The organism is Nostoc sp. DedQUE09 (genome assembly GCF_034530915.1).
GTDB lineage: Bacteria > Cyanobacteriota > Cyanobacteriia > Cyanobacteriales > Nostocaceae > Nostoc.
In genome coordinates this window covers 1-191,826 of sequence record NZ_JAVRCE010000005.1, presented here as the reverse complement: position 1 = coordinate 191,826, position 191,826 = coordinate 1, and the positions used below count along the sequence as shown (strand labels likewise).

General features: G+C 40.8%; 170 protein-coding genes and 5 pseudogenes. 83 read left to right on the top strand and 92 right to left on the bottom strand.

The window, feature by feature from the left end:
• Positions 1–508 precede the first annotated feature (508 nt).
• From RMY27_RS05390 to RMY27_RS05380, 3 genes are all read left to right on the top strand, one after another.
• A complete protein-coding gene (locus RMY27_RS05390) occupies positions 509–1,225 on the top strand; it encodes a pirin family protein (protein WP_322661111.1) in 717 nt (238 codons plus the stop codon).
• Positions 1,226–1,485: 260 nt separating this feature from the next.
• A complete protein-coding gene (locus RMY27_RS05385; protein WP_322661109.1) occupies positions 1,486–2,190 on the top strand; it encodes a mobilization protein in 705 nt (234 codons plus the stop codon).
• 154 nt (positions 2,191–2,344) lie between these two features.
• Complete coding sequence (locus RMY27_RS05380; RefSeq protein WP_322661107.1) at positions 2,345–3,067, top strand: class I SAM-dependent methyltransferase; 723 nt, start codon at positions 2,345–2,347, stop codon at positions 3,065–3,067.
• Positions 3,068–3,075: 8 nt separating this feature from the next.
• Here RMY27_RS05380 and RMY27_RS05375 read toward each other — a convergent pair whose 3' ends face one another.
• The 4 genes from RMY27_RS05375 to RMY27_RS05360 form a co-directional block, all read right to left on the bottom strand.
• Positions 3,076–3,504, bottom strand: a complete 429-nt coding sequence (locus RMY27_RS05375) for a DUF202 domain-containing protein (RefSeq protein WP_322661105.1) — start codon at positions 3,502–3,504, stop codon at positions 3,076–3,078.
• Positions 3,464–3,640: a hypothetical protein gene (locus RMY27_RS05370; protein WP_322661120.1), complete on the bottom strand. Its 177-nt coding sequence runs from the start codon at positions 3,638–3,640 to the stop codon at positions 3,464–3,466. The genes RMY27_RS05375 and RMY27_RS05370 overlap by 41 nt, the downstream gene beginning before the upstream one ends.
• 183 nt (positions 3,641–3,823) lie before the next feature.
• Positions 3,824–4,486 carry a hypothetical protein gene (locus tag RMY27_RS05365; protein ID WP_322661103.1) on the bottom strand — a complete coding sequence of 221 codons (663 nt, stop codon included), beginning with the start codon at positions 4,484–4,486 and terminating at the stop codon, positions 3,824–3,826.
• Positions 4,487–4,566: 80 nt separating this feature from the next.
• Positions 4,567–5,277 (bottom strand): cadmium resistance transporter, encoded by a 711-nt coding sequence (locus RMY27_RS05360; RefSeq protein ID WP_322661101.1) that lies wholly within the window; start codon positions 5,275–5,277, stop codon positions 4,567–4,569.
• Positions 5,278–5,591: 314 nt separating this feature from the next.
• Here RMY27_RS05360 and RMY27_RS05355 point away from each other — a divergent pair, with 314 nt between their 5' ends.
• Positions 5,592–6,575 carry a LysR substrate-binding domain-containing protein gene (locus tag RMY27_RS05355; RefSeq protein WP_322661099.1) on the top strand — a complete coding sequence of 328 codons (984 nt, stop codon included), beginning with the start codon at positions 5,592–5,594 and terminating at the stop codon, positions 6,573–6,575.
• A gap of 186 nt (positions 6,576–6,761) precedes the next feature.
• Here the strand turns inward: RMY27_RS05355 and RMY27_RS05350 are convergent, their stop codons facing one another.
• From RMY27_RS05350 to RMY27_RS05335, 4 genes and pseudogenes are all read right to left on the bottom strand, one after another.
• Positions 6,762–7,130 (bottom strand): pentapeptide repeat-containing protein, encoded by a 369-nt coding sequence (locus RMY27_RS05350; protein WP_322661096.1) that lies wholly within the window; start codon positions 7,128–7,130, stop codon positions 6,762–6,764.
• Positions 7,120–7,434, bottom strand: coding sequence for a hypothetical protein (locus RMY27_RS05345; RefSeq protein ID WP_322661094.1), 315 nt, complete (start codon positions 7,432–7,434; stop codon positions 7,120–7,122). Before RMY27_RS05345 ends, RMY27_RS05350 begins: the two co-directional genes overlap by 11 nt.
• 281 nt (positions 7,435–7,715) lie before the next feature.
• Positions 7,716–8,246: a hypothetical protein gene (locus RMY27_RS05340; protein ID WP_322661092.1), complete on the bottom strand. Its 531-nt coding sequence runs from the start codon at positions 8,244–8,246 to the stop codon at positions 7,716–7,718.
• A 121-nt stretch (positions 8,247–8,367) separates the two neighbouring features.
• Positions 8,368–8,577 (bottom strand): annotated as a pseudogene (locus RMY27_RS05335) (hypothetical protein); the annotation flags it as partial.
• A 162-nt stretch (positions 8,578–8,739) separates the two neighbouring features.
• On the opposite strand from RMY27_RS05335, the pseudogene RMY27_RS05330 reads away from it, so the two are divergent.
• From RMY27_RS05330 to RMY27_RS05315, 5 genes and pseudogenes are all read left to right on the top strand, one after another.
• A pseudogene (locus RMY27_RS05330) lies at positions 8,740–10,011 on the top strand (AAA-like domain-containing protein); the annotation flags it as partial.
• Positions 10,012–10,270: 259 nt separating this feature from the next.
• Positions 10,271–10,354, top strand: a complete 84-nt coding sequence (locus RMY27_RS35440) for a hypothetical protein (protein ID WP_416212309.1) — start codon at positions 10,271–10,273, stop codon at positions 10,352–10,354.
• A 338-nt stretch (positions 10,355–10,692) separates the two neighbouring features.
• A complete protein-coding gene (locus tag RMY27_RS05325; RefSeq protein WP_322661088.1) occupies positions 10,693–11,670 on the top strand; it encodes an ABC transporter substrate-binding protein in 978 nt (325 codons plus the stop codon).
• A 9-nt stretch (positions 11,671–11,679) separates the two neighbouring features.
• Positions 11,680–14,343, top strand: a complete 2,664-nt coding sequence (locus RMY27_RS05320) for a hybrid sensor histidine kinase/response regulator (protein WP_322661086.1) — start codon at positions 11,680–11,682, stop codon at positions 14,341–14,343.
• The gene (locus RMY27_RS05315; RefSeq protein ID WP_322661083.1) at positions 14,333–15,700 is read left to right on the top strand and encodes a diguanylate cyclase domain-containing protein; all 1,368 of its coding nucleotides are present in this window, start codon (positions 14,333–14,335) and stop codon (positions 15,698–15,700) included. The genes RMY27_RS05320 and RMY27_RS05315 overlap by 11 nt, the downstream gene beginning before the upstream one ends.
• 75 nt (positions 15,701–15,775) lie before the next feature.
• Here RMY27_RS05315 and aat read toward each other — a convergent pair whose 3' ends face one another.
• A complete protein-coding gene (aat, locus tag RMY27_RS05310; RefSeq protein ID WP_322661081.1) occupies positions 15,776–16,351 on the bottom strand; it encodes a leucyl/phenylalanyl-tRNA--protein transferase in 576 nt (191 codons plus the stop codon).
• A gap of 102 nt (positions 16,352–16,453) precedes the next feature.
• On the opposite strand from aat, the gene RMY27_RS05305 reads away from it, so the two are divergent.
• Entirely contained in the window at positions 16,454–16,783 is a 330-nt protein-coding gene (locus RMY27_RS05305) for a hypothetical protein (RefSeq protein WP_012410384.1), read from the top strand.
• Positions 16,784–16,861: 78 nt separating this feature from the next.
• Here RMY27_RS05305 and rpsN read toward each other — a convergent pair whose 3' ends face one another.
• The 6 genes from rpsN to RMY27_RS05275 all read right to left on the bottom strand — a co-directional run bounded on the left by rpsN (position 16,862) and on the right by RMY27_RS05275 (position 21,655).
• Complete coding sequence (gene rpsN, locus RMY27_RS05300; RefSeq protein WP_190939279.1) at positions 16,862–17,164, bottom strand: 30S ribosomal protein S14; 303 nt, start codon at positions 17,162–17,164, stop codon at positions 16,862–16,864.
• A gap of 76 nt (positions 17,165–17,240) precedes the next feature.
• A complete protein-coding gene (gene nth / locus RMY27_RS05295) occupies positions 17,241–17,930 on the bottom strand; it encodes an endonuclease III (protein ID WP_322661079.1) in 690 nt (229 codons plus the stop codon).
• On the bottom strand, positions 17,906–19,006 hold the full coding sequence (gene rseP, locus RMY27_RS05290) for an RIP metalloprotease RseP (protein ID WP_322661077.1): 1,101 nt from the start codon (positions 19,004–19,006) through the stop codon (positions 17,906–17,908). Before rseP ends, nth begins: the two co-directional genes overlap by 25 nt.
• A gap of 199 nt (positions 19,007–19,205) precedes the next feature.
• Positions 19,206–20,486 (bottom strand): serine--tRNA ligase, encoded by a 1,281-nt coding sequence (gene serS, locus RMY27_RS05285; protein WP_322661075.1) that lies wholly within the window; start codon positions 20,484–20,486, stop codon positions 19,206–19,208.
• Between the two features lie 157 nt (positions 20,487–20,643).
• On the bottom strand, positions 20,644–20,844 hold the full coding sequence (locus RMY27_RS05280) for a hypothetical protein (protein WP_194044275.1): 201 nt from the start codon (positions 20,842–20,844) through the stop codon (positions 20,644–20,646).
• A 232-nt stretch (positions 20,845–21,076) separates the two neighbouring features.
• A complete protein-coding gene (locus RMY27_RS05275; protein ID WP_322661073.1) occupies positions 21,077–21,655 on the bottom strand; it encodes a DUF3611 family protein in 579 nt (192 codons plus the stop codon).
• Positions 21,656–22,320: 665 nt separating this feature from the next.
• On the opposite strand from RMY27_RS05275, the gene RMY27_RS05270 reads away from it, so the two are divergent.
• Both RMY27_RS05270 and RMY27_RS05265 read left to right on the top strand, forming a co-directional pair.
• The gene (locus tag RMY27_RS05270; protein ID WP_322661071.1) at positions 22,321–22,668 is read left to right on the top strand and encodes a PadR family transcriptional regulator; all 348 of its coding nucleotides are present in this window, start codon (positions 22,321–22,323) and stop codon (positions 22,666–22,668) included.
• 53 nt (positions 22,669–22,721) lie between these two features.
• Positions 22,722–23,252: a cofactor assembly of complex C subunit B gene (locus RMY27_RS05265; protein ID WP_322661069.1), complete on the top strand. Its 531-nt coding sequence runs from the start codon at positions 22,722–22,724 to the stop codon at positions 23,250–23,252.
• A 451-nt stretch (positions 23,253–23,703) separates the two neighbouring features.
• Here the strand turns inward: RMY27_RS05265 and RMY27_RS05260 are convergent, their stop codons facing one another.
• Positions 23,704–24,021, bottom strand: coding sequence for a DUF3155 domain-containing protein (locus RMY27_RS05260; RefSeq protein WP_041566316.1), 318 nt, complete (start codon positions 24,019–24,021; stop codon positions 23,704–23,706).
• Positions 24,022–24,307: 286 nt separating this feature from the next.
• Here RMY27_RS05260 and RMY27_RS05255 point away from each other — a divergent pair, with 286 nt between their 5' ends.
• Positions 24,308–25,663, top strand: a complete 1,356-nt coding sequence (locus RMY27_RS05255) for an ATP-binding protein (protein ID WP_322661067.1) — start codon at positions 24,308–24,310, stop codon at positions 25,661–25,663.
• Positions 25,664–25,784: 121 nt separating this feature from the next.
• Here the strand turns inward: RMY27_RS05255 and RMY27_RS05250 are convergent, their stop codons facing one another.
• The 9 genes and pseudogenes from RMY27_RS05250 to RMY27_RS05215 form a co-directional block, all read right to left on the bottom strand.
• Complete coding sequence (locus RMY27_RS05250) at positions 25,785–28,511, bottom strand: protein kinase domain-containing protein (RefSeq protein ID WP_322661065.1); 2,727 nt, start codon at positions 28,509–28,511, stop codon at positions 25,785–25,787.
• 6 nt (positions 28,512–28,517) lie between these two features.
• The gene (locus RMY27_RS05245; RefSeq protein WP_322661063.1) at positions 28,518–29,258 is read right to left on the bottom strand and encodes a hypothetical protein; all 741 of its coding nucleotides are present in this window, start codon (positions 29,256–29,258) and stop codon (positions 28,518–28,520) included.
• Between the two features lie 881 nt (positions 29,259–30,139).
• Positions 30,140–31,381, bottom strand: coding sequence for an S-layer homology domain-containing protein (locus tag RMY27_RS05240; protein ID WP_322661061.1), 1,242 nt, complete (start codon positions 31,379–31,381; stop codon positions 30,140–30,142).
• 416 nt (positions 31,382–31,797) lie between these two features.
• Positions 31,798–32,439: pseudogene (locus RMY27_RS05235) on the bottom strand (S-layer homology domain-containing protein); the annotation flags it as partial.
• 273 nt (positions 32,440–32,712) lie between these two features.
• Positions 32,713–33,282 (bottom strand): annotated as a pseudogene (locus RMY27_RS35435) (right-handed parallel beta-helix repeat-containing protein); the annotation flags it as partial.
• 788 nt (positions 33,283–34,070) lie between these two features.
• A complete protein-coding gene (locus tag RMY27_RS05230) occupies positions 34,071–34,790 on the bottom strand; it encodes a conjugal transfer protein TrbI (protein WP_322661058.1) in 720 nt (239 codons plus the stop codon).
• 109 nt (positions 34,791–34,899) lie between these two features.
• Positions 34,900–35,043, bottom strand: a complete 144-nt coding sequence (locus RMY27_RS05225) for a hypothetical protein (protein WP_322661056.1) — start codon at positions 35,041–35,043, stop codon at positions 34,900–34,902.
• A 157-nt stretch (positions 35,044–35,200) separates the two neighbouring features.
• Positions 35,201–35,344, bottom strand: a complete 144-nt coding sequence (locus RMY27_RS05220) for an NACHT C-terminal helical domain 2-containing protein (protein WP_322661054.1) — start codon at positions 35,342–35,344, stop codon at positions 35,201–35,203.
• 75 nt (positions 35,345–35,419) lie between these two features.
• Positions 35,420–36,994, bottom strand: coding sequence for a hypothetical protein (locus tag RMY27_RS05215; protein ID WP_322661053.1), 1,575 nt, complete (start codon positions 36,992–36,994; stop codon positions 35,420–35,422).
• Positions 36,995–37,156: 162 nt separating this feature from the next.
• On the opposite strand from RMY27_RS05215, the gene RMY27_RS05210 reads away from it, so the two are divergent.
• Positions 37,157–37,351 carry a hypothetical protein gene (locus tag RMY27_RS05210; RefSeq protein WP_094350888.1) on the top strand — a complete coding sequence of 65 codons (195 nt, stop codon included), beginning with the start codon at positions 37,157–37,159 and terminating at the stop codon, positions 37,349–37,351.
• A gap of 354 nt (positions 37,352–37,705) precedes the next feature.
• Positions 37,706–40,732, top strand: coding sequence for an SMC family ATPase (locus tag RMY27_RS05205; protein ID WP_322661049.1), 3,027 nt, complete (start codon positions 37,706–37,708; stop codon positions 40,730–40,732).
• On the opposite strand, the gene RMY27_RS05200 is transcribed toward RMY27_RS05205, so the two are convergent.
• From RMY27_RS05200 to RMY27_RS05155, 10 genes are all read right to left on the bottom strand, one after another.
• Positions 40,729–42,150 (bottom strand): peptidoglycan-binding protein, encoded by a 1,422-nt coding sequence (locus tag RMY27_RS05200; RefSeq protein ID WP_322661047.1) that lies wholly within the window; start codon positions 42,148–42,150, stop codon positions 40,729–40,731. The genes RMY27_RS05205 and RMY27_RS05200 overlap by 4 nt on opposite strands.
• Positions 42,151–42,395: 245 nt before the next feature.
• Positions 42,396–42,905, bottom strand: a complete 510-nt coding sequence (locus tag RMY27_RS05195; RefSeq protein ID WP_322661119.1) for an SH3 domain-containing protein — start codon at positions 42,903–42,905, stop codon at positions 42,396–42,398.
• A 290-nt stretch (positions 42,906–43,195) separates the two neighbouring features.
• A complete protein-coding gene (locus RMY27_RS05190) occupies positions 43,196–44,707 on the bottom strand; it encodes an AAA family ATPase (protein WP_322661045.1) in 1,512 nt (503 codons plus the stop codon).
• A gap of 317 nt (positions 44,708–45,024) precedes the next feature.
• Positions 45,025–45,546: a DUF177 domain-containing protein gene (locus RMY27_RS05185; RefSeq protein ID WP_322661043.1), complete on the bottom strand. Its 522-nt coding sequence runs from the start codon at positions 45,544–45,546 to the stop codon at positions 45,025–45,027.
• Positions 45,547–45,705: 159 nt separating this feature from the next.
• A complete protein-coding gene (locus RMY27_RS05180; protein ID WP_322661041.1) occupies positions 45,706–46,233 on the bottom strand; it encodes a protein jag in 528 nt (175 codons plus the stop codon).
• Complete coding sequence (gene yidC, locus RMY27_RS05175; RefSeq protein WP_322661039.1) at positions 46,230–47,381, bottom strand: membrane protein insertase YidC; 1,152 nt, start codon at positions 47,379–47,381, stop codon at positions 46,230–46,232. The genes RMY27_RS05180 and yidC overlap by 4 nt, the downstream gene beginning before the upstream one ends.
• A gap of 154 nt (positions 47,382–47,535) precedes the next feature.
• On the bottom strand, positions 47,536–47,928 hold the full coding sequence (locus RMY27_RS05170; RefSeq protein WP_289798076.1) for a PH domain-containing protein: 393 nt from the start codon (positions 47,926–47,928) through the stop codon (positions 47,536–47,538).
• Complete coding sequence (gene rnpA / locus RMY27_RS05165) at positions 47,915–48,337, bottom strand: ribonuclease P protein component (RefSeq protein ID WP_322661037.1); 423 nt, start codon at positions 48,335–48,337, stop codon at positions 47,915–47,917. Before rnpA ends, RMY27_RS05170 begins: the two co-directional genes overlap by 14 nt.
• Positions 48,338–48,362: 25 nt before the next feature.
• The gene (gene rpmH / locus RMY27_RS05160) at positions 48,363–48,497 is read right to left on the bottom strand and encodes a 50S ribosomal protein L34 (protein ID WP_084227158.1); all 135 of its coding nucleotides are present in this window, start codon (positions 48,495–48,497) and stop codon (positions 48,363–48,365) included.
• A gap of 113 nt (positions 48,498–48,610) precedes the next feature.
• Complete coding sequence (locus RMY27_RS05155; RefSeq protein WP_322661036.1) at positions 48,611–49,123, bottom strand: DUF2808 domain-containing protein; 513 nt, start codon at positions 49,121–49,123, stop codon at positions 48,611–48,613.
• 766 nt (positions 49,124–49,889) lie between these two features.
• Between RMY27_RS05155 and RMY27_RS05150 the strand changes: the two genes are divergently transcribed.
• The 7 genes from RMY27_RS05150 to RMY27_RS05120 all read left to right on the top strand — a co-directional run bounded on the left by RMY27_RS05150 (position 49,890) and on the right by RMY27_RS05120 (position 56,670).
• Positions 49,890–51,062: a Re/Si-specific NAD(P)(+) transhydrogenase subunit alpha gene (locus RMY27_RS05150; protein ID WP_322661034.1), complete on the top strand. Its 1,173-nt coding sequence runs from the start codon at positions 49,890–49,892 to the stop codon at positions 51,060–51,062.
• Between the two features lie 126 nt (positions 51,063–51,188).
• A complete protein-coding gene (locus RMY27_RS05145) occupies positions 51,189–51,482 on the top strand; it encodes an NAD(P) transhydrogenase subunit alpha (RefSeq protein WP_109009004.1) in 294 nt (97 codons plus the stop codon).
• Entirely contained in the window at positions 51,479–52,885 is a 1,407-nt protein-coding gene (locus RMY27_RS05140) for an NAD(P)(+) transhydrogenase (Re/Si-specific) subunit beta (RefSeq protein WP_322661032.1), read from the top strand. The genes RMY27_RS05145 and RMY27_RS05140 overlap by 4 nt, the downstream gene beginning before the upstream one ends.
• Before the next feature lie 212 nt (positions 52,886–53,097).
• Positions 53,098–53,952: a hypothetical protein gene (locus tag RMY27_RS05135; RefSeq protein ID WP_322661031.1), complete on the top strand. Its 855-nt coding sequence runs from the start codon at positions 53,098–53,100 to the stop codon at positions 53,950–53,952.
• Positions 53,942–55,099 carry an ankyrin repeat domain-containing protein gene (locus RMY27_RS05130; RefSeq protein ID WP_322661030.1) on the top strand — a complete coding sequence of 386 codons (1,158 nt, stop codon included), beginning with the start codon at positions 53,942–53,944 and terminating at the stop codon, positions 55,097–55,099. Before RMY27_RS05135 ends, RMY27_RS05130 begins: the two co-directional genes overlap by 11 nt.
• 233 nt (positions 55,100–55,332) lie before the next feature.
• Entirely contained in the window at positions 55,333–55,551 is a 219-nt protein-coding gene (locus RMY27_RS05125; RefSeq protein ID WP_322661028.1) for a type II toxin-antitoxin system HicB family antitoxin, read from the top strand.
• Between the two features lie 222 nt (positions 55,552–55,773).
• Positions 55,774–56,670 carry a DUF4351 domain-containing protein gene (locus RMY27_RS05120; protein WP_322661027.1) on the top strand — a complete coding sequence of 299 codons (897 nt, stop codon included), beginning with the start codon at positions 55,774–55,776 and terminating at the stop codon, positions 56,668–56,670.
• On the opposite strand, the gene RMY27_RS05115 is transcribed toward RMY27_RS05120, so the two are convergent.
• Entirely contained in the window at positions 56,592–56,996 is a 405-nt protein-coding gene (locus RMY27_RS05115; protein WP_416212307.1) for a hypothetical protein, read from the bottom strand. The two genes, RMY27_RS05120 and RMY27_RS05115, sit on opposite strands and share 79 nt — an antisense overlap.
• Before the next feature lie 373 nt (positions 56,997–57,369).
• On the opposite strand from RMY27_RS05115, the gene RMY27_RS05110 reads away from it, so the two are divergent.
• The 3 genes from RMY27_RS05110 to RMY27_RS05100 all read left to right on the top strand — a co-directional run bounded on the left by RMY27_RS05110 (position 57,370) and on the right by RMY27_RS05100 (position 59,815).
• Positions 57,370–57,597 carry a hypothetical protein gene (locus RMY27_RS05110; RefSeq protein ID WP_322661024.1) on the top strand — a complete coding sequence of 76 codons (228 nt, stop codon included), beginning with the start codon at positions 57,370–57,372 and terminating at the stop codon, positions 57,595–57,597.
• A 188-nt stretch (positions 57,598–57,785) separates the two neighbouring features.
• Positions 57,786–59,066 (top strand): acetyltransferase, encoded by a 1,281-nt coding sequence (locus RMY27_RS05105; RefSeq protein WP_322661022.1) that lies wholly within the window; start codon positions 57,786–57,788, stop codon positions 59,064–59,066.
• A 122-nt stretch (positions 59,067–59,188) separates the two neighbouring features.
• Complete coding sequence (locus RMY27_RS05100; protein WP_322661020.1) at positions 59,189–59,815, top strand: hypothetical protein; 627 nt, start codon at positions 59,189–59,191, stop codon at positions 59,813–59,815.
• Between the two features lie 681 nt (positions 59,816–60,496).
• On the opposite strand, the gene RMY27_RS05095 is transcribed toward RMY27_RS05100, so the two are convergent.
• The 4 genes from RMY27_RS05095 to petN all read right to left on the bottom strand — a co-directional run bounded on the left by RMY27_RS05095 (position 60,497) and on the right by petN (position 64,469).
• Complete coding sequence (locus RMY27_RS05095) at positions 60,497–60,619, bottom strand: hypothetical protein (RefSeq protein ID WP_322661018.1); 123 nt, start codon at positions 60,617–60,619, stop codon at positions 60,497–60,499.
• 215 nt (positions 60,620–60,834) lie between these two features.
• Complete coding sequence (locus tag RMY27_RS05090) at positions 60,835–64,056, bottom strand: GAF domain-containing protein (protein WP_322661016.1); 3,222 nt, start codon at positions 64,054–64,056, stop codon at positions 60,835–60,837.
• A gap of 154 nt (positions 64,057–64,210) precedes the next feature.
• Positions 64,211–64,372, bottom strand: coding sequence for a hypothetical protein (locus tag RMY27_RS05085; RefSeq protein ID WP_094350864.1), 162 nt, complete (start codon positions 64,370–64,372; stop codon positions 64,211–64,213).
• A gap of 7 nt (positions 64,373–64,379) precedes the next feature.
• Positions 64,380–64,469 (bottom strand): cytochrome b6-f complex subunit PetN, encoded by a 90-nt coding sequence (petN, locus tag RMY27_RS05080; protein ID WP_012408302.1) that lies wholly within the window; start codon positions 64,467–64,469, stop codon positions 64,380–64,382.
• A gap of 257 nt (positions 64,470–64,726) precedes the next feature.
• On the opposite strand from petN, the gene RMY27_RS05075 reads away from it, so the two are divergent.
• The 5 genes from RMY27_RS05075 to RMY27_RS05055 all read left to right on the top strand — a co-directional run bounded on the left by RMY27_RS05075 (position 64,727) and on the right by RMY27_RS05055 (position 70,480).
• Positions 64,727–66,610 (top strand): ATP-binding protein, encoded by a 1,884-nt coding sequence (locus RMY27_RS05075; RefSeq protein ID WP_322661117.1) that lies wholly within the window; start codon positions 64,727–64,729, stop codon positions 66,608–66,610.
• Positions 66,611–66,787: 177 nt separating this feature from the next.
• The gene (locus RMY27_RS05070; protein ID WP_322661014.1) at positions 66,788–68,050 is read left to right on the top strand and encodes a sensor histidine kinase; all 1,263 of its coding nucleotides are present in this window, start codon (positions 66,788–66,790) and stop codon (positions 68,048–68,050) included.
• A 125-nt stretch (positions 68,051–68,175) separates the two neighbouring features.
• Positions 68,176–68,610, top strand: coding sequence for a hypothetical protein (locus tag RMY27_RS05065; RefSeq protein ID WP_322661115.1), 435 nt, complete (start codon positions 68,176–68,178; stop codon positions 68,608–68,610).
• 175 nt (positions 68,611–68,785) lie between these two features.
• Positions 68,786–69,349, top strand: a complete 564-nt coding sequence (locus RMY27_RS05060; RefSeq protein WP_322661012.1) for a 3'-5' exonuclease — start codon at positions 68,786–68,788, stop codon at positions 69,347–69,349.
• Between the two features lie 333 nt (positions 69,350–69,682).
• The gene (locus RMY27_RS05055; RefSeq protein ID WP_322661010.1) at positions 69,683–70,480 is read left to right on the top strand and encodes a superoxide dismutase; all 798 of its coding nucleotides are present in this window, start codon (positions 69,683–69,685) and stop codon (positions 70,478–70,480) included.
• Here RMY27_RS05055 and RMY27_RS35430 read toward each other — a convergent pair.
• The 5 genes and pseudogenes from RMY27_RS35430 to RMY27_RS05030 form a co-directional block, all read right to left on the bottom strand.
• Positions 70,471–70,599 (bottom strand): annotated as a pseudogene (locus RMY27_RS35430) (ATP-binding cassette domain-containing protein); the annotation flags it as partial. The gene RMY27_RS05055 and the pseudogene RMY27_RS35430 overlap by 10 nt on opposite strands.
• Positions 70,600–70,759: 160 nt before the next feature.
• Positions 70,760–72,085 (bottom strand): hypothetical protein, encoded by a 1,326-nt coding sequence (locus tag RMY27_RS05045; RefSeq protein ID WP_322661008.1) that lies wholly within the window; start codon positions 72,083–72,085, stop codon positions 70,760–70,762.
• A 345-nt stretch (positions 72,086–72,430) separates the two neighbouring features.
• Entirely contained in the window at positions 72,431–73,129 is a 699-nt protein-coding gene (locus RMY27_RS05040; protein ID WP_322661006.1) for a hypothetical protein, read from the bottom strand.
• 1,162 nt (positions 73,130–74,291) lie between these two features.
• Positions 74,292–74,564, bottom strand: a complete 273-nt coding sequence (locus RMY27_RS05035; protein WP_099101964.1) for a GlsB/YeaQ/YmgE family stress response membrane protein — start codon at positions 74,562–74,564, stop codon at positions 74,292–74,294.
• A gap of 426 nt (positions 74,565–74,990) precedes the next feature.
• Positions 74,991–75,470 (bottom strand): DUF4174 domain-containing protein, encoded by a 480-nt coding sequence (locus tag RMY27_RS05030; RefSeq protein ID WP_322661004.1) that lies wholly within the window; start codon positions 75,468–75,470, stop codon positions 74,991–74,993.
• A 55-nt stretch (positions 75,471–75,525) separates the two neighbouring features.
• On the opposite strand from RMY27_RS05030, the gene RMY27_RS05025 reads away from it, so the two are divergent.
• On the top strand, positions 75,526–75,723 hold the full coding sequence (locus RMY27_RS05025) for a hypothetical protein (RefSeq protein ID WP_322661003.1): 198 nt from the start codon (positions 75,526–75,528) through the stop codon (positions 75,721–75,723).
• Positions 75,724–75,894: 171 nt separating this feature from the next.
• On the opposite strand, the gene RMY27_RS05020 is transcribed toward RMY27_RS05025, so the two are convergent.
• Positions 75,895–76,875, bottom strand: coding sequence for an aldo/keto reductase (locus tag RMY27_RS05020; protein ID WP_322661002.1), 981 nt, complete (start codon positions 76,873–76,875; stop codon positions 75,895–75,897).
• Between the two features lie 426 nt (positions 76,876–77,301).
• Between RMY27_RS05020 and RMY27_RS05015 the strand changes: the two genes are divergently transcribed.
• The 3 genes from RMY27_RS05015 (at position 77,302) to galT (ending at position 81,554) form a co-directional block, all read left to right on the top strand.
• The gene (locus RMY27_RS05015; protein WP_322660999.1) at positions 77,302–77,484 is read left to right on the top strand and encodes a hypothetical protein; all 183 of its coding nucleotides are present in this window, start codon (positions 77,302–77,304) and stop codon (positions 77,482–77,484) included.
• A gap of 1,134 nt (positions 77,485–78,618) precedes the next feature.
• Positions 78,619–80,475: a glycoside hydrolase family 2 protein gene (locus tag RMY27_RS05010; RefSeq protein WP_322660997.1), complete on the top strand. Its 1,857-nt coding sequence runs from the start codon at positions 78,619–78,621 to the stop codon at positions 80,473–80,475.
• Positions 80,454–81,554 (top strand): galactose-1-phosphate uridylyltransferase, encoded by a 1,101-nt coding sequence (gene galT, locus RMY27_RS05005; RefSeq protein ID WP_322660995.1) that lies wholly within the window; start codon positions 80,454–80,456, stop codon positions 81,552–81,554. The genes RMY27_RS05010 and galT overlap by 22 nt, the downstream gene beginning before the upstream one ends.
• A gap of 284 nt (positions 81,555–81,838) precedes the next feature.
• Here the strand turns inward: galT and RMY27_RS05000 are convergent, their stop codons facing one another.
• On the bottom strand, positions 81,839–82,300 hold the full coding sequence (locus tag RMY27_RS05000) for a hypothetical protein (RefSeq protein ID WP_322660993.1): 462 nt from the start codon (positions 82,298–82,300) through the stop codon (positions 81,839–81,841).
• A gap of 620 nt (positions 82,301–82,920) precedes the next feature.
• On the opposite strand from RMY27_RS05000, the gene RMY27_RS04995 reads away from it, so the two are divergent.
• Together RMY27_RS04995 and RMY27_RS04990 are read left to right on the top strand one after the other, a co-directional pair.
• Positions 82,921–83,319 carry a hypothetical protein gene (locus tag RMY27_RS04995; protein ID WP_322660991.1) on the top strand — a complete coding sequence of 133 codons (399 nt, stop codon included), beginning with the start codon at positions 82,921–82,923 and terminating at the stop codon, positions 83,317–83,319.
• 362 nt (positions 83,320–83,681) lie between these two features.
• The gene (locus tag RMY27_RS04990) at positions 83,682–83,894 is read left to right on the top strand and encodes a hypothetical protein (protein ID WP_322660989.1); all 213 of its coding nucleotides are present in this window, start codon (positions 83,682–83,684) and stop codon (positions 83,892–83,894) included.
• Between the two features lie 210 nt (positions 83,895–84,104).
• Here RMY27_RS04990 and psaB read toward each other — a convergent pair whose 3' ends face one another.
• Positions 84,105–86,333, bottom strand: coding sequence for a photosystem I core protein PsaB (psaB, locus tag RMY27_RS04985; protein WP_322660987.1), 2,229 nt, complete (start codon positions 86,331–86,333; stop codon positions 84,105–84,107).
• Between the two features lie 465 nt (positions 86,334–86,798).
• Positions 86,799–87,041 (bottom strand): hypothetical protein, encoded by a 243-nt coding sequence (locus tag RMY27_RS04980; RefSeq protein ID WP_322660985.1) that lies wholly within the window; start codon positions 87,039–87,041, stop codon positions 86,799–86,801.
• Between the two features lie 885 nt (positions 87,042–87,926).
• On the opposite strand from RMY27_RS04980, the gene RMY27_RS04975 reads away from it, so the two are divergent.
• The 6 genes from RMY27_RS04975 to RMY27_RS04950 all read left to right on the top strand — a co-directional run bounded on the left by RMY27_RS04975 (position 87,927) and on the right by RMY27_RS04950 (position 93,409).
• Positions 87,927–89,015 (top strand): M24 family metallopeptidase, encoded by a 1,089-nt coding sequence (locus tag RMY27_RS04975; protein ID WP_322660983.1) that lies wholly within the window; start codon positions 87,927–87,929, stop codon positions 89,013–89,015.
• Between the two features lie 5 nt (positions 89,016–89,020).
• Positions 89,021–90,103, top strand: a complete 1,083-nt coding sequence (gene galK, locus RMY27_RS04970) for a galactokinase (protein WP_322660980.1) — start codon at positions 89,021–89,023, stop codon at positions 90,101–90,103.
• A complete protein-coding gene (locus RMY27_RS04965; protein ID WP_322660978.1) occupies positions 90,093–90,479 on the top strand; it encodes a signal peptidase I in 387 nt (128 codons plus the stop codon). The genes galK and RMY27_RS04965 overlap by 11 nt, the downstream gene beginning before the upstream one ends.
• Positions 90,480–90,911: 432 nt before the next feature.
• Complete coding sequence (locus RMY27_RS04960; RefSeq protein ID WP_416212308.1) at positions 90,912–91,133, top strand: biotin/lipoyl-binding protein; 222 nt, start codon at positions 90,912–90,914, stop codon at positions 91,131–91,133.
• A gap of 295 nt (positions 91,134–91,428) precedes the next feature.
• The gene (locus RMY27_RS04955; RefSeq protein ID WP_322660974.1) at positions 91,429–92,238 is read left to right on the top strand and encodes a phytanoyl-CoA dioxygenase family protein; all 810 of its coding nucleotides are present in this window, start codon (positions 91,429–91,431) and stop codon (positions 92,236–92,238) included.
• A 154-nt stretch (positions 92,239–92,392) separates the two neighbouring features.
• Positions 92,393–93,409: a glycoside hydrolase family 43 protein gene (locus RMY27_RS04950; RefSeq protein ID WP_322660972.1), complete on the top strand. Its 1,017-nt coding sequence runs from the start codon at positions 92,393–92,395 to the stop codon at positions 93,407–93,409.
• On the opposite strand, the gene RMY27_RS04945 is transcribed toward RMY27_RS04950, so the two are convergent.
• Both RMY27_RS04945 and RMY27_RS04940 read right to left on the bottom strand, forming a co-directional pair.
• The gene (locus tag RMY27_RS04945) at positions 93,406–93,885 is read right to left on the bottom strand and encodes a DUF4383 domain-containing protein (protein WP_322660970.1); all 480 of its coding nucleotides are present in this window, start codon (positions 93,883–93,885) and stop codon (positions 93,406–93,408) included. The two genes, RMY27_RS04950 and RMY27_RS04945, sit on opposite strands and share 4 nt — an antisense overlap.
• Before the next feature lie 253 nt (positions 93,886–94,138).
• Positions 94,139–94,318 (bottom strand): hypothetical protein, encoded by a 180-nt coding sequence (locus RMY27_RS04940; RefSeq protein ID WP_322660968.1) that lies wholly within the window; start codon positions 94,316–94,318, stop codon positions 94,139–94,141.
• Positions 94,319–94,808: 490 nt separating this feature from the next.
• On the opposite strand from RMY27_RS04940, the gene RMY27_RS04935 reads away from it, so the two are divergent.
• The 10 genes from RMY27_RS04935 (at position 94,809) to RMY27_RS04890 (ending at position 108,689) form a co-directional block, all read left to right on the top strand.
• Positions 94,809–94,934 carry a hypothetical protein gene (locus RMY27_RS04935; RefSeq protein WP_322660966.1) on the top strand — a complete coding sequence of 42 codons (126 nt, stop codon included), beginning with the start codon at positions 94,809–94,811 and terminating at the stop codon, positions 94,932–94,934.
• Between the two features lie 685 nt (positions 94,935–95,619).
• Positions 95,620–98,058, top strand: coding sequence for a UDP-galactopyranose mutase (gene glf, locus RMY27_RS04930; RefSeq protein ID WP_322660963.1), 2,439 nt, complete (start codon positions 95,620–95,622; stop codon positions 98,056–98,058).
• Between the two features lie 446 nt (positions 98,059–98,504).
• Positions 98,505–100,712 (top strand): family 1 glycosylhydrolase, encoded by a 2,208-nt coding sequence (locus tag RMY27_RS04925; protein WP_322660961.1) that lies wholly within the window; start codon positions 98,505–98,507, stop codon positions 100,710–100,712.
• 201 nt (positions 100,713–100,913) lie between these two features.
• The gene (gene galE, locus RMY27_RS04920; protein WP_322660959.1) at positions 100,914–101,900 is read left to right on the top strand and encodes a UDP-glucose 4-epimerase GalE; all 987 of its coding nucleotides are present in this window, start codon (positions 100,914–100,916) and stop codon (positions 101,898–101,900) included.
• 119 nt (positions 101,901–102,019) lie between these two features.
• The gene (gene uvsE / locus RMY27_RS04915) at positions 102,020–102,976 is read left to right on the top strand and encodes a UV DNA damage repair endonuclease UvsE (protein WP_322660957.1); all 957 of its coding nucleotides are present in this window, start codon (positions 102,020–102,022) and stop codon (positions 102,974–102,976) included.
• Between the two features lie 372 nt (positions 102,977–103,348).
• Positions 103,349–105,037, top strand: coding sequence for a GTPase HflX (gene hflX, locus RMY27_RS04910; protein WP_322660955.1), 1,689 nt, complete (start codon positions 103,349–103,351; stop codon positions 105,035–105,037).
• 14 nt (positions 105,038–105,051) lie between these two features.
• Positions 105,052–105,924: an isoaspartyl peptidase/L-asparaginase family protein gene (locus tag RMY27_RS04905; protein ID WP_322660953.1), complete on the top strand. Its 873-nt coding sequence runs from the start codon at positions 105,052–105,054 to the stop codon at positions 105,922–105,924.
• Between the two features lie 192 nt (positions 105,925–106,116).
• Entirely contained in the window at positions 106,117–107,385 is a 1,269-nt protein-coding gene (locus RMY27_RS04900) for an ATP-grasp domain-containing protein (RefSeq protein WP_322660951.1), read from the top strand.
• A gap of 108 nt (positions 107,386–107,493) precedes the next feature.
• Entirely contained in the window at positions 107,494–108,255 is a 762-nt protein-coding gene (ubiG, locus tag RMY27_RS04895) for a bifunctional 2-polyprenyl-6-hydroxyphenol methylase/3-demethylubiquinol 3-O-methyltransferase UbiG (RefSeq protein WP_322660949.1), read from the top strand.
• A 221-nt stretch (positions 108,256–108,476) separates the two neighbouring features.
• The gene (locus tag RMY27_RS04890) at positions 108,477–108,689 is read left to right on the top strand and encodes a hypothetical protein (RefSeq protein ID WP_322660947.1); all 213 of its coding nucleotides are present in this window, start codon (positions 108,477–108,479) and stop codon (positions 108,687–108,689) included.
• 122 nt (positions 108,690–108,811) lie between these two features.
• On the opposite strand, the gene RMY27_RS04885 is transcribed toward RMY27_RS04890, so the two are convergent.
• From RMY27_RS04885 to RMY27_RS04780, 22 genes are all read right to left on the bottom strand, one after another.
• Complete coding sequence (locus tag RMY27_RS04885) at positions 108,812–109,945, bottom strand: glycosyltransferase family 4 protein (protein ID WP_322660945.1); 1,134 nt, start codon at positions 109,943–109,945, stop codon at positions 108,812–108,814.
• A gap of 74 nt (positions 109,946–110,019) precedes the next feature.
• Positions 110,020–111,489 (bottom strand): O-antigen ligase domain-containing protein, encoded by a 1,470-nt coding sequence (locus RMY27_RS04880; RefSeq protein WP_322660943.1) that lies wholly within the window; start codon positions 111,487–111,489, stop codon positions 110,020–110,022.
• A 47-nt stretch (positions 111,490–111,536) separates the two neighbouring features.
• Complete coding sequence (locus tag RMY27_RS04875; RefSeq protein ID WP_322660941.1) at positions 111,537–112,487, bottom strand: glycosyltransferase family 2 protein; 951 nt, start codon at positions 112,485–112,487, stop codon at positions 111,537–111,539.
• A complete protein-coding gene (locus tag RMY27_RS04870; protein ID WP_322660939.1) occupies positions 112,405–113,607 on the bottom strand; it encodes a glycosyltransferase family 4 protein in 1,203 nt (400 codons plus the stop codon). The genes RMY27_RS04875 and RMY27_RS04870 overlap by 83 nt, the downstream gene beginning before the upstream one ends.
• Before the next feature lie 334 nt (positions 113,608–113,941).
• The gene (locus RMY27_RS04865) at positions 113,942–114,934 is read right to left on the bottom strand and encodes a glycosyltransferase family 2 protein (protein ID WP_322660937.1); all 993 of its coding nucleotides are present in this window, start codon (positions 114,932–114,934) and stop codon (positions 113,942–113,944) included.
• A 64-nt stretch (positions 114,935–114,998) separates the two neighbouring features.
• Positions 114,999–116,159 carry a glycosyltransferase family 4 protein gene (locus RMY27_RS04860; protein ID WP_322660934.1) on the bottom strand — a complete coding sequence of 387 codons (1,161 nt, stop codon included), beginning with the start codon at positions 116,157–116,159 and terminating at the stop codon, positions 114,999–115,001.
• Between the two features lie 183 nt (positions 116,160–116,342).
• On the bottom strand, positions 116,343–118,193 hold the full coding sequence (hepA, locus tag RMY27_RS04855) for a heterocyst formation ABC transporter subunit HepA (RefSeq protein WP_322660933.1): 1,851 nt from the start codon (positions 118,191–118,193) through the stop codon (positions 116,343–116,345).
• 337 nt (positions 118,194–118,530) lie between these two features.
• Positions 118,531–119,238 (bottom strand): heterocyst development glycosyltransferase HepC, encoded by a 708-nt coding sequence (gene hepC, locus RMY27_RS04850; protein ID WP_322660932.1) that lies wholly within the window; start codon positions 119,236–119,238, stop codon positions 118,531–118,533.
• 801 nt (positions 119,239–120,039) lie between these two features.
• Positions 120,040–122,268 (bottom strand): polysaccharide biosynthesis tyrosine autokinase, encoded by a 2,229-nt coding sequence (locus RMY27_RS04845; RefSeq protein ID WP_322660930.1) that lies wholly within the window; start codon positions 122,266–122,268, stop codon positions 120,040–120,042.
• A 122-nt stretch (positions 122,269–122,390) separates the two neighbouring features.
• Positions 122,391–123,491, bottom strand: a complete 1,101-nt coding sequence (locus RMY27_RS04840; RefSeq protein WP_292813754.1) for a glycosyltransferase — start codon at positions 123,489–123,491, stop codon at positions 122,391–122,393.
• Positions 123,492–124,011: 520 nt separating this feature from the next.
• Entirely contained in the window at positions 124,012–125,325 is a 1,314-nt protein-coding gene (locus tag RMY27_RS04835) for an NAD(P)H-dependent oxidoreductase (protein WP_322660928.1), read from the bottom strand.
• 360 nt (positions 125,326–125,685) lie between these two features.
• A complete protein-coding gene (gene rfbC, locus RMY27_RS04830; protein WP_322660926.1) occupies positions 125,686–126,231 on the bottom strand; it encodes a dTDP-4-dehydrorhamnose 3,5-epimerase in 546 nt (181 codons plus the stop codon).
• Between the two features lie 132 nt (positions 126,232–126,363).
• Complete coding sequence (locus RMY27_RS04825; RefSeq protein ID WP_322660924.1) at positions 126,364–127,209, bottom strand: phytanoyl-CoA dioxygenase family protein; 846 nt, start codon at positions 127,207–127,209, stop codon at positions 126,364–126,366.
• A 21-nt stretch (positions 127,210–127,230) separates the two neighbouring features.
• A complete protein-coding gene (locus RMY27_RS04820) occupies positions 127,231–128,094 on the bottom strand; it encodes a phytanoyl-CoA dioxygenase (protein ID WP_322660922.1) in 864 nt (287 codons plus the stop codon).
• Between the two features lie 50 nt (positions 128,095–128,144).
• A complete protein-coding gene (locus tag RMY27_RS04815) occupies positions 128,145–129,152 on the bottom strand; it encodes a glycosyltransferase (RefSeq protein ID WP_322660920.1) in 1,008 nt (335 codons plus the stop codon).
• Positions 129,153–129,189: 37 nt separating this feature from the next.
• Entirely contained in the window at positions 129,190–130,143 is a 954-nt protein-coding gene (locus tag RMY27_RS04810) for a glycosyltransferase family 2 protein (RefSeq protein WP_322660918.1), read from the bottom strand.
• Between the two features lie 221 nt (positions 130,144–130,364).
• Positions 130,365–131,393 carry an SDR family oxidoreductase gene (locus RMY27_RS04805; protein WP_322660916.1) on the bottom strand — a complete coding sequence of 343 codons (1,029 nt, stop codon included), beginning with the start codon at positions 131,391–131,393 and terminating at the stop codon, positions 130,365–130,367.
• Between the two features lie 572 nt (positions 131,394–131,965).
• Positions 131,966–133,180, bottom strand: coding sequence for an L-2-hydroxyglutarate oxidase (lhgO, locus tag RMY27_RS04800; RefSeq protein ID WP_322660915.1), 1,215 nt, complete (start codon positions 133,178–133,180; stop codon positions 131,966–131,968).
• A 109-nt stretch (positions 133,181–133,289) separates the two neighbouring features.
• A complete protein-coding gene (gene rfbF / locus RMY27_RS04795) occupies positions 133,290–134,063 on the bottom strand; it encodes a glucose-1-phosphate cytidylyltransferase (protein ID WP_181932741.1) in 774 nt (257 codons plus the stop codon).
• A 327-nt stretch (positions 134,064–134,390) separates the two neighbouring features.
• On the bottom strand, positions 134,391–136,553 hold the full coding sequence (locus RMY27_RS04790; RefSeq protein WP_322660914.1) for a tetratricopeptide repeat protein: 2,163 nt from the start codon (positions 136,551–136,553) through the stop codon (positions 134,391–134,393).
• Positions 136,554–136,610: 57 nt separating this feature from the next.
• Positions 136,611–137,393, bottom strand: coding sequence for a PP2C family serine/threonine-protein phosphatase (locus RMY27_RS04785; RefSeq protein WP_322660912.1), 783 nt, complete (start codon positions 137,391–137,393; stop codon positions 136,611–136,613).
• Between the two features lie 51 nt (positions 137,394–137,444).
• Positions 137,445–138,119: a vWA domain-containing protein gene (locus RMY27_RS04780; protein ID WP_322660910.1), complete on the bottom strand. Its 675-nt coding sequence runs from the start codon at positions 138,117–138,119 to the stop codon at positions 137,445–137,447.
• A 747-nt stretch (positions 138,120–138,866) separates the two neighbouring features.
• Between RMY27_RS04780 and RMY27_RS04775 the strand changes: the two genes are divergently transcribed.
• Positions 138,867–140,252, top strand: a complete 1,386-nt coding sequence (locus RMY27_RS04775) for a response regulator (RefSeq protein ID WP_322660908.1) — start codon at positions 138,867–138,869, stop codon at positions 140,250–140,252.
• Between the two features lie 252 nt (positions 140,253–140,504).
• Here RMY27_RS04775 and RMY27_RS04770 read toward each other — a convergent pair whose 3' ends face one another.
• On the bottom strand, positions 140,505–141,656 hold the full coding sequence (locus RMY27_RS04770) for a hypothetical protein (protein WP_322660906.1): 1,152 nt from the start codon (positions 141,654–141,656) through the stop codon (positions 140,505–140,507).
• A 373-nt stretch (positions 141,657–142,029) separates the two neighbouring features.
• A complete protein-coding gene (locus RMY27_RS04765) occupies positions 142,030–142,263 on the bottom strand; it encodes a hypothetical protein (protein ID WP_322660904.1) in 234 nt (77 codons plus the stop codon).
• A 239-nt stretch (positions 142,264–142,502) separates the two neighbouring features.
• On the opposite strand from RMY27_RS04765, the gene RMY27_RS04760 reads away from it, so the two are divergent.
• The 8 genes from RMY27_RS04760 to RMY27_RS04725 all read left to right on the top strand — a co-directional run bounded on the left by RMY27_RS04760 (position 142,503) and on the right by RMY27_RS04725 (position 148,503).
• Positions 142,503–142,646 (top strand): hypothetical protein, encoded by a 144-nt coding sequence (locus RMY27_RS04760; protein ID WP_322660902.1) that lies wholly within the window; start codon positions 142,503–142,505, stop codon positions 142,644–142,646.
• Between the two features lie 106 nt (positions 142,647–142,752).
• Positions 142,753–143,250: a hypothetical protein gene (locus RMY27_RS04755; RefSeq protein ID WP_322660900.1), complete on the top strand. Its 498-nt coding sequence runs from the start codon at positions 142,753–142,755 to the stop codon at positions 143,248–143,250.
• A 284-nt stretch (positions 143,251–143,534) separates the two neighbouring features.
• Positions 143,535–145,985 (top strand): phenylalanine--tRNA ligase subunit beta, encoded by a 2,451-nt coding sequence (pheT, locus tag RMY27_RS04750; protein WP_322660898.1) that lies wholly within the window; start codon positions 143,535–143,537, stop codon positions 145,983–145,985.
• Between the two features lie 304 nt (positions 145,986–146,289).
• Positions 146,290–146,559, top strand: a complete 270-nt coding sequence (locus RMY27_RS04745) for a YciI family protein (RefSeq protein ID WP_114082327.1) — start codon at positions 146,290–146,292, stop codon at positions 146,557–146,559.
• A 42-nt stretch (positions 146,560–146,601) separates the two neighbouring features.
• A complete protein-coding gene (locus RMY27_RS04740) occupies positions 146,602–146,937 on the top strand; it encodes a hypothetical protein (RefSeq protein WP_322660896.1) in 336 nt (111 codons plus the stop codon).
• 1 nt (position 146,938) lies between these two features.
• Positions 146,939–147,733 carry a Tab2/Atab2 family RNA-binding protein gene (locus RMY27_RS04735; protein ID WP_322660895.1) on the top strand — a complete coding sequence of 265 codons (795 nt, stop codon included), beginning with the start codon at positions 146,939–146,941 and terminating at the stop codon, positions 147,731–147,733.
• A 193-nt stretch (positions 147,734–147,926) separates the two neighbouring features.
• Complete coding sequence (locus tag RMY27_RS04730; RefSeq protein WP_322660893.1) at positions 147,927–148,157, top strand: CopG family transcriptional regulator; 231 nt, start codon at positions 147,927–147,929, stop codon at positions 148,155–148,157.
• Positions 148,144–148,503: a type II toxin-antitoxin system PemK/MazF family toxin gene (locus tag RMY27_RS04725; protein WP_322660891.1), complete on the top strand. Its 360-nt coding sequence runs from the start codon at positions 148,144–148,146 to the stop codon at positions 148,501–148,503. Before RMY27_RS04730 ends, RMY27_RS04725 begins: the two co-directional genes overlap by 14 nt.
• Before the next feature lie 53 nt (positions 148,504–148,556).
• On the opposite strand, the gene RMY27_RS04720 is transcribed toward RMY27_RS04725, so the two are convergent.
• Positions 148,557–149,489: an aspartoacylase gene (locus RMY27_RS04720; protein ID WP_322660890.1), complete on the bottom strand. Its 933-nt coding sequence runs from the start codon at positions 149,487–149,489 to the stop codon at positions 148,557–148,559.
• A gap of 222 nt (positions 149,490–149,711) precedes the next feature.
• Here RMY27_RS04720 and RMY27_RS04715 point away from each other — a divergent pair, with 222 nt between their 5' ends.
• From RMY27_RS04715 to RMY27_RS04705, 3 genes are all read left to right on the top strand, one after another.
• Positions 149,712–150,878: an AGE family epimerase/isomerase gene (locus tag RMY27_RS04715; protein WP_322660889.1), complete on the top strand. Its 1,167-nt coding sequence runs from the start codon at positions 149,712–149,714 to the stop codon at positions 150,876–150,878.
• 71 nt (positions 150,879–150,949) lie between these two features.
• Positions 150,950–151,537, top strand: coding sequence for a Uma2 family endonuclease (locus RMY27_RS04710; RefSeq protein WP_322660888.1), 588 nt, complete (start codon positions 150,950–150,952; stop codon positions 151,535–151,537).
• 138 nt (positions 151,538–151,675) lie between these two features.
• Positions 151,676–152,158 (top strand): cupin domain-containing protein, encoded by a 483-nt coding sequence (locus tag RMY27_RS04705; protein ID WP_322660886.1) that lies wholly within the window; start codon positions 151,676–151,678, stop codon positions 152,156–152,158.
• Positions 152,159–152,204: 46 nt separating this feature from the next.
• On the opposite strand, the gene RMY27_RS04700 is transcribed toward RMY27_RS04705, so the two are convergent.
• The 3 genes from RMY27_RS04700 to RMY27_RS04690 form a co-directional block, all read right to left on the bottom strand.
• A complete protein-coding gene (locus RMY27_RS04700) occupies positions 152,205–153,533 on the bottom strand; it encodes an ATP-binding protein (protein ID WP_322660884.1) in 1,329 nt (442 codons plus the stop codon).
• Positions 153,534–153,627: 94 nt separating this feature from the next.
• Complete coding sequence (locus RMY27_RS04695) at positions 153,628–154,965, bottom strand: tellurite resistance TerB C-terminal domain-containing protein (RefSeq protein WP_322660882.1); 1,338 nt, start codon at positions 154,963–154,965, stop codon at positions 153,628–153,630.
• A 198-nt stretch (positions 154,966–155,163) separates the two neighbouring features.
• Positions 155,164–156,513, bottom strand: coding sequence for an ATP-binding protein (locus RMY27_RS04690; protein WP_322660880.1), 1,350 nt, complete (start codon positions 156,511–156,513; stop codon positions 155,164–155,166).
• Between the two features lie 87 nt (positions 156,514–156,600).
• Here RMY27_RS04690 and RMY27_RS04685 point away from each other — a divergent pair, with 87 nt between their 5' ends.
• The 4 genes from RMY27_RS04685 to RMY27_RS04670 all read left to right on the top strand — a co-directional run bounded on the left by RMY27_RS04685 (position 156,601) and on the right by RMY27_RS04670 (position 161,277).
• Complete coding sequence (locus RMY27_RS04685) at positions 156,601–156,921, top strand: TMEM14 family protein (RefSeq protein WP_322660878.1); 321 nt, start codon at positions 156,601–156,603, stop codon at positions 156,919–156,921.
• Between the two features lie 1,184 nt (positions 156,922–158,105).
• Positions 158,106–159,347, top strand: a complete 1,242-nt coding sequence (locus tag RMY27_RS04680; RefSeq protein ID WP_322660876.1) for an aminoglycoside phosphotransferase family protein — start codon at positions 158,106–158,108, stop codon at positions 159,345–159,347.
• A gap of 97 nt (positions 159,348–159,444) precedes the next feature.
• Positions 159,445–160,533, top strand: a complete 1,089-nt coding sequence (locus tag RMY27_RS04675) for a T3SS effector HopA1 family protein (protein WP_322660874.1) — start codon at positions 159,445–159,447, stop codon at positions 160,531–160,533.
• A 162-nt stretch (positions 160,534–160,695) separates the two neighbouring features.
• The gene (locus tag RMY27_RS04670; RefSeq protein WP_322660872.1) at positions 160,696–161,277 is read left to right on the top strand and encodes a hypothetical protein; all 582 of its coding nucleotides are present in this window, start codon (positions 160,696–160,698) and stop codon (positions 161,275–161,277) included.
• A 292-nt stretch (positions 161,278–161,569) separates the two neighbouring features.
• On the opposite strand, the gene xth is transcribed toward RMY27_RS04670, so the two are convergent.
• Positions 161,570–162,352 (bottom strand): exodeoxyribonuclease III, encoded by a 783-nt coding sequence (gene xth, locus RMY27_RS04665; RefSeq protein ID WP_322660870.1) that lies wholly within the window; start codon positions 162,350–162,352, stop codon positions 161,570–161,572.
• A gap of 456 nt (positions 162,353–162,808) precedes the next feature.
• On the opposite strand from xth, the gene RMY27_RS04660 reads away from it, so the two are divergent.
• The 5 genes from RMY27_RS04660 (at position 162,809) to RMY27_RS04640 (ending at position 166,518) form a co-directional block, all read left to right on the top strand.
• Positions 162,809–163,879 carry a glycosyltransferase family 4 protein gene (locus tag RMY27_RS04660; RefSeq protein ID WP_322660869.1) on the top strand — a complete coding sequence of 357 codons (1,071 nt, stop codon included), beginning with the start codon at positions 162,809–162,811 and terminating at the stop codon, positions 163,877–163,879.
• Between the two features lie 56 nt (positions 163,880–163,935).
• A complete protein-coding gene (locus RMY27_RS04655) occupies positions 163,936–164,121 on the top strand; it encodes a hypothetical protein (RefSeq protein WP_322660868.1) in 186 nt (61 codons plus the stop codon).
• Positions 164,122–164,232: 111 nt separating this feature from the next.
• Entirely contained in the window at positions 164,233–165,255 is a 1,023-nt protein-coding gene (locus tag RMY27_RS04650; protein ID WP_322661113.1) for a zinc-dependent alcohol dehydrogenase, read from the top strand.
• A gap of 34 nt (positions 165,256–165,289) precedes the next feature.
• A complete protein-coding gene (locus RMY27_RS04645; protein ID WP_322660866.1) occupies positions 165,290–165,562 on the top strand; it encodes a DUF3303 domain-containing protein in 273 nt (90 codons plus the stop codon).
• 191 nt (positions 165,563–165,753) lie between these two features.
• On the top strand, positions 165,754–166,518 hold the full coding sequence (locus tag RMY27_RS04640; RefSeq protein WP_322660864.1) for an ABC transporter ATP-binding protein: 765 nt from the start codon (positions 165,754–165,756) through the stop codon (positions 166,516–166,518).
• Between the two features lie 65 nt (positions 166,519–166,583).
• Here the strand turns inward: RMY27_RS04640 and RMY27_RS04635 are convergent, their stop codons facing one another.
• Positions 166,584–167,114, bottom strand: coding sequence for an orange carotenoid protein N-terminal domain-containing protein (locus RMY27_RS04635; protein ID WP_322660862.1), 531 nt, complete (start codon positions 167,112–167,114; stop codon positions 166,584–166,586).
• Positions 167,115–167,330: 216 nt separating this feature from the next.
• On the opposite strand from RMY27_RS04635, the gene RMY27_RS04630 reads away from it, so the two are divergent.
• Positions 167,331–167,708, top strand: coding sequence for a hypothetical protein (locus tag RMY27_RS04630; protein ID WP_322660860.1), 378 nt, complete (start codon positions 167,331–167,333; stop codon positions 167,706–167,708).
• A gap of 422 nt (positions 167,709–168,130) precedes the next feature.
• On the opposite strand, the gene RMY27_RS04625 is transcribed toward RMY27_RS04630, so the two are convergent.
• Together RMY27_RS04625 and queG are read right to left on the bottom strand one after the other, a co-directional pair.
• On the bottom strand, positions 168,131–168,766 hold the full coding sequence (locus tag RMY27_RS04625) for an HAD-IA family hydrolase (protein WP_322660858.1): 636 nt from the start codon (positions 168,764–168,766) through the stop codon (positions 168,131–168,133).
• On the bottom strand, positions 168,741–169,715 hold the full coding sequence (queG, locus tag RMY27_RS04620) for a tRNA epoxyqueuosine(34) reductase QueG (protein WP_322660856.1): 975 nt from the start codon (positions 169,713–169,715) through the stop codon (positions 168,741–168,743). Before queG ends, RMY27_RS04625 begins: the two co-directional genes overlap by 26 nt.
• A 238-nt stretch (positions 169,716–169,953) precedes the next feature.
• On the opposite strand from queG, the gene RMY27_RS04615 reads away from it, so the two are divergent.
• Positions 169,954–170,385 (top strand): ketosteroid isomerase family protein, encoded by a 432-nt coding sequence (locus tag RMY27_RS04615; protein WP_322660854.1) that lies wholly within the window; start codon positions 169,954–169,956, stop codon positions 170,383–170,385.
• Between the two features lie 142 nt (positions 170,386–170,527).
• Here RMY27_RS04615 and RMY27_RS04610 read toward each other — a convergent pair whose 3' ends face one another.
• From RMY27_RS04610 to RMY27_RS04600, 3 genes are all read right to left on the bottom strand, one after another.
• On the bottom strand, positions 170,528–170,953 hold the full coding sequence (locus RMY27_RS04610; RefSeq protein WP_322660852.1) for an anti-sigma regulatory factor: 426 nt from the start codon (positions 170,951–170,953) through the stop codon (positions 170,528–170,530).
• Between the two features lie 3 nt (positions 170,954–170,956).
• Positions 170,957–172,630: a SpoIIE family protein phosphatase gene (locus RMY27_RS04605; RefSeq protein ID WP_322660850.1), complete on the bottom strand. Its 1,674-nt coding sequence runs from the start codon at positions 172,628–172,630 to the stop codon at positions 170,957–170,959.
• A gap of 162 nt (positions 172,631–172,792) precedes the next feature.
• Positions 172,793–173,512 carry a response regulator transcription factor gene (locus RMY27_RS04600; RefSeq protein WP_322660848.1) on the bottom strand — a complete coding sequence of 240 codons (720 nt, stop codon included), beginning with the start codon at positions 173,510–173,512 and terminating at the stop codon, positions 172,793–172,795.
• A 424-nt stretch (positions 173,513–173,936) separates the two neighbouring features.
• Between RMY27_RS04600 and RMY27_RS04595 the strand changes: the two genes are divergently transcribed.
• The gene (locus RMY27_RS04595) at positions 173,937–174,692 is read left to right on the top strand and encodes a WecB/TagA/CpsF family glycosyltransferase (protein ID WP_322660846.1); all 756 of its coding nucleotides are present in this window, start codon (positions 173,937–173,939) and stop codon (positions 174,690–174,692) included.
• 240 nt (positions 174,693–174,932) lie between these two features.
• Positions 174,933–175,679, top strand: a complete 747-nt coding sequence (ftsE, locus tag RMY27_RS04590; protein WP_322660844.1) for a cell division ATP-binding protein FtsE — start codon at positions 174,933–174,935, stop codon at positions 175,677–175,679.
• 56 nt (positions 175,680–175,735) lie between these two features.
• On the opposite strand, the gene RMY27_RS04585 is transcribed toward ftsE, so the two are convergent.
• Together RMY27_RS04585 and RMY27_RS04580 are read right to left on the bottom strand one after the other, a co-directional pair.
• Positions 175,736–176,509: an armadillo-type fold-containing protein gene (locus RMY27_RS04585; RefSeq protein WP_322660843.1), complete on the bottom strand. Its 774-nt coding sequence runs from the start codon at positions 176,507–176,509 to the stop codon at positions 175,736–175,738.
• Between the two features lie 186 nt (positions 176,510–176,695).
• Positions 176,696–177,280 (bottom strand): hypothetical protein, encoded by a 585-nt coding sequence (locus RMY27_RS04580; RefSeq protein WP_322660842.1) that lies wholly within the window; start codon positions 177,278–177,280, stop codon positions 176,696–176,698.
• A gap of 614 nt (positions 177,281–177,894) precedes the next feature.
• Between RMY27_RS04580 and RMY27_RS04575 the strand changes: the two genes are divergently transcribed.
• On the top strand, positions 177,895–178,791 hold the full coding sequence (locus RMY27_RS04575; protein WP_322660840.1) for an alpha/beta hydrolase: 897 nt from the start codon (positions 177,895–177,897) through the stop codon (positions 178,789–178,791).
• A 122-nt stretch (positions 178,792–178,913) separates the two neighbouring features.
• On the opposite strand, the gene RMY27_RS04570 is transcribed toward RMY27_RS04575, so the two are convergent.
• Positions 178,914–179,447: a DUF4330 domain-containing protein gene (locus tag RMY27_RS04570; protein ID WP_322660839.1), complete on the bottom strand. Its 534-nt coding sequence runs from the start codon at positions 179,445–179,447 to the stop codon at positions 178,914–178,916.
• A 393-nt stretch (positions 179,448–179,840) separates the two neighbouring features.
• Between RMY27_RS04570 and RMY27_RS04565 the strand changes: the two genes are divergently transcribed.
• Positions 179,841–180,704, top strand: coding sequence for a M48 family metallopeptidase (locus RMY27_RS04565; protein ID WP_322660837.1), 864 nt, complete (start codon positions 179,841–179,843; stop codon positions 180,702–180,704).
• A gap of 138 nt (positions 180,705–180,842) precedes the next feature.
• Here the strand turns inward: RMY27_RS04565 and RMY27_RS04560 are convergent, their stop codons facing one another.
• Positions 180,843–181,598 (bottom strand): metallophosphoesterase family protein, encoded by a 756-nt coding sequence (locus tag RMY27_RS04560; RefSeq protein ID WP_322660836.1) that lies wholly within the window; start codon positions 181,596–181,598, stop codon positions 180,843–180,845.
• 273 nt (positions 181,599–181,871) lie between these two features.
• On the opposite strand from RMY27_RS04560, the gene RMY27_RS04555 reads away from it, so the two are divergent.
• Positions 181,872–182,156 carry a DUF2470 domain-containing protein gene (locus tag RMY27_RS04555; RefSeq protein WP_322660834.1) on the top strand — a complete coding sequence of 95 codons (285 nt, stop codon included), beginning with the start codon at positions 181,872–181,874 and terminating at the stop codon, positions 182,154–182,156.
• A gap of 643 nt (positions 182,157–182,799) precedes the next feature.
• Here the strand turns inward: RMY27_RS04555 and RMY27_RS04550 are convergent.
• Positions 182,800–185,097 carry a hypothetical protein gene (locus tag RMY27_RS04550; protein ID WP_322660832.1) on the bottom strand — a complete coding sequence of 766 codons (2,298 nt, stop codon included), beginning with the start codon at positions 185,095–185,097 and terminating at the stop codon, positions 182,800–182,802.
• A gap of 537 nt (positions 185,098–185,634) precedes the next feature.
• On the opposite strand from RMY27_RS04550, the gene RMY27_RS04545 reads away from it, so the two are divergent.
• The 3 genes from RMY27_RS04545 to RMY27_RS04535 all read left to right on the top strand — a co-directional run bounded on the left by RMY27_RS04545 (position 185,635) and on the right by RMY27_RS04535 (position 190,792).
• Complete coding sequence (locus RMY27_RS04545) at positions 185,635–186,807, top strand: glycosyltransferase family 4 protein (protein WP_322660830.1); 1,173 nt, start codon at positions 185,635–185,637, stop codon at positions 186,805–186,807.
• A gap of 63 nt (positions 186,808–186,870) precedes the next feature.
• Positions 186,871–188,016: a glycosyltransferase family 4 protein gene (locus RMY27_RS04540; RefSeq protein ID WP_322660828.1), complete on the top strand. Its 1,146-nt coding sequence runs from the start codon at positions 186,871–186,873 to the stop codon at positions 188,014–188,016.
• 562 nt (positions 188,017–188,578) lie between these two features.
• The gene (locus RMY27_RS04535; RefSeq protein ID WP_322660826.1) at positions 188,579–190,792 is read left to right on the top strand and encodes a bluetail domain-containing putative surface protein; all 2,214 of its coding nucleotides are present in this window, start codon (positions 188,579–188,581) and stop codon (positions 190,790–190,792) included.
• A 22-nt stretch (positions 190,793–190,814) separates the two neighbouring features.
• Here RMY27_RS04535 and RMY27_RS04530 read toward each other — a convergent pair whose 3' ends face one another.
• Positions 190,815–191,186: a hypothetical protein gene (locus RMY27_RS04530; RefSeq protein WP_104909380.1), complete on the bottom strand. Its 372-nt coding sequence runs from the start codon at positions 191,184–191,186 to the stop codon at positions 190,815–190,817.
• Between the last annotated feature and the right edge of the window lie 640 nt (positions 191,187–191,826).

The window sequence follows — 191,826 nt, the reverse complement described above, 5'->3', positions numbered from 1 at the left end:
TTTATCCCCTCAACCCTTGCAATTTTACCTGTTTTAGGGAATGAAACAGCCCTGCTTTGCAAGGGGGAGTTAGAGGGGGTCAGAACGACTTGTGTGTACACCGTAGCCTTTACAAGGGGGGACTAAGGGGGGTAACAACGCAATTAAAATCACAGTCAAACACTTTTCAAACAACCTCTTAGGGCGAGGGCATTATATGAGCCGTCGAATTCACGTTACCTCATCAGATTTTTAATATGTGTCTAAACACGGTCTAGCAGCTAATATTGTTGTGTAAAAATTTAAATTGCAGTCATTTAGTTTTCCAAGACTTTATTTTATTCAATTAAAAATATTTATCAAATCTTACAGTATCTTTTTGGTAAGTACGCCACTTTTAAGTGCGTACTTTTCATTTTATATGTATATACTTTACTATTTAAATAGTTACAAATTAGGTCTAATCAATCAGAATTCTAAACTTTGAATTCTAAATTCTTCTAAAAACAATTAACAACGAGGTAAATTTATGTCTCAAAATACAATTACCCACTTAATTCACGATCGCAATGCCCGTGGTCATGCGAAAATGGGCTGGCTCGATAGTTATCACACATTTTCCTTCGGTAGTTTTTACGATCCTAACCGGATGGGATTTCGCTCTCTGCGGGTAATTAACGATGATCGCATCGCCCCTGGCGCTGGATTCCCTACCCATAGCCATCGTGACATGGAAATCCTCACCTATGTCTTAGAAGGTGCTGTAGAGCATAAAGACAGCTTGGGTACTGGCTCGGTGATTCGCCCTGGTGATGCCCAAATTATGAGTGCTGGAACTGGAATCAGCCACAGTGAATTTAATCCCTCACCAACTGAACCACTACACTTACTACAAATCTGGATTCTTCCCGATCGACAAGGAATAACGCCAAGATATGAACAAAAAGCTTTTCCTCTCGAAGAAAAGCGCGGTAAACTCCGCTTAATTGCCTCTAAAGATGGGCGCGATGGTGCTGTGACAATTCACCAAGATGTTGAGTTATATACATCTGTTTTAGAAGCAGGCGATGTTGTTAATTATCAAGTCAAAAGCGATCGCTATGCCTGGTTACAAGTAGCACGAGGCATAGTCAACTTAAATGGTGAAGAACTCAGAGCCGGTGATGGTGTACAAATCAACGGCGAAGAACAGCTAGAAATTAGCACCAACATCGGCGGTGAAATCTTGCTTTTCGATTTAGGCTAATATTGCAGCTAAAAGGGCGCTTAGAAACCGCGTCGTAAACAAAACCTGCGGGAGCAGGTTATAACAAGGGGCTTAAGCCCCTTGTTTTGTTTTAGTCTGCGCAGACGGACTTCGCCTGTGTAAAATGAGACTGTTGGAATATATCCAAATCACGATTATACTTTCTCATAAAACCATCAAAATACTTGGGGGCAATAGCCAAAAAGTTCTTAGTTTGGGAAAGATATATCAGACTTTAATAAATATTAGAGGTGGCTGTAATGCCGACGATTCATTTTGTGGATGGTGAAAAAGGCGGGGTAGGAAAATCTCTCTTTGCCAGGACAATGATTCAGTATTGTCTGGATAAGAGAATCCCATTTGTGCCAGTGGAGACAGATAGATCGAATCCAGATGTCGCAGGGGTATATAAGGAGATATGTAAATATGCTGTGTTTAGCGAGAATGAACGACAGGCAAATAAGGCAGATAGAATATTTGAGTGGGCGATAGAGAAGCCAGTAATTGTGAATTTATCTGCACAATCGCATAGAGCAGTACAAGGGTGGATTGAATCTAATCAATTACTTGAACTAGGAAGTTCGCAGGGAGTTCTGTTTTGCAAATGGTTTGTATCGACAGGAGGATACGACAGCATCAACCTGTTTGCTCAGTCAGTGAATACTTACGGTGAGAAAATCCCTCATATTTTGGTGAGGAATTTAGGGCTGTGTGATGATTGGGAGCATCTAGAGTCAGACTCTAACTATCAGAACATAGTAAATAAATATCAGATAAAAGTTATAGATTTTCCGAAGTTAGCATACAGAGAAAGAAACATAATTGACCAAAATCGCCTGACTTTTGCAGAGGCTAGAGAATATAAAGAATTTGGGATAATTGGAAAACAGAGAATAGTGAATTTTCTGAAACTTGCTTATGGTGCTTTTGAGAAAGTAGGTATCTGGTATGAAAAAGTTGAGTAACAGTCATTAGTCATTAGTCATTGGTCATTAGTACCTATGACTTAGGACAAACTTTAGCCGGAGATTGGATGGAGGTGCGATGGCGTAACCGCTCACGTTGGCGATCGCTTTGCGAATTTGACTACAATTCTTAAAAAGAGTAGCAAAAACCTAAATGTCTAAAAAGTCCGATTCGCAGTTCCAAAATCTCTTTAGTTCACCCAAATCAACCAACTGGGACGAAAGATTAGCCCAAATAGCCTATCGCTTTAACCGAGAATATCAACGTGAAACCTTTGAACTCCCAGCAGAAGTACAGGCAATGCCGATATTCCGGGAGTGGATTGGAGGTAGTTTCTCAGGTAGAATTGCTTCCCCTTTCTGGGAAATTGCTAAACCTCAAAAAAACCAACACTGTATAGATATTGGCTGTGGGATCAGCTTTTTAATCTATCCTTGGCGGGATTGGCAAGCGTTGTTTTATGGGCAAGAAATCAGTAATGTGGCGCGCGATACCCTGAATTCTCGTGGGCCACAGTTGAATTCTAAGCTGTTCAAAGGTGTTGAGTTGGGAGCAGCTCATCAGTTAAACTACCCATCAGAGCAATTTGATTTAGCGATCGCCACCGGATTTAGCTGCTATTTTCCCCTCGAATATTGGGATGCTGTACTAGCAGAAGTCAAGCGGGTGTTAAAACCAGGTGGACATTTTGTGTTTGACGTTCTCAATCCAGAACAGCCTTTAGCAGAAGATTGGGCAGTTCTAGAAACCTATTTGGGTGCTGAGGTGTTTTTAGAGCCTTTGACTAAGTGGGAAAAAACAATTAAGACCGCTGGTGCTAAAGTCGTAACGCACAAATCGGGGGAATTATTCGAGTTATACAAAGTACGGTTTTAAAAATACTATTACTCAGGGATAACTGGACTCATTGGATCTAAAGAAGTTGTAAAAACAAAATAGATTACCCCAGTTCCGAGAATCATCACAGCTAGACTGAACAGCAACACCCAACGGTCTGTTGGTTCGTAAGTATCTTCTTCGATATCACGACGGACAGCAAAATAGTGTACTGTTGAGAGCCACACCGTGATTAAACCCACCAGCGAAAAGACTAAACCTAACTTCCAGCCGTTGCCAGGACGGGGTACTAAAGGTACATGGAAGGCACGCAGACGCACAATGACGACACCAAAACCTAAAAGAGCGATTCCTGTCCGCATCCAAGCGAGATAGGTACGCTCATTTGCCAAGTGATCTCGGATTCTGGACGGATTCAGTCGTCCTGGCTTTTTTTTATCTTTTTCTTCTTCTGTAGGTTTCAATTTTAACTGCATCAATAACACCCTTATCCCCAAAGCGGCTCTTATCAAAAAAATGCGAAGGTAGTAGAAAATCTCTTTCCAGATGACTTGCAACCAGCACAATAGTTGCGCTACTGAAATATGCTTGTTGTGATTGTACATTTTTCACAAAATTTATTTTAATGCAGATATAGAAATAAAACAAGCCTAAAATTGAGGATAGATAAATTCAAAAAAATAGCCAAGATCAGAGAGATGTTTTACCAGTGTTTGTCCTGTTTTTCTCTGATTTTGGCTGTTACCCTATTTAAATTCAGAACAATCATTCAAAAATAGACTATGCAGTTCTATTTCAAGACTGATTGCTAGGCGCATTAGGAACTCGTGTATTTATTAGATCCTGCGATATATCTGGGATAAACCAGTTAGCCTCTTTGCTGTTAACAACTTTTACAGTCGGGACATTTAATTCAATCGCAGCAGTATCTGGATTCCTCTTAATTACCAACTGAGTTCCATCAAGGATCTTCAAAGCAGCGGCTCCTGTCAATTCTTCACCTTGTCCATTAGGACTAGAAGTGAAATTTGCTACTTGGATATCATTCGGTAGATAGATGCCATCACAATCCCAGTTATTTTTAGTGGATTGACCATCAGCTAGAAAATATAGACCATTTTCGTATACGGCATCTTCATCTTCTTCATCATTTGGTCTTTTACCGTATACCGCTATGGTATTACCTGTTTGGTTGTTGCACTGACCCCAATTGATTCCCGTCTCTAAAGCATATTTTTGCAGTGTTAATTCCTCGGTTCTTTTTTTAATTTCTTCTGGTGTCAGACCTTCAACTTGAGTTTGAGTATCTTTTGTCTGCGAGAGTTGCTGAAGTGCTTTAGTGACTTCGACGTAATCAGGGTTTTTGCTAAATTTTGGTCTATCAGCAAAAGAAGGTTGAGCAAAGGCTAGATTAGCGACAATCATTAAGACAATTAGCAGAGATTTCCAGATTTTCATGTTTTGATTCCTGTTGATGGGTAAGATATTTTCCAGTTTAGAATTCATTTGGCTCAAAAAATTGATGATGCATCTCTTTATTAGACACTTAATTTTTCTTGTTCTTCACTCGACGGCTGAGTATTAAAACCTAAAATCAATGAGAATATATAACTAGAAACTACAGATAAAAGAGTCCAAGTAACATTTTCTGTGACAATAAACACGCCCAAACCAATTAAGATACAAGGGACAAAAGTATTGCCATTTTCAGTTAAAAAGTTGGCGATCGCAGGCAAGTAGGTTAGCTTGTAAGCCGTATAACACCATACACCCACTAGCGTGAAGAATACACCTATAATCACCAGCAGACTATCTAATTCTGAGTTGGCAAACAGGGGCACGTAGACGCTGATATTATCACTGCCATTAGCAAAGGCGATCGCAGCGACATTGCAAGTTTGTGGAGAAACAAAACTCCTAACTATAGAGGGACAAGACTGCTCGGTTTCTTCTTCGGCTTCCTCAGATGAATCCTCTTCGCGTTTTAGTAAACTGCTCACACCAATGATTATTGGCATAAAACCAAGTAGTCTAATCCAGTCCTGCGGTATGATTAGTCCACCGAAGAAACCGGGAAGGCTAGCAATGATCAATGCTGCAAAACCGAGATACTGACCAGCAAGGATGTGACGACTGCGAAAGGTTTTACTTATTTGTGAAAAAAACAACGTCAGAATGACAATATCATCGATGTTGGTGGCAGTGAATGCGGTAATCCCTGTGGTAATTGCAGTTACTAAATCGTTCATTTGTGAATGTCCTTATGTTCATGCTTGGGCATTAGGCGTTAGAGTGCTGAGGGCTGAGTGCTGAGTGCTGAGTTAGGAGTTAAGAGTTAAGAGTTAGGAGTTAAGAGTTAGGAGTTTTATTTATCTCCTTGTCTCCTCATCTCCCCGCTCCTCTGCTCCCCTGCTCCCCTGCTTTTTACTTGCCGTTTGATTCCGTGCCGAAGCTTTGATTTATACTTTAGTCAAACTAACCGATAGAATCAAATGCTTTTATTTGTCAAAATGATAAATGAAAGTGATTAAAATTTTGACACTAAGTCTTAGGGATAAGATAAATGGCAGGAATGACGCTTGAGCAGCTAAAAATATTTCTGGCTGTGGCGCAGAACTTACACTTTACTCGCGCAGCAGAGGAGCTTTATATTACACAACCTGCTGTCAGTGCAGCGATCCACAACCTAGAGCAAGAATACGGAGTGAAACTATTTCATCGGATTGGTCGCCATATCGAGATTGCTGAAGCGGGTAAATTACTACAAGTGGAAGCGCAGAAAATTCTCGATCAAGTTTCCTTGACTGAAAGGGGATTGCGAGAATTGAACAATCTGCAACGGGGTGAATTGAAATTAGGGTCGAGTCTGACAATTGGCAACTACTGGCTACCAAGTAAGATTAGTGAGTTTAAGAGCCAATATCCTGGTATCCAGATTGACTGTACCCTTGCCAATGCAGAAACGATTTGTGTCGGTACAGCGATGGGACAGTTTGATTTAGGTTTGGTGGAAGGTGATGTGAAGCCAGCGCTTCAGAGTACTCTGGAGTACGAAATAGTGGGAAGCGATCGCTTGCAAATTGTGGTTGGTCAAAAACACCCTTGGTTTGAGTGGGGAGAAGTTGATTTAAGTCAACTAACCCAAACTCCTTGGGTGATGCGGGTGCGCGAATCTGGAACTCAGCAAAGGTTTGAGGAAGCGTTGCAAAATTGGGACATTAACCTCAGCGAACTGAATGTAATTTTAGTGTTCACCAGTGGTGAGATGGCAAAAGCCGCGATTGAAAACGGCGTAGGTGCAACTGGAATTTCTGAGTTGATGGTAAAAAAAGAAATCCAGTTGGGGACTCTGCGGGCAATTCGAGTTATTGATAACAGAGAAAGCAACGGTGCGATGCCTGCGGCGGGCTACGCCTACGCAGAAATAGTTCGACCTTTTTTCAAAATCAAACACCGTCAGCGTTTTCAAACTGCTCTTTCCAAAGTCTTTGAACAAATGTTGATATCGTCTATGTTGGATAGTTCACATCAACTATCAGTTATTTAAAGGAGATTGGGCGTTAGGAGTGCTGAGTGCTGAGTGCTGAGTTAGGAGTTAAGAGTTAAGAGTTAAGAGTTAGGAGTTAAGAGTTTTATTTATCTCTTTGTCCCCTCCTCTCTCTCATCTCCCCGCTCCCCTGCTCCCCTACTCCCCTGAATCCTTACGTGCCGTCGAAGTATGCTCCCCTGCTCCCTACACCTTCCGCATATTTCTACCGATCGGGTCAAAACCTCTAGAAAATCGCGTACTTTCATCGTAGTAAGCGCCAGTCAGATTAGCTCCATACAACTTGGCATAGTTGAGTTTTGCTCCTCGGAGATTTGCTTCATTCAGATTGGCACCGCTCAAATTAGCTCTGGTCAAATTCGCTTTGGCTAAATTAGTTCTACTCAAATCTGCTCCCCAGAGTTTAGCTTTAGCTAGGTTAGCTCCACTCAAGTCAGATCCCCATAAATTAATTCCCGGCAAATCGGCTCCAATCAGCTTGTCCCTACTCAAGTTGACGGCTGGAAAATATCTTTCTCCTGCGGCAAAACGCCTTTTTAATTCTTCAGCATTCATGCGTCACGTTGACCTTCTTTAGCAATACAGAAGTTATTTGTTCCCATTCTTGGCTTAGTTCTCCTGAAAATTCTGGCTGACCACTGCGTTGATACCAGAAATGGGCATTATTTAAATCGCCTTCTTTACGGTGCAAATAAGCATGAACCCAGGCACTGTCGGCATTGCTGGCATTTGCAACTATTTGATGAGCTTTGTTCCAATCACCTTTATTGTCATACCACATTGTTTGCAGCCCTTTTGGTAGTGTCTGAAGACATGACCGCTGCTTTTCGATCAATCGCAGGAATTCCTCTGTATTCATGATCGCCACCTAACAAGAATCAAACTTCTATCTCTAAGATACTCCTCAGCTTAAGGCTAAGGGGAAAAGAAGAAGCAGGGGAGCGAGGGGCAGGGGAGCAGGGGAGCGGGGAGATGAGACAGATGAGGGAGATGAGGGGACAAGGAGATAAATAAAACTCTTAACTCCTAACTCTTAACTCTTAACTCTTAACTCTTAACTCCTAACTCTTAACTCTTAACTCAGCACTCAGCACTCAGCACTCAGCACTCAGCACTCCTAACGCCTAATGCCCTTCATCTCTACTTAACTGGAATAACTTCAAACTGGAAAGTACCGATCAAACGGTTATCAATATAGATTTCTATTCTATGCTTACCAACTGGATCGCCAGCAGCGATTGTCCAAAAATTTTCAATTACACCTTCTGGAGCCGACTGTGTGCGCCGTGTTACAGATGTCTTGCCGTCTGCTGATATTGAGAAATCTTCACCATTATCTGTACCCCAAGTTTCTGGAGGTTTTGGTAAATACAAGACTTCACGCCATTTCACTTCACCTTGGTAGTTTTTGAGTTTAATCCGCCACCCGTAGGTGTTTCCTTCCTGAAGTGGCACTCTTGTTGTCTGAAAAATGGTAACGTTTCCTTTGGAGTCAACTCTCTTCAGACCAAACTCGGTGTTACTGACAGTAATCTGTTTTGCATTCGTTGGCGCCGGAGATGATATGGCATTTTCTACCAAAACAGAAGTAGCGTTGATTGGCTCAGAACCTACGATCCCAGATATTAGCCAAAAAGCAGCTAGCACAGTAGTAGTAGTCCAAATTCTCATTAGTATGGTTTTCCTGTCAGACTTTTGGTACTTATTCAAGTAATCTGCCATGTTTTCCGGGTCAAGGTTAGCGATGGTTAGACAAAGACGAAATTGCTTGCAGAAATTTGGCGGATTTAATCAACCCACTGACTTTGGTCAACATCCAATCTAAAATCAGTAAATCATAGTCTTTGCGAAAGGCAAACCATTGCGCCGTTGTTCCTCCATCTGCGTAGGCGTAGCCCGCACTTCGGCTGCGCCCTTCTCTACGAGAGGCTGCACTTCGACTACGCTCAGTGACCACGCCAACGGCTACGCTCAGGACAGGCTCAGTGACCACCGTAGGCATCGCATTTACTGCATACTCATTCCTCACCGTCTTACTCTACGAGACACTTCACGAATGCGATAGTGTGGCATGGATATAGTATCCTGAATTCTAAATTCGGACTCCTGAATTCTGAATTCTGACTCCTTCTTTATCTCCTCCTTTTCTAATCACACTTTGCACATGAGATACCAAGTTGGCGGTAGCCTCCACAGTGACGATCCCACTTATGTTGTGCGTCAAGCAGATGAAAAACTTTATAACAGTCTGAAAGGTGGCGATTTTTGCTACGTCTTCAACTCTCGCCAAATGGGTAAATCATCCCTACTACAGCGAATAAGTCGTCGTCTCAAGTCAGAAGGCTATAAATGTGTTTACTTAGACGTGACGCAATTGGGTAGCGAGGATACTACATCAGCACAATGGTATAAAGGAATCATTGTCAGCATATTCTACGGGTTAAATCTGGCGGAACAGGTCAATTTTAAGCAATGGTGGAATATGCAAACAGGTCTTTCTCCTGTACAAAAACTACACCAGTTTGTTGAAGAAGTATTGCTGCCAAATGTCAAGAGTGATTCTGAAGGAAGCGGCGAAGCTAAAGGCATTTTCATTTTAATTGATGAAATTGATAGTTTGCTGAGTTTGAATTTTCCGGTCAATGACTTTTTTGCCTGGATTCGTCATTGCTACAATCAACAGGCACACGATCCGAATTTTAAACGCCTGGGATTTGCATTGTTTGGAGTCGCCAGTCCATCTGACTTAATTGCTGACAAACGCCGAACACCTTTTAACATTGGGACAGCTATAGAGTTATACGGCTTTCAATTGCATGAAACTAGCCCATTGCTAAATGGGTTACAGGGAGCAATCAGCCAACCAGAAGTGGTGCTACAAGAGGTGATCTATTGGACAGGAGGACAACCGTTTCTAACTCAAAAACTCTGTCAGTTAGTTCTCCAAACTGCCTTAAAGACATCAAAACGAAAAATTGTCCTATCCCCAAACACTGAGGCATATTGGGTAGAAAAATTGGTGCGATCGCAGATTATCCAACACTGGGAATCACAAGATGAACCCGAACACCTCCGCACGATTCGCGATCGCCTACTTTTCAACCAACAACAAGCCGGACGGTTATTGAGTCTTTATCAGCAGGTATTGCAAGCACAGGAAATAGAAGATGAAGGGATGGGGGGACGGGGAGACGCAAAAAGGAAAGACACTAGTGATTTTTTGCATCTTCTACCTGCAATATCTCCCGTGCCTACCGATGATAGTCGAGAACAGACGCAGCTTTTACTATCGGGATTGGTCGAGAAACGCAACGGCTATCTTAGAATTAAAAATCCCATCTACCGCAGTATTTTTAATGCTGAATGGGTGTTAAAGCAGTTAGAGAATCTGCGCCCTTATTCACAGTCATTCAATGCTTGGGTAGCATCGGACTTTTTAAAATGATTGCATTGGTCTGGGTTTCAGAGCTACGATCAATGCTGTCTTCCCAAGCCTGGAACCCCATACCTCACACCCTTCTTCATGACCATCTTCAAAGGGCACAAATCTGCGGTGTGGCGAGTTGCCTGTAGCCCAAATGGAAAACGATCGCTTCTGCCAGTAGCGATTTTAGCGTTAAGCTTTGGCAACTAAATGGCACTTTAATCAGAACTCTTAAACATCAGCAATCAGAACTCTTAAACATCAGCGTGGTGTGTGGGGAATTGCCTTCAGCCCCGATGGCAAAACCCTCGCCTCTGATGGAGATAACCAACTACTTGTGTTATGTGGGATTTAGAACAAGTTCTCCATTTCAACCTACTGAAATACAGTTGTGATTGGGTGGGGGATTATTTAAAGACTGATATAACAGTGGAAAAGAGCGATCGCTCTCTTTGCAATTACAGCCTATTTCATTGATTTGAACCATAATACCTTGTTGGGGCGGCTCAATACCTGTGATGAAATTATCAAACCGCCCTTGCGGTCAGAATTTATAAATATTGAAGCAATTTCAACAGCCAAAACTCATTGAATACAATTACTGACAAAATTTACACGTCAATTTCAATTTGAACAACTAGTTTATTTAGCTGAATATTTGATTAATAATATTTAAAAAATATCAAAAATTCTATGCTTAAACTACTCAGATACATTAGTATTTTTATCATTACCGCCTGTTTACTACTTGCTTGTAATACTTCAGTACCAATTGAAGTAAAACGCCCTCCATTGAAAGTGATATTTGGATCTTTTGTTGGAGAGCTTCCAGGCCTCATTGCTCAAAAAAAAGGATTCTTCAAAGCCCAAGGGGTAGATGTGGAACTAATTCATACACAATACGCCCAATTGGAACAAGCAAACTTCAATGCGGGTAAGTATGATGGGATTACATCGTCTTTAGGGAATTTTATAATCTTGAGTGCCACAAATCCAGATATACAAGGTGTGATCGTTATAGATGAATCAATAGGAGCAGATGTGGTAGTCGCCCAATCAAAAATTAAAACCGTAGCTGACTTGAAAGGGAAAAAGCTAGGTGCAAATCTAGGTGGTTTTAGCGAAGTTTTCGTGACTGAAATGTTGAAAGCTGCAAACTTAACCAGTGATGATGTGAGCTTGGTTCAATTAGAGGCTTTAGAAATTCCTAAACGCCTGAAAAATAATACGATTCAAGCCGGACACACTTGGGAACCCTATCTCTCTGAAGTGATGAAATTAGGGGGAAATATTCTATTTACGAGCAAACAAACCCCTGGCTTGATTTTAGATTTAATTATCTTTCGCGGTGAGACAATCCGCGATCGCCCCGAAGACATTCGTGCATTTGTGCGAGGATGGCTGCAAGCCTCGACCTACTGGAAAGGAAATGTTGAGGAAGGAAACGCTATCATCAGCAAAGCATTAAAAATTCCGATCAATACTCTCTCTCTAGAGGGAATAAACCTACCTGATTTAGGTGAAAATCAAAAATATTTTCAATCTAGCAATCCTAACTCCATTTACAAAACTGCCAAGATATATGCAAACTTTTTTATTCGCTCTGGAAACATTACGCGTATTCCTGAGCTAAAAAGTTTGTTCAATTCTTCCTTCTTGAATCCTTCCTAGCTTGAAGCTATGCAGCACTCCTTTTTAGGCGGCATCCGTACAAAGTTGATCGCCTCATTTCTCATTGTTGCTTTGATTCCGTTGCTGTTATTGGCATTTGTCAACAAACAGACAACCGAAAAAGCACTAACTGACAACGCCCGACAAGCCTTATCTGCGGCAGCTAACGAAACTGCTAACAGAATAGATGCCTTTATTGATGGAAATCTCAATGCCGTGCGCGTAGAGGCAATTTTACCAGGTTTGGCACGCTACCTCAGCCTAATTCCAAAACAGCGAGATGGCAGCCCCGAAATGCAATTGGCGACAGAAACATTAATCCGTCTCAGTCGCAAAGATATGCTCAATATTCTCTCCTATGCTTTGCTCGACTTAAACGGGAAAAATGTATTGGATACACATACACTGAATATTGGCAAAGATGAATCAGTTCAAGATTATTTTAAAAAACCCCTGCAAACTGGTTTATCCTTTGTTTCTAGCATGAAGCGATCGCCGACAATTCCCGATCTTATTACCCTCTTTTTTAGCAGTCCGGTTCGCAATGCCAAGGGAGATATATTGGGTGTATTGCGTGTTTCATATAATGCCACTGTTGTTCAGCAGTTAGTAACTCGGCAAACCGAACGGGCTGGGGAAAAATCTTTTGCGATTCTTTTAGATGACAATAATATTTATCTGGCACATAGTACTGCACCAGAATTGCTTTTTAAATCAATTATGCCTCTGCCTGACGATGTTGTAACTCAACTGCAATCGGAAGGTCGTTTGCCTAATTCTTCTTTCAAAGAATTGGCAACTAACGAGTCAAAACTTAAACAAGCATTGGATAATAAACAGTCATATTTAATTGCATCTTTGTCAGCAACAGGTAATCAGGTTAATCTGATTGCGATCGCTCGTTTGCAATATAAACCTTGGTCTGTGTTGTTTGCACGACCCCTTGCCGTTGCCCTAGCACCTGTAGAAAAGCAAATTCGCGACACAATTTTGCTATTTGCATTTATCGCTGGAATAGTGGCAATCATCGCTTTTATTATTGGACAACTGCTTACAAAGCCAATAATTAACCTTACCAAGATAGTTTTTCAGTTTACCGCAGGTAACTTAGATATCCGTGCCAAAAATAAATCAAAAGACGAAATAGGTCAACTGGCAAAATCGTTTAATAACATGGCACTTCAGTTACAAACATCTTTGGAAACTTTGGAACAACGGGTACAGGAGAGAACAGCAGAGTTAGCCATTGCTAAAGACAAAGCCGAAGTAGCAAATCAAGCTAAAAGTTTATTTATTGCGAATATGAGCCATGAATTGCGATCGCCCCTCAATGCTGTTCTAGGTTTTTCTCAATTAATGTTACGTGCTAAAAACTTACCTGCCGAGCATTACGAAAATGCCGGGATCATTTATCATAGTGGTGATTATTTACTTACACTTATTAATAATATTCTCGATTTATCAAAAATAGAAGCGGGTCAAACTACTCTTAACCCTAGAGACTTTGACCTGTATCGCTTGCTGGATGACTTAGAAGATATGCTACATTTACAGGCAAGTAATCAAGGCTTAAATTTAATATTTCAACGTAGTGAAAATGTTCCATGTTATATTTGCACAGATGAGTTAAAACTCCGGCAAGTATTAATTAATTTGATTACTAATGCAATTAAGTTTACTAAAAAAGGAACAATTAGTTTAACAGTAAATAATACTAGTGAAGAAATCACAGATATTTTAACTCTTGATTTTCAACTCTGTGATACAGGAGTGGGGATTGCAGCCGCAGAATTACCTAAACTATTTAATGTTTTTTCTCAAGCACAAGCTGGAAAAGAATCTCAAGAAGGAACGGGTTTAGGTTTAGCAATCAGTCACAAGTTTATTCAGTTAATGGGAGGAGATATTTCTGTTGAAAGTAAATTAGGAATCGGGACAAATTTTAAATTTTATATTCAAGCAAAATTAGGTCAGCCAATAAATAGCAATATTTTAGAAGTACATCCAAAAGTATTAGAACTTGCACCAGGACAACCTATATATAAACTATTAATAGTAGATGATAAACCTATTAATCGCCAATTATTAATTAAACTTTTACAACCATTAGGGTTTGAGATGAAAGAAGCTAGTAATGGCAAAGAAGCGATCGCTATTTGGAATGAATGGGAACCCCACCTGATTTGGATGGATATGCGAATGCCTGTCATGGACGGTTACGAAGCTACAAAATATATCAAGTCCACTACCAAGGGGAACGCTACAGCTATAATTGCTCTGACGGCGAGTGTTTTAGAAGAAGAGAAAGCGATCGTCCTTTCAGCCGGGTGTGATGACTTTCTCCGTAAACCTTTTGCAGAACATACAATTTTTGATACACTCGCCAAACATCTTGGTGTCAAATACATATTTACTGAAAATAATTATTCAAATTTAGAATATATAGAAAAAAAATATTTAACATCTAACAATCTAATTTGTATGTCTCAGGAATGGATTAATCAATTCTATGAAGCTGCTTTAGAAGCAAATACTAATCGGGTCATAGAATTAATTAGAGATGTTCCCAAAACAGAAACTTTTTTAATTCAATCTTTAACAAAACTTGCGCGTCAATTTGAATTTGAGGAATTGATTGATTTAGCCGAACCCCTGAGAAGCAATGACTCTTGATTCTGATAAAGAAAATAAAGGTAATATTCTCTTAGTAGACGACAGTCCTAAAAATTTACATTTATTAAGTGATTGTCTAGTCAAACTTGGCTACACTGTTCGCAGCGTCACAAGTGGGCGGATGGCACTAAAAACAGTAAAGGCGAAGCAACCAGATATTATTCTTTTAGATATCAAGATGCCAGAAATGGATGGCTATCAAGTTTGTAGAATTCTGAAAGCGGATGAAGTTCTACGCACCATTCCTGTTATTTTTATTAGTGCTTTAGATGATGTTTTCGATAAAGTAACGGCCTTTAAATCAGGGGGCATAGACTACATTACCAAACCCTTTCAAATGGAAGAAGTTGTAGCGCGTCTAGAAAATCAGTTAACCATTCAACGCCAACAACGGCTTCTAGAACAAGAAAATATTAAGCGTAGGGAAACAGAAGAGATACTGTATCAGTCTAGGGCAATGCTAGCTAGTATTTTGAATAGTTCACTAGATGGTATTGCCGCTATGCAAGCTGTTCGCAACCCCGCAACCGGAGACATCGAGGATTTCCGTTGCTTAGTTATCAATCCTGTTATTGCTAGAGCCTTCGGAAGCAAATGTGAAGAGATAATCGGCGAATTAGTACTCAAAAAATTCTTAGCCCGTCTAGAGCCAGAACTCTTTAATCACTTCGTTAATCTCGTCGAGACAGGAGAACCTTTAAAACGAGACCTTTATCATCCGTTAGACAATTCTTGCTGGTATCACTTTGTCGCAGTCAAACTAGGTGATGGTTTTGCTATTACTATACGCGACATTACTGGACGTAAACAAATTGAATTGGCTCTCCAAGATGCAAATCAGAAACTAGAACAACTGGCAAATTTAGATGGCTTGACTCAGGTGGCTAACCGCCGCTGCTTTGATGCACGACTGAAAGCAGAATGGAAACGCCTTGCACGAGAACAACAACCCCTGTCACTGATTATATTTGACGTTGATAAATTCAAACTTTACAACGATTACTATGGTCATCTTGCAGGCGATGATTGTCTAATGAGCATAGCACAAACAGTACAACAGACAATTCATCGTCCTGCCGATTTAGTGGCGCGTTACGGTGGAGAAGAATTTTTGGTACTCTTGCCTAATACTGATTTAGCGGGAGCGATTAAAGTTGCGCAAAGTATTCAGCAAGCAATTCATGCTCTGGCTATTCCCCATGTACAGTCTGATGTCAAGAATATCATCACCGTTAGTTTAGGAATTAGCTCTTGCATACCCATTTGGAACATCAAGCCAGATACACTTATTGCCTCAGCAGATAAAGCACTGTACCATGCCAAACAAAATGGGCGCGATCGCTATTGTAATGATTAAAACATTTTTTATGGCAATACCTTCATTCCCGCCATTAATACATCAGTAACAATTACATCCGGTTTTTCTCTCAAATTAGACTAACTTACAAGCACGTTGCAACGCTTGCTGAAGTAAAGATTGATATTCTTTATCCCCAACCCGATAAGCACCAAATCGTTCCAAATGGGGATTCATCATTTGGGCATCAAAAAATACAAATTCCCTCTGACGCAATCTTTCCACCAACTTAACCATCGCTACTTTTGAGCCTTCGGGAATGCGGTAAAACATCGACTCACCAATAAAAGCCCCACCAATCACAATCCCTAAAATTCCCCCGGCTAATTCGTTACCTTGCCAAGTTTCAAAACTATAAGCATAACCATTCTGGTAAAGTAGCCAGTAAATCTTTTCCAATTCCGGTGAAATCCAAGTTGTCTCTCTATCAGCACAGCCAGCAACTACAGCCTGAAAGTCCTGATTAATCGCTACAGTAAACCGCTGTTGATTCAAAACGCGCTGCAAAGACTTCGGGTAGCGAAACCTCTCATCTAAAGGAATCAAAGTCCGATCGCGACTTCCGTACCAACTCAGGCGATCGCGTTCATCAGCCATGAGAAAATAGCCTTGTGCATAGCCCTCAACAATAGCGGCGATATCATATTGCATAAATAAATATAAAAAAACACTAGAGAAACGCAATTTGATGCTAAAAAATCAACCTCAGCGTTCCTCTGCGTTTCCCTCCGCGTCCCTCTGCGTTTAAAAAAGATGACTCAACCAATTCCACCCATCACCCTACCACCGCCCGAAAACCCCCTACTCGAAGGTGAATGGTTACGAGAACGCTTACAACGGTGGCTAGATACAGAATTTATCCCCGAAGCAGTCAACCAAAATATTGCCCAACGAGCCGCACAGATTTTTGTGCGTCAACGGATGGAAGGAGAAAACGACCTTGGTTCTCTGGTAATTGCCATTGTCACAGAGATGCAGTCCTATGATTTTTCCAATAGCTTCTACGGAGAGTTTGCGATCGCCAACGCCGTCAGCGATCTACTCTTAGAAAGTCTGGGAATTGATAAGTGTTGTGGTCAATAACAGTTAGGAGTTAGGAGTTAGGAGTTAGGTTTGTCTCAATTAATAACTCATCACTCATAACTCATCACTCATAACTTTTTACCAGCTAGACTTAACAACTCCAGGTAAAAGACCTTCATGCGCCCATTCTCGTAGTACGTTCCGAGACAACCCAAAATCGCGGTAAACACCTCTAGAACGACCAGTTAACCAGCAACGGTTGCGGTGGCGGGTGGGCGCACTATTCCGGGGTAGCTGTTGAATCTTCCGGTGGATTTCTAGCTTATCCAAAGGAGATGCTGCACTTCTGAACTCTTCTAAGAGAGCTTCCCGCTTGTCAGCATACTTTTCTATCAACTTGGTGCGCTTTTTCTCGCGCTCAATCATGCTCTTTTTTGCCATATATTCTCTAACTTATTTAAAGACACCGTTTTCCATTCTACAGTCTCTCCATCAATTCTGGGGTTACTTGTGTCGCTTACCCTACAACCACTGGCTTATTTGCAGCAGGACATAAATCAGCAAGCTCACAAGCAACGCAGACGGGAGAACGTGCTTTACAAATAGCACGACCGTGATAAATCAGCCGAATTGACCAATTTTCCCAATCAGACTGAGGTAATAAACCTATTAAATCTTGCTCGATCCGAACGGGGTCTTTTGCTTCAGTTAAACCCAAACGTTCGCTTAGGCGCTTGACGTGAGTATCTACCGTCACGCCAGCATTAATGCCATAGGCATGAGCTAGGACTACATTCGCTGTTTTGCGCGCCACACCTGGAAGCTTTAATAATTGCTCCATTTGGTTGGGGACAACAGAGTTAAACTCAGTGACAATCATCCGACAGGCGGCTTGAATGTTCTTGGCTTTATTGCGATAAAACCCTGTTGAACGCACCAAACTTTCTAATTCTACCAAGTCAGCGATCGCTAAACTCTCAGCATCTGGAAACCGAGCAAATAAAGCTGGTGTTACCTTATTTACTCGCTCATCAGTACACTGAGCCGAGAGAATCGTTGCCACCAACAATTGTACTGGTGTTGAGTAGTTTAAAGAGCAAGTAGCATCTGGATAAAGACGCTTCAGACGAGCTAAAACTTCTATCGCCCGTTGCTTTTTAGATAACGATGTGCGGGTAATGCTCACTGGAATAATTTTTGTACCCACTCCAATTGGCTAGTTAATTGAGTAGTTTCTTTGACTATCAGAAAAATTCCTAAGCCTAAGAGTAACACCAAACCAGTTTGCATTACACCTTCTTGAATACGGGAGGGTACAGGCTTACCACGTAAACCTTCAATTAGCAGAAAAGCTAGTTGTCCGCCATCCAAGGCTGGTAAAGGCAAAATATTGATAATAGCTAAGTTAATACTGATAATTGCCGCAAAAGACAACAAGTTTACGCTATTATCATCAGCTAATTTTGCACCGATTTTGACAATATTAACTGGGCCAGAAACTTGTCCAGCAGTTTGTTGAAAATTGGTAATCAACTGCCCAAAACCGCTGAGTGTCCCAACAAATAATTGTTGAAACCTGTTAGCAGCAAGACCAAAAATTTCAAAAGGACTATTAGGACGGCGATAAATTGCTGTAGCATTTGGACTAAGTGCCACACCAACTACACCTTTGCCATCGGCTCCCAATTTTGGTGTTAATTTTAGGGTTTGTTGTTGGTTTTCACGCAGAATTTTCAGTTCGATTTGCTGATTAGGATGAGTTTGAATTTCTTTTGTCAGCAAAGGAGTTGATTTATCAGAAGCCGGGAGTTCTTGACCGTTAACAGCCAGAATAATATCTCCTTCCCGAATTCCTGCTTGATAGGCAACAGATTCTTGATTAACAGGCTGTACAACGACACCAGCTTGATAGTTTAATTCCTTGGGAATGCCGACAATACCCAATTGCAGAACCAACACCAAGTAGGCAAATATTAAATTTGCGATTACTCCGGCACTGATAACTATCGCCCTGTCTAAAACTGGACGGTTACGCAGCAGATTTGGGTCATTGGGTGGAACATCGCTATCGGGGTCATCATCGGGAAAGCCCACAAAGCCGCCCAAGGGAAAGGCGCGGACAGCATATTCGGTTTGTGACCCTTGGTACTTTAAAAGAACTGGGCCAAAACCCAAAGAAAAACGGTTAACGAGAATGCCTTGAGAACGTGCTGCAACAAAATGCCCCAACTCGTGTACCAAGATCAAAACAGCCAAGACTGCGATCGCTGCTAAAACTGACATAGAGTAAATTGTGAAGATATTAAGCTATAGTTATCTCCATTCTAATTGGGCATTGGGTATTGGGTATTAGTCATTGGTCATTGGTCATTTGTACTGAGCGTAGTCGTTGGCGTGGTCACTGAGCCTAGTCGAAGTGCAGCCTCTCGTAGAGAAGTATTGGTCATTGGTAAATAACAAAGGACAAAGGACAAAGGACAAATTATAAAACTTCACGTCCCAAGTAAGGTTGAAGCGCTTCTGGTATCCTTACTGTCCCATCAGGCTGTTGATAATTCTCTAAAATTGCTGCCATAGTCCGTCCTACCGCCAAACCCGAACCATTCAGAGTATGTACGAACTGGGTACCTTTTTTCCCCGCCTCTTTGAAACGAATATCAGCCCGTCGCGCTTGGAAATCTATAGTATTGGAACAGCTAGAAATTTCGCGGTATTTACCAGAAGAGGGCAACCAAACCTCTAAATCATAAGTTTTGGTAGAGGCAAATCCCAAATCTCCAGTACTTAAATTTACTACTCGGTAAGGCAACCGCAACGCCTGTAAAATTGCTTCTGCATTCCCTACTAATTTCTCCAGTTCATCAAAAGACGTACTGGGTTCGACAAACTTCACCATTTCCACCTTGTTAAATTGATGCAGGCGAATTAATCCCCGCATATCGCGCCCATAGCTACCAGCCTCGCGGCGAAAACAGGGAGTAAAGGCACAGTGGTAAATAGGTAAATCTTCAGCAGCGAGAATTTCACCTCGATAGAGATTTGTAACTGGAACTTCCGCTGTCGGAATCAGCCATAAATCATCATCAGCGCATTTAAAGCTTTCTTCCGCAAACTTGGGTAACTGACCGGTCGCCGTCAAAGACTCAGTATTCACTAACAGCGGCGGACTGACTTCTACATACCCAGCTTGAGTATGAAGAGTCAGCATAAATTGAATTAATGCCCTCTCTAATGCCGCACCAGCGCCTATCAATGTCACAAAGCGACTTTGGGCAACTTTCACAGCTCGTTCAACATTGAGAATACCTAGCTTTTCGCCAATTTCCCAGTGAGGGAGAATATTCGGATTTTGGGGAATGTACTCATCACCCCAACGTCGCACTTCTACGTTATCTTCCTCGTTCTTTCCAAGGGGTGTAGAGTCGCTTGGTAAGTTGGGAAGCGCCAACACAAGTTGAGCAATTTCAGCTTTGAGGTTTTTTTCCTGGGGTTCTAGTTCGCTCAATGTAGCTTTGACAGAGTTACCTTCATCCCGCAAAGCTTGAATTTCTGGGTCTTGAGGATTGATTCCAGATTTAATCTTCTGACCGACAATTTTACCAATTTCGTTGCTACGGGCTTGGAGTTGACTGCGTGTCCCCTCTAGTTCCCGTTGTTGCCGATCTAACAGTAATATCGGTTCGATGTCGTATTTACCACTACGACTATTCAATAGTTGTTGAACTAATTGCGGATTTTCCCGTATTTGCTTGATATCCAGCACAGATTTTTCTCAGTTTTTAGCCTATTATCTACCTGCCAACACATCAGCATATACTGATTTTGGCTTCGTATGAGCAGAAAAGCAACCATTTATATTTTTCTAGCCCGCCCTGCCAATCTTGCCAGGGCTAGAAAAATTTAAAATCCAAAATTTGGGATTAATCTTCCGATTTTCTCGATTCTTGAGTGTTTGCAGGTGAGGGTAGCCAGTAGGCAAGTACGCCTGATAAACCACTCCAGTAGACTGCCTGGTTTTGGCTATTATCGCGTTCCATAAAGATTAGGGAACTACATAATCCAATCATCAATGTGCTAAAAAGTACTTGTATACCAAACTTCCAGATTTCTAGTTTTTTCATAGTGTAAGACCTCCAATACAAATTAATTCACCCTAATAACGGTTCTAATATCACTCTTTAGATGGGTGCTAATATTAAGTAACTGGTATTAGTCTTCACACTCTACTTTAATAATTTCGGAAAAGTACAATTAACATATTTGAATTATTGCCATACAACCTCTGAAAAGAGGAGAAAAGAAGTCAAAAGAATTGCTGATTTTTGACTATTACCTTTTCTTGCGACTCCTTTTCTAAGGTCGGTTAATGCGATTGAGTAACCAAAGTGACGCCACCAGCCCTGCAAAGTGGGCTGAGACGGTGTTAGTGTTTGCCTGTACTACAAGCATATCTAGACCGCTAATAATCCGGGTAGGGTCAAAAAATTGGGTAGTTATCGCTTGTGGAGATATGGATCGTGCTACCAATGTTCCAACGATCGCCTGCGCCCCCAAAAGAGTTACTAGCGTTCCTCCTAAATTTACCCATACCCCTAAGCGTAATACCTGCACAGTCTCGCTTTTCCGAGGGCGGTTGCTGGGATTGGAGGATTCCAATTGCTTGCCTATTCTCGTGTAACGGTAAGCTAAATAAATCCCCCCACCTAAAATAACAAGTCCACAAATTGCTAAAAATACGCCAAAGCCAGTCCCAGGATTATTACTAGGACTGCCAGTTCTTTGATTAAAGATGGCAAACAGTAGCACAATTATGCTAGAAACAACGCCTAGTACTAGCTGAATCCAGAAGCTAATCCAACCTGTAAGGCGAAAAGTTTGGGCAATTGCCCTGAGAGTTGAGGAAGATGATGGGGCATCAGGAGTTTGTGACATAGCGATCGCCAATATGCTGGGTGCTTGATAAAGGAAGACGAGGACGAGAGGACGAAGGGAAGCGAGGACACGGAGAGGTCTTTCCCTACGTCTCCCCTCTCCTGTCTTCTGTACCCTAGTCTTTAGCGCCTTCTTTGATAAATTTACTATCACACTTGCCAAATAAGACAAGAAATTCTGCGATCGAGGAAATCAGAAATGGTTACTGCTTAAGTATGTCTACCGACGTAGCAGCTCGATCCCAGATATATCCTTTAGCTTAAGATTTTAGAATTTGCATTGGGAAAATCACTGTAAAACAAAGTGTTTATTAAGTTTTACAGACAAAAAAGCATTTTACCTGTAAAATTTCTTCGATGGCATTTTATTGCTTAAGCAGTTCTAACCAGCTCGGCATCAATTAACACCAAGATAGTGACTTACTCACTGTCTGTTCGCTCCTCACCACACCGTATAGAGCTTGAGTAAGGGTACATTATTTTGTGCTCCTAAAACTCGCAAACTCGCCCCACAACTTCACAGGCGTGGGTAATTGTTTGATGTTTACGCAATGAATATCTAGTCTAAGTAGCTTTATATGTATTACTCACGTAGTAGTAGCACTGTATACTGGCTACAAGGATTGTAGACTTTACCCTAAGGCATTTTTTAGCCATTCACTAACCATGAAACTTGAGGATATATATCAATTTTTTGAGAATCCTCCGCCAACTTACCTTTGTCAAGAACTAGCAGTTTGTTACATACTGTCTGTTTTATTACAAGGTGAATCCTACGGAACCGAGTTGATCGAGCAATTAGAAACTGAGTATCCCGTCTATCGGCTTTCAGATACCGTACTTTACAGTGCAATTAAATTTCTGGAAGACCAAAATGCAATCACTGGATATTGGAAGAAACTCGAAGGACGGGGACGCCCCAGGCGGATGTACCAAGTTTCTCCCGAATGGCAAGTTCAAGCTCAGGATTTAGCTTTTCTTTGGCAAGACTACATCAACGGGAGGAAAAAGTAACGAATCATTGATAATGAATAAGTCTCCTCCAGTCAAACACTAACAATTAAGTTATGGATACTGCTATTTTGCCTTCTACGTTCCTGCTAACCTTGTTGTTATCGGTTGGGCTGTTTTTCTTTATTCGTGCCTCGACTAAAGACCGCACAGAAATAGCCCAACTAGTATCTGAGCAAGATGAAGCTGTTTTAATGTCTCAATTAAAAGAGTATTTTCGATCGCGGTCTTACCAAGTGGCAGCAGTAGATCGAGAACAAAATCAGGTAACTTTTGAAGGTAATGTTCGCCCCAGCTGGTTCTTAGCTATATTTCTAACTTTACTGGCAGCGACTGGGATTGTTTGTCTATCTCTGGTTACATACCTGCTTTTTCCTAGCCTCAGTACCCTTGTTCTGGGGATGGTACTGCTGTCGCCTTTAAGTGGTCTATTTTATTGGAAAAAATCTGGAAGACTTGAGAAGGTATCGCTCAAAGTAGAAACAACTCAGAGCGAACAAACCTCCTCAAGTAAGATCACTGTAGTTGCCCATCGAGATGAACTCAGCGAGTTGCAGAGGACTCTACAGCTCAAGCCTGGGAAATAATTGTTGATTTTTGCGACCATCTCTTAACTATGATATGCAGACTTCTGACTTGACCTACTCTTTAGGCAATGGAAAGTAGCAAGGAGAAAATCAAGACTGCTGCTTTGTCAGTTTTCCCCACGACCAAAATCGTGGGGAAAAAATTTAAATTCATTAACTTAAATTTATTGACAGAGCAAACTTTAACCATCTACGGCATAAGAGCGCAACTTCACTAGCACTTTTAGACACGCTTGGCTCTATACCCACTCCCTTCTGCATCATCAAATTAGTATCAACCCATGCAATCTAGCGTGGTTTGAAACAGGTTCACTTTCCAACTACCTGGACTAGATTTACTGGCAAATCAGCTACAAACTAAAAAAAAATTAAATTTTGCATAAACTTAGCAATTTTGCCAGTTAATAATAGTCAGGAGCCACATTCAATGCCCAAGATGACCATCTATGGTTCACCGACTAGCTAAAGCAAGAGGTTCTTGACCTGGCGAAGGTTCTAACACCCTCAAACTAGGAAACAAGAAATGGTTTTCCTCTACGTATTGAGCACCAAACAGTCCCTTTTCTGCCCAGAAATAACGATCTGTAGTGTGTTCATTTCGCTTTACAAGTAGCAACGCAGGTGGCAAAATCCCTTCAGCTTGAATAAATCTTCTAGCTGCTGTTACAGGCTTTTCTTCGCCACTTTCGATGCTATATTGAGGCACGTGCTCCAAAATGCGCCGTCCTTCCTGACGACGACGACTCTTCCTTTTGCGTCTCCTTGCCAATCTATTGTCCTCCTCTTTCAAGCTATAGATTGTAGTGATAGCTACAAAATCCGTCGTCATTATATAGGTTCTAGTTCAGAATATCAATACTTTTTAACCTTTTAATATAAGAAAGTTAATATCTTTGAAACATCGAGAAAATAAAATCACCTAAGAATATAATCCCCTAGTAGAAACCATCTCTAAGAAAATTTTAGTTAAGCTTTATTAAATAAGTGAGGTAAAAATTAAGTATCCTCTCTTACATCATGCCTCAAAATCTATAATCTTGAGCAAGAGCTAAAAAATGTTAATGTCTGCCAGTTCCGATTTTCTTGCTCTGTGTCGAGAGCAAATAGCGCTACTAACCCAAGGGCTGGGAGCAACTTTAAGTATTGTGTACCTAACACAAGAATTGGTAGATACTCCTTCTGGCGATGCCAAACTGATTCCTGTGGTGATTTACCCGGAAACAGCATTATTACCGCCAGGAGAGGAAACTATTGAAGCGACGGCATACAAGCAACTTCATGTTGGAAATGCGTTTATATTACCCAATCATCAGGGAAGGTTATTGACAGCAGGTTCAGAATCTCCAACTTCGTCACGGGAGTCTGAAATCCCAGATGCGTCTCAACCCGATCTCAAAGAGGACTACTTACTTAGTGGCAACCAAATTGTTTTACCTCTGATTTATGAGGGTGTGATGATGGGGTTACTGGTGACACGCAGGAAAGATCGGGCATGGAATGAACACGAGAAAAGTCAGATTCAACGGATAGCGCAAACATTAGCGATCGCTTGTATTTTAGATCAGCGGCGAGCATGGTTTGAGCAGCAGTTGCGCGAACAACAAATTCTCCAAGAGAAACAGGGGGATTTGCTAGATAATCTGTTGCATCAGTTTCGTAACCCATTAACGGCGTTACGGACTTTTGGCAAACTGCTATTAAAACGACTACGACCAGCAGACGCTAACCGGGATGTGGCAAATAGTATTGTCAGAGAAAGCGATCGCCTTAAAGAATTACTGCAACAATTTGAACAAGTAATTGACTTGACACAGGCAGATTTAGCACCACTACATCTACCAGAAGATGAAGTATTTGTAGAAGCAACTATCCAAAAAGATGCTAAACCGCCGCTATTATTGCCGGGAACGGGAGATAAAGCAGTTGACTGCTCGTTAGCAGATATATTAGAACCATTATTAATATCAGCCAAAGCGATCGCCCAAGAGCGAAAGCTAAAACTAATAACTGAAATTCAACAGAATTCATCCCTAGTACGTGCCAATGTTAAAGCATTACGAGAGGTGTTAACTAACATTATTGATAATGCTTTAAAATACACTCCTAATGGTGGCAAAATTTTGATTCAGGCGGGGCAAGAAAAAGCTAATTTTCAGGGAATAGTTATTAGTGATAATGGCCCTGGCATTCCACCCCAGGATTTAGAACATCTTGGAGAACGGCATTATCGGGGTGTACAAGCGCAAACAGAAATCCCCGGCACAGGTTTGGGGTTAGCGATCGCTAAACAATTAATAGAGCAAATGCAGGGCGAAATTGAGGTTTTCAGCCCTGCAATCAACTCTAAATTAACTTCACCCAATGCGCCGGGAACTACGTTTATTATTTGGTTGCCTGAAACTAAAAGTTAGTCTATTCAGAATGGGTTATCCCGTTTTTTTCTAACTTTTAACCCTGATCAAAATCATCACCTAAAGTTTATTATTTTTAATAATCAAAATGCTAACTATTTATTTACATAATAGTTAGCATTTAAAGAGTTAGCATATCATCTAAGCGTATTGTCATATTACCTGACTGTACTTCAATCAGCGAAGAAGTTAGCTTATCAAACTCTAGAGGTACACCTATCTCGCCATTATTTATTAATTTAGACAGTGTTGGTATTTTTTCAAGAGACTCATCACTAAGATACGATCTAAGAAGGACAGTTTGCATGTCATTGCTATTGATAAAATCAGTAATATTACGCTTGAGTTTCTCCAGATCCTGAAGAAGTAAAGTAATTCTTTCCTTGTCTTCTTTACGACTATTATAATAGGAATTCTCGCTTTCAGGAATAGTCAGTTTTAGATAGATAGAAGCAACTCTTTCAAGAATTTCTTTAATTTTAGACGTTTTTACATTTTTTGACTGCTTGCTCAAACCAATGTTGTCAAAAAAATTCTTTTTTTGTTCGTTATACGGTTCTCTTATGTTTATCTTCTTATTCTTAAGAGAATTATTCATAGTCAAAATACTATTAATTATATCATTTATTCCTGGTTTACTATAGGTATTGTTTTCAATGCCTACAAAAAATATATTATATATATAAATTCCTATCATGTTTAAATAATAAACACAAGGTTCGATATTTTGGTAGTAAACAACTTCCCTTACTATCTCAGCATTAGTAATATTATTTATAATTTTCGATACTTCATCTTTATTTTCTTCCTGAAATGAGACGTGTTTATAAGTTAAATTAGAGCCTTCACAAAAATCAACTTGTAACAATACATTTGTAGTATTATCTTGAGGCTTTATTATAATCCAATCTCCCTTTTCAATATTCTTTCTATAAGAAGACGAATCTAAAAATTGATATTCGTGTTTTTGATTCTCTAGTTCTTTAGTTTTAATTTTAATTTTCCGACGCAGAAACGCTAAATAATTTGGGACAAAAGGATTTCCCATATCACGAGTAATTTTTGTATATACAGAGTCACTTTTTAAATCTTTCTTATAATACTCTTCTGTCTTGTATGCCTGAAACCTGATAGTTAGATTTTCTGGTTCACCATTTGTCTCTCTGATAACTAAGTTTGTCGGATGTAACTCACTAAATGAGAATGAATTCTGCGAGGCGGAAGATTGCACAGAGCGATTAACTAATTCAGATATTTTATCCAAATACCAAAATCCTCTTACAAAACGAGCAGGTAATTTATCCTTATCCAAGTTCTGTAGTTCTTTGAGTGTTTCTAAAAAACTTGGAGTAGGTGAATTATTTTCCTTTTCCCAATTGCGGCGATAAAGACTATTATTTGTTCTTCTAAATTCGAAATTTTTGCTCTGCTCCAATTCCAGTATTTTATCAAGCACAAGCTGTACAGCTATTTTCTCAGAATTGTCATCACTAAGGGTATAAAAAGTATTTCCTGCTTTGTAAAGTATGCACTTTAAAATAATTTCAACAATTTCGCGAGGGGCATATGTTGTTGAATTTTTATGAAGCTTAAAAGGCTCAAATACTTGAACTAAACTTGGTTCACTAGATTGAAGACTAAAAACCTTCTCATAGTCTTCCATTATTTCATCAACTTTCTTCTCGCTTTTATCATAAATTACTCGAATATTATCATAAAAACGCTCTGGCGATTCTCCACAAGTAAGTAGGTCAAAGAAAATAGCTCCCAAACCAAATAAATCCGTTTGTATGCCTTGTCGTTTATACAATACAATTTGTGTTTTACGGTCGTTATTAATATTTTTAATAACCTCATTATTTACATTAAGAAAAATATGTATCGAAGAGTTCTCATCAAGATAAATTGACTCAATTTCATACTGTTCTTTATTCTTACTAAAAACTACAAAATCATTATTTCCAATAATTGAATCACGAAGTTTAGGATCGGTACTAATAAGCTCAACTTTATGGTTTTCGCTGTCTACTTGAATATCTGCATCACAAATATCAAAATAGTCTTTTTGTTCTGGTGAACGGTAGTGACGTGTTCCAAGAGGTAGCTCGGCATTAGCTATTGGCAAAGATGCAGTTATTGGATCTCTTTTTGGTAAGAGAAACCCAAGATCGCCAATCACAGCCTTAACTTCAGAACCCTCTTCGTTTACGAAAATATTTGCAGGTTTCATATCGAGGTGTAACAAACCAGCTTTATGAAGAGTTACAAGGCCTTGAGCAATATCTTTTAAATATGGAAGTATATTAGCTATACGATCTTCAAAGGTCATCTGTCTAAGAATCTCATATCCTGTAAGGTTCCCAGCAGTAGTATGTTGAGATTTTTCCTCTTCTGTATTTTCTTTACCGTCTCTTTCCAAAATGTCTTTCAGTGTTGCATCATACTTCTCAGTTACTAAAGCATAGTTTGAGATTCTTAATGGCTCAAAAAATACCTTTAGTGTCTTATATACATTTGATTCTTGAAATGAATCAGTCCAACCGACTGTCCTGATAACACCAAAAATCTTTCTCTCTCCCTTGGCTCGTGTAATTTCTTGTGTTGACTTAATTTCATTGTCAAAACGTGACTGATCGATCTTATGAGCATAAAGAAGTTTAACAGCAAATCTGTCTTCTTGATTACTATCATGGGCTGCAAATACGATACCAAAAGTGCCGTCACCAAGTTTAATAGGCTGCCCTTTTTCATCTAGCGTCAAATAAAAATTTTGGCTGTTACCCCCTAAAGTTTTAAACGAATACTTTTCATCTTCTTGTTTAAGGTTATCTTCTTTATCTAAGAACATAGTGATTTACTCCTGAGCTAAAATAAAGAGAAAATATTCTTTACGGGAGGTTTTAGGTTTATATTCAATTAAAATTGTTCTTTTAACTATGTTTTTCTCTACTGAGAATACTAAGTCAGGAATTGCTTCCAGCTTTATAATTTCACTAGCTTTATACTCTGTAAATTGGAAGGTTTCCGAGAATTCTAATGATAAATTATTTATATCTATAACTCGTTTGGAGCTATTTCTTGGAAATTCTAACTCTAGAATCCCGTTTTTGTTAAAACATAACCCAAATTGTTCTGCATTTTCAATTGTTTTAATCAATGCCCACTCATTTTCTTGTATAGGAATTAATTTAACATTGTCAATTAACACTGATTTATCTTCTGGGTTTCCTTTTTTCTCCCACCAATTTCTTTGATTAATGATTAAGTGTAATCCACTGCTGAAAGGAACATTCTGAATATTGAGTTTGATGTTACTTCCTGGTTCTATTTTCCGTTTTTCTGGCGTATTACTTGGAAGAAAAGCAATAGATTCATTTACATTTTCTAACGAATTTTCTAAACTTTTATTTGTCGAATTTTTGGGACTAATTATAGCTAAAGGCTTATTTTGATTACCTATTATAACAAAATTAAAATTCAGAGACGTATTGATATTTTCTGCAAGTTTTAGATTCAGATTCTCGACACCTGTAAGTTTAAGTTGAGGGATAAATCCTTGAAATAATTTAATAATATCTAATAACTCTTGATTCATAAGCATTATCTCCTTTCTCTACACCTAATTAATTTGAGAGCTTGAGCAAAAGTACCAATATTAATAAAATTATTTTTAATAAATCCTAGAAGAATTAGTCTTGTCTTACCTCTAAAGCGCTATTATCACTCTCATTAATAAAAATATCGCAAAATAATTGCTGAAATTTAGTTTCAGCAATTTTATTTTATAAAAATGGTAAGTTAAGTCAAAAAATAGCGTGAGTACTACATACTTACAATATACAGCACTTACACTAATCTTACAATTCAACTTTAGATGGACGCTTTTTTATTACTCTCATTAGAGAATATTTAAAACCTTGTTTTTCCGTGCTGGCTTCCAAATAAAGATTTTTTGGCTTTACCGATCAAGGCTTTTAAAAAGATTCAAGGTCAGCATCTTATTATTCTCTCATCAGATATATAAAAGAGGGCTAAAGTCGAGTTACAAGTTATGATGTGTTTACGCTGAAGAGCAAAAAATTTTAAGAGTATCCCAAATTTACAAAATATATTGAGGTAAGATACTCGTAACCAATCTCTGCATATTATCAGGACTTAGGCAGTGAAAAGTTGAAACCCCATCCTCCAAGCAAGCTTAAAAAAGTGGAGAATCTTAAAAGCCCCGAATTGCGGGGATTAGGAGATATTTTGTGTGTAAATATTAAATGATTTTCTTCCATAAGTTATGTTACTCTTGTTCAAATTGAAAATTAAGCTTCAGTAAACTGTTAGCCCAAGAAGAATAGATATCTCCAGAAATTATTATTCGTTGGCTAAAACCCTTGTAGAGCCGTAGCAGTGCTACGGCTCTACATTCATTTTCGGAGAAGTCTAATTTATGCAAACAGATTGTGGGTTATAACTTTGGACTGATAACTATCTTAGTGAAACCAACAAGTTTTGATTAATGGTCATTTGTAAATCGGTATTTGGGTCAATGGCGATTAAGTCAACACTATTCTTCCCGAAGAACAAACCAACCAACGCACCGATACCAGCACCACCCAAGACTTCTTCTGTGGCGATCGCGCGATCGCCAGTGACAGCAGATACCGCAGTTGCCGCACCTGCGCCCAATACAGTATTCTTGATAATTGAGCTAACACTAGTACCCTTCTTGACGGTTTCAGTTTTGGTAATAACGTCAGAAGTAGCGTTCAGCTGATACTCTTGACCACTGGTCAAAACCAGTTTTTCAGCAACGAATTGAGAACCACCCGTAGCAGGTTTGAGTTGACCAACAACTTGACTACCAGCAGGAATCACTACAGCTCCGTCTTGCGTAACCACGTTTTGGGATACTGTCAATGTCAAGGGCGAGGTTTCATCCTTTGTAACGAGAATTTTTTCTGCCTTGTCATACTTCACAGGAATAGCAGTCCCTTGAGCAATTGTCACTGAGGTAGGTGTTGGGGTAGTAGATCCGACAGCCACAACATAAGGTGAGTTAATTGCTGAGGCTTGATTAGAACTAACCAATGCTTGGTAGATAAAAGCTGCTACCTGAGCGCGAGTGGCGGTTGCAGTTGGATTCAGGAAGTTCACATTCGGATAGTTGACCACAATTTGTTTTTCAGTTGCTGCTGCGATCGGGCTACGGGCATAGCTAGCGATATTAGAGGCATCGTTGAAGTATTGCAGAGTGCTTTCGGTATTACCACTGGGGCTATATTCCAGACCGTTAGCAAGGGAAACTAAAACTTGTTGGCGGGGGATAGCTTGATTAGGCTCAAAGCGATTTCCAGGATATCCAGATAAGAAACCAATGGTATAAGCTTGCTGAATTGCGCTGGATGCCCAATAGTTGCTAGGTACATCAGCAAAACTGATTGGCTGGCGTTGCTGTGCTTTTTGGAAAGCTTTGTTGACCATCGCGGCAAATTGAGCGCGTGTCACCGGTTCTTCGGGACGGAAACTACCATCAGGAAATCCGGCAATTACACCTCGTTGAGATAATTGTTGAATAAATTGTGCCGCCCAATAGTTAGATGAAACATCAGAAAAAGTCGTTTGAGCTAAAGATGGTGAAGCTGTAATGAAAGGCGCTACAGTACCGACTGTGACGCTAAAAGCCATGAGTGCAGCTGTTCTAGATTGCCAACGATTTAAGTTAAACATTATTTTTTTGCTCCAGTTATATTATTTTTTTACTGTTAATTACTTAGACATTTACTAAAGTACAAGGTTCCTAATTTTTCTGCTTTTTGTCAAAACCATGACTTTAGTCATACAGCCATAATTAAAAAAATCTATGCCAAACGAACTAGCTAATAAAAGCAATGTCATCACACAATTATCTATTAGTAAAGTTCCTCAAATATAGATCCTGAGTGAGACGATGTAGAGCCAGAATAGTTGCTATTAAATAGAAAATTTTATGGCTAAAAGTAAAGGCGATCGCACACTCTATTTAAAGTAGCGATCGCCTCTTGAATAACTATTTAAGTCAACAGATTCTAATTGTGACTGATAGAGGTGTTGAAGTAGTAGACTCAACAACCATTGTATAGGGCGAGTTAATTGCTAAGTTTTAACACAACATAAGGCGAGTTAATTGCTGAGGCTTGATTAGAACTAACCAATGCTTGGTAGATAAAAGCTGCTACCTGGGCGCGAGTAGCAGTTGCGGTTGGATTCAGTAACTTGACGTTCGGATAATTCACCACAATTTGCTTTTGGGTTGCTGCGGCGATTGGGCTACGGGCATAGCTAGCGATATTAGAGGCATCGTTGAAGTATTTTAAAGTGCTTTCGGTATTACCACTAGGACTATATTCCAAACCGTTAGCGAGGGAAACTAAAACCTGTTCGCGGGGAATAGCTTGATTAGGCTCAAAGCGATTTCCAGGATAACCAGATAAGAAACCAATGGTATAAGCTTGCCTAATCGCGCTGGATGCCCAATAGTTACTGGGTACATCAGCAAAACTGATTGCTGGCCGTTGTTGGGCTTTTTGGAAAGCTTTGTCAACCATTGCGGCAAATTGAGCGCGTGTCACCGGTTCTTCTGGGCGAAAGCTACCATCGGGAAATCCGGCAATTACACCTTGCTGAGACAATTGTTGAATAAATTGTGCCGCCCAATAGTTAGGTGAAACATCAGAAAAAGCAGTTTGAGCTAAAGATAGCGGGGAGCATCCCACTTTGATGAGTTTGTCTTGCAAAGGATAATTCACTGGAACGCAAACAAAATCTGCTGACTTAGCCTCTATAGATGTCCGCGTTGGTGGATTTTGTTTATCTAACTGTGATTTCAAATCGTCAGATATTTTTTCGAGAGTGGGATGCTTACTTAAAAACTCTGAGTCTGCAACAATATCGTGAGGCCCCTTAGCAGTTATTTTAGAGCTATTGAGATAGATATTATAATCATAAACAACGTTTTTGTTTTTAGTGTTGTTATTAATATTTTTCCCAGGAAAAGCATAGAGAATGTTCCTGAGAATTCTGACATCAGATGAGGTATGAGCAAATATTTGTCCACCATTAAGTTCTGGACTCTGATTATTTAAAAAAGCTGTGTTATTGACAATATCAACATGGTCGCTAAAAAATGCATGAATACCCGATCCACCATTATTAAATGCAAGATTGTTTTTAACTAAAGTACGTCCTTTATATGGGGCTAGCTTTGAGTTGTCTTGATTTCTTGTACTATCGATAATAATGCCATTACCGTCTGTGATCTTTCCGACTGCAATCCAAGGGATGTACATACGATTGTTGTAGGTCTTGTTGTTGGTAACAAACATCTTGTATCCCTTGTTGTTGTCAGAATTCCAATTATTCAACATTGAAATCCCACTAGAACCATAAACACCATACCAGGCATTATTAAAGACCACATTATTATCTATTGTCACATAGTCTGCTTGAATCGCTGAAATACCTGCTCCTCCACAGTCATGCACTTTGTTGTTCAGAATACGAATGTGATGAACATGACCATTCGTTCGTCCGTCAATGTTGATACAGTTTCCATTCGTCAGTGGGTTTTGTTTGTTAGTCTTCTCACTCATCGCATAATCAAGGGTGATATTGGCATTGTTTCCTATAACCTCCAGCCCGTTGATCTCGATATATGAAGCTTTATTTGAAATCGTGATACCATTCCATGTATTGTGCTGAATTTTTGGAAAATGCCCAGGATATGCTTTATACCTAATCCATGCATTTGCAGTTCCAGAACGTTTAATACTTACTACACTCCCAGCTTTGCCTGTATTTCTGTATACTCCGTTCATAATCAATACTGTATCGCCAGGGTTCGTAAGGTCTGCTGCTTTTTGAATTGTTTTAAAGGCAGATGAAGTAGAAAGTCCGCTATTCTTGTCGTTTCCAGTACCACTAACATAGTATGTTTTCGGTGTTGAATTCGCGCTTATTAGCTCACGGCTAGATAGGCTCACTTCGTTGTTAGTGGATACCTGGCGGACGTTTTCTACTAAAGATACTTTTATATTGTCTCCCGGAACCAAAAGACTTAATACTACGGGAATTGCAAGATATGTGCTTAAACCGAAACCTTGAATTACCACAAGAAAAAGCTCCTTGATCGCTACTACTTAACAAAAGTATCAGGATATTCCATAATTTTGAATACTCTTTTGGATACAGAATACAATAGAGTCAATTTTGAAATAAGTATTACAACAAATATCGATATTGATTAAGACGATATAGAGGTTTAATAGTTGCTGTTAAATAGAAGTTTTTAAGGTTAAAAATAAAGGCGATCGCACACTCTAGTTAAAGTGGCGATCGCATATCAGGGATAATTAAATTCACAACTTGAATCAAGTTAAATTTAGTAGCGGGATCGTGGTACTAAATTCAAGTTAGAATTCAGTGTGAGTCTCAAATCTTGTGCAGGTCTGAGGACAAATGCATTTCCTTCTTTTTTCCGCAACAGCACGCTAGCACCCGCACCCGCAGCCGCACCGATAACAGGTTTTAAATCGTCAATTTTGCGATTACCAGTAATTAGTGAACCTAAAAGACCAGCACCTCCACCAATAGCTGCGTCAGTTAAAACCTGACTTGTGTTAGCCCCTTGTCTAACTTTTTGAGTTGTGGTGTATGTCCGAGAAGTTGCATTAATCGACTGACGCTGACCATTAGAAAATTCTAATTCTTGAGCGACAAACCGTACACCTTTTCCTTGGTTATCATCATCTCTTGTATCTCTGGAATAACTATCTAAGTCAACAGATTCTAGCCGTCCATTTACTTTCGTACCAGCAGGAATCAAGACGTTTCTATTTCTGTCGATAATGTCGTTCGCTATTCTCAAGGTTAGAGATTTACTTTCTCCAGGAGCAATAGTAATTGTCTCTTTCTCGTAGGTGACAGGAAGAGCAACTCCAGAAGGAATGGTAACGTTTCCGTATTGCCCAGTTCTGTTTTGATCAATTCTGTATTGAGCATTAGCAGGAGCCAAGCTGAATAGGGGGCTAATGACGGTTGTAGTAACTGCTATTGCCATAAGTGCAGCAGTTCCAGATTTCCATTGATGTAAGCGTGTCATAAGATGGTTATCCTTTGTATATGTGATGTATTTAATGACGAGGATTCACTGAGTTTGTTTCTGACTGTTTTGGAACCGGTCTATAGGCGTATTCCGAAGATAAAAGTACTTATAATGATGGGAAGTCTTTGCGATCGCGCAGACGTAAACCGTCATAAACATCGCTTGTCAGAATTTGTATTTTGCTAATGTGCGTTACTAAAATTAAAGATGAAAGGTTTACACGACGTAAATGAGTATCATTTTGTTCCAAAATGCTGTTTTATTACTCATGCCCACATATATAAGCCATTGAATAGAGGCGAATGGGTTGACTATGAACTCTTACTTCCATTCTAGATTTATTTGCGAATATTTGTGAAATATTTTCGGTTTTTTAACGAATAATTCACTATCTATTATATGGGTATTTATGATTGCTGCTGACGCTGTTTAATCTCTGCGATCGTTAATAACAAAGTATCTTCTATTTGCTGTCGAATTTCATGGTTGACATAACAATCGCTATTTAAACAAGATATAGCAGTTTCCGGACTGGTGAGGTACTTTTTCAAAGCTACTAACCTCGATAACAAAGATTTGGGTGTACCTCAGTTGCTTAGAAAACGCTATATAGGCACTTCAGATTATCAAACTTTTGCCAAAGCCTTCTTGTTTCTCATAGCATACTTATTTTTCAGCACTGGTAGAGCTGCAAGGATTATACCTATACCAAGAATAGTAGACGGTTCAGGAATGGAGGAAGAAGATGTATTAATACGTTGAGCGAAGATACCTGCTTGACCTTTTTGGCTACCTTGTGTCTGCCAAGCTATTACAAATTCTGCTGAATCATTATTAGGAACAATTGAAAAATCGTAGATTTGATTTCCTTCTGAAGCAATGGTGAAGGGATCACTGATTAGATTGCCTGATGTACCAATAAACTGCCCAACTAAGCCAGATTCGTTTATCCATGCAAGTAGATAAGTTTGTAATGTTTCGTTAAAAGCAACAGACAAAAACTCATAAGATACATTGCTACTGACAATAATCTCACTGCCTATTATTGTCCCACTCTTATCAAGAAACCGACCACGGATTTGTGGATATTCAAAATTCCTATAAATAATGAGAAATTGTTTACTAATAGGGTTAAAAATTGTTCTGATAGGACTTAGAGGCGTTGCCCCAGATTTAAAATCTGGTGGCGGTACAATTTCAAGTTGTTCGCTTATTAGTCTACCGTCTGCATTAATAAAACGACCTTGTACCGTAAATTTGGGAGAACTTCCTTGCTCACGCCAGGTTGCTAAGTATTGGTTATTAACACTGTCTAATGCAACCTGTCCATTGGGAGCGCTGTCACCAGAAGCATCAAGACGAATATTAGAATTAATTAAGGTTCCATCCGATTTAATTCGCTGCCCCAAGATTCTGTTAGCTGGCTCGAAGGCTCTAGCTGTCTGGAAGTATTGGTTAACTTCAGGATTATAAAGTAGACTAATTTCTTGCCCTGCACTACTGATTAAAAAATTGTCTCCAATGAACTTGCTGTCTGCTGTTAGTAGTTGACCTACAGAGTTGTTATAAGGGAAAATTGGGTCTCCTTGAACTTGAAAACTCACTAAGTATTGATTATCAGTACTGTTATAAGCAATAACTGGCTGAAATTGACTACCTAAATATCGACGAGATAAGTTGATGTTTCCCTCAATTAAAGAACCTGTAGTGGAGAACCTCTGTGATACCAAAACTTGTTGGGAAGACTCTATATAAGCCCATACAGCTATATACTCTTGCTCAATACTGTTGTAAGCTAAGGATGGATCGGATGCATATCCTGTTCCTTCTGATAGTTTAATAGGATTGCCTATTAGCGCTGCATGTGCAGAGTTAATTCCTATCGTTGTTAAAGTCAATACGGTGGTAGAAATAAAAAATTTAATTGGTTTGCAAAATTTTTTATTCATGTCACTTTTGAATAAAATTTTTGAAAAGTTAAGAGATAGTAAAAATTCTTGCAGTTCTAACATCTTCAAAAAGTCCATTATCGGTTCGGTATAGAGTGTAGCAAAAACATATGGATTTGAGGAAAGATAGAAATCATTAAGCCATGTATCAATAGCTTTTTGCCTACCAGCAGCAGCTTTGATTTGAGTACCAACTTGGAAAGCAGTGGCTAATCCACTAGCTCGTAGCGAACTTAGCGATCGCCCGGACATAAGCTAACCATTACACTTTTGCTGATTCTAACTGCCAATTTGGCTATTCATGCTCACCGCATACACAACTCACTCATATCACAAACTTGTATTTAAGCCTACAACAAACACTCACCTGTCAAAGTATGGATGTAGTGATTCAAACGATTTGGGAGTGAGTCGATGTTATCTAAGAAATTTCCTTCAAGAGATGAAGTGCTGGCTGTTGTAACGCTGATTATGGTAATTGGTTCTCTCACTCTTGCAGTTATCGATGAGAAGAGCCGCCCTCCATTTCTCGATTTAACCAAATTTGCTGTCGGTACATACATTGGATTGTTGATACCTCGGTCAAGGTCAAGCGATCGCGATGTCTAAGACGAGCTACGCCTACGCAACTAGCCAATAACAATCCTAAATAATTCCCAAGAAACAAGCTCCCCGACTTCTTTGCAAAGTCAGGGATCTGTAACTTTCAATTCTCACAAATCAAAAAATAATGTTTTCTTCTCAGACAACAGAAAGAAATAACAAAAGTCTCCTGGAAAGTTTCATTTTTCTCCGAAGACAGTAAAAGTTTTTCATGCAATAAGAAAAATTGACTGATAGTATTGTAAATTTTTGTAAAATTGATGTCTTCAAGACTAGAAACCTGATATCTAGATAGCTAAACTAACAAACAGTGCATCTGTACTGTTATTTATTAAAAATAGATGTGGCGCTATAGCGTGAATGATCCCAGTACAACTTATCCTCAAAAACTTCCTTAGTTACCGTGATGCAACTTTAGATTTTGGCGGTTTGCATACGGCTTGTATTTGTGGTTCCAATGGTGCGGGTAAATCCTCCCTTTTAGAAGCAATCACTTGGGCAATTTGGGGTGAAAGCCGCGCCACTGCTGAAGATGATGTCATCTATTCTGGTGCAAAAGAAGTTCGGGTTGATTTTACTTTCCAAAGTAACCAGCAAAAATATCGGGTAATTCGTACTCGAATTCGGGGAGGTACTAGCGTTCTTGAATTTCAAATAGAAATACCATCTGGGTTTCGCTCACTCACTTGCAAAGGGGTAAGAGCAACACAGGATTTGATTTTAGAACACATCAAGCTTGATTACGATACATTTATTAATTCTGCCTATTTACGTCAAGGTCGTGCAGATGAGTTCATGCTCAAGCGTCCCACAGAACGCAAAGAAATTTTAGCGGAGTTGTTGAAACTCAATCAGTATGATGATTTAGAAGAACGGGCAAAGGAATCTTCTCGTCAGTTCAAAGCGCGGGCAGTGGAGTTAGAGCGTTCTTTGGAGTCGATAAAAATTCAGCTGCAACAACGCGAAATCACCCAAGCGCAAAGAGTAGAGTTAGAAGCCGAACTCAACCAACTGCAACAGGTGCAAGCTTTTGATAATATTCAATTACAAAGTTTGCAAGTTGTCCAGCACCAGCGCCAAAATTGGGAACAACAACTTAATTTTATAAAGCAGCAATACCAAAATCTTACCCAAGACTGCGATCGCCTCCAACAAGAACAATCAGCTATTGGCTCTCAGCTATCAGATTTAGAAAAAATATTACACCAAGAAGCTGAAATTAAAGCTGGATACGCCCAATATCAAAGTCTTCAATCTCAAGAAGAAGCTTTTGCTGTCAAATTTGAAGAATACACCCGCGCTGGGCAGAATCGCCAACAAAAGCAACAACAGCTTACCAAACAAATTCACGAAATCGAACGGCAACTGCAACAAGCCCAAGCGCAGCTAGAAGCTTTGCAGCAACAAGAGCGAGACATTCAGCAAACTCTGACTAAATCAGGTGAAGTAGAAGCTGCTTTGTCACAGCTAACCGCAGCCCGTCACCATGTTGCTCGTTTAGATCAACTGCAAATGCAAGTGACTCCCTTGTTGCAACAACGATCAACTTTACAAAGTCAACTTGATCGCACTCATGCTGGTTTGGTAGCGCGACTCGAACAACTCCAAAATACTGAAAACCAATTGCAACGCCAGCACCGCCGCCAACCGCAACTGCAACAAGCAGTGATGGATGTAGCAATCCAGATTGAGGAACTGGAGAAAAAGCGGGTTTATCTACAACGAGTTCAAGAAAAAGGGCAAGAAAGGCGGCACTTTATCGAACGTCTGCAAGCTCATCAACGGGATTATGAAAAACTGCTGGGAGAATTAGAGCAGAAATTACAAATGCTCCAAAATCCTGAAGCACTTTGTCCATTATGTGAGCGTCCTTTAGACGAACATCACTGGAGTCGGGTAGTGGAAAAAACCCAAAGTGAGTTAGAGGATACTCAAGGGCAGTTTTGGGTAGTGCGAGAACAAATGGCTGTATCTGACCGAGAAATTCAGGTACTTAGGCAGGAATATCGCGATATATCCCAACAATTGGCGGGCTATGATGGTTTACGCGAACAGCGGGGACAGTTAGCAGCCCAGTTAGAAGCGACAACTGATGTTCAACAACAGTTACAACAAATTGCTGCTGAAAAACAGCATTTAGAGCGATCGCTCCAAGCTGGTGACTACGCTCCCGATAAACAAGCCGAACTCCGGCAGTTAGACCAATATCTGCAACAAGTTAATTATAATGAACAAGACCACGCCCTCGCCCGGAGTGAAGTTGAACGGTGGCGATGGGCAGAAATTAAACAAGGGCAAATTAAAGATGCGACTAAGCGACAAGCGCAACTATTAGCCCGAAAACCAGAATTACAATCCCAAATTGCCCAATTACAAGCCAGAATCCAACAAGATCAGATTGATTCTGAATGTGCTAAACAAATCGCGGCTCTTGAGCGTCACATTACTGAAATTGGCTACAGTTCTGAGCAGCACAACAATTTGCGTATAGCTGCAAAGAAAGCTCAATCTTGGCATTTGCGGTATCAACAACTGTTATCAGCCCAGCAGCAGTATCCCCAACTCCAGACGAGATTGCAAGAGTTAGAGGAATCCAGAAGCGCCAGATTAACCGAGCGGCAAAAACTCGGCGGACAAATCGAAAGCATTATTCAGCAACTACAAGCAACAGCTAACCCCTCTGCCCAAATTCAAGCTCTAGAGCAGCAGTTAGCAATCCGCAGACGGCAACTTGATGAGCAAATTACAAAGTTAGGGCGTTTAGAACAGCTGGCGCATCAACTCGAAACGCTGCAAATTCAGTACGAACAACAGCAGCAGCAACTACAAGCTTGCAAGCAAGAATATCGAGTTTATCAGGAATTAGCGCAAGCATTTGGTAAAAATGGTATCCAAGCATTGATGATTGAAAATGTCTTACCGCAACTTGAAGCTGAGACAAATCAACTACTTTCGCGGTTGAGTGGAAATCAATTTCATGTACAATTTATTACTCAAAAAGCTGGACGCAGTGCTAAATCAACTAAGAAAAATGCCAAACTGATAGACACTCTAGATATTTTAATTGCCGATTCTAGAGGAACACGAGCTTATGAAACTTACTCTGGTGGTGAAGCATTTAGAATTAACTTTGCCATCCGTTTAGCTTTGGCGAAATTATTAGCGCAACGGGCGGGAGCGGCGTTGCAATTGTTGATTGTGGATGAAGGTTTTGGTACACAGGATGCTGAAGGATGCGATCGCTTGATTGCTGCGATTAATGCGATCGCTTCCGATTTTGCTTGCATTCTCACCGTTACCCACATGCCCCACCTCAAAGAAGCCTTCCAAGCCAGGATTGAAGTGAATAAAACTCAACAAGGTTCGCAGTTGAGTTTGTCAATTTAATTGTATTTTACCCGTGCATCCAGACCTAATGAGCGAAGCTTTTTGGTTAGTGTTTCTGCTTGGGCGCGATCGCTAAATGCTCCAGCATTCACATAATCCCCTAGATTGGATTGCTCCGCGACAGCGCTGGGTATATATTGTTGCACTTTACTCAGAGTATCATTACTGGAAATTGGAATTATTACTCTGTAAGGATTATTGGCAACTAATGTATTGCCATTGGTAACAGGTACTACATAATCATTTGCAGGAGGTAATGCATAGCGGTTAGTGTCAGCTAATACATAATCATTATTTTGAGTATAATTACCCCCAGTTGAACCATTTAACCCCAATGCTTCCCAAGTTTGCCAATCTACATTTCCAGTAGAATTAATTCGAGAATATTGCTGGAATGCAACCACAGATTGTCTGGTGTAATCGTTGAAAAGTCCATCAGGATTAGCATTAGAGAAACCCAACTGCACCAAACGCTCTTGAACTACTCTGACATTTTCTCCGCGATCGCCTACAGTTAGATAATTTCTGCCTGGTTGTTGAATACCACCTGTAGAGACTCTACGCACTGAGTCCAAAACTAGGGCATTAGCAATGCCATCAACAGGTAATCCATTATTTCGCTGGAATGCAATTACAGCTTCTCTAGTCATTGGGCCAACATTCCCAGTGGCATCAGCATTTAAATAACCTAGCTGCCGCAAACGCACTTGCAGTTCTCTGACTTGTTGAGTGGAAAGACTCGATCTTCCTGGAGTCGGAGAGGAACCCATTAGTGCGTTCCAAGTTTGTCGATTCACAATCCCGTTAGCAGTTATGCGATAACTTCGCTGGAATGCAATTACAGCATCTTTAGTAATTCGTCCAAAATTCCCAGTGGGATTAGTATTAAAGTAGCCTAATTGCCGTAGACGCTGTTGTAATCTTGTGACGGCTGCACCAGTTTTGCCTTGAGAAAGAGTAGGATATTGACCAACTGGCGCTCGCGATGCGCCACCGATACTTCTATTAGAACTTCTACTTTGACACGCTCGTTGCAAGGCTCGTTGAGTACTAGCACCCACAACTCCATCAGCCGATATTCTATTGGCTTGCTGGAATTTAATCACAGCATTTTGAGTCAAGCTAGCAAACTTACCTGTCACTGGGCCGTTAAAATAGCCTAACTTTTTTAAACATCTCTGGCTACTGCTAACTTCAGGCCCATTACTTCCTATTTTCTGAAGTGCTAAAGCTTCTCCAGCAATACTCAGAAGCCCTGTAATTAGAGCCACAGACAAAAGACGCATTGCAGCACTAGTCGATAACTTTTTCCAATTTAAAAATTTAAAATTAACTACGATAGGAACAACCTTGATGTTTTCGGATGCCTCGTAGACTGAGGCAAGCTTGATTAAATGGCTAGCTACCCCTGTTTTCACTTGCTTTTTTCAAGTTAATGAATATAAAAAAGTATACCACTTACTATGTGTAATAATTACTTTTCGTATGATTCTTTACAAGTAAGTGTCCTGGGAAGCAGAGAGTGGGGAGATGAGGGAGATAGGGGGACAAGAGGACAAGGGGGTAAACAAAACTCCTAACTCTTAACTCCTAACTCAGCACGGGCTAAACGCCCCGCTTCCGCTAACAGCACTCAGCACTCCTAATGCCCCATGCCCCATGCCTATTGTTCATCAACTTTTTCAGTATTACCTGCTTTCACCCAACCTTCTTGTTCGCTACCTTCCAAACGGATCTTTTGCCAAGCTTTATCCTCGCTTTCTGACAAAATAATAATTTTTTGATTAAAAGTAACTCCACCAATCTTTTCAGCTTCTTGATTTGGTTGCGATCGCAAACTCAAGCCTTCAGCCCAACTAACACGTCCTCGGTAAGCTCCCGATGGTAATGGTTTTGATGATGGGGTAGCCTTTGGTGATTCTGTAGGAGTAGAGGTTGGGCTTGGAGACGATTGAGGAGATGTCCCAGGTGTAAGAGCGGGCTTACTTTCTCCAGGCTCAGTTTTTTTAGGAGCTTGGGCTTTCACCGAAGGACTATCATTGGAATAAATGGGTTTGGCAGGGGCTATGCCAGTACGATTCATAAAATAGAGTGCAATTGCGGCACCGCCACCTATTAGCACAGCGATCGCTAAGAAAAACCCCAGTATAAACTTTGTTAAGCCAGACAACATAATTAAAACCTGATTATCAAGAGTCAAGGGTGAAGGTGAGCCAGTCATGTGCGTATTTTCCCCCCATTGAGGGGAGCGGTGTTGAACTGGCTCTCAAGGGTTACGAGTAAAGAAACAAGTAACCCATCAGTATAAGAATCAATAGTCCATAATAATTCATCATTAACTATTGACTTTTGACTAACTGATTATTGTAGCTATGCTGAATAGACATCTGGTGAAATTAAATATGCGTTATCCAGAATCCTTGTAGAGACATAGAAGTGCTACGCCTCTACATTTTTTTGGATTCACGTAGTGCGCCGGAGGCGTTCGCTCAAAGGACTGTGTTTAGATGCTAAACGCGCTCTCCCAGCAGCAGCCCATTCTTGGAGTTGCTGAATTTGCTCTACAGCAGTTCGTGCTAAGGGTATGATCTGACTGGCTGCTTCTAAAATGTCGTCGGTAGCAAAGTCGCGGTTTTGGCTAAATCCAATATGCATCGCTTCAATTAAAGTTTGCTCAATCTCGGCCCCAGAAAAATCGGGCGTTTCATAAGCTAACCTTTCGATGTCATAACTTTTCAAGTTATGGGGGCGCAGTCGGGATAAATGAACATCATAAATTGCTTTTCTCTCTTCTTGGGTGGGCAAACCCACAAAGAAAATTTCATCAAATCGCCCCTTGCGGAGCATTTCCGGCGGTAAGGCTTGGATGTCGTTGGCGGTGGCGACGACAAACACGGGTGAGGTTTTTTCGGCTAGCCAGGTAATAAAAGTACCAAACACACGGCTAGCTGTTCCGGCATCACCTTTACTACCAAGTCCGGCAAAGGCTTTATCTATTTCATCAATCCACAAAATACAGGGAGCTAAAGCTTCAGCTACTTGGATCATTTGGCGAGTTCGAGATTCTGATTCACCCACCAAACCACCAAATAACCTTCCCACATCCAAACGTAGCAGGGGTAAATGCCAATGATGAGCGATCGCTTTTGCCGTTAACGATTTACCAGTCCCCTGAATACCCACCAACATTAAACCACGGGGGTGCGGTAATCCGTACTGTCGCGCTCGATCTGTAAATGAACCTCCCCGCCGAATCAACCAATCTTTCAAGTTATCCAGTCCGCCAATATCAGAAATTTGCTCAGTGGCAGGATAGAAGTCCAGGATTTGGGTTTGGCGGATAGTTTGGCGTTTTTCCTCCAAAACCAGATCCACATCTTCTGGTCGCAATTCTCCGTGGGTTGCGATCGCTCTTGCCAAAACCCGGCGAATTCGTTCCATCGAAAGCCCTTGACAAGATAGCACCAAATCATCTAAAAGTTTGCCAGCAAGGGAGTTACTAGTACCTTGTAGTAAGCGTTCTATCTCAGTTCTAATTTCTGGCGCGGCGGGTAAGGGAAACTCGACGACTGTCAGCACTTCGGTTAAATCGTCAGGGATGGCGATGCGTGGTGACAATAGGACAATATTTTTTGGTTGCGATTTGAGGAGTCGCGACAGGTTGCGGAGTTTGCGAGCGATCGCTACATCATCTAAAAAGCGATGATAATCTCGTAAAATCAATACCGCAGGCGCGGAAGCTGGTAATTTTTCGATAAATTCTAAAGCTTGTAACGGGTTACGTCGTCCAAACCCAACATCATTGGGGTTTCCTTGGTAGCCATCGACAAAATCCCAAGTATACACTGGGCGATTACCCTGGTTGGTGGCTTCTTCCCGGATAGCTGCTTCTACCCGCTCCTCTTCGTATGTGGGAATATAAATCAAAGGGTAGCGGGCACGTAGGAGCAGTTTAAACTCTTCACGGAAGTTCATAATGTAACTGTGGTTATTAGTTCTTCTCTCATTGTTCAGGTTTGTATCGCCTCTCACAACTAAAAAACCAACATCTACCAGTTCATAGCGGTTATCAGTGCGATCGCTCTATGTGAGATATTTTTTAAAGGTGATCGCTCTTTTACAACAAAAATCATGTATTTAAACCACATCTGTCATAGGGGCGCAAGGCCTTGCGCCCCTATGACATGTCTATCTACCTGAAAAATAGCTGTAAACTAGAAACCCGACTTCTTCAAGAAATCGGGTTCTACATAAATCTCATAAATTAACTGAGTAAAGTAATAGATACGTTACTATCCTGGAAGTTGCCTTTTCAGTGCTTCCAGAGAAGCCCAACGGTTATCAATTGGAGTTTCAGGAATATCATCAGAATTATCTACTGTACTACTTACAGCAATACCTGGACAATTGCGATCGCACAGTTGCCGTTGTGGTACTGCCAAGCACATCTGCTCATACAGCCATTCGTTTGGATAAAAATAACCATCAGGCGGTAAACTTTCCAACAAATCTTCCATGACTACTTCCCTTTCTAAGGGCAAGTCATTTGCCTGATTTACCGTTTCGTCTAACCAGATGATTTCTTTCGTATCAAGCCCTAAACGATGATTGTATTGCTGCAAGCAGCGGTTGCAGGTACAGGTAATAATTGTTTCTGCTTGACTAGATACTTGTAAGTAATTACCATGATGCTGTACGCGCACGTAGCCGCGAACTGGTGTCAAAGTTTCCAGACCAGGCAGAAATTCATTAACCTGAACTTCCTCTGTCCGCTCCGGGGCTTGAGTTAGCTGCGGAATATAAACTGCGTCCATAGGATTTGTGAGACATCCTCACTGAAATTTATCTTGATTACCAGCGACTATACTGATATTGAATTTTTATTTTATCTCTTAAGAACAAGAGAAATTTTGAAATTATATATGGTATGGTTATGAGTTTTCAATTAACTCCAAACTCATAACTCTTAACTCCTAACTCCTAACTCCTTCCAACGAAGCTGGACAGACAACCAGATGGCGATGTGGCTCTTTACCGCGACTGAAGGTTTCTAAATCTCCAAATTCCTTTAAGAAGGTATGAACTTGACGCCGTTCAGCAGAACTAAGAGATTTGATTTCCACTTCTCTACCAGAAAAGCGCACTTCATCGGCTACTGCTTCTGCTAATGCGCGAATTTCGGCTTCTCTTTTGACCCGGTAGCCATTTAACTCAATGGTGTAAGAGGCTTGTTCTTCCGGGGGTTGGCTAAGGTTTAGAACCGAATTTGCGAGATACTGAATCGCATCTAACACAGAACCATCAGCACCAATTAACACCTGGATTTGTTCTGATGTCAAATTGGTTTGGTCAATAGTCAACCAGTAGTTATCTGGTTCTGGAGAATCGCCGTCTTGAGATTGGGCAGTTTCTAAATGACCCTGAATCTCAGCAGGTATTCCAGTGAGTTCCAGCAGGGTTTTTAACCACTGCTGACCTCGCTGCATCGGAATGTCGCTCATGATCCCCCTGTCGCCTTTTTCTTAGGACTTTTTGGTTCAAATGGTAATGCTTTTTGTTCTGTGACTGCTGCTTCTTTCTCCTGGGTTTCTACAATTTTTTGCAGTTCCTCCGGTAGAGGTTCGCGAGAGAGAAGATAAGTTTGGGCGGTTTGGAAAATATTACCAATCACCATATACATCAGCACCCCGGCTGGTAGGGGGAAGAACAAGAACATCCCAGAAAAGATAACGGGGGTGATTTTGTTAACTGTATCCTGCTGCGGATTGCCACCACTGGAATTTTGCCCGGAAAGCATTTGGCTAACATAAAGGCTGATTCCAAAGAAAACGATCATGGCGACAATATCCCAGTGGATTGTGCCATCTGCATCTTGTGCGCCAACCCTGCCTAAAGCATCAATAAATAGAAAGCCTTTTTCTGCTGCTAATCCAGGAATTGTTCCTTGAATGGTGACATCTCCTGGTTGCAAGGCTTCTACATTGCCCTCGGCATCAATTTTTATCCTATCTTCACCCTTGGTAATTTTCCAATCAGGAATCAGTTTATTTTCTGGGTGTTCTGCTAAGAGTACCTGAAATGGTTTACCTTCAACAGTCTGATACTGTATCTTTGTTTGTTCTCCCACCGCTAATTTATTTCCGCTGGGAATAATGGCAGCTACTTTAACGTGTTCCCCATCTGCAATGTAAATATTTTGAGGAGCAGTGGCAAAGGCTTGTGGTTGAATTTGTTCGATTTGTTCTGCAGGAAGAATTTGCAGGTTAACGCTATAGTTCGCACTTGCAAAAGGCGAACCCCGCAAAGTAGCAAACAGCGCTAACAAGACTGGCATTTGCACTAGTAATGGAAAGCAGCCTGCCAAAGGGTTGCCAAATTCTTTTTGGACATTAACCATTTCCTCCTGCTGCTTTTGCGGATCGTCCTTATAGCGCTCTTTAATTTCTGCCATCCGCTTCTGCATCAGAGGTTGTACAATTCGCATTTTCCGCATATTGCGAATTGAGCCAGCACTCAGGGGATAGAGCGCGAAGCGGACTATCAGGGTCAAAGCAACGATCGCTAATCCGTAGCTAGGCACAATACCATAGAAGAAATCTATGATTGGCAGCATCACGTTGTTCGAGAGAAAGCCGATACCAAAATCCATTATTCTGAATTCAACCTGAGGTACTGTAAACTGAATCTAATTTATCTAAATCATGATTTGTCGGCGACTATCTTTCGCTACGGATAGCCGCACATTTAAATGGAGCATTGGGAATTGGGCATTGGTTCATTTTCCTCATCTTCCCCTGCTGCCATCACTGATTGGCAGTGGCGCTAAATTCGGGATTTTTCGCAGCAATTCTTTCGTTTATGTAGTCATAGACTTCCCGAAAATTGGGAATTGCACGCAATTCCAGACGACTGCCGTTTTTTAGGGTGATCGCCATATCTCCCCAAAAGCCAATGCCACGGGGAACTTTGACGATTTTGACAATTTCTGAGTAAATTACGTCAGTGCGATCGCGTCCCTGCCAACCTCCAATCACAGTAATTCGGCGATCGGTGATGCGGAAACGCAGCCACAATGCCCTGACAATTGCTCCAACTGCTAATGGTAGCCCGACAATGGTTAGCCCAATCAGCAGGTTGACAATTAAATCCCCAACATGGGGGCCACCTTCATAATAAACATCTTCACGAATTCCCATCGAACACCTCAGCTTGTGCCAACAACTGCTCTAATTCTTGCAGAAATTGTCGGCTTACGCACTTAGATTCTGCTGCTGTAGGTTTGACAATGAATACTAACCGCCATCCTGGTGATAATTTTGGCAGCAAGTTGTATAAAGCAGCAGTAATTTGCCGTTTGATTCGGTTGCGAACCACTGCCCTTTTGCTGACTTTCGTGCTAATTGAAATACCAATCCGCGTGCTAGCAAGGAGCTTTGAGTCAGTTGCTTGTGTAGTCTGGCTGGCAGTGTCCAAAGAAGGTTTCATTGAACACAAAGGCTTTAAGGCTCTCAATGTTAAATAAGAGCCATGACGCCGAATTCCTTCCCGGAAAACTGCCTGGAAATCCTTTCGGGATTTTAGCCGATTTGCTTTGGGCAAAGCCACAGATGCTCTTTTAGCTTGATATGCCCTAAACAGCCAGACGGTGACGGCCTTTTTTTCTTCTGGCGCTAATCACGTTTCTGCCGTCTGGTGTCCGCATCCTGGCGCGAAAACCAGAGGTTCTTTTTCTCTTACGGCTAGTACCGCCCAGTGTTCTTTTCATACTCTTCTCCTCTTAGGTGATTTTTATAAAAACTCACAATCTCTAATTTTATCACTTTGTTAGGGAATTGGGAATCGCCGATTGGTTATATCCCCACTCCCTACTCCCGATTCTTAATTAATGCTCAAAATCCATGTTCCCATGTAGCGTAGTAGTGGCACATCGCCAGGGGAGAGTACTTGACAGTTAAAATAGTAAACTCCGCCGAAGGATGGGTTTTTCACGTTAGATAACACTACCTCGACTGCACTACCTGCTGGTACTGGCTCTTGAGGAAAAATATTAATCAGTTTACCTTCTTTGTCCCACTTCACCTCAGAAAGCGGTACTGCTTTGCCTTTGACTCGGACTTCAATTTTTTTCTGGTCAAAAGTTCCTTTGTAATAATCAGGGTAGTTAATGGCAAATTGACCAACTGCCAATTTCATTCTTTTGGCTGGAATCCTTAATATGTATCGATCCCAACCATTAGCTTGTCCCCCAAAATCTAATCGGAAGGGTAGCTGATTTTCTTGTTTGACGCCGCTAAACAGCGTAAATCCAGGTAAGCTTTGCGCCCAAGTCAAGGTTGGTAATCCAGTAACCAAAAAGCTAGTCACGGCTAAAGCAGAAAGTAAACGTCGCATAATTGGGCTTCCTCTACGAAAATATAAATCTGTTATCTAAAAATAACTGTGTGTTAGTATTCTTTACTAAACTTTACTACTGACTTCCTGACAATGGACGTTTAATTCCCAAAAAAAGTGCCATCCTGCCTGAAGTTTAGGCAACAGTAAAGGTACTTAGTATTAAAACAACCGTATATTAATTTACTTCATTACCCTTGTGTAGCCATGATTTGATTCCCAAGTTGGGTCAAATTTGAACTAGATATAAACACAGTTAAGGGTGGGATTGTGTTTCTAAATATGTATAAGTGTATCTAAATTTGAGAATTTTGTTATAAAAATTGAGGTGTGCCATCAGCGATCGCCAGTTAACTTGGGCTAAATTGATTAAAATAAGTTGGATTGGAATCGAACTCGTAATCATTAAAATTTGATTGGGAAATTATCAAGGTTTCAAAATTCGGTCAATATTACTCTATAAGAAAGGAATACCAAAATTTTTCAATCCCGAAAACAAGCTAAAGATAAAGATGCAAAATTTGGGAATCAATTTAGGATGTGCAATACGTAACCCTGTTTGCAACTATCTGAAAATATGACATCTGCGAGCGGCAAAGTGAGGCTTTGCCTGGAGAGCTAAGAGTGGGAGAGGAAAGATTCAAGGTTCAATCTACAAGTAAAATTCATGGCTGATGTTCCTGCCTAAGTACTATGAGTGGGGGACATCTATCATCTAGACATCGCTTACTTGGCAGAGATTAAGTATTTATCTTCAGGAGATTTCATGAGAATAGCAGTTGCTAAAGAAATTGAGGTTTGTGAACGTCGTGTGGCATTAATTCCTGACACAGTTGCCCGATTGGTAAAACAAGGTTTGGAAGTGTGGGTAGAAGCAGGTGCAGGAGAGCGATCTTTTTTTAGCGATCCTGACTATGAAGCAGCAGGAGCCATAATAATCAGCGATACTGCCAAATTATGGGGTGAAACAGATATTCTGCTGAAAGTCAGTCCACCGCAAGAACGAGAAGATGGACGTTCAGAAATTGATTTGTTAAAGGAAGGGGCTGTTTTAGTCAGTTTCCTCAATCCTTTGGGAAATCCCATTGTGGCGCAGCAACTAGCAAATCGGAAAGTCACAGCTTTGAGTATGGAGATGATCCCCCGTACTACCAGGGCACAAAGTATGGATGCTTTGTCCTCGCAAGCTTCATTAGCAGGTTACAAAGCAGTATTAATTGCCGCAGCAGCATTACCGAAATACTTCCCGATGTTAACCACAGCCGCAGGTACGATCGCGCCAGCCAAAGTATTTATTATGGGCGCTGGTGTAGCGGGATTGCAAGCGATCGCCACCGCTAGACGTTTGGGAGCAGTAGTAGAAGCCTTTGATATCCGTCCCGCCGTCAAAGAAGAAGTGCAAAGCTTAGGAGCAAAATTCGTTGAAGTCAAATTAGACGAAGAAACCGTCGCTGCTGGCGGTTACGCCAAAGAAATTTCTGAAGCTAGTAAACAACGTACTCAAGAAGTTGTTGCTGAACACATCAAAAATTCTGATGTCGTAATTACTACTGCTCAAGTACCTGGAAGACAAGCACCACGGCTAGTAACAGAAGAAATGGTGGCACAAATGAAACCAGGTTCAGTAATTGTGGATTTAGCTGCTGAACAAGGTGGTAACTGCGCCTGTACTGAACCCGGCAAAGATATTGTGTGGAATGGTGTAACAATTATTGGCCCTATCAATCTCCCATCATCAATGCCAATTCACGCCAGCCAATTGTATGCCAAGAATGTAACATCGTTGATTCAACTGCTAATTAAAGACAAAGCTTTACAGGTGGATTTTGGCGACGACATCGTTGATGCTGCTTGCGTTACCCATGCAGGTGAAATTCGCAATCAACGAGTGCGGGATGCACTACAAGCATCGAATACTCAACAACCGGCGGTTAATTAGGGAGATGAGGGAGATGAGGGAGATAGGGGGACAAGAGGGTAAACAAAATTCTTAACTCTTAACTCAGCACTCAGCACTCAGCACTCCTAATGCCCAATGCCCATTTATACAAGGAGTTTTGATTTCATGACAGAGGCATTACTTGCTGCTTTGTTTGTATTTGTATTGGCATCTTTTATCGGTTTTGAAGTCATCAATAAAATCCCACCAACTCTACACACGCCTTTAATGTCAGGTTCAAACGCCATTTCTGGCATTTCGGTACTTGGGGCAATAGTGGCCTCAGGTGCTAGAGAAACAAGTGTGTCAGTAATTCTTGGTTTAATCGCTGTAGTACTAGCTACAGTCAACGTTGTAGGTGGCTTTCTAGTCACAGATAGAATGCTGCAAATGTTCAAGAAGAAGGAGATTAAGGCGTGAGCGACTTTTTACCAACTGGCATTCAGCTGACATATTTAGTCGCTGCATCCTTATTCATTTTTGGTTTGAAAAAGCTGGGTTCACCAGCTACAGCGCGAAACGGTAATGTGATTGCATCTGTGGGGATGCTGCTGGCAATTGTGGCGACAATGCTCGATCAGCATGTGTTGAACTACGAGATGATATTGTTGGGCTTGGCAATTGGATCGGGAATTGGTGCGATCGTTGCCTATAAAGTCCAAATGACGGAAATGCCCCAAATGGTGGGTTTACTCAACGGTTTGGGCGGTGCGGCTTCTGCACTAGTAGCTGTTGCCGAATTTTGGCGATTATTGGATTCTGGCGCACCTGTACCCCTAGATGTAAACATTTCCATGCTGTTGGACGTGTTAATCGGTGGTGTTACCTTCACAGGTAGTTTTTTAGCCTTTGCTAAATTGCAAGGTTTAATTAGCGGTTCTCCGATTACATTTCCTTTCCAGCAACCATTTAACCTGTTGCTTCTGGGTGCTTATTTGGTAGGCAGTGTCTATTTAATCATTACACCAGATAGCTTACCCATATTCTTGGGAGTGGTAGCTGTTTCCTTAGTGTTGGGTGTGATGTTCGTTATCCCCATTGGTGGCGGCGATATGCCGGTGGTAATTTCGCTGTTGAACTCCTTGTCAGGTGTGGCGGCTGCTGCTGCTGGATTCGTGGTGATGAACAATATGTTAATCATCGCTGGTGCTTTGGTAGGAGCATCTGGCTTAATCCTCACCGAAATTATGTGTAAGGCAATGAACCGCTCCTTATTTAGTGTGCTGTTCAGCGCTTTTGGTACAGGATCTACTTCTGGTGGTGCTGCTGCTAGTGGTGGTGCGATCGATCAAACTGTCCGCAGTATCGATCCTGAAGAAGGGGCGATGATGTTGGGTTATGCCCGTTCTGTGGTAATTGTGCCTGGTTATGGTATGGCAGTAGCCCAAGCGCAACATAGCGTCCGGGAATTGTCAGATCAGTTAGAAAAAATGGGTGTTGATGTCAAGTATGCCATTCACCCCGTTGCTGGGAGAATGCCGGGGCACATGAATGTGTTGCTGGCAGAGGCAAATGTGCCTTATACCCAGTTGTACGACATGGATGATATTAATCCCCAGTTTGAACAAGCTGATGTGGCTTTAATAATTGGGGCAAATGATGTAGTAAATCCGGCGGCGCGGAGTGATAAAAATAGCCCGATTTATGGTATGCCGATTTTGGAAGTAGATCGGGCGAAGCAGACAATTGTAATTAAGCGCGGGATGAGTACGGGTTTTGCCGGTGTAGATAATGAGTTGTTCTACAAGGATAAAACTACGATGCTTTTTGGAAGCGCGAAGGATATGGTGGCGAAGTTGGTTTCTGAGGTGAAGCAGCTTTAAGATATTGCAAGAATCCCGACTTCTTAAAGAAGTCGGGATTCTAACGTTAGGAATTTTAATATTGCGTTTTTGACCCAGTTAATACATAGTGTTAGCTGGGTTTTTAATTTGGGAATAATAAAAAATAGGTTTTGATTTATATGTTTGCTTGTGCCATAGGTAACGGGTGAATTTATCTTGAAAAGTTTTGTAATCTAAAATTTGCAGTAATTATGAGCGGAACAACACAGGTGCATAAACAAGGGGTTATTGATTTTCTAAGTATGATTTATAACGGACACCCCGAATATTCGCTGTTTGCTGTAAAAGCGCCAATTGATGAAGTTGTGCAAGCGTGGATGGAATTACGCGAAGGTTTTTCCAAGCGCGATAGACGCGATTATCAGACAATGAAATACAAAGAATATCGCGTCAAAAATCGCCAGATGCAATGGGAGAAAAATATTCTGCTGAAGTTTGTTAAACCCTTTAGAGAACTAAATGAACAAGAACAGGATGAATATTACCAACAAGAAAGGGAAGAATTTAAACCGGGATACCCATTTATTCAAGTGAAAACTAATGGATGGGTAGTAGTAATATGTTCACTAGGCTGGCTTGGTGAAAATGAACTTGAAGAAGTACCAAGAGCGGCAAAAGAATTATCAGCCAAGCTTAAAACAAAAGCAATTACCCTAAGTGAAGAGGATACATCTGCTGCAATTGGATATGATTTATTTGAAAATGGTGAATTGAGCGAAAAATTTGAGCAAGCATCAGGTTTTGATTTTAGTTTTGAGTCTAAAGTACGTGCAAAACCTGAGATCAAATTTGATGACGATGACAATGACTACGACACTGAAGAAGAATATGATATTAGTGCAGAGCCAAGAGTAAAATTTATAAACGAATTTTTCAGCAAACTTGGAATTTACCTTCCTGCTTGCTGGTGGAGGAGCATCAACGGGAAACCAGCACTCGAAGTAGAAACAACCTCAGAAAACACGATTGTTCGTGCAGATTGGGTATCGCTGCAAGAAGAATGGGAATGCGATAAACAAGAAGAGAGCGAAGACGATGCAGAATAATCTTAATGAAACGATCGCAGCGATTTTCCAAGCAGCGACAGGAGAAAGCAAAACAAAATCATCCGAAGAGGAAAAAATCGCATTTGAACGTTTATCAGCAGCAGTACAAGCAGGAGATATCGAATTTATTCGCGCACTTGTTGAAGCTGAAAAGCAACACTCAAGAGCAAAAAATGTACCAACTTTATTAATGGCAGCGACAATGGAAGGAAAAACCGAAGTTGTTCGCGCACTCATCGATGCAGGTGTAGATGTAAATACCCAAGTCGAAGAATTTGGTTTCAAAATGGATGCTTTAGAATTTGCTATTGATAAAGAGTACACCGACATTGTAAAAATTCTTCTGAATGCAGGTGCAAATCCCAATTTAAACAGCGAAAATCCTGGTTTATCTCACATTAGAAAAGCTGTACAAAAAGGGTACACCGAAATTGTTAATTTACTCATCCAGGCAGGTGCAACAGTTAAATTTAATACGGGATTTCGCTTACTTGTCGATGCAGCAGAAAAAAGCAATCCTGAAATTATCCAATTGTTAGTTAATGCCGGATGTAACGTTAACACAAGACAACTTGGTAAAGACACACCTTTAACAGCAGCATGTCGAATTGCCCGTATTGAAAATGTCCAAGCATTAATTAGCGCAGGTGCTAATGTTAACAAAGTTGGAATGCATGACATGGCTCCACTTGTTACCGTATTCCTTTCAACACGAATGAATACAGCTTTAGCGGGACATGGACTTGCAGAAAAAGAAAATAATATTGTTTCTAAAATCACACAAATTGCTCAAGCATTAATCGAGGCAGGCGCAGATTTGAACGTCTATGAAGTTAACGGCAAAACAGCACTTATGCTTGCTGTTGAACAGAGCTATTTCGATATCGTCAAAATGCTGATTGTTGGAGGAGCAAATATTAATGCATTAATGCAACCCGACGAGCAAAGCATCTTTGTTCGAGGAAGAAATATTGTTTGTAAAACAGCTTTACATTTAGCAGTGGAAGCAGAAAATGTTGAAGCGATAAAAATGTTATTGGAAGCTGGTGCAAATGTCAATATTCCCGACAGCGAAGGGAAAATACCGCTTGATATTGCGATTGAGAAGAATTTGACAGAAATAGCCGCGCTTATTAATTATAAGTAGGTTGCAAAATGCGATCGCCTAATTGCACCTTCACAACAAAAGCGATCGCATAACCTACTTCATTGGAAATGTATCAGTATTTCTAACGCTGGAAACCATCTGCTATTGTCTCATCATTGCTTTTAGTCTAGCAGTAGTATGTAACTATAATTGATACACTAGGTTTTATTCTGGGCAATTTATTATATAAGCAATTCAAGAAGTAGAAGAAAAATAGCAAGAGAATCAAGAAGATGAGCAAATTTAAATATCAAATGCTAATTCAATGGTCTGATGAAGACAACTGCTTTTTACTCGGATTTCCTGATTTCCCTGGACAGCCTTTTCGGACGCATGGCGACACTTATGAGGAAACTGTTGCAAATGGTGCTGAAGCATTGGAGTCACTAATAATGGCTTATGAAGCCACTGGGGAAGCACTTCCAAAACCGACCGTTTGTAAGATGGCTTAAATGGGTAGTGCGTTGACAAAGTGATTTGCTTCTTTTATGTAGCCTAAGCGTGACTTTATAAGCTAGGCGATCGCTAACTTTTTATTGAAATGCGTAGGCAAAGCCTGCCGTTCGCGTAGCGTCTCCAATTGGCATCGCCTGCAAAATTTTCACCGTGCATAGGCGTTGGTGTAGCGTCTCCAAGAGAAGGTATCGCCGATCAAAACATGATATAAATTTGACATGATAGACCACGATCGCCTATTCAAAGAACTGTTAACAACCTTCTTTTGGGAGTTCATCGAGTTATTTTTTCCAGAGATAACAGCTTATCTGGAACGGGATACGATCTCTTTCATTGACAAAGAAGTATTTACCGATGTTACTGCTGGAGAAAAATATGAAACTGACTTAGTAGTAAAAGCGCGATTTAGAGAGCAAGAATCGTTTTTCCTAGTACATCTAGAACATCAAGCTTATTATCAAGAAGCTTTTGATTTGCAGATGTATCGCTACTTCGCTAGATTATATGAAAAATACGCCTTGCCAGTGTATCCTATCGCTTTGTTTTCTTACGATAGCCCCAAAAAAGCTGAAACAAATTTTCATCAAGTAGCATTTCCTCATAAAATTGTCTTGCAGTTCAACTATGATGTCATCCAGTTAAATCGCCTGAATTGGCGAGAATATCTGCAACAGCAAAATCCCGTAGCTAGTGCGCTCATGGCTAAAATGAACATAGCGCCAAAAGACAGGCCCAGAGTAAAATCTGAGTGTCTGCCCCTGTTAGCTACCTTGCAGCTAGATCCAGCGCGAATACAATTTATTTCCGGGTTTATTGATACTTATCTGCGACTAAATACCCAAGAAGAAGAAATTTTCCAGACTGAAATTGCTCAATTTGAACCAACTCAACAGAAGGTAGTTATGCAAATCGTCACCAGTTGGATGGAGGAAGGTATACAACAAGGAGAGTTAAAAATAATCCAGCGTCTATTAACAAAGCGAATTGCTGTAATTACTGCTGAATTACAAGAGCAACTACGTGGGTTATCCTTAACTCAGTTAGAGGATTTAGCCGAAGCTTTACTAGATTTTTCCACTGAAGCTGATTTAGTGGCTTGGTTGCAACAGCAATAAAATATGTATTCCACAATGTGAGCGATCGCATAAGCTATTGCTTGATATATCTCTAAGATTTTAATGTAGCAGTCGCTAAAGCCGGAATTGTAAATATCATTACAAACCTGATAGACTTTACACCGACTGAAACTACCACCCTCTGTATCTTGTAAGTAGGTGTCAGCGACTGGAGGTGTAGCTAAATCTTTGGCGCTACATTCACTGACGTTTTCACTCAATTCCGGCCGCTGCGACTGTTTGTGGATGAGGGAGATCCAACCTTCTGTCACTGATTCAAACACGAATTCACCACTCCCATCGGGATTGAAGCGATAAATAGCCACGCGATTTCTTTGCCTTAGGAGCGTGATGCTTTTGAGGCAAGTTTTTTGTATACTAGCAGCGATTAATATAATTTTATTCCTTAAGATAGATGAGTTTTTTAATTAAATCATTATCTTTTTTGTACAGTTTTACATTATAAATTTAATACTATTTTTATTATTTCCATAAATTTTTTCAATATCTAAAACTCTAGTGTTAAACAGCAAATAGGATTACAATGAACTGTTGATTGCTAGATGTAGCAATTTGCACTTGATTAAATTAAATTTGAAAGTTATTAGGTTAGGTAAACCGAAAAGTTTAAGTAGGTCTTGTACCTTTTCGCTTTACCTTACCCAATAAACTTGGCGAACTATTAGGTATCAAGAAATAATGTTGAAACGTCGCACAATACTAGTTGGTTTAGCCGCGCTTGGCTTAACGTTAGCTGTTAGTACACAAATCGATAGACAATCTACTAGCGGGCCAGAAGCTTGGCAAAGTGTCTACAATGAGGCGGCTGCTGGGGCAACAACGATAGTTACAGTTCCAGTTTTGAACTCCTTATTATCATCTATTTTGCAAGTAGTCGTCAAATTGGCAGGTTATTGGGGTGGTTAGCCCTTTGTCTCATACTCAAACAGAGAAAGAGCCTAAATAAAGATGGGTGCAATGTAATTTTTTAGTAATTCCTGCGGTTGCGATCGTGTTTCGCCTGCTGTAGGCGAGTGCCTGAGTATATCTTTTACTTGAGAGCGCAGATTTTCCCATAGCCAAATATTCCAAAAACCGTGAGGAGTTTTCTTTCCATGTTCAAACCTCGCCCAATTTTTAGCGCCTTAGTTGCAATTATCCTAGCGTTTGTCATAGGTACACAGATACATAAACAACCCGCCGTTGCTACTGGAGGGGGTTGTAATCCAACGGCGAATAACTTACCTATATGTCCAAGCACAGCACCTTCAGAGTCAGCTAGTTTCATTGACCCAACTGCAACAATCAGAAATCCAACAAATATAAGCTTGGGCAAAAAAGTCTATGTTGCACCATTTGCCAAGTTAGACGCTACTACTGCTCCCATTAGAATTGCAGAAGATTCTAATGTCCAAGACCAAGTGAAAATTACAGCTTCGGGAACGGGAGTAGAGATTGGGCGACGAGTCATTTTGGCACACATGGCCATTGTCAAAGGTGCAGCCAAAATCGGTACTCAAGGTTCTACTGGGCCTTTTACCGACCCGATTAGCAATGCTCAGTTTAACAACAATATTCCAGAGACATTTCTCGCTTTCAACTGTGAAATAGACGGTGCAACTGTAGAAAGAAACACGGTAATCAACTTTCTCTCACGGGTTGGCCCTGGTGTTACCTTGCCTGCCGGGAAAGTAGTCCTACCAGGTAAAAACGTCACAAATAACTTTGAAGCTACTAGCGGCAGTTTGGGGAAAGTGGCAAACCTGACCCAAGCCGACGTTGCATTAATGGAAGGCATTATTGAAGTCAATGAAGCATTTGCCAAAGGTTATACAAAATTAGCTAGAGCAGATTTGACAAATGTAAAAGGGATAAATTACGCTCCAGTCACAGCTTTTAACCCTGGAGGTCTGCCGCAGATAGGTGGGAGTGTTACTCGCGATCCAAACTTCCGTAACCGCATCATCGGCAATCTCGTTCTGAAAGATTCTTTAGCAAGCCTTACTAAAAAAATAGGTAATAGAATTTCGCTGCGTGCTGATGAAGGTCAACCTTTTAATGTTGGCAAAATTGCTGGTATGGCAAACGATGTTGTCTTTCACGCATTAGAAACCACTAGTTTGACTCTTGGTAATGGAGTTGGTTATGGGCCTCGCGCTCTAGTTCATGGCGGTAGGCAGGTTGTCAATGGTGTTGCTAATGGCCCTGAAACTAGCATAGGTGATGCCGTAGGGCTAGGGCCGAACTCTGTTATATTCCGCGCCAGCATTGGTAAAAACTCAGCAATTGGGCAAAAAAGCGCAGTCTTCAATTCTACATTAGCTCCCAAAACAAAGGTGCGTTCTCGAACAATCTATGCCGACAACGGCAGTATGATTCTACCTGTGGAGTGGTAAGGGGAAGACCGTCACTCCTATACCAGCCGTATTTTTAGCTACTCGTTGTGTAGCGTGGATCTCTTTTATGACGGCTGGTATCTTTTTTATTAGCTTGTGCCTAAGCAATTAACTTTTGCAGAATGATGAATCTGAAAATCTTGTCGTTAGTGCAATTACAATGCCTACGATTGATGCTGCTGTTAACTTTGATATTCGGGCTGATACTAATTGTTGATGATGGTTCATCTATAGCTGCACAGAAGGTTGGGCAACCAGGATTTATAAACCCTGTAACTGCTGATATCACCTCCAGTCAGCCTCAAGTAGTACAACCCTCAGTCACCGGACTTGTGTCTACATTGTCGGATGAAGTCGAGGAATTACCAGCCCAGTTAATTCGCTGGTCGACTTACTGGCAACTTTGCTGGGAAGCATATCCTGAAGCTGAAGCATACGAACTGCAAACGGTGCTTATGGAAGGCAAATCTCCCAAGTTCAAACGACAAAGCGATCGCTGCTTTCGTATACAAGCTGCATCTAATGAAAACCAAAAATCACAAGGATTACTCAACCGTGATTTAATCTTGTTAATGCATAAAATTCAGCTTGGTTATCGAGTGCGAGCTGTCTTAGATAACAACCGCGTCAGTGAATGGTCTCAAGTAATGGCAGTTGGTGCAACTACTACCTCTGAATTGAATGGTACTAATAACACCTGTAATAGCGCTTGTGTCACCAACAATAGCACCGATAGTGAGTTTTTCTAATGTTTGTGGTGCAATCTCAGTGCTTATTCTTCATAAAGGATTGATATACGTGCAGGGAGATTTTCTCTGATGAGAATAGCTTGTGCTATTAGGGAGCGCAATGGATCAATGAGATTTGCGACACTTTGGCTATCCATTCGGTTGAATAGTGTAATTTTAGCTTTTAAACTCATCAGGAAAAACGAGAAGATTGACAAGAGTCCCCTGAATTAGTTCGTTACATATATAGCCGTAGTCACACAGATTAGGACAGTGTTGATTGCTCAAAGTCCTGAAAAAACTGGATTTTTACTCAGCACGGGCTAAACGCCCCGCTACCGCTAACAGCACTCAGCACTCAGCACTTAGCTATACTGGTGTCGTTAGTACACCATGAATGCCTAACTCAATATACAAATCTCAGACAGTAATAGTTATGCTTCCCCTTGAACAATTGTTTTGTCCTTGTTGCACTCCAGCCATATTGCATTTGCTGACTCAATCCGATCTGACTCAGCACATACTCCAATTAAAAACTGGGTCAGTTTCTGCGGCTATCAGAAAGAATCAAAAACAGCAGCAGCTTTAAATGAGTATTTGAATCTATCCCACTAATATGAAAATGTAGTAATCTACTTCTCATTTGAGAAGGGTGTATCACTGTATGGCTGGATGTATTGCGGCTAGTGTTAATTGGCGTTTTTACTCATTTTTAGTAAGTGAGTGTTTTTCTTGAAGAACCAATTGCAGCGCTGACTTAGCTATTTTCAGGCGATCGCTTATGCTCAAACTTGGAAGTGCTTGGAGAATTTCTTTAATTTGCATATAAGTTTAGAGAGTGGCTCTATTATTAATCCTAATCAAAATATGGTGTTTACAGGGTGCATTTTCAATCACTTCTAAATAGAAACTCCTATTTTTCTTCTGTTTTCTCTGCACCTCTGTAGTTCATTAAAAAAGTGTGAGTATCGGCTGTAAAATATCCACACTGCGTAGGTGTTGATGTAGCCTCTAGTAGAGAATGCATTACCTAGTTTTTCCTAACTAATTGTCCGTTTCATCGGGATTTGTATCCAGAACTCAGAGCCCTTACTAGGTTCAGAAATACATTTGATATAACCGCCGTGTTTTTCGACAATAATTTGGTAACTAATAGATAACCCTAAACCAGTACCTTGTCCAGGTTGTTTGGTGGTAAAGAAAGGTTCAAAAATGCGCGATCGCACAATCTCTGGAATCCCACAACCATTGTCAGCAATCCAAATCAGAACAGTATTCTCTTCTATAACTTCTGTACGTATCCAAATTTTAGGATTGTCAATTTTTTTCCCACTAATTGCTAAGTTTTCCAGTGCATCAATCGCATTGTTGAGAATATTCATAAACACCTGATTCATCTGGGCTGCATAGCAAACTACAGGCGGCAATTCACCATATTGCTTAACTATTTCAATCGCAAAAGTATTAGTTTCTGGTTGCAGTCGATGTTGTAAAATTAGCAAAGTACTGTCGATACCTTCATGAAGGTCAACGGGCTTCATTCCTGCTTCGTCAAGTCGAGAAAAACTTCGTAACGACAAGACTAATTGAGAAATCCGCTCTGCCCCTATCTTCATTGAAGTCAAAATTTTGGGCAAGTCATCACTAATAAAATCTAAATCTAGTGCTGCTACTTGCTTTTGAATTTCTCCTGTTGCTTTAGGATACTGTTTCTGATAAAGACGCAGTAATTTAAATAAATTTTCGGTATGTTCAGTAACATAAGTGATATTCCCATAAATAAAACTAATTGGGTTATTAATTTCATGTGCTACACCAGCAACTAACTGCCCTAAACCTGCCATTTTCTCACTTTGAATTAACTGGCTTTGAGTGTGCTGTAATTCTTTAAGAGTCTGGGTCAGTTCTTCTTTTTGACATTGAGTTTGTTCGAGTAATTCCGCTTGCTGAAGTCCTACCCCTAACTGAGTACCAATCTGCATCAGCAAATCTACCTCATCTTCTTGCCAATCCCGGGGTTGGATATTTTGATAAGCTGCTAGCAATCCCCAAAGTTTCTCACCTTGAAAAATCGGCACAATCATATATGCCCTAGCTTCCATTAGTTCAATCAGGGCAATATAAGAAATAGATTCATCGGTGCTGTAAATATCCTTAATAACAAGAATTTTACCATTAGCAAAATCCCCGCCTTGGGTTTCTTGCAAGTAATTACTTGCGTAGGCATAGCCCGCACTTCGACTCCTTTCGACTTCGCTACCTCGGCTCCGCTCGGCACAAGTCAAGGAAAGTCGCTCTGTTACCATCGTAGAGATCGCAGGTACAATTTCCTTTACTGGTGTCAAACCTTGGGCTAAAGACTCAGCAACAAATTTCCCACTCCAATCAGTTCCGAATCGATAGATTGTCACTCGGTCAACTTCCAATAGCCGTCGGACTTCTTCTGTACTGGTCGCAAAAATGGTGTCAATATCAAGAGAGTGGCGGATTTTCTCCACTGTTGCAGCTAGGGCCTTCTGCCTTTCGGCTGCTTTCCGTTCTCGTTCGGCCGCTTGAGCCAGTTTTTGGGCTTGCACTTGCATCTGTGTCAAGGATTCAGCTTGCTGTAATGCTACCCCCAATTGAACGCCAACTTGTGCTAGCAAGTTGATTTCTTCATCTTGCCAATAACGGGGCTGGGAGTTTTGATAAGCTACTAGCAATCCCCACAGCTTTTCACCCTGAGAAATTGGTACAAAAACTTCATTACGTGCGTACTTACCCGCTTGTTTTCCTTGCACAAGAACGCCTTCTGTTACTGGCTGCGGCTTAACAATTGGTGTCCAGCCATCAACAATGGAATCAGCCACAAATTCCCCACTCCAATCAGGATAGAAGCGATAAATTGCGACTCGTTCCACTTCTAATAGCCGACGAACTTCTTGAGTAGTGGTTTTAAATATGGCTTCAATCTCAAGAGACTGACGAATTTTTTCGACAGTGTTCGCTAACGCCCTTTGCCTTTCAGCAGCTTTGCTGATGTCTGCTGCTTGGATTTGCATTTGTTGGATAAATTCCGCTTGCTGCAAAGCCACACCTAGTTGAGTACCCACTTGGGTAAGTAAGTAAACCTCATCTTTTTGCCAATCACGAGCACCAGCATTTTGGTACGCTGCTAGCAAGCCCCAAAGCTTCTGACCGTGGTAAATGGCAACGATCGCATAAGCTCTTGCTTGATATATCTCTAAAATTTTAATGTAGCAGTCACTAAAGCCTGAATTGTAAATATCATTACAAATCCGGTACACTTCACACTGACTGAAGCTACCACCCTCTGTATCTTGTAAGTAGGTATCAGCGACTGGGGGGTTAGCTAAATCTTTGGCGCTACATTCGCTGACGTTCTCTTTCAATTCCGGCCGTTGCGACTGTTGATCTATCAAGGAAACCCAACCCTCTGCCACTGATTCAAACACGAATTCACCACTCCAATCGGGATGGAAGCGATAAATAGCCACGCGATCAGCATTTAGCAGTTGCCTAAGTTCTGCGGTGGTTGTGTGGAAAATGCTTTCCAAATCTAGGGACTGACGAATTTTCTCAATGGTGATGGCTATGGTTTTCTGCCATTGGGCTGCTTTTTCTCTGGCTTTTGCTTGTGCTAGTTCTGCCGATTGTAGTTTTGCTTGTTCTAGGTAATCTGCTTGTTGTAAAGCAACTCCTAGATGTTCGGCGATTAATTGCACAAACTCAATTTCTGATGCTTCCCATTGTCGAGGACTACCACACTGATGAATACACAACAATCCCCATAAATCTTTACCTTTGATCAAAGGGGCAATTATATTGGCACGTACTTGGAATCTTTCCAGAATTTGGATGTAGCAATCACTGGCATTAACTTGATAAATATCATCTATTGCTCGAATTCGGCCTTGCTGATACAGTCCTGCGAACTCCTCACTAAAGCAGTGATCGCGCAGTTTGGCTGCTAGTGCCGAATCCCATTCTGTTGCCACATCTTCATAGATAAATTCCCCTTCCCATGCCAAATCAGGATAAAAACGAAACACGCCAACCCGATCGCTTTTTAGAAGTTGGCGGACTTCAGTGACTGTAATTTTGAAGATAGTTTCTATGTCTAGAGACTCCCGAATACGGGCAATAACTCCAGATAAGGCTTTTTGTTGCTCATTCTGACGCAAAGAGCATGTCACATCTGAATGAGATTCTTGCCGTTCTGAATTTGGTTGTATGGGTTGAGTAGTAGAGGAGTTTTCCATTCCCAGTGGGACTTTAAATATTGAAAGTCTTCTATCTCATGATTCCCGTTGCGATCGCAAAGGTAACAGTTATTTCCTGGGAATGTCATACAAAATACTGTAGGGACATGATAATATCATGTCCCTACAATAAAGATTTTCAATTACGAGAAAATTATCGCCGCTTGGGAGTGGCGCTGCGGGTGGTGCGTTTCTCTTCATCTCGACGACGGCGATCGCGCCAATCTGCCAGGGTCAAATAACCAATACCACCAGTGACTACTACGAGCAGCACTACAGCAAATAAAGCCAAAATACTCAAGAATGGACTTTCCACAATACCTCTACAGTCCGTTACGTCCCCACACTACCATTGCAATTGACCAAGTGAACACAACTAACAGCGATACCCAACCTAGTGTCAAAATCTCCATAGTCCCACTTTTCAAATAATTACAAAAGGTTTCTAATATTTATCATACAGGGATTGGGCAGGCTGAGATTTTTTTATCAATGACATTGTAAGTTTGGCGTGCGAGCGCAAAAAAGACACCAGATTTTCCTTGATACGCTAGTACTTTAAGCAATGATAAAGACGAATGTAAAAAAGTAGCGATCGCGCTTTCTAACTTGATGCTTTGGGAATACTAGGGCTATGCGTATATATTTACAATCCAGCAGCCCTAATATCATGCCGACATTTTTCAACTATCCTTTCCACTCCAACGGTTTTATTCCTCACGGACATTGTTATCTCTGGCAAACTGGATTAGTTTGGCTCCACATTATTTCTGATGCCACGATCGCTCTAGCCTATTATTCTATTCCCTTCCTACTGATTTACTTTATTTCCAAGCGTAAAGACGTTCCTTTTAATGGAGTCTTTTTGTTATTTGGTGCTTTTATCATTGCCTGCGGTACTGGACACCTGATGGATATTTGGACGCTTTGGCATCCAGACTATTGGATTTCAGGCAGTTTAAAAGCTTTTACTGCCATTATTTCGATATATACGGCATTTGCGTTATTTTATCTCATGCCTCAAGCTCTAAGCCTACCTAGCCCTGCTCAGTTAGAAGTTATTAATCGAGCGCTTTCAACTGAAATTGTCGAGCGCAAGCGCATCGAGAAAGAACTACGCCTGGCAGAAGAAGTCGCTCAAAGCTCTAACCAAGCTAAGAGTGAATTTCTGGCCAATATGAGTCATGAACTACGCACACCTCTTAACGGTATTCTTGGCTATACACAAATTCTCCAACGCACAGAATCTTTGAGTGAGAAAGGACGTAAAGGAGTCAGTATTATTTATCAATGTGGCTCTCATCTTTTGACCCTAATTAATGATGTCCTGGATCTCTCCAAAATAGAAGCCCGGAAACTAGAATTGTATGCTGTTGATTTCTACTTACCTGCTTTTATAGATAGTGTGACTGAAATTTCCCGTATCCGGGCAGAACAAAAGGCGATCGCATTTTACGTCCAACTCGATCCTGATTTACCAACGGGCATTCATACTGATGAAAAACGCTTGCGGCAAGTTCTGATTAACTTGCTTAGTAATGCAATTAAATTTACTAATGAAGGCAGTGTCACCTTCAAAGTTAAGGTCATTGCTCAACAATTAAATACTAATGGACAAACTAACTATAAAATTCGCTTTGAAGTAATAGATACTGGTGCGGGGATAATCCCTGAACAAGCCCAAAAAATCTTTCAACCTTTTGAACAAGTGGGAAATCAAAAGCGACAATCTGAAGGTACAGGCTTGGGATTAGCAATCAGCCAAAACATTGTTTTGTTGATGGGTAGTCAAATTCAAGTACAAAGTAAATTGGGTAAAGGTAGCACTTTCTGGTTCGAGGCAGAATTTCCAGAATCTAAAGACTGGGCAAAGGTTTCTAGAGCAGTTGAGCAAGGAACTATTATTGGTTATCAAGGACAAAGCCGCACCATTTTGATTGCAGATGACAAATGGGAAAATCGATCGGTAATTGTAAATTTACTAGAGCCAGTTGGGTTTAATGTTGTAGAAGCGAGTCAAGGTCAGGAAGGATGGGAAAAAGCTCTAGCCCATAAACCAGACTTGATTATCACTGACCTCGTGATGCCTATGTTGAATGGATTTGAGTTGATCGAACGTTTGCGTCAGTCTGAGCAATTTAAAGAGATTGCTGTCATCGCTTCCTCAGCCAGTGTGTTTGCAGCAGACCAGTACAAGAGTATTGATGTAGGTGCAAATGCATTTCTACCAAAACCTGTAGAAGCTGAAACGTTGCTGGAAATGCTACGACAGTTTTTGCAACTGGAATGGATTTTTGATGTGAAGCTAGATGAAATCAAAAAAACCGATACAGATGCTTTGGATCGACAAAATGAGATGATTTATCCTGGCAAAGAGGTTTTACAAGATTTACTCGAACTAACGCAAGACGGCGATATTCAAAAAATTTTGGAACTGGCCGAGGAACTTTCTAAATCTGACGAGCATTTAAGCATTTTTGTCCAGCAGCTCGTCCAACTTGCTAGTAATTTTCAACTCAAACGTTTGGAAAATTTTATTGTAAGTATTCAGTAGTCAGAATAAATGAGACGATCTGTAAAAGCATTTCAAGACTAGTTATTAACTAGCTATGCTAATTCAATTCTGTTAACGGTCACGGGGCGTTTAGCCCATTCTGAATTCTGACTCCTGAATTCTTTTATTCAACAATACATCAATTAATTTGAGTTAATTTTCAATTGTTAATTCATCATGCCCAAAATATCAGATACCGGATTTATTTTGATTGTGGATGATAATCCAACAAATTTATCTGTCTTGTGTGAAGCGCTCAATAGTGAGGGTTTTCGTTTTCGTGTTGCAGTCGATGGAGAAAGTGCGATCGCTCAAGCCGAACGCAATCAACCAGAGTTGATTTTACTGGATGTACAAATGCCTGGTATTGACGGATTTGAAACTTGTCGCCGTCTCAAAGCCAATCCTGTTACCCAAAACATTCCGATTATTTTCACCACTGCCTTAGCAGATACGGAAAGCAAAACGAAGGGATTTTCCCTTGGCGCGGTAGACTATATCCCTAAACCATTTGCACAGGAGGAAGTGATTGCAAGAGTGCGCGTACATTTACAACTCAAACAATTGACTGAATCTTTGGAACAACAAGTCAGCGATCGCACCAAGGATTTGCAAAAAGCTCAAGTCCAACTAGTGCAGCAAGAGAAACTATCAACACTCGGAGAGCTAATCGCTGGTATTGGCCATGAAATCAATAACCCCATCAACTTTATTTCTAGCAATATTCCACCCTTGCAAGAATATATTACAGCAGTAACTGAGTTGCTTTTACTATATGAACAAGAGTATCCCAACCCAACAGCCAAAATTACCAATACTATTAAGAGCTTGGATCTTAACTTTGTTCTCGAAGATATGGGAAAAATATTGAACTCACTCCACATAGGAAGTGAACGAATTCAAAACCTTTCTAATTCACTCCGCAACTTCTCTCGCTCGGATAGTGATGCCAAAATAGCTGCTGATTTGCATCAAGGACTAGATAGTACACTAATGATTTTACAACACCGCCTCAAGGCTAATGGCGATCGCCCCGGCATTGAAGTTATTAAAAATTATGGAGATTTACCACAGGTTAACTGCTATCTAGGGCAGATGAATCAAGTATTTATGAACATTCTGGCAAATGCAGTTGATGCCCTTGATGAAGCTATAATGCTAGGTAAAATGAGCAATCTAATTCCTCAGATTAAAATTGCAACAGAAATCGATTCTGAACAATTAGTTATAATTCGGATTGCTGACAATGGGGTTGGTATTCCTGAACGGCTTAAAAAACGCTTGTTTGAGCCTTTATTTACGACAAAAACTGTTGGAAAAGGTACTGGACTTGGCTTGTCTATCGCATATCAAATTGTTGTAGAGAAACACAAAGGTGTTTTAGAAGTGAATTCTCAACCTGCTATGGGAACTGAGTTTATCATCAAAATTCCTACTTGAGAACAACATTTAATTAATTACAAAACTGCTCTAGCATTTATCATATTGGAAATTGGGAAAACTCTTCCCCAATTTCCAATACCTAATTTATATATAGAGTGAATTCAACTTTAGATCCTCAATTAATGGCAGAACGCATAGAATCCCTCAAGGCTGGAATAGTTGGGGGTTCATCTGTGTGTTTTAGCTTCGCGATCGCCAGTCTGTTGAATACTTTCGTACTAGCAAAGTATTTTCAGATGCTTGTATGTCTGCAAAATGATGTTAACTGGCGCTTGCTGGTGAGTGGTGCAGTTGCAACTTTTACTGGTTTCCTATTTGGTGTCACCTACCGCTATATCATCCGTTCTGATAAAAATCCTCAACTCAAAGCTGGTGGCGTGTTAGCCTTTGGCTTGGTGCGCGGATTAACTCAGATAGAACTTGGGTGGAATTCTATCAGCACAATTTGGCCTTTTTTGGTGTTGGCGGCAGAAAGTTTGTTATGGTTTGCACTGGCTGCGATCGCTCTTGATCTCGCTATTCAATTCCGTTGGGTTAAACCTTTTTCATCAATCTAAATCCCCTTGCCTTAATGTGGTCTTACAGCTAGCTGTAGTTCAAAGAAATCAAAAAGGCTGTAAGCATCACATTTTTGTAATATGATAAATACAACAAACTTACAAAATTAATTGTGTAATGTATTAAAAAGTACGTATAAATAATTACTAAAATTAATCATCTTTATTACATAATATGAATACTAAAATATCCCACTATTATCTGATAGTTGATTTGGAAGCGACATGCTGTAACAAAAAAACTATTCCCCGTCACCAAATGGAAATCATTGAAATCGGTGCAGTGATGCTCAATCGAGCAACGTGGGAAATTGATTCAGAGTTTCAGCAATTCATCCAACCTGTGAGACATCCCCAACTGACAGGCTTTTGCACAGAATTGACTAGTATTCGCCAGCAAGATATTGACGAAGCACCAAAATTTTTAGAGGCAATTTCTCGCTTTAAAGAATGGATTAAGTTATTTCCCGACTATATTTTTTGTTCTTGGGGCAATTACGACAAAAAACAATTTATTCAAGATTGTGCGTTTCATAATTTTCCTTATCCTTTTACTTCAGAACACATAAATATTAAAGAGGAATTTTCGGAATATCTTGGCGTATCTAAAAAATTTGGTATGGCACAGGCTCTGAATGAGTTGGGGATAGAGTTAAAAGGCACACACCATCGAGGCATTGATGATGCCCGCAATATTGCAGCTATTTACAGACAGATGAAAAAGAAAAAGTTAAGCTGAATAAGAGAAAATTTTAGTAGCGTAGCCTAGCCAAAATAGTGGATAAAATCTAGCTATTATGCTGTAAGCAGGATATTTGCATAAGCGAGTTAAGATTCCCATAGCATAATAGAATCAGGAGTCGTATGAATAATTATTATTCTTAGTCTAAAAAAAATTAGTTATAAGGTTTGAATTATAAGCTGAAAAAATAAAATTTCAGCTATATGTGTATTTTGCTCGAATTAACTAACAACTAAGGTAATATATATAAGATTTTGCTAAATTGAACTGCGAAATAACAGTTTAGAATCGGGTTATAAGCCAATAAGATTAATTTTGAGGCTACAATTGATGATTAGATTTTGGCGAAAAACAATAGTTTTTTTCTTCACAACAATTGTGTTGACAATTCTACTAATTTCTCATGAACTAGTACCAATAGCTGAGGCACAAACTTCTACACCAACAACAGCTAGATCATTTGCCACTGTAGCTTATCCTAATAGGTCATTAAGTGCTTCTCCCGTACAGCTACCACCATTACCTTATGCTTATGGGGCACTAGGAAAAGCGATTGATGCTGAAACAATGAAATTGCATCATGGCGCACATCATGCTAGTTACGTCAAGAACTTAAATGATGCATTGAAGCAATATCCAGATTTGCAAAAAAGAAGTGTTGAAGGTTTGCTAGTGAATTTGAACAGCGTACCTGAAGATATTCGCACAAAGGTACGTAATAACGCTGGTGGTCATCTCAACCACACGATTTTTTGGCAACTCATGAGTCCCCAAGGTGGAGGACAACCATCAGGCGCGATCGCTCAAGAAATTAACAAAACTTTTGGCAGCTTTGATGCCTTTAAAAAACAGTTTAATGCAGCGGGTGCAGCTCGTTTCGGTAGTGGTTGGGTGTGGCTAGTACGCAATCCTCAAAAGGAACTCCAGATTGTCACCACAGCAAATCAGGATAACCCAATTATGGAGGGTTCATATCCGATTATGGGTAACGATCTATGGGAACACGCTTATTACCTAAAATATCGCAACCGTCGGGCTGAGTATTTAGATAATTGGTGGAATGTGGTGAATTGGCCGCAGATTAACAGGCGATACCTTTCCTCCTCTACGGGACGCTCCCCGAACTGAACGCTGCCTTCTAAAACATAATGTCCAGATGTTGAGCGATCGAGGCAACCGATGATATTCATCAACGTAGACTTGCCAGAACCAGACATTCCCATAATAGAAACGTATTCGCCATTCTCATTTGAATGAGTGACGCAGGTAGGTTAGCACAGTTGGCTGTGCTAACCTAAGTGGTTAATTATTTCTTTCTAAGCCTGATGCTCGTAGACGTTGATTGTCGTAGACATCTCTGGAAAACTAGCGCTCTAACTTTTCGCTAAATCCCCTTATGTAACATAATTACGAATTTAGGATTTTTAAAGTTCGGTGTTTGTTACGGACTATCCATAGTAGAACAATTAGCAATACAAGCGCTTTGATCGTTGATGGCTCCATTACCTTCCTCACTTCCGTGGGGGTTTGAGGAGTAACATTACACGGAATCTCAACAATCTGTGTGTGATTGGAACCATTACCACTAGGGGTCAAATCGCATTCGCCTTTACTGGTCAGAGACAAAGGTGTATTTTCTGGAGAAACAGGTGCAGGTGGTTGATCTGAAGAAACAGGTGTCGATGGTTGAGCTGAAGAACTATCACCACTCAGTAGTAGAAACAGAATTAAACCAAGACCCCCAACGCCGATTATTGGCCAAAGTGGAAAGGAATTAGAACTGTCTGGTACCAATACATCTCCCGTAGAGCCAGGGAAAGCATCAAAAGCTATTGTTTCTCCGTCCAAGGCTAGTGGATTTTCACTCAGCAAAGTATCTCCTGCGATACCTTCTCCTAAGAGCTGATTAAATTCCGCTGGAATCGCATTATTGGGGCGTCCGAGTTCCCCACCATCTTCCGAGTATGGAAAGGATAGTACTTCAAAAATCTTCTGTTGGAGTTGGTTCTGATCTCCAGTACTCAACGCATCCAAGCCTGTAGAGATTTTATCTAAATAAAAATTTGTCATCTCTGGCGACAGACCTAGAGACTGAATCTGCTCTTGAATATTGGAAATTTTTGAGGCCTCTTCAAACAGTAGTCGTCCGTATGACAATTTCAGGTCTAGTAACCCACTACGGAGGCTAACAGAGTCATTGACTCCTGAGTATGGTGCCCAGTAGAACTGCTTGGTTACAAGTCCGAGTCCTTCTACTGGATTGCGACCATAAGGTTGTCCAAGAAGGTATTGAGATCCATCCATGATTGCGGGAGATGCGTTTCTCCAAAATGAGGCGTAAGGTACCGCAGAGAGATTGGGATTATTGCCGTAGAAGCTAGCGAAATTCTGGAAGTTTTTCTCCCCGCCAGCTGCTCGGATCAGAAGGTTTTGATAACTAGTCCCATTGTTTAACTCCACTAATCGTTGGATTACCGATCCAGTCTTATTGCAAGTCAGACCAAATCCCACATCACATCCAGGAATGACTCGCATCCGGCTCAAATTCTGGTTATTAAGTTGGTACTGGAGATACTCAGACTCCAGCCCTTGTTGGATGCCATAGCGTCCAACATTTAGCTGTGCAAAAGCAGACTGACACGTAGTGAGTACTACTGCAACAGATGAAAATGCGATCGCTGCAAAGCGAACCACTTTTGGCATCGCAATTTTTTGAACAATTGATCTAGACAAGATGCACCTCCACTAAACGACAGCAATTTAATTGGGGATTGGGTATGGGAAAGAGGACTTGGGGACAAGGGAAAGATTTGTTGTAAGTTCTGACTTAAGTCCCCTTGTCTCCTCTGCCCCTCTGCTCCGAATGGCACTAAGAAAAGCCCAAAGGCTTGTTTAGTCTCGTTCCCAGTCTTAAGACTGGGAATGTATTCAGAGAGGCTCTGCCTCTGGTCAAGAAAGAGGAGGCAGAGCCTCCCAGAATGGGTTCCCAGCCTCCAGGCTGGGAACCAGTCAGGGCAAGGGCTGTGTCTTAACTTAGTGCCATTCCCCTCTGCTCCTTTGCTCCCCTACTTCCTCAATTCAACTCTTAGGTAAATAAATGTTGATCGTGATTCCTGTACCTTTAAGGTTTCCCGATGAGAGTGTGTGATATAAGACCATAGCCCTGTTTGGTTGGTCAAAAAGATACCCACGACGTGTAGGTTTGATCTTCCCTTCCTTGACTAAGGAAACGAAGGCTTGTAGATATCTACGTATGCCTTGACGATTCTCTTTAGTACTATTCGTATGACGCTCAATCAGCATCATAAAGAAGTCCAAGCTACGATTTTCCTGCCCTTGAATCAGACTGCCTTCATCTAGGAAAGAACTTGCTATGAGCCTGCTATTAACTTGTTTGACCTTAAATAAAGTAAAGTAACGCCCTTCTTTTTTAGGATCGTTGGCATAACAGACCCAGGAACCCTCTTTATTTTGTGTAAAACCCTGTTCAGCAAGGTAAGAAAGCAAAGAATTACTTGTCTTAGTTTGTGGTGGAGGTAATAAATCTTCAATGGGATCTAAAGAGCAAATCCTCTGTGTTGTTTTTCGTGGATAAACAGCAGGAGTCTGCTGAGTATTGATGCGAAAGGGCTGTGTTGTTTTTCGTGGATAAACAGCAGGTGTCTGTTGGGTATTGACGCGAAAGGGCTTGTCATCAGACATTGCCATGCTAGACATTGCAGCCAACGCAGATACTTGGAGAACGATCGCTCCAAACAAACGAACTATGATATTCATGTTTTTCCTGTTACTCTTACTGACTTTGTAAATAATCGAATTTTTACTAGCTCAAGATTGATCTAGCAGTCCTAATTTATTTGTTAAATTTAAGTGTTTGCCTGATTTGATCGAGGGTAGCTTAAGTTTTCACTAATCAAATAGGACTTTTATATATAGGTAATTAAGCGCAAAGAGAATCAATATAAAACACACAATGCTAACGTCTTATTGATAAGACAAATTCGGCTTTTTGATATTTTTACATATACAAAAAACTACTGACATTGTGTCAAAATTTTTCTATTTACTCTTGTCTAATTTTTTGCCATCCTAAGAGGGTTTTATGCCTTTATTACTGGCTCTGATGATTCCTAAAAAAGAGCTTTAGTTAGCTCTTTAGTACCTTATATAAGCAGAGTTTAAAAAGCTCTGTGCTTTGCACGTTAGGGCTTTTGTTGATTTCCTGGGTAGGTTGAATAATTTTTTGTTTTTTGGAGGTAGCGCACCTAACTAGCTCTTTCAGCATGGTTACAAATTGATGTATAAAATAATATCTCCCTGACAGTAAGATAATATTACCATGACCTTGATACATGCAACAGTATTGTGGACAGTTGTCAAAGTTGTACACTGGGAATCGTAACTACCTCTTCATTAAATTTCCTAGCAAATAGGTGAGAGGCAAGCTCAATCTATTTACACATTATTATTATTTAATAACTTAATACTATTGTTAGTAAATCATCATTTTTTAAGTATTAAATATTACTTTGAGCTTAGATAATATACGTATAAATAATAGATTGCGATCGCTAACCCAAGTTTTTAATTATCCTGCCAAGCGATGTCTATGACGGGCTATGCCTATCCACAAAACAAATTTAAGTTAGATTACAAGTGTAAAATTTGTGATTTAACGTGTTGTTGCTGTTATTGCCGCAGACATTATCAGTCTGTAAAGTAGAAATTTACGACTTATCTAATACCAACTCAAAAAATGTTTGCGACAGATAGGGTATCCAAAATAAAATTATAGCCTCAACATTATCAACCTGAATAATGTTGAGGCTATGAGCACGACAAGCAGCAAATTCTGTCAAGAATTGTTGATAAATAGAACTTACGCATTGACAGGTAAGACAAAAAGTGCATAAGTTCTAAATTAGTTAATTTTAATTTATTACAAAGCACTGCGGCTAGTTAATGCGTTCCACAAGAAGACTGCAACAATTGCGCCCAGAACTGCTACTGCAATACCGGGAATACTCAGAGAGGGAGCCGCTAGAGCAAAGCTTCCTGTACTGAAGAATACACCCAAACTACCACCAATAAAAGCACCAACTATTCCTAATAAAATAGTTCCTAAAATTCCGCCGCCTTGATGACCAGGGTAGATAGCCTTTGCGATCGCACCAGCAATTAGACCTAAAACAATCCAAGCAAGAATATTCATTGTTTTTATTTGATAAACGTTTTTTAGTGACAAATACACAATAGCAATCCAAATATTGACATTCAATCTACCAACAGAAGCAATGATCGATAGCCTTGAGGATGAACGCTATTACTTCTCGTGATGAACTCTCTTAATTAATATGGATGGATAAAAAAAAGCTCCTAGTGATCTGAAACCAGGAGCTAATAAATTCATTGCTTGATAATTGCAGTATATGCATTTTTAATGATTGTTCTCATCTACTTGAAGCATTGAACTCAGGTTTCAAAGGAGATACTTTTGTAGGTTCACACTTAATCTCAACTTGTAGAGTTCTGGTGCTGTAAGAGGTTTGCACATAGGGATTGGCGTAGAATTTGTAGTAAAGGGCAATTGCCTATACTTGCATTAGTGTCAAACAATAAAACCAACTGCTGTACCAATTTATCGTTCTTGCATTTCTTGCTGACGCATGGGCATAGCGTCAATTTGCTCAAAAATTGCTGTCGCTTGCACTGGTGTAGTTTCTTGGCGCTTAACACCTCCATCTTTGCCAATCAAAATGACGCGAAAATTTTCTTTATCAACCCCAAAGCGATTTCGCAAATTGGCAGCATAAGACTCATCTATTAACTGTCCGTTGGCATAGCTTTTATCTGTTGCCAAAATTTGAACGAGAACTAAATCCCGCTCTTTAAAATCGTTTTGGTGCTGTTTAAATACCTGCATCTGTTGCTGATAGTTATGGTTATCAACAGATGGCGCAAAGACTAGTAGTACGCGGTTTTGCCATTTTTGAGAATTGAGGTTAAATGAAGACATTTTGATAGTATGGGTTGAACCTTGAACAGTACCAGCAATACTAACAAGCGATAGGGCTATAGATGCGGCGATCGTCAGGGCAATTACTATTGAGTTCTTCACTTTGGGTCTTGTTAGGCTCATAATGTAGACTATGACATGAATAAGGTTTGATAAAATGTCAGAAGCTTTTCCAGACCCTTCTCAACTGCAACAATGGCATCAAGGTATTGAAATGGCTAACCGCAATAACATTTTCTGTCATTGTCGTAGTTGCAACTATGAATGGGTGGACTCTGTGATTGATGCAATCTGTAGTAAATGCAGCAGCAAAGATATTGAACATATCTCGTGCTGGCAGTTTCCAGATGATTGAATGAGTATCCAGATATATAGCCGAGAAAATAGCGATGTCTACGACGGGCTGCGCCTACGCTATTTTTGACATTTCCTCTGAGAATTCTGGGTGATTACTTGTTAAACTGCGGTAATGTCTGCTTGTGCATCTAAAGCAGAATTTGAAAAAATACTCCACCACTCAGATGGATCAACGGTTAACACTACTCATGTCAGGATAGCGATCGCCAGCTGCCACATTTTTTGGTGCAACTGTTTCCAATCGATTCAAATCTTGTTCAGTCAGGATAATTTCGGTAGCTGCAATATTCTCCTCCAAGTAAGTACGGCGTTTTGTACCAGGGATTGGGACAATATCTTCTCCTTGAGCAAATAGCCATGCTAAAGCAAGCTGACTAGAAGTTACTCCTTTTTCGCTGGCGATCTCTTTGACTTGCTCTACTAATTCCAGGTTTTTATAAAAATTCTCGCCTTGAAAGCGAGGAGAATTTCTTCTATAGTCATCAGGTGCAAGATCGTCAGGGCTAGCGATCGCACCTGATAAAAACCCTCTTCCTAATGGGCTGTAGGGAACAAACCCAATTCCTAATTCCCGCACGGTAGGTAAAATTTCATCCTCTGGCTCTCGACTCCAAAGAGAGTATTCTGTTTGCAGTGCAGTAATGGGGTGAACTGCTACAGCCCGTCGAATCGTCGCCGGGGCAGCTTCCGAAAGCCCCAAATAACGCACTTTTCCCAGCTTGACTAACTCTGCCATTGCCCCGACAGTATCTTCAATAGGGACAGTTGGATCTACCCGATGCTGATAATAAAGGTCAATCACTTCCACTCCCAGACGTTTTAGCGAGGCATCGCAAGCTTGATGGACATATTGTGGTCTACCATCAACCCCTTTGAAACCACCATCTTCAGTACGGACATTGCCAAATTTAGTTGCTAAAACTACTCGATCTCGGCGATCTTTAATTGCTCTGCCTACTAGTTCCTCGTTGGTAAACGGCCCATACATATCAGCAGTATCAAGAAAATTAACTCCAAGTTCTAACGCCCGATGAATTGTCGCAATCGCCTCGATTTCATCACGACCACTATAGAACTCAGACATTCCCATACAACCAAGTCCGATAGCTGAAACTTCTAACCCTTGTTTGCCTAGCTTTCTGGTTCTCATAAAATAATTTCTTACTCAGTAATTGGTCTTAGAATATGACGCCTTTCAGCATTATCCCTTTCCCTTCCACCAAGTCATCTATTATTAGAAGTATTTACTGATATAAGTACGTTGATTTGTGGGCGCTTCACATTCATTAGACTTCTTGCAGAAGTTGGGTAAGGGGTAAGGGGTAAAGGGGAAAGCAGCGATAGAATTACCCTTTCCCTTTAACCTTTACCCTTTCCCCCTTAGAAAAGAAGTGGAAAGAGTTGATGGCAATTTGGTCAAATACCTCCACCAATTCAAGAGACAACTTTGAGCAAAAGTTCGTTAAGCACGCACAATAATGGTCGGTTGTTACCTACACCAGTCTGATTGTTATTCGTCAGAATGTAATGGTGCAATGTATTGCACTCTTACAAAAGCTAAATTTAGAGGTAAACTATGTTTCCTTTTTGGGGTAATCCATGTTATGGAAGCGAACCCATTTCGCACAAAGCTAGCTTAGAGCGGAAATTAAAATTCTTGATTTGGATGCGAGATGATTTAGAGTCCAAACTGGCTGGTATTAATGCTTCTATTGATACCATTCGTCAGCAAATAGAGCGTTCAAACTCACCTACTTAGAACTTAGCTAATACAGCAATTCATCTCATCACCTGCTTATCCCGCATTTCTCACAAGCTTGAGGTCAGAGGTGCACAGAGGCAGCACTTCTCTACGAGAGGCTGCACTTCGACTAGGCTCAGTGACCACGCCAACGGCTACGCTCAATGACCGAGGGGCATAGGGGAAAAAACTTGTACAATAACTCTCCCCTGCTCCCCTGCTCCCCTGCACAAGATTTTGAGAGATGTGGTGAGAAATCCGGGTTATTGGGTAGGTGATGAGATGAATTGCAAGTGAGTTGACAATTATTAACCAGTCAACTTAATGATACCTTGGCTAACTAGAGATTCAAGCTGAGAATGATGCTGTGTTTGCTCTCGTAGCAACTTGAGTTGCTCGTAACTGAGAATGTGTAATCCTGGCCGGACAACATAACCTTCAATGGTATGAAGTTAACTGTTAGCAGTCATTACTTGAGTGATAAAGGTTTGAGCTGTTTTCTACCCAAGGATCTAAGATGTAGCGCTTAGGATGCAACAAATGCAAGTGTTTCTGTAGTGTCTCTTGCGATACCAATCACTAGCAGGCTTAATTGATGTTACCAAGCATTTATGCAACTCAGTTGCACTTGCACTGGCAAACTTGACTTGATCTTCAAAATTGGCGTGGTTGCAGGTAAAAAGACTATTTATCTAGCAATATGCGATGAATGGTTCCGTTATTCCCTTATATAACCTGATTTTAGTTATTTTTCTTTTGTTTGCTAATGCTTATTGACTAATAAATGATTTTAAAAAATTTACTTAAGCAATTTATAAAAATAAAATTTTCATGACACGTACTTTATTCTGTGGCAGATTTATGATAGTAATTAGGCACCTAAATTTAATGCTTTTTTTTAGATAACCTGGCAAAGATTGGTAATGTGTATGCCATAATGTCACGAGCTAGGGGTATATAAACTTATTGCTATACTTCAACACCTAAGTGGGGAAGGTATCAGTATTGACTACAAAAAAATATAATGCTGCTAGCTCGATCCATCGTTCATCGATTGGATAAAAACTCATGCTATGTGCCGGAATCCAATATTTGGGTCTGGATTTAATCTATAGCAGGGGTTGATTGAGTTATGGATAAGGAGGAAATTTGATGAAATTGTTAGATTTGGAAAATTCTGAGGTTAAATTAGCCTCTAAAACTGATACTAATTTTGTGGACTTAACAGCAGCACACCCCCGACCATTGTTAAAGCGATCGCACTGGCAAACTTTAAATGGGCAGTGGAAATTCGCATTTGATGACCAAGGAAAATGCGTTGAACCCGGCGATTTTAGCCAATGGTTTCATCATATAGAAGTTCCTTATGCGCCCGAATCTACCAAAAGTGGGATTAATGATCACGGGTTTCATCCAAACTGCTGGTACGAGCGCGAATTTGAAACACCACCAGGGGACGGTAGATTAGTGTTACATTTTGGCGCTGTAGACTATCGCGCTCGTGTGTGGGTAAACGATAAATACATAGCCGAGCATGAAGGGGGACACACCTCCTTCAGTCTCGATATTAGCCATGCCTTAAATGACAGTGGTACAACAAAGGTAACAGTGTGGGCGCAAGACGATCCGCATGACCTCGCCAAACCTCGTGGTAAACAAGATTGGCAGTTGAAACCACATAGTATTTGGTATCCTCGCACGAGTGGTATTTGGCAGACAGTCTGGCTGGAACGCGTAGGTGAGACTTATATCGGTCATCTTCGTTGGATTCCCGACTGCGAACGGTGGGAAATTGGTTTTGAAGCTGGGCTGGCTGGTAATTTACCTACTTCAGGTGTACAAATTAAAATTAAACTCCGCGCTGGCGATCGCGTGTTAGCAAGCGATACTTATGAAGTATTCAATGGGGAAATTTGCCGCCGCATTGTTCTGAGCGATCCAGGTATTGATGACTGCCGTAATGAATTACTGTGGAGTCCAGAAAAGCCAACGCTGATAGATGCCCAAATTCAGCTATGGGATAAAGATCGTCTGTTAGATGAAGTGGAATCTTATACAGCGATGCGGACTGTCAGCATTCAGCGCGATCGCTTTATGCTCAACGGTCGCCCCTACTATCTCCGGCTAGTTCTCGACCAAGGCTATTGGCCTGAGACACTAATGACTCCACCCAATGACGAAGCATTACGACGTGATGTAGAACTCGTCAAAGCTATGGGTTTTAACGGAGTACGCAAACACCAAAAAATTGAAGACCCCCGCTTTTTATATTGGGCAGACGTTTTAGGGTTGTTAGTATGGGAGGAGATGCCCAGTGCTTACCGCTTTACGCCGAAAGCCGTGGAACGGATGACGCGTGAGTGGACAGAAATCATCAAGCGAGATGTTAGCCATCCTTGTATTGTGGCGTGGGTGCCGTTTAATGAATCTTGGGGTGTGCCAAATTTGACTGAGACGGCGGCTCATCGTAACTACGTGTTGGCAATGTATCATTTGACCAAGACTCTCGATCCAACTCGCCCAGTAATTGGTAACGATGGTTGGGAAAGTACGGATACCGACATCCTCGCTATTCACGACTATGACCGCCACCCTGAGCGATTAGCCCATCGCTACAGACCGGATATTCAGATATCGGATTTATTTGAGCGTAGCCGCCCTGGAGGACGTATCCTCACCTTAGATAACTATCCCCACCAGGGACAACCAGTAATGTTGACCGAGTTTGGTGGTATTGCTTATGCCCCTCTCGATCAACCTCATGCAGATCAAGCTTGGGGGTATGAAAACTGCTCGAATATCTCCGAACTAGAAATGAAATACGCGGCTCTCTTGGAAACAGTTAATGACATTGAGTTATTTAGCGGATTCTGTTACACACAATTAACTGATACCTTCCAAGAAGCTAACGGTTTATTGTACGGCGATCGCACGCCGAAATTCCCCATTGAGGCAATCCGCGCAGCAACCCTCTCAGGACAAGGTTTATGTACTCCCACAAGCTGTTAAAGCCCGACGGACGCAAACTAAAGTTATACAGTCGCTACCCAATTACTAGTCAGTTAGAAGCTACTAGCCCTAGTAATGAGCCAGTGCAAGCTAATCCCCACCTGCGCTGGCACCCCTTGCGGGGGGAATGGGTAGCTTATGCCAGTCACCGTCAAGGGCGGACATTCATGCCGCCCCCAGAATATAATCCCCTCGCACCTACCACCAACCCTGAGTTCCCAACGGAACTACCCCAAGGTAAGTATGACGTGGCAGTGTTCGATAACCGCTTTCCTTCAATGAGTCTGACAGCCAACAATCCACCTGATATGATCGTGGAAACGTTACCAGCTAGTGGAGCCTGTGAGGTAGTGGTTTTTACTCAAGATGCCCGCGCCTCGCTGAGTTCCTTACAGTTGGATCATCTAGATTTGCTGTTAGAAGTGTGGGGCGATCGCACCCGCGAACTAGGATTAAATCCTGAAATTCAGTATGTGCTGCCCTTTGAAAATAAAGGGGTAGAGGTGGGTGTAACATTGCACCATCCCCACGGGCAAATTTACGCCTATCCTTTTATACCGCCTGTTCCAGCGCGAATGCTGGCAATGCAGCAGGAGTATTATAAAGAACATCGACGGGGTTTACTGCAAGACTTGATTCAAAAGGAGATTGCAGACAATCGACGGATTATTTACCAAGATGAGTATGCGATCGCATTTGTCCCAGTCTGCGCTCGTTACCCCTATGAAGTCTGGATTGCACCAAAAGAGCCAGTTGGCACTTTTATGGAACTTACCCCAGAACAACGTTGGGGACTTGCCAAAGCTTTAAAAACTGTCACTCTCAAGTATGACGGCTTGTGGAATCGTCCATTTCCTTACTTGATGGCTTGGTTCCAAGCACCAACTGACGGTTTAGCGCATCCAGAAGCGCATTTACACGCCGAGTTTTTTCCACCATATCGGACAAGCGAAAGGCTAAAGTATCTGGCGGGAACCGAACTTGCAGCAGGGATGTTTGCCAATGATGCTTTACCGGAGGAGAAAGCGAAGGAACTACAAGCTGTGGTGGTAAACATTGAAGAACCGATTTCCGTGTGACAGGGTTTGAAACTGTAACTTAATTTCTGGACAAACCAACGCATTTATTTGTGTTTCTTCACCTCTTGAATTAGTGCATCAGCAAAGCATTTTAACCGTTCCTTATAATCGGGGGCGGTTTTTAACTTTTCCACGATCCAAATACGTTGCTAGGGACAGAGTATTGCTATGCTCTAACGAGAAATCTATACAACTATGATGTAATTTTCACTAATGATCTGCTGAAAAAGAATGTAGAGACTTAGCTGTGCTACGTTTCTACAAGGGTTCTGCATAAATTGTATTTAATATCTGGAGATGTCTACTTTACAACTAGGATCAGAAGCGAAGCTTTTATCAAAAATGAACTTAACATAGATATTTCCACTACCTCGTGAATAGCTGCCACCCAAGTAACGCCATTTATTATCTTGGATGCCTGCATCTCCGGTTTTGAATACTGTAGCGGGTAGATTTCCGTTGTCAACATACGTAACATTTGCTTTATTACCGCCGCGATTATTTCCCTTGTTAATTTTATAGTTGATTCTTATTATTGAGCCTATTCTTCCTCCTAAGCCTTGATTGTAATCGATTTTAAGTGTGCCTGTAAAACCTCCTTTACTACATGAATAGTCACGAATAACGGCATCAGCAGTAGCTGGAGTTAAAGCAATGCTAGTGCAAGCAACAGCCATTACAGCAGTACCAATAACAAAACGGTTTGTTGTCTTTATAATTTGACAAGCAGCCAAACTATTAACCATTTCAGACTTCCTTTTTGATTGAGTTATACTTCGCCATGAATAAATTAGAACTAATAAATAGCAGAAAATTTCAAAGTTAATACAAAACTTTAAAAAATATTTTCGTAGCAATAAGTCTTGCCAAAAAGAATGCTGAGGATGATTTGAGGCAACTGCTATAAAACAGTGCCAGTAAACCCGCACTCCTAACGGCGAAGCAAGAAAATATATGCCGCCGATGCGAATTCCCAAACCCCCACTTAAAACACGAGTGGGGTTAATTTTGGCATTCTAAGGGTGTGTAGAGATTGGCTGTAGAATGGTGCGGGATCAAATTATTCTCTGGTTTTTAATCTAAATCTTAAGCCTTGGGTCAGATTACTAGAGTATGCCTAATTTTAGTGACACAACAGTCAATACTTTTCGGTTAAGGGGGAAAGGGGAAAGGGAAAGGGTTTGATATTTACCTTTACCCCTTCCCCTTTAACCTTTACCCAGACCAAAGAGAGATTGTTGGATTTATCCGAAAAGTATTGACACAACAGTAAATCAAAACTCATTAGCTTTGAAGTCTATAAAAATCCGAAAAAGGATAATTCAAGTTTGTAGATAAAGCATATACAAACTTAAAGAAACCAATCATGAAAAACTTAGACCGCAAGAGTGCAAAATCTGTTTGGGGAGTTTTGGCTACAGCTTGTGGAGCCATTTCTATGTTAACAGCCACACTGGGAATACCGACCGCGGCACTTGCTGCTACACCAGTATTTAACTGTAGTGCTGAAGGTGTAATTGTTGAAGTTTCTCGCCTCAACAATGGAAAACTGCGCTATTCAGCATACAATATTCCTACGACATTACAACGTCCGGATCTTGTCATTGATGGTGGTACAGTCAAACGTAATCAAAATGGAGAGACAGTTTACAGATTTAGAAACCAAAATTATCTGTATGCAGCTGTCAAAGATTCCGGTTACGGGAGAGTATTAGTTTACAAAAATAATCGACTTATTGCTACAAAGTATTGTGGTGATGTTTAAAACTAAAAGTATCAAGGTGCGATCGCGGAGTTTGAGGAACTAACAAAGGGTTAGGTCGATGGGTGGCAGTAAGTATCCTTTTACTTATGAGAATCGATGTTCTGATAAATAAATCAAAGGTTGCATTACAACTGATCGACTTAAGTGTTCTTAGACTTTAGCTGCTGCGATCGCCCTTAAAAAAATTTTCTAAACCAGACAAATAGATGAAGGGTAACTAGCTAACAAAGATATCAAATGGGTTCTATATAACTCAAGACTGGATTATGATAGTTGTGCTATAAGCCTTCTGATAGTGTATTTCTCCAAACAAAATAGTTTAGGCTGGGGATGTTTAGTTATAAAGATGAGAGGTAATAGTTATGCCTGGTGGACATGCTAGCCATAAAGGCGCTTCTAATAAACCCAATATTAATGCCAATGGAGTAATTGATGATGCTGCTGATGAATCATTAAATCCTGACGATATCCTGTCTGAGGAGCAAACTAACACAGAAGTCCATAGGGTCGAAGAAGCTGTTAAGTTTCCTCCTGCTACCGAACGCCCAGGTGAAAAATCAAATACTAATACCTGAAGTAACTATAGGACTCATTTTTGATTTTTGAAATAGGCGTAGGGTGCGTTAGCAAAGCGTAATGCACCTTATATATTTTCAAAAATCAAATAAGTGTAGCAACCAGCTACTTCACAAGCGATATCGGTGCTTTTGATATACAAAAATCCCCCTTTAACCTAACGGTACAAAGGGGGATGATGGCTAAGGTCAGAAGCTTTTATATAGGTTTCAACCAAATTTACTAGCGGTTGAGGCTATGAGGAATGCCCCATAGGTAAGGATGTAGCCAACTGTGAAGTGAGCTAGACCTACTAACCAACCTTGGACAATAGACAGAGCAACTGGCTTATCTTTCCAACGAACTAAGTTAGCTAAGGGAGTACGTTCGTGTGCCCAAACTAGAGTTTCAATTAACTCTTGCCAGTACCCACGCCAGCTAATCAAGAACATGAAACCGGTTGCCCAAACCAGGTGTCCAAAGAGGAACATCCAAGCCCAGACAGACAAATTATTTGTGCCGTAGGGGTTATAACCGTTAATCAACTGAGCAGAGTTAGCCCAGAGGTAATCACGGAACCAACCCATCAGGTATGTAGAGTTCTCATTGAATTGAGCGACATTACCTTGCCAAACACCTAGATGCTTCCAGTGCCAATAGAAAGTTACCCAGCCAAGAAGATTCAGCATCCAGAACATGGCGAGATAAAAAGACTGTTCCCAAGAGGAAGTTTGGCAAGTACCGCCCCGACCTGGCCCATCACAGGGGAAGGTATAGCCGAAGTCCTTTTTATCAGGCATCAATTTGGTACCACGAGCATCCAATGCGCCCTTGACACAAATTAAGGTGGTGGTGTGCAAACCTAAAGCGATCGCATGGTGAACCAGGAAATCACCGGGCCCAATCGTCAAGAACAGGGAGTTAGTGCCGGAATTGATCGCTGCTGTCCAGTTTGGCAACCAGACGTTACCGTAGTTGGGCCAAGCTGTATAGGCAATGCTATCTGGGTTAGATAGTAAGGCATCCATGCCATACAGTAGTTTCCCGTGAGCAGATTGGATGAATTGAGCAAACACTGGCTCAATCAATATTTGCTTTTCAGGAGTGCCAAAAGCAACTACAACATCGTTGTGAACGTATAACCCCAGAGTGTGGAAGCCTAAGAATAACGACACCCAACTCAGGTGAGAAATAATCGCCTCTTTATGCTGAAGTACACGCTCCAGGACGTTACCTTTGTTTTGCTCTGGGTCGTAATCCCGAACCCAGAAGATGCCAGCATGGGCGAATGCACCAATCATCAAGAACCCAGCGATGTACTGGTGATGAGTGTATAGTGCCGCCTGTGTTGTGTAGTCCTTACCAATGAAGGCGTAAGGAGGCATCGAGTACATGTGCTGTGCCACTAACGACAGAGCAGTACCCAAGGCTGCCAAGTGTATAGATAACTGGAAGTGCAGCGAGTTGTTATAGGTGTCGTACAGCCCTTGGTGCGGTAAGTTGAACTGACCTTCAGTTTGGATGCCAAAGAATTTTCTGGCGTTGAGCATCTCTTTGATGCTGTGACCAATGCCGAAGTTAGTCCGGTACTGATGACCGGCAACGATAAAGATGACTGCGATCGCTAAATGGTGATGAGCCATATCGGTCAGCCATAGCGATTCTGTTTGGGGATGAAAACCACCCAAAAAAGTCAAAATGGCTGTCCCTGCGCCTTGAGATGTACCAAACAAATGCCCTGACGTATCAGCATTCTGAGCATATACACCCCAGTCACCCCTCCAGAAAGGTGCTAAACCTGCTGGGTGAGGTAAGGTACTTAAAAAATTATTCCAACCAACATGCTGACCGCGAGATTCGGGAATGGCAACGTGAATAAGATGCCCTGCCCAAGCTAGAGAACTAACACCAAACAAACCTGCCAGGTGGTGATTCAGACGAGGTTCAGCACTCTTGAACCAAGCCAAGCTGGGACGATACTTGGGTTGCAAGTGCAGCCAACCAGCAAACAAGAACAATGCTGCTAACAGCAACAAGAACACTGAACCTTGGTAGAGGTCATTATTCGTCCGCATTCCAATGGTGTACCACCAGTGGTAGACACCAGAATAAGCAATGTTAACAGGATTAGTAGCGCCCCCTTGGGTAAAAGCTTCTATTGCTGGTTTACCGAAATGAGGGTCCCAAATCGCGTGGGCGATTGGACGAATATGTAGCGGATCTTTAATCCACTGTTCAAAATTACCTTGCCAAGCTACGTGGAACAATAGACTAGATGCCCACAGAAAGATGATGGCCACGTGACCGAAGTGAGTAGCGAAAATCTTTTGGTAAAGATTTTCCTCGGTCATGCCATCATGGCTTTCAAAATCATTTCCTGTTGCCATCGCATACCAGATCCGACGTGTAGTCGGGTCTTGTGCGAGATCCTGGTTAAATTTAGGATATTTTGTGGCCATGCAATTTAATTACATCTCCTTAAACGCTAATCCAAGTTGCTAGTTCTAACGAGTCAGCAACTTTTTACAATTGAATCAGCACCCTTTCAGCCTTGGATTCGAGGTCAATCTAAATAGCACAAGCTGATGAGTATTGAGGATAAAACAGGCTTAATTCTTAGACTCACATCATTAGGCGGGATGATGCAATTCATTTCCATAGGAGTAATAAACTAATTAATGACTACCATTTCCATCTAACTATCGGACGATATTTGTATTAAATGAACTTGTAGTCTTAAATACAGCCTCAGAGCTACAAAGTTTTAGTAATTTTTTTATTAAAATGAGCTTAAAATTTTGTAAATACGTGACATAATAATTTTTTTTAACAAAACAAAAAATTAAGCTCAAGTTTATTTACCTATTGGTAAGTTCTGATACCAATAATTTGTACTTTTTGTGGGACTAAATTAGGTGAATTAGTCAGGGGTTAATAATTCCGTAGTAAATGGCGACAACAAATAAGAAAGTAGCCAATATAACTACAGTAAACCCATAGCGAGCTAGTGGATTGGGTAAGTCCTGATTGGTGATTACATTATCCTTTTGTACCTGAGTCATAGGCTCAGATTTATCAGGTTCTTGAGCATTCATGTCATTAGGTGGGTTCTCTAGCAGAGGAACATTATTCTCTGTTATTTTGTTTTGAGTCTCTTGGGATTTCATGGGCTTTTTTTGATGTCTTTGTAGCTCCTGCGCTTTTATAATTTCAAAAATTTACTAATGAGTACATCGTTCTTGAGAACTACCTTGGCTTGATGTGCGATTCGCCTAGAGGAGTTAGTCGATATGAAGTTGATCTGTAATTAAAAATACACTTTTCTAAGCAACTGGATTAAATTTAAATTTTTGAGTTTTTAGAAAATTACCAATTGGGCGAAGTGGGTATATTTACTAATGATGCTTTACCAGAGAAGAAGGGGAAGGGATTATCAGTCAATACGGTTCAGTTAAGGACAAGACTTAATAAGGACAAGACTTACCCAAAATTAAGAAAAAACGAACCACAAAAGGCGCATACTCCTAGTAGTCTGCCAAGGAAACTTTGCATAGTGGTTAGCAGAGGGGCAGAGGTGCAGAGGGGCAGAGGGGCAGAGGGGCAGAGGGGAAATAACTTGTATAAGCCTCTCCCTTGCTCCCAGGCAATTTTGGGTTGGCGAACTACTAGGGAGAAGCAAGCTACGCGCAGCGTCTCGTCAGAGAAGGACACAAAGGAATAAGAGTTTTAGAGAGTTTTTGCGTAAGCCTTGAAAGGTTTCTGGCGCTAACCCAAGCGTATTGGATTATCAGTAGTGGTCGTAAATATTAGACCTCTTGCAAAAATATATTTTTGCACTCTTAGGGAAAAGGGTGCATGTTAAAGGGAAAGGATTTTGAGTTTTTTTACCCTTTTCCCCTGCCCCTTTACGCCGACAAATGCCAAGAAGTCTATTGAAATGCCAAACTCGATATAATACCGTAGCCACGTTTTTATCAAACCAAAGACATACGCATATAAACACAGATGAACCTCATAATTAGTCTGTATTCATCTGTGGTTACTAATTTTGTATGAACGAAGAAGTCTCCAAAAAATTAGAGTTAATCAGGCAAACCTTGCGTGAAACCGAAGTGCAAGGTGTGCGCTTGCGCGGTACAGACTGGTTTGCCTGGGCAACAGCTGGCGCTTCTAACACCGTACTGCTGACTGCTGAAACTGGCGTAGCAGAAGTATTAGTAACTACTGAAGGTGCTTGGGTATTGACGGATGAAATTGAAGCGCAGCGTCTTAAGGATGAAGAACTGCCAGCTAATTTTAAGGTGTATGTGAACCCTTGGGCTGATTATGCTGCCCGTGAGTCTTTTGTTCGTGATGTAACTGGCGGCAAAAAAGTAGTTAGCGATCGCCCCATCTCCAATTTAGAAAAACCGTTACCCCCAACTCTGCAAAATCATAAACGGGTAATGATGTCAAGTGAATTAGAGCGATATCGTCAAGTCGGGCAAAAAGCTAGTCAGGCAATGACAGAGGTACTCAAAGCCGCCAAGCCAAGTTGGACAGAATATCAATTAGCGGGTGCGGGTGCAGAGGCGTTATGGGCGCAAGGGTTACATCCAGCGCTGACACTGGTAGCGGGTGAGAGGCGTTTACCGCTATACCGTCATGCAACAGCCACCGCAGAACAGATTGGACAGCAAGCGATGCTGGTGTTTTGCGCGAGAGGTTACGGTTTGTATGCAAATCTGACTCGATTTGTTTGTTTTGGTAAGCTTTCAGACGAACGAGCCGAATTACATTCCCATGTGCGCGAAATAGAAGCAGTAGTTTTGAATTTGTGCCAACCCGGAACCAGTCTCGATGCAGTTTATCACGCCCTAGCTCAGGCTTATGAGCAGCATGGATTTCCCAATGCCATCCGCGAACATCACCAAGGAGGAACCACTGGATATCTAGCGCGAGAAATCGTCGCCAATCCAACTACTACTGATACTTTGACAGAAGGTATTGCTGTTGCTTGGAACCCTAGTTTAGCAGGGGCAAAGATTGAAGATACTTTTGTGATTCTCAAGGATGGAAAGTTGGAAAATTTAACTTTCGATCCAAATTTTCCTAATGTTGAGGTAGAAGGAAGGTTACGCCCTGTACCTTTATACAATTAAAAATTATGGATTTTCAACAAGTATTTGGTAAACCACCTGAAACTGAAGCCAGTGCGCCAGGAAGAGTAAATTTACTAGGCGAACATACCGACTATAACGATGGCTTCGTTCTGCCAACTGCGATTCCTCAATCTACGACGGTAGAGCTAGGTTTGAGTAGCGATCGCCATCATCACTTTTACTCGGAAAATCTCAATGAGCAAGTGAGCATTTTAGATATAAACCATTCCCCGTCTGGATTTGCCAGTTATATTTTTGGCTGTATTGAGGTTTTGCAAAAAGCAGGACACACAATACCATCGCTTTCTGTGTACGTCAAATCATCGGTTCCGATGGGTTCGGGTTTGTCTAGTAGCGCGGCTTTGGAAGTGGCAACGCTGCGGGGATTACGCCAACTTCTGAAGCTTCCCATTGATGACGTTGAAATCGCCCAATTTGCCCAGCAAGCAGAAATTCATTATGCTGGCGTCCAGTGCGGCATCATGGATCAGATGGCTTCTAGTTTGGCTGATACTGAACATATCTTGTTTTTAGATACTCGGACTTTAGAACGCCGCGTGATGCCTTTGCCTGACAACGCGGAGATTTTGGTTATTGATAGCGGTGTACCCCGCACTCTTGCCACTAGCGGTTATAACCAGCGTCGGGCTGAGTGTGAAGAGGCGGCGCGATCGCTAGGAGTTAAGGCACTACGAGATATTACTGATATTGAGGTAACAGAAAAACTACCCGAACCTCTACGGCGGCGTGCCCGTCATGTGGTTACAGAAGATAACCGCGTCTTGGAAGTATTGCAGGGAGTAACATCTGAGCACTTTGGCGAATTGATGAACGCATCCCACGCCAGTTTGAGAGATGATTACGAAGTGTCTGTACCTGCACTGGATACATTAGTAGAGATTTTGCAGAAAACAGAAGGAGTGTTGGGTGCAAGACTTACAGGTGCTGGTTTTGGCGGTGCTTGTGTTGCTTTGGTTAAATCAGGCCAGAGCAAAGATATTGCAACTCATGTTCTTGAACAATACAAGCAAGCAGGTTACACCGGACAAATTTTGGTTCCTTCTTTGGAGTTAAGTGATGCAGCCTAAAGTTGTTTATGGAAACGCAGCCGTTGAAGGTGTAAATCGCTGGGGATGGTTCATGGGTCACTTTATCACCCCTGAAGACGATCCGCGTTCCACGGAAATGCTAGAAGTAAAATGGGCTGTTCACAAAGCAGGTGAAAGTAGAACTGAATGGGCGGTAAATAACCAAGCTGCGACGCTTTCAATTCTCATTCACGGAGAGTTTCGCCTGCAATTTGAAGATAGAGAAATTTTATTATCTCGTGAAGGTGATTATGTTCTTTGGTGTGCGGGTGTGTCCCATTGGTGGATTGCTGAGTCCGACTGCACTATTTTGACTGTCAGATGGCCTTCAAAGCCAGGGGATAGTGTTGAATTGGCTGGAGTGTCAAAGACTTAGTTTGCTAAGTAATTGAGCATAATTAATTTTAATTAGGTTCGATGCTCCCTCATCTGTCAGGATTACTTTGCTTCTCAACATCAGATTTAAGATACAAAGTCAGAGACTTAAGTAGTTGGCTTAAATAATTATCGTTGCGATCGGGCAGAGGATAAGGACAAAGGGTTTGAGCCTTGTTTACTTTTCTTTACACAGTTTGCTTTTATTGTGCCGACTTACTTATCATTTTCAAAAATTTTTGATATCTATCCTACAAACTTAATTATCTCGATCTTTGGTATTTTTTTTAATCCGTCGAACTCACATAGTATTAATCTAAAGATTTTTTGAAGATGAGTTTGTTTCACGTAAAGCCGTGATTTTCATGAAAGATGCATCTAATGCGATCGACAAAATATCTAGACATATAGAAAGTTTATTGCGGATTAAGTCATTTTACAGCCCCAAACTCAGGGTCGAATCGAATCAATTCTCGTGTCGAGTGGTCAGCGAGTGCAGCAGGGTACGCCGATCGCATCTTTGAGTTTAGATCAGGCTCAGGCTAATGTCGCCAGTTCGATCGCAGCTGCTAATTCGGTGCAAGCAGCATTGGGTACTGCTCAAGCAGAGCAACAACAAGCCGAAGCCCAAAGTCGCACTTACTTTCGCCCGTGAAGCTGCCGATGTGCTGATGTATGCAGGTGTGTCTATTAATGGTTTGCTGAGTCCAACTGCATTGTGACTGTGAGATGCCCTTCAAAGCCAGGCGATCGCGTTGCATTGTCTGGAGTGTCAAAGAATTTAGTTATGTTAAGTAATTCGTTATAATTAATATTAATTAATTGTTACAGAGGATTGGCATAAGCCACCAATTTTAAAAATAGTACGCTACTATCGACAAGCAATAAAAAATCTCCTAGAGGTCTGATATTAATACGCCTCTAGTTATAAGTTGAAGAGGATAAAAAAGATGGTTCAAAGTATAGGCGGTATAGCGAAATATTCAGCTACCGACCTAGACCGATTTGCTCAAAAACTGAATCAAGACGGAATTTGTGTCATTCCTGGTGTTTTTGAGCAAAAATTAATTGACGAGTGGGCACAAGCTTTTGAAAAATTATTTCACGAGCGTCAAAATCAACCAGGTGGGTTGGCTCCTCGTGAAGTTTCCCGCTACTATCTAACCTTGCCTTGGATTTACCCATTTGCTAATGAGTTAGTTTTTGCCAATCCAGTGATTATGGGTATTTTAGATCGCGTGTTTTACCAAGAATACGTGATGGTTCAGATGGGAGTTGATGTCCCATTCCAAGGTTCAGATTATCAGGAAACCCATCGGGATTTTCGCCCGTTATTTAGCGATCGCATTGTTACCCCACTTTACGCCCTAGCAGTTAACTTTCCCCTGGTGGAAGTAACCGCAGAAAACGGCCCGTTCCAAATGGCGCGTGGAACCCATGTTATACCGCGTGAAGAAGGATTAGAAAAAGTTGCCAGTGGTGAAATTCCGATGGAATCTTTTTATATGCAGCCAGGTGACGTGATGGTGCGATCGCCTTTAGCACTACATCGGGGTTCCCCAAATCGGACAAACCACCCAAGGCCGATGGTAGTCATGGGCTATGCCATGCATTGGTTGCACACACCAAAGGTAGATTTGACTCTCCCACAAGACTATTATGATAGTCTCCCAGAAAAACTAAAGCAGATGCTACGGTGTCAGCTAGTAGAAAGCTTACCTAAGAACAAAGTCGAGACTTACGTGAATTTCAAATACTAGTAGTTTTTCAAGGCAACAATGCTTGGTAAATAAGTTTGTAGTCAGGACTTTAGTCCTTGATTTAAGCGTTAAAGCCCTCACTACAAACCCGGCAAACTTAACTTGACTAACCACTAGTGGAAGAAGGATTTTTGTCATTCCATAGATAATTAAGATGCAAACCTATACTAATCCAGTCTACAAAGGTTATTTTGCCGATCCTTTTGTTTGGCAACACGAAGGCGTATATTATGCGATCGGTACTGGTGCAGCAGAAGCAGAAGGAACGGTAGACGAAATAGCGGACGCACCAAATGTTAACTCCGATAACAAATCGTGTGTCTTTCCTCTGTTACGCTCCTTCGATTTTGTAAATTGGGATTATGTTGGTAACGCGCTACAACGCCCAGATCCCGCCCTTGGCGATAATTTTTGGGCCCCCGAAGTTGCTTATTGCGATCGCCAGTTTTATCTCTACTACTCTGTAGGGCATGAAGACAAGAATCATCAGTTACGTGTAGCTACAAGCGATACTCCGTTAGGGCCATATCAAGATGTTGGTGAAACACTTGTAGATCCAAAGTCCTGTCCTTTTGCGATCGATCCGCATCCATTTCAGGATGACGATGGACAGTGGTATTTGTTTTACGCCCGTGACTTTCTGGATACATCGGATGGAGTACGTGCTGGCACAGCATTAGTTGTAGACAAACTCCAAACCATGACTAAGCTTGCTGGTGAAGGGAAAGTGGTTTTACGTGCGCGATCAGATTGGCAACGATTTTTAGCCAACCGTTTGATGTATGGTGAAATCTATGATTGGCATACTTTAGAAGGCCCCTGCGTTCGTAAGCATGAAGGTAAATACTACTGCTTTTATAGTGGTGGACGCTGGGAAACTGAGAACTACGGTGTAGATTATGGCATTGCTGACAACGTGATGGGGCCTTATTCTGATGCAGGTAACGAAACCGGGCCACGGGTGCTAAAGTCTGTTCCTAATTTTGTTATCGGGCCGGGACATAATTCTATTGTTCTTGGGCCAGATGGTAAGACTGAGTATGTTGTCTACCATGCTTGGACGCAAAACATGGATATGCGGCAAATCTGTTTAGATATGCTGATCTGGAAACCAGAAGGGCCATCTTGCAATGGCCCTACCTGGACACCGCAGACTATCAGCAACTATTAAAGATTTTGCGATACATTAACACCGCTCACTTTGGCTGGTATAACAACACTGTAGTAGCCAGCTGCGATCGCTGCTAATGCATTAAGCAAAACATTAGCGCCGAACAATGGCATTAAGCCGAAAAATGTCTTACCCAAAGGCAACAATCCGATGATGGCCAGCAATGCATAAGAAACTGCAAAACCACGATTGAATACACGCGCAGTAGTAGTATTGTTGTAAGAAGTAATTCCTAACAATCCTACGGCGCAACGTACAATGTTATGCAAAAAGTTGGTGGGAATTGCACTAAAGATATAACCAAAACCCGCAGAATAAGCACCAGAAGATTCATCAAGTGGAACAAAAGATTCGTTCGTTCCTGGTAATGAAACCAAAGCTGGTATGAATCCAGCTAAACCTAAAAGTAAATAACTGATTCCGATAGCCAAAGCAACGTAACGCTCGATCATTTTTGCCTGGTTAATGTTTTCCATTTTTTCTTTTGGTAAGTGCGTAGATCTTTACGAAATAGTAACAGCTAGCTGAGAAATCATGAGAATCTAATTTGTTAATAGATATAAATAGATTGCCTCTAGCTAACTGTCTAAAGCATAATATTTATAATTCAACTTTGTCTTTCATATATTTCACTCTATCAAAAGTAATGAATACTATTTCAAGCAAGGCTTATAGCTTTGATCCAATTTCACTTCCATGCTTTTTCTTACATTCAACAAGATTTACTGATTAATTATTTTTATTCTCGTCATATCTCATTGCTTGAACCACTTCCAAAAAGGGCATTTTTTGCTCATGATTTAGCATTCTACTCTGAGAAAAATCATTGAATAGCGAATAGATATCTACCTCAGATAGCCAAATCATAGTTTCATAACCAACCCGACCCATTTCTGGCTCTAAACCCATAGGTATCTCTAGTAAATAAACCCAGTTACCTGACTGAGGTCGGTAATTTTTGATAATGCCTTATTTGCCGATAAACTCTACCTTTTGACCGCTACTGAACTTAGGTGTTGACAAAACACTTGCATTCATTACTCGTAATTCCTTCGACTAATGGAGTGATAACTAAGGTTGTAGCGAATATGAAACTTGCAATTATCTGTCACAGGTTTCAATGTATTCTCTGTCAGGAGATTTAAGATTGAGTTTGAGTTTTTACATCTAAAGTAATAATTTTAATTAAAAAAATAAACTTACATCCTTAAGAAAAGAGAAACTTCTAAATCCAGAAATGTTGCTACTTAATTTATTAATATTGACTGCCGCTAAAAAGCAATACGGTTGGGTTAAGCATTTCTTTCTTCTCTTTGCGTCCTTTGCGGTTCGTTAAAAAATTGACTTTCGCAAAGAGTTTTAGCCTTAACTGAACTGTATTGCACTAAAAAGCAACATTATGACTTTTGAAGATCAATGCTTACACTTGCTGCATTACCTATTTTATTTAAGAAATATTGAGAGAAAAGCGATCGCTTCACGGATTAGCATCATTAGAAGCGATCGCTTGAGGTTTATGAATTGAATTACGAGCAATTGTACATATAGTCAAAAAGCTTTTAACCTACCCAAGGCTGAGAGAACATATATATCATCAGGGTGAAATTTATAATACTTGTTTCTAATAAAGCAACAATAAAAGAAATTACTTCATTTACTATAGGTTATAAAATAATTGTTACAGCAATATGTATCCAAGATAACCAAATAATATATATTTTGTAAAAAAATACCTTTTTAAGGCTTAAAAAATAGCCAATTGATATATAATTCTAGGACAAAATTAATATTAATAACAAAAAAATTAATCAATAACCAGAGATTATTAATTTTAATAATAGAGATAATTATTTTAATATTTTTGTGTACGAAACCGAACAGACAAAAGCAAGTATATATGCATAGGCTTATAAATAAAAAATCGTTACATAAATCAATAATCAATTAATTTTCAGATGTTGATAAAAATATAGTGCTTAGGACTTAATAAAGAAAGGAACTTTATATTTATTTGGATAGATGAAAAAATTAGATATAAACCAGTATTTTATTATGAGTGCAACGAAGTATTGAGTATACCGATTCGATATTGAAAAGCAGCAAAGTATGTTGCAAGCTTTTGCATGAGAGTAAGCTTGGTGCTGCTTTACAAAGAAAAGGTATTAGCGTTTGGCTAGTCAAAATTAATAATTTAAATAATGAGACGAACTATGGCAAGTGAAAAATCTCAAGTCAAAAACAACGGTGTCAGCAATGTTATTTCGCCCAAGCAGCGTAAAACAAAGCGATCGCAGTTAGCTGAAACGCAATCATCAAGTATATCGCTGTTGAATTTAACTTCGTCTAATAAAAAAGTTCAATCAACAGAAACCTTTAAAGACACACCTGATATAGTTTGCTTATCTCATTTACGCTGGAATTTTGTCTATCAAAGACCACAACACTTACTAACTCGCTGCGCTCAAGGAAAGCGAGTCTTCTTTATTGAGGAGCCGATTTTTTCTCAAGAACCCTTGGGAAAATTGGACATCAACGAAGATTCTAGTGGAGTAGTTGTGGTTGTGCCACACCTACCACAAGGTTTAAGTGAAGAAGCAATCAACGCAGATTTACAAGTACTAATTAATAATTTATTTGCAGAGCATAACATCAACAAATACATTTGTTGGTATTACACACCAATGGCGATCGCTTTTACCCGCCACTTGCAACCCCAAGCCGTGGTTTACGATTGCATGGATGAATTGTCTGCATTCCACGGCGCATCACCCACTTTAAAGAATTACGAAGCCGAACTATTCAGACGTGCAGACTTAGTATTTACAGGGGGACAAAGCCTTTACGAAAGTAAAGTGAACCAGCATCCCAACGTTTATGCCTTTCCTAGCAGTGTAGATGTTCCCCATTTTGGCCAGGCGAGAAATGTTCAAGAACCAGAAGATCAAGCTCATATTCCTCATCCTCGTCTTGGTTTCTTTGGCGTAATTGATGAACGGATGGATATTGAACTGCTTGCAGGTATTGCCGAAGCACGCCCCGATTGGCATTTAGTGATTATTGGCCCAGTTGTCAAAATCGATCCAGCAAATCTGCCACAGCATGAAAATATTCATTATCTCGGTGGCAGAGACTATAAAGACTTACCTGCCTATTTAGCAGGCTGGGATTTAGCAATGTTGCCATTTGCGCGTAATGAGTCAACACGCTTTATTAGCCCGACCAAAACTCCAGAATATCTTGCCGCAGGTAGACCTGTAGTATCTACCTCAATTCGAGATGTAGTGCGTCCTTACGGAGAATCGAAGCTGGTACGAATTGCAGATACAGTTTCTGAGTTTGTTACCGCCGCAGAACTTGCAATGCAAGAAGACACCCCAGCCTCAGAATGGTTGAGTCGAGTAGATGTCTTTTTAGAAAAGATTTCTTGGGATCGCACTTGGGCATCAATGATGAAGCTGATTGACTCTGCGATCGCGGCCCGTGATGGTGAAGACAAAGCTAACTCCACAGGTGCGGCTGGTAAACAAGCACCAAATATCATTACCAGAGATTTTGTCTTCGATTACTTGGTTGTCGGCGCTGGTTTTTCTGGTAGCGTCATTGCAGAACGTTTGGCAACTCAGTCTGGTAAAAAGGTGCTGGTTGTAGACAAGCGTAACCACATCGGCGGCAATGCCTACGATCATTACAACGATGATGGCATTCTTGTACACAAATACGGTCCCCACATCTTTCACACCAATTCCCGCGAAGTCTTTGAATACCTCTCACGCTTTACTCAGTGGCGGTCTTACGAACATCGTGTCCTTGCCAGCGTAGATGGGCAACTTGTTCCAATTCCGATCAACCTTGACACCATCAACAAGCTGTATGGCATGAATCTCAATTCATTTGAGGTGGAAGAGTTTTATAAATCGCTTGCTGAACCTGTAGAATACATCCGCACTAGTGAAGATGTGGTGGTAAGCAAAGTTGGTCGAGTACTGTATGAAAAGTTTTTCCGTAATTATACCCGTAAGCAATGGGGACTCGACCCTTCGGAACTTGACAAATCAGTAATTGCCAGAATTCCGACTCGTACCAATCGTGATGATCGCTATTTTACCGATAGTTACCAGGCAATGCCACTGCACGGCTTTACCCGGATGTTCGAGAATATGCTCAATCACCCGAACATCAAGGTAATGCTCAACACTGATTATCAAGAAATTCAAAAAGCTATACCTTGCCGCGAGATGGTTTACTCCGGGCCGGTTGACGAATACTTTGATTATCGCTACGGCAAACTACCCTATCGCTCGCTTGATTTCAAGCATGAGACGCACAATACGAATGTGTTTCAATCAGCGCCAGTAATTAACTATCCCAATGAACAGCTTTATACTCGTGTGACAGAGTTTAAATACTTGACTGGTCAGGAACATTCAAAAACTAGCATTGTTTACGAGTTTCCTCAAGCTGAGGGAGACCCTTATTATCCTGTACCACGTCCTGAGAATCAGGAAATTTACAAGAAATACAAGGTGCTGGCAGATGAAACTCCAGGGATCTATTTTGTAGGACGATTAGCGACCTACAAGTACTACAACATGGATCAATGTGTTGCTCAAGCTCTGTCTGTGTACAAGCAAATTGGGGTTAAGGCTTAAATAATTCGTAATTCACGCCTGTGCAACTTTCTTTCAAACCTAACCCCCAGCCCCTTCCCTACAAGGGAAGGGGAGCAAGAATCAAAGGTTTTATGTAAGTCGAATTACCCCCCTTAATCCCCCCTTATAAAGGGGGGAAATAAGAGAATCTTGTTCCCTCCCCTTTATAAGGGGAGGGTTAGGGTGGGGTAAAACCCTTGGTTAATCAGCTATTTCAGACTTGTGTGTACATCGTAGCTCCCTGTAGAGGAGAGGAATGGAAGCAGGGTTCTAAGAATAAATTGCACATCGCGTTAATTCGTAATTAGGGCTGCTCTGTATTTAGTAGGCTGCTCATGTCTGTAACGCACCGAAAATTTAGGATGGTGCGTTAGCCTCCGGCATAACACACCCTACAAAACTGAAAAAGAACGCATCAAATAAAATATCAGCTTGAGTTGTAAATTATGATTTCTGCTTTCAACTCGACACTCAACACTCCTGATTCCAAACTTCCTCTAGAAGTTTGGGCTGGTGTCGAGTGTACGGTTAATCGTGTGGGTGAAGAGTATCTCGATCAGTTAGAACGTAATGGTCATGCAACGCGCTTGGATGACCTAGATTTATTTGCCCAACTAGGTATACACGCCATCCGCTATCCAGTAATTTGGGAGCGGATAGCACCCAATGGTTTAGAGAATGCTGATTGGTCGTGGGCAGATGAACGGCTGGGACGGTTGCGCGAACTCGGTATCTGCCCAATTGTGGGGCTAGTGCATCATGGCAGTGGGCCGCGTGATACCAGCTTAGTAGATCCAGAATTTCCTGAGAAACTAGCGGTGTTTGCTCGTGCGGTTGCAGAACGCTATCCTTGGATAACACATTACACACCTGTAAATGAGCCACTGACAACAGCGCGATTCAGTGGGATGTATGGTCACTGGTATCCCCACGGAAAGGACGATTTAACCTTCGCCCGTGCATTGTTAGGGGAGTGTAAAGCGATCGCTCTTTCGATGCAGGCAATCCGGGAAATCAATCCCAATGCCCAACTCGTACAAACAGAGGATTTGGGTAAAACTCATAGTACACCAAAGCTGGTTTACCAAGCAGAACTAGAAAACGAGCGTCGTTGGTTGAGTCTTGATTTATTATGCGGTCGAATCAACCCAACTCATCCCATGTGGGGTTACTTGCGCGACTGTGGCATCAGCGAGACTGAACTTGAAGAATTTTTGCAATATACCTGTCCGCCTGACATTATTGGCATTAACCATTACCTGACAAGCGAACGCTTTTTAGATGAAAACTTAGAAAACTATCCAGCTTGGACGCATGGTGGTAATGGTCGGGACAAGTATGCAGATGTAGAGGCAGTGCGAGTTTGCGCTGAGGGTTTGGCAGGGCCGCGCACATTGCTCAAAGAGACATGGGAACGCTACAAACTACCCTTTGCTGTCACTGAAGTTCACCTGAGTTGCACCCGTGAGGAGCAGCTACGCTGGCTCAATGAAGTGTGGAATGCAGCCCAAGAATTACGAAACCAGGGTGCAGATGTCCGCGCTGTAACTGTTTGGGCACTTTTGGGCAGCTACGATTGGAATAGTTTAGTGACTCGCTCCGCAGGATACTACGAGCCAGGTGTATTTGATTTGCGATCGCCACAGCCTAGACAGACTGCGATCGCCAAGATGGTGCGAGATTTAGCCACTGGGCATAAACCCAACCATCCACTACTTGGTACACCAGGATGGTGGCATCGAGAAGAGCGCCTATTATATCCAGCCGTCAGTTGTCGCATATCTCCCCCATCTCCCCCGTTTTCCTCCCCTGCTACTCTTCGTCCCTTGGCGATCGTGGGAGCCACAGGAACTCTAGGCAAGGCTTTTGCTCGGTTGTGTGAAGTGCGGGGAATTTCATATTGCCTACTCAGACGCCAAGATATGGATATTGCCAATCCTGCTTCCGTCAATAAATTACTTGCCGAGTTACAACCGTGGGCAGTTGTGAACGCTGCGGGATACGTCCGGGTGGACGATGCCGAACGCGAACCTGATATTTGTTTGAAGGTAAACGCTGAAGGGGCAGCGATTTTAGCTGCTGCTTGCGCTCAACATCATGTAGGGCTGCTAACTTTCTCTTCAGATTTGGTATTCGATGGTGCTGAGTCTAATCCTTATGTCGAAACTGATACTGTTGCGCCCCTCAATGTATACGGGTGCAGCAAAGTTTTGGCAGAAAAGCTAGTGTTACAAGCTCATCCGGCATCGCTAGTGATTCGCACCAGCGCCTTTTTCGGCCCGTGGGATGATTACAACTTTGTGACGATCGCCCTACGACAATTAGCTGCTGGTAATACTTTTGTCGCAGCCGAAGATGCGATCGTCTCGCCTACTTATGTACCCGATCTTGTCCATACCAGCCTTGATTTGCTGATTGATGGCGAGAAAGGTTTGTGGCATTTGGCTAACAAAAGTGCTGTAGCTTGGTCTGACTTAGCCCGATTGGCAGCTAAAAAAGCAGGTGTGAGTGTCAGCAATCTAATTGCTCTTCCTACGCAAGAACTTGGTTGGATTGCTCCCCGCCCAGCTTACAGCGTTCTTGGCAGCAATCGAGGTGAATTAATGCCAAACCTTGACAGTGCAATTTCTCGCTACTTGGAAGAAAGAAATTAGTAGTCTTGCAATCTAATTTTAAGGGGAGGCAGGGGAGCAGCACTTCGACTACGCTCAGTGACCGGGGAGCAGGGGGAAAATTCTTAACTCCTAACTCCTAACTCTTAACTCCTAACTCCTAACTCCTAACTCTTTACTCAGCACTCAGCACTCAGAACTGTTTTGCCCCATTCCCCATTCCCAATTTCCCATCGCAAAATTATGTCAACTATTTTAGTAACGGGAGGAGCCGGATACATTGGCTCCCATGCTGTATTAGCCTTGAAAAACGCGGGTTATGAAGTAATTGTTTTAGATAATCTGTCGAACGGACATCGAGAACTTGTAGAAGAAGTTTTGCAGGTAAAATTGATTGTTGGAGATATGAGCGATCGCTCTCTTCTCGATGATATATTTTCAACTCACAATATAACTGCGGTTATGCATTTTGCTGCTTATATTGCAGTGGGTGAATCTGTCACCGATCCAGCTAAATATTACCAAAATAATGTTGCAGGCACTCTGACACTTTTAGAAGCAATGATTGCTTCATCAGTTAATAAATTTATCTTTTCTTCTACTTGCGCTCTTTATGGTGTACCAAAGTTTGTTCCCCTGACCGAAGACCATCCGCAAGATCCCATTAGTCCCTACGCTACTAGCAAGTGGATGGTAGAACGAATTCTATCTGATTTTGATGCAGCCTACAATTTGAAGTCTGTACGTTTTCGCTATTTTAATGCCGCAGGTGCTGACCCTAATGGGTTGCTGGGTGAAGACCACGAACCTGAAACTCATCTTATACCATTAGTACTACTAACTGCTTTTGGTAAGCGCGAATCTATTTTGATTTTTGGTACTGATTACCCTACACCTGACGGGACTTGTATCCGCGATTATATTCATGTGACTGACTTGGCACAAGCCCATATTTTAGGTTTAGAATATCTGCTCAAAGGTGGAGAGAGTGAAGTATTTAATTTAGGAAATGGCAGTGGTTTTTCAGTCAGAGAAGTGATAGAAACAGCTAAAGAGATAACAGGCAAAGAAATTAAAATAGAAGAACGCGATCGCAGACCAGGCGACCCTCCTATTTTAGTTGGCAGCAGCGACAAAGCAACTAAAATATTGGGCTGGCATCCAGAGTATCCTAATCTAAACGAAATTATCGCCCATGCTTGGCAATGGCATCAACAACGACATAAGTAAAGACAATTTAAAACATCCTGTAAGGCTTAGAAATTCATTCTTTAGGTATTCGTAAGCCAATGGTAGAACTTGTTTAAATTAGAGAATGTCTTAAAACAAGTATCAGTTAGTATTAGTTAATGAGCGTAATCGAGTTTCCAAATTTACCTAATGCACAGCAGTGCCAAAAAAGTACACTGCCCTATTTAGGGCTAGTTTGCATCACCTCAGACAAACAAGTGCGCTTTCGGACAATGACGCGCACCCGATACTTAAAACTTTCCCTTAGCGATCGCGAAAGTGCCCTGAGTGAACTGTATCGGCATAATTTACAGCGCTTACATGATGCCCTCTCCTTTTGTCAGCAGAATAAAATTCAGCTTTATCGGATGTCTTCTAATTTATTTCCCCTAAGTGACTTAGAAGACGAAATCGGCGCAAATATATTAGAGGCAATGAGCGCTGATTTAGCAACAATCGGTGAACGAGCAAATGCATTGAGCATCAGAATGGTGTTGCATCCAGATCAATATGTAGTGCTGAGTTCTGATTCCCCTGAAGTGGTACAGGCAAGTATCAATAATTTAGCAGGACATGCACGTATACTTGACTTATTGGGATTACCGCGATCGCCTTGGTCATTGATGAATATTCATGGTGGCAAATCTCAACGGGCTGAACAATTAGTAAAAGTAATTTCTGAACTACCAGAAAATATTAAAAGCCGCTTGACTTTAGAAAACGATGAATACGCCTATAGTGCTGATGAAATTTTAGCAGTATGTCAGCAAGCTAGTGTGCCGATGGTATTTGATGCCCATCACCATATTTGCCACGAAAATTTGGATAGCTACGATCATCCAAGTGTAGCATCCATGTTTTACGCAGCGCGAGAAACTTGGAAAAATCCAGATTGGCAATTAGTCCATATTTCCAATGGTGAGCAAGCTTTCAATGACAGAAAACATAGCGACTTGATTACCGATATGCCTAACGTTTACCACCAAGCACCGTGGATCGAAGTCGAAGCCAAACAAAAAGAAGAAGCGATCGCACTTTTGCGTTCTGGGTGGCTAATGAACAATAATTGTACGTAAATTAAGGACTTCGAGTCTATGTTCTCTGCACCTCTGCTGTTGTGTTTACGTTAACCAGAGTGAAACTTACACCTTTACAGTCTCATTCTTGGTTGATACCTCATATCATGTCCGGTTAAAGACTTATCATTAAGACCGCAGAGGGGCAGAGGGAAGGGGCTTTTGGGTTTTCTGCCTAGATTTGGAAATTATAACTAATTAGCCGGACATGATATCACTTCATTGGTCTATAAACGATTTTCTAGAACCTTTGTTTTGAGGTAATTATCTATAGCTAAGTTGCTTATTTCTCTTGGTAGATTAAATCAGAATTTAAAAAGACCAAAATAACAATATACACAGATAAAAACTAAACTTTAAATTGTTAGTTTTATGCAAAAAATTTATGGCAATGTTCAGGGCATCAAAGCTAGTCAGATTAAATGGCTGCAACAGCTTTATGAGCAAAATCAACCAGCAGATAGATTTATTACGCCAGAATTTGCTCAAGTCTTAGCTACAATCAGTCAACAAATTCATCACTCGATTTGTTGTTATCTCAATCGGCGTGGGCAAGTTATCCGAATTGCTGTCGGAACACCCAGTCAAACTCAACTTGCACCTGAAGAATTACCCCGGCGCAGTGCAGAACGTTTGAGCGGAATCCGTTGTGTTGCTACTCAAGTTAAATCAGCACCACCTGATGAAGCTGCATTGATTGCAATGATGCGTCAGCGCTTAGATGCTCTTGTCATATTAACCACAATTGATGGCGAAGTAAAAGAAGCTTTTCTAACTTACCTTTTCCCCGATTCAGAAAGTCCTTGGGTAATTTCACCTCCTCTAAGTTTGGACGATCTAACCGAACAAGAATTTGATGAACTAGTTCATGAATGGGAAAGAGAAATTGTTGACGCAGGGGATGGAATATTCCTATCTCAAGAAATTGTTTCCGATCAAGACAGGGTGTTGCTAGTAGGAGTGCAGACAGAAGATGTTTCTGTTCAGCGATTTGAAGATGGACTTGCAGAACTAGTGCGTTTGGTTGAAAGTGCTGGGGGAATTGTACTTGATACAATGCGGCAAAAACGCGATCGCGCCCATCCCCAAACAGTGGTGGGTAAGGGAAAAATTGAAGAAATTACCCTTTTGGCTCAAAAAGTAAGAGCTAATCTAATCGTTTTTGACCGAGATATTTCTGCATCTCAAGCCCGCAATTTAGAACAAGAGATTGGCATCCGAGTTGTAGACCGCACAGAAGTAATTCTGGATATTTTCGCTCAACGCGCTCGCACTCAAGAGGGTAAATTACAAGTAGAACTGGCGCAACTCGAATATATGTTACCTCGGTTGCGCGGTCGCGGTCAGGAAATGTCTCGATTAGGTGCGGGAATTGGTACGCGAGGCCCTGGTGAAACAAAACTAGAGACGGAACGGCGAACAATTCAACGGCGAATTGCTCAACTACAGGAAGAAGTAAACCAATTACAAGCACATCGCGCCCGTATTAGACAACAACGACAACAGCAAGAAATTCCGGTTTTGGCATTAATTGGCTATACCAATGCTGGTAAATCTACTTTACTGAATGTGTTAACCAATGCAGAAGTTTACACCGCAGACCAACTATTTGCTACCCTCGACCCAACAACCCGCAAAGTAATAATTACAGAACCAGAAACACATGAACGCAGGTCGATTTTGCTCACAGATACTGTAGGGTTTATTCACGAACTCCCACCACCACTGATAGATGCGTTTCGCGCCACATTGGAGGAAGTAGTTGAGGCAGATGCCATGATTCATGTTGTGGATTTGTCCCATCCAGCTTGGGAAAACCATATTGCAAGTGTCCTGGAAATACTCGAAGAAATGCCTGAGATTCCAGAAAAAAGTTTGCTTGCTTTTAACAAGGTTGACAAAGTAGATAGCGAAACCTGGGCTAGAGTTCAACAAGATTATCCCCAAGCTGTGTTTATATCAGCAACCCAGCACTTGGGTTTAGAGACTTTAAAAATGCGATCGCTGCAACTAATTGACGAACCTGTGAAGGCGATTGCAGTTCCACAAAATTCATACTAACAAGAAAAAATTATATGATACCGACCATCATTGTTCACGGTGGAGCAAAAACCATCACAGACGATAAAGTTGCAGCCAACAATGCAGGCTGCACAGCAGCAGTAGAAGCTGGTTGGGCAGTGCTAATTAGCGGAGGTACTGCCGCAGAAGCTGTTGAAGCAGCTACCCGTGTTCTAGAAGCTGACCCGACATTTAACGCTGGTCTTGGTGCAACTCTCAACAGCGACGGAGAAGTGGAGTTAGACGCGGCGATTATGGAAGGCTCTTTAAGTTGGGGAGCAGTTGCAGCAGTTCAAGGTATACGTCATCCAATTTCGGTTGCCCGAAAAATTATGGATGAAAAACCCAGGCTGCTAGTAGCGCGGGGTGGAGAACGCTTCGCCATAGATTCTGGTGCCGAAATGTGTAAAAAAGAAGACTTAGTAGCCGAAGAACAATGGCAGCAGTGGAAGGAAGATCAAAAAGTTATCGATCGCCCCAACACCATAGGTTGTGTAGCTTTAGATAGCAGTGGCGTCTTAGCTGCCGGTACTTCAACTGGCGGGACTACGAAGCAGCAACAAGGTCGCGTCGGTGACACTGCGCTTGTTGGCTGTGGTTTGTACGCTGATAATAAAATCGGCGCTTGCTCAACAACAGGTGATGGCGAGTCAATTATCCCGGTGGTTTTGGCTAAAACTGCGATCGATTTTTTGAGTGGCGATCGACATCCAGATGAAGCAGCACAGATGGCAATTGACGCTTTGGTTTCTAAGGTTAAAGGTGAAGCTGGGTGCATCCTCATAGATCGTCAAGGACGCGTTGGCTGGGCGTATAACTCATCACACATGGCTTGTGCTTATATGACCGCAGGGCAAGACAAGGTGGCTGCCTTTACCAAGAAATAACTCATACCAATTCGTAATGGGTTACGCCTGGCTACGCTAAGTTTATGCGTAATTAATGAAATCCAATTCAGTCTGAGTTTTCAAGTTTGAATATATAGCCTTTTTTCAAGTTAGTGTTACTTGGAAATCTGGGTTAATCATTTTTTATAAACAACCGCATCCATAAAGGGATGCGGTTTCTCGGAGGAGTAGATGAACTCAAAATACGACTTTCATTATTTTCAAGGCAGTACTCTTTCTGATCTGTTTGCTCAAGACATCACAGATGCATCTTATGGGTTTATTTTAAATTACCCTGCAACTGGCAGTTGGGCTGCTTATCCCAACCGGAAAAAATATTTTATTCAAGATGGCAGTAGTGAAGCCACCAAAACCTCCTTCGACAAGATTTGTCAGAAGGAACCTTGGAAAAATTTGGCTGTGCTAGGCGATCGCATTCCTGGAATTGTGATTATACCACCGTCAAAGTCGCTCATTGGCTACTGGCAAGAGCATTTCGGCAGCCACTCCAATAGGTCGATGATGAATTGCTCGACTTATCTAGATGACCTTAGCCAGAGCGAACACTTCGATAAACTGATTACTTTATTTCCCTTTGATTGCCTCAAACCTGAAAAACACGCTGTTCCTCCAGACACTCATTACCGTTTACTCAGCAAAGTAACCCTAGACCAACTGGGAGTGCAATGTCCAAAATACAAGAGCTACAATCTGCACCAAACCAATCTCGAAGACATTGAATTACCAGAATTCCCCTATTTAATTAAAACGTCCCACGGACTCTCAGGAGAAGGCACTTATATCATCAAAAATCCCAGCGATTTTAACTACTGTTTTGAAGAAATCAAGAAATATCTTGATATTAAGTTGCTCGATACGATTATTGTTTCGGAGTTCGTCAAGAATGAAGTCCAGAATTACTGCGTACAGTTTTATGTCAACAAGCTAGGAGAGATAACCCTCATCGGTACTACCAGCCAACTTGTCACTCCAGAAGGCAACTATTTAGGCGGACTGATTGACTACCGCAACACTGACATGAACAAGTTTTTTGAGATGATTGCTGCCATTGGTCAGTATGCTCACAAACAGGGTTATTTCGGCGTGATTGGGTTCGATGTGTTGGAAGATCGAGACGGAGAATTTTATGCGATCGATGCCAATTTCCGAGTCAATGGATCGACTCCGTTATGCTTGCAGCGTCATACCCTATTGCAACTGGGGAAGGAAGTAGCTAAATATTCTAGTGACTACCGTATGGAAGGAACATTAGATTCAATTTTAGGGGCTTTAAAACCAGAACTAGATCGCAAAGACTTGATTATCCTGTCGGCTTTAGAGAAGGCCAAATATGGGAAAATCTACACTGAAATTTATGCGATCGTTACTGGAGAAACTATCCAGGAAATGCAGCATATCGAGCAAAAATTACAGGATAAGGGATTACAATGGCTCCCTTAAACAGGATCACTGTTGATATTTGGCGTTACCAATTTTTATTTATTGTATGAATGAGAGTTATTTGACTAACTTCATAAATGGGTTAACTTCGTTTTATGCGAGGATAAAATGAAAAGAAATAATTTAGAATACTACGATCTGAACGCAGACAAATGGTGGAATAAAGATGAAATTTTATATGTTTCTAATCATCTAAACAAGTCAAGATTCGAGTTTTTTTCTAATTTAGTGCCAGATTGGAAAGGATTGAAAGTTTTAGATATTGGCTGTGGAGGAGGACTAGCTTGTGAATTTGTAGCCAATCTAAATGCTGATGTATCTGGAATAGATTTATCTTTTAATTCAATTGAAATAGCCCAACAACATGCTAGATTAAATAATTTAAAAATTGATTATCAGCGAGCATTAGCTGAAAACCTTCCCTACCAACAAAATAGCTTTGATGTTGTTTTGTGCTTTGACGTATTAGAGCATGTTGAAGATTGGAAAAAAGTTCTTTCCGAAGCTTATCGAGTTTTAAAACAGGATGGATTATTTTTATTTGACACAATTAATAGAAATTTCAAGTCTAAATTTATAATGATTTGGCTTTTAGAAGATACCCTAAAGCATATACCACCCGGACTTCATGACTGGAATAAGTTTATTAAACCCAAAGAAATGATAGAAGTAATGAAAAGTACTGGCTTTGCAGATTTTGAAATTAAAGGATTTGATTTAACAGGTGAGAGTAGTTTTAAAACATTGAGAAGTATCCTACTTAAGGGCTTGAATAATCAAATTAAAGGTGAAAAAGCAGAATTGTTTGAAATCAAAATTAACAATGATACTTTTGTCTGCTACATTGGTAAAGCTGTGAAAATAAGTTGATAAATATTATTGTAAAGCTTTAGCATTGTAGTTTTATTTTCAATCAAGTAAAAGCCAGGCTACAAGTATTTGGTTTTTAAGAATAGATTGAAATCTATTAATTATGCTTTGAGAAATTCAAAAATATACTTCTTTTTGTAGATGTAAATTCTTTAGAAAAATCATAAATAAAATATGTGATTTGTTTTTATCCAAATGTATTTTAAAAAAGGTTAACAAAAATGAAATTTCAAATTGAATGCAATACAGACAAAATCAACAAAATATGTTTAATTTGCCAGGAAAACTTTCAGACACATGAAGCCAGATTAATTGTATGCAATGACAAAGGCGAATGCTATGGAGATATCTGCTATGAATGTATAGCTCATGGCGGTAGTTGGGTTCAATCTCAACTTCAACAATTTAGTCATCAACTACTAGCTTTAAGATAATTTTAAGTAAATTAAAAATTGTAAGTAAGAGATGGTAAATAACTGAAGGATTGCGTAAATGCGTTTGTAGTAAGGACTTTAGTTTTGGGTTTTTAAGCACTAAAGTGCTTACTACAAACCTATCAAAACTTTTGTGATAAAGGACTAGGCATTACAGAGCGAATTGCACTAATAAAGTTTTGAGCATAATTCTGCGTTGAAAAATCGAGGGCGCGTTGTCTAGCAGCTATTCCTGCACTCTGGGCAAATTCTTGCTCGTCAAGATAGCGAAGAATTGCGATCGCTAATTTATCCGCATCGCCGTAAGGTGTTAATAGTCCATTCATGCCATCGGTAATAATTTCTGTCGGGCCGCCTGCACTGCCAGCAATTACAGGTTTACCCAATGCCATCGCCTCAATAATCACAATCCCAAATGGCTCATTATCTGATGCATGAACAAATACATCCATCGCCTGCACCCATTCCGGGATATTACGCTGTAGTCCAGCCATAATTACTTGGTCTTTCAAGCCCAAAGCGGTGATTTCGACTTTTAAAAAGTCCTCATAATCCGGTTCTAAATCGTGTTTACCGCCAACCACTACACAATGGGCATCGGGATACTTCTGTAAAATTTTGGGCATTGCTTGCACCAATACGTGCATTCCCTTCCATCGTTGCAATCGTCCCACAATTCCAATCAACGGCCCGTGTAAAGGTAAGCCCAGTTTCCGCCGTGCTTCTTCTGGAGTTGGTAAAGCATTCGGCTCAAATCGGTCTAATGCGACACCAGGATAAACCAAAGGTGTTGGTCTGTGGGGCCAAATCTCTGCCTGCGCTTGCTTACCATCTTGCGAAAGAGTAATAATTGCCTGCGCCGGAATTAAAGTAGCAAGTCGCACCAACCAAGTTTTATCACTAGGTACTTCTAGTTGATACCACACAGCAGGCAAGCCCGCCAACATTGCCGCCAAACCTCCAGATATATGCGTGATCCACATCCAATTGACAATTATATCTGCACGTTCACGGCGGGCGATCGCAGCTATCCGCAAAACAGCGCCAATAAAACGGTGGATTTGGCGTAAACGTCCACTTTTTACAACTCGCGCATCAATACCGAGAGACTTTACTTGTTCGACCATCGGGCCGTCTTCTAAAAATATCACCAGCCACTCAACACCAGCATTACGTCCCTGCTGCACCAAATCCCAAAGCATCATTTCACCACCGCCTCGTTGCTCGGCTAATGGCATGACAATAATTACTTTCATAATCTATAAAAGTCCTATTTAAGTTGTAAGATTTATCAAGGAAGGCAGGAGGGTGATCCTGCCTCCTGCCTTCTTCAAAAGATTCTCGATTTATTAGAGAAGTTAGGAATATTGGAGAGCATCTGAGGATTGCTATAGTACTTATGTCCTGCCATAGCCATAGCTAAAAATCCCCAAAGAATCATCCCTGATACGCTCAACATCCCGCTGCCGATAACTAACTGTGAAGCAGAACTGATTCCAATGGCGCGGGCAGCACTGACAAAACTATCGAAACGACCTTCACCATAGCTGCTAACACTAATAATCAAGAAGATTAATCCACCCATATAAAATATGCCTCCAAACCAACCAAGGGTGAAAAACATATCTAAAATGCCACTATCAATTACAACTACTTCAATTTGACCAGTTTTTTCGTTGACCTTCCAAATATTTCCTAAGCCATTACCTAAAGCATTAGAAAGCGCTAAACCAAGATTTCTGTCGTAAGTTCCCGATCTATCTTTAAAGCTGCCATCTTCTTGAATATTAGAAAAAGTTTCAAAACGTGCTGCTACCACCCCAGCAATTGGTTCAATAGTTGTCAATGGCACAACACAAATAGCCATGACCACAATTATAGTAATTAAGCGCATTTGAATTCTGGCTCTGACTGAACCCATAATCATAATTATTCCAAATAACCAGCCTCCCCAATTAGTACGTGCTTGTGTTAATAGAAAAGATAAGTAACCAACAGCTGAAGCCGGAAAAATTAAGCTTCCTGAACTGGTAAATAACAACAGTAACCCAGCCTGCATAACCGAACCAAAAGGGCCGACTGAGTGTAATGTACTCCAGACGCGCATCCCGAAAGGTACAGGGTTTCCAGAACTCATGAATAATTTTGATTGGATGAGCCAGTACCTATCCCACTCAGGAGCTACTACAAATTGATATACGCCATAAGTTCCTAAAATTAACACAGACCAGAGAAATGTTCGCTGAATGTTCTGGCGATAGGTGGGATAATCTCGCCAGTTGATAAATAAGTGAAAAGCGAAAATAATCGGACTGAGCCAATCCATCAATCCGCGTGCTACAGGAATAGGTGGGTTGTAAATTAGACCGATGAGAAAGCCATAGAAAACTCCGATAAAAGCCAAAACAAACGGCAAACCCCCTTGGCGAGAAGCGCGGGGAAAGTGTCGCAAAAATGTTGCTATAGTTATAAACACCACTAAATACGGTGCTATGAGCATTTGACGGCTAGCATCCCACCCTACCCGATAATCAACTAAGCGAGTCGCTAAGGGTGTGAGAAACCAAATCCACCAGGTAAAGCCAATGTAGAGAATGGGATGCCGCAAGTATAAAAATAAGGCTACTACTAAAGCTGTCGCTGGGTAAATTAGGCGCAATGCGGCAGTAACACCAGCAAAATAGCAAACTACAGTTAGTAATATAAAGCCTGCGATCGCCATCCAACCCTGTAGCGATCGCTCTTCGGGAGAATAGTTTTCTTGTAAAAAACTATTGAAAAGTATCTGCTTAGAATTCATTCAATTTTAGATGTACATATAAATAAATTTGGCAGCTTCCAATAAATTCAAATTTCCTTAATTTTGAATTTTGAATTTTGAATTTTGAATTCTTGATATCCTTGCCAACGTCCACGCCAAGATGCTAATAACTTTTTCCCTGCCAACTGCCCTTGGCTAGGTAAAAATCTCAGCCATTGTACTAAGCCCAAACTATCGCATGTACCCACGAATACTGCCCAGAACAAAAATGCAATCCGGCGGATAAATGGTAAATGCTCTAGTAAAACTAAGGTTTCATTATGGACTAAATTAATAAAGGCAATTTCATTAAAGTTATTTCGCTGATCTTCATCAAAACGTTGTGCTGGATAATGATCTACAGCAACGTGAGGATCGTAAATTATCTTCCAACCAGCCCGTTTTAATGCTAGGGTGAATGCCATTTCAAAGTGTACCTGCGCTCCAGTACCGCGCATCCGCTCGTCAAAACGCAGTTGCCCGATAGCTTGGGTACGAAAACTCATGTTCACGCCCTTGAGAATATCGACTTCGCGGGGTTCTCCCACTCCCAGATGATGGTTGCCAATGACTCGCCCAAACCATTGCAACTGTCCCACTACTGGGCGGGATTCGTCTTCTAATTTGCTGCCGTGGTATATCCAATCACGCCCTCCCAAACCGCCAAGGCGACGATCGCAGGTAAAGTAAGCCGCAATCCGCTCTAACCAATCGGGGTGGGGTGCGGCATCATCATCAGTAATGGAAACAATATCGCCCTCCACTGCTGCCAGTCCGGCATTGAGAGCTGCTACTACTCCCGGTTGTGTCACTTTCACGGTATGCAGCGGCAAGGTGTGCGCTGTGTATTGAGCAAGAAATTGCCAAGTTTCTGCATCCGTATCGCGGACAACCACTATCACCTGATCGACTGGTTTAGTTTGCTCCTGTAGCGCCAAAAGGCAGCGTGAGAGGTCTTGTGGACGGCGATAAGTCGGTATCAGAACGGTGTTCCGCATTCTTGCTTAACTCCTCGAATAAATCCACATAAGTTTGTGCCATAGTAGTCCAGCTGTGTTGTTCTGCCACAGAACGAGCAGCTTGACTCATTTGCTGTATAAGCATATCTACACTTACCAAGGACATCATCGCCACAGCCAAAGCTTCGATATCATTTGAGTCGGGTAAGACGATGCCACATTCTGGTGTCACCAACTCTGCACCTCCGGTAGCTGTGGCAGTAATTACTGGTAGTCCTGAAGAAAGTGCTTCTAACAATACGAGGCTACAAGCTTCATATCGGGAAGGAAAAATAAATAAATCTACTGACCGCATAATTTCGGGGATATCACGGCGAAATCCGACAAAATGCACGCGATCGCTCAACCCCAAGGATGCCGCTAGTTGTGGGAAGGGACTACCTTCGATATGACCCACCACCGCCAGATGTAAATCGGGAACTGTCACCAAGGCGTGTAGTACTGTATCTAAATTTTTCCTGGGTGTGCGGATGTCTCCAGCAAACAGGGCTAGAGTGACATTCTCCGGTAAACCTAATTTTTGGCGATTGCTTTGGCCAGGGGTAAACTCTTCTAAGTCAACGCCATTGACAATTACTTTAATTCGAGAACGCGGTACACCAATGTTGACTAATTCTTGGGCTACCTTTTCAGATACAGCCACCACAACCTGCGCTTTTTGGAAAGCTTGTTTTTCCCAACGGGCATTAAAAGCCGTAAATAGCCACTGGTAGAAACCATATAAATCGCGGCGGTTACGAGAAATATGAACAGGCGATCGCAACCATGAACTGTGGACAAAATGTACTGCATTCACATCAGCCGCAGCCAGATTAATTGCTCCATTGACTTTAACTAAATCAATGTCAGAGCGATGTTTACGTAACCAATCTGCACTTTTTTGGGCAAAGATGAAATTACGCATAAATTCTGTAGGATAGCCTTTGACTGGAATTTTAATCCAATTAACTTGGCTATTCTCTTCTAATTCTGGTGCGACTTCGCTAGCTAATAATGTCAAGTGATGACCACGACGAATTGCTTCCTTAGCAACCTCATAGTTTACCCGTCCTTGACCATCACCTTTTTTGATTTTATGAGTAACAATACAAAGTTTCATACACTATTTCCTTAAGGATAAAATCCTTGAATCACCCCTCCCCAACCCTCCCCTTCCCACGGTATACACACAAGTCGAATTACCCCCCTTAATCCCCCCGATGCATTGGGGGGAAACAAGAGAATCTTGTTCCCTCACCTTTACAAGGGGAGGGTTAGGGTGGGGTAATTCGAGGACTGGTACTGATTCGATAACTTGTATGTACACCGTGGGAAGAGGAGGGGCAAGATTTCAAGTTTCCCCCCTTTATAAGGGGGGATTAAGGGGGGTCTATTCGACTTATGCAAGAGGTCTTTTTAACAAATAAATTCCTCAACTCAGAGATATTGAGATATTATTTTGATATTCCTATTAACTTACTTGTTAAAAATCGCGGAGTGAAACTAAGACTAAGTGCTGCCATAGTTCGCACATTAAATTTTTGTTGATTCAGTGCTTGCCAAAAATAAGGACGTGCTGCGGCTATCTGTTCACTTCGTAGCAAACCAATTCCCAAAGTAGTATTAGCTTCTAACCATTTCTGTTGAAAATGAGTTCTAAATTCCTGTAATAGAGGGTCTTCCATAAATACTTGATAGCAAAACATTTCGCTTTTCGCTTTGCGAATTTTTGCTTGTACATCTCGGCTACCACTGAGCATAGTATCAGTTTGCTCATGGGCGCGATATCGCGTCAATCTTTCTGGACAATAGTAAGCACCATAACCAGATGTACAAAATAGATAGGTTAAATATAAATCCCACATCCCAGCAACTTCTGAGGGAATACTATACCAATCCACCAAATTATTGCGAATCACGCAAGATGCAGCAGTAGGTATACTTTTATCTACTAACCCAATTTTGGAAAAAGGTTTATAAATTCCTTTTGCTAGTTTGTCTCGCTTGTAAGCGCGTGTATTTTCTTCAGTACCAGCATGATTAATTATGCCATTAGCATCTATAATATATTGGTCACAAAAAGCGAGAATTAAATCAGAATTCGCTTCTAGTGGTGGTACAAGCTTTGTTAAAAAGTCTTCATGCCAAATATCATCGTCATGGAGACTAGCAACATATTTACCTTGCGCCATATTGAAACCATACTGCTGATTAGCTAACATCCCCACATTTTGCGGATGCTGCCAAAATTTAATGCGTGAATCACCAAAAGATGCGACAATTGCTTGAGGATTTTCGGAACTACAATTATCAGAAATAATAATTTCAATATTTTGATAAGTTTGTTTTATTGCACTTGCGATCGCTTGCTTGAGATAATCTGGTCGATTATAGGTGGGGATAATAACGCTGACTAAAGGTTGTTGACATTCTTGATGTAATGACATATTTATCTCCCTTGATATTTTCTAAGTAAAAGATGCAAAAATTGATATTTTTAGTAAATTCAGCTTATTTAGCTGTAGAGATACTATATAATTTCTTAGCTTGGGAAGTAAATTCAGCTATTGTTTTTGCATAAATTGTTCGGAGATTATTTACATGAGCAGCCATCGTAAATTCCTTCATTAATAAAGTATGACCTTGCTCACCCATATATCGGCTTTTTTGATAATCTCTAGACAATTCATTAATAGCATCAGCCAGCTTTTGGATATTATTGCTTGGAACAAGAATACCTGTTTCTCCATCTCGTAAATGTTCTGGAATCCCACCGACTGCACTACCAATTACAGGTCGACAACGAGAGTATGCTTCCAGAGTTACAAGACCGGCAGGTTCAGGCCAAACACTGGGAAAGATGACTGCAAAACACTGTTGATAAAGTTTATCTAATTTATCCGAATCGCACCAACCATGCCAAGTGATTCGCTTATTCAATCCGAGTGTGCTTGCTAACTTTTCTAATCGTGGTCGTTCCCAACCTTCACCTGCAATATCAAGTTGAATTTTTGGGTCTGTATGTATTAAGGTTTTGAGTAACCATTCCAGACCTTTATCAGAAACAATTCGTCCAGCAAACAAAATTCGATGATTTTGATGTACTTCCAAGCTTAGGGGTGAACTTGCTGTTTCTGGTAAAGAGATTCCACAGTGTAGCGTTATAACTTGTTCAGGGGATACACCGTTTTGAATTAACTCTTGCCGCACATATTCGCTATTCGCAATAAAAGTAATTTTTAGCCTTTTCAAGACATCTAAAAACTGATGAGTGGTTTGAAGTTCTCTAAGAGTTCTTAAAGGTCTACGGCTACCACATTTATCTGCTAATTTACCCCAGGTACATCCTAAGTAAGAAAAGTTGCGATCGCAGATTGTCTGTTGCTCTGCTAAATACTTTGTGCCGCTAGGGCAGTAAAATGAGTGATTATGAACGCTGAAGATAGCAGGACATTCGCCTGTAAGCTGCAATAGCAAATCTGGACTGTGAATGTGCAGCAGTTTGAACTGGCTTTGATCGATATCTTTAAGTGATTTTATCACGCGATCGCTAACATCAGGTGGTCGATGTTCAAACAGAGAAGCTAAATAAGTTTCAACACCTCCGCTCCCACCGACACCAAAACTTGAGCATTGATAAATTAGGTCTTTGTCAAAGATTTTCTGAGACATATTTTCTATTACTTTTAAGTATATAGGACTAATCTTAATAACTTATTTATAGAGATAATAAGTGTTTAAAATCTTATTATTTTACTATTTTGCAAAATTGCTGATACATATTTAGGGGTTTACGGCTGTACATCTCTACAGCCGTGAATATGTTGTACTTACTTTGATAATTGGATGTTGTTTCTAATCTGGCTGCCTTAGTTCATACTGCATTTGATGATATTTCCAAAGCTTGCCTTTTAGTTCCAATAGTTCTTGATACTTACCTTGCTCTACTATCCGTCCTTGTTCTAAAACTACAACTTTATCTGCTTTAGAAATAGTAGAAAGACGGTGAGCGATCGCAACTACTGTTTTACCAACAGATAGCTTTTCTAATGAATCTTGAATTAAGCGCTCAGATAGCGAATCTAAGGCGCTAGTTGCTTCATCCAAAATTAAAATTTCTGGGTTCCGTAGTAAAGCTCGTGCAATAGCAATTCGCTGTCTTTGTCCTCCAGATAATCTAACACCCCGATCTCCTAATTGGGTATCAAAACCCTCGGGCATTTCTAAAATAAATTCTAGTGCATTCGCTAGTTTAGCGGCTTCTTGAATTTCCTCATTCGTCGCGTTTGGAGTCCCGTAAGCAATATTCTGCCAAACATTAGTATTGAAAATAAAAGTATCTTGACTGACGACAGCTATTTTGCGACGGAGAGAGTTAATTTCAAACTGCTGGATATCGATTTCATCAATGTAAATATATCCATCTGTAGCATTATAAAATCGGGGAATCAAATCAGCAAGGGTTGTTTTACCAGCGCCAGATGCTCCAACCAAAGCTGTCATCTTTCCCTTTTCAATCGTCAAGGTAATATTATGCAGTACTAGATTTTCATCATCATAGCCAAAATCCACAGATACTAAATCTATTGACCTCTTTAATCCCTTAAACTGAACTCTGCCATTTTGAAAGTAATATTTTTCATCACTTGTCAAGAGATTTTTAATATTGTCTGCTGAACCATGTAAAGTACTGAGATATGCTCTCGTGCCATTAATATCTTGAACAAATGGGATAAAGCGAAATAGTACAAAGAAAAAAGTTAGCAAAGAAGCAACTTGTAGCGTTCCATTAGTGACAAGACTAGTGAATGCTAAAATAATCATTCCGATCAATACTGTAGTCGCTACTCCTTCGGCAATTGGCTTCACAAGTGTCCAGGTAAATACAACCTTTGTTGTACTACTTATTACCTTATCGCTAGCTTTGTAGTAACGCTGACGCTCAAATTCTTGAGTACCACAAGAATGAACAGTGCGGATACCATTAATAAATTCTATGGCTGTTGATGTAAAATTAGCATTAGCAGTTGTCATGCCAAAACTTGATTCTCTGACTCTAGCATTCAGATTTGACAATCCCACACCTAACAGTGTAAATAGCAATGCTGATATTATCGTCAATTGCCATGAAATCAAAAACATTGATATTAAGTAGACAAAGGTTGTTAGTCCTCTAGTTACTAAAAAAGCTCCGCCACTAAAACCTTGTCTGATTCTTTCAATCTCTGTAGTAATTGTGTTAATTAGTTCGCCAGAACGAGTTTTACTAAAGTAACTTAGCGATAAGGATTGTAACTGTTCAAAAATTTGCTTACGTAAGCGATCGGCAAGGTGTAGTTGAGATAATTCAGTATAGACTTGAGAAAAATAATTGAAGGTAGCACGTAACCAAGTACTGAATAAAATCAGCAAAGATACGCGATACAAACGATTAATTGCTGATGTTTTGGCTCCCAAAATCCAAAGATCGAACCATTCTATTCCTGTTTGGACAGGTTGAGCGTTGGGGCTAGTTAAGCTTTGCAAGAAGGAAAGTAAAAAACCAATACTTACACCTTCAAAGGTTGCCGCCAAAATTGAGAAAATCAGAGCTAAAATTGCAATTTTGCGAAAGTGTTTAAATTCTCGCAATATCAAATAGTTATCCTGCCAAAAGCTGCTAGCTTTGAGCAGATTACTGAGTGGTTGAGGAAGCTGGAAATTCATGGATTTTATCATAATAGTTTGGCAAGGTAGATAGACCTCTATAGATCGATACAGAGTTCAGAATGAGCGACAAAACCCTGATGTAAAGATGCGATTTATCGCGTTTGGAAAACTAATTACCTGGAATCGTATGCTACATAAATAAATTTTTTGGGCCTCGGTGCGATAAATGAAATCATCAATTACCGCACCGATAAATTACAGAGTTTGGCTATCCAGATGTAACAGATGAGACTATAATACGGTTCGGATAAGCACTTTTGATATCCGTTGTGGTTTGGGAAAAGGGCAAAGGGTAAGGGGTAAAGGTTTGAATTCACCTTTTTCCTTTTTCGCTTTAACCGAACTGTATGGGGTGAGACTGTGCCTCTACTTCCCAGGAAGCTGTAATTTCTGGTAATTTATTTAGCTGTACTGCATCTTCCAAAGTCCAACAACGAGATCCGGTTAAACTCATGTCACCCCGTAGCACGTTAAATAACTGTGGCAGATTGTCGAGATTGTATTTACCCATCCAACGCTCTAGCGGTGTGTTATTGTGGGTGCAAAAACTTATTGCTTGAAAGAGTTTACCTCGTTCCCCAACACGCCATTCATGACAAAAAAGTGGCCCTGGCGAATAAACCTGCATTAATACAATTAATCCCAACATGACTGGACTTACTAATAGCAGCAATACGAAAGTAGTAATCCAATCAATTACTCGGTGCAATTGTCTGAAAGGTTGGTTAGGTAATTTATTGCCAGCAGGTATGTTTAAGAATATTGGTTTTTGAGCTTCTTCACATGCATCTGCCCAAAATTTGAGCAAAGTCTCACCCAATTTTGGATCTATGCTGACCAAACTTACTGGAGAATGTTGTAAGCATTCTACTAGCGATCGCTTATTATCTAATGAAGCCAGATATGGTTGTTTCACTCCTCCAAGCGGCTTCACCAGCAGCTTACCCCGTCGCCACAGGAGTGTGCAGTACCCACGATTATCTTGGTGTGACTGGGTTACATCATATAAATTCTCTAGAGTTGGAATTATTGAAGTTGTCATAATGTCTTTGGGTTTATACAGGAGTGAATTACTGAGGCGTTATCAAAGGCTATCAATGCCAAAGACCCAAATCCGAATCTTGTTGTAAGTCCAAAAAGTTGGAGAGAATTGAGGGCAAAAATATGTTATAGTATTTGCCACTCAGCCAAGCACGTATTGCGTAAAATTCTGCTGATGTAGAGATGTACAAATTAGACAGATACTAATTACATAGGTAGCAATCACCGCTACTATTAACATTCATGGGCAAATCTTGATTTTCCGGAAACTACTGACAGTAGAGAAGTGTAGAGGGAAATTACCCATGAATCTATGTCAACGTTTAATTACGCTGAGGTGTTCATTGTCTCGATAGATTTGAAAAACCAGTCTGCTCTTGTCTTCTAGCCTTTATGAAGGTGCTTTAATCTCTAGAATATAAGACTATGTAGAAATAGCGATCGCTCAAATAACTTCTTTATTTATTCTTCAAAGAGTCAGTGATTTCTCTTAAAAATCATAAAGATAGCATAAATATACTGAATTCTTCCCGATAGCAACAAAATTCAATTTGGTTCATCAAAACGCAGGGACAATTCATGAATCATTGCTGTCAATTTAAGATAAAAGCAGTCTAAAACCAGCTTTTAGCATATTGTCTCGTTCCCAGTCTCAGACTGGGAATGCCCGTCCTTGAGGCTCCGCCTCCTTTACTCGCGGCAGCAGCCCAATAAAATTTCTAACCAGAGGCTAAAAACGAGAAAAAACGCAAAATCCCCAACTTCTTTAAGAAGTCGGGGATTTATCATCTAGCAGTACTAGCTACTTTTCTACAGCTTGACGTAGAGCTAATTGCTGTTGTTTGACATTAGGTACATAATTACTACTATTTGATACCCCATTAGCGACAACCCCAATCAGATTTAACTTACTCAGCATAGCTGTCGCTTGATTAAGCTGACTTCGCGTCACAATACCAATGCTTGCCACCATAATCACACTACGACAAGATGATGCGGTAAGCATGGCATCCACCAAACCGAGAACTGGGGGCGCATCTATCAGAACTAAATCATAGTTTTCCTCAAATGCTGCCATTAATTGTATCATCCGAGGGGAACTCAACAAATTAGCTGGGTCGGTAGGTTTGGGGCCAGCGGTCAAAATATCGATGTAGGCGGAGCCTGAGTATTGAAGACTAATTTGGTTGGGTAGAGTTGTATCACTCGCCAATAAAGTTGAAAGTCCCTGCTCATTAGGAAGATTCAGTTGATGGTGCAAACTGGGATCGCGTAAGTTGGCATCAATCAGCAGTACCCTTTTGTGTAAACGAGCAGCACTCATTGCCAAACCCAACGCCAAAGCTGATTTACCCTCATCGGCTAAAGCCGAGGTAATCATCAAAGATTTTAAATTAGTAACAGTATTTAAAAGTTCAATGTTTTTGTAAATCAGATCCAGCGATTCCCAACGCGGTGGAGATTGCAATACCTGAATCGTCCAGGGGGCGAGAACTTCTGGCTTGCCAAAAGGCAACTTGATCATTGATTCTCTGGGTTTGGCTGGCGGTAACTTGGGAGTTGTTCCCAACAATGGCATGGCCATTTGCTTCTCTAATTCAGCAGTGGTGTGAACTGCATCATCAGCCGATTCGCGAAGAAAGGCAGCAATGCCTCCTAACATTAAGCCAACCACAGCACCTAACAGCAAATTCTGTTGGAGATTGGGGCCTAATTGTGCGCCTTTTTGGGGATCTTCCACCACTTCCCAATTAAACCCACCCTTGGAAAGTTCTTGTCGCAATTGTTGTTCTGCTCTTAAAAGCTGCTCTAACCTTTCACGGCTAAATTGCAACTGTGGTAGCATCCGATTGTAATAAGCCAACAGAGGCGGGAAGCGTTTGATTTCAAAACGTAGCTCGTTTTCTTTCTGAGCCAAAGTTTGATCGCGAGCAGTTAAAGCAACTATAGTTGTCTGCGTTTCTACTAACTGACCGGCAAGGCTGAGATCGATTTGGCCCAGCTGTCCTTTTTCGAGAAGAGAATCTCCATTCGTGAATGCACCAGCAGACTTTCCGCCTAAAGTTCTTCCTACTTCTTGTTGCAATAATTCTTTCTGACCCTGAAGCTGTTCTTTGAGCTTTTGCACACTCGGAGTTTGATCTGTAAAGCGTAAGCGTTCTTGTGCTAGTGCCAATTCGCTTTTTTGGATTTCGTTTAGTAAGCCTTGATAGCGAGTAGACTGACTCAAACGAGAAGCAACTAAAGCATTTTGGGGAGAACGGTTAAGTTGTTCTTCTAAAGATTTTTGGCGTGCTAAAGCTTCCCCATACTGAGCGCGAGTTGTCTGTCTTTCTTGGGAAAGATTATTTAAAGCTGTTTCAATTGCTTTGGCCTGTGATTCTGGATCGATTAAGTTCTGATTTCTGCGAAATCTTTGTAAATTTGTCTCAGCTGCGTTTACTTCTTCACTGGCTTTACTTAACTGTTCCCTGATGATTTGCAGACCTTTTTGTAAACGCGAAGTCTGTTGTTGTTTGTTATATTCCAGATAAACTTGTCGAATTGCATCCAAAACTTTTTGGGTTTTTTCAGGATCTCCAGCAGTATATTCAACTTGAAAGATTTTAGTAGCGACATTATCTTCTTTGCTCCTGATTTGAGTTAAGACCAAAGAAGCTTTAATTTCAGCTGAAGTTATATCTGGATAATTAGACTGAAGTTTATCAACTGCTTTTTGGATTAGTCCCGAACTTTGCATCAAGTTAAGCTGAGTGGCAGTATCTATGACCACATTAGAATCAGTAAACTGATTGTCTACCCCCGCACCACCTTCCGTTTTACCTTGATAGTTAGGTTCTACTAGCAGTTGCATAGAACTTTTATAAGTAGGCTTTGTCTTTACAGTTACTATGCTGGCAATCGCAATAGAACTAATTAATACTGCTAAGAACCAAGGAAATCTTCGCACAAATACGGCAAACATTTGCCCGTAACTTGGTTCATTTTCAGAAGCTGGAGCTAGATGAGGATTTAGACTAGTTTGAACCACTTTTATATCCTTGTCTTCAAGACTTACGCTAAGAGATTCTCCGAAAAATACCTATTTTTTTACGAGCCGCCAATAAGGAGAGAGTAAATAAATAGATAATCTGATAGTGGAAAATTCAGAAATCAAATGAATAATTGCTGCACGCCACAAGCTTGATTGATAATTTGCTCAACCTTGCCAAAGAATGCATTTTCTGAAAAATTTGCTACTGCATGATTACGGATGCGATCGTAATCCCAAGAAATACCATTGGCTTCTTGTAATGCAATTTGTAGAGATTCGGGTGTTTGTCTTTTGAAAAAGACTCCTGTTTCACCTGGTATTTGAGTATCTAATACTCCACCGGCTCCATAAGCAATGACTGGTGTACCGCTAGCATTAGCCTCGACTGGAACTAATCCGTAATCTTCTAAGGCTGCGACAATAATAGACTTGGCTTTGGAAAACAAGTCTTTGCGGGTTCTATCACTTACGTGTCCCAAGAACACAATATTTTGTAATGCTTTGGATTTTAACCGTGCTAGTTCTGGCCCGTCACCAGATATTAATAGCCGCCACCCCAACCAATTAAAAGCTTCGACTATTATATCAAGTCGCTTATAACTGATCATCCGGGCGGAGGCCAGATAATATTCATCTTTTATATCTGAAAAAACAAATTTACTAGTATCAATTGGATAGTTCACCATCATTGCCTTTTTGCCATAAATCTTTTCAATACGGCGGGCAACAACACTAGAATTAGCAATGTAAAGGTCAGGCTCCTGTGCATATTTCAAGTCTACCTTTCTCATGACTTGAAATACTTGTTCGATTAAAGGAGCAAAATATCTATAGTCCCCGTACTCTCTTAAATAAGTTGCTGTATCCCATAAGAAACGGGTGACGTTATGACAAAAACAAATGTGGTGGGCATTGGGATTTTTTCGTACTGCTTTAGCGAAGCTGGTGCTACTACTAATAATTAAATCGTAGTCTTGCAGATCCAAGGCACGAAAGGCAGGAAAATATAGAGGAGCCATTGACCTGAAATATTTTGCTGCACCAGGAATCTTTTGCAAGAAGGTTGTATTAACTATGCGATCGCCTAGATCGATCGTTTTTTGGGGATCGTACAAAGATGTGAAAATATCTGCTTCGGGATAGCGCTTACAAAGCAGTTCAAACACACGCTCTGCCCCACCTCGCTGGGTTAAATAATCATGGACGAGAGCAATTTTCATGAAATTTGACCTAAAGTTTCGATCGGGTTTGTTTAAACGCTCCCCAGCAAGTTACTATCAACAACTTTAGTGTCCCGCAGTATAGCTTTCTATCCTCTTGATGAAATTATTGTTACAAATACGTTGGTAAGTACCTCGGAGATCCCCCCAACCCCCCTTAAAAAGGGGGGCTTTTTTCTTCTTTTTACCCCCCTTTTAAGGCAGGGCTGTTTCATTCCCTAAAAGTCCTTAATTTACAAGCGTATCAGTCAAAAAAATCAGGTTGTTAACAATCCAATTCAGACAAAAACCAGGCGATCGCACTTAAATTTATCGGTTGAAGCCGTAATTTTTCGATTACCAACTTACTCAAATTTTTGGCTGATACTGTTGACAAAATCGCGATCTGAACGAATGAAACAGCCCTGCCTTTTAAGGGGGTCGCCGCAGGCGGGGGGATCTTATCCGAAACGTATTAAGGGCGTACAGCTGTACACCCCTACAGCTAATTCATTTGTGGCAAATGTTTTGAGAACCGATATTATCCAACTGCTACTAAGATTTTTTCTGGAGCGAAATAGGTGTTTTGCTCAGTTCGTAGTTGGTCGCAGAGTCTGCCTTCAGGTAATTCTACATCCTCATAAGTGAGGACTTGATCTTTAGAAATATCTCGTTTGAGGCGACACCCTTCAGCTAAACCCATTGGTAGAAGATTTTGCTGTTGGACGATATCGGAATTTTCACATTGTCCGTAGGTCATGTAGTAGCCGATGCCATCTAAGGTTTCTCCTGCTTTCAGATCGATTTTGGCAGTGGTGACAACATCTACTAGCGGGCCTGCTAGTGGAGACATAACGGCATCACCAAATAAAACAGCACGCGCTACGGACAAGGGAACTTCAAAATGACAGAGGTGATAAGGAGTATAGAAGCTGTAAAGCGGGCCTTCGCCTAATTTGTATAAGTTAAGATAGTGGCGTTGCTTGGGGTCGTCGTGAGTGGCAAATACGTATACGCCTGGGCCTGGTTTTGCTCCAACTACATAATCGACAATCCCGCCCAGTTCTTTGAGTTGTTCAACATCATATAACTGGGTCATTTCATCGACATGACCGCTGAAGTCATATCCCAACATTCCCCGTTTGGCGACTTTCATGCCTGTGGCATTGGCAACGATCGCTTGCTCGAAAGAAATTTTGGTTCCGTCGGCGAAGCTAGCCACCATGTGGGGCTTTTGACCCCAACGTTTAGCAAATCCTTCCTGGGTGGTGGGATTGCGATAGGGGTCTTGGAGTCCCTTAATGTTACCGCACAATAAGGGAGTTAAACCAATGCTTTTTACAAAGCGATAAAGGTTCATTTGTACCCCTGGCTGATCGCCATCACAAGCGCTGAGAATCACGCCTGCTTTGTCGGCATACACTTTCAGGATGGGGCCAATGGTGCCATCGAGTTCGGCATTCATCATAATCACATGTTTGCAATGGGCGATCGCTTCCATAACAATCTGAGCGCCAAATTCCACTGCACCCGTGACTTCGATTAATGCATCAATGTTTTCAGCCCGACACAGTAACTTAGCGTCTTCTGTGACTGCATACTTACCGTTAGCGATCGCATCTTCTAATTCGCTGATAGTTGCAACAACTTGAATATCTTCAATTCCTGCTTCCGAATAAGCTTGTTTAGCTGCACCAATCTGACGATTAGAGATAGCAACTAACTCCATTCCTGGCACTGAATTGACAATTTGGTTGGCAATTCCTCGACCCATAAAACCAGCACCGATCATTCCCACTTTGATAGGATTTCCTGCTGCTGCACGGGCTTGTAAGGCGCGATCGATAATAATCATGAACTAAACTCCTTTTTAGAACTGTTTGTTGTGTTACAAATTCTCGATAATTTTGCACTTAAAATTTTTTACAGCTAAATATTAAGTACATTTTCATGGAAATTATCATTAATGATAGCTACTAAATGGTTGCTTGCTAGATGCTATCACAGCAGTCTGTTTTTCCAGCTATAATTTTTGATAATTTGCTCCACAGCATTTCTGTAGGCTTGGGCAAACTTTTCTTGGGTATTATTTGCTCTTACATATTCCCTCCCCCTGCTCCCTGTTTCTATAGCGATGGTATATTTTTTGGAAGTACCTTATCTTCTACAGAGGAGCCAGTGTATTGTGCGAAAAACACCTGGTACAGAGAATATTCTATACACCAACAGTCATCATTCTCAACAAAGGCCAATTTAAATCTTTCTCGGAGATTTCAGTCACATCTAGAGGCCAATCAATGTTAAAGAATGGGTCGTCATAGCGTAAACCTCTTTCATATCCTGGGGTGTAAAATTCACCCACTTGATATACAACTTCAGTTTCATCTGTGAGCGCTTGATAGCCATGAGCAAACATTTCTGGAACATACAAAGCGCGGCGATTTTCTGGGGTTAGCTCTACACCAATGTGTGATAAAAAGCTAGGGGATTCAGGACGCATATCAATAATTACGTCGTAGATTGCACCTTTAGTACAGCGAATTAATTTTGTTTCTGCGGCTGGCAGAATTTGATAGTGCATTCCCCGGATAGTGCCTTTTTTATAGTTAAAAGACAGGTTACATTGGGCAACTGTTGGCTTTAATCCGTGTGCTTCAAATTCTTGAGCGCAGAAAGACCGAGCGAAAAAACCACGGTGGTCTGGCTTTTCTTCTAAATCAATGATGAATGCGTCTTTGAGTGCAGTTTGAGTGAAAATCATGAATGAATAACCTTGATAAAGATATTGACGACAAGAAAACTTGGCAAATTTGAAAACTTAACTTGTTAAAAATCTTATCAAGAATAGTCTTGAGCAGATTTTTATAGTAACAAGCAGCTTGCTTTAACTGAGCTATATGGTGCTATTACTGACTGGTTCAGTTAACTTTGGTCTGGGAAAAGTATTGTCTCGATATTGAGTACAAACTTCTGGACGTTCGGGAGAATTAGAAGTGTAGCACAAGAATAAAGTTAGCCTATCTTCTGTGCGTGATGTACCGTGATGTATGGCTTTTTTGGGATCGACAATAATGACTGTTCCTGCCGCTCCTGTACAAGATTTCCAAGCCTCTTTCGGGATAATCTCATTTAGTTCTTCATCTGTGATGCCTAAATGACCAGATTTCCAAAGCTTGTAGTAAGTACGGTAATAGTTTAATTTAAATAAAGAGGTTAAAGAAGCTGGAATATATTCAAAGGGCCCATGCTTTTCTTCAACATCATTTAAGTAAATAATAATTTTGATCATGCGGCGGTCTTCTGCATCTTTATGCCATAGTTGTGTACCAAACTGATTTTTATTAGGGAAATCCTTGCGGAGATGTACACCATGAAAAATGATTGGCAAACGAATGTAGTTTTCAATGATGTTTAGGAGCCTTTTTTCGCTTCCCCAAGTAGCAAATTCAGGTAAATATGTAACTGTGTAAACTTGGGGAAATTTTTTATGTGAATCGTCATGATTGCCAGATTCCATTTGTGACGAATAACCATAAGCTGCCTTGAGTAATTCTAGTGTTGAATCGAATCCCAATTCAGCAAGTGTGGTAATATGAATACCATCACATTTAAGATCATCAAGAACTTTGCGATCGCCTTCTTCTAGCACAGGTAAATTAGCAGCGTGTTTTAAAAGTGCTAATCTGTAAACTACCTCAGATCCCAGTGAAGATATTTTGCGTTTAATCTTGATCAGCATTGCATGACTAATTTGAGTACACTATTGGCGATTTTCGACTTGCTGCCTTAACTCTGCTCTGGGATAAGTATCATCCCAGTATTGGGTACAGAGTTCTGGTCTTTCAGGAGGGTTAGCGGTGTAACAAAAGAATAGTGTTGAGCGTTCTTCTGTGCGAACTGTGCCGTGATGCAAAGTATTTTTCGCATCTACAATCAAGACAGTACCTGCTGGGCCTGGGCAGGATTTCCAAGCTGATTTGGGGATGACTGTTTTCACTTCTTCATCATCGATGCCCCTATAGCCTGACCTCCAAAGCTTGTAATAAAGGCGCATATAATTCCAACTAAATAAGGAAGTTAAAGAGCGGGGAATGTATTCAAAAGGCCCAGTTTTCTCTTCGACATCATTCAAGTAAATAAAGATTTTGATAATGCGACGGTCTTCGGAATCGCCATGCCATAGTAGTGTGCCAAACTGATGTTTGCTAGGGAAATCTTTACGTAAATGTACACCGTGAAAAGCAATAGGAAGACCAATATAGTTTTCGATGAGATTGAGAAGTCTTTTCTCCATTCCCCAGGCATAAAATTCTGGTAAACCTGTAACTGTGTAAATTTGTGGTAGCTTTTCATCTAGATGGTCGTTGTTGGGATTTTCCATCTGAGACAATTGCTGGTAAGCAGCTTTGAGCAGTTCAGAGCTAGAGTAGAAGCCTAAATCTGCCAGTGTTGTGACATAAACACCGTCTTTTTTGAGAGCCTTGAGGATATTGCGTAGGCGTAGCCCGTCGTAGACATCGCGCCCTTCCAATGCTGGCAGATTTCTGCTATGCTTCCAACGAGCTAGATAATATTGCAAGTCAGCGGATAGTGTAAATATTTTGCGTTTAATTACATTAAACATGCGGGAAATTCTTTCTAATTTCAATGGTAATTTATCAGTAGTTTAGTAGTTTATGGTTTATAATTTCGCATTTCTTGAGGAGATATTTCACTTGATTCTGCTAAACTAAATTCTTTAGAAACCATCACGTCAAAAGCACATAAACCAACTAAAGCCAAAAATGGGACTACTGTCTTAATGGCAGACATAGGCCATCTTCTTAAAGCACCTAAGAAAACTTTTAAGTTGACTTCTTTACCGTTTTGTAAAAGCATTCGCCGACAAAACTGCTTAGAATATCCACTCTGCTCCAATTTCAAAATTACTTCGGGTATGTGTTTGTATTGCATTAACAGTGCAGATTTTGGTTCTTTCTGCCAATAACTCACACCCACAACACATTCCAAATAAGTCTCTTTCGTGACAATTACACGACCATTAGAGGCACAATACCCGGCTAAATATGCTAAAGATATCCAGTTATTCTCAGCATCTTGCCAATTTTGTAGAGCGCGTTTCACTAAATCAGTGCGGTAGATTGTCGCAGTCAGAAAAATGACTGCACCGACACTTTTTGAGAAACAATGCTCAAATATAGCTTTACCATCACCATCACCATCTTCACTATCTATATCAAACCAGCGATTACCAACAATTGTTGGTGGATGAACTGGTTCACCAGTAATTTGGTTCCGACCGGAAAAGTTGAGAAACAATAATGATAAATCTTCATATCGCTTAAGTTTGCTAATCACATAAGCAATGGCTCTATCTTGGATTGGGTCATCATCACCAATCGTCCAAACATATTTTGTTGTCGTAGAATTTAGGCAGTACATAATATTTTTGACAACGCCTAAATTTTGAGGATTTTTATTTGATTTAAATGGGATACTGCTAAGTATTATTTGCCATTTTTTAATTACATCCTGAGTATTGTCTGTTGAACAATTATCAGAAACTAAAATTTCACAATCATCTTCAAAACCTTTGATAGCTTGAGCTAACCATGCTAACTGTTTATCCAGTAATTCAGCACGATTATAAGTCGGTATAGCAATGGTCAGTAATTTCTGCATAGTAAAAATAGGAGTTAAGAAATTGATATATGAATGGTTACAGGCTAGTCTCTAGCTGTTTGGGTGGAAAAAGAATTCCCCAAGCTGATATGCTTAAGAAACGTAGGTAAGAAAGAAATATCTTGATTGTCAATAAAGGCCAACGTTTAAAAGCACCTAATAGGATTCTCAAGTTAGTTTTTTGGTGGAAATTCTGCCAAATCATTTCTTGACAAAATTTATGAGGATATCCTACCTTTAGTAGTTTTATATAAACTTCAGGTATGTACGCATATCGCATTTTAAAGTTCCATGTCGGGTCGAGATCCAAAAAACTAGCGCCCATAGTACATTCTAAATAAGTGTCTTTAGTGACGATGACACTTCCATGAGCAGCACAAAATGCAGTCCAATATGCTTGAGATGCCCAATTATTAGTAGCAGACGGCCATTTTTGTAAAGCGCGTTGCACTAGATTTGTACGATAAATTGCTGCTGATATAAAAAGTACACCACCAAAATTTTCATTCAGGTAACTTTGAAATACAGTTTTACCATCAACTTTTAGTTCGTCGTTATCGCTATTCAACCAGCGTTCGACGACAAGTTGGCCTGTTTGTTTTTGACGACCAGAGAAGTTTAAAAACATTAGTGCTAAATCTGAATGTTTTTTTAGTGTTGTTAACACATAATCTAGAGTTCTATCTTGAATTGGATCGTCATCACCAATTGTCCAAACATATTTACTAGTTGGAGCTTTTAAGCAACAGACAATATTACCCATGACCCCGATATTTTCACTATTTCTATTTGATGTAAATGTTACATTACTAAGAATTGTCTGCCACTTCTTAATAATTTCTTGAGTATTATCTGTAGAACAATTATCAGAAATAAAGATTTCACAGTCAGACTCAAACCCTTTAATAGATCTGGCTAACCAAGCAAGTTGTTTATCTAAAATCTGGGCACGATTGAATGTAGGAATTGCAATAGTCAGCAATTTATTCATCTTCTGCTTTGTTTCTTTGGCTTTTTCTCAAAATGTAGAGATGCAGTCTAGCAGCAATTTATTTAGCTTTCAGATGGCTAACTCGATTACTAATGCTGAGGTGAGCGCCATAAAATTTAACTTGCTGATTGCAAATAATTTGATGGATGGAATAAGTCCGAATCAAATACTATTGATTCGGAAGCTTAAATTGTTTTTCCGTTGCGGCTAGGCAACTTGAGCTATTTTTTATTCCAGAAGAAATCTTTGTCAATTTGCTCTGTCCGAATTAGATACTCTAGTTGTTTTAAACGAGTAAATCCTCTAAACAAGAAAGTATCTTCAGCCATGTGTATTTGACTGAATAAATCAAATAGCTGCTGGGCACCAAGTCGGGCATTCCAATCACATTTAAATCCGGGTAGGATTGTGTTGATTTTCTCGAAGGATACGCGATAGCTGCGGTTATCTGCGCCGTTGTTACCAAAGGACAATTTACAATCTGGAAAAACATCAGCAATAATTTCCGCGATTTCTTTAACGCGATAGTTATTCGCTGTATCTCCCACGTTGAAGATTTGGTTATGTACAATGTCTCGTGGTGCTTCTAGGGTGCAGACTATTGCTTTGCAAATATCCAATGCGTGGACTAATGGCCGCCAAGGTGTGCCATCACTAATCATTTTGATTTCTTTGCTAGTCCATGCCAACCCTGCTAAGTTGTTTAAAACAATATCAAAGCGCATTCTGGGAGAAGCACCAAAGGCTGTTGCATTCCGCATAAAGGTGGGAGAGAAGTCATCGTCAGCGAGTGGTGCGACATCTCTTTCTACCAGAGTTTTACATTCTGCGTAGGCTGTTTGGGGATTAACTGCGGATTCTTCTGTGACATCACCTGCGGTAGCAACACCGTAGACACTGCACGAAGACATATATACGAAGCGACGCACACCCATAGCCTTAGCTAGGCTAGCCAGACGAACTGAACCTACGTGATTAATTTCGTAAGTAATATTGGGTGCTAATTGTCCGGCTGGGTCGTTGGAGAGTTCCGCCATGTGAACTATGGCTTCAATCCCTTCCAAATCATCAGGAGTGATGTTGCGGATATCTTTGTTGAGGGTTTTGGGTGTGACTCCACTAGGGTTGTAAAGCCAACCAACTTTATAGAAGCCGGTATCTAGACCAATAACTTCATGTCCTCGTTCGATTAACAGAGGTGGTAATAGTGAACCTAGATAGCCTTCTGTACCAGTTACTAATATTTTCATTGTGGTTAATTCCTTTGTATTGATGAGTTAAATTTTTCGTTTAGTAGGGACGCACAGATATTCGCCCTATAGGGTGTTGCATCTAAGAGGGAACCGCTATATTTTTCGTTGGTATGCAATAACTTGACCTCTCTCCAAACCTCTCTCCTAAGAGGAGAGAGGCTTTGAATCTTATATCATGTCCGGCTAATTAGTTATAATTCCCTTTCTCTATGCAGAAAGCCCAAAAACCCATCCCCTCTGCCCCTCTGCCCCTCCGCTCCTCTGCGGTCTTAATGATAAGTCTTTAACCGGACATGATATTACTCCCATTCCCTTGTAGCGAAGGGGTTGGGGGTTAGGTCATTGGACTAAAACCAGAAGCGCTATGTATACGGCTAACAGTTATTACATAGTTGCCGACTAGCCCATTGGGTAACAGGACTCTATAGCGGTTCTTAATTGATGCACTACACTTTTTTCTTGGGAGATGGGTATCTTACCCGTCTCTTGTATTTCCAGGCTGGAAAAGATGCCCACTATACAAGATTCATCCTTTCATTCAGCAGTCCCGGAAATAACAACTATAATATCTATGCAGTGACTACACTCTCTAGATGCGAAAATTGGGGAATTTCTGCCACAAGCGCTTTGCCGATTTCTAGAGAAGATGTAGCAGCAGGAGAAGGAGCATTGCAAACATGAATGGAGTTTTGACCGGAAACAATCAAAAAGTCGTCTACAAGCTTGCCATCGTTCATTAAGGCTTGAGCGCGAACTCCTGCATGGGTGGGAACTAAGTCTTCTGCTTGCACTTCGGGAATTAGTTTTTGTAAACTTCTGGTGAAGGCTGCTTTGCTAAAAGAACGAATGATTTCTTGAATGCCTTCATCAGCGTGTTTAGCTGCTAACTTCCAGAAACCGGGATAGGTGATGACTTCCATAAAATCCCGTAAGTCAAAGTCGGTTTTTTTGTAACCTTCGCGTTTAAGGGATAAAACCGCGTTTGGCCCTGCATGGACGCTACCATCAATCATCCGGGTAAAGTGGACACCCAAGAAGGGGAAATCTGGATTGGGAACTGGGTAGATTAGTGTCTTGACTAGATAGCGTTTTTCTGGGGTGAGTTCGTAGTATTCTCCCCGGAATGGGACAATTTTGGCTTGGGGTTCAACTTGACCTAGTTTGGCGGTGCGATCGCTATGCAATCCAGTACAATTAATTACAAAGCGGGTTTCAAAGCTACCCTTGTTTGTTTGCAGTACCTGATTTTTACCACTTGGAGAGATTTTCAGGACTTTTGTATTCAGGTGTAAATCTCCACCCTGCTGTTGAATTAGCTGGGCATATTTCAAACAAACTTGCTTGTAATTAACAATACCAGTTGAGGATACCCGAATCCCACCTACGCATCTTACGTGAGGTTCAATTTCTTTGACTTCTTCGGGGCTAATTCTCTTAACTTCTATGCCATTGTCTAAGCCGCGTTGGTAGAGATTTTCTAAGCGTGGTAGTTCTTGTTCTTCAGTTGCAACAATTACCTTACCACAAACTTCATGGTCAATTCCATGCTCTTGGCAGAATTCTACCATTGAACGAGAACCATCACGACAAAATTTAGCTTTGAAACTCCCTGGTTTGTAGTAAATACCAGAATGAATTACCCCGCTATTATTGCCAGTTTGGTGAAATGCCCATTGGCTCTCTTTTTCTAGTACTAAAATGCGGGCATTGGCATAGCGTTTTCCTAAAGCCAACGCTGTCGAGAGTCCAACTATTCCCCCACCTATAATCGCAAAATCATACATTAGTATTATCGCACTTCAAATTACAGTAAATCTATAAAGTCATTTGTCATTTGTCACTTGTCATTTGTTATTTGACTCCTGACTCATAACTCCTAACTCCTAACTCTTCTTACCATACCTTCCAAGGAGCTTGGTTGTTTTTCCACAGCCCTTCGAGATAGTTTTTATCACGTAAAGTATCCATTGGTTGCCAAAACCCATCATGTCTGAAAGCTGATAGCTGTTCCATATCAGCTAGCTTTTCTAATGGCTCTTGCTCCCATACCGTAGAGTCATCAGCAATTAAGTTGATTACTTCTGGTTCTAACACAAAATAACCGCCATTAATCCAAGCTCCATCACCTTCAGGTTTTTCCCGAAAGCTGGTGATTTTGGTTTGCTCATATCCTAAAGAAATAGCACCAAAACGTCCAGCTGGTTGAACGGCTGTGAGTGTTCCTAAGCTATTTTGTTCTTTATGAAATTTAACTAGCTCGGTGATATTAATATTACTGACACCATCGCCATAAGTAAAGCAAAAAGTCTCATTACCAAGATGTTCGCTGATTCGCTTTAAGCGTCCGCCTGTCATTGTATTATCACCCGTATTTACTAAGGTGACGCGCCAGGGTTCTGCATAACCAGAATGCACGTTCATCTGGTTAAAGCGCATGTCGAAGGTAACATCTGACATATGTAAGAAGTAGTTAGCAAAATACTCTTTAATGATGTAACCTTTGTAACCACAACAAATGATAAAGTCATTAATGCCGTGGGCAGAGTATGTTTTCATTATGTGCCAGAGAATTGGCTTACCACCAATTTCAACCATCGGCTTGGGTCTAATACTGGTTTCTTCACTGAGGCGTGTACCAAGACCTCCAGCCAAAATCACCGCTTTCATGCAATTACCTCGGAGATTTGTAGGGATATGATTATTTGACTTTTGCGAGATGAAGAGGATGCACTTCAAGGGAGAAAAATGTATTTCTGATTTCTGTTTCTCCGTCAATAATCTAACTGTAATTTCCGATGAAATTATAAAGGTAAGATAAATTAAAATCTTTTCTATATAAAAGCTCTATGAATATCTATAAATACAGAAATAAATTACTCAATGAAATAAAAATATCACCGATAAAATAATTAGGGTTAGCTGGCGCTAACCCTAGTCAGGCTTGATTTTTTCAATCAAAACCAATTATATGCAAGTAACAAAACTTACTTATTTCTAGTTAGTTTTTTCCATGTTACTTGAGCCTTGGAATAAAGGGTCACATTTGTTTTCGATGACTACACACATATTACTGAGTGCTTGTTGATAATTATCCATGTCATCTTGCTCAAGAAATATTTTGGCAGATGCCTGTATATCTTCGACAGCTTTCGCTTGGTTTTTGTTAGATTCACTACCGCCATACTGTGCCAGTTCATAGCGAACCATACCTCGTTTGAGATATGCTTTTGCTAGTTTAGGGCTTAGAGTTAATGCTTGGTTAAAGTCAGCGATCGCTTGATTATATTCTTGCTGATAATTGCTGCTATATTGAGCAATTTGATAATAGACAACGCCCCGCTGGAAGTAAGCTTCGGCTTTGGAGATATTAAGTTGTATGGCTTGAGTAAAATCTGCGATCGCTTTTTTGTAAGCTTGTTGAGATTCACCGCTGTATTTAGCCATTTGGGCGCGGACAATCCCCCGTCTGACATAAGCTTCAATTTCATTATTATCCAGACCAATGGCTCGATTATAATCTGCGATCGCTAGATTATATTCCCGATCGGGATCGTTGCTATATTCGGCGAGCATATAGCGAGCATTGCCCCGATTTACCAGAGCTTTGATTTGATTGGGATTGATTTTCAGAGCTTGGCTATAATCTGTAACTGCTCCTTCATAGTCTTTCAAGTTATAGCGGGCATTGCCACGATTTACAATTGCTCTAGCGTGTGTCGGTTCTTGTTCAATTGCTTGGCTAAAGTTGACAATTGCTTTGTCATAGTCTCGCTCTTTGTAAGCAATATAACCCTGCTGATAAGAATCAGCAAAGCTGAGTTTGTTATTTGGCTGGGAAGGTTTGATTGTTTGTTGGGTGTAAGCATTTTGGGAAACCAACGGCTGAGTAAATTTAATCATTAAGTCTGCATATCCCAATAAACCAAAACCCAGCAAACAACAAATAATCGGGTACAACTTTGACTTTTTGGAAGGTTTATATGAACCGCTGGGAGTCATTGGCTGCCAGTAATTAGCTAGCTGCGGTGACATGGCGCGCTGCGGAAAATGCGGTGTCTGATTGTAGCGTTTTCTCGCTTTGATTCGCGGTTGGAGATGTTCTCTAGCTTCTATAGCCCGATGTGATGGAAAGGGGTCGCGTCCACCTAATCGCACGGTACGTTCGCACCACGGACAGCTACGCATGTGGTTGTTGTAGCGATGTTGGGGATTTGTTGTGCAGGTAATCAGGGAATCTTCGGCTTCAGCGATTGCTGAGAGCCAAGTCTGGGCACTGGGGCGCAACTGTGGGTTGTTGTGACCCTCTTCAAAACAACGGACAAATAGTTCTTGTAAGCTGGGATGGAGAATTTCCCAAGGGGGGGCAATGGGAGTAGGTAGGTAGGGTACGTAGCGCTTTTGGCTGTAAGTAAAATGACCCGATGCAATGCGGGCTTCGTAAGGTGGTGGCTCAATTGCACCTTGAAAAATCCCCGAAAAGGGGTGGGTGCCTTCCATTAAAAGTTGAAATACTAGCACCGCTAACCCAAATAAATCGTGAGAGATTTCGCGATCGTGCTGGGCAAAAGTTTTATTTTGTAGTTCTGGTGGAGTAAACTCTGGTTTACCTACTGGGCAGCGATAAACAACATCGCTGTTTGGGTCGGTTACTTGGAAAGAGTCTGTGTCTATCAAAGTCACCAGTGCCGTATCACTGACGAGGATATTAGACTCGTTCACATCACCAATACAATATCCACTAGCGTGCAAAGCGGCAAAAGCTGCCGCCAAGTTACGAGCCGTGCGGAGCAGGTACTGATAGTTGAATAAAGGGCAGTGTTGCCGACGGGTTCTGGGGTTGTAAAAGTCAATGATTGGACGCATACCCTGAATACGTGGCATCAAAAAGCCCAGGATGCTATTTTTGCCATCTGCCGCCCGTAATAAATCCTCTGGCCAAGCGATAGAGATATGCCCTAAACTCGCCGTCGGGTTTTCTGGCGGGTTGGCAAGCATCGCCTGGAGTTTTTCAGCATGGGCAGTGGTTGGCTTGTGGTAAATCTTCGCCACCAAGTCGTTATCGGATGGCACTGCATAAACACAAGCTTCACCGCCACGTCCCAAACTGACATTGAGGCTGAGGATTTCTTTTCTGGGGGAACAACGTAGTACCTGCATAATGAAATTACCGCTAACGGAAGTTATTGTAAGATGTGAAACCTGTAAATCGATTGCTCATGAGTCGTTGAATGCGGCTATAATGAGTGTTAAATCATCATCAGTGCGTTGCGTAATCCGCTCTGAGCGTAAAAATTTTACTAATTGCTCCTTCGCTTCTGTCTTATCCTCGGTATTGGCGACAAATTCAAACAGTGGAAAAAAGAATGGTTTGTGAGGTTCGCCAACAACCATATTCAAAGCCAGCATTTGTAATCCGTCGGTGATAATACCAACGTTTACTATGTCTGTGCGCCATAATCTCATTTGTGCTGTATCTAAGGCATTAGGCGAAGTTAAAAAAGTGGTTTCGTTGATGTATTCACCGCTGTCAGGCGTAGTTAGTGCCAGCAGATTGCCCAGACGATCTTTTGCCACTGCCAAACCATCACCTATCTGAACTACAGCTACAACTTCTGGTGTGGCAACCAGCATAATTAAGGTAGTTGCTAAATCTTGAGGCTGTTTGTCACAAGTAGCCGCCTCATCCTCTACAGCTTTTTTGGCGGCTAGTATGGCATCATTTAAGAGCGATCGCACCACGATATCATCAGTCAAACTTTTTCGGGTCAGCCCTTTGGTTGAAATGTTTTCGATTGCTGTCTCCACAGCAACCATCGCTCCCACTTTCCCAAGGCTAGCAGAACCCGCGCCATCTGCTGCGGCCGCCACTAAAACATTATCTGACAATATCTGCCAGTGATGAGCATCCTGACATAATTGATTGTTTTTTAAGTGGCTTGTACCACATACAGACGCAGCCACAATCCGCCATTGAGCAATCTGTTTTGATATGTTCATAAATTTTTTTTCAAGCAGCTAGCTGTGTAAACATCAAGCTGCGATTTTCCATTAAACAGTTCCCCAACCAATCGGCGGTAGTGCTACCTGTTCGTCTACTTGTGAATGAGAAACAGCCGACATACTAGTTGACAGCCAGACGAACATCTCGATAAAATTTAATCCTTTAAGCTTTAAGGGAGTACGTACAGTTATTTGATTTAAACGCGTCATATTCGCATTTTCTACTCCAACTGTAAAGAATGCTACCCGCTTGTTCGCCTCGTCTCCCTGTAGGCGCTGGGATGCTTGCTCTACCACTTGCTCTAACTCACCTTGCGGTTCTCCATCAGTAATCATAAATACCCAAGGACGATAGTAAGCAATCCCGTTGGCACGATACTGAGATTTTCGCTCTTGAATTATGTCCAAAGCTTTATGAATTCCTGCACCCATTGTAGTCAAGCCTTGGGCTGTCAAAATCGGCGGATTGAATTGATCGGCAGTCACAAAGTCTTGTACTACATTGATATTACTATCAAAAGTGACGATCGCCACTTCCACCCGTCTGGCAGCTAAGGAATTTTTGACTAATTCATCTTTTAAGCTTAGTAAACCTTGATTTAAAGCCTCAATCGGCTCTCCTTGCATCGACCCAGATGTGTCTAATAAAAGTACACAAGGACAACGGGGTTCTGGGTTCTCAGCAAATTCTACTACTTCATCAAGTCTTAATGTATCATGCATAACTTTTTGTGTTATGTTAAAGTCCAAAGCTTTATTTCCCTTTGCTCAGAGTATATAGTTTCAATCGCCAAGGCGACTACAGAATATAGTATCTATTGGTAGATGCTCTAATCTTTATTAAACAAATTATTTTCATGAAGTTCTCTATATATTTAAGATGAACTTGAGCACAGCTTAGTTTAGCAAAAAAGAGTTTATCAAAACCCAGCATTACCTGTTGTAATGTATCTACCAAAAAGTTATATCCATTAAACCTACAGTACAATAAATACGTAAACTTTCCTAGATAAGTTTTTAAAGATTTTATGTAGAAGAATCGTTTCTTTAAGGAAAAGTAATTAACCATAATTAAGCTTGTTAACTTTAGAAGTATACCAGTGTAACTACGCGAAGTTGGAATCAAATTTGCATCTTGAAGTGAGTGGGCATAAATAAACGTCATTATTAAGGTCTTCACTCAAAAGTTGTCAGTAGTTAGTAAAATCCAGAATTAACCAACATCTACTGATAATCTAGCTATGATAGATGCTTACCTTTATTCATACCTACTTGCTCTTTGAGACAGATTCAGTAAAATGTGCTAAATGTAACAAACGACTTAGAAACCTTACATTTTTTAATATATGTACATATTTTCAAATAAATAATTTGTGGTTAGAAAGATATTACAAAGAAGAGAATACTTTATAGATCATATTTTCAATCTACAAATGTTCGGTTGTTGATTCCGCAAAAAACTTGAAAAATATGAATAACTCAGGTACATTCACCAAACTACGCCCTCTAAGTTTGTTAAGACAATTATCCAATTGTTCCGACAGTACTTGTTTACAAGTATTGAGTAACTCAGTTGCTTGGTCGATTTACTTAGAACAGGGCAAAATAACTTACGCTACCCATTCCGTGGAACCCTTTGATCGACTAGAACGCCATTTGCGACGCCTCAGCCAGCAAATTCCACTCCTTACTAACGAGGTTCGCATTCAAGTACGGCTGATGTTTGAACTTGACTCACACAGTCAATTAATCCAAGATGACAGTAATTCGAGAAGCCACCCTGCTGAGTATCAGGCTATATCCTGGCTTGTTAGTCAACAACATCTACATTCTACACAAGCAGCAGTGCTGATTCAAGAATTAGTTAAAGAGGTCATTGAATCATTTTTACTCATCAAAGAAGGTACTTATGAATTAACAGAACCAATTGAGAAAATGCCAAAAATTTGCAGGCTAGGTGTAGAAAAAATTCTAGATTATTGCCAAGTAAGATTACAGAATTGGCAGGCTTTTGTACCTAAAATTTCTTCTCTATATCAACGTCCATATCTGTTGATTAACAGCAAGTTTGACGATCAAGATTTACCAAATCTACAGCCAGATTTAATTAACTGGATGAAGGGTTTTAGCCTGTGTCATCTGGCTGTAATTTTGAATCAAGATGAAATTCAATTAGCTCGCAATTTATACCCTTACATTCTTAAGGGTGCGATTATCCTCCATGAACCCGATCCACCATTTGATAAATTACCAAAGATTTTTGAGGAGCAATCGCTTTTCTCAAAATTGATTTCAGGGTTAGTTGACACCAAACAAGAACTAAGTAGCTCTGTCAATTCTTCCCCAAATATTCCTGAAGATAAAATAGTTCCTGTTCAACGATTACCACAGATTTCTACTCCTCCAAAAGAAAACTTTCAAGAATCAACAATATCAAATAACATAAATTCTGCTTCCCAAAGAGTAACGGCTGCTACGGTAACGGTACAAAAAGTCCACAAAATCGTTTCTGTAGATGATAGCCCTACAATTCTTAAAGAAATCAGTTATTTCTTAGAAAACGAAAATTTTTCTGTAGTGACTATTAACGATCCAGTGAAAGCAGTTTTGTCAATTATAAGGCACAAACCGGATTTAATTTTGTTGGATTTAAACATGCTAGGAATCGATGGCTATGAGTTGTGCCGGATTATACGAAATAATTCACTATTTCAAAACACTCCTATTATCTTTGTCACTGGGAATAAGGGGATTGTAGACAAAGTAAAAGCGAAATTAGTTGGGGCTTCTGGATATCTGACTAAACCCTTTACTCGCGCCGAATTACTGAAAATAGTCTTTATGCATCTGACTTAAATTAACTACGTAATTGGTAATTTGTAATTAGAAGAATCTGTAGCTTAACCACTACCTTTCAAAGAGTAATACTTCTGGGTTAATTACAGATTGAAATTTTTGAAGTGCTAGAAGGTTGATTCTTGCACACTGCAAAGCTTAACCCAGAAGTATTGTATTCAGAATGTAATTAACTCAAGTTAGCGAAAAGGCCTATTGCCACAATAGACAGGCTTACCGATGCAAAAACTGGCTCCTGTCTGCTACAAAATTTTAGGCTATGGTAGAGAAATCATAATTTGGATTGTTGTAGCCTGGATTTGATATGGCGGATGTTACAAGGTCAGAACTGCTGAGTAAACTTCTGACATCAGTTCCTATATCTTGGCTGGGCGTAGTGCTACCTAGCGATATCAGTTCGCCACCAACAGAGAAATTCCAGCCTTCATTACCAACGAGTGTTTTGTCATCACCACTGGCTTCAATCCGGTTTCCAAGGAGATTGCTGTTAGTTACATTGGCAGTGTTGCCACTACCAAGGATATCGTTTTTACTACCAGGTAGTGTATTAGCATTACCAAGGATGTCGTTGTTATTGCCTAAGTTCCAGTTACCGTTACCGTTGGTTGCGCTATCGCTACCAAAGCCCCAGTTGCCATTACCTTCGATTTTGCTGCCATCACCGTAGTTCCAATTACCGTTACCGTTGGTTGTGTTATCGCTACCAAAATTCCAGTTACCATTACCGTCGGTTGTGTTGTTACTACCATATAGCCAGTTACCGTTACCTTGGCCACTGTTACCGATAGCATTTGCACCATCTAAGTTTTGAATATCAGATATCCAGTTGTCGCTCTTATAAGGTACAGGTTGACCGTTGCCAGTTTCAGGTAGGTTGCTACCACTTTCCTTGGAGGGCGGAGTGTTGCCAAATGGTAAGTTACCAGGGAGGTTGCCGCTACCACTAGATGCGTTACCACCAGATGCGCCACCACCACCAGCAAAGGGGTTGCTACCGCCACTAGATGTGCCACCACCAGATGCGTTACCACCAGCAAAGGGGTTGCTACCGCCACCAGATGCGTTACCACTAGATGCGCCACCACCAGAAAAAGGGTTGCTACCACCTAACGCACTAATATCACCGCCAAGGACTCCAATGAGTTGATTGAACGGATTATTAGTATCAGTTAAAGCCCGCTCGTCAAGTGGTCGCTCGTAATTATATTTGTACTTTCCATCTTCACTGGTTGTGGATGAGTTGCCACCACCGATGAAGGAAGCGAAAGTATTACTACCATCTAAACTGCTGCCATCGGTAGACTGCCATTTGCCATCACTGAAAGAAAAATTACCATTACCAGTTGGATTGTTGTTAGTACTTTGTGACCCAACAGTTTGATTGCTATTGTCAGAAGTTGCCATTAGAATTAAACTCCTATTACCCAAACTGAAATCCCTCTATCAAGAGGAAGATCAACGACATGAATGAAAGCATTTTTTTACTTTCATTTTCAATAAAGAAATACTAATAAAAACAGCAAGCACTATACTTAGCAAAAGTATACAAAATTAGATCTCCATTTCAAATGAACAAAATTTAGATTGGATTGCCGATTCTTTAGATTCGATTGTCTATTCTTTCGATATTGTTCAGGTAGATTTCAATAAATTGCCCGGCAATCCTTATGGTGAATGCTTGAGTAGGAGTATTTGCAGTTATTTTTCGGCTCAAACAGGGCAAATTTACCTCTTTGAAGTTCTAGAATAAAATGCAATGCAATTACACTAAAAAAAATCAAATTTTATTTTTGTAGTCTATTAAGTGTAAGTAAGAAAATATTACTTGTGAGGTTTGATCGAGTTTGAAAGATTCAATTTCTGCGATCGCCAGAGCAAACGCATCTAAATTACTCGCGATCACAACCAATGTTAAGAACCAACGAGACAAATCAGTATTTCTCTTTTGATTTATTTTCCAAGTCTCAAAGCCATATCTCCGATGGGCTACGCCTTGTGAAATCGCGATCATTGCTCATTTCAATAAGCTGGGCTTGTTGAGAATAGAGAAAAATAATGTCCCTTTTACATAATGTAATAATTGCTAAACTATGGACTAATAGTGCTAGAAAGTAAAACTAGAGTGAATCCTCAAGATAAATTAAGCAACGAATTGTTGAAAAGCGCTGTTGAAGTTTTTGAAATCAGAAAAAAGCTTGTGTATTTAGATTGCTCGATTTATGGTATTTTAGCTCAAGCGTGAGAAACCAAATGGTTCTCAATCGTAATGGTTATCCAAGAAGCAATGTCTACGACGGGCGCTTCCTGAGCGCACCCGTACCCCTCCGGGGAAGCAAGCTAGCAAGAGCGTCTCCGATAGGAGAAGGGCTGCGCCTACGCACAAAAGTTAGCTAATTGCGTTTTATCTTTTAAAGCTTCACTCTAGCAGAACATAGAACAATTTATCAGCCTGCTTTCTGGCTCAACTAATAATAAAATTCCTAACTATGGAGTATAAAAAATGAAAAGTGTAGTAAGCGCAGCAGTTATATTAACATTGATTGGTGGAGCAAATTGTCTTCCTAGCTATGGAATATTGTCAAATATCAAGCCTTCAAGCATAGAAGTTAAATCAATTGCTCAAGGTAATCATCAACAATTGATGGCTAGAGTTGGAACTACTTTAAATACTCCATTTTATCTGAGATATGGAAGGACAGCTTACCTCCCCACTGACAATATTGAAATAAAATTTTCAAAAGTTATCCAGGATTCTCGGTGCCCTTCTGATGTAACTTGTATTTGGCAAGGGCAAGTTATTATTGAATTAGACATCATAAAAAATGGTAAGCAAGTTTCAACGTTAACGCTAACCCTTGTGCCAGGTCGTGATGCTTTACCAATTCAATTTTTAGATAAATATTCGGTGACATTGATAGGGGTTTCCCCGTACCCAAATAGCAAAAAGGCGATCGCACTCAAAGACTACATTGTTAAAATTGTTGTTAGTAAAAATTAGATGGTCAACTTTTGACACGCTTTTTTATGAAACAAAACACCCGGATTTTTCTCAAGCGAGAAATCCGGGCGTATGTAGTTGAAGTCAAAATCAACCAAATAAAAATAATGTCATACTTCCCTGCGTAGATACATTCTCAGTATTTACTTAATTTTTACATTGCCAGTCTAACGTAGTAGGATTGTTCAAGTGAAAGGGTACGCCTTGCAGGGCGAGTAGCCATCGATCGCTAGCAGGCACCCTAAAATAAGAGCAAAAGACGATTCCTAAAACAAGCACACTCCATGCGTATTTCTCTAAATTGGCTGCGCGAACTAGTAGAGATAAAACTTAGTCCAGAAGAATTAGCCGAAACCCTGACAATGGCGGGGTTTGAGGTTGAAGAGATTGAAGACCGCCGCACTTGGGCAAATGGCGTGGTGATCGGCAAAGTGCTTGAGCGTCAACCCCATCCCAACGCCGATAAATTGAGTGTTTGCCAAGTGGATATCGGTACAGGTGAAACTTTAAATATTGTTTGTGGCGCTGCCAATGTGAAGGCAGATATCTATGTGCCTGTAGCAACTACGGGTACTTACTTACCCAAAATTGATTTAAAAATCAAACCTGCAAAACTACGTGGTGTCCCATCTCAGGGCATGATTTGTTCTTTAAAGGAACTCGGTTTGCCCACCGATGTAGACGGAATTCATATTTTTACCCAGGAAAATTTACCATTGGGTAGTGATGTGCGGCCGTTGTTGGGTTTAGATGATGTAATTTTAGACCTCACCGCAACTGCCAATCGCGCTGATGCTCTAAGTATGGTAGGTGTAGCCAGAGAAGTAGCCGCTTTAACGGGTGGAAAGTTGAGCATTCCTGAACCTGCTGAAGTATCTATTCCCAAAAATGCCGGAAATTTAGCTTTAAAAATTGCCGATACCCAAGCTTGTCCTGCATACATCGGTACGGTAATTGAACAGGTGAAAATTGCTCCATCTCCCGAATGGTTGCAACAGCGTTTGCGGGCGGCTGGGGTACGTCCCATCAGCAATGTTGTGGACATTACTAACTACGTTTTGTTGGAATGGGGACAACCACTGCACGCCTTTGACCGCGATCGCCTAAAATCTGTTGCAAGTAGCGAAAATTTAACCATCGGCGTTCGCTTCGTCAATAATGGAGAATCGCTCAAAACCCTGGATGGACAAACTCGCACCCTAACAACCCAAAATTTGTTAATCACCGCTAACGAAAGACCCGTTGCACTGGCCGGAGTTATGGGTGGGGAAGAAACAGAAGTCCATCAAGGTACTCAAAGCCTAGTTTTAGAAGCAGCTTTATTTGATTCCGTAGCAATTCGCCGTTCTTCTCGGAGTGTGGGCTTAAGAAGTGAGGCTTCTGGCAGATACGAACGGGGAGTTAACCGAGCTGAATTGGAAATAGCTAATCGCCGCGCTTTATCCTTAATTAGCGAATTAGCAAGTGGAATTATTGTCCAGCAAGAAATTGCCGACACCCGCCCCGATCCGTCTACTTGGAGTCGTTCTATCGCCCTGCGTTTAGAACGAGTTAATCAGATATTAGGGCCCATCGATTTAGAAGAGGACACAGGCGAACTCCAAGGACAAGATGTTGAGCGCATCCTGACTGCATTGGGGTGTCAGTTAACTTCTTCAGGAGAAGATAGCAGCCATCAACCTACATGGTCTGTTTCTGTCCCACCTTATCGTTACCGCGACTTAGAGCGAGAAATTGATTTAATTGAAGAAATCGCCCGTCTCTATGGTTACAACAAATTCTGCGATACTTTACCAGAAAAAGCGGAAGCTGGTTATCTGCCTTTAGACGAGGAACTAATTCGCAAGTTACGAGCTTTTTTGCGGGCTGAAGGGTTAACAGAATTAATCCACTATTCTTTAGTCAAACCAGGAGAAGACAGAAATATAGTCCTGTCAAACCCCTTATTTGTTGAATATTCAGCGCTGCGAACCGATTTGATATCTGGGTTAATTGATGCCTTTCAATACAATTTAGAGCAGGGTAATGGTGCCCTTAACGGTTTTGAAATCGGGCAAATTTTCTGGCAAGAAGAAGACGGTTTGCAAGAAACAGAAGCCTTGGCGGGAATTATCGGAGGCGATCGCAGTCTTGGCAAATGGTCAAAAAGTGGACGCGAAGAACCCATCACCTGGTTTGAAGCCAAAGGCATTTTAGAAAGTGTATTTCGGCAACTGAGCTTGCAAATCGAATTTCAACCCGATCGCCGTGACGATCGCTTACATCCAGGACGTACCGCTTCCCTGTGGATTCGGGGTAACAGACTGGGGATTTTTGGGCAACTCCATCCCCAATTGCGACGAGAAAAAGGTTTACCAGATTCCGTTTATGTTTTCCAGTTGGATCTAGATGTGCTTTTAGATTCTCTGGGAGAAGATGAAGTTCTCATTCCCACATTCCAGCCTTATTCTACATATCCAGCTAGCGATCGCGACATTGCCTTTTTCGCACCCGTGAAAATCTCAGTTGTCGAAATTGAAAAAGTAATTACCAAAGCTGGTAAAGATTTGCTCGAATCAGTGGAATTATTTGATGAATATCGGGGTGAAAACGTCCCCGAAGGACAGCGTAGTTTAGCATTCCGCTTAATTTATCGGGCTAGCGATCGCACTCTGACTGAGGCTGAAGTCGAACCAGTACATAATAAAGTCCGCGAAGCCTTGGTGGAAAAATTCGGTGTTAACTTGAGAAGTTAGTCATTTGTCATTTGTCGTTTGTCATTTGTCATTTGCTAGGAGTGAGAAATTAATAATATCAAGTCCGGGTAATTAGTTTGATTTCCACAATTATTACACCCCACCCCCAACCCCTCCCCGCAGGTGGGGAGGGGAGACAAAGCGTAGCTTTGGCGGGGTGGGGTTCTTGAAGTTTAATAAGTAACCAAGCGAACATGATATAATTCCTCACTCCCCGATGCACTGGCTGCAAAATCTAAAATCCAAAATCTAAAACTTGTACTGAGCGAAGTCGAAGTATCCAAAATCCAAAATAGTCTTAACTATGCCTAAATATGTACTCTGGGGAACTTACTGCGAAGACGTTCTCGAAAAACGCGCCCCCCACCGTGAAGCTCATTTAGACGGATTAGCAAAACAGAAAGAATCCGGTGTGCTGATTACTATCGGCCCCACCAAGGATGTTACAAAAGTTTTTGGGATTTACGAAGCCGAAGACGAAGCCACTGTGCGCCAGTTAATTGAAAACGATCCTTACTGGAAAAATGGCATCTGGACTGAATATTCAGTCAAAGAATGGATTCAGGCTTTATAAATTGGTGTTGGGCATTGGGCATTGGGCATTGGGCATGGGAAGATGAGCTTGAATGTTGAACCTCTGAACTCGGAAGTTGAACCTCTGAACTCGGAAATTATACCTTTGAACTCGGAAGTTGAACCTCTGAACTCGGAAATTATACCTTTGAACTCGGAAGTTGAGCCTCTGAACTCAGAAGTTGAGCCTCTGAACTCGGAAGTTGAGCCTCTGAACTCGGAAGTTGAGCCTTTTAACTCAGAAGTTGAACCTCTGAACTCGGAAGTTGAGCCTCTGAACCTAAAACTTTTAGTTTTAACTCTCATTCATCTCTCCCATACCTCCATGCCCCATGCCCCATGCCCAATGCCCAATGCCCAATGCCCATTCTCCACATAATATGAAAACTTGGCAGGTTGATTTTTATCGTCGTCCCTCACAAGATGCGTCTGGACAAATTTTATGGGAATTGTTGATTTGTGACGCAACTCGCAGCTTTGAATATGAAGCCACCTGTCTCCAGTCAGCAGCAAATTCTAATTGGGTTGCGACTCAACTTGAGCTAGCTGCTGGTGAAAAATTGCCAGATGTAATTCAGGTGTTTCGTCCTCAATCTCTAAGCTTAATTGAAGCGGCTGGACGCAACTTAAGTATAAATGTCGAACCTACCCGCCACACCTTGGCATTAAAGCAGTGGTTACAAGAAAAGCAATATCCCTCAACCCTGGATAAACCACCCCCAACACCATTACCAGAAAACCTTTGGGGAGAACAATGGCGTTTTGCAAGTTTAGCTGCTAGTGATGTAGAAACGAGATTTAGCGATCGCCCTATTCCCGTTTTGCACATCCCGGAACATTTCAAACCGATCAATTTAGGTTTGGCATCAACAGTCCCCGTTCCTGGTGTAGTAATTTATGGAGGACGGCAATCAATGCGCCTAGCACGGTGGTTGCAGCAAGCCCGTCCTGTAAGCTTGAACTACATTTCTGGCGCACCGGATGGCTTAATATTAGAAGCTAGCTTGGTAGATAGGTGGATTGTTGCCACATTTGAAGATCCAGAAGTTACCACAGCAGCCCAAGCATTTGAACAACGCAAAAAACATTGCCGAGGATTGCATTTTTTGTTAGTTCAACCCGATGATTCTGGGATGACTTATAGCGGCTTTTGGTTATTGCAGACAGAAAATTGATATTAATTGCCAAAAATATTTGTCTGCTTAATTTTTATAGCTAAATAAATCGACTAAAGCGATGTCTTACCGCAAGGGAATATGGGCCTACGCTTTACTGTAATTTGCCTATATACGACAGGTGTATAAGTCTAGCAAATTTTAGTATGATTATAAAGTCATACTAAATAGTAATACTCAAAATTATTTATAGATGCTCAAAGTCACAATTACCTTAGAAGAAGACATTCTGCAATTTGTAGATCAGTATGCACAGGGAAACCGTAGTGCATACATCAATACACTGCTAGCAGAACACCGCCGCCGAATTTTAGCAGCAGAAATGATTACAGCGCTAAAGCAGGATGTTGAAAATGCAGAGTATCAAGCTGAAATTGCTGCTTGGGATGGTGTTGCAGGAGATGGCATAAATGCCAGGGAGTAATTTAACTTATCGGCGAGGAGAAATACGTTGGGTGAATCTCGATCCAACAGTGGGAGCTGAAGCAAAAAAAATCCGCGCTTGTTTCATTGCGCAAAATGACATCATGAATCAGTATGGATTACTGACAATCGTCATACCATTTCGCCCCGGAAGTAAACAAGCCCCCTATGTTGTCAATATAAAAGCAACACTAAATAATGGACTAGACCAAGACCGTTTTATTGATATTGGGCAAATTCGTGCTGTTGATCATAGTCGTATTTTGGGTTTGGTTGGTGTACTAGAGTCAGACTACTGGGAACTTATTCATACAGCTTTAAATGTAGTTTTGGGATTTGTGGTTTAGAGAAGTTAGGGAATAAAAATAGATATAAAAGTGAGGCAAAAGCGATGAACAAATTAAACTATTTCTTCCTGCTTTTGACTTAAATACATCGCAATTCCTTTCTCATAGTAAGCGGCTTCATTAATAAAAATAGGGTAAACAGTAGACGCTCCCTCATAGAAAATATCTTTTCCTTCAAAAGTCAGAAACATTGGATCGCCTGGATGCAAAGGTTGATAATCTCTAAACTGAAGCTGGGGGTGAATCATGGCTTGAATTTCCCCGCGTAGGGGCAGCCCTTCTCTACGAGAGGCTGCGCTCAGGAACCGCTCGCCGTAGGCATCGCTTCTAGGATAATCGACAGTTCCAATGTATTTATAAAGTGTAAGGTGGTTGGTTGTCTGCGGAATATTCCCCTGGTTGCACCCTTCAAAATAATCTAAAACTGCATAAATAAGCTGTTCTGTTTCCTGAAATAATTCGGCGTTTAAAACATTTTGAGCTACAGCCCCAACTTCTATAACAAAACCCAATTCGCACAAAGAACGGAGAAAACCATTTTCTTTGGATTCTTGATTAATAAAGACTTTCACCAAAGGATTGATAGAACTTAAATAAGCACCTAACCGAAGCAAGAAAGGATGCATATCACAAAAAATCAGAGTTAACCCCATATTGGCAGTTGTGCTGTGCAAATCAACAATTACATCTACAAAAGGCTGATTTTGCGGTTGCAATATCTGTTGCATTGCTTTTGCCCGCATATCTTCATAACTTGAGAGTTGGGGATTTTGTAAACCTTGATTAGTGAAACAACGATTTAAATCTTTTTCAATGTATCGTTTGCCTTCTTCAATAGCTTTGAGATTGCCAAGTAATGCCAGAGTTTCAAAACTTGCCCTATTAATTAAATTAGGATATTGCTGAAACTTCTTGACTAAATGTACTCCTGTTAACTCATTACCGTGGTTTCCTCCAACGATCGCAACTCGTTCAATCTGACTCATAACAACCTCATATCTAAAAAACTACCCTACAGTTATTGAGAATGGTGCAAGATCCAAGATAGAAGTATAGCTGCTGCTGACTAAATCTTGTAAAAGGCTGACGCGATGTCTACGACGGTCACTGAGCGCAGCCGAAGTGCGGGCTACGCCTACGCTCCATATTAGAGCCAAAATATGATAACTGTTAAGCTGTTGGTTTTAGCACAAAAGGGGAGGAAATTTATGGAGTATAATTTTCAAGCAATCGCTGAACTTTACAAAAACGCTCTCCTCAACGACGTACTCCCTTTTTGGGAAAAATATTCCCTCGACTGGGAGCAAGGTGGCTATTTTACTTGCCTCGATCGCGAAGGCAAAATTTATGATACAGACAAATTCATCTGGCTACAAAACCGCCAGGTGTGGACTTTTTCGATGCTTTACAACCAGCTAGAAAAGCGCGAAAATTGGCTCAAAATTGCCAGCAACGGCGCTAATTTTCTCGCCCAACATGGCAGAGATAGCGATGGTAACTGGTACTTTGCCCTGACGCGTGAAGGGAAACCATTGGTTCACCCTTACAACATCTTTTCTGATTGCTTTGCGGCGATGGCATTTAGTAAATATGCACTCGCTGGCGGTGAAGAATGGGCAAAGGATGTAGCGATACAGGCTTACAACAACGTATTACGCCGCAAGGACAATCCAAAGGGCAAATATAATAAAACCTATCCCGGCACACGCCCGATGAAATCATTGGCTGTACCGATGATTTTAGCTAACCTGACTCTAGAAATGGAATGGTTGTTGCCAAAAGAAACACTAGAGAATGTCTTAGCTGAGACAGTCCGCGAAGTGATGACCGATTTTCTCGACCAAGAACGGGGACTAATGTACGAAAACGTTGCCCCCGATGGTTCCCACATTGATTCTTTTGAGGGACGGCTGATTAACCCAGGTCACGGTATCGAAGCTATGTGGTTCATTATGGACATCGCCCGTCGCAAAAACGACACCAAAACTATCAACCAAGCCGTTGATGTGGTGTTAAACATCCTGAATTTTGCTTGGGATAGCGAGTACGGCGGATTGTATTACTTTATGGATGCAGATGGTCATCCCCCACAACAATTGGAATGGGATCAAAAGCTGTGGTGGGTTCACCTAGAATCATTGGTTGCATTAGCGATGGGCTATCGGTTGACAGGGCGTGAGGTGTGTTGGGAATGGTATCAAAAGATGCACGATTACGCCTGGTCACACTTTGCTGATTCCGAGTATGGTGAATGGTTTGGCTACCTGAATCGCCGTGGAGAAGTATTGTTGAACCTCAAAGGAGGCAAATGGAAAGGATGTTTTCACGTACCACGTGCATTGTACCTTTGTTGGCAGCAATTTGAGGCATTGTGATACCTGCGGCAGTAAACAACGCAGTCAGTTTAATCTCTGTTAGTGTACAAGTACTATTGGAAAGATGTCTCATGAATGTTGTGACACCTAAGCGATTTACGATCGCAGAATACCATCAATTGATTGAACTCGGATTTCTGACAGAGAGCGATCGTATTGAATTGATTCGAGGGGAACTGATTCAAATGACAGCAAAGGGAACGCCTCATACAGTTTGTAGTTCTATCCTATGCCGTCAATTGGATCGGCTTTTAGGCGATGGAGCAGTCATCCGTGGACAAGATCCCATCACCCTTCCTAATCAAAGTGAACCTGAGCCGGATGCTGTTATTGCAAGAGGAAGAGATGAAGATTATCTCGCTCATCATCCCTATCCCGAAGATATTTTGTTAGTAATTGAAATTTCGGATAAAACCATAGATTACGACCAAACAACCAAGCTGTCATTGTATGCAGAAGCCGGAATTTCTCATTACTGGATTGTGAATTTATCGGCTCGTCAACTTGAGCGTCATAGCCAACCGTATGAAAATGCTCAAAATAAGTTTAGCTATCTCAGCAAGCAGATTTCTCTATCTAACCAGTCAGTGGCGATTCCTGGATTTGAAAATACTTTATTAGACTTGAGTCGCTTGTTTCCAGACAGTGCTAGTGAATGATTTTGTTGGTGCGATGCCTACGGCGGGCTACGCCTACGCGTAAAAGAGTATTCTATTCTCTGAAACACGTTTAAATACTGATACCTTATGCTTTAAATGATTTAATTAAAGGTATTGCCTAAACAAAAAACTTTTAATATGAGAAAACTGTCTTTGATTCTCCCCTTAGCTATCCTAGCTTTTGGCAGTGTAGTTGTTAAAAGCCAAGAAATCTCCTCACCCAATACTTACACTCAATCTGTTACCCGTGAAGTTTTAGCGAGTGGTTATCCTGCTCAAGATCAAAAGCAGATTCTTGAGCTTGTACGCTATACCATTGCACCAAGAGCAAAACTCCCTACTCATACTCATCCGGGAATGCAGGTTGTACATGTAGAAGCGGGAACTTTAACTTTTACTGTTGTGGAAGGAGAAGCTAAAGTCACCAAAGCTAACGGCACAGAGTTGATTCTTCAAAAAGGAAAAACTATACAGATGACAGTGGGAGATTCTTTAGTTGAATCTGCCGGAATGGTTCATTATGGAGAAAACCAAACAAACAAACCGATTATTCTATTGTCTGCTTCTCTATTTAATGCTAATCAACCAAAAGCTATTTTAACCAATCCTGAAAACAGATAAATTTTTCAATCTACTTGTTCTTCTGACTCAGTGTCTTCATTATTAATTACAAACTAAATTCGGCTGCGCCATCCTCATCCACATCTGCATCCTTACTCATAGCAGTAGGTTTAAATTTGGAGCCATGAATTAATTCACTAAACGCAATTCCTGGATTTTGATGAAGAATATTCAACACACTCATAAAATCTCGCACAATTTCCCCTGGTGTAAGTAAGGCTTCTGCACCCAAGCGATTAATAATTTCTTGCACAAACTCTTTCAACTCACGATTTGTTAAAGTCTGTTCATACCCAAAATTGAGTGCATGAATCTCAGCTAAACGTTGCAAAAGCGTTAATATTTCTGCTTCACTCAACGGATTTAGTCGGATTACTGACCCTAAATGTTCCTGAACATTAGCTTGTGCAACAAAACGGCTTTCTTTTGTGCGTCTTTGCCAAGCTTGGTCTGCAAAAAGTCCTCGTTTGGGATCTTCTAAAAATTTAGTTGTTCCACCAACAACAATGCCAAGATGTTCTGCTTTACATTGCATGGTGTCGTTAAACATTGCGAGGAGTCGATTATAATTCTTTTCTCGTGTAACGGTGGTAGATATTTGATATAAATGTACAGCTTCATCAACTAAAATTAACAGTCCTTTATAGCCAATTTCAGCAACAAATTTAGCAAAAAGTTTTATATAGTCATACCAACTATCATCATCAATAATTACCCGCACTCCTAAAGCAGCTTTCGCCTCAACCTTAGTAGTAAATTCTCCGCGCAACCAGCGCATTGCTGCATTTTTTAAATTATCATCATCCAATCGGTAGCCACGCCAATAAGCGATAATCACGCTACCAAAATCAAAACCGTGAACTAAATCTTCAATATACTGAACTACTTCCCTAATTTTTGATTCAACTTGGTCATCAAAACCATCGTCATTGGGACGCATTTCAGTTTCTTTAACCACTTCTTGCTGAATTTTATTAATCCATCCTTCTAAAATCGAGACTAAAGCACCACCATCAGGACGAGTTTTTGTAGCTAGGTGGCTCATTAATTCTCGATAAGTAGCTACACCTTCATTGTTGCTTCCAGCTAATCGGCGTTCAGGGGCTAAATCAGCATCAGCTACTACAAAACCTTGCTCCATCGCGCGGTTACGAATTAGTTGCAGTAAAAAACTTTTCCCAGAACCGTAGTTACCAATTATGAAGCGAAATGCTGCGACACCTTCTGCAATATCGTCAAGATTTTGTAATAGGCTTTTGAGTTCTTTTTCTCGACCTACTGCGATATATTCAACTCCCACTCTTGGTACGACCCCTGCACCAAGAGAATTGATTAAAGCAGTGGAAATTTTTTTCGAGATTTTGAGCTTTGCCATGTATTACACTTCACTTTATTCTAAACGTAGAAGCACGCAGTAAGTAGGTAAGGTACATCACCTTACTACTAAATCTTACGACGGCAATAACAATTTAATTTGACGAAGTATGTCTAGCCATGAGGTCTTCATACATCGCTATCATTTTTTTGACATCTGTTATATACTCTTGATAAACTTTTGGACTTTCCAAATCAGAATTAATTATTAATTCACCAATAGTATCATTTGCCCGTTCATTTATAGAATCAATTAATAAATTTGGCATAGTAATATTTGCTTCGGCAATTTTTTTAATAGCACTATTGGGATTATCTTGTTCAACTATAGCTTTTAATACTTGTAATTCATGTCCTGGAAGATTTCCGAGAAAATTAGTCCATTCTTCGGGGATATTTTCCGATGTCTCAACTTCCGAATTGACAATTACATTTGAAGATTCAATTATTTCCGAAAATGGAAACAATTCAATATCATCTTCTTGGGAATTCTCCGACAAAGGCTCTGGATTCAAGGTTTCTACTTGTTGTAATAATTCCCATACTTGATTTTGTAATGAGTCTCGTTCTTCTTGCAATAATGAAACTTGTCCTTGTAGTTGCTGCAACTCGGCTTTGTATTCTGCTAGTTGAGTTTGTGAAGAATTAAGAATAGCTTGGATATTTTCTCTTTCGGTTTTCGTTGCTACCAACAATTGATTATTTTGGTTTGTCTCAACTTCTAGCTCTTGAATTGTAATTCGCAGTTCATATAATTTTTCTTCTAATTGGGGTTTGAGTCTGCCTAAAAGAGTTAAATTACTTTCAGCTTCTTGTTTCTCGTGTTGTAGCTCAGAAATTTGGCTTTGTAATTGGGTGATTTCAGCACGAGATACATTACAATTTGACTCTAGACGGCGCTTCTCTGCTGTGAGGATAGAAAATGCATTGTTCAATTCAGTTTGATTTTTCTGCAAATTGTTAATTTCAGTTTGCAGACTACTAACTTCTGTTTCTAATTGCTTCTTTTGTCCTGCAAAGGTTCTTAATTCTCGATGTAGGCTATCTCTTTTGCTACGGCTTTCTATGACTTGATTTTGCAACTGTTGTGATTCAGCATATAATAAATTATGATGTTCTTGAATTTGATTTATTTCTCTGACAACGCGAGCCTTTAATCCCTCCATATCTTTAATTCGCTTGCGCAGAGAACCTATAACAAACATTTCATAATTTCTGCGTCGCTTGTCTATGAATAATGCTGTTGTATGGATAGTAACGGCAGTAATTACACCTGTGAGAAAGGCTTTATTAAAATCCCAGCTTGGGACAAGGCTAAGACCAAAACTCACACTAAAGGCAACTATCACTAGTATAAATCGATTGCTGATCGTTACTGATTGCATATTGCTGGTTTTTAGCGTAATTAAATTATCTGAATAAGTAGCTCTCATAGTAATTTTTAATTAAAAATTATATACATATAAAATGCTTAATGTAAGTAGTTGCTAATCCATTGTTTTGTTTAGGAAAACAAGGCATATTTGTCAGCTTTAGTATCATAGTCGTTCTCAAACATTTAATTTGACTTACTGGTGCATAGCATTGTTGTGTAAATCACAAAAAAGTACAATCACCAATAAAATTTAATATTACGTGTTGGATATATTATTACTTGTATTTAGAAGTGTTAAATCTGCTTTTAAAAAATCAACAAACTGTCGTGCTGTACGTCCAGAACGACCATTGTGACGAGTGGCCCATTGTAATGCCTGAAATTCCAAATCTTCTTGGGTAATATTAATTTCAGCTTGTACCGCTAGATGTTGTACAATTTTTAAATAAGTTTTCTGATTAGCTGGTTCAAAAGTTAAGGTTAAACCAAAGCGATCGCTAAATGAAAGCTTCTCCTGCATCGTATCCCAGGCATGGATTTCTTCGTTATCCTTTGGTGCAGGTCTATCCACAAAAAACTCCCGAATCAGGTGGCGGCGATTGGAAGTAGCATACACAACTACATTTTGAGGCCGCGCCGTTAAATTACCTTCTAAAACTACCTTGAGAGCTTTAAAGGCATCATCATCTTCTTCAAATGAAAGGTCATCGACAAAGATAATAAATTTTTGTGACACACCCCGTAAATGTTCCACGATTTCTGGTAAGTCTTTTAAATCAGATTTTGCTACTTCCAATAAGCGGAGGCTGCGATTGCTATATTCATTCAACAAAGATTTCACTAAAGAAGATTTGCCAGAACCGCGACTACCGTAAAGTAATACATGTAGTGCCATCTCTCCTGATAATAAAAACTCTGTATTTTTCAGCAAAGCATCTTTTTGAGATTCGTAACCGACAAGCGCACTCAGTTTAACCGGGTCAGAATACCTAATACCGATAAACTGACCAGATTGCCATCGTAAAGCGCGATATTCTGCAAATAAACCAGAGCCACATTGCCGATAATAAGCTGCTAACTCTTCTACAGCATCACCCCAATTATCTAACTCTTGTAGATATGTAGTAAATTTTGTCTCTACTCCTACTAATTCTTGCTCTTTATACCACACTACTGGTGAAATCGGCATGTGAGCTACGCCTTGTACCCATTCGCTCAAAGACGCGCTGCTACACTCATAGAGACTTTGCAATACTTGTAAATCATGCTGAACTGCTGTTACTAAAGCTGGAGGCAAATCTTCAAATTCTCGCACTCCCGCCAACCTTGTAAAAGGATTGTCAGAGAAGAGAATTTGAGTAATTAAATAGTCTTCCCAGTTTTGATTTCTAGCAGCCAAAGCGTGAAAGTAACTACCGTAAGCTTGGAGACAACCCCGTGCATCGGCTTCAGTGTAACGTATAGCTTGCAACAGTTCCAGAAATACTATCCCCACTTCACCTTGCAGAACAGATTGGTACAGTAAAAGTGAGGCTGCTTGGCGCTGGAGATATTGAACCCTTGTATATGAGGAAGTAATTGCCATTGGCATCGCTTTATTATCCATTAATCAACTGTGTGGTATAGCTAAATAGCTATGGTAAATTGTCTGCTGACCCTGGCAGTAAAGTCAAAGTCTACATAGGTTTTAACAATGAATTTAGGTATAGTTGCTGCTTTTGCCTACGGCATATTAGCGATAGTGGGTGGCGTTATTGGCTACATTCAAGCTACAAGTAGAGTTTCACTCCTAAGTGGTAGCATTAGCGGTTTCTTACTAATACTTGCCGCTTACTTTCAACTCCAAGGACAAACTTGGGGTGCAATTTTAGCAGTGTTAGTTACTGCTGTTTTAGTAGTTTTCTTTGCATTTCGACTGGCAAAAACACGCAAGTTTATGCCTGCGGGATTAATGACAATTTTGGGTATGCTGGCATTGGCGGTGATGGTGAATCAATTTGTGGCTTTAAGGTAGCATTAGTCTCTCAGCAATAACCACCCTCCTGTTTTTTTTGGTATGGCATGACTTTCCCTGCTTTGAATTATATTAGTACGTTTATATTACTGTAGGTTGTTACCCTTGCCTAATAACTTCTAGCATTCTCAATGAGTTATGGCGATTTCTGTCTAAATAAGGTAAACGGGTAGGGGCGCACAGTACCTTTATCAAGGTGAGCAAAATTGTTGGCAAATAATTGCTCTTGGGACTGTGTTTTCTGTGCATTTTTAGTTAAATAAATTACTTTTCAACCACAGAGGCACAGAGAGTAGAGAGAGAAAAGCAAAAATTTTATCGCCGTTACGCTTCTACGAGACTACTGTTGAATTGCCTTTCCACATCTTCCATTTCGTACTTGATGTAGCCAAGTTTAAAGATGGCTGACAAGAGTTTTTCGTCTTTTGTTAGCGTCTGATTATATTCTGATAGTGCGGCGTTATTCTTTCCTTTTTTCTGATAGACAATACCCCATCCAAAGTAGGCTTGTGCATTCTCTGGCTAAAGTTTTAACAGTTATCCCCCACTTGAAAAATGCCGTGTTTCAAGCTTGACAAAAGTACACTTACATAAGATGCGCTCATATAGGCTTTGTTTGCGATCGCCCATAGTCATTTACAATTTGTAGGTGACGAAAATAACGTGATAACAAGCTTTCCAGGGATAAATTCTGAAAATTAAATCAAAAAATAATTACTAATTGCTAAAAAACTCCGGTTTTTTTGGCTTGGTGATGATAAATAAAAGTAATAGTGTTGAATGTCATGCTTTGTATTGCGAAGGATTATTCAAATTCTTCGCTGCTTTGAGGATGACTACTGAACATCAAACACATCTGCTACCAATCAGTTTTTTGCTGGGGATGCTTCTTGGCCACAAAAAAGGCTTTACCACAAAACTTACTCTAGATGTATCTGAGTAACTATGCTGATAAAGTGTAAAGATGTCACGGCATCTTGGAGCAAATTTTAAAGGAATGGCAAAGGACTTGGTGCCATTTTGGCAGGTTTTACTCCCAAATATGAGATATTAGTAGATTGTAGAAATCTTTATTGTTATTCACATTTCTCTTCTTGCATTAGTTCCTATCTACTAAAAACTCTTAAGACCAAGCAAATTTGACACGATAAGTTTAAGTAATTTAATGAAGTAGGAAATAATACATGGTATTATCACTGTCTTCTCATAACGTTATCCAGTATCTGCAAGAGGCGGGTCTGTGTAGCTCAGAAGATGGCCCATCAGACAAATCTGAGTTGCCAGGAAGTAGTCAGAACAATTTCAATTTACTAGTGACTTTAGCAGATAATCGCCAACTGCTCATTAAACAAAAACGTAACGTTAACAACAATGACGGCGCGCCTCATGAATTGTTTCAGGAGTGGCTGTTTCACCAGTTGCTACAACAGTTTCCAGTTCTAGGTAATACTTCAGCAATCGCGCCATTGGTAGTGCATTTTGACGAAGAAAATTCGATTCTTGTCCGTAGCTACTTGAATGAATATCTAGAGCTTGCGACATTATACCACAACAATGAGATTTTTCCACAAGAAATTGCCTCTGCCATCGGCACAACTTTGGCGGGACTGCATCGCGCCACCTACAACCGCCGAGAATATCGGGATTTTATGGCAACTGCTCCCCAAGGAGAGTTTCGCTACGGGTTTTACAATCCAGCTCAAGGGGTAGGGTCAATTGGGCCGGAGATTCTTGGGACTGTTCCCACGGATGCACTAAAATTCTATGTTCTTTATCAAGAATACGAGAGTTTGGAATCTGCGATCGCAGATTTGGCATATAGCTGGAATGCTTGCTGCTTAACTCATAACGACCTGAAATTGAACAACATTTTGGTTCATTCCAGATGGGAGCAACTAGACAATTGTCTTATACGACTAATTGACTGGGAAGCTTGTTCTTGGGGAGACCCAGCCTTTGATTTAGGAACTTTACTGGCAAGCTATTTAGAAATTTGGCTCAAGAGTCTGGTAGTAGACCCTACCATTGAGTTAGAAGAATCTCTACATTTAGCGTTAACACCGCTAGAGATTTTACAACCTTCAATTATTGCCTTAATTAGAGCTTATATAAATGCTTTCCCGATGATTTTAGAATACCGCAGTGACTTTATTTCGCGGGTTATCCAGTTTGCGGGACTAGCACTAATTCATCAAATTCAGGAGATAATTACGTGCCGTAAACACTTTAATAATGTTGAACTGTGTATGTTGCAAGTAGCTAAAAGTTTACTTGTAATGCCAGAGCAAGCTGTACTGACCATTTTCGGAATATCAGAGTCAGAAATCCTGAATCCTGTGGCAAAGATTCATAAATTTCCTCAGCCTGTGAAAGAGCAGCAGTTACTTCGGATTTATTACGAAAAAACTCGGCTACGTGGTTGTTAGTAGTAAAGAGTAGAACAATTTGAAGAAGAATACACAATTCTGAATTCTGTATTTTGACTTCTTCTATTTTATTACAGTTTGATTTCTGAATGGATTAATGCTAAATTCCTCTATCAATCAATCGCTAAATTCTCTATTTGATATTGCTCAGAATATCCAGATTGAGTCAAATTTTTGTATTTACCATCCCAATTATCAACCCTTTGCTCTCCCGACTAAAATAGCCGATAGATTTCAGAAAAATTCCGTAGATTTACAACAGAAGTATCTCACTCTACTACTGCGAAATTTTCTCTATGGAATCTATTACAATGGCTCCCTACAAAGTACTTTGGCAGTCAATACTGATAATGCTAATCGACCGCAAAAGCATAATTTAGCAGATAATTCCATTTTGGAGATTGACTGGGACTTTTACGAGCAACTGCACGCCAGTAATCACGGCATCGGTTACTTTGACCCTCGATGGCAGGTGTTGCGGAAAGAGCCTGATGGGACTATGGCTGTGACTAAAGGCGGTTTAACACTTTATGTTGAGCCAGATTGCCATGTAGAATCCAGTAAGAAATCTACCAAACTGGGTGACATGGTAGCAATCTGGATGCCCAAAAATCGACTGCAAAATGGCTGTTACTTAGCAGTTAGCAATGTTGGACAGGAACGCCAAAGCAACCCAGACGCCGATTTAGGAGCAGGGCGAATCTACTTTAACTTTACGGCATCTGGTGCGATCGCTCTCATGGAAAGCTTGACACAGCAACTAAATGCAGCCTCGATTCCCTTTAGTTTTCAAGTTCTCCACAACCCTTCTGCTTATGGACGCTATGATTCAGGGCTACTTTACTTTGAACTCCCTGACTATCCAGCAATCCGCACAATCCTTCAGACTGTTTATATCGAAAATCAATCCCATTTCCAGCCCGAAATTCCTTTGTTTACCAAATTTTTAGCTCCAGGATTAGGTTTAGCCGAAGAACCAACCCAAAAATTTGCGGCACAAGAAAGTTTTGGGATGAACCGTTGCCAAATCGTTGCAAATGCTTTGTTGGAAGCTTGGCAAAAAGGTAAAAATGCGATGGAGGAACGGATGAGGGTTATTGACCAACACTTTGCGCGACACCTAATAGATTTGCAGCGTCCTTATCTCAATCCTAGTTCTAAGGATATATACAAGCCGTTAAATTGATGGGGAGTAGGGAGTGGGAAGAACTACAAGTTTCAGGACAGATGTGGTTTAAATTAAGATTTATGAATGATAGGACTTACGTATTAAAGCCTGAAATTTAGATCCCGCCAAGTCCCCCTTAAAGTTTAAAATTGATTAGTTTAAATTAACCAATTTTAAGCTATGAATCATTTAATTAACGAACTTTTTGTAAAGATAAAGTCTGACGACGAACGTGTACGCAGTAATGCAATTACTGACATATCATTCATCTTAGAAATTAATTCTTGGCAGTTACCACTAGAAAAAAGAATGAGTAGATATCATGGTTTAATAAAACAGGAGTTAATAAATATAAATTTAGCGGATAACGAAGAGGCAGAAATTGTAGAATTCCTACAAAGAGAGATTATTGATTCAAATAAATTAAAGAGTAGTTTATTATTTACAATTGGTAAAGCTTCATCAAAGACCGGGCTTATACTACTACTAGACATTATTCAAAATTACTCTTCTGAATTTAATGCAAATGAGTCTTATCAAACTTTAGTTTCTTTAGAGAGGTTATTGTTCTGGGATTATCATGGATTATCTGATGAAGAAAAAAGAAACATTGTTTCTCAAACAAATCCTACACCTTTTATAGAGAGTAAATTAGCATGGGCATTGAATAATCCTAATTCACCCCACTCATCTGAGTTGCAGCATAATGCCGAACGTTTACTAGGCGGTTTAAGTCAATTACTGAAAAAAACTAATGAATAAACAGCACGATATAGAGTTATCGTTAATTTTTATAACTCGTTAAGATACCGCTATCATTCCAATCAACTAACTCCACACGCCCTACAGCAACCTTTGATACTTGTAAATAAGTCTTTGATAGGACTTACGCAAAATTATGAAAAAACGAACCGCCTTCTCTGCGAGAGGCTTCCGCCAACGCACAGAGTCTCGCAGAGAAGAAATAAGAGTTTCAGAGAAATATTGCGTAAGTCATATTTGATACTCGTTAATGAGCATCAAAACTCCACTCTTTTTTGTCCCAATACCCAATTCAAAATTCCACAATTACCGGCACATGGTCGCTGGGTTGAGTTAACTTTCTCGGCGCGACATCAATAATACAACTTGTAGCACGCTCATACAGGATAGGCGTAAGATAGTGATGGTCAATCCGCCAACCTAAGTTACGACGAAAAGCGGCAGAGCGATAATCCCACCAGCTATAATTTCCACCTTCGGTGGTGAATTTGCGAAAAGCATCGGCAAATCCCAGTTTCAGAATATCCCGTAAGGCTTGGCGCTCTGTTTCTGTTGCCATAATGTGATTTTCTGTACTCACTTGCTCGTGAATATCCTTATCTTCCAAGGCGATATTGAAGTCGCCACACACACAAATTGCGGATTCTGACAACACCAGCAATCGCAAATACTCGTGTAGCGCTGTCAACCAACGCAGTTTGTATTCGTATTTCTCCGTTCCTACCGCTGCGCCATTAGGAACATATAAGTTTACAATCCGTACACCATTAATTACACCAGTAATCACGCGCTTTTGCTCGTCCCATTCGTGATGTAAATCTGGCAAAATCGCCCTAAACCCGCTACTGACATTTACGAGTGGCTGGCGGCTAATCAGGGCTACACCATTATAAGATTTTTGTCCTGACATATAAAGGTTATACCCTAACTGCTCAAAAGGCGATCGCGGAAATTCAGCATCCACAACTTTGGTTTCTTGCAAGCAGAGAACATCAACAGGATTTAGAGTTAACCAATCGATAACCTGTTCAAGGCGAGTGCGAATTGAGTTGACGTTCCAAGTAGCGATTTTCATTAGTTAATATCAGAATTTTTGTAAATTACTAATTACAAATTATGTAATTATTGTACAATTACTTAATATTTATATTTACTGTTATCTTTCCCAATTACCTTTAAATGAAGCTTTAATGGCTTGATCCCATTGAATATTTTAGTATTGTCAACTACCAAATATTCAATTTTGTAAGTTCTGCTACAAAACATTCTACCTCTTTATGATCCCCAAGACAGATGCAACAAATAATAGGTTAGCTATACGGTTAGAAGTGTAGCTCAGAGTTGACTTTTGCCGATAGTCAGTTAGATTTGTTGGCAGAAAATTTGCGGTACAGTTAACCGTTATTGGGCTTTTGATAGACTGTTAGGTAAATTTAAATGTCAAAAGAGTAAGTACAAATGCTCTTTACTCATAAAATAATGACCTAGATCATTATTGAGGACAATTTCATAGACTGAACCAGAAAAACTTATGAAAATCGCTCAGGTTGCCCCCTTATGGGAAAGGGTTCCACCTCCTAATTATGGAGGAATAGAACTGGTAGTGAGTCGCTTGACTGATGAACTTGTTCGTCGCGGTCATGAGGTAACTTTATTTGCCTCTGGTGATTCTGAAACTTTGGCTCATTTAAAAGCAGTTTATCCACGTGCATTACGCTTAGACCCAAATGTAAAAGAGTATGCAGTGTATGAAATGCTAGAACTAAGTCAAGTTTACCAGCGTGCTGACCAATTCGATATTATCCATTCTCATGTAGGGATTTCGGCATTACCTTTAGCGAGTTTGATAACAGTAACTCCTACAGTCCACACCCTGCACAATAATTTTACAACTGATAACCGTCACGCATTTAGCTACTACCAAAAGCAACCATACATCAGCATTAGTAACTCGCAGCGTCAAATCGATCTTAATTATGTCGGCACGGTTTATAACGGAATTGAGCTAGCAGATTACCCATTTGTAGCTCAAGCCTTAGAACCTCCATATTTAGCATTTTTAGGTCGTTTTTCGCCAGATAAAGGCCCGCACCATGCGATCGCCATTGCTAAACAAACTGGTTGGCGCTTGAAGATGGCAGGAAAGGTTGATGGAGAAAAATTGGAGTTTTTTGAACAAGAGATTGTCCCTCACATAGATGGTGAGCAAATCGAATATCTCGGTGAAATTAACCACACTGAAAAAACTCAACTTTTGGGCAATGCTGCGATAACTCTTTTCCCCATCAGCTGGCAAGAACCTTTTGGCTTAGTAATGATTGAATCAATGGCAACTGGTACGCCAGTAATTGCCATGAATTTCGGCTCCGTACCTGAAGTTATTGCCCACGGTAAAACAGGTTTTATCTGCAATAGCTATGCAGAAATGGCGGCAATGATTCCACCAGCTTTGGAACTCAATCGTCAAACCTGTCGAAAACACGTAGAAAACAACTTTAGCGTTAGCCACATGGTTAACGGATATGAAGCTGTTTACAGACAAATTATTAAAGACCGCATAGAATCGAATGGCCGCATTCATGCAGCTAACATTCAGTTTTAATCAACTGCTTTTTTGACTTAGTTTAAAACAACAATTTTTTTAAGGAGGACATTGGTATGAGTACGAGAGCCAACACTTGCCCATGCTGCGGTGGTTCTCTCCTGCGTCATGCTCGTCATGGTGAACTATATTGGTTTTGCCTGTCGTGCCGACAAGAAGTACCGCTGTTAACTGCTACTCGCTTACCTAATGTGGAAACTCGGAACACCGGATTGCTTCCCCAGCCAGCGGTGAATACCTAGTTTTTCAATCAATATATAAAACCTACTAAAAATCAATACTGATTTAGTTTAAACCTATCAATAAGCCCCAACTGGTAAAATCGAATGGAGCTAATTAATAGGTTTAATGTTTTGTTAGCAGCGTTACTTTATGGTCAAGAAGATTTACGCTTAGAGCAAGTTTCTGACCCCACTCCGGCGGCTGGTGAAGTTGTGATGAAAGTGGGAACAGCAACAACTTGTGGTACAGATTTGAAAGTCTGGCGGCGTGGTGGTCATGCTAGGATGCTGATACCGCCAACGCTGTTTGGTCACGAAGCTGCTGGGCGAATTGTTGCTGTGGGTACAGGGGTGACAAATTGGCAAGTAGGCGATCGCATCGTCGCTAATAATTCTGCCCCATGCATGAAATGCTTTTTTTGTCAACGTCAAGAATATTCCTTATGTCCAAATTTGACCTGGAATAATGGGACTTTTGCCCAATACTTGAAAATCCCTGCACCGATAGTAGAGCATAATATGTTGCAGATTCCCGATGAGTTGCCGTGGCAATTGGCAGCGATGACGGAACCTTTAGCTTGTGTGTTGCATGGTGTAGCGCGTTCTAATATTAAGCCCAAAGATAAAGTCGTCGTGTTAGGAGATGGGGCGATCGGGCTGATGTTTGTAGCGGCCTTGAGTGAGAAAGCTGAAGTTTTGCTGTGGGGAGGTAATAACCACAGACTAGAAATTGGTCAGAAATTGGGTGCAACCCAGACCTTTAATTATCATCAAATTCCAGAGATTCCCAGTGTAGTAAAAGAATTTACCCAAGGATGGGGTGCAGATGTAGTAATTGAAGCCACTGGTGTCCCAAGTGTTTGGGAAACTGCGATCGCCTGCGCCCGTCCTGGTGCAACAGTCAACTTATTCGGTGGATGTCCACGGGATACCAGCATTACCGTTAGTACAGAACAGCTACACTATAGCGAACTTACTATCAAAGGCGTGTTTCATAATACACCAGAGTATGTGCGATCGGCCCTTGCACTCATAGCTAGTCGTAAAATTCCCTTTGAGTTACTTATTAGCGAACAACGACCATTAAAAGATTTAGAACAGGTGTTTTGTGAAATGAAAGCGCGACAAGTAATTAAAGTAGCGATGATTCCTTAAATTGTGTTAGTTACAGTGTGAGCAAGGAGACAAAATGTTATTTATGGTAGTCGAGCGATTTAAGGACGGTAAAACTAAAGAAATATACCGCCGATTTCAAGAGAAAGGGCGCATGATGCCTGAAGGTTTAAAGTATGTAGATAGCTGGGTTGAAGTTAACTTTGATCGTTGCTTTCAACTCATGGAATGTGACGATCTACGTTTATTTCAGGAGTGGATATTGCAATGGCAAGACCTTGGTGAATTTGAGATAATTCCCGTCGTTCTGTCGAAACAGACAGCAGAGATAGTTAATAAGACACTTTAGCAGCAGGTAGATGCATAGTTTGTTAGCCTAGTCTCTAACCGTGAATAACTATTGAGAAGCTCAGCCTCCCTAATTAGTGCCGATGCTCATGCTAAAGCAACTTGTTACTACTAGGAAGAATTTCTCTGCTTCTTATAGTTTAATTGAGCGATCGCTATAATTGCATCTCTACCAACTAATAATAAATTCTTATGGCAAACACTATTTCAATTACCGATTCTCTAGTTCCTAATCCCGTCCCTAAATCAACAATTATTCGTTTGGAGAATATCTTTAAAATATATGGCAGTGGCGAAACTGAAGTCAAAGCACTTAACGATGTTAATTTAACTATCCACGAGGGCGAATATTGTTCAATTATGGGGCCATCTGGTTCAGGCAAATCCACAGCTATGAATATTATCGGCTGTCTAGACCGACCCACAGGTGGACATTATTACTTAGATAATATTGATGTGGCGCAAATGGATGATAAATCCTTGGCACACATCCGTAATAAAAAGCTGGGTTTTGTCTTCCAACAATTCCATTTATTACCCCAACTCACAGCATTAGAAAATGTGATGCTACCAATGGTCTATGCTAGTGTGAATCCGAAAGAAAGAAGCGATCGCGCAACAGAAGCATTGACGCGAGTAGGTTTAGCAAATCGCCTCAACAACAAACCAACTCAACTATCTGGTGGACAACAACAAAGAGTAGCGATCGCGCGTGCGATCGTCAATCGTCCCGTAGTACTCCTCGCCGATGAACCTACAGGCGCACTTGATTCGCGCACAACCCAAGAAGTCTTAGATATTTTTGGCGAACTCAATGCCAGTGGAATCACAGTTGTCATGGTGACACATGAACCAGAAGTCGCCCGTCAAACTCAGCGCATCGTTTGGTTCCGTGATGGTCAAGTAGTACACTCTAACCTCACCCCAGCCGACTTGAGTCAGTTAGCTGTCTCGTAGGTTCGTAAAGTCCGCAGAGGCGGACTTTGGTTTGTGTAGCCGCGATTTCTAATCGCCAAAGCTGATTACAAACTTGACGTTTTTCCAGTTTCTGCTTGTGTTTCGATTGGTTTAACATCGGTGTAACCCACTTCACCAGCTATTGTCCGAAACACTGACATTTGCTCTTCAAAATCTAGTCCTTCAATCTCGGAAAGCAGATCGTTAACTGCCTGACTTGGCTGGTAACTAGACGGTATTCCAACCACCGTATCTCCCATAGCTACCGCCCAAGCATACCAAACTAGCAGCTGGTTGTTTTCTTTTATCGCCCCATAAGCACGAGAATATTCTGTGTCTTTGCGGTTAACAATATCCCGCATAATATCTAGTTGCTGCTCATCGGATAATTTAAAGTAATCTCCTAGCAGAAGTGGTGCTAACTCTGGTTCAGCCGCAGCAGGAGCAGCGGGCGTGATCGAATCACCCATTTTTTTATAAACAAAATAGAACCAAGCTAATTTGGCATCAGTATCTAAGGCGTTAAACCTATCCACAAATTGTTGAGTTTCATTGCTCTGGGCTTGAGAAATAGTTTTATCGTAACTTGCAGTCATAAATTTGTTTCCAAGGAAATGTAATAGGCCAAACTAAGTCCTACCAGAGTTTGAGAATCAGATTCTACTATCCATAGAAATAGTTAAATTAATTGGAAATTCCAGCTTTAATCTACCTTTTAATAGAGGTAAAAGTCTCCCCCAGGAAGCAAGAAATCAGCACATTACTTCGCTATGCTAGCTTTAGCAATAAAAAATTTACCTAAGGTTTTAATTATGCCTGATGAAGAAGTGAAGCCCAATTTAAATGAAGCTTCCACCCAGGATGCACAATTAGCTGCTGAAAGCATAGCTAGTGGTGAAGAAAAAGCGCCAACGGTGGATTTTGATGCTGATTATGCAGCTGCACAAAAATTCAGCGTTAGTGAAGTCGATCGCACAGGTGAAGGTGCAGCAGCAGCTGATTCAGCTACTGCACCTAAATATCAAACCTCTAAGCCACAAGAGACAAAACCTCAAACACAGTCAACAGGCAATCCTGATGATTTTCTAGAGTCAGCAAAAGAAGTTGGGAATTCTCGGACTGAGGATGCAACTAATGTCAGCGATGATTTAGTAAAACAAGCTTTAGAAAAGGGTGAACGGAAAAATTAATTTTTCCTGATATCTTACTATTTTGTAATACCAATTTTAAAAAAGAAGGCGACAAATAGACCATTTGTAGAGACGTTGTAGAGACGCGATTCATCGCGTCTTTAGTCAAGCGTGTCTTGCAATCATTAATGGAATTGGTATAATATGGGCAATGTCACAAATATAAAAATTGAAGTTGTGACCATTAGTAGGCATTGCCCACTCTACTGTTTTGACCAATAGTCAACTGATTTTGAATTTTAAATTTTGGATTTTGGATTGATCCTAACGACAAAGGTACGGGGCAATATGATTTTAAATTTTGGATTGACAATTTGTTTTGCCTACTTTCTTGCGGGGCATGAACCGCAAATTTTCTAAAATCTCAAACTGGCACGGTCAATTGGTAAAATCTTCACAATCCACTTTTGACTATTTATTAATTAACGACTGTTCATCACTCCTAGTAGTTCGCTAGGTTGCTGAATTAAATAATCTGGATTTTGCTTGGCTAGTACTTCCGGTGAGTTAAAGCCCCAAGTCACTGCAATCACTTGGATATTTGCTTTTTTTGATGCTTCTATATCTCTAGTTTCATCTCCAACATAAATAACTTCTTGAGGTTTGAGTTGTTTTTGCCTCAAGACATTATTGATGATGGTTGTTTTGCCAAAAATTGTAATTCCTGAGTAGATAAAATCAAATAGGTGATTTAAATCATTGATTGTGAGAAATTGCGTAACATTTTCTTTAGAATTAGAAGTGATGATACCCAATTTATATCCTTTATTTTGGAGTTCTGTTAATGCTTCCTTAATACCCAGAATTGGTTTTAATTCTGGGATTTTGTTTTTTAATTCCCCTTTAACTTGTTTAACTAGAAAAGGGATTTTAAATAGAGAAACTCCTGAGTACTTAATGATTTCCCTAGATGTTAAGTTCTTGAGGAAGGCTAATTGTTCTGGGCTTATTTGTTTATAACCAAAGTCTCCAGCTAAACGATTAGCAATACTTACAAGGGCATCTACTGTATCAGCAATTGTGCCATCAAAATCAAAAATAATTACTTTCTGGGTCATTCTTCTGCCTGGATGCGTCAAGATTAGCTAGGGCGTTGCGTCGTAACATTTCTGGCTTAATCCGCCGCAAGGCAGATGCTGGAAATCGTTTATCCCACTCCCGATCTGAGATTTGGGCTAATTCTAGCAGGTGGGGAGCAATATTCACTGGATTTGGCTGAAACTCCTCAATATCAGTTGTTTGGGCAAAACGTTGATTCCAAGGACAAACATCTTGGCAAATATCGCAACCAGCAACCCAGCCTTGCAAATTAGATGCGATCGCCTCTGGCAATTCTTTGTCCCGATTTTCAATTGTATGATAAGCAATGCAACGATTAGCGTCCACAACAAAAGGCTGAGTAATTGCATCTGTAGGACAAGCTTGAAGACAACGAGTACAGCTACCGCAGTGTTCTGTGTGTGGGCGATCGCTCTCTAATTCTAAATTGGTCAACACTTCTCCCAAAAATACCCAAGAGCCATATTCCCGTGTAATTACATTACCATTCTTAGCAATCCAACCAATTCCAGCAAGTTGAGCCAGCACTTTATCTTGCACCGGGCCAGTATCTGCATAATAAAGAGCTAATACGCCTGGATCAAGTGATTTTAGCCATATAGATAGCTGCTTGAGTTTTCTATGCATCACCTTGTGATAATCCCTTCCCCAACCATAACGGGAAATTTTGGCGTATTCCTCACTTTCAGGACGTTGATGTGGTGTGTAGTAATTCAGCGCTACACACACTAGCGATCGCACCTCTGGCATCACTAAGCGGATATCCTGACGCTTTGGATTCGCCATCCATTTCATATCAGCGTGATAACCCAGTTCAATCCATGCTTGCAACCTCTGCCTTTCTATGGCATTTACCCGATCTACAGCAGTAATTCCAACTTTGTGAAAGCCCAACTCGCTGGCTTTTTCTTTCACCAGACTGCTGCTCGTTACAGAATACTGATTCATTTTTTTATCTGGATTTTGCCCAAATAAAGGCGCTTTTATTATATATGACGTAGTCAATACTTTTAATTAAGATTTGTTAAACGCCCGTTATATAGCCTGTCTGGAACCGCGTAGCAGTTCAAGACTTCCATCGTTAGGAAGATTTATTAATATGTAGCAATCTATCTCAATAGCAGCTTTTTTTTTACTTATTTTTGTATTGAAATTAATATTCAGACACGATAATACAGGTAATTTTATGACCTCTGCTGAATTTATATCGCCAGCCCAGTTTAAAGAAGAATTCCAGATTAAGGGAATTACAGAACCAAGTGTACTGCGTTATTTTGAAACCTTAAATGCAGGAGAATTTGAGGCAACTGCTGCCTTATTTGCGATAGATGGTGTGATGCGTCCGCCATTTGAATCTGATATTGTCGGGACAGATGCGATCGCAGCCTACTTAAAACAAGAAGGTCAAAACATCAAAGCTTACCCGAACACAGGAATAGCCGATACTTTAGACAATGGTGATATCCAAGTCCAGGTAACAGGCAAAGCACAAACTTCGTGGTGTAGTGTCAATGTCTTGTGGCTATTTATTCTCAACCAACAACGGCAAATTTCGTATACTAGAATCAAACTTTTAGCTTCCCCCCAAGAGTTACTTTCTTTACGTCGTGAAAAGTAAATAGCAAATAACTACAAAGGGCAAAGTTTTCAACGAATATTTCTCACCTACTTACACAGGATTTATGGCTTTATTCTGAATTCTGAATTCTGACTCATAAATAGCATGACTTGAGCATGACTTGAAAAATAGTAACTTTTGTCTATTGGACTAATTCTGGTAAAGTAGCTTCTAACTTCAGACAGTTAGCACCATTAACCTGCAACTTGTAATCTACTTTATCCATGAGACGATTCATAATTAGCCAACCATAACCACCTTCTTGCTTTTCCATCGGGTTTGGAGCGTAGTAGTTAGACATATCAAAGCCTTCGCCGTAGTCCCAAATTTCTAGAGCAAAATCCCGGTTTTTCACTTCTAAACGTAGTAAGATGGGTAAATTTGGTTGGTCTTTGTGGGCATGACGGACTGCATTAGAATAGGCTTCCACTAAAGCTAGTCTCAAACGACTTGATTGCCGCGACCAATCTACAGATTCCCCTAGCTGAATTTTTAAACATCCCAACAACCAGTTTTCAACAATATTCAGAAAATTCAAGTCGCTTGGTACATGAAGCTCACTTTTCATGACTTACAAAATCTCCAGTGAAAGTATAGTTTGATCGTCTTCTTGAACGTGATTATCTGCCTGGATGCGAGCTAGCAAATGGTTAAGAGAAAGTGGTTGTTGCTCTTGTTGTAAGAGTTGCCAAAGACCATCTTGATTCAGCATCGAACGGTTCACTGACTCAACCCCAGCCTCAGTTTTTACTGTTGAATCAGGATTATTTGATACCATTGCTTCTGTAATCCCATCGCTGGCTAGTAACAATGTGTCTCCAGCAGCGAGAACCAAGCGACCAGACTGCGCCTGCCACTTAGGCAAAATCCCCAAAGGAACGCTGCGAACTTTCAGGTAATTGGGATTTTCGGCTAAAGCACCTTGCCGTGACCATAATATTGGATAAATATGACCGGCATTAGTGTAGACCAGTTCCTTAGTGGTGGGGGTATAACAAGCTAACACAAGAGTGACAAAATAATTGTTGCTAATTAAATCTTCACTAAGAGCGTGGTTAAGGTTCTGCATAACCACATTCGGCTCTGCTGGCGTCTCTTGAGATAATTCTCGGCGCAAAACTGAAATAATACTAGCCATAAATAAAGCTGCTGGGACGCCCTTGCCAGAAACGTCACCCACTGCCAACCACAAGTCGCCTTTAGGATGGACAAAAACTTCAAAAAAATCGCCTCCTACTTCGCGCGCCGGATAGCAGCAAGCTTGCACCTTCACACCTTTAATGTCAGGTAAACTTTGGCGTAGCAGGTTGTATTGAATTTGGCGAGCCACCTCTAATTCAGTGTGAATCTGCTGTTGCTTTTCTTGGAGGCGTTGGTAGAGTTTTGCTTGAGAGAGGGCTAAGGCTGCTTGTTCGGCAACACCTGCAATTAGTTGGATGTCTTCGTCTTCCCAAGGGCGATCGCGTCCCCATTGGTGGAGGGTCAGCACAGCCAATAAATGCTGATGGTAGCTAAGTGGCACAACTAGGTGGTGACTAGGATTACCGTCATATATATCTTGAGCGAGTTGATAATGACGGGTTTCCAGCACCTTTTCGATTAAAACACTGGAGTCAAATAAGCAATCTGATACATCAGATTTCGGATCGTGGTAGAAAAACTCGTCTTGGGTGAGGCGATCGCCCTCTACTGGTTTGAGCAAGCAACTGGTAGCTTCAAATGTTTCTCCAATAGTTGCGACAATTTTTTGCAGCATACTATCGTAGTCTAAAGATTCCCGAATTGCTGTTGTTACTGCATTAAACAAAGATTCTCGCCGTAGGGCCCGACGCAACTCTTGGGTGCGCTTCTTTACTAGGCGATACGTATCAGTAGCTTGCTCAACTAAGCTTCTCAGCCGTTCTGGATTCCAGGGTTTGGTAATGTACTTGAATACTTGACCAGAGTTAATCGCATCTACCAAATCTTCGACATCAGTAAAACCAGTTAACAAAATCCGAATCGTGTCTGGAAAGCGTTCTACGGTGCGACTAAAAAATTCAGTCCCATTCATTTCTGGCATTCTTTGGTCAGAAATAATTACCGCCATCTCGCCAAATTGATCCAAGATTTCCATAGCACCAAAGGCATGATTGGCTTTATATACTTGAAAATCTCGCCTAAAAGTGCGGTAGAGTAAATCTAGGTTATCTGGCTCATCATCTACCACCATGAGCTTAAGTTTGTCCGTCCCAATCTCAGCCATATTTGACTTTTGTTTTCATATATTTGAATGGTGAGATAGTATGATATTTATCTCACTAATAAATAAGAGAAAATCAGAGAAGCCATTCACTTTGAAAATATAACTTTTCAAAGTTCTGAGTTTCCCTTGATTATCCTCAATTGATCCACACCAAAATTAAATTTATCCAACTAACCCAGAACGCAAGGCGCGGACTGCTGCTTGGGTACGGTCATCGGCACATAGCTTATTCAAAATATTGCGAACGTGAGTTTTAACAGTGCCAACTGTGATATAAAGTCTTTCCGCAATTACTGCATTACTACAACCTTCGACAATCAACTGTAACACTTCCAATTCCCTTTCTGTCAGGGTGTAAGGTTGAATTCCTTCCAGATTCTCAAAAGAATCTGGATTAGGAGCAATAGTCTTGGAATCGACCAAAACCGATTCCAACTTTTGAGGATTTTGTTGCGCTTGTTGTAATACAATCCGAGCGATCGCTGGATCGATCCAGGCGTTGCCATTGTAAGTTACTCGTACTGCTTCCAGCAAATTATCAAATTTGATATCTTTCATACAGTAAGAGTCTGCACCAGCGGCAAAAGCTGCCAACACCGCTTCTTTGTTATCCCGCAACGTCAAAATTAACACTTTTGTAAGTAGCTGCTGGCCATTAGTAGTAGATTTTACCTCCCGTGTTAACTCAATGCCATCTTTATCTGGTAAACCAATATCGACAATGGCAATATCTGGTTGTAGCATTTTTAACATTTTTAGACCCTCAGCAGCATTAGCAGCTTCACCTACAACTTCAATTTCATCCTTTTGCTGTAGTGCTGTACGAATACCCACACGAGTTAGGTCATGGTCTTCAATCAGAGCGATACGAATTTTACTCATAGCCAACTTCAGCCCGTTACACTATAACCATAAAGTCGAGTTTCGTGACATACTCCCACACTAGCTGCAAGCAGTATAGTGGGAGCTTCTATTCCCGGAACCAGAGTTGCGAGTTGAGCGTTTTATACTGAGTGAATATTACACTTTAACAATAAAAGTTGGACTGGTTCAGCCCAAGTACAAGCGCCCAAGATTAATAGACAAAGGAGTGAAATTAATTATGTGTTATCTAAAACCCTTATATATTACGTAGCAGGGCTGCGTATATACATTCTTGTTCACTATTATGTCTATTTAGTTTAATTATGCTTACTCTCGTTGCAGGGCAAAGGGAAATCTCTTTTGCCTAAGTTCTAATATAAAAAAATTTGATAAACTTAACATTCATGCAAAATCTGGTGTGAGTATTACTTAAGAATAGGCTATGTCTAACGGCAATCAAGCATTTTCAGTGTTGGGAATACCAGTTCATGTGATGGCTGACTATCCAGGCTGGTTGTTAGAATGCCTGCACACAGGCAGAGGAACTCATGTCGTAACGCTCAATGCAGAAATGACTATGCAGGCAGAGCGAAATCAATTATTAGCTCACGTGATTAAAAATGCTGAACTGGTGATTCCAGATGGAGCTGGGGTTGTTCTGTATTTACGATGGCTGTTATGGCAAAAAGTGCAGCGGTTTCCAGGGATTGAATTAGCAGAAAAACTTTTGCAAGCACTTGGGCAACAAAAGACAGGGACCAAGATATTTTTCTATGGGGGAGCGCCTGGAGTGGCGGCAAATGCGGCAGATTTTTGGCAGCAGCAAATTCCAGATTTGAATATAGTCGGCACTCACTCAGGCTACCATTCTCCAGAAGAAGAAGCACAATTGCGACAAACTCTGGCTCAATTGCAGCCACAAGTGATTTTTGTTGGTTTGGGAGTGCCACGTCAAGAGTTATGGATTGCCGAAAACCGCCATTTGTGTCCCCAAGCAATTTGGATTGGCGTTGGTGGCAGTTTTGATATTTGGTCGGGAACTAAAACTCGCGCTCCCGCCTGGTTAGGAAATAATAATTTGGAATGGTTGTATCGCCTTTATCAAGAACCTTGGCGCTGGCGGCGGATGTTGGCTTTGCCAGCGTTTGCTGTGAAAGCGTTTGTTTATCGTTTGACAGCAAGGGGTGCAATTAGTTAAGAGTGCTGAGTGCTGAGTGCTGAGTGCAATTAAGTTAAGAGTTATGAATTCTGAATTCTGAGTTCTCAGCGCTGAATTCTGAGTGTTCTTACTTAGTTAGTATTAAAGTCTTGAAAAAATTTTAAATTTTCTTTGTTGAATTTTAAATTCCCAGGCGAAACCTGGGAATCCTTATTTTGGGGAGAATGTCACATTTAAGCAGTCAAACTGTTTGATTGTGGGTATGAGGAAAATTTCACAATGCCAGTATTAACAACTCAAGTTAAGACAGATAAATCCGTTCATGGAGAGGACAGTGAAACTCAACAGCACGGTAGCAATACTACTACAAAAGTACAATTGCAATCTGTAACCAAGACTTATGCTAACGGCACTCACGCCTTATTGAATGCAAACCTTGAGGTAAAAAAGGGAGAATTTCTGTTTATCACGGGGCCAAGTGGTTCTGGTAAATCAACGCTCTTGAAACTGCTGTATGGCCAGGAGCTGCCTACACAGGGAGAAGTAATTGTTGATGAATGTAATGTAGCGGATTTGCGGGGCGATCGCTTGTCATTATTACGGCGACGAATTGGTATTGTGTTTCAAGACTACAAACTCATTAGTCAACGAACAGTAGCAGAAAATGTCACTTTTGTGCTGCAAGCTCAAGGGTATACCCGTAAAGAAATTCAACGACGTTTAGAACCAACTTTAAAGCTGGTAGGTTTGCTGAGTAAAGCTGACTGCTTTCCAGATCAACTTTCTGGAGGAGAGCAACAGCGGGTGAGTATTGCCCGTGCGATCGTTGGTACACCACCCCTACTGTTGGCCGATGAACCTACTGGAAATCTTGATCCAGATAATTCCTGGCAAGTAATCCAGATTCTCCAGAAGTTAAATTCCTTTGGGGCTACGGTCATTGTCACCACCCACGATGAACAATTGGTACGGCGGTGCAATCATCCAGTAGTGCAAGTTCGTAATGGAACGTTGTCTCGAAAATAGTTATTTGTCATTAGTCCTTAGTCATTGGTCATTTGCAAAGGACAAAGGACAAATAACTAATAAACGTGGTGTTTGACTTTTGCTGATACGGGTACGAAAGGTACTGCTGTTTTAAGGGGTAGCACTTGTAGGCGATCGCAGGCTTGTAAACTCTTAAAAGCTGCCTCTCGCACTACAACTTCTTCCTCTCGACTGAGTAGGAGTTGCAAGCATTGGACAATATCTTGCTGCACTGAAGAGTCAACTCGCTTACGACTGATGAATTTACTTAGTTGACCTAGAGCTATCAACCGCTTCAATGGATCTTTTTCTGTTAAATTCATCAACAACCGATCGAGATGGTCTTCTTCTCGATTTTCATAGAAGTTGACAATTTGCCATACCAATAAAATTAAAGTTAACAGGGTTCCCACACCTTGCGCGATCGCACCAGCAGCAATCCAGTGACTGTGAGAGTCCACCCATATTGCCGCTGCCATGTAAGTGCTGACAGTAGCAATACCACCACTGATGACTGCTAAAACTAACCGACGATTTGAACTATTTAAGAAATTACGTATTTTTGACCAGCGCAATTGCCAGTCCCACTCCTGCATTGAGTAAACCAATACCATTACTCCAATGCCGATTAAGAGAGCCAGTAGCAGTTTCCAGTTCCACAACAACATGGCAATGATAATTGTCAGGAACCCAAGAAAGCCCCCAGGGCCAGAGAAACGTTTAAATGTTTGCTGCTTCATGGCTCCCTTTGTCTTGAATTTTGGAAGCGACCAGTTCCAGTTGGGGATTTGGTTGATCAATTGCTGCCAAGAAGACGAAGCCTGTCCCACAGTGTTTACCTACTTAATTACGAAATTACCTATTGTATAAGTTTTACTATGGATGAAGAAAGGATGAAGGCTCAAACCATAAAATGCCCGATTTTATAGACGGATAGTAGACTAATACAGCACAGCGCCAATTAACATACCATTTTCAATCGCTCAGAGCAAGGGCATCTTGTACTTAAGTCTTAATTAAAGACAAAAACGAAAGTTATCAAGGGTGAATTGCCCATCAAAAGTACAAAAGGTAACGCTGTGAATGTTATTTACATTTATAGATAATAAGGTATTGGGGGAAATTGGCGAGTCGGAATTGGCAAGATTAGAGCCTGGTAGTGCAGTTTGAGCGAGTAGTTGCCGATCGCGATCGTAGGCGGAAAGCACTAGCCGTTGCGAACTAGTGACAAAGGCACTAACTGAATTAACTGGACGCAAGAAAGTAGCTTCTAAAAATCCGCTTTTGGGCGCTCCCATTAAGACTATTAGCCCTGAATAGGTTGGAAATGCTGGATTTGATGGCTGTATTGCTAGAGAATTGTGAAAAATGACTCCCCAACGTTCATATTGACGCTCTACTGCTTCAAAACACTTCAAGTCTTCTAAGTCTAAACAAATACAAGTAGGTACAGTAAGTCTAGTAGCATCAAAAACTGGCTCGACCTGACTCCGCCTAGCTGAAGCTTTAATTTCGTTTTGTATATTCAAGTTGTCAAGCGCAAATTTAGCGTCTTCAATCGTTGGTAGTTTATTTAATTGAAGAGTAGCCTGCTTTACCATGACATCCCGCCTTACTATTACTTAGATAAAAATTAAATTATTTATACATCGAAAGCTGTGATTTTTACATATATTAAGTAAAATTAACAGCTTATTAAAATAAGCGTTTTAACTATTTTTGACGTGTTGACACTCAAAATTATTTATCGGTTTTTTGATAGACTACCATAAAAACTTATGCTGGATTCACGCCAGAGCGAGCCTCGCTAGCATGAAAAACCCTTATATAACAGTAATTTCAACGTTCAGTTACTTTATTTTTATGAAAAAAAGCACCAAATCTTTACAAGTAATCCAGTAATTTTATATCTACTTAATCTGACGCTAGCCAGAAGTCTGAGAGTGATTGGTTCGCTGATAATAACAATGAGTGGGGAGTTTGAACTAGACACATGAAGAGTGCTGAGTTAAAAGACTGCCTAGAAGGGACGTTGCTCTTACTAAGTACACAAGTCTTCAGTGCTTGTTAATTTACTCAGCACTGAGTGCGGTAAACATCTAAAGTGACGAAAGGGGAGGCGATAAATTACTGAATCTTCCCTTTGTGTGCCCTGCGTCCCAGGTATTGTGTCTTACTTGTGCCAACGAATCACTACAGTCAACAAAAAAGACTTATGTTTCAACCACTAGGATTTGAACAACGTTCTATAGATACCTCACTAGGTAGAATGGTATATTATACTGCTGCTGGAGCGCCTTGGGAGGATGATGTGACAGCCAAAGACGATCGCGAAACTTTGGTATTCTTGCACGGCTTTGGTGGTGGGTCTTCTGCTTATGAGTGGTCGAAAGTTTATCCGGCTTTTGCGGCTGAATATCGGGTCATTGCGCCAGATTTGCTTGGTTGGGGTAGGTCTGAACATCCAGCACGGAGTTATAATATTGACGATTATTTGACCACGATTCGGGAGTTTTTCGAGCAGACTTGTACTGGACCAGTAACAGCGATCGCTTCTTCTTTAACCGCAGCATTTACAATTCGGGTAGCAGCAGCTCGTCCTAATTTATTCAAGTCTTTAATTCTTACCACCCCCGCCGGACTTTCTGACTTTGGCGAAAACTACTCCCGTAGTTTTTTTGCCCAGTTAGTTAGCGTTCCCATTGTTGATCGTTTACTTTACAGCACTGGAATTGCTACTAGTGGTGGTATTCGCAGCTTCTTAGAACAAAGGCAATTTGCTCAATCGAATCGAGTCTACCAAGAAATTGTAGATGCTTATCTAGAATCTGCCCTACAGCCTAATGCTGAGTATGCAGCACTGTCCTTTGTTCGTGGCGATTTGTGCTTTGACTTATCCCTTTACATTCAACAATTAACCACTCCCACCGCCATTATTTGGGGACAAAAATCAGAATTTACAGGCCCTTCAATTGGTCGCCGCCTTGCTGAAATCAATCCCCAAGCAATCCGATTTTTTCAACAATTAGAAGATGTTGGATTAACACCACAGTTGGAATTGCCAGCAGTGACAATCGGGTTAATTCGCAAATTTTTGCCTTTGCTTAATTAACATGAGTCGTAGAGACCGAGATTGCACTGGGTTCGCCCCGCCGCATTAACGCGTCTCTACATTCTTTTTCACCAGATGTTTAATAAGATTGCTAGAGAAAATTATCAACAAAAGTGATAATACTATTTGTCTTTCAATCTGATATCAATGACAGTTGCATTGAAGTTGTAGTTAAAACCTTCTAACTCAAATGGCATCCCAATTTTCACTTTACTGTTACCTAAAACTGGCCCACTTTCAGTAACTTGGGCTTTGCCATCTAAAGTTAAAAGAAAATCTGTACTGTAATTGTTGCTCTTGGGATCTGGCAGTTCTTTAACAGTGCCATCCGGTTGGAAAACATTGACTGTTCTAGGTAGCTGTTGAATAGATTTAATTTCAATCTGTCCGTAGGGTTGATTGCGGATAATCACATTGGTTTTTCCGCCTTTTTTTAAACCATTGTCAATTAATCTTCCTGGGTCACGTACATTCAAACCACGAACTACTAAGTCGACTTCTATGGGTACTGTTTTTGCACCAACTTGGGCGACAGAACCAGAAGTGCCAGGAAAAACAAAGATGCCAAAGATAACTAGTAGAATTACCAGTAAGGCACCTAAATCTAGAAGATTGATTTTGCCAAACAAGCGACCTTTTGAATCTAAAATAGCCATAAAAAGTTTTCCAAGGTAATAGCGAAGTAATGGATTGTAGCCAGAAAGTTTTCGATGGAAACGGTAATTTTCCCTATTTGGTAATAACTCAAAGTATTCGGGGGTTGCGGTTATGCGACAGTTTATCACGAGTTCGTAATTTCCGAGGCACGGCAGCTAACCCTCAAACTTTTACCAGTTAATACTGACGCACCTAGAAAGTAAAATCTAGTGTTTAAGCCTATCTCTAGAGAGAATCCCTAGCCTCACACAATTCGGTAGATTTGCATCAAGATTATCTGTATGACAACTCCTTTGGTCTTGAATTAAGAATGCAACTTAGAATACTCTAAATCCGTCTTATAATTTGTCCCCTCATTTGATGTTCTTCCGAAATAATCTTCAGAGTGTATTATGTTCAATTGGAAAGGTTTTGCTGCAAATTACCGTGTATGGCGGCGTCGCTGGTTTTATCCCCTAATTTCAGTGGTAGTCGCCTTGAGCCTGTGCCTGAGTACACCTTTGCCTGGAAGAACTTTAGACTTCTTGCCTCTTATATTGCAGGGAGTCCAGGTACTTCAGCTTTCTAATATATCCGATCGCCAGGAAACTGATATTGGCAAACAGATTAATCAGCAAATACTAGGGAGTCAAGTCAGACTTTACCGTAATTCTGAAGTTAATAGCTATGTCGAACAAATCGGTCGGCGTTTAGTGGCTAGTAGCGATCGCCCTAATCTTCCCTTTACGTTCCAAGTCGTTGAAGATGATGCTATTAATGCCTTTGCCACTTTAGGAGGTTATGTATATGTCCATACGGGTTTGCTGAAAGCCGCCGATAATGAAGCGGAACTCGCCAGTGTCATCGCCCATGAAATTGGTCATATTGGCGGGAAACACCTGGTTAAACAGATGCGGCAAAGAGCGATCGCTAGTGGTTTAGCATCAGCAAGTGGTTTAGATCGCAATACGGCTGTGAACATTGGTGTAGAACTTGCCTTGAATCGTCCTCGCAGTCGTCAAGATGAATTTGATGCTGATCAAAGAGGGTTAAGAACTTTGACACGCGCTGGTTATGCCCAGTCTGGGATAGTTTCTTTTATGCAAAAGCTGCTGAAAAAGGGTGGTTCTACGCCGACATTTTTGAGTACTCACCCCGGAACCAGCGATCGCATTGATGCCCTCAGACGTGCAATTAAATCTCAACCTAGTAATGGAAAATATGGCTTGGATAATGCTAGTTATAAAGCTAATATTCGACCATTAGCGAAGTCTTGAGGAAATTGGGATAGAGGAGGCAGTGTTTCGACTCCCTTCGACTACGCTCAGGGCAAGTCGCTCAACAACCAGGTAGGGGGCAGAAGTTCTTTAATTTTGGATTTTTAATTGATTTCTCCCCCTCATTTCAAATATTCCTTAATTCCTATTGCGGCGATCAACTTTAATTTTGGCTGGATCAACTGTACTTACAACCTCTTCTAAAGGCAGGGTACGGATATAGTTTTTAAAGATATTAACTTGATAAACCAACTGATTTGTGACATCTAGTCCAGTCAACCAGCCACTCCGGGGATGATAAGCGCCAGTATCTATGTCTAGCCATCCTTTGCCTTGGGCCAGTTTACCAGGAGCAACACCCGGCAGGGTAAAGGTAATGGTGTGACCGATGATAATTTGCTTATCTGGAAAGTAGGGTTTTTCAATGCTGTGAAATTCCTCTCGTATCCAGCACAGTTCATCGGCAGTTTGTTCTGTCACCGACTTGGAAGGGTCAACACCAGCATGAGTTAACCAAATATCCCCCAAGTCAAGGTATGTAGGCAAAGCTTTTAACCAATCCAGATGGTCATCAGGAATTGGAGCCTCTTGGTAACTGGCCACGGTAGCTTGCCCTCCACCAAACAGCCATGCTTGCATCGTCGAGGAAGAAGTCCTTTCATTGGTCAGAATGTTTAGTAACATCTGCTCATGATTTCCCAACAAACATGAGTAGTTATTTTGCTTGACAAAATTAACTACTTGCGCACTGTGAGGGCCGCGATCGATTAAGTCTCCCAGAAAATAGACTCGATCTTCTGACGTGGGGGCGATCGCCTCCAACAATGTCATTAAACCTTCATAGTGTCCATGCACATCCCCAATTACAATTCGTCTGGGGCTAGTTTCGCTCATTGTCTCTTAGCTGCAATAGTTTTGGCTAATACTTCTGCTACAGTTTACGCTGTCTGGTTTCCGCAATGAAAGGTAAAAATACTGGATAATGTTTATTTTAATTTAATTCTTGTACTAGTAATAAACTTAACTTATTAAATATATACAACGACTATTGTTTTTCAGATATAACTTATAATATCGATGCCTAAGACTAGGTTTTTCTGCTAATTTAAACTACTTAGCCGAGAATTTAGGCTCTTGCCATATTCATCACTTTTAAGTTAGTTCACAATGTCTAATGGTTTTTCTGCTGAAATTAGTTCGCGCATCTGCAAGCACATGAATGACGATCATGCTGATGCTGTAGTTATTTATGCTAAAGCTTTTGGTGGTTTAACAGATGCGATCGCAGCCGAAATGCTGTCAATTGATGCACAGGGTATGGATTTAACAGCGCAAGTCAATGGGGAAACTGTACCAGTTCGCATTCAATTCGATCGTGTTTTAGTAGATGCGGAAGATGCTCATCAAACTTTGATTGCAATGGTGAAGCAGGCGCGGGTAAAGGCTAACTAGGAAATGACAAAATAATTGACACTAAATCTGCGATACATTTAATCACATATTTTTGTACATATAGCAATACTAGATTGGGGAAAGGTGAAAGGTTAAAGGGCAAGGGAAAATACCATACCTTTACCCCCGCCCCTTATCCCCAGAGGGCAGGGTGGTTTCATACGAACAAAGAAAAATACATAGTGAAAAACAAGATCCCCGACTTTGTAAAAGTTGTCGGGGATTTCCGGCTTAGTTAAGCTTAAAGTTAAAGCTGTGTTATCCCTCTTTTGTCACTCTCCGAAAACTTTTGCCATTTCTGAATTCTAGAGCTTTTGTATAGCCTGCGATGTCTACGACGGGCTACGCCTACGCGCGATTATTTTCTAATAACAAATACAAGACTGATTTTTTCTAATATTATAGCTTGTATTGATTGCCTCATCAGGTTTTTAGCGATCGCCCTCCCGGAGAGTGACAGAAGAGGGTTATAGCCGTAGTCACACAGATTAGGACAGTATTGATTGCTCAAAGTTTTGAAACAACTGGGTTTTGACTAAGCACTCAGAACTCAGCACTCAGCACTCAGCACTCACTACTCAGCACTCAGCACTCAGCACTCACTACTCAGCACTCAACTATATGTCGTAATTGCTGTAAATACTCACCCCGCCAGCCGATATATAATCACTTTTCCTTTCCAATTTTCTTCCACAAATACTAGATACTCGCCATTGGAACGCCGAAAAGCGCGAATACCGTAGGGTATATCAATCCAGCCACTTTCGCTGCCAACTTCTGGGCCTGGTTTTAACTGTTTTACTTGCGCTCCCGTCTTGGCATTGTAGACATATACCTCTGCGGTTTTGACTGTCACGGCAAATACATAGTCTCCCGCTACACTGATTGCTGCTGTAGACACTTCACGCTTCCCGGTGCTGTCGTAGGGAATTACAATCCGCCACTTGGGAGTACGATTTCCTTTACTCCAATTGTCAAAACGGGCAATCTCAGATCCAGCAACTCCAGCATCGTCACCAAATGCAGGGTGATCTACCGTAAACCCCGACAAAAACATACTATCTGTTTGGGGGAAATATTCGATCCGCCGCAAGTCGTTAAATATTTTGGGAGTAGTTTGCTTTTCCATCGAACTATAGCTGTAGATGGGGTTGCCTTTAGGATCTATTCCCTGTAAAGGATAGTGTCGAATGCCATCTTCTGTTCGCAAAGCTTTCCAAACATCTCCTTTGCTGTCTACCCACCAGCCGCCAATATGAGGATAATCTTTGCTGCGATCGTATTCGTTCTTTTCAAATTTGCCATTACCGTTGCGATCGCGCCAGATCCATTCTCCTTGTTCTGGTTGATGTGGTGGCCAATTTCCGGCAATAAATGGTAAATCTTTGCCATTAGTACCGACAAACATGCCGGCGGGTATGGCGACTTTACCATCTGTAGCGGGATTAAAACGATATATTTGCAGAAAGCTGTTATACATATCTGTGAGAAACAAAAACGGCTTCCCTTGGATGCGGCGAACAAAGGTTCCATCTGGCGATGTATGCAGACGTGGATCTTGAGGATATTTGAAAGCATTTAAGGTGTAGGCTTTGTAATTCCATTGCTTACCAGCAGCCTTACTGTAATCCATCAGATAGTGTTCTTGTTTAGTAAATAAATCTACACCATCAGTTTTAGGATCGGCATCTGCATTATCGACGAATATCAATCCCAGTGATCGCCACATTAGTTTTCCCGATGGCGAAAATTTCCGCAAATCTGTTCCTGATTTGTTGAAACCATTACTATTTATATAGATATTGCCGGAAGCATCTGTACCAACTCCGGTAAGTCCGTAAAGTTTCAAATCTCGAACTTCACCAGGAACTCCTGCATAGATACCGCCTTTAGAACCAAAACTACTCACCTGCACTGGTTTATCTTTGATCTCATAAGTCAACATTTGCTGACGCGGGCCATTTTCTGCTACTAACAGTTTACCTTGATGATTAATAGCGATCGCTGTTGGTTCAACAATATCTGCAATCTGTTGGGGCAATTGCTTTCCACTTTGGGAATAATGGAGAATTTTAGCAGGCTTACTACCATTTTTACTTTGAATAATCCACAGATTTTTTTGTGGATCAATAGTTATTGCTCCCGGATTAGCAAAGGTAAAGCTGCGGAGTTCCTTCATCGTCTCAGTATCATAAACACGAATCTGGTTAGCTGCAAAATCACTCACATACAACTCGTTTTCCACAGTTGCTAATCCAGTCACTTCACTTTTAGTACTGGTAATCAGCATACTTTTATCCCAGCCACGTCCATTCGGAAACGCCGCAGGTTTTCCTGATAAATCATAGCGTCTAACGCTATACCAAGTTGTTCCTTCTGGTGGATAATCTTCTTTTGTATCGCCCCTCGAACCTTGAGTCATGGCAATGTAAACATATTTGCTATTTGCGGTTACAGCTTTGCCACCGCCACGACTCCAGCCGTGAGTATCTTCAAGGGCAGCAATAACCTTACCATCTTTATATATTCCTGCCTCCATTGCCGCCTCATCCCAATGGCTGTTAGTATAAACTGTGCCATCACGAGCAACATACATTGCCTCAATATTGTTTTGTACCCGCAGATTTCCACTGCCAATAGTATTACCTATCCACGATGTTTTGTAGTTAAACGTGGGTGTTTTAGTATTGTTTTTTACCTGTGAATTTGCACTGTCAATAGTGTTACTTATTGACGATGCTTTGTATGTAATTGTCGGTGTTTCTGTTGTTGTCCAGTCTGTTGTAATTCCAATGCTAGTAACAATGACTGCAACAGTCATACTGAGTAAAAAATTGAAAGTTTTACTTCTTTGTAAATATCTAGTCTTAGATAATTTTTTTACTTTCTGATTGAGTTCATGACGAAGTTTTACTAACTTCGTTAGTAATTTATTTATCATATATTTTTCATCTTTTAATTATTTATATACAATTACCTTTTATGAAATCCGCAAAAAAGATAACTGTTTTTAAATTTACTAATATACAGTTGTTTGAAGCAAGATATCTGATTACATATCAATAAAGACCTATCAGGATTAAAAATGTACTATTTATATAAGCTTTATCAAAATCACATTATTGTATAAAATGCCGAACAACAATCTCAAAAGTAATTATTATTGCTTTTTTAGTGTGATTCTTGATACAAGTTTAGTTGCTTGATAGTGTTTTTTCCTTGATATATCTAGCATCCAGCTTGTTTGCTCGTGGGTAGAGTAGATATGTAGCAAGTGTTATTTAGTTAATAAAAATACAGGGTTAAATTCATTATTGACGTTGGGATATAAATAGTTTATAAATTGGTGTTCCGTAAAAAACTCTTATTAGTAATGTGTATTCCAAAATTATAGTGATTCGGGTTTGGATACAACACGCTGTAGGGGCACACAGGTATGTGTCCCTACTGTTTTAATATATTTATAGGATAAATATCGATGGAAGGTAATAAAGAAAGAAGTTTTAATTCAGCATCTGCATCTATTCTCACCCTTGGATTAGGCTGGTTTCCCAAAAGTCCCGGAGGGCTAGAAAGGTATATTTATGAACTAACTCATAAATTAGCTGCAAATCAAGATCGGATTGAATTATGCGGAGTCGGTTTACCAGAAACTGAATTAAATTCGCCGATCAAGCTGACTAACTTGGCGAGTCCCAATAGTGCTATTTGGCAAAGATTATGGTCGATTCGCACGAATTTTCAGAAAACAAGAACCAGTAAACCAGATGCTATTAATTTGCACTTTGCATTATATAGCTTTCCGATTTTAGATATTTTACCAAAGGGAGTACCAGTTACTTTTAACTTTCATGGCCCTTGGGCTTCTGAAAGTCAGCAGGAAGTTGTTAACAAAAACCTCAGTCTTTTAATCAAACACTGGCTAATAGAACAAAACACTTATAATCGCTGCGATCGCTTTATTGTTTTGAGCAAAGCATTTGGTAAAATTTTACATGATAAATATCAAGTCCCGTGGAGTAAAATTAATGTTATTCCCGGTGGAGTTGATATTAATCGGTTTCAACCAAATTTATCACCCCAGGAGGCTTGTGCAAAGCTAGGCTGGCCTAATAATCGCCGGATTATATTTACATCACGCCGTTTAGTACATCGAACCGGAGTTGACAAATTATTGCAAGCTCTGGCTATAATTAAGCCCAGAATACCAGATGTTTGGCTAGCGATCGCAGGTCGTGGTCACATCCAAGCTGCACTACAACAACAGGCTATAGAATTAGGACTAGCTGACAACGTTAAATTTTTAGGTTTTCTGCCTGATGAGCAATTACCTATAGCTTATCAAGCGGCTGAATTGACTATTATGCCTAGTCAATCTTTTGAAGGATTTGGATTAGTAATAGTTGAGTCTCTAGCCTGTGGTACTCCTGTTTTATGTACTCCCGTTGGGGGAATGCCAGAAATTTTATCAGAATTTTCACCCGATTTCATTACTACTTCAACAGAAGCCTCAGACATTGCTGAAAAATTAGAACAAGCACTTTTGGGAAATATCCCTATACCTTCACGAGAAGCCTGTCGCCAGTACGCCACCACACATTACAACTGGAATCAAATTGCCCAGCAAGTACGGAATGTTTTATTAGCTTAAACAAGTAATTTTAATAAATTCTAGGGGCACTACATGAGCCAAATTAGGTAAAATAGAGGTTTAATGAAAATACTTTTCTTAGATCAAAGCGGTAAACCAGGCGGTGCCGAATTATGTTTAATAGATATTGCTAAACCTTATGGCGATCGCGCTTTAGTAGGTTTATTTGTAGATGGATCGTTTAAAGATTTACTACGACAAAATCATATTCCAGTAGAAGTTCTTGCAACCCAAGCAATCCAAGTTCGCAAAGAAAGCAGTTTGCTACAAGGATTCAAGAGTTTGGGACAACTTGCACCTTTGATTACTAAAGTAGTTAAAAAAGCGCGTGAATACGATTTAATCTATGCCAACACCCAAAAAGCATTAGTTGTTGGAGCGTTGGCAAGTTTTTTCAGTCGTCGCCCTCTGGTTTATCATTTACATGATATTCTTTCCAAAGAACATTTTAGCCAAACTAATCTTCGCATTGCTGTTAACTTAGCTAATCGTTTTGCATCATTAGTAATTGCTAATTCTCAAGCTAGTCAAACAGCCTTCGTACAAGCAGGAGGACACCCAGATATCATCGAAGTTGTCTATAACGGCTTTAATCCAAAAAATTATCAAACTGATGAGTCTGACATTCAGAAATTACAGCAACAGTTAAAATTAGAAGGAAAATTTGTCGTTGGACACTTTAGCCGTCTTGCACCTTGGAAAGGGCAGCATATTTTAATTGATGCCCTTGCTAAATGTCCGCATAATGTGATGGCAATTTTAGTGGGTGATGCACTGTTTGGCGAACAAGATTATGTCCAAAAGTTACACCAACAAGTTAGTGAACTAGGATTAGAAAACCGCGTCAAATTTTTAGGATTTCGTTCTGATATTCCCCAGTTAATGGCAGCTTGTGACTTGGTGGCACATACCTCTACTTCGCCAGAACCTTTTGGTAGAGTTATTGTAGAGGCAATGCTATGTGGAAAACCTGTAGTTGCAGCCAAAGCTGGAGGTGCAATCGAATTAGTAAAACATGGACTTAATGGTTTTTTAGTGACACCAGGACAACCCCAGGAACTTGCACAAGTAATTATCACCTGTCTTCAGGAAACGGAAATAACTGCAACTATAGCTAGTAACGCGAGAATTACGGCTAGTCAGCGTTTTGATGCTGCAATTATTAATCAGCAAATTGCCCAACTGCTGTCTCATATCATGTCCGCTTAAATAGACATAATACCCGTGCTAACCCCACCCGGCTAAAGCGTAGCTTTCACTCCCTTACTCGCCTGCGGAAGGCAGGGTAGTTTCATACGAAAAAAGAAAAATACATAAGCCTTGATTTCTTGTTTTGTAGCATGGCTTTTTACCCCACTTCCATTCCTCTCTCCGTTTCGGGGAGAGGCTTTGAAACCCGATTTTAGTTTTCTCTGCTTGTATGAAACCACCCTGCTTACTCGCCTGCGGAAGGGTGCTTTGATGATTGATACATGGGCATAATATTAAAAATTAGTACAGCCTTGCACAAGTTTGCAGCGAATCGAATTTAAAAACTTTGCTTGACTGTGCGAGTATCTACACCAAGTTGCTCCATTTAGCAATGAGGTATGTCATATAATAAATGGTGTAATTAAGAATACTTCTATAACTGATACAACAGAAATATATTCAACAATCTACTGCGACTTTCAACTACCCACATTTGGTAGACAAAAAGATTTTGCAGACCATAGCGAGGTGTGATTAAAACACATTAACACCAAATCAAACAGATAAGGAAGACAAATTTATGACTTCAAGTATAACTTACACTTACGATGCTGCTGGCAATGTGATATCTGAAAGGATAGACAACAACAGTGATGGGATAATAGACTCAGTTATTACCTACCGCTATAACCAGACATCCTTTAGCCGTGATGACAATGGCGACAGCATAGTTGATTATGTCGAAACCTCTACTTATGATGCCAATGGCAAGTTGACATCCTCTAGCCGTGACAGCAACAATGATGGCATAGTTGATTATGTCGAAACCTCTACTTATGATGCCAACGGCAAGTTGACATCCTTTAGCCGTGACAGCAACAATGATGGCATAGTTGATTATGTCGAAACCTCTACTTATGATGCCAACGGCAAGTTGACATCCTTTAGCCGTGATGACAATGGCGACGGCATAGTTGATTATATCTCAACCTCTACTTATGATGCCAACGGCAAGTTGATATCCTTTAGCAGTGATGACAATAGCGACGGCATATTTGATTATGTCGAAACCTCTATTTATGATGCCAACGGCAAGGTGACATCCTCTAGCAGTGACAGCAACAATGATGGCATAGTTGATTATATCTCAACCTCTACTTATGATGCCAACGGCAAGTTGATATCCTTTAGTATTGACAGCAACAACGATGGCATAATTGATTCTGTCGATACCTATACTTATGATGCCAACGGCAACCAGACATCCAGTAGACTTGACACGGACAACGATGGCATAGTTGATTATATCTCAACCTCTACTTATGATGCCAACGGCAACCAGACATACTTTAGCCGTGACGACAATGGCGACGGCATAGTTGATTATATCTCAACCTCTACTTATGATACCAACGGCAACCAGACATCCAATAGCCGTGACAGCAACAACGATGGCATCGTTGATTATGTCGAAACCTCTACTTATAATGCCAACGGCAAGTTGACATCCTCTAGCGTTGACAGCAACAATGATGGCATAGTTGATAGAGTCGAAACCTCTACTTATGATGCCAACGGCAAGTTGACATCCATTAGCCTTGACAGGAACAACGATGGCATAGTTGATGAGGTCTCAACCTATATTTATGATGCCAGCGGCAAGTTGAGATCCTTGAGCATTGACAGCAACAACAATGGCACAGTTGTTAATAGATATACCTATATTTATGATGCCAACGGCAAGTTGACATCCTCTAGCAGTGACCGCAACGAGGATGGCATAGCTGATTATGCCGAAACCTCTACTTATGATGCCAACGGCAACTTGACATCCTCTAGCACTGACAGCAACAACGATGGCATAGTTGATTATGTCGAAACCTATACTTATGGACGCGCATCTGCCAGTTATGACTTCAATAACGATGGTGTAACTGATGCAGTTGGCATCTACAGCTACGATTTTAGCGGCAAGCTGATTTCACAGAAGATTGACAACAATAATGATGGTATCTTTGATCAAGTGACTGCCCTAAGTTACGACGCTAACACCAGACTAGCTGCACAGCTAGCTGACCTGAATAATGATGGCATCGCTGAGGAGATTACCACTTACAACTATGATACCAATGGCAAATTAACTACCGCAGATATTGACAGCAACAGTGATGGCACTACTGATACAGTTGCCACTTATCTGTATGATACCAATGGTCAACTGATCAGCAAGACCACTACACAAGGAATTGTGCCAAACCAAACCTTAAATGGTGGCAATGGTGCAGACACGCTCACTGGTGCGGCTGGTAATGATCAAATTAAAGGCAAAAAAGATAATGATAAACTGCTTGGATTAGCCGGAAATGACAAACTAATTGGTGGTCAGGGTAATGACATCCTCAATGGTGGCGGTGGGCGTGATATCCTCATAGGAGATTGTGGCGCTGATAAATTTGTGTTTAACAGCTTGAGTGATTCGCTGCTGTCTGGCTTTGATCGAATTACTGACTTGAAAATCGGTGAAGATAAAATTGATGGGCTGTATGCAGTTGACGCTGCTAATTTAGTTCAACTTGGCACTGTTACCCTACTGAATCTATCAGATGTACAACAGATATTGACTGCAACTGCTTTTGTGGCTAAAGGTGCGGCAACTTTTACCCTCGGTACAGGCAATAAGGGGCAGACTTTTTTGGCACTCAACGATAACAATAATGGATTCTCTGCCCTCACGGATGCTGTGATTGAGATTAGTGGCTACAAAGGTAACTTGACTAATTTAGCAGTTGTCTAATCAAACTACGCTTGGGGTGTGACTATAAACCAACTAATTCACGAGATTCAAAATCAGAAAGTTGTTGAGCGATCGCTAATCTTGCTTCCAACTTAGCTACACTAAACTGGTTACGCAGATATTCCAAATGGGCGATCGCATTTGCTTTATCGACAGTTAATCGAATTTGGGTGTCTATTGCCTTTTGATATTCCTGATTTACAAGCAGCACCTCAAAGCGGCGAGCCTTGCGTTGAGCATCATTTTTCAAATCCATCTCAAAGGCGGCGGTGCGATCTGCATTGCCTTCAAATCGGTTAACTTGGTGCTGCACTGCCATCAACTGAGAATCTATTTCATTAGCCCGTTGGGCAGCTTGTGCGATCGCAGCTGGATAATGACTCAGTTGCATCATTTAATAATTTTCCTCTTAGGTCAATAATGTAGTATTTAAGTATAAGACCAACCCTTGAATCCATTTACCAAAAGGCTGTCACAGAGCAGTTTTACACTTAACTCAGCTTGCTGGAAGCTATATATATATTATAGTCCAAATGTATTGAATTACAAGAGGAAAAGCGATGCTTGAAGTGCAGGGATGCCAATTATTTCCCACTAATTATTTACAGTCATTTTCCTAAAAATTAGCAAAAATAAAGTTCAAATAAACTATCAAAAATTTTAAATTTAAACCTCATTTATCTTTATACAGGGTATCTCAGGTAAATGAAGTACACGGGTATGGGCACAACATATTGTGCCCCTACGATTATCTGTACCTCACCAAGTTTTTCAACTTAGCTTTAGACAAAGGAGTGAAAATGAATGTAGATTGCCATTCATTTTTGAAGATGTCTTTTGAATAACATCAATTAATTTTGCCTTTGAAGATTAAGTCCGCTCATATAGCCATGAATTATTTAGCCGTCAGACTTCAGTCTGCGGCTAAGAAAGTAAGCCTGGTTATGCAGGCTTTTTATTTTCTGCTAAATTCTGCACTTTATATCAATTTACATTGAAGCTGCATAGAAAAGAGCTTCAAGAATAAAGTCATA

Excerpts from the sequence above, each read along its gene's own strand:
- RMY27_RS04675 (WP_322660874.1), top strand. The coding sequence starts at position 159,445 with ATGCTAAATTCCTCTATCAATCAATCGCTAAATTCTCTATTTGATATT.
- RMY27_RS04655 (WP_322660868.1), top strand. The coding sequence starts at position 163,936 with ATGAGTACGAGAGCCAACACTTGCCCATGCTGCGGTGGTTCTCTCCTG.
- RMY27_RS05120 (WP_322661027.1), top strand. The coding sequence starts at position 55,774 with ATGATAGACCACGATCGCCTATTCAAAGAACTGTTAACAACCTTCTTT.
- RMY27_RS05020 (WP_322661002.1), bottom strand. The coding sequence starts at position 76,875 with ATGAGAACCAGAAAGCTAGGCAAACAAGGGTTAGAAGTTTCAGCTATC.
- RMY27_RS05305 (WP_012410384.1), top strand. The coding sequence starts at position 16,454 with ATGACTCAACCAATTCCACCCATCACCCTACCACCGCCCGAAAACCCC.
- RMY27_RS04935 (WP_322660966.1), top strand. The coding sequence starts at position 94,809 with ATGACTTTTGAAGATCAATGCTTACACTTGCTGCATTACCTATTTTAT.
- RMY27_RS05385 (WP_322661109.1), top strand. The coding sequence starts at position 1,486 with ATGCCGACGATTCATTTTGTGGATGGTGAAAAAGGCGGGGTAGGAAAA.
- rpmH (WP_084227158.1), bottom strand. The coding sequence starts at position 48,497 with ATGAAAAGAACACTGGGCGGTACTAGCCGTAAGAGAAAAAGAACCTCT.
- RMY27_RS04880 (WP_322660943.1), bottom strand. The coding sequence starts at position 111,489 with ATGAATTCTAAGCAGATACTTTTCAATAGTTTTTTACAAGAAAACTAT.
- RMY27_RS04565 (WP_322660837.1), top strand. The coding sequence starts at position 179,841 with ATGTTCAATTGGAAAGGTTTTGCTGCAAATTACCGTGTATGGCGGCGT.
- RMY27_RS04705 (WP_322660886.1), top strand. The coding sequence starts at position 151,676 with ATGAGAAAACTGTCTTTGATTCTCCCCTTAGCTATCCTAGCTTTTGGC.
- RMY27_RS05105 (WP_322661022.1), top strand. The coding sequence starts at position 57,786 with ATGTTCAAACCTCGCCCAATTTTTAGCGCCTTAGTTGCAATTATCCTA.
- RMY27_RS04875 (WP_322660941.1), bottom strand. The coding sequence starts at position 112,487 with ATGCGGAACACCGTTCTGATACCGACTTATCGCCGTCCACAAGACCTC.
- RMY27_RS04955 (WP_322660974.1), top strand. The coding sequence starts at position 91,429 with ATGGTTCAAAGTATAGGCGGTATAGCGAAATATTCAGCTACCGACCTA.
- RMY27_RS04945 (WP_322660970.1), bottom strand. The coding sequence starts at position 93,885 with ATGGAAAACATTAACCAGGCAAAAATGATCGAGCGTTACGTTGCTTTG.
- rfbC (WP_322660926.1), bottom strand. The coding sequence starts at position 126,231 with ATGATTTTCACTCAAACTGCACTCAAAGACGCATTCATCATTGATTTA.
- RMY27_RS04720 (WP_322660890.1), bottom strand. The coding sequence starts at position 149,489 with ATGAGTCAGATTGAACGAGTTGCGATCGTTGGAGGAAACCACGGTAAT.
- RMY27_RS04925 (WP_322660961.1), top strand. The coding sequence starts at position 98,505 with ATGATTTCTGCTTTCAACTCGACACTCAACACTCCTGATTCCAAACTT.
- RMY27_RS04560 (WP_322660836.1), bottom strand. The coding sequence starts at position 181,598 with ATGAGCGAAACTAGCCCCAGACGAATTGTAATTGGGGATGTGCATGGA.
- RMY27_RS04860 (WP_322660934.1), bottom strand. The coding sequence starts at position 116,159 with ATGTCTCAGAAAATCTTTGACAAAGACCTAATTTATCAATGCTCAAGT.
- RMY27_RS04840 (WP_292813754.1), bottom strand. The coding sequence starts at position 123,491 with ATGAAAATTGCTCTCGTCCATGATTATTTAACCCAGCGAGGTGGGGCA.
- hepC (WP_322660932.1), bottom strand. The coding sequence starts at position 119,238 with ATGACAACTTCAATAATTCCAACTCTAGAGAATTTATATGATGTAACC.
- RMY27_RS04670 (WP_322660872.1), top strand. The coding sequence starts at position 160,696 with ATGAATCATTTAATTAACGAACTTTTTGTAAAGATAAAGTCTGACGAC.
- RMY27_RS05355 (WP_322661099.1), top strand. The coding sequence starts at position 5,592 with ATGGCAGGAATGACGCTTGAGCAGCTAAAAATATTTCTGGCTGTGGCG.
- RMY27_RS04550 (WP_322660832.1), bottom strand. The coding sequence starts at position 185,097 with ATGATAAATAAATTACTAACGAAGTTAGTAAAACTTCGTCATGAACTC.
- RMY27_RS04890 (WP_322660947.1), top strand. The coding sequence starts at position 108,477 with ATGAAATTTCAAATTGAATGCAATACAGACAAAATCAACAAAATATGT.
- RMY27_RS05075 (WP_322661117.1), top strand. The coding sequence starts at position 64,727 with ATGCCGACATTTTTCAACTATCCTTTCCACTCCAACGGTTTTATTCCT.
- RMY27_RS05265 (WP_322661069.1), top strand. The coding sequence starts at position 22,722 with ATGGATACTGCTATTTTGCCTTCTACGTTCCTGCTAACCTTGTTGTTA.
- RMY27_RS05365 (WP_322661103.1), bottom strand. The coding sequence starts at position 4,486 with ATGAAAATCTGGAAATCTCTGCTAATTGTCTTAATGATTGTCGCTAAT.
- RMY27_RS05065 (WP_322661115.1), top strand. The coding sequence starts at position 68,176 with ATGGCAGAACGCATAGAATCCCTCAAGGCTGGAATAGTTGGGGGTTCA.
- RMY27_RS05150 (WP_322661034.1), top strand. The coding sequence starts at position 49,890 with ATGAGAATAGCAGTTGCTAAAGAAATTGAGGTTTGTGAACGTCGTGTG.
- RMY27_RS04740 (WP_322660896.1), top strand. The coding sequence starts at position 146,602 with ATGAGCTTGAATGTTGAACCTCTGAACTCGGAAGTTGAACCTCTGAAC.
- RMY27_RS05155 (WP_322661036.1), bottom strand. The coding sequence starts at position 49,123 with ATGCGACGTTTACTTTCTGCTTTAGCCGTGACTAGCTTTTTGGTTACT.
- RMY27_RS05195 (WP_322661119.1), bottom strand. The coding sequence starts at position 42,905 with ATGTTGTCTGGCTTAACAAAGTTTATACTGGGGTTTTTCTTAGCGATC.
- RMY27_RS04865 (WP_322660937.1), bottom strand. The coding sequence starts at position 114,934 with ATGTCATTACATCAAGAATGTCAACAACCTTTAGTCAGCGTTATTATC.
- RMY27_RS05185 (WP_322661043.1), bottom strand. The coding sequence starts at position 45,546 with ATGGACGCAGTTTATATTCCGCAGCTAACTCAAGCCCCGGAGCGGACA.
- RMY27_RS05240 (WP_322661061.1), bottom strand. The coding sequence starts at position 31,381 with ATGTTTAACTTAAATCGTTGGCAATCTAGAACAGCTGCACTCATGGCT.
- RMY27_RS05055 (WP_322661010.1), top strand. The coding sequence starts at position 69,683 with ATGATTAGATTTTGGCGAAAAACAATAGTTTTTTTCTTCACAACAATT.
- RMY27_RS04940 (WP_322660968.1), bottom strand. The coding sequence starts at position 94,318 with ATGGGTTTAGAGCCAGAAATGGGTCGGGTTGGTTATGAAACTATGATT.
- RMY27_RS05360 (WP_322661101.1), bottom strand. The coding sequence starts at position 5,277 with ATGAACGATTTAGTAACTGCAATTACCACAGGGATTACCGCATTCACT.
- RMY27_RS05390 (WP_322661111.1), top strand. The coding sequence starts at position 509 with ATGTCTCAAAATACAATTACCCACTTAATTCACGATCGCAATGCCCGT.
- RMY27_RS04695 (WP_322660882.1), bottom strand. The coding sequence starts at position 154,965 with ATGAGAGCTACTTATTCAGATAATTTAATTACGCTAAAAACCAGCAAT.
- galT (WP_322660995.1), top strand. The coding sequence starts at position 80,454 with ATGTACTCCCACAAGCTGTTAAAGCCCGACGGACGCAAACTAAAGTTA.
- RMY27_RS04580 (WP_322660842.1), bottom strand. The coding sequence starts at position 177,280 with ATGGTAAAGCAGGCTACTCTTCAATTAAATAAACTACCAACGATTGAA.
- RMY27_RS05090 (WP_322661016.1), bottom strand. The coding sequence starts at position 64,056 with ATGGAAAACTCCTCTACTACTCAACCCATACAACCAAATTCAGAACGG.
- RMY27_RS04785 (WP_322660912.1), bottom strand. The coding sequence starts at position 137,393 with ATGAACATATCAAAACAGATTGCTCAATGGCGGATTGTGGCTGCGTCT.
- RMY27_RS05275 (WP_322661073.1), bottom strand. The coding sequence starts at position 21,655 with ATGTCACAAACTCCTGATGCCCCATCATCTTCCTCAACTCTCAGGGCA.
- RMY27_RS04980 (WP_322660985.1), bottom strand. The coding sequence starts at position 87,041 with ATGAAATCCCAAGAGACTCAAAACAAAATAACAGAGAATAATGTTCCT.
- RMY27_RS05100 (WP_322661020.1), top strand. The coding sequence starts at position 59,189 with ATGATGAATCTGAAAATCTTGTCGTTAGTGCAATTACAATGCCTACGA.
- RMY27_RS04630 (WP_322660860.1), top strand. The coding sequence starts at position 167,331 with ATGCCTGATGAAGAAGTGAAGCCCAATTTAAATGAAGCTTCCACCCAG.
- RMY27_RS05215 (WP_322661053.1), bottom strand. The coding sequence starts at position 36,994 with ATGTCCGGGCGATCGCTAAGTTCGCTACGAGCTAGTGGATTAGCCACT.
- RMY27_RS04600 (WP_322660848.1), bottom strand. The coding sequence starts at position 173,512 with ATGAGTAAAATTCGTATCGCTCTGATTGAAGACCATGACCTAACTCGT.
- RMY27_RS04570 (WP_322660839.1), bottom strand. The coding sequence starts at position 179,447 with ATGGCTATTTTAGATTCAAAAGGTCGCTTGTTTGGCAAAATCAATCTT.
- RMY27_RS04680 (WP_322660876.1), top strand. The coding sequence starts at position 158,106 with ATGGTATTATCACTGTCTTCTCATAACGTTATCCAGTATCTGCAAGAG.
- RMY27_RS04635 (WP_322660862.1), bottom strand. The coding sequence starts at position 167,114 with ATGACTGCAAGTTACGATAAAACTATTTCTCAAGCCCAGAGCAATGAA.
- RMY27_RS04605 (WP_322660850.1), bottom strand. The coding sequence starts at position 172,630 with ATGGCTGAGATTGGGACGGACAAACTTAAGCTCATGGTGGTAGATGAT.
- glf (WP_322660963.1), top strand. The coding sequence starts at position 95,620 with ATGGCAAGTGAAAAATCTCAAGTCAAAAACAACGGTGTCAGCAATGTT.
- RMY27_RS05190 (WP_322661045.1), bottom strand. The coding sequence starts at position 44,707 with ATGAACTTCCGTGAAGAGTTTAAACTGCTCCTACGTGCCCGCTACCCT.
- uvsE (WP_322660957.1), top strand. The coding sequence starts at position 102,020 with ATGAGCGTAATCGAGTTTCCAAATTTACCTAATGCACAGCAGTGCCAA.
- RMY27_RS04610 (WP_322660852.1), bottom strand. The coding sequence starts at position 170,953 with ATGAAAAGTGAGCTTCATGTACCAAGCGACTTGAATTTTCTGAATATT.
- RMY27_RS04690 (WP_322660880.1), bottom strand. The coding sequence starts at position 156,513 with ATGGATAATAAAGCGATGCCAATGGCAATTACTTCCTCATATACAAGG.
- RMY27_RS04810 (WP_322660918.1), bottom strand. The coding sequence starts at position 130,143 with ATGAATAAATTGCTGACTATTGCAATTCCTACATTCAATCGTGCCCAG.
- galK (WP_322660980.1), top strand. The coding sequence starts at position 89,021 with ATGGATTTTCAACAAGTATTTGGTAAACCACCTGAAACTGAAGCCAGT.
- RMY27_RS04775 (WP_322660908.1), top strand. The coding sequence starts at position 138,867 with ATGAATAACTCAGGTACATTCACCAAACTACGCCCTCTAAGTTTGTTA.
- RMY27_RS05210 (WP_094350888.1), top strand. The coding sequence starts at position 37,157 with ATGTTATCTAAGAAATTTCCTTCAAGAGATGAAGTGCTGGCTGTTGTA.
- RMY27_RS05035 (WP_099101964.1), bottom strand. The coding sequence starts at position 74,564 with ATGAATATTCTTGCTTGGATTGTTTTAGGTCTAATTGCTGGTGCGATC.
- aat (WP_322661081.1), bottom strand. The coding sequence starts at position 16,351 with ATGCAATATGATATCGCCGCTATTGTTGAGGGCTATGCACAAGGCTAT.
- RMY27_RS04790 (WP_322660914.1), bottom strand. The coding sequence starts at position 136,553 with ATGCAGGTACTACGTTGTTCCCCCAGAAAAGAAATCCTCAGCCTCAAT.
- rseP (WP_322661077.1), bottom strand. The coding sequence starts at position 19,006 with ATGTCAGTTTTAGCAGCGATCGCAGTCTTGGCTGTTTTGATCTTGGTA.
- queG (WP_322660856.1), bottom strand. The coding sequence starts at position 169,715 with ATGAATCAGTATTCTGTAACGAGCAGCAGTCTGGTGAAAGAAAAAGCC.
- RMY27_RS04770 (WP_322660906.1), bottom strand. The coding sequence starts at position 141,656 with ATGGCAACTTCTGACAATAGCAATCAAACTGTTGGGTCACAAAGTACT.
- RMY27_RS04760 (WP_322660902.1), top strand. The coding sequence starts at position 142,503 with ATGGTTCTCAATCGTAATGGTTATCCAAGAAGCAATGTCTACGACGGG.
- RMY27_RS04965 (WP_322660978.1), top strand. The coding sequence starts at position 90,093 with ATGCAGCCTAAAGTTGTTTATGGAAACGCAGCCGTTGAAGGTGTAAAT.
- RMY27_RS05380 (WP_322661107.1), top strand. The coding sequence starts at position 2,345 with ATGTCTAAAAAGTCCGATTCGCAGTTCCAAAATCTCTTTAGTTCACCC.
- RMY27_RS05320 (WP_322661086.1), top strand. The coding sequence starts at position 11,680 with ATGCAGCACTCCTTTTTAGGCGGCATCCGTACAAAGTTGATCGCCTCA.
- RMY27_RS05060 (WP_322661012.1), top strand. The coding sequence starts at position 68,786 with ATGAATACTAAAATATCCCACTATTATCTGATAGTTGATTTGGAAGCG.
- RMY27_RS04725 (WP_322660891.1), top strand. The coding sequence starts at position 148,144 with ATGCCAGGGAGTAATTTAACTTATCGGCGAGGAGAAATACGTTGGGTG.
- RMY27_RS04835 (WP_322660928.1), bottom strand. The coding sequence starts at position 125,325 with ATGATTATTATCGATCGCGCCTTACAAGCCCGTGCAGCAGCAGGAAAT.
- RMY27_RS04735 (WP_322660895.1), top strand. The coding sequence starts at position 146,939 with ATGAAAACTTGGCAGGTTGATTTTTATCGTCGTCCCTCACAAGATGCG.
- RMY27_RS04535 (WP_322660826.1), top strand. The coding sequence starts at position 188,579 with ATGACTTCAAGTATAACTTACACTTACGATGCTGCTGGCAATGTGATA.
- RMY27_RS05180 (WP_322661041.1), bottom strand. The coding sequence starts at position 46,233 with ATGAGCGACATTCCGATGCAGCGAGGTCAGCAGTGGTTAAAAACCCTG.
- RMY27_RS05040 (WP_322661006.1), bottom strand. The coding sequence starts at position 73,129 with ATGAATATCATAGTTCGTTTGTTTGGAGCGATCGTTCTCCAAGTATCT.
- RMY27_RS05230 (WP_322661058.1), bottom strand. The coding sequence starts at position 34,790 with ATGACACGCTTACATCAATGGAAATCTGGAACTGCTGCACTTATGGCA.
- RMY27_RS05145 (WP_109009004.1), top strand. The coding sequence starts at position 51,189 with ATGACAGAGGCATTACTTGCTGCTTTGTTTGTATTTGTATTGGCATCT.
- RMY27_RS04905 (WP_322660953.1), top strand. The coding sequence starts at position 105,052 with ATGATACCGACCATCATTGTTCACGGTGGAGCAAAAACCATCACAGAC.
- hepA (WP_322660933.1), bottom strand. The coding sequence starts at position 118,193 with ATGAATTTCCAGCTTCCTCAACCACTCAGTAATCTGCTCAAAGCTAGC.
- RMY27_RS04615 (WP_322660854.1), top strand. The coding sequence starts at position 169,954 with ATGACCTCTGCTGAATTTATATCGCCAGCCCAGTTTAAAGAAGAATTC.
- RMY27_RS05125 (WP_322661028.1), top strand. The coding sequence starts at position 55,333 with ATGAGCAAATTTAAATATCAAATGCTAATTCAATGGTCTGATGAAGAC.
- RMY27_RS04870 (WP_322660939.1), bottom strand. The coding sequence starts at position 113,607 with ATGAAACTTTGTATTGTTACTCATAAAATCAAAAAAGGTGATGGTCAA.
- RMY27_RS04545 (WP_322660830.1), top strand. The coding sequence starts at position 185,635 with ATGGAAGGTAATAAAGAAAGAAGTTTTAATTCAGCATCTGCATCTATT.
- RMY27_RS05015 (WP_322660999.1), top strand. The coding sequence starts at position 77,302 with ATGTTTCCTTTTTGGGGTAATCCATGTTATGGAAGCGAACCCATTTCG.
- RMY27_RS05205 (WP_322661049.1), top strand. The coding sequence starts at position 37,706 with ATGATCCCAGTACAACTTATCCTCAAAAACTTCCTTAGTTACCGTGAT.
- RMY27_RS05315 (WP_322661083.1), top strand. The coding sequence starts at position 14,333 with ATGACTCTTGATTCTGATAAAGAAAATAAAGGTAATATTCTCTTAGTA.
- RMY27_RS05095 (WP_322661018.1), bottom strand. The coding sequence starts at position 60,619 with ATGCAAATTAAAGAAATTCTCCAAGCACTTCCAAGTTTGAGCATAAGC.
- RMY27_RS05025 (WP_322661003.1), top strand. The coding sequence starts at position 75,526 with ATGTCAGAAGCTTTTCCAGACCCTTCTCAACTGCAACAATGGCATCAA.
- RMY27_RS04660 (WP_322660869.1), top strand. The coding sequence starts at position 162,809 with ATGAAAATCGCTCAGGTTGCCCCCTTATGGGAAAGGGTTCCACCTCCT.
- yidC (WP_322661039.1), bottom strand. The coding sequence starts at position 47,381 with ATGGATTTTGGTATCGGCTTTCTCTCGAACAACGTGATGCTGCCAATC.
- RMY27_RS04730 (WP_322660893.1), top strand. The coding sequence starts at position 147,927 with ATGCTCAAAGTCACAATTACCTTAGAAGAAGACATTCTGCAATTTGTA.
- RMY27_RS05345 (WP_322661094.1), bottom strand. The coding sequence starts at position 7,434 with ATGAATACAGAGGAATTCCTGCGATTGATCGAAAAGCAGCGGTCATGT.
- RMY27_RS04805 (WP_322660916.1), bottom strand. The coding sequence starts at position 131,393 with ATGAAAATATTAGTAACTGGTACAGAAGGCTATCTAGGTTCACTATTA.
- psaB (WP_322660987.1), bottom strand. The coding sequence starts at position 86,333 with ATGGCCACAAAATATCCTAAATTTAACCAGGATCTCGCACAAGACCCG.
- RMY27_RS04995 (WP_322660991.1), top strand. The coding sequence starts at position 82,921 with ATGAAAAACTTAGACCGCAAGAGTGCAAAATCTGTTTGGGGAGTTTTG.
- RMY27_RS04825 (WP_322660924.1), bottom strand. The coding sequence starts at position 127,209 with ATGCTGATCAAGATTAAACGCAAAATATCTTCACTGGGATCTGAGGTA.
- RMY27_RS04755 (WP_322660900.1), top strand. The coding sequence starts at position 142,753 with ATGAAAAGTGTAGTAAGCGCAGCAGTTATATTAACATTGATTGGTGGA.
- RMY27_RS04780 (WP_322660910.1), bottom strand. The coding sequence starts at position 138,119 with ATGCATGATACATTAAGACTTGATGAAGTAGTAGAATTTGCTGAGAAC.
- RMY27_RS05130 (WP_322661030.1), top strand. The coding sequence starts at position 53,942 with ATGCAGAATAATCTTAATGAAACGATCGCAGCGATTTTCCAAGCAGCG.
- RMY27_RS05110 (WP_322661024.1), top strand. The coding sequence starts at position 57,370 with ATGTTGAAACGTCGCACAATACTAGTTGGTTTAGCCGCGCTTGGCTTA.
- RMY27_RS04820 (WP_322660922.1), bottom strand. The coding sequence starts at position 128,094 with ATGTTTAATGTAATTAAACGCAAAATATTTACACTATCCGCTGACTTG.
- pheT (WP_322660898.1), top strand. The coding sequence starts at position 143,535 with ATGCGTATTTCTCTAAATTGGCTGCGCGAACTAGTAGAGATAAAACTT.
- RMY27_RS05255 (WP_322661067.1), top strand. The coding sequence starts at position 24,308 with ATGTTAATGTCTGCCAGTTCCGATTTTCTTGCTCTGTGTCGAGAGCAA.
- RMY27_RS04540 (WP_322660828.1), top strand. The coding sequence starts at position 186,871 with ATGAAAATACTTTTCTTAGATCAAAGCGGTAAACCAGGCGGTGCCGAA.
- rpsN (WP_190939279.1), bottom strand. The coding sequence starts at position 17,164 with ATGGCAAAAAAGAGCATGATTGAGCGCGAGAAAAAGCGCACCAAGTTG.
- RMY27_RS05270 (WP_322661071.1), top strand. The coding sequence starts at position 22,321 with ATGAAACTTGAGGATATATATCAATTTTTTGAGAATCCTCCGCCAACT.
- RMY27_RS05375 (WP_322661105.1), bottom strand. The coding sequence starts at position 3,504 with ATGCAGTTAAAATTGAAACCTACAGAAGAAGAAAAAGATAAAAAAAAG.
- xth (WP_322660870.1), bottom strand. The coding sequence starts at position 162,352 with ATGAAAATCGCTACTTGGAACGTCAACTCAATTCGCACTCGCCTTGAA.
- RMY27_RS05340 (WP_322661092.1), bottom strand. The coding sequence starts at position 8,246 with ATGAGAATTTGGACTACTACTACTGTGCTAGCTGCTTTTTGGCTAATA.
- RMY27_RS05170 (WP_289798076.1), bottom strand. The coding sequence starts at position 47,928 with ATGGGAATTCGTGAAGATGTTTATTATGAAGGTGGCCCCCATGTTGGG.
- RMY27_RS04745 (WP_114082327.1), top strand. The coding sequence starts at position 146,290 with ATGCCTAAATATGTACTCTGGGGAACTTACTGCGAAGACGTTCTCGAA.
- lhgO (WP_322660915.1), bottom strand. The coding sequence starts at position 133,180 with ATGTATGATTTTGCGATTATAGGTGGGGGAATAGTTGGACTCTCGACA.
- RMY27_RS04715 (WP_322660889.1), top strand. The coding sequence starts at position 149,712 with ATGGAGTATAATTTTCAAGCAATCGCTGAACTTTACAAAAACGCTCTC.
- RMY27_RS04815 (WP_322660920.1), bottom strand. The coding sequence starts at position 129,152 with ATGCAGAAATTACTGACCATTGCTATACCGACTTATAATCGTGCTGAA.
- RMY27_RS04710 (WP_322660888.1), top strand. The coding sequence starts at position 150,950 with ATGAATGTTGTGACACCTAAGCGATTTACGATCGCAGAATACCATCAA.
- RMY27_RS04950 (WP_322660972.1), top strand. The coding sequence starts at position 92,393 with ATGCAAACCTATACTAATCCAGTCTACAAAGGTTATTTTGCCGATCCT.
- RMY27_RS04765 (WP_322660904.1), bottom strand. The coding sequence starts at position 142,263 with ATGATCGCGATTTCACAAGGCGTAGCCCATCGGAGATATGGCTTTGAG.
- RMY27_RS04555 (WP_322660834.1), top strand. The coding sequence starts at position 181,872 with ATGTCTAATGGTTTTTCTGCTGAAATTAGTTCGCGCATCTGCAAGCAC.
- RMY27_RS04530 (WP_104909380.1), bottom strand. The coding sequence starts at position 191,186 with ATGATGCAACTGAGTCATTATCCAGCTGCGATCGCACAAGCTGCCCAA.
- ubiG (WP_322660949.1), top strand. The coding sequence starts at position 107,494 with ATGAAAAGAAATAATTTAGAATACTACGATCTGAACGCAGACAAATGG.
- RMY27_RS04885 (WP_322660945.1), bottom strand. The coding sequence starts at position 109,945 with ATGAAAGTAATTATTGTCATGCCATTAGCCGAGCAACGAGGCGGTGGT.
- RMY27_RS04685 (WP_322660878.1), top strand. The coding sequence starts at position 156,601 with ATGAATTTAGGTATAGTTGCTGCTTTTGCCTACGGCATATTAGCGATA.
- RMY27_RS05250 (WP_322661065.1), bottom strand. The coding sequence starts at position 28,511 with ATGTTCTTAGATAAAGAAGATAACCTTAAACAAGAAGATGAAAAGTAT.
- RMY27_RS04990 (WP_322660989.1), top strand. The coding sequence starts at position 83,682 with ATGCCTGGTGGACATGCTAGCCATAAAGGCGCTTCTAATAAACCCAAT.
- RMY27_RS05325 (WP_322661088.1), top strand. The coding sequence starts at position 10,693 with ATGCTTAAACTACTCAGATACATTAGTATTTTTATCATTACCGCCTGT.
- RMY27_RS04900 (WP_322660951.1), top strand. The coding sequence starts at position 106,117 with ATGAACTCAAAATACGACTTTCATTATTTTCAAGGCAGTACTCTTTCT.
- RMY27_RS04700 (WP_322660884.1), bottom strand. The coding sequence starts at position 153,533 with ATGGCAAAGCTCAAAATCTCGAAAAAAATTTCCACTGCTTTAATCAAT.
- RMY27_RS05135 (WP_322661031.1), top strand. The coding sequence starts at position 53,098 with ATGAGCGGAACAACACAGGTGCATAAACAAGGGGTTATTGATTTTCTA.
- rfbF (WP_181932741.1), bottom strand. The coding sequence starts at position 134,063 with ATGAAAGCGGTGATTTTGGCTGGAGGTCTTGGTACACGCCTCAGTGAA.
- RMY27_RS05070 (WP_322661014.1), top strand. The coding sequence starts at position 66,788 with ATGCCCAAAATATCAGATACCGGATTTATTTTGATTGTGGATGATAAT.
- RMY27_RS05350 (WP_322661096.1), bottom strand. The coding sequence starts at position 7,130 with ATGAATGCTGAAGAATTAAAAAGGCGTTTTGCCGCAGGAGAAAGATAT.
- RMY27_RS04625 (WP_322660858.1), bottom strand. The coding sequence starts at position 168,766 with ATGACCCAGAAAGTAATTATTTTTGATTTTGATGGCACAATTGCTGAT.
- galE (WP_322660959.1), top strand. The coding sequence starts at position 100,914 with ATGTCAACTATTTTAGTAACGGGAGGAGCCGGATACATTGGCTCCCAT.
- RMY27_RS05245 (WP_322661063.1), bottom strand. The coding sequence starts at position 29,258 with ATGAATCAAGAGTTATTAGATATTATTAAATTATTTCAAGGATTTATC.
- RMY27_RS04975 (WP_322660983.1), top strand. The coding sequence starts at position 87,927 with ATGAACGAAGAAGTCTCCAAAAAATTAGAGTTAATCAGGCAAACCTTG.
- RMY27_RS04640 (WP_322660864.1), top strand. The coding sequence starts at position 165,754 with ATGGCAAACACTATTTCAATTACCGATTCTCTAGTTCCTAATCCCGTC.
- petN (WP_012408302.1), bottom strand. The coding sequence starts at position 64,469 with ATGGAGATTTTGACACTAGGTTGGGTATCGCTGTTAGTTGTGTTCACT.
- ftsE (WP_322660844.1), top strand. The coding sequence starts at position 174,933 with ATGCCAGTATTAACAACTCAAGTTAAGACAGATAAATCCGTTCATGGA.
- RMY27_RS05010 (WP_322660997.1), top strand. The coding sequence starts at position 78,619 with ATGAAATTGTTAGATTTGGAAAATTCTGAGGTTAAATTAGCCTCTAAA.
- hflX (WP_322660955.1), top strand. The coding sequence starts at position 103,349 with ATGCAAAAAATTTATGGCAATGTTCAGGGCATCAAAGCTAGTCAGATT.
- RMY27_RS05280 (WP_194044275.1), bottom strand. The coding sequence starts at position 20,844 with ATGAAAAAACTAGAAATCTGGAAGTTTGGTATACAAGTACTTTTTAGC.
- RMY27_RS04595 (WP_322660846.1), top strand. The coding sequence starts at position 173,937 with ATGTCTAACGGCAATCAAGCATTTTCAGTGTTGGGAATACCAGTTCAT.
- RMY27_RS04645 (WP_322660866.1), top strand. The coding sequence starts at position 165,290 with ATGTTATTTATGGTAGTCGAGCGATTTAAGGACGGTAAAACTAAAGAA.
- RMY27_RS05000 (WP_322660993.1), bottom strand. The coding sequence starts at position 82,300 with ATGGTTAATAGTTTGGCTGCTTGTCAAATTATAAAGACAACAAACCGT.
- RMY27_RS04575 (WP_322660840.1), top strand. The coding sequence starts at position 177,895 with ATGTTTCAACCACTAGGATTTGAACAACGTTCTATAGATACCTCACTA.